The organism is Sinorhizobium medicae, from assembly GCF_007827695.1.
Taxonomy (GTDB): Bacteria; Pseudomonadota; Alphaproteobacteria; order Rhizobiales; family Rhizobiaceae; genus Sinorhizobium; species Sinorhizobium medicae.
The window spans coordinates 223,910-452,051 of the sequence record NZ_VITA01000001.1 but is presented as its reverse complement, the minus strand read 5'-3'; the positions used below and the strand labels follow the sequence as shown (position 1 = coordinate 452,051).

General features: G+C 62.4%; 203 protein-coding genes, 3 pseudogenes and 1 riboswitch (2 of these 207 cut by a window edge). Of the genes and pseudogenes, 128 read left to right on the top strand and 78 right to left on the bottom strand.

The window, feature by feature from the left end:
- The 11 genes from FB009_RS02275 to FB009_RS02225 all read left to right on the top strand — a co-directional run.
- Nucleotides 1–1,225, top strand: the 3' portion of a protein-coding gene (locus tag FB009_RS02275) for an ABC transporter ATP-binding protein (protein WP_145161416.1). Its footprint begins 446 nt before the window's first position; only the last 1,225 of its 1,671 coding nucleotides appear in the window; its start codon lies beyond the left edge, outside the window; its stop codon occupies nucleotides 1,223–1,225.
- A 33-nt stretch (nucleotides 1,226–1,258) separates the two neighbouring features.
- Nucleotides 1,259–2,632, top strand: a complete 1,374-nt coding sequence (gene melA, locus FB009_RS02270; RefSeq protein WP_024311054.1) for an alpha-glucosidase/alpha-galactosidase — start codon at nucleotides 1,259–1,261, stop codon at nucleotides 2,630–2,632.
- Nucleotides 2,633–3,093: 461 nt separating this feature from the next.
- Nucleotides 3,094–3,441 carry a DUF992 domain-containing protein gene (locus FB009_RS02265; RefSeq protein WP_234705472.1) on the top strand — a complete coding sequence of 116 codons (348 nt, stop codon included), beginning with the start codon at nucleotides 3,094–3,096 and terminating at the stop codon, nucleotides 3,439–3,441.
- Between the two features lie 194 nt (nucleotides 3,442–3,635).
- Entirely contained in the window at nucleotides 3,636–4,553 is a 918-nt protein-coding gene (paaX, locus tag FB009_RS02260; RefSeq protein ID WP_024311053.1) for a phenylacetic acid degradation operon negative regulatory protein PaaX, read from the top strand.
- A gap of 183 nt (nucleotides 4,554–4,736) precedes the next feature.
- Nucleotides 4,737–5,738, top strand: a complete 1,002-nt coding sequence (gene paaA / locus FB009_RS02255; protein WP_024311052.1) for a 1,2-phenylacetyl-CoA epoxidase subunit PaaA — start codon at nucleotides 4,737–4,739, stop codon at nucleotides 5,736–5,738.
- Nucleotides 5,739–5,755: 17 nt separating this feature from the next.
- Entirely contained in the window at nucleotides 5,756–6,040 is a 285-nt protein-coding gene (paaB, locus tag FB009_RS02250; RefSeq protein ID WP_018210058.1) for a 1,2-phenylacetyl-CoA epoxidase subunit PaaB, read from the top strand.
- A complete protein-coding gene (paaC, locus tag FB009_RS02245) occupies nucleotides 6,040–6,825 on the top strand; it encodes a 1,2-phenylacetyl-CoA epoxidase subunit PaaC (protein WP_024311051.1) in 786 nt (261 codons plus the stop codon). The genes paaB and paaC overlap by 1 nt, the downstream gene beginning before the upstream one ends.
- Before the next feature lie 9 nt (nucleotides 6,826–6,834).
- Nucleotides 6,835–7,359 carry a 1,2-phenylacetyl-CoA epoxidase subunit PaaD gene (paaD, locus tag FB009_RS02240; protein ID WP_127580631.1) on the top strand — a complete coding sequence of 175 codons (525 nt, stop codon included), beginning with the start codon at nucleotides 6,835–6,837 and terminating at the stop codon, nucleotides 7,357–7,359.
- 23 nt (nucleotides 7,360–7,382) lie between these two features.
- The gene (paaE, locus tag FB009_RS02235; RefSeq protein WP_145161413.1) at nucleotides 7,383–8,459 is read left to right on the top strand and encodes a 1,2-phenylacetyl-CoA epoxidase subunit PaaE; all 1,077 of its coding nucleotides are present in this window, start codon (nucleotides 7,383–7,385) and stop codon (nucleotides 8,457–8,459) included.
- A 33-nt stretch (nucleotides 8,460–8,492) separates the two neighbouring features.
- A complete protein-coding gene (paaZ, locus tag FB009_RS02230) occupies nucleotides 8,493–10,559 on the top strand; it encodes a phenylacetic acid degradation bifunctional protein PaaZ (RefSeq protein WP_024311049.1) in 2,067 nt (688 codons plus the stop codon).
- A complete protein-coding gene (locus FB009_RS02225) occupies nucleotides 10,559–11,059 on the top strand; it encodes an acyl-CoA thioesterase (RefSeq protein ID WP_162305094.1) in 501 nt (166 codons plus the stop codon). The genes paaZ and FB009_RS02225 overlap by 1 nt, the downstream gene beginning before the upstream one ends.
- A gap of 58 nt (nucleotides 11,060–11,117) precedes the next feature.
- Here the strand turns inward: FB009_RS02225 and paaG are convergent, their stop codons facing one another.
- Nucleotides 11,118–11,909: a 2-(1,2-epoxy-1,2-dihydrophenyl)acetyl-CoA isomerase PaaG gene (paaG, locus tag FB009_RS02220; protein ID WP_024311048.1), complete on the bottom strand. Its 792-nt coding sequence runs from the start codon at nucleotides 11,907–11,909 to the stop codon at nucleotides 11,118–11,120.
- 104 nt (nucleotides 11,910–12,013) lie between these two features.
- On the opposite strand from paaG, the gene FB009_RS02215 reads away from it, so the two are divergent.
- The 9 genes from FB009_RS02215 (at nucleotide 12,014) to FB009_RS02175 (ending at nucleotide 23,334) form a co-directional block, all read left to right on the top strand.
- Nucleotides 12,014–13,327 (top strand): 3-hydroxyacyl-CoA dehydrogenase, encoded by a 1,314-nt coding sequence (locus tag FB009_RS02215; RefSeq protein WP_145161410.1) that lies wholly within the window; start codon nucleotides 12,014–12,016, stop codon nucleotides 13,325–13,327.
- A gap of 144 nt (nucleotides 13,328–13,471) precedes the next feature.
- A complete protein-coding gene (gene nspC / locus FB009_RS02210) occupies nucleotides 13,472–14,569 on the top strand; it encodes a carboxynorspermidine decarboxylase (RefSeq protein WP_101804687.1) in 1,098 nt (365 codons plus the stop codon).
- A gap of 40 nt (nucleotides 14,570–14,609) precedes the next feature.
- Nucleotides 14,610–15,851, top strand: coding sequence for a saccharopine dehydrogenase family protein (locus tag FB009_RS02205; protein WP_018210050.1), 1,242 nt, complete (start codon nucleotides 14,610–14,612; stop codon nucleotides 15,849–15,851).
- Nucleotides 15,852–16,126: 275 nt separating this feature from the next.
- On the top strand, nucleotides 16,127–17,104 hold the full coding sequence (locus tag FB009_RS02200; RefSeq protein ID WP_234890004.1) for a LacI family DNA-binding transcriptional regulator: 978 nt from the start codon (nucleotides 16,127–16,129) through the stop codon (nucleotides 17,102–17,104).
- Nucleotides 17,105–17,157: 53 nt separating this feature from the next.
- A complete protein-coding gene (locus FB009_RS02195; RefSeq protein ID WP_024311045.1) occupies nucleotides 17,158–18,393 on the top strand; it encodes an ABC transporter substrate-binding protein in 1,236 nt (411 codons plus the stop codon).
- Nucleotides 18,394–18,517: 124 nt separating this feature from the next.
- Nucleotides 18,518–19,435 (top strand): carbohydrate ABC transporter permease, encoded by a 918-nt coding sequence (locus FB009_RS02190; protein ID WP_018012542.1) that lies wholly within the window; start codon nucleotides 18,518–18,520, stop codon nucleotides 19,433–19,435.
- Nucleotides 19,432–20,295: a carbohydrate ABC transporter permease gene (locus FB009_RS02185; RefSeq protein WP_024311044.1), complete on the top strand. Its 864-nt coding sequence runs from the start codon at nucleotides 19,432–19,434 to the stop codon at nucleotides 20,293–20,295. Before FB009_RS02190 ends, FB009_RS02185 begins: the two co-directional genes overlap by 4 nt.
- An 18-nt stretch (nucleotides 20,296–20,313) precedes the next feature.
- A complete protein-coding gene (locus FB009_RS02180) occupies nucleotides 20,314–22,236 on the top strand; it encodes a glycoside hydrolase family 127 protein (RefSeq protein WP_018210047.1) in 1,923 nt (640 codons plus the stop codon).
- Between the two features lie 12 nt (nucleotides 22,237–22,248).
- Nucleotides 22,249–23,334, top strand: a complete 1,086-nt coding sequence (locus tag FB009_RS02175) for an ABC transporter ATP-binding protein (RefSeq protein ID WP_018210046.1) — start codon at nucleotides 22,249–22,251, stop codon at nucleotides 23,332–23,334.
- A gap of 239 nt (nucleotides 23,335–23,573) precedes the next feature.
- On the opposite strand, the gene FB009_RS02170 is transcribed toward FB009_RS02175, so the two are convergent.
- Nucleotides 23,574–24,473 carry a LysR family transcriptional regulator ArgP gene (locus FB009_RS02170; RefSeq protein ID WP_018012545.1) on the bottom strand — a complete coding sequence of 300 codons (900 nt, stop codon included), beginning with the start codon at nucleotides 24,471–24,473 and terminating at the stop codon, nucleotides 23,574–23,576.
- A 94-nt stretch (nucleotides 24,474–24,567) separates the two neighbouring features.
- Here FB009_RS02170 and FB009_RS02165 point away from each other — a divergent pair, with 94 nt between their 5' ends.
- From FB009_RS02165 to FB009_RS02155, 3 genes are all read left to right on the top strand, one after another.
- On the top strand, nucleotides 24,568–25,179 hold the full coding sequence (locus tag FB009_RS02165) for a LysE/ArgO family amino acid transporter (protein WP_018012546.1): 612 nt from the start codon (nucleotides 24,568–24,570) through the stop codon (nucleotides 25,177–25,179).
- A 78-nt stretch (nucleotides 25,180–25,257) separates the two neighbouring features.
- Nucleotides 25,258–25,896, top strand: coding sequence for a LysE family translocator (locus tag FB009_RS02160; RefSeq protein WP_024311042.1), 639 nt, complete (start codon nucleotides 25,258–25,260; stop codon nucleotides 25,894–25,896).
- A gap of 48 nt (nucleotides 25,897–25,944) precedes the next feature.
- On the top strand, nucleotides 25,945–26,835 hold the full coding sequence (locus tag FB009_RS02155) for a dihydrodipicolinate synthase family protein (protein ID WP_101804685.1): 891 nt from the start codon (nucleotides 25,945–25,947) through the stop codon (nucleotides 26,833–26,835).
- 11 nt (nucleotides 26,836–26,846) lie between these two features.
- On the opposite strand, the gene FB009_RS02150 is transcribed toward FB009_RS02155, so the two are convergent.
- Complete coding sequence (locus FB009_RS02150) at nucleotides 26,847–27,836, bottom strand: AraC family transcriptional regulator (protein WP_018210042.1); 990 nt, start codon at nucleotides 27,834–27,836, stop codon at nucleotides 26,847–26,849.
- Nucleotides 27,837–27,911: 75 nt separating this feature from the next.
- On the opposite strand from FB009_RS02150, the gene FB009_RS02145 reads away from it, so the two are divergent.
- Complete coding sequence (locus tag FB009_RS02145; RefSeq protein WP_024311040.1) at nucleotides 27,912–29,117, top strand: MFS transporter; 1,206 nt, start codon at nucleotides 27,912–27,914, stop codon at nucleotides 29,115–29,117.
- 267 nt (nucleotides 29,118–29,384) lie between these two features.
- Here FB009_RS02145 and FB009_RS02140 read toward each other — a convergent pair whose 3' ends face one another.
- From FB009_RS02140 to thiC, 5 genes are read right to left on the bottom strand one after another with little or no spacing between them, the layout of a single operon-like run.
- Nucleotides 29,385–29,990: a thiamine phosphate synthase gene (locus tag FB009_RS02140; protein ID WP_101795492.1), complete on the bottom strand. Its 606-nt coding sequence runs from the start codon at nucleotides 29,988–29,990 to the stop codon at nucleotides 29,385–29,387.
- Nucleotides 29,987–30,760 (bottom strand): thiazole synthase, encoded by a 774-nt coding sequence (locus tag FB009_RS02135; protein WP_020487360.1) that lies wholly within the window; start codon nucleotides 30,758–30,760, stop codon nucleotides 29,987–29,989. The genes FB009_RS02140 and FB009_RS02135 overlap by 4 nt, the downstream gene beginning before the upstream one ends.
- A gap of 2 nt (nucleotides 30,761–30,762) precedes the next feature.
- Nucleotides 30,763–30,960 (bottom strand): sulfur carrier protein ThiS, encoded by a 198-nt coding sequence (gene thiS, locus FB009_RS02130; RefSeq protein WP_018012553.1) that lies wholly within the window; start codon nucleotides 30,958–30,960, stop codon nucleotides 30,763–30,765.
- Nucleotides 30,957–31,934 (bottom strand): glycine oxidase ThiO, encoded by a 978-nt coding sequence (thiO, locus tag FB009_RS02125; protein ID WP_024311038.1) that lies wholly within the window; start codon nucleotides 31,932–31,934, stop codon nucleotides 30,957–30,959. Before thiO ends, thiS begins: the two co-directional genes overlap by 4 nt.
- 1 nt (nucleotide 31,935) lies before the next feature.
- Nucleotides 31,936–33,768 carry a phosphomethylpyrimidine synthase ThiC gene (gene thiC / locus FB009_RS02120; protein ID WP_018210039.1) on the bottom strand — a complete coding sequence of 611 codons (1,833 nt, stop codon included), beginning with the start codon at nucleotides 33,766–33,768 and terminating at the stop codon, nucleotides 31,936–31,938.
- A 98-nt stretch (nucleotides 33,769–33,866) separates the two neighbouring features.
- A riboswitch (TPP riboswitch) is annotated at nucleotides 33,867–33,978 on the bottom strand.
- Nucleotides 33,979–34,173: 195 nt separating this feature from the next.
- On the opposite strand from thiC, the gene FB009_RS02115 reads away from it, so the two are divergent.
- Complete coding sequence (locus FB009_RS02115) at nucleotides 34,174–36,177, top strand: hypothetical protein (protein WP_024311036.1); 2,004 nt, start codon at nucleotides 34,174–34,176, stop codon at nucleotides 36,175–36,177.
- Between the two features lie 141 nt (nucleotides 36,178–36,318).
- Here the strand turns inward: FB009_RS02115 and FB009_RS02110 are convergent, their stop codons facing one another.
- A complete protein-coding gene (locus FB009_RS02110) occupies nucleotides 36,319–37,677 on the bottom strand; it encodes a sigma-54-dependent transcriptional regulator (protein ID WP_018210037.1) in 1,359 nt (452 codons plus the stop codon).
- Nucleotides 37,678–37,680: 3 nt separating this feature from the next.
- Nucleotides 37,681–39,543, bottom strand: a complete 1,863-nt coding sequence (locus tag FB009_RS02105) for a sensor histidine kinase (RefSeq protein WP_011969804.1) — start codon at nucleotides 39,541–39,543, stop codon at nucleotides 37,681–37,683.
- Between the two features lie 230 nt (nucleotides 39,544–39,773).
- Between FB009_RS02105 and FB009_RS02100 the strand changes: the two genes are divergently transcribed.
- Nucleotides 39,774–41,102 (top strand): dicarboxylate/amino acid:cation symporter, encoded by a 1,329-nt coding sequence (locus FB009_RS02100; RefSeq protein ID WP_033042429.1) that lies wholly within the window; start codon nucleotides 39,774–39,776, stop codon nucleotides 41,100–41,102.
- Between the two features lie 92 nt (nucleotides 41,103–41,194).
- Here FB009_RS02100 and FB009_RS02095 read toward each other — a convergent pair whose 3' ends face one another.
- Together FB009_RS02095 and FB009_RS02090 are read right to left on the bottom strand one after the other, a co-directional pair.
- A complete protein-coding gene (locus FB009_RS02095) occupies nucleotides 41,195–42,124 on the bottom strand; it encodes a response regulator (RefSeq protein WP_018012559.1) in 930 nt (309 codons plus the stop codon).
- Complete coding sequence (locus tag FB009_RS02090; RefSeq protein WP_101804682.1) at nucleotides 42,111–45,491, bottom strand: hybrid sensor histidine kinase/response regulator; 3,381 nt, start codon at nucleotides 45,489–45,491, stop codon at nucleotides 42,111–42,113. The genes FB009_RS02095 and FB009_RS02090 overlap by 14 nt, the downstream gene beginning before the upstream one ends.
- A 433-nt stretch (nucleotides 45,492–45,924) precedes the next feature.
- Here FB009_RS02090 and FB009_RS02085 point away from each other — a divergent pair, with 433 nt between their 5' ends.
- The 9 genes from FB009_RS02085 (at nucleotide 45,925) to FB009_RS02045 (ending at nucleotide 53,855) form a co-directional block, all read left to right on the top strand.
- Nucleotides 45,925–46,263, top strand: a complete 339-nt coding sequence (locus tag FB009_RS02085; protein ID WP_011969808.1) for an ArsR/SmtB family transcription factor — start codon at nucleotides 45,925–45,927, stop codon at nucleotides 46,261–46,263.
- Between the two features lie 31 nt (nucleotides 46,264–46,294).
- Nucleotides 46,295–46,759 (top strand): SRPBCC family protein, encoded by a 465-nt coding sequence (locus FB009_RS02080; RefSeq protein ID WP_018012560.1) that lies wholly within the window; start codon nucleotides 46,295–46,297, stop codon nucleotides 46,757–46,759.
- Complete coding sequence (locus FB009_RS02075) at nucleotides 46,756–47,205, top strand: GFA family protein (protein ID WP_011969810.1); 450 nt, start codon at nucleotides 46,756–46,758, stop codon at nucleotides 47,203–47,205. The genes FB009_RS02080 and FB009_RS02075 overlap by 4 nt, the downstream gene beginning before the upstream one ends.
- Before the next feature lie 208 nt (nucleotides 47,206–47,413).
- Entirely contained in the window at nucleotides 47,414–48,706 is a 1,293-nt protein-coding gene (gene urtA / locus FB009_RS02070; RefSeq protein WP_011969811.1) for an urea ABC transporter substrate-binding protein, read from the top strand.
- 137 nt (nucleotides 48,707–48,843) lie between these two features.
- The gene (urtB, locus tag FB009_RS02065) at nucleotides 48,844–50,457 is read left to right on the top strand and encodes an urea ABC transporter permease subunit UrtB (protein WP_024311035.1); all 1,614 of its coding nucleotides are present in this window, start codon (nucleotides 48,844–48,846) and stop codon (nucleotides 50,455–50,457) included.
- Nucleotides 50,454–51,620: an urea ABC transporter permease subunit UrtC gene (urtC, locus tag FB009_RS02060; RefSeq protein ID WP_011969813.1), complete on the top strand. Its 1,167-nt coding sequence runs from the start codon at nucleotides 50,454–50,456 to the stop codon at nucleotides 51,618–51,620. The genes urtB and urtC overlap by 4 nt, the downstream gene beginning before the upstream one ends.
- A 5-nt stretch (nucleotides 51,621–51,625) precedes the next feature.
- Complete coding sequence (urtD, locus tag FB009_RS02055) at nucleotides 51,626–52,378, top strand: urea ABC transporter ATP-binding protein UrtD (protein ID WP_011969814.1); 753 nt, start codon at nucleotides 51,626–51,628, stop codon at nucleotides 52,376–52,378.
- A gap of 18 nt (nucleotides 52,379–52,396) precedes the next feature.
- Entirely contained in the window at nucleotides 52,397–53,092 is a 696-nt protein-coding gene (urtE, locus tag FB009_RS02050; protein WP_011969815.1) for an urea ABC transporter ATP-binding subunit UrtE, read from the top strand.
- Between the two features lie 367 nt (nucleotides 53,093–53,459).
- Nucleotides 53,460–53,855 carry a BRA0787 family protein gene (locus FB009_RS02045; protein ID WP_011969816.1) on the top strand — a complete coding sequence of 132 codons (396 nt, stop codon included), beginning with the start codon at nucleotides 53,460–53,462 and terminating at the stop codon, nucleotides 53,853–53,855.
- A gap of 89 nt (nucleotides 53,856–53,944) precedes the next feature.
- Here FB009_RS02045 and repB read toward each other — a convergent pair whose 3' ends face one another.
- The 4 genes from repB to FB009_RS02025 all read right to left on the bottom strand — a co-directional run bounded on the left by repB (nucleotide 53,945) and on the right by FB009_RS02025 (nucleotide 58,385).
- Nucleotides 53,945–55,021: a plasmid partitioning protein RepB gene (repB, locus tag FB009_RS02040; protein WP_018012562.1), complete on the bottom strand. Its 1,077-nt coding sequence runs from the start codon at nucleotides 55,019–55,021 to the stop codon at nucleotides 53,945–53,947.
- 3 nt (nucleotides 55,022–55,024) lie between these two features.
- Complete coding sequence (gene repA, locus FB009_RS02035) at nucleotides 55,025–56,287, bottom strand: plasmid partitioning protein RepA (RefSeq protein ID WP_011969818.1); 1,263 nt, start codon at nucleotides 56,285–56,287, stop codon at nucleotides 55,025–55,027.
- Nucleotides 56,288–56,645: 358 nt separating this feature from the next.
- The gene (locus FB009_RS02030; RefSeq protein WP_018210031.1) at nucleotides 56,646–57,371 is read right to left on the bottom strand and encodes a L,D-transpeptidase; all 726 of its coding nucleotides are present in this window, start codon (nucleotides 57,369–57,371) and stop codon (nucleotides 56,646–56,648) included.
- Between the two features lie 15 nt (nucleotides 57,372–57,386).
- Entirely contained in the window at nucleotides 57,387–58,385 is a 999-nt protein-coding gene (locus tag FB009_RS02025; protein ID WP_164497706.1) for a L,D-transpeptidase family protein, read from the bottom strand.
- Between the two features lie 432 nt (nucleotides 58,386–58,817).
- Between FB009_RS02025 and FB009_RS02020 the strand changes: the two genes are divergently transcribed.
- Nucleotides 58,818–61,673 (top strand): DNA translocase FtsK, encoded by a 2,856-nt coding sequence (locus FB009_RS02020; RefSeq protein ID WP_018210029.1) that lies wholly within the window; start codon nucleotides 58,818–58,820, stop codon nucleotides 61,671–61,673.
- Nucleotides 61,674–61,822: 149 nt separating this feature from the next.
- Here FB009_RS02020 and FB009_RS02015 read toward each other — a convergent pair whose 3' ends face one another.
- From FB009_RS02015 to FB009_RS02005, 3 genes are all read right to left on the bottom strand, one after another.
- A complete protein-coding gene (locus FB009_RS02015; RefSeq protein ID WP_018210028.1) occupies nucleotides 61,823–62,140 on the bottom strand; it encodes a cupredoxin domain-containing protein in 318 nt (105 codons plus the stop codon).
- A gap of 8 nt (nucleotides 62,141–62,148) precedes the next feature.
- The gene (locus tag FB009_RS02010) at nucleotides 62,149–62,673 is read right to left on the bottom strand and encodes a DUF4142 domain-containing protein (protein ID WP_024311034.1); all 525 of its coding nucleotides are present in this window, start codon (nucleotides 62,671–62,673) and stop codon (nucleotides 62,149–62,151) included.
- A 78-nt stretch (nucleotides 62,674–62,751) separates the two neighbouring features.
- A complete protein-coding gene (locus FB009_RS02005; protein ID WP_018210026.1) occupies nucleotides 62,752–63,426 on the bottom strand; it encodes an RNA polymerase sigma factor in 675 nt (224 codons plus the stop codon).
- A 427-nt stretch (nucleotides 63,427–63,853) separates the two neighbouring features.
- Here FB009_RS02005 and FB009_RS02000 point away from each other — a divergent pair, with 427 nt between their 5' ends.
- Nucleotides 63,854–64,138: an acylphosphatase gene (locus tag FB009_RS02000; RefSeq protein WP_018210025.1), complete on the top strand. Its 285-nt coding sequence runs from the start codon at nucleotides 63,854–63,856 to the stop codon at nucleotides 64,136–64,138.
- An 11-nt stretch (nucleotides 64,139–64,149) separates the two neighbouring features.
- On the opposite strand, the pseudogene FB009_RS33880 reads toward FB009_RS02000, so the two are convergent.
- The 4 genes and pseudogenes from FB009_RS33880 to FB009_RS01985 all read right to left on the bottom strand — a co-directional run.
- A pseudogene (locus FB009_RS33880) lies at nucleotides 64,150–64,268 on the bottom strand (3-oxoadipyl-CoA thiolase); the annotation flags it as partial.
- A gap of 68 nt (nucleotides 64,269–64,336) precedes the next feature.
- Nucleotides 64,337–66,097, bottom strand: a complete 1,761-nt coding sequence (ggt, locus tag FB009_RS01995; RefSeq protein ID WP_018210024.1) for a gamma-glutamyltransferase — start codon at nucleotides 66,095–66,097, stop codon at nucleotides 64,337–64,339.
- A 110-nt stretch (nucleotides 66,098–66,207) separates the two neighbouring features.
- Nucleotides 66,208–66,870, bottom strand: coding sequence for a sulfite oxidase-like oxidoreductase (locus FB009_RS01990; protein WP_018210023.1), 663 nt, complete (start codon nucleotides 66,868–66,870; stop codon nucleotides 66,208–66,210).
- Between the two features lie 98 nt (nucleotides 66,871–66,968).
- Complete coding sequence (locus FB009_RS01985) at nucleotides 66,969–67,850, bottom strand: helix-turn-helix domain-containing protein (protein ID WP_011969828.1); 882 nt, start codon at nucleotides 67,848–67,850, stop codon at nucleotides 66,969–66,971.
- 109 nt (nucleotides 67,851–67,959) lie between these two features.
- Here FB009_RS01985 and pobA point away from each other — a divergent pair, with 109 nt between their 5' ends.
- The 3 genes from pobA to FB009_RS01970 all read left to right on the top strand — a co-directional run bounded on the left by pobA (nucleotide 67,960) and on the right by FB009_RS01970 (nucleotide 72,185).
- A complete protein-coding gene (gene pobA, locus FB009_RS01980; protein WP_018210021.1) occupies nucleotides 67,960–69,132 on the top strand; it encodes a 4-hydroxybenzoate 3-monooxygenase in 1,173 nt (390 codons plus the stop codon).
- Between the two features lie 105 nt (nucleotides 69,133–69,237).
- The gene (locus FB009_RS01975; RefSeq protein ID WP_018210020.1) at nucleotides 69,238–70,158 is read left to right on the top strand and encodes a LysR family transcriptional regulator; all 921 of its coding nucleotides are present in this window, start codon (nucleotides 69,238–69,240) and stop codon (nucleotides 70,156–70,158) included.
- 137 nt (nucleotides 70,159–70,295) lie between these two features.
- Nucleotides 70,296–72,185, top strand: coding sequence for a bifunctional sugar phosphate isomerase/epimerase/4-hydroxyphenylpyruvate dioxygenase family protein (locus FB009_RS01970; RefSeq protein ID WP_024311031.1), 1,890 nt, complete (start codon nucleotides 70,296–70,298; stop codon nucleotides 72,183–72,185).
- A 25-nt stretch (nucleotides 72,186–72,210) separates the two neighbouring features.
- Here the strand turns inward: FB009_RS01970 and pcaQ are convergent, their stop codons facing one another.
- Complete coding sequence (pcaQ, locus tag FB009_RS01965) at nucleotides 72,211–73,152, bottom strand: pca operon transcription factor PcaQ (protein ID WP_024311030.1); 942 nt, start codon at nucleotides 73,150–73,152, stop codon at nucleotides 72,211–72,213.
- Nucleotides 73,153–73,246: 94 nt separating this feature from the next.
- On the opposite strand from pcaQ, the gene pcaD reads away from it, so the two are divergent.
- From pcaD to FB009_RS01940, 5 genes are all read left to right on the top strand, one after another.
- Nucleotides 73,247–74,053: a 3-oxoadipate enol-lactonase gene (gene pcaD / locus FB009_RS01960; protein WP_011969833.1), complete on the top strand. Its 807-nt coding sequence runs from the start codon at nucleotides 73,247–73,249 to the stop codon at nucleotides 74,051–74,053.
- Nucleotides 74,050–74,457 (top strand): 4-carboxymuconolactone decarboxylase, encoded by a 408-nt coding sequence (pcaC, locus tag FB009_RS01955; RefSeq protein ID WP_011969834.1) that lies wholly within the window; start codon nucleotides 74,050–74,052, stop codon nucleotides 74,455–74,457. The genes pcaD and pcaC overlap by 4 nt, the downstream gene beginning before the upstream one ends.
- 17 nt (nucleotides 74,458–74,474) lie before the next feature.
- Nucleotides 74,475–75,236 (top strand): protocatechuate 3,4-dioxygenase subunit beta, encoded by a 762-nt coding sequence (gene pcaH / locus FB009_RS01950; protein ID WP_011969835.1) that lies wholly within the window; start codon nucleotides 74,475–74,477, stop codon nucleotides 75,234–75,236.
- 10 nt (nucleotides 75,237–75,246) lie between these two features.
- Nucleotides 75,247–75,861, top strand: a complete 615-nt coding sequence (gene pcaG / locus FB009_RS01945; RefSeq protein WP_018210018.1) for a protocatechuate 3,4-dioxygenase subunit alpha — start codon at nucleotides 75,247–75,249, stop codon at nucleotides 75,859–75,861.
- A gap of 85 nt (nucleotides 75,862–75,946) precedes the next feature.
- Nucleotides 75,947–77,002 (top strand): 3-carboxy-cis,cis-muconate cycloisomerase, encoded by a 1,056-nt coding sequence (locus FB009_RS01940; protein WP_024311029.1) that lies wholly within the window; start codon nucleotides 75,947–75,949, stop codon nucleotides 77,000–77,002.
- An 80-nt stretch (nucleotides 77,003–77,082) separates the two neighbouring features.
- Here the strand turns inward: FB009_RS01940 and FB009_RS01935 are convergent, their stop codons facing one another.
- Nucleotides 77,083–79,710: a malto-oligosyltrehalose synthase gene (locus tag FB009_RS01935; RefSeq protein WP_101804678.1), complete on the bottom strand. Its 2,628-nt coding sequence runs from the start codon at nucleotides 79,708–79,710 to the stop codon at nucleotides 77,083–77,085.
- A 180-nt stretch (nucleotides 79,711–79,890) separates the two neighbouring features.
- On the opposite strand from FB009_RS01935, the gene msuE reads away from it, so the two are divergent.
- The 10 genes from msuE (at nucleotide 79,891) to FB009_RS01885 (ending at nucleotide 89,419) form a co-directional block, all read left to right on the top strand.
- Nucleotides 79,891–80,448 carry an FMN reductase gene (gene msuE / locus FB009_RS01930; protein ID WP_011969839.1) on the top strand — a complete coding sequence of 186 codons (558 nt, stop codon included), beginning with the start codon at nucleotides 79,891–79,893 and terminating at the stop codon, nucleotides 80,446–80,448.
- Between the two features lie 34 nt (nucleotides 80,449–80,482).
- Nucleotides 80,483–81,832, top strand: coding sequence for an LLM class flavin-dependent oxidoreductase (locus FB009_RS01925; protein ID WP_011969840.1), 1,350 nt, complete (start codon nucleotides 80,483–80,485; stop codon nucleotides 81,830–81,832).
- A gap of 16 nt (nucleotides 81,833–81,848) precedes the next feature.
- Nucleotides 81,849–82,694: an ABC transporter permease gene (locus tag FB009_RS01920; protein ID WP_011969841.1), complete on the top strand. Its 846-nt coding sequence runs from the start codon at nucleotides 81,849–81,851 to the stop codon at nucleotides 82,692–82,694.
- Between the two features lie 47 nt (nucleotides 82,695–82,741).
- The gene (locus FB009_RS01915; protein WP_101804677.1) at nucleotides 82,742–83,734 is read left to right on the top strand and encodes an ABC transporter substrate-binding protein; all 993 of its coding nucleotides are present in this window, start codon (nucleotides 82,742–82,744) and stop codon (nucleotides 83,732–83,734) included.
- A 10-nt stretch (nucleotides 83,735–83,744) separates the two neighbouring features.
- On the top strand, nucleotides 83,745–84,515 hold the full coding sequence (locus FB009_RS01910; protein WP_011969843.1) for an ABC transporter ATP-binding protein: 771 nt from the start codon (nucleotides 83,745–83,747) through the stop codon (nucleotides 84,513–84,515).
- A gap of 276 nt (nucleotides 84,516–84,791) precedes the next feature.
- The gene (locus FB009_RS01905) at nucleotides 84,792–85,964 is read left to right on the top strand and encodes an ABC transporter substrate-binding protein (RefSeq protein ID WP_011969844.1); all 1,173 of its coding nucleotides are present in this window, start codon (nucleotides 84,792–84,794) and stop codon (nucleotides 85,962–85,964) included.
- Nucleotides 85,965–86,080: 116 nt separating this feature from the next.
- The gene (locus tag FB009_RS01900; protein ID WP_011969845.1) at nucleotides 86,081–86,944 is read left to right on the top strand and encodes a branched-chain amino acid ABC transporter permease; all 864 of its coding nucleotides are present in this window, start codon (nucleotides 86,081–86,083) and stop codon (nucleotides 86,942–86,944) included.
- Complete coding sequence (locus FB009_RS01895; protein WP_011969846.1) at nucleotides 86,945–87,952, top strand: branched-chain amino acid ABC transporter permease; 1,008 nt, start codon at nucleotides 86,945–86,947, stop codon at nucleotides 87,950–87,952. It begins immediately after the preceding gene.
- Nucleotides 87,949–88,713: an ABC transporter ATP-binding protein gene (locus FB009_RS01890; RefSeq protein ID WP_011969847.1), complete on the top strand. Its 765-nt coding sequence runs from the start codon at nucleotides 87,949–87,951 to the stop codon at nucleotides 88,711–88,713. The genes FB009_RS01895 and FB009_RS01890 overlap by 4 nt, the downstream gene beginning before the upstream one ends.
- Nucleotides 88,694–89,419 (top strand): ABC transporter ATP-binding protein, encoded by a 726-nt coding sequence (locus FB009_RS01885; protein WP_011969848.1) that lies wholly within the window; start codon nucleotides 88,694–88,696, stop codon nucleotides 89,417–89,419. Before FB009_RS01890 ends, FB009_RS01885 begins: the two co-directional genes overlap by 20 nt.
- A gap of 27 nt (nucleotides 89,420–89,446) precedes the next feature.
- On the opposite strand, the gene FB009_RS01880 is transcribed toward FB009_RS01885, so the two are convergent.
- Nucleotides 89,447–90,133 (bottom strand): GntR family transcriptional regulator, encoded by a 687-nt coding sequence (locus FB009_RS01880; protein ID WP_024311027.1) that lies wholly within the window; start codon nucleotides 90,131–90,133, stop codon nucleotides 89,447–89,449.
- Between the two features lie 198 nt (nucleotides 90,134–90,331).
- Here FB009_RS01880 and FB009_RS01875 point away from each other — a divergent pair, with 198 nt between their 5' ends.
- The 6 genes from FB009_RS01875 to FB009_RS01850 all read left to right on the top strand — a co-directional run bounded on the left by FB009_RS01875 (nucleotide 90,332) and on the right by FB009_RS01850 (nucleotide 97,341).
- Nucleotides 90,332–91,378 (top strand): 4-hydroxythreonine-4-phosphate dehydrogenase PdxA, encoded by a 1,047-nt coding sequence (locus FB009_RS01875; protein WP_011969850.1) that lies wholly within the window; start codon nucleotides 90,332–90,334, stop codon nucleotides 91,376–91,378.
- A 75-nt stretch (nucleotides 91,379–91,453) separates the two neighbouring features.
- Complete coding sequence (locus FB009_RS01870) at nucleotides 91,454–92,440, top strand: tripartite tricarboxylate transporter substrate binding protein (RefSeq protein WP_018210013.1); 987 nt, start codon at nucleotides 91,454–91,456, stop codon at nucleotides 92,438–92,440.
- A gap of 19 nt (nucleotides 92,441–92,459) precedes the next feature.
- Entirely contained in the window at nucleotides 92,460–93,047 is a 588-nt protein-coding gene (locus FB009_RS01865; RefSeq protein ID WP_033042400.1) for a tripartite tricarboxylate transporter TctB family protein, read from the top strand.
- Nucleotides 93,048–93,081: 34 nt separating this feature from the next.
- Nucleotides 93,082–94,620 carry a tripartite tricarboxylate transporter permease gene (locus FB009_RS01860; RefSeq protein ID WP_011969853.1) on the top strand — a complete coding sequence of 513 codons (1,539 nt, stop codon included), beginning with the start codon at nucleotides 93,082–93,084 and terminating at the stop codon, nucleotides 94,618–94,620.
- A gap of 44 nt (nucleotides 94,621–94,664) precedes the next feature.
- Nucleotides 94,665–95,606 (top strand): sugar phosphate isomerase/epimerase family protein, encoded by a 942-nt coding sequence (locus FB009_RS01855; protein ID WP_018210011.1) that lies wholly within the window; start codon nucleotides 94,665–94,667, stop codon nucleotides 95,604–95,606.
- 16 nt (nucleotides 95,607–95,622) lie between these two features.
- Nucleotides 95,623–97,341: a dihydroxyacetone kinase family protein gene (locus FB009_RS01850; RefSeq protein WP_018210010.1), complete on the top strand. Its 1,719-nt coding sequence runs from the start codon at nucleotides 95,623–95,625 to the stop codon at nucleotides 97,339–97,341.
- 42 nt (nucleotides 97,342–97,383) lie between these two features.
- Here the strand turns inward: FB009_RS01850 and FB009_RS01845 are convergent, their stop codons facing one another.
- From FB009_RS01845 to phnG, 7 genes are all read right to left on the bottom strand, one after another.
- Nucleotides 97,384–97,998 carry a DapH/DapD/GlmU-related protein gene (locus tag FB009_RS01845; protein ID WP_011969856.1) on the bottom strand — a complete coding sequence of 205 codons (615 nt, stop codon included), beginning with the start codon at nucleotides 97,996–97,998 and terminating at the stop codon, nucleotides 97,384–97,386.
- On the bottom strand, nucleotides 97,995–98,702 hold the full coding sequence (gene phnL, locus FB009_RS01840; RefSeq protein ID WP_011969857.1) for a phosphonate C-P lyase system protein PhnL: 708 nt from the start codon (nucleotides 98,700–98,702) through the stop codon (nucleotides 97,995–97,997). Before phnL ends, FB009_RS01845 begins: the two co-directional genes overlap by 4 nt.
- A gap of 62 nt (nucleotides 98,703–98,764) precedes the next feature.
- Nucleotides 98,765–99,541: a phosphonate C-P lyase system protein PhnK gene (gene phnK / locus FB009_RS01835; protein ID WP_011969858.1), complete on the bottom strand. Its 777-nt coding sequence runs from the start codon at nucleotides 99,539–99,541 to the stop codon at nucleotides 98,765–98,767.
- Nucleotides 99,538–100,431 carry an alpha-D-ribose 1-methylphosphonate 5-phosphate C-P-lyase PhnJ gene (locus FB009_RS01830; protein WP_011969859.1) on the bottom strand — a complete coding sequence of 298 codons (894 nt, stop codon included), beginning with the start codon at nucleotides 100,429–100,431 and terminating at the stop codon, nucleotides 99,538–99,540. The genes phnK and FB009_RS01830 overlap by 4 nt, the downstream gene beginning before the upstream one ends.
- The gene (locus tag FB009_RS01825; RefSeq protein ID WP_018210008.1) at nucleotides 100,428–101,534 is read right to left on the bottom strand and encodes a carbon-phosphorus lyase complex subunit PhnI; all 1,107 of its coding nucleotides are present in this window, start codon (nucleotides 101,532–101,534) and stop codon (nucleotides 100,428–100,430) included. The genes FB009_RS01830 and FB009_RS01825 overlap by 4 nt, the downstream gene beginning before the upstream one ends.
- Before the next feature lie 4 nt (nucleotides 101,535–101,538).
- Nucleotides 101,539–102,141: a phosphonate C-P lyase system protein PhnH gene (phnH, locus tag FB009_RS01820; RefSeq protein WP_018210007.1), complete on the bottom strand. Its 603-nt coding sequence runs from the start codon at nucleotides 102,139–102,141 to the stop codon at nucleotides 101,539–101,541.
- Nucleotides 102,141–102,626: a phosphonate C-P lyase system protein PhnG gene (gene phnG / locus FB009_RS01815; protein ID WP_018210006.1), complete on the bottom strand. Its 486-nt coding sequence runs from the start codon at nucleotides 102,624–102,626 to the stop codon at nucleotides 102,141–102,143. Before phnG ends, phnH begins: the two co-directional genes overlap by 1 nt.
- Before the next feature lie 111 nt (nucleotides 102,627–102,737).
- Here phnG and phnF point away from each other — a divergent pair, with 111 nt between their 5' ends.
- Nucleotides 102,738–103,472 (top strand): phosphonate metabolism transcriptional regulator PhnF, encoded by a 735-nt coding sequence (gene phnF / locus FB009_RS01810; protein WP_024311161.1) that lies wholly within the window; start codon nucleotides 102,738–102,740, stop codon nucleotides 103,470–103,472.
- A 5-nt stretch (nucleotides 103,473–103,477) separates the two neighbouring features.
- On the opposite strand, the gene scpA is transcribed toward phnF, so the two are convergent.
- The 4 genes from scpA to FB009_RS32620 all read right to left on the bottom strand — a co-directional run bounded on the left by scpA (nucleotide 103,478) and on the right by FB009_RS32620 (nucleotide 109,490).
- Nucleotides 103,478–105,616 carry a methylmalonyl-CoA mutase gene (gene scpA / locus FB009_RS01805; protein ID WP_018210004.1) on the bottom strand — a complete coding sequence of 713 codons (2,139 nt, stop codon included), beginning with the start codon at nucleotides 105,614–105,616 and terminating at the stop codon, nucleotides 103,478–103,480.
- A 63-nt stretch (nucleotides 105,617–105,679) separates the two neighbouring features.
- Nucleotides 105,680–107,692, bottom strand: coding sequence for an acetyl-CoA carboxylase biotin carboxylase subunit (locus FB009_RS01800; protein WP_011969865.1), 2,013 nt, complete (start codon nucleotides 107,690–107,692; stop codon nucleotides 105,680–105,682).
- A gap of 12 nt (nucleotides 107,693–107,704) precedes the next feature.
- Nucleotides 107,705–109,237: an acyl-CoA carboxylase subunit beta gene (locus FB009_RS01795; RefSeq protein ID WP_018210003.1), complete on the bottom strand. Its 1,533-nt coding sequence runs from the start codon at nucleotides 109,235–109,237 to the stop codon at nucleotides 107,705–107,707.
- Entirely contained in the window at nucleotides 109,221–109,490 is a 270-nt protein-coding gene (locus FB009_RS32620; protein WP_186447659.1) for a hypothetical protein, read from the bottom strand. The genes FB009_RS01795 and FB009_RS32620 overlap by 17 nt, the downstream gene beginning before the upstream one ends.
- On the opposite strand from FB009_RS32620, the pseudogene FB009_RS01790 reads away from it, so the two are divergent.
- The 4 genes and pseudogenes from FB009_RS01790 (at nucleotide 109,390) to mmsB (ending at nucleotide 114,209) form a co-directional block, all read left to right on the top strand.
- A pseudogene (locus FB009_RS01790) lies at nucleotides 109,390–110,807 on the top strand (helix-turn-helix domain-containing protein). The gene FB009_RS32620 and the pseudogene FB009_RS01790 overlap by 101 nt on opposite strands.
- Before the next feature lie 227 nt (nucleotides 110,808–111,034).
- Nucleotides 111,035–112,177 (top strand): isobutyryl-CoA dehydrogenase, encoded by a 1,143-nt coding sequence (locus tag FB009_RS01785; protein WP_024311162.1) that lies wholly within the window; start codon nucleotides 111,035–111,037, stop codon nucleotides 112,175–112,177.
- A gap of 12 nt (nucleotides 112,178–112,189) precedes the next feature.
- A complete protein-coding gene (locus FB009_RS01780) occupies nucleotides 112,190–113,260 on the top strand; it encodes an enoyl-CoA hydratase/isomerase family protein (protein ID WP_018012601.1) in 1,071 nt (356 codons plus the stop codon).
- A 52-nt stretch (nucleotides 113,261–113,312) separates the two neighbouring features.
- A complete protein-coding gene (gene mmsB, locus FB009_RS01775) occupies nucleotides 113,313–114,209 on the top strand; it encodes a 3-hydroxyisobutyrate dehydrogenase (protein WP_011969870.1) in 897 nt (298 codons plus the stop codon).
- A 21-nt stretch (nucleotides 114,210–114,230) separates the two neighbouring features.
- On the opposite strand, the gene FB009_RS01770 is transcribed toward mmsB, so the two are convergent.
- Nucleotides 114,231–114,980 (bottom strand): SDR family oxidoreductase, encoded by a 750-nt coding sequence (locus FB009_RS01770; RefSeq protein ID WP_018012602.1) that lies wholly within the window; start codon nucleotides 114,978–114,980, stop codon nucleotides 114,231–114,233.
- A gap of 45 nt (nucleotides 114,981–115,025) precedes the next feature.
- The gene (locus tag FB009_RS01765; protein ID WP_018012603.1) at nucleotides 115,026–116,486 is read right to left on the bottom strand and encodes a mannitol dehydrogenase family protein; all 1,461 of its coding nucleotides are present in this window, start codon (nucleotides 116,484–116,486) and stop codon (nucleotides 115,026–115,028) included.
- 563 nt (nucleotides 116,487–117,049) lie between these two features.
- Here FB009_RS01765 and FB009_RS01760 point away from each other — a divergent pair.
- The gene (locus FB009_RS01760) at nucleotides 117,050–118,114 is read left to right on the top strand and encodes a glycosyltransferase family 2 protein (protein WP_018209999.1); all 1,065 of its coding nucleotides are present in this window, start codon (nucleotides 117,050–117,052) and stop codon (nucleotides 118,112–118,114) included.
- Nucleotides 118,115–118,186: 72 nt separating this feature from the next.
- On the opposite strand, the gene FB009_RS01755 is transcribed toward FB009_RS01760, so the two are convergent.
- Nucleotides 118,187–119,236: a LacI family DNA-binding transcriptional regulator gene (locus tag FB009_RS01755; protein ID WP_018209998.1), complete on the bottom strand. Its 1,050-nt coding sequence runs from the start codon at nucleotides 119,234–119,236 to the stop codon at nucleotides 118,187–118,189.
- Between the two features lie 221 nt (nucleotides 119,237–119,457).
- A complete protein-coding gene (locus FB009_RS01750; RefSeq protein WP_018209997.1) occupies nucleotides 119,458–120,483 on the bottom strand; it encodes a hydroxyacid dehydrogenase in 1,026 nt (341 codons plus the stop codon).
- 329 nt (nucleotides 120,484–120,812) lie between these two features.
- On the opposite strand from FB009_RS01750, the gene FB009_RS01745 reads away from it, so the two are divergent.
- Complete coding sequence (locus tag FB009_RS01745) at nucleotides 120,813–121,487, top strand: HAD family hydrolase (protein ID WP_011969876.1); 675 nt, start codon at nucleotides 120,813–120,815, stop codon at nucleotides 121,485–121,487.
- 18 nt (nucleotides 121,488–121,505) lie between these two features.
- Here FB009_RS01745 and FB009_RS01740 read toward each other — a convergent pair whose 3' ends face one another.
- Nucleotides 121,506–121,691, bottom strand: a complete 186-nt coding sequence (locus FB009_RS01740) for a DUF2735 domain-containing protein (RefSeq protein ID WP_011969877.1) — start codon at nucleotides 121,689–121,691, stop codon at nucleotides 121,506–121,508.
- 506 nt (nucleotides 121,692–122,197) lie between these two features.
- Here FB009_RS01740 and FB009_RS01735 point away from each other — a divergent pair.
- The 3 genes from FB009_RS01735 to FB009_RS01725 all read left to right on the top strand — a co-directional run bounded on the left by FB009_RS01735 (nucleotide 122,198) and on the right by FB009_RS01725 (nucleotide 126,762).
- Nucleotides 122,198–123,232, top strand: coding sequence for a glutamine synthetase beta-grasp domain-containing protein (locus tag FB009_RS01735; RefSeq protein ID WP_011969878.1), 1,035 nt, complete (start codon nucleotides 122,198–122,200; stop codon nucleotides 123,230–123,232).
- Nucleotides 123,233–123,453: 221 nt separating this feature from the next.
- Nucleotides 123,454–126,024 (top strand): autotransporter family protein, encoded by a 2,571-nt coding sequence (locus tag FB009_RS01730; RefSeq protein ID WP_145157598.1) that lies wholly within the window; start codon nucleotides 123,454–123,456, stop codon nucleotides 126,022–126,024.
- A gap of 9 nt (nucleotides 126,025–126,033) precedes the next feature.
- Nucleotides 126,034–126,762: a DUF6065 family protein gene (locus FB009_RS01725; RefSeq protein ID WP_018209995.1), complete on the top strand. Its 729-nt coding sequence runs from the start codon at nucleotides 126,034–126,036 to the stop codon at nucleotides 126,760–126,762.
- A 208-nt stretch (nucleotides 126,763–126,970) separates the two neighbouring features.
- Here the strand turns inward: FB009_RS01725 and FB009_RS01720 are convergent, their stop codons facing one another.
- The 5 genes from FB009_RS01720 to FB009_RS01700 form a co-directional block, all read right to left on the bottom strand.
- On the bottom strand, nucleotides 126,971–127,135 hold the full coding sequence (locus FB009_RS01720; RefSeq protein ID WP_164497529.1) for a hypothetical protein: 165 nt from the start codon (nucleotides 127,133–127,135) through the stop codon (nucleotides 126,971–126,973).
- A gap of 146 nt (nucleotides 127,136–127,281) precedes the next feature.
- Complete coding sequence (locus FB009_RS01715; protein WP_018209994.1) at nucleotides 127,282–128,799, bottom strand: tripartite tricarboxylate transporter permease; 1,518 nt, start codon at nucleotides 128,797–128,799, stop codon at nucleotides 127,282–127,284.
- A 14-nt stretch (nucleotides 128,800–128,813) separates the two neighbouring features.
- The gene (locus FB009_RS01710) at nucleotides 128,814–129,305 is read right to left on the bottom strand and encodes a tripartite tricarboxylate transporter TctB family protein (protein WP_011969883.1); all 492 of its coding nucleotides are present in this window, start codon (nucleotides 129,303–129,305) and stop codon (nucleotides 128,814–128,816) included.
- Nucleotides 129,302–130,246, bottom strand: coding sequence for a Bug family tripartite tricarboxylate transporter substrate binding protein (locus FB009_RS01705; RefSeq protein ID WP_011969884.1), 945 nt, complete (start codon nucleotides 130,244–130,246; stop codon nucleotides 129,302–129,304). Before FB009_RS01705 ends, FB009_RS01710 begins: the two co-directional genes overlap by 4 nt.
- A gap of 235 nt (nucleotides 130,247–130,481) precedes the next feature.
- Nucleotides 130,482–131,549 carry an ABC transporter substrate-binding protein gene (locus FB009_RS01700; protein WP_101804541.1) on the bottom strand — a complete coding sequence of 356 codons (1,068 nt, stop codon included), beginning with the start codon at nucleotides 131,547–131,549 and terminating at the stop codon, nucleotides 130,482–130,484.
- 77 nt (nucleotides 131,550–131,626) lie between these two features.
- Between FB009_RS01700 and FB009_RS01695 the strand changes: the two genes are divergently transcribed.
- Both FB009_RS01695 and FB009_RS01690 read left to right on the top strand, forming a co-directional pair.
- Nucleotides 131,627–132,304 carry a response regulator gene (locus tag FB009_RS01695; protein WP_011969886.1) on the top strand — a complete coding sequence of 226 codons (678 nt, stop codon included), beginning with the start codon at nucleotides 131,627–131,629 and terminating at the stop codon, nucleotides 132,302–132,304.
- Entirely contained in the window at nucleotides 132,301–133,695 is a 1,395-nt protein-coding gene (locus FB009_RS01690; protein ID WP_011969887.1) for a sensor histidine kinase, read from the top strand. The genes FB009_RS01695 and FB009_RS01690 overlap by 4 nt, the downstream gene beginning before the upstream one ends.
- A gap of 96 nt (nucleotides 133,696–133,791) precedes the next feature.
- On the opposite strand, the gene FB009_RS01685 is transcribed toward FB009_RS01690, so the two are convergent.
- The 3 genes from FB009_RS01685 to FB009_RS01675 all read right to left on the bottom strand — a co-directional run bounded on the left by FB009_RS01685 (nucleotide 133,792) and on the right by FB009_RS01675 (nucleotide 137,423).
- Nucleotides 133,792–134,727, bottom strand: a complete 936-nt coding sequence (locus FB009_RS01685; protein WP_375714206.1) for a substrate-binding domain-containing protein — start codon at nucleotides 134,725–134,727, stop codon at nucleotides 133,792–133,794.
- A gap of 82 nt (nucleotides 134,728–134,809) precedes the next feature.
- Nucleotides 134,810–135,820, bottom strand: coding sequence for an ABC transporter permease (locus tag FB009_RS01680; RefSeq protein WP_011969889.1), 1,011 nt, complete (start codon nucleotides 135,818–135,820; stop codon nucleotides 134,810–134,812).
- A gap of 76 nt (nucleotides 135,821–135,896) precedes the next feature.
- A complete protein-coding gene (locus FB009_RS01675; RefSeq protein ID WP_018209992.1) occupies nucleotides 135,897–137,423 on the bottom strand; it encodes a sugar ABC transporter ATP-binding protein in 1,527 nt (508 codons plus the stop codon).
- Nucleotides 137,424–137,691: 268 nt separating this feature from the next.
- Between FB009_RS01675 and FB009_RS01670 the strand changes: the two genes are divergently transcribed.
- A complete protein-coding gene (locus FB009_RS01670; protein WP_011969891.1) occupies nucleotides 137,692–138,723 on the top strand; it encodes a LacI family DNA-binding transcriptional regulator in 1,032 nt (343 codons plus the stop codon).
- 366 nt (nucleotides 138,724–139,089) lie between these two features.
- Here the strand turns inward: FB009_RS01670 and FB009_RS01660 are convergent, their stop codons facing one another.
- The 6 genes from FB009_RS01660 to FB009_RS01635 all read right to left on the bottom strand — a co-directional run bounded on the left by FB009_RS01660 (nucleotide 139,090) and on the right by FB009_RS01635 (nucleotide 145,603).
- Entirely contained in the window at nucleotides 139,090–140,115 is a 1,026-nt protein-coding gene (locus tag FB009_RS01660) for an ABC transporter permease (protein WP_011969893.1), read from the bottom strand.
- A 97-nt stretch (nucleotides 140,116–140,212) separates the two neighbouring features.
- Entirely contained in the window at nucleotides 140,213–141,754 is a 1,542-nt protein-coding gene (locus FB009_RS01655) for a sugar ABC transporter ATP-binding protein (RefSeq protein ID WP_011969894.1), read from the bottom strand.
- Nucleotides 141,755–141,939: 185 nt separating this feature from the next.
- On the bottom strand, nucleotides 141,940–142,869 hold the full coding sequence (locus tag FB009_RS01650; RefSeq protein ID WP_011969895.1) for a sugar ABC transporter substrate-binding protein: 930 nt from the start codon (nucleotides 142,867–142,869) through the stop codon (nucleotides 141,940–141,942).
- Between the two features lie 236 nt (nucleotides 142,870–143,105).
- Nucleotides 143,106–143,921 carry a TIM barrel protein gene (locus tag FB009_RS01645; protein WP_011969896.1) on the bottom strand — a complete coding sequence of 272 codons (816 nt, stop codon included), beginning with the start codon at nucleotides 143,919–143,921 and terminating at the stop codon, nucleotides 143,106–143,108.
- 190 nt (nucleotides 143,922–144,111) lie between these two features.
- Nucleotides 144,112–144,999 carry an NAD(P)-dependent oxidoreductase gene (locus tag FB009_RS01640; RefSeq protein WP_011969897.1) on the bottom strand — a complete coding sequence of 296 codons (888 nt, stop codon included), beginning with the start codon at nucleotides 144,997–144,999 and terminating at the stop codon, nucleotides 144,112–144,114.
- Nucleotides 145,000–145,045: 46 nt separating this feature from the next.
- A complete protein-coding gene (locus FB009_RS01635) occupies nucleotides 145,046–145,603 on the bottom strand; it encodes a DNA-3-methyladenine glycosylase (protein WP_011969898.1) in 558 nt (185 codons plus the stop codon).
- A 210-nt stretch (nucleotides 145,604–145,813) separates the two neighbouring features.
- On the opposite strand from FB009_RS01635, the gene FB009_RS01630 reads away from it, so the two are divergent.
- Complete coding sequence (locus tag FB009_RS01630; RefSeq protein ID WP_011969899.1) at nucleotides 145,814–146,365, top strand: methylated-DNA--[protein]-cysteine S-methyltransferase; 552 nt, start codon at nucleotides 145,814–145,816, stop codon at nucleotides 146,363–146,365.
- A gap of 1 nt (nucleotide 146,366) precedes the next feature.
- Nucleotides 146,367–147,632 (top strand): adenylate/guanylate cyclase domain-containing protein, encoded by a 1,266-nt coding sequence (locus FB009_RS01625; RefSeq protein WP_011969900.1) that lies wholly within the window; start codon nucleotides 146,367–146,369, stop codon nucleotides 147,630–147,632.
- 181 nt (nucleotides 147,633–147,813) lie between these two features.
- On the opposite strand, the gene FB009_RS01620 is transcribed toward FB009_RS01625, so the two are convergent.
- The 3 genes from FB009_RS01620 to glgA all read right to left on the bottom strand — a co-directional run bounded on the left by FB009_RS01620 (nucleotide 147,814) and on the right by glgA (nucleotide 151,262).
- The gene (locus FB009_RS01620) at nucleotides 147,814–148,590 is read right to left on the bottom strand and encodes an ABC transporter substrate-binding protein (RefSeq protein ID WP_024311166.1); all 777 of its coding nucleotides are present in this window, start codon (nucleotides 148,588–148,590) and stop codon (nucleotides 147,814–147,816) included.
- 136 nt (nucleotides 148,591–148,726) lie between these two features.
- Entirely contained in the window at nucleotides 148,727–149,638 is a 912-nt protein-coding gene (locus tag FB009_RS01615; RefSeq protein ID WP_024311167.1) for a DMT family transporter, read from the bottom strand.
- A 163-nt stretch (nucleotides 149,639–149,801) separates the two neighbouring features.
- A complete protein-coding gene (gene glgA / locus FB009_RS01610) occupies nucleotides 149,802–151,262 on the bottom strand; it encodes a glycogen synthase GlgA (RefSeq protein WP_018209989.1) in 1,461 nt (486 codons plus the stop codon).
- 560 nt (nucleotides 151,263–151,822) lie between these two features.
- Here glgA and FB009_RS01605 point away from each other — a divergent pair.
- From FB009_RS01605 to FB009_RS01595, 3 genes are all read left to right on the top strand, one after another.
- Nucleotides 151,823–152,284 carry a YbhB/YbcL family Raf kinase inhibitor-like protein gene (locus FB009_RS01605; protein ID WP_011969904.1) on the top strand — a complete coding sequence of 154 codons (462 nt, stop codon included), beginning with the start codon at nucleotides 151,823–151,825 and terminating at the stop codon, nucleotides 152,282–152,284.
- A gap of 186 nt (nucleotides 152,285–152,470) precedes the next feature.
- Nucleotides 152,471–155,554, top strand: a complete 3,084-nt coding sequence (locus FB009_RS01600) for a CheR family methyltransferase (RefSeq protein ID WP_018209988.1) — start codon at nucleotides 152,471–152,473, stop codon at nucleotides 155,552–155,554.
- Nucleotides 155,555–155,563: 9 nt separating this feature from the next.
- Complete coding sequence (locus FB009_RS01595; protein WP_018010460.1) at nucleotides 155,564–155,926, top strand: response regulator; 363 nt, start codon at nucleotides 155,564–155,566, stop codon at nucleotides 155,924–155,926.
- 28 nt (nucleotides 155,927–155,954) lie between these two features.
- Here the strand turns inward: FB009_RS01595 and FB009_RS01590 are convergent, their stop codons facing one another.
- Entirely contained in the window at nucleotides 155,955–157,550 is a 1,596-nt protein-coding gene (locus FB009_RS01590; RefSeq protein ID WP_011969907.1) for a winged helix-turn-helix domain-containing tetratricopeptide repeat protein, read from the bottom strand.
- Between the two features lie 324 nt (nucleotides 157,551–157,874).
- On the opposite strand from FB009_RS01590, the gene FB009_RS01585 reads away from it, so the two are divergent.
- From FB009_RS01585 to FB009_RS01495, 18 genes and pseudogenes are all read left to right on the top strand, one after another.
- Nucleotides 157,875–158,627, top strand: a complete 753-nt coding sequence (locus tag FB009_RS01585) for an SDR family oxidoreductase (RefSeq protein ID WP_011969908.1) — start codon at nucleotides 157,875–157,877, stop codon at nucleotides 158,625–158,627.
- Nucleotides 158,628–158,705: 78 nt separating this feature from the next.
- Nucleotides 158,706–159,119, top strand: a complete 414-nt coding sequence (locus FB009_RS01580) for a cupin domain-containing protein (protein ID WP_011969909.1) — start codon at nucleotides 158,706–158,708, stop codon at nucleotides 159,117–159,119.
- 85 nt (nucleotides 159,120–159,204) lie between these two features.
- Nucleotides 159,205–160,302 carry an HlyD family secretion protein gene (locus tag FB009_RS01575; RefSeq protein ID WP_011969910.1) on the top strand — a complete coding sequence of 366 codons (1,098 nt, stop codon included), beginning with the start codon at nucleotides 159,205–159,207 and terminating at the stop codon, nucleotides 160,300–160,302.
- On the top strand, nucleotides 160,299–161,873 hold the full coding sequence (locus FB009_RS01570; protein ID WP_011969911.1) for an MFS transporter: 1,575 nt from the start codon (nucleotides 160,299–160,301) through the stop codon (nucleotides 161,871–161,873). The genes FB009_RS01575 and FB009_RS01570 overlap by 4 nt, the downstream gene beginning before the upstream one ends.
- A gap of 225 nt (nucleotides 161,874–162,098) precedes the next feature.
- A pseudogene (locus FB009_RS01565) lies at nucleotides 162,099–163,789 on the top strand (M20/M25/M40 family metallo-hydrolase).
- 335 nt (nucleotides 163,790–164,124) lie between these two features.
- Nucleotides 164,125–165,372, top strand: coding sequence for an ABC transporter substrate-binding protein (locus tag FB009_RS01560; RefSeq protein ID WP_011969913.1), 1,248 nt, complete (start codon nucleotides 164,125–164,127; stop codon nucleotides 165,370–165,372).
- Nucleotides 165,373–165,480: 108 nt separating this feature from the next.
- Nucleotides 165,481–166,509 carry a carbohydrate ABC transporter permease gene (locus tag FB009_RS01555; RefSeq protein ID WP_011969914.1) on the top strand — a complete coding sequence of 343 codons (1,029 nt, stop codon included), beginning with the start codon at nucleotides 165,481–165,483 and terminating at the stop codon, nucleotides 166,507–166,509.
- A gap of 10 nt (nucleotides 166,510–166,519) precedes the next feature.
- A complete protein-coding gene (locus FB009_RS01550; protein WP_011969915.1) occupies nucleotides 166,520–167,401 on the top strand; it encodes a carbohydrate ABC transporter permease in 882 nt (293 codons plus the stop codon).
- Nucleotides 167,402–167,406: 5 nt separating this feature from the next.
- Nucleotides 167,407–168,471 carry an ABC transporter ATP-binding protein gene (locus FB009_RS01545; RefSeq protein ID WP_011969916.1) on the top strand — a complete coding sequence of 355 codons (1,065 nt, stop codon included), beginning with the start codon at nucleotides 167,407–167,409 and terminating at the stop codon, nucleotides 168,469–168,471.
- A 55-nt stretch (nucleotides 168,472–168,526) separates the two neighbouring features.
- Nucleotides 168,527–169,834, top strand: coding sequence for a histidinol dehydrogenase (gene hisD, locus FB009_RS01540; RefSeq protein ID WP_011969917.1), 1,308 nt, complete (start codon nucleotides 168,527–168,529; stop codon nucleotides 169,832–169,834).
- A gap of 117 nt (nucleotides 169,835–169,951) precedes the next feature.
- Nucleotides 169,952–170,716 carry an SDR family NAD(P)-dependent oxidoreductase gene (locus FB009_RS01530; protein WP_127580701.1) on the top strand — a complete coding sequence of 255 codons (765 nt, stop codon included), beginning with the start codon at nucleotides 169,952–169,954 and terminating at the stop codon, nucleotides 170,714–170,716.
- On the top strand, nucleotides 170,716–171,744 hold the full coding sequence (locus FB009_RS01525) for a LacI family DNA-binding transcriptional regulator (protein ID WP_011969920.1): 1,029 nt from the start codon (nucleotides 170,716–170,718) through the stop codon (nucleotides 171,742–171,744). Before FB009_RS01530 ends, FB009_RS01525 begins: the two co-directional genes overlap by 1 nt.
- A 65-nt stretch (nucleotides 171,745–171,809) precedes the next feature.
- Complete coding sequence (locus FB009_RS01520; RefSeq protein ID WP_018209986.1) at nucleotides 171,810–172,781, top strand: cupin domain-containing protein; 972 nt, start codon at nucleotides 171,810–171,812, stop codon at nucleotides 172,779–172,781.
- Between the two features lie 180 nt (nucleotides 172,782–172,961).
- Nucleotides 172,962–173,657, top strand: coding sequence for an RraA family protein (locus tag FB009_RS01515; protein WP_018209985.1), 696 nt, complete (start codon nucleotides 172,962–172,964; stop codon nucleotides 173,655–173,657).
- A gap of 12 nt (nucleotides 173,658–173,669) precedes the next feature.
- Complete coding sequence (locus tag FB009_RS01510; RefSeq protein ID WP_018209984.1) at nucleotides 173,670–173,855, top strand: hypothetical protein; 186 nt, start codon at nucleotides 173,670–173,672, stop codon at nucleotides 173,853–173,855.
- Nucleotides 173,852–175,276, top strand: coding sequence for an amidase (locus tag FB009_RS01505; protein ID WP_018209983.1), 1,425 nt, complete (start codon nucleotides 173,852–173,854; stop codon nucleotides 175,274–175,276). Before FB009_RS01510 ends, FB009_RS01505 begins: the two co-directional genes overlap by 4 nt.
- 135 nt (nucleotides 175,277–175,411) lie before the next feature.
- Nucleotides 175,412–176,146 (top strand): alpha/beta fold hydrolase, encoded by a 735-nt coding sequence (locus FB009_RS01500; RefSeq protein WP_018209982.1) that lies wholly within the window; start codon nucleotides 175,412–175,414, stop codon nucleotides 176,144–176,146.
- 28 nt (nucleotides 176,147–176,174) lie between these two features.
- On the top strand, nucleotides 176,175–177,353 hold the full coding sequence (locus tag FB009_RS01495; protein WP_018209981.1) for a nuclear transport factor 2 family protein: 1,179 nt from the start codon (nucleotides 176,175–176,177) through the stop codon (nucleotides 177,351–177,353).
- A 176-nt stretch (nucleotides 177,354–177,529) separates the two neighbouring features.
- Here the strand turns inward: FB009_RS01495 and FB009_RS01490 are convergent, their stop codons facing one another.
- The 6 genes from FB009_RS01490 to FB009_RS01465 form a co-directional block, all read right to left on the bottom strand.
- Nucleotides 177,530–178,303 carry an exodeoxyribonuclease III gene (locus FB009_RS01490; protein WP_018209979.1) on the bottom strand — a complete coding sequence of 258 codons (774 nt, stop codon included), beginning with the start codon at nucleotides 178,301–178,303 and terminating at the stop codon, nucleotides 177,530–177,532.
- Between the two features lie 7 nt (nucleotides 178,304–178,310).
- Nucleotides 178,311–178,952, bottom strand: coding sequence for an alpha/beta hydrolase family protein (locus tag FB009_RS01485; RefSeq protein ID WP_018209978.1), 642 nt, complete (start codon nucleotides 178,950–178,952; stop codon nucleotides 178,311–178,313).
- 1 nt (nucleotide 178,953) lies between these two features.
- On the bottom strand, nucleotides 178,954–180,039 hold the full coding sequence (locus tag FB009_RS01480) for a tetratricopeptide repeat protein (protein ID WP_024311169.1): 1,086 nt from the start codon (nucleotides 180,037–180,039) through the stop codon (nucleotides 178,954–178,956).
- Nucleotides 180,039–180,938: a non-homologous end joining protein Ku gene (ku, locus tag FB009_RS01475; protein ID WP_018209976.1), complete on the bottom strand. Its 900-nt coding sequence runs from the start codon at nucleotides 180,936–180,938 to the stop codon at nucleotides 180,039–180,041. The genes FB009_RS01480 and ku overlap by 1 nt, the downstream gene beginning before the upstream one ends.
- A gap of 87 nt (nucleotides 180,939–181,025) precedes the next feature.
- A complete protein-coding gene (gene ligD, locus FB009_RS01470; protein ID WP_018209975.1) occupies nucleotides 181,026–183,476 on the bottom strand; it encodes a DNA ligase D in 2,451 nt (816 codons plus the stop codon).
- 78 nt (nucleotides 183,477–183,554) lie between these two features.
- Entirely contained in the window at nucleotides 183,555–184,391 is an 837-nt protein-coding gene (locus FB009_RS01465) for a bifunctional allantoicase/(S)-ureidoglycine aminohydrolase (protein WP_024324475.1), read from the bottom strand.
- Between the two features lie 133 nt (nucleotides 184,392–184,524).
- Here FB009_RS01465 and FB009_RS01460 point away from each other — a divergent pair, with 133 nt between their 5' ends.
- Complete coding sequence (locus FB009_RS01460) at nucleotides 184,525–185,409, top strand: LysR family transcriptional regulator (protein WP_024324474.1); 885 nt, start codon at nucleotides 184,525–184,527, stop codon at nucleotides 185,407–185,409.
- Between the two features lie 247 nt (nucleotides 185,410–185,656).
- Nucleotides 185,657–187,705: an SMc04171 family calcium-binding repeat protein gene (locus FB009_RS01455; protein ID WP_018209972.1), complete on the top strand. Its 2,049-nt coding sequence runs from the start codon at nucleotides 185,657–185,659 to the stop codon at nucleotides 187,703–187,705.
- 142 nt (nucleotides 187,706–187,847) lie between these two features.
- On the opposite strand, the gene FB009_RS01450 is transcribed toward FB009_RS01455, so the two are convergent.
- Nucleotides 187,848–188,669: an IclR family transcriptional regulator gene (locus FB009_RS01450; protein WP_018209971.1), complete on the bottom strand. Its 822-nt coding sequence runs from the start codon at nucleotides 188,667–188,669 to the stop codon at nucleotides 187,848–187,850.
- Between the two features lie 165 nt (nucleotides 188,670–188,834).
- On the opposite strand from FB009_RS01450, the gene gcl reads away from it, so the two are divergent.
- The 7 genes from gcl to FB009_RS01415 all read left to right on the top strand — a co-directional run bounded on the left by gcl (nucleotide 188,835) and on the right by FB009_RS01415 (nucleotide 196,091).
- Nucleotides 188,835–190,619 (top strand): glyoxylate carboligase, encoded by a 1,785-nt coding sequence (gene gcl / locus FB009_RS01445; RefSeq protein WP_018209970.1) that lies wholly within the window; start codon nucleotides 188,835–188,837, stop codon nucleotides 190,617–190,619.
- A 29-nt stretch (nucleotides 190,620–190,648) separates the two neighbouring features.
- Nucleotides 190,649–191,464: a hydroxypyruvate isomerase gene (gene hyi, locus FB009_RS01440; RefSeq protein WP_018209969.1), complete on the top strand. Its 816-nt coding sequence runs from the start codon at nucleotides 190,649–190,651 to the stop codon at nucleotides 191,462–191,464.
- A 5-nt stretch (nucleotides 191,465–191,469) separates the two neighbouring features.
- Nucleotides 191,470–192,354 (top strand): 2-hydroxy-3-oxopropionate reductase, encoded by an 885-nt coding sequence (locus FB009_RS01435; protein ID WP_018209968.1) that lies wholly within the window; start codon nucleotides 191,470–191,472, stop codon nucleotides 192,352–192,354.
- A 106-nt stretch (nucleotides 192,355–192,460) separates the two neighbouring features.
- Nucleotides 192,461–193,729 (top strand): glycerate kinase type-2 family protein, encoded by a 1,269-nt coding sequence (locus FB009_RS01430; protein ID WP_024324473.1) that lies wholly within the window; start codon nucleotides 192,461–192,463, stop codon nucleotides 193,727–193,729.
- A gap of 46 nt (nucleotides 193,730–193,775) precedes the next feature.
- Nucleotides 193,776–194,267: an ureidoglycolate lyase gene (locus tag FB009_RS01425; RefSeq protein ID WP_018209966.1), complete on the top strand. Its 492-nt coding sequence runs from the start codon at nucleotides 193,776–193,778 to the stop codon at nucleotides 194,265–194,267.
- A 78-nt stretch (nucleotides 194,268–194,345) separates the two neighbouring features.
- Nucleotides 194,346–195,299, top strand: coding sequence for a DUF930 domain-containing protein (locus FB009_RS01420; RefSeq protein ID WP_018209965.1), 954 nt, complete (start codon nucleotides 194,346–194,348; stop codon nucleotides 195,297–195,299).
- A gap of 216 nt (nucleotides 195,300–195,515) precedes the next feature.
- Entirely contained in the window at nucleotides 195,516–196,091 is a 576-nt protein-coding gene (locus FB009_RS01415) for a DUF1349 domain-containing protein (RefSeq protein ID WP_012061253.1), read from the top strand.
- A 35-nt stretch (nucleotides 196,092–196,126) separates the two neighbouring features.
- On the opposite strand, the gene FB009_RS01410 is transcribed toward FB009_RS01415, so the two are convergent.
- The gene (locus FB009_RS01410) at nucleotides 196,127–197,143 is read right to left on the bottom strand and encodes a LacI family DNA-binding transcriptional regulator (RefSeq protein ID WP_024311173.1); all 1,017 of its coding nucleotides are present in this window, start codon (nucleotides 197,141–197,143) and stop codon (nucleotides 196,127–196,129) included.
- Nucleotides 197,144–197,356: 213 nt separating this feature from the next.
- Between FB009_RS01410 and FB009_RS01405 the strand changes: the two genes are divergently transcribed.
- From FB009_RS01405 to FB009_RS01395, 3 genes are read left to right on the top strand one after another with little or no spacing between them, the layout of a single operon-like run.
- Entirely contained in the window at nucleotides 197,357–198,943 is a 1,587-nt protein-coding gene (locus FB009_RS01405; protein WP_018209964.1) for a sugar ABC transporter ATP-binding protein, read from the top strand.
- A complete protein-coding gene (locus FB009_RS01400; RefSeq protein WP_012061256.1) occupies nucleotides 198,940–200,262 on the top strand; it encodes an ABC transporter permease in 1,323 nt (440 codons plus the stop codon). Before FB009_RS01405 ends, FB009_RS01400 begins: the two co-directional genes overlap by 4 nt.
- The gene (locus FB009_RS01395) at nucleotides 200,259–201,227 is read left to right on the top strand and encodes a substrate-binding domain-containing protein (RefSeq protein WP_012061257.1); all 969 of its coding nucleotides are present in this window, start codon (nucleotides 200,259–200,261) and stop codon (nucleotides 201,225–201,227) included. The genes FB009_RS01400 and FB009_RS01395 overlap by 4 nt, the downstream gene beginning before the upstream one ends.
- Before the next feature lie 178 nt (nucleotides 201,228–201,405).
- Here FB009_RS01395 and otnK read toward each other — a convergent pair whose 3' ends face one another.
- The 3 genes from otnK to ltnD are packed head-to-tail and all read right to left on the bottom strand — an operon-like array spanning nucleotide 201,406 to nucleotide 204,398.
- Nucleotides 201,406–202,686 carry a 3-oxo-tetronate kinase gene (gene otnK / locus FB009_RS01390; RefSeq protein ID WP_018209963.1) on the bottom strand — a complete coding sequence of 427 codons (1,281 nt, stop codon included), beginning with the start codon at nucleotides 202,684–202,686 and terminating at the stop codon, nucleotides 201,406–201,408.
- 3 nt (nucleotides 202,687–202,689) lie between these two features.
- A complete protein-coding gene (gene otnI / locus FB009_RS01385) occupies nucleotides 202,690–203,466 on the bottom strand; it encodes a 2-oxo-tetronate isomerase (protein WP_018209962.1) in 777 nt (258 codons plus the stop codon).
- An 11-nt stretch (nucleotides 203,467–203,477) separates the two neighbouring features.
- Nucleotides 203,478–204,398, bottom strand: a complete 921-nt coding sequence (gene ltnD, locus FB009_RS01380; RefSeq protein WP_012061260.1) for an L-threonate dehydrogenase — start codon at nucleotides 204,396–204,398, stop codon at nucleotides 203,478–203,480.
- A 133-nt stretch (nucleotides 204,399–204,531) separates the two neighbouring features.
- On the opposite strand from ltnD, the gene FB009_RS01375 reads away from it, so the two are divergent.
- The 9 genes from FB009_RS01375 to FB009_RS01335 all read left to right on the top strand — a co-directional run bounded on the left by FB009_RS01375 (nucleotide 204,532) and on the right by FB009_RS01335 (nucleotide 213,536).
- Entirely contained in the window at nucleotides 204,532–205,536 is a 1,005-nt protein-coding gene (locus FB009_RS01375) for a LacI family DNA-binding transcriptional regulator (RefSeq protein ID WP_012061261.1), read from the top strand.
- A 15-nt stretch (nucleotides 205,537–205,551) separates the two neighbouring features.
- Nucleotides 205,552–206,229, top strand: a complete 678-nt coding sequence (otnC, locus tag FB009_RS01370; protein WP_012061262.1) for a 3-oxo-tetronate 4-phosphate decarboxylase — start codon at nucleotides 205,552–205,554, stop codon at nucleotides 206,227–206,229.
- Nucleotides 206,230–206,469: 240 nt separating this feature from the next.
- Entirely contained in the window at nucleotides 206,470–207,252 is a 783-nt protein-coding gene (locus tag FB009_RS01365; protein ID WP_018209960.1) for a FadR/GntR family transcriptional regulator, read from the top strand.
- 34 nt (nucleotides 207,253–207,286) lie between these two features.
- A complete protein-coding gene (gene denD, locus FB009_RS01360; protein ID WP_012061264.1) occupies nucleotides 207,287–208,270 on the top strand; it encodes a D-erythronate dehydrogenase in 984 nt (327 codons plus the stop codon).
- A gap of 1 nt (nucleotide 208,271) precedes the next feature.
- Nucleotides 208,272–209,048 carry an SDR family oxidoreductase gene (locus FB009_RS01355; RefSeq protein WP_012061265.1) on the top strand — a complete coding sequence of 259 codons (777 nt, stop codon included), beginning with the start codon at nucleotides 208,272–208,274 and terminating at the stop codon, nucleotides 209,046–209,048.
- Between the two features lie 83 nt (nucleotides 209,049–209,131).
- Nucleotides 209,132–210,199, top strand: coding sequence for an ABC transporter ATP-binding protein (locus FB009_RS01350; RefSeq protein ID WP_012061266.1), 1,068 nt, complete (start codon nucleotides 209,132–209,134; stop codon nucleotides 210,197–210,199).
- 89 nt (nucleotides 210,200–210,288) lie between these two features.
- Nucleotides 210,289–211,593 (top strand): ABC transporter substrate-binding protein, encoded by a 1,305-nt coding sequence (locus tag FB009_RS01345; RefSeq protein WP_012061267.1) that lies wholly within the window; start codon nucleotides 210,289–210,291, stop codon nucleotides 211,591–211,593.
- A 100-nt stretch (nucleotides 211,594–211,693) separates the two neighbouring features.
- Nucleotides 211,694–212,623, top strand: coding sequence for a carbohydrate ABC transporter permease (locus FB009_RS01340; protein WP_012061268.1), 930 nt, complete (start codon nucleotides 211,694–211,696; stop codon nucleotides 212,621–212,623).
- A gap of 13 nt (nucleotides 212,624–212,636) precedes the next feature.
- Nucleotides 212,637–213,536: a carbohydrate ABC transporter permease gene (locus tag FB009_RS01335; RefSeq protein WP_127580707.1), complete on the top strand. Its 900-nt coding sequence runs from the start codon at nucleotides 212,637–212,639 to the stop codon at nucleotides 213,534–213,536.
- A gap of 7 nt (nucleotides 213,537–213,543) precedes the next feature.
- Here the strand turns inward: FB009_RS01335 and FB009_RS01330 are convergent, their stop codons facing one another.
- From FB009_RS01330 to FB009_RS33635, 4 genes are all read right to left on the bottom strand, one after another.
- Complete coding sequence (locus tag FB009_RS01330) at nucleotides 213,544–214,200, bottom strand: DUF6064 family protein (protein WP_024311177.1); 657 nt, start codon at nucleotides 214,198–214,200, stop codon at nucleotides 213,544–213,546.
- A gap of 37 nt (nucleotides 214,201–214,237) precedes the next feature.
- A complete protein-coding gene (locus FB009_RS01325) occupies nucleotides 214,238–215,155 on the bottom strand; it encodes an aldo/keto reductase (protein WP_012061271.1) in 918 nt (305 codons plus the stop codon).
- Nucleotides 215,156–215,605: 450 nt separating this feature from the next.
- Complete coding sequence (locus tag FB009_RS32615; RefSeq protein ID WP_018011587.1) at nucleotides 215,606–215,782, bottom strand: hypothetical protein; 177 nt, start codon at nucleotides 215,780–215,782, stop codon at nucleotides 215,606–215,608.
- A gap of 385 nt (nucleotides 215,783–216,167) precedes the next feature.
- Nucleotides 216,168–216,290, bottom strand: coding sequence for a hypothetical protein (locus FB009_RS33635; RefSeq protein ID WP_018011586.1), 123 nt, complete (start codon nucleotides 216,288–216,290; stop codon nucleotides 216,168–216,170).
- A 345-nt stretch (nucleotides 216,291–216,635) separates the two neighbouring features.
- On the opposite strand from FB009_RS33635, the gene asnB reads away from it, so the two are divergent.
- From asnB to nadE, 4 genes are read left to right on the top strand one after another with little or no spacing between them, the layout of a single operon-like run.
- Nucleotides 216,636–218,573 (top strand): asparagine synthase (glutamine-hydrolyzing), encoded by a 1,938-nt coding sequence (gene asnB / locus FB009_RS01310; RefSeq protein ID WP_101804881.1) that lies wholly within the window; start codon nucleotides 216,636–216,638, stop codon nucleotides 218,571–218,573.
- A gap of 27 nt (nucleotides 218,574–218,600) precedes the next feature.
- A complete protein-coding gene (locus tag FB009_RS01305) occupies nucleotides 218,601–218,867 on the top strand; it encodes an acyl carrier protein (RefSeq protein ID WP_012061274.1) in 267 nt (88 codons plus the stop codon).
- A 27-nt stretch (nucleotides 218,868–218,894) separates the two neighbouring features.
- Nucleotides 218,895–220,442 (top strand): class I adenylate-forming enzyme family protein, encoded by a 1,548-nt coding sequence (locus FB009_RS01300; protein WP_012061275.1) that lies wholly within the window; start codon nucleotides 218,895–218,897, stop codon nucleotides 220,440–220,442.
- On the top strand, nucleotides 220,439–221,446 hold the full coding sequence (gene nadE, locus FB009_RS01295) for an NAD(+) synthase (protein ID WP_012061276.1): 1,008 nt from the start codon (nucleotides 220,439–220,441) through the stop codon (nucleotides 221,444–221,446). The genes FB009_RS01300 and nadE overlap by 4 nt, the downstream gene beginning before the upstream one ends.
- 89 nt (nucleotides 221,447–221,535) lie before the next feature.
- On the opposite strand, the gene FB009_RS32610 is transcribed toward nadE, so the two are convergent.
- Nucleotides 221,536–221,709 carry a hypothetical protein gene (locus FB009_RS32610; RefSeq protein ID WP_018011582.1) on the bottom strand — a complete coding sequence of 58 codons (174 nt, stop codon included), beginning with the start codon at nucleotides 221,707–221,709 and terminating at the stop codon, nucleotides 221,536–221,538.
- 603 nt (nucleotides 221,710–222,312) lie between these two features.
- Here FB009_RS32610 and FB009_RS01285 point away from each other — a divergent pair.
- From FB009_RS01285 to FB009_RS01265, 5 genes are all read left to right on the top strand, one after another.
- Nucleotides 222,313–222,564 carry a hypothetical protein gene (locus FB009_RS01285; RefSeq protein WP_012061278.1) on the top strand — a complete coding sequence of 84 codons (252 nt, stop codon included), beginning with the start codon at nucleotides 222,313–222,315 and terminating at the stop codon, nucleotides 222,562–222,564.
- Nucleotides 222,565–222,878: 314 nt separating this feature from the next.
- Complete coding sequence (minC, locus tag FB009_RS01280; RefSeq protein WP_024311178.1) at nucleotides 222,879–223,628, top strand: septum site-determining protein MinC; 750 nt, start codon at nucleotides 222,879–222,881, stop codon at nucleotides 223,626–223,628.
- A gap of 95 nt (nucleotides 223,629–223,723) precedes the next feature.
- Nucleotides 223,724–224,539 carry a septum site-determining protein MinD gene (gene minD / locus FB009_RS01275; RefSeq protein WP_012061280.1) on the top strand — a complete coding sequence of 272 codons (816 nt, stop codon included), beginning with the start codon at nucleotides 223,724–223,726 and terminating at the stop codon, nucleotides 224,537–224,539.
- Nucleotides 224,536–224,799, top strand: coding sequence for a cell division topological specificity factor MinE (gene minE / locus FB009_RS01270; protein ID WP_012061281.1), 264 nt, complete (start codon nucleotides 224,536–224,538; stop codon nucleotides 224,797–224,799). The genes minD and minE overlap by 4 nt, the downstream gene beginning before the upstream one ends.
- Before the next feature lie 430 nt (nucleotides 224,800–225,229).
- The gene (locus FB009_RS01265) at nucleotides 225,230–225,703 is read left to right on the top strand and encodes a hypothetical protein (protein ID WP_012061282.1); all 474 of its coding nucleotides are present in this window, start codon (nucleotides 225,230–225,232) and stop codon (nucleotides 225,701–225,703) included.
- 8 nt (nucleotides 225,704–225,711) lie between these two features.
- Here the strand turns inward: FB009_RS01265 and FB009_RS01260 are convergent, their stop codons facing one another.
- On the bottom strand, nucleotides 225,712–226,371 hold the full coding sequence (locus FB009_RS01260; RefSeq protein WP_012061283.1) for a LuxR C-terminal-related transcriptional regulator: 660 nt from the start codon (nucleotides 226,369–226,371) through the stop codon (nucleotides 225,712–225,714).
- Entirely contained in the window at nucleotides 226,368–227,780 is a 1,413-nt protein-coding gene (locus FB009_RS01255; RefSeq protein WP_024311179.1) for a sensor histidine kinase, read from the bottom strand. The genes FB009_RS01260 and FB009_RS01255 overlap by 4 nt, the downstream gene beginning before the upstream one ends.
- Before the next feature lie 273 nt (nucleotides 227,781–228,053).
- On the opposite strand from FB009_RS01255, the gene FB009_RS01250 reads away from it, so the two are divergent.
- Nucleotides 228,054–228,142, top strand: partial view of a hypothetical protein gene (locus FB009_RS01250; RefSeq protein WP_012061285.1) — the beginning only. The gene runs 652 nt beyond the window's last position; 89 of the gene's 741 nt are visible here — the first part of the coding sequence; its start codon is at nucleotides 228,054–228,056; the stop codon falls past the right edge of the window.

Below are 228,142 nucleotides of genomic sequence, written 5' to 3'. Positions count from 1 at the left end.
TGCTGCGGAGCGGGCGCTGGAGCTCTTGCGCCACGTGCAGATCCCGGACCCGGAAGCGCGCCTGAACCAATACCCGCATCAGCTTTCCGGCGGTCAGCGCCAGCGTGTGATGATTGCCATGGCACTTGCCAACGATCCGGACGTGCTGATCGCCGACGAGCCGACGACGGCGCTCGACGTCACCGTGCAGGCGCAGATTCTCAATCTCATCCGCAAGCTGCAGCAGGAACTCGGCATGGCGGTGATTTTGATCACCCATGACCTGACGGTGGTTCGCCAGTTTTCCGATTATGTCTATGTCATGCAGCTTGGAGAGGTGAAGGAACACAACACGACGGAAGCGCTCTTTGTCGATCCGCAGCACGCTTATACGCGCCGGCTGCTTGCCTCAGAGCCGTCCGGCTCCGCCAATCCGCTGCCCGCCGACGCGCCGATCATGCTCGACGGCAGAAACGTCCGCGTCTCCTTCACCTTGAAGAAGGGCGGGTTTTTCAGGCCGGAATACAAGGAGCTCATCGCGGTGGACGGCCTCAGCCTCAATCTGCGCCGGCACGAGACGCTCGGGCTGGTCGGAGAGTCCGGTTCCGGCAAAACCACCTTCGGTCAGGCGCTGATCCGGTTGATCAACACCGATGGCGGCGAAGTCTATTTCGAGGGCGAACCGATCCACGACAAAAACCGCAAGGCGATGCGGCCGCTTCGCTCGAAGATCCAGATCGTCTTTCAGGATCCTTTTTCCTCACTCAACCCCCGTATGTCGGTCGGCCAGATCATCGAGGAAGGGCTGATCGTCAACGGCATTGGCGAAAGCCGCAAGGACAGGCTGAAGCGCGTCGAGGACGCGCTCGTCAGCGCCGGCATGCCCGCCAATATCCTGTCGCGCTTCCCGCACGAGTTCTCCGGCGGCCAGCGCCAGCGCATCGCGATCGCGCGCGCCATCGCGCTCGAGCCGGAATTCATTCTGCTCGACGAGCCGACCTCGGCGCTCGACCTGTCGGTGCAGGCGCAGATCATCGAGCTCCTGCGCCGGCTGCAGGACGAGCGGGGCCTGAGCTACCTCTTCATCTCCCATGACCTGAAAGTTGTGCGGGCGCTCTGCCACCGCGTGGCGGTCATGCAGAACGGCAAGATCGTCGAAGAGGGGCCCGTAAGCGAAATTCTCAACAGACCCAAGACTGCCTACACGGAGCGGCTGGTAAAGGCCGCCTTCGAAGTGGCTGCGTGAATTCGAACAGAGGCTATTCCCAGAGGCTATTCCATGACGAGACAACCCAGGATCACTTTCATCGGCGCCGGTTCCACCGTGTTCATGAAGAACATTATCGGCGATATCTTGCAGCGCCCGGCGCTTTCGGCCGCGACCATCGCCTTGATGGACGTCAACCCGGAGCGCCTGGCGGAAAGCGAGATCGTCGCGGGCAAGCTGGCGCGCACGCTGGGCGCCGGCGCCAGGATCGAGACGCACTCCGACCAGCGCAAGGCGCTCACGGGAGCGGACTTCGTCGTGGTTGCCTTCCAGATCGGCGGCTACGAGCCATGCACCGTGACAGATTTCGAGGTGCCGAAAAAATACGGACTGCGCCAGACGATCGCCGACACGCTCGGCGTCGGCGGCATCATGCGGGGGTTGCGCACCGTCCCGCATCTCTGGAAGATCTGCGAGGACATGCTCGAGGTCTGCCCCGAGGCGATCCTCCTGCAATATGTAAACCCGATGGCGATCAACACCTGGGCGATCGCCGAGAGGTATCCGGCCATCAAGCAGGTGGGCCTCTGCCACTCCGTGCAGGGCACGGCCTATGAACTCGCCCGCGATCTCGAGATACCGCTCGAGGAGATCCGCTATCGCGCCGCCGGCATCAACCACATGGCCTTCTATCTGAAATTCGAGCACCGTCAGAAGGACGGCAGCTATCGTGATCTCTATCCGGACCTTATCCGCGGCTACCGCGAGGGGCGCTTTCCGAAGCCGAGCCATTGGAACCCGCGCTGCCCAAACAAGGTACGTTACGAAATGCTGACGCGGCTCGGCTATTTCGTCACCGAAAGCTCGGAGCATTTCGCCGAGTACACGCCCTATTTCATCAAGGAGGGGCGCCCCGATCTGATCGAAAAATTCGGGATTCCGCTCGACGAGTATCCGAAGCGTTGCATCGAGCAGATCGAGCGCTGGAAGGGCCAGGCGGCCGCCTTCAAGGAGGCGGAGACGATGGAAGTCGCAGAGAGCCGCGAATATGCCTCCTCGATCATGAACTCGGTCTGGACCGGCGAGCCCTCGGTGATTTACGGCAACCTCAGAAACAATGGCTGCATCACCTCGCTGCCGGAAAACTGCGCGGCGGAGATGCCGTGTCTCGTCGATCAGTCGGGTATTCAGCCGACCCATATCGGCGCGCTGCCGCCGCAACTCACGGCGTTGATCCGCACCAACATCAACGTACAGGAGTTGACGGTTCAGGCGCTCGTCACTGAAAACCGGGAGCATCTCTACCATGCGGCAATGATGGATCCGCATACCGCCGCCGAGCTCGACCTCGACCAGATCTGGTCCCTTGTCGACGATCTGCTCACTGCGCACCGCGACTGGATCCCGGAATGGGCCGGCGTCGCGCAGAAGGTAGCGGCCGCCTGACTTCTTCTCCCGGTCAGGCGACCGGAACGGCCCCGGAACCGAACGGTCCCGGGGCCGTCACGTTTCTATAGCCTTTTCCATTAGGAAAGGTCTAGGCCTAGGACCGGGCGCAAGCCTGTAGTCCAATAGACGTGGTCTGGGCGATGTGGGACAGCCAACATACGGAGCGCAAGCAGCAGACGCCAGTCATGTGTTGCGACAGTTACGCGCTTTCCGAAACTGGTCTTAGCGGCTTCAAGCCTGCTTTCGCCAATGCCTGACTCAAAGGCGGTAACCCCATAATAAGGAAGCATTTATGATGACCGATTCCGTAACATCCTGATCCGCGCGACTGTAGGAGGCATCGCTCTAAGTGCCGTCGCATTGTCCGGCGCGATGGCCGACGAGGCAAAGGAGCAGGCACAGGCCGGGTTTGTAAAGCGTGGGACGCTCTCGGCGATATCGCAGCAGGCATTGGCCTGGTGGTCGGTTCTTCGAAAGCGTTGACATGCGTTTTCGAGGCCGACGGACAGAAGTCGCCGCATAGATATAGCGGCACGATCGACAAGCTGGGTCTTGATATCGGCGTAACGGCGGAAAGCCGCGTCGTGTGGCAGGTTTATGCGAAGCCGAAAACCAAGCTCAAGGGTGCTCTTGCCAGCACCTATTCCGGGCTTTCTGCCGAATTCGCAGCGGGCCTGGGTCTGGGCGCGAAATCCCTGGTCGGCTCGGAAAAGGAAATCGCGCTGCAGCCGGTGAAGATCGACGGGCAAACCGGCCTGAACGTTGCCGTTGGAATCGCCAGCGTGAAGTTGACGATGGTGAAGTAATCGGCACGAAGCCACTGCCCCAATTGGCCTCCGCGTTTGCGAACACTGCAACAGGTTCGAGGCAGTTAACGACAGCGCCGCGCGTCTTATCAGACGCGCGGCGCTGTCGTGTTTTGATTGTTCGCGCGTTTTGTTCTTGAATGGCCTGCAGTTAAAGGAAACATGCAGGGAATTGGACAAGAGACGGTGGTGGAATGCAGGCGCAGGGCGACAACTCGGCAAAGGCGGGCTCAAAGGCCATCCGGGAAATTCTGGATGAAGTGCCCCTCCGAGCCGCGAGCTTCATCGTCACCATCTATGGGGACGTGGTCGAGCCGCGCGGCGGCGCGATTTGGATCGGCAACCTGATCGAGATCTGCGCCGGTGTCGGAATCAGCGAAACGCTTGTGAGAACCGCCGTATCCCGCCTCGTTGCAGCCGGGCGGCTTGCCGGAGAGCGGGAGGGACGGCGCAGCTTTTACCGCCTCACCGATGCCGCGCGTACGGAGTTCGCCGGCGCCGCGCGGGTTATTTTCGGCCTTCCGGAGGAGGCGAGCTGGCACTTCGTGCAGCTGATGGGTTCATCGGCCGAGGACCGGATGCTGATGCTCGAACGATCCGGCCATGCGCGCCTGAGCCCTCGGCTTGCAATCGGCGTGCGGCCTTTCCCGACCGCGATCATGCCCGCGCTGGTCTTCAGAGCGGAGATTGCCGAAGGTGCGGAAGAGTTGAAGGCGTTCGCCTCGGCCTCGTGGGATCTCGCACCCCATGCAGAGGCGTACCGGCGATTTCTCGGCTCCTTTCAATCGCTTGCAGCACCTGCCGATGCTGGGTCGATGACACCTGCGGACTGTCTTACCGCGCGCCTCCTGCTGGTGCATCAGTTCCGCTTTGTGGCGCTGCGCGATCCGCGCCTGCCTGCCGAAACCCTCCCGGAAGGCTGGCCGGGTGACGAGGCCCGCCGGCTGTTCGCCAGGCTCTACCTCAATCTTTCTCATCCGGCTGACCTGCATGCGGCGCAGCACTTCGTTGCGGCTTCGGGGCCGCTGGCAGCCTCCACGGGAGCGACCGAGGAACGGTTTCGGATGCTGCGGAGGGAAGGTGTTCCCGCGAGCGGCTGTAAATCCGTTTGACCTATTGCTGTGGCATCCCCCGGCATTTAATGTCACAAAAAACCGTGATTCAGTCGTTGAACTGTGACATGTCCTGCGCTAGATTCAAGAAGGGTCTGTATCGGGCCTGCCGGTCACGCGTTCGAAGGAGTTGCATACAAGCGTCGTCATCATTCACGGGCGCGTCCAGCGGAGGAAGAGGCCATGTATGCTCAAATGGTGAAGACGGACGCCCCCCGCATCAAAAGCCGGAGCGAGATGGATCCTCGTGAGCGCGCTTTCCAGGAGCGGATCGATGCGGGTCAGAAGATCGAGCCGAAGGAATGGATGCCCGAAGGCTACCGCAGGACGCTTATTCGCCAGATCAGCCAGCACGCCCATTCCGAGATCGTCGGCCAGCTTCCGGAAGGCAACTGGATCACCCGGGCGCCGACGCTCGAGCGCAAGGCGATCCTGCTTGCCAAGGTGCAGGACGAAGCGGGTCACGGTCTCTATCTCTACTGCGCTGCCGAGACATTGGGCGTGAGCCGAGATGCCCTTTACGACCAGCTTCACTCCGGCAAGGCCAAGTATTCCTCGATCTTCAATTATCCGACGCTCACCTGGGCGGATATCGGCGCCATTGGTTGGCTCGTCGATGGTGCGGCGATCATGAACCAGGTGCCGCTGCAGCGCTGTTCCTACGGCCCCTATGCGCGGGCGATGGTCCGCATCTGCAAGGAGGAAAGCTTCCATCAGCGCCAGGGCTACGACATCCTGATGAAGATGGTGAAGGGCACAACTGCGCAGAAAGCCATGGTGCAGGACGCACTGGACCGCTGGTGGTGGCCGTCGCTGATGATGTTCGGCCCGTCCGACGACGCTTCGGTGCATTCGGCGCAGTCGATGGCCTGGAAAATCAAGCAGAATTCCAATGACGAACTCCGACAGAAATTCGTCGATCAGACCGTGCCGCAGGCGGAGTATCTAGGCCTCACCGTGCCTGATCCGGATCTGACGTGGAACGAGGAAAAGGGCGGCTACGATTTCGGCGAGCCGGACTGGAACGAGTTTTTCGAGGTGATCGCCGGCAACGGTCCTTGCAATGCCGAGCGCCTCGGGGCGCGCCGGCAGGCCTGGGACGACGGCGCCTGGTTTCGGGACGGCCTGACGGCACATGCCGAAAAAGCCACGGCACGCCGTGCGCGGTCTGTTGCAGCCGAGTAGAATTCGGGAGCGAACACATGTCCAGCGAATGGCCCCTCTGGGAGGTCTTCATCCGCGGTCAGCACGGCCTCAATCATCGCCATGTCGGCAGTCTGCATGCACCGGACGCGGAAATGGCGATCAACAATGCCCGCGACGTCTATGTCAGGCGGAACGAGGGCGTCAGCATCTGGGTGGTGCGTTCAATCGACATAGCGGCAAGCTCACCCTCTGAAAAAGGACCGCTGTTCGAGCCTTCGAACGCAAAGGTCTACCGCCATCCGACCTTCTTCGACATTCCTGATGAGGTGGGGCACATGTGATGGCTCAGACGATTGCGATGGAGGCGGCCGTCGATCGGGCCGCGCTGTTCGAGTTTCTTCTCGGCATGGGCGACAATACGCTCGTTCTCGGCCATCGCCTTTCCGAATGGTGCGGCCATGCCCCGGCACTCGAGGAGGACATCGCGCTCGCCAATACGGCGCTCGACCTCATCGGCCAGACGCAGCTCTGGCTTGGCCTCGCAGGCGAGGTCGAGGGCAACGGCCGCAATGCGGACGAACTTGCCTTTCTCCGGGATGCGCGCGAATTCCGTAACCTTTTGCTTGCGGAGCGGCCGAACGGGGATTACGGCAGGACGCTGATGCGCCAGTTCCTGTTCGACGCATGGCACTATCTTGCGCTGAAAGGCCTCCGCGCTTCCTCCGACCCCCGCATTGCCGCGATCGCCGAGAAAACCTCGAAGGAGGTGGCCTATCACCTCGAACGCAGCCGTGATCTCGTGATCCGCCTTGGCGACGGCACGGCGGAAAGCCATGCCCGGATGAAAAAGGCGCTGGACGAGCTCTGGTCCTATACCGGTGAGATGTTCGTGAACGAGGCGCACGACGCCGCCCTTGCGGCTGCCGGCTTGGCACCGGAGCCGGAAAGCCTAAAGCCCGAATGGAATACGCTCGTCGCAGAAACACTCTGCGCGGCGACGCTCGGAAAACCGCAGGACGGCTATATGCACAGGGGCGGAAAGCGCGGCCTCCATACGGAGCACCTCGGCTATGTGCTCGCCGAGATGCAGTTCCTGCAGCGCGCCTATCCGGGTGCCAGCTGGTAGGAGGCTCATGTGGCAACGGCGCTACGCCCTTCGATCGAAGATGTCTGGAACTGGCTTTCGCACGTGCCGGACCCCGAAATTCCGATCATCTCGGTGACGGATCTCGGCATCATCCGCGACGTCGCCTGGGATCGCGAGGCGCTGGTGGTGACGGTGACGCCCACCTATTCTGGCTGTCCCGCAACTGCGGTCATCAATCAAGACATCGAGCGGGCGTTGAAGGAGAAAGGCATCGAGAATGTCAGGCTCGAGCGCCGGCTCTCACCCGCCTGGACTACCGACTGGATCAGTGCCGAGGGCCGCGAGAAGCTTGGAAACTACGGCATCGCGGCCCCTATAGACGGCACCACCGCCGAAAGCACGCTCATGGAAAGGATCGCAGGCCTTGCCGGTGGCGCGCCCCTGACGGTCCAATGTCCGCGCTGCAATTCCGGGCGGACCGAGAAGATCAGCCAGTTCGGCTCGACGCCCTGCAAGGCGAGCTATCGCTGTCGCGACTGTCTGGAACCTTTCGACTATTTCAAGTGCATCTGAAGGGGTGCCGGGAGACCGTTTGAATGGCACGTTTTCACCCCCTACAAGTCACCGAAGTCCGGCGCGAGACGCGCGATGCGGTCGTCGTCACGCTCGAGCCGCGCGATGAGGACCGCGCCGCTTTCGATTTCACGCAGGGGCAATACCTGACCTTCCGCCGCATATTCGACGGCGAGGAACTGCGCCGTTCCTATTCGATCTGCTCCGGCCTCGGCGAGGGCGCCTTGAGGGTAGGCATCAAACGCGTCGACGGAGGTTGCTTTTCCAACTGGGCGAATGAGGTGCTCAAGCCCGGCGACACGCTTGAAGCGATGCCGCCGATGGGGACTTTCTTCGTGCCTGTCGAACCGGAGGTGTCCAGACACTATCTCGGTTTCGCCGGCGGCAGCGGCATCACGCCGGTGCTTTCGCTCGTCAAAACGGTGCTCGCGCGCGAACCGCGGTCCGCATTCACGCTGGTCTATGCCAATCGCCACTTCAGCTCGATCATGTTTCGCGAGGAACTGGACGACCTCAAGAACCTCTATCTCGGCCGCCTCTCGGTGCTGCATATTCTCGAGAGCGAAGCCCAGGACATCGATCTTTTCAGCGGGCGGCTCGATTTGGAAAAATGCACTGCCCTGTTCCGGCACTGGATCGACGTGAAGTCAGCCGATATCGCCTTCATCTGCGGCCCCGAACCGATGATGCAGGCGGTCGCCGCAACCCTTCGCGCTCACGGTGTGAGCGACAGCCGGATCAGGTTCGAACTGTTCGGTTCGTCCCAGCCTGGCCGCGCCCGCCGAAGGACGGCAAGCCCCGCCGGCACCGATGGAGGGTCGCGCTGCGAAGCGACCGTGACTCTCGACGGAGCCACGCGCAGCTTCACCCTTCCGAAACGGGGGCAGAGCCTCCTCGAAGCGGCGCTCGAAAACAGGATGGATGCACCTTATGCCTGCAAGGCTGGGGTCTGCTCGTCATGCCGCGCAAAGGTGCTCGAAGGCGAGGTGGAAATGGAGAGCAACAACGCGCTCGAGGATTACGAGGTAGAGCAGGGCTATGTGCTGATGTGCCAGTCCTATCCGCTGAGCGATCGCGTCTTCGTCAGCTACGACGAGTGAACGAAACCGGGGAGAGCCGGGGAGGAGCATCCGATGGGTATGGTGACAGACCGGCCACGCAGGCTTGAGAGCTATGTCGCCGGCGTTTGGGTGCGTGGCGACAAGGACGGCGTGACGCTCTGCGATGCGGCGACCGGCGCGCCGGTGGCGCTCGTGGATTCCACCGGTATCGATTTCGCCGCCGCGCTCGCCTATGGCCGCGAGAAGGGCGGACCGGCGCTTCGCCGCATGTCGCTCCACGAGCGGGCGATGATGCTGAAGATGCTCGCCCAGGCCCTGATGGAGCGCAAGGAGGAATTCTATGCGCTCTCCACCGCTACGGGCGCCACGCGTACGGACAGCTGGATCGACATCGAAGGCGGCATCGGCACGCTTTTTTCCTACGCGTCGAAGGCACGGCGGGAGCTGCCGAACAGCCGCGTGCTTCTGGACGGAGACGTCGAGCCTCTCTCGCGCGACGGAACGTTCTCCGCACAGCACATGTTGACGCCGCTTCAGGGCATCGCGGTGCACATCAATGCTTTCAATTTTCCCTGTTGGGGCATGCTCGAGAAATTGGCGCCGACCTTGATCGCAGGCATGCCTGCAATCATAAAGCCTGCGAGCCAGACCGCCTACCTTGCCGAGTTGCTGGTGCGCCGGATCATCGAGACCGGACTGCTTCCGCAAGGCGCGCTCCAGCTCGTCTGCGGCTCGGCCGGCGATCTCCTCGATCATGCCGGCGATCAGGACGTGGTGACCTTTACCGGGTCGTCTGCGACCGGGCGCATGCTTAAGGCCCATCCTGCCATTCTGAAGAATTCGGTGCGGTTCACCATGGAGGCCGATAGTCTCAACGCCGCTGTTCTCGGCCTCGATGCGGCTCCCGGAACGGAGGAGTTCGATCTCTTCGTCCGCGAGGTCTTCCGCGAGATGACGTCGAAGGCAGGACAGAAATGCACGGCGATCCGCCGGGTGATCGTGCCACGCGCCCATTGCGATGCTCTGGTGGCTGCTCTCGGCGAGCGGTTTGCCAGGCTTCCGCTCGGCGCTCCGGCTGACGAAAACGTCCGAATGGGCCCGCTCGCAAGCCTCGGCCAACGCGAGGAGGTGAGGGCGCGCATCCGCGATCTTGCCGCGGAGGCGGAAATCGTTGCCGGCGATCCGACTAGGCCGCAGCTCGTTTCCGGCGATGCGGAGGCGGGCGCCTTCCTCAGTCCGGTGCTTCTCTATTGCGACAGGCCGAGCGCGGCCCGAGCGGTCCACGATATCGAGGCCTTCGGCCCCGTCAGCACCGTCATGCCTTATGAAACGACCGATGACGCAATCGAACTCGTCAGGCGCGGAAAGGGGAGTCTCGTCACCTCCGTCTTCACCAACGATCCCGATACAGCGCAGGAACTGGTGATCGGCATGGCGCCCTTCCATGGCCGTGTGCTGATCGGCAACCGATTGAGCGCGAAGTCCTCCACCGGACACGGCTCGCCCTTGCCGGGTCTCGTCCATGGCGGTCCCGGCCGGGCCGGCGGCGGAGAGGAACTGGGGGGTATGCGGGGCGTCAAACACTACATGCAGCGCACGGCTGTTCAGGGTCCGCCGGGCCTCATATCAGCCGTCATGGGCCGCTGGATAAAAGGTGCGCCGGGGCGGCACGAGAGCGAGCACCCCTTCCGCAAGTCGCTCGCCGAATTGCGGACCGGTGATCAGCTCGTCACCGGGACCCGCGTGGTGACGCTCGAAGATATCGAGCATTTCGCCGATTTCACCGGCGATACCTTCTACGCGCATATGGACGAGGAAGCCGCGCGCGCCAATCCGTTCTTCGACGGGCGGGTCGCCCATGGCTATCTCGTCGTTTCCCTCGCCGCCGGTCTCTTCGTCGATCCCGCCCCGGGGCCGGTGCTCGCAAACTACGGTGTCGACGGGCTGCGCTTTCTTGCGCCCGTCTATCCGGGCGATGCGCTGCAGGTCCGGCTCACCTGCAAGGAGATCAGTCCGCGGATGAACACCGAATATGGCGAGGTGCGCTGGGACTGTTGCGTCACCAACCAGACTGGCGCGACCGTCGCGCAATATGATGTATTGACGATGGTAGCAAAAGCGCGCGGTGAGGAAAAATGATGACGGATCAGGAGACGCGACATCTGGTGATGACCGTTCTGATGACGCCGGACATGGCGAATTTCAGCGGCAAGGTGCATGGCGGTGCGCTTTTGAATCTGCTTGACCGTGTGGCCTTCTCCTGCGCGTCACGCTTTTCCAAGCAATATGCGGTCACCCTCTCCGTCGACCAGGTGATCTTCAAGGAGCCGATCCTTGTCGGCGAACTCGTCACTTTCCGCGCGGCGGTCAATTTTGCCGGGCGGACGTCTATGGAGGTCGGCATAAGGGTCGAGGCGGAAAACATCCGTGCCGGCACCCGACGGCACACCAATTCCTGCTATTTCACCATGGTCGCCGTCGATGAAGCGGGCCGCCCGGTGGCGGTGCCGGAGTACCGTCCGGAGACGGCAACCGAGAAACGCCGCCACCAGGCGGCCGAACTGCGGCGCACGCTGCGCCGCGAATTTGCTCATCGGCTGAAGACCGTCGCGGAAACCGGCCGTGATGTGGTGGATTAGACCAGACGGACGAGCGCCCTTCGATGTAGGCGTATGCGCATGTGGCCCGCCGCGCCCGTCACCGGCCCTTGAACTCCGGTTTGCGCTTGTCGAGGAATGCCGTCACGCCTTCGGCATAATCGGCGCTGCGGCCAGCTTCGCGCTGCAGGTCGCGTTCAAGGTCGAGCTGTTCGTCAAAGGAATGGGTGGCGGCCGCCTGGATGGCGCGCTTGGTCAAGCCGAAACCCCTGGTCGGTCCGGCTGCGAGCCTGGCGGCGAGCGCGAAAGCCTCGTCCATCAGCGCCGCGTCATCGACGGCGCGCCAGATCAGCCCCCAGCTCGCCGCCGTCTCTGCATCAAGCGGTTCGGCCGTCAGCGTCAACGCCTTGGCGCGCGCCTCGCCGACGAGCCGTGGCAGGTTCCAGGTTCCGCCGGAATCAGGTATCAGCCCGATTTTCGCGAAAGCCTGAATGAAGCGTGCGGAGCGGGCGGCAAGCGTGATGTCGCAGGCGAAGGCGATATTGGCGCCTGCGCCCGCCGCAACTCCGTTGACGGCGCAGACGACCGGTTTCTCCAGCGCGCGGATCAGCCTCAGGAGCGGATTGTAGAAGGTCTCGATCGTATGGCCGAGATTCGGCGTACCGCCGCCGTGCGGATCGCGATCGCCAAGATCCTGGCCAGCGGAAAAACCGCGCCCGGCCCCGGTCAGGAGCACGACCCGCACGTCATCGTCCGAATGGGCGCGCTCGAAGCCGGCACGCAGCGCGAGGTGCATCTCCTCGTTGAAGGCGTTAAGCTTGTCCGGTCGGTTGAGCGTCAGGCGCAGAACGCCGGTCTCAAACGCCCACAGAACGGTGTCGGAAGCGGACATGTTTCCTCCTGCACCAGCTGGTTCCCGCCCTTGAAAGCCTTACATGGACCGGCCGGCCGGTCAATCATGGCGCCACGGAGGATGAGCATCATGGCCCTGAACTCGTGCATAGAGGCAGGGTCGCGCTTGCCACCGCCGGCAATCCTCTTCGCCACGTTTTCCGCGCCGAACGGGTGGCCAGACACGCGCCGGAGCTTGCCGGCGTGGGGCCGCGACCGATCCGCTCGGCGGCGGTGATCGGCGGCGGCACCATGGGGACCGGCATAGCCGCGGCGCTTTGTAACGCCGGTCTTCCTCTCGTTATCGTCGAGCGCGACGAGGCGGCGATGGAAGGCGCGCTGGCAAGGCTCCGCGCAATTTTCGACGGCGCGGTAAAACGCCGCCGCATCTCCGCCGGGCTTGCGGCGGAGCGCTTGGCCCGCGTCACAGGCGCGACCGATTACGCAGTGCTCGCCGAGGCGGATCTCATCATCGAGGCCGTCTTCGAGGACCTGGATGTGAAGCGCGATGTCTTTCGAAATGTGGGGGCCGCGTGCCGGCACGACGCCGTTCTCGCGACGAACACGTCTTATCTCGACCCCGAGCGCATCGCCGATGGCATTGCGAGCCCGGAGCGCTTCCTCGGACTGCATTTCTTCAGTCCGGCGCAGGTGATGAAGCTTCTCGAAATCGTCCCCACGGGGGCGACCGCGCCCGAGGCGCTGGCGACCGGTTTCGCGCTGGCACGGATGCTGAACAAAATTCCCGTGCGCGCCGGCATTTCGGACGGGTTCATAGGCAATCGAATCCTGAAGGTAATGCGGAGCCAGGCCGAACGGCTTCTCGTCACCGGCGCCACTCCCTCCGCCGTCGATGCCGCCATGCGCGCTTTCGGTCTGCCGATGGGGCCTTTCGAGGCGCAGGATCTCGGCGGCCTCGATATCGCCGCCTTCCAGCGGCGCGCCGCCCGGGCGCGCGGGCTGCCGGTTTTCGCGCCGGTTGCCGATCGCCTCTGCGCAATCGCGCGCTTCGGCCAGAAGAGTGGCGGCGGCTGGTACGACTACGTGCCTGGCCACCGCACACCGCTGCCTTCCGAGGCAGTTGCACGCCTCATCGAGGAGGAGGCACAGGGTTGGCCGCGCCTTGATTGGGACGAGGCGTCCATCATCGACTGCATTCTCTGGCCGATGGTCAACGAGGCGGCGCGGATCGTCGAGGATGGAACGGCTCTCAGGCCATCCGATATCGACCTCGTCGAGATTCATGGCTATGGCTTTCCGCGCTGGCGGGGCGGTCTGATGCATCATGCGCAGTCCCAGGGTCTCGACCGGATCGTCGCAGCGCTCGGCGCCTTTGCCGAGAAGGGTCTCGCCGATCCCCCTAGCACTCTGCTCGTCCGGGCTGCCGCCCAAGGCCGTTTCTCGGAGGCATTGAGGTAGCGCGCATGGGAACGCGTTTCCGGTCAGGCATTTGACTCGATTGCGGGTCGGGCATTTTGTCCCGGGTAGGCCGCGCCGGGTTGCAGAAGCGCCCCCATTTTCCTAGGAGGACCCCTTTCGGATTCAGAACAGACAGGTCCTGCCTTGATCGAGACGCCCTATTATCTCATCGACAAGTCCAAGCTTATCCGCAACATGGAGAAGATCGCCCATGTGCGCGAGAAGTCCGGCGCCAAGGCTTTGCTGGCTCTCAAGTGTTTTGCCACCTGGTCGGTTTTCGACCTCATGCGTGACTATATGGACGGCACCACGTCTTCCTCGCTCTTCGAAGTGAGGCTCGGCCGCGAGAAGTTCGGCAAGGAAACCCATGCCTACAGCGTCGCTTATGGCGACAACGAGATCGACGAAGTCGTTTTGCATGCCGACAAGATCATCTTCAACTCGATCTCGCAGCTCGAACGCTATGCGGAAAGAGCCGCGGGGATCGCGCGCGGATTGCGCCTCAATCCGCAGGTGAGCTCGTCGAGCTTCGACCTTGCGGATCCGGCGCGTCCCTTCAGCCGGCTTGGCGAATGGGACGTGGCAAAGGTCGAGCGTGTCATGGATCGGATCAACGGGTTCATGATTCATAACAACTGCGAAAATAAGAACTTCGACCTGTTCGATTGCTTGCTTGCGCAAATCGAGGAACGGTTTGGTTCGCTGCTCGAACGCGCCGATTGGGTGAGCCTCGGTGGCGGCATTCACTTCACCGGGGATGATTATCCGGTCGACACCTTCTCGGCGCGGCTCAGAGCGTTTTCGGACCGCTACGACGTTCAGGTTTATCTCGAACCGGGCGAGGCCTCGATCACAAAGAGCACGACGCTCGAAGTGACAGTGCTGGACACGCTCTATAACGGTAGAAATCTCGCCATCGTCGACAGTTCGATCGAAGCGCACATGCTGGACCTGTTGATTTATCGCGAAACCGCCAAGGTTTCGCCGAACGAGGGGCCGCATAGCTACATGATCTGTGGCAAGTCCTGTCTCGCGGGCGATGTCTTTGGCGAGTTCCGCTTTGCCGACGCGTTGAAGGTCGGCGACCGCATCTCGTTTCAGGATGCCGCCGGTTACACGATGGTCAAGAAGAACTGGTTCAACGGCGTGAAGATGCCGGCGATCGCCATCAAGGAACTTGACGGAAGCGTCAGGACCGTCCGCGAATTCACCTACGCGGATTTCGAGAAGAGCCTCTCCTGAGGCTTCAGGTAAAGACGGGTAGAAGGAGGTATCCCCCGAAATGAAGAAAAACGTTCTCATCATCGGCGCCGGTGGCGTGGCACAGGTCGTGGCGCACAAATGCGCCCAGAACAGCGATGTATTGGGAGATATTCATATCGCGTCGCGCACGGTCGAGAAGTGCCGCGCAATCGTCGAGTCCGTGCGGGAAAAGAAAAGCCTGAAGACCGAGGTGAGGCTCGAGGCACATGCGCTCGACGCCCTCGACGTCGAGGCGACGAAAGCGCTCATCGCGAGCACCGGCTCAAAGATCGTGATCAATGTCGGTTCGGCTTTCGTCAACATGTCAGTGCTTCGCGCCTGCATGGACACCGGTGTGGCATATATGGACACGGCGATCCACGAGGAGCCGAACAAAATCTGCGAAACGCCGCCGTGGTACGGTAATTACGAGTGGAAGCGCGCAGCGGAGTGCAAGGAGAAGGGCATTACCGCCATTCTCGGCGTCGGCTTCGACCCGGGCGTCGTCAACGCCTATGCGCGCCTTGCCAGGGACGATTATTTCGACAAGGTCACCACCATCGATATCGTCGACATCAACGCCGGCAATCATGGCAAATATTTCGCCACCAATTTCGATCCGGAGATCAATTTCCGTGAATTTACCGGCGTCGTCTATTCCTGGCAGAAGGGCGCCTGGCAGACGAACCGCATGTTCGAAATCGGCAAGGAGTTCGACCTGCCCGTCGTCGGCAAGCGCAAGGCCTATATGACCGGCCATGACGAGATCCACTCGCTGTCGAAGAACATGGACGGCGCCGATGTGCGCTTCTGGATGGGGTTCGGCGACCACTACATCAACGTCTTTACCGTCCTGAAAAATCTCGGACTCCTTTCCGAGCAGCCGGTGAAAACGGCTGAAGGGCTCGAGGTCGTCCCGCTCAAGGTCGTCAAGGCCGTGCTGCCTGATCCGGCGTCGCTTGCCCCGGGCTACGAAGGCAAGACCTGCATCGGCGACTTCGTCAAGGGCTTCAAGGATGGAAAAGAGCGCGAAGTGTTCATCTACAACGTCGCCGATCACAAGCAGGCCTTCGAAGAAGTGGGTTCGCAGGGCATCTCCTACACCGCCGGCGTCCCGCCGGTTGCGGCCGCAATGCTGATCGCCAGCGGCGAATGGGATGTAAAGCAGATGGCGAACGTCGAAGAACTGCCGCCGCGGCCCTTCCTCGACCTCTTGAACCGCATTGGTCTGCCCACACGCATCAAGGATGCCGAGGGTGACCGGCCGCTCAGCTTTTCGTGAACATGTGGCCGCCGTACAATCGGCCCGCATTCTCCGCCGGGAGCGGAGAAAAACACCCACTCTGAATTGTGGCGGGTCCCCTGCGGGGCCCGTCACTGCCGAGAGGCGGATACGCAAAGATCGGCTTTTGCCGAATAATCATACTTCTTCCTGAGAAAACCTTTTCCCATATTGACTTCGCGTGTGAGAAAAGGTTTTCTCATCCCTGGTTCTCTCGGGAGGAGGCGAAACTGAGCTCTCAGCGCGGCAAGGGTCATCGCGTCACCATTCACGATCTGGCGAGGGTCGCCGGCGTGAGTGTTTCGACCGTGTCGAAGGCACTCAACGACAATGGCCGCATGGCCGCCGACACGCGCGAGCGGATCAAGACTCTTGCCGCGCAGATCGGCTTTCGTCCGAATGCGCTGGCGAAAGGGTTGCTCAGCAACCGGAGCTTCACCGTCGGTCTTCTGACGAACGATACCTATGGGCGCTTCACGCTTCCGGTCATGGCCGGAATATCCGAGGCGCTTGTGGATCATGGCGTGTCGGTCTTTCTTTGCGCCATCGAGGATGACCCGGCCCTGGGAAAAATCCATGTTGACGCCATGCTGGACAAGCAGGTGGACGGCATCATCGCGACGGGCAAGCGGGTCGACAGGTCTCTCCCGGTCGACCTCGCTGGCCTGCCGGTGCCGGTCGTCTACGCCTTCACCAAGGGCGAGCCGGGCAGCGTGACGCTGACGTCGGATGACCGGCACGGAGCGACGCTTGCCACCGAGTGGCTGAAGGAGCTTGGCCGCCAGCGGCTTGTCCATATCACCGGCCCGCGGGAATTCGTATCCGCTGTGGAGCGCGCCGAGGCGTTCCGTACCGTGGCTGGCAACGGCGCGCCGGTGCTGCACGGCGTCTGGTCGGAGGCCTGGGGCCACGAAGCGATCGACAGGATCTGGAAAGAGGGCGGCGAAAGGCCCGACGGCATCTTTTGCGGCAACGACCAGATCGCCCGCGGCGTGGCCGATGCGCTGCGCGAGCGCGGCGCCCGGGTGCCGGGGGATGTCTCGGTCATAGGTTTCGACAATTGGGAGATCATGGCGGCACAGACACGGCCGCCGCTGACGACCATCGACACGAACCTGAAGGAACTTGGGCGCGAAGCGGGCCTGATGGTGCTTGCGCTTGCGGAGGGGCGGGCGATCGAACCCGGTCTGCGCAGGTTGCCCTGCAAACTGGTCATAAGGGACTCCTGCGGAGGCGGGCGCCAGCAGAACTGATTGAGGAGATGGGGCTCACTCCAAGGTGGCCCCGCATTTGGGAGGAATGCGAAATGTTCACGAAACTTATGGCGGCAACGGCCCTCATTTCGGCCAGCATGATCTCGGTCGCCTCGGCCGAGACGATCAGCATGTGGGTGCGCTCGGGTATAGGCGACTCGTTCAAGGAAGTCGTGAAGGCCTACAACGCAGCGCACGAGAACAAGGTGGAACTCACTGAGGTGCCCTTTGCCGAGCTCGTGCAGAAATATGCCACGGCGATCGCCGGCGGGCAGGCACCCGACGCGCTGTCCCTCGACCTGATCTACACGCCGGCCTTTGCAGCTGCCGGCCAGCTGGAAGACCTCACCGACTGGGCGAAGGCGCTACCCTATTTCAACTCGCTGTCGCCATCGCACGTCAAGCTCGGCACCTATGAGGACAAGATCTACGGCCTGCCGCTGACGGTCGAGACCTCGATTTTCGCCTGGAACAAGGACCTCTACAAGAAGGCCGGCCTCGATCCTGAAAAAGCGCCGGCCACCTGGGAGGAGATCACTGCCAACGCCGAGAAAATCCGTGGGCTCGGCGGCGATACATATGGCTTCTATTTCTCCGGCGGCGGCTGCGGCGGCTGCATGATATTCACCTTCACGCCCCTGACCTGGGGTGCGGGTGCGGATATCCTTTCGGCCGACGGCAAGACGGCGACGCTCGACACGCCCCAGATGCGCAAGGCCGTCGACATTTACCGCAACATGATCGCGAAGGATCTGGTGCCGGCAGGTGCTGCAAGCGACAACGGGGTGAATTTCCTGAGCTTCACCAATGGCAAGATCGGCCAGCAAAGCCTCGGCGCCTTCGCGATCGGCACACTGGTGACGCAGCATCCGGAGATTGATTTCGGCGTGACGCTGATCCCGGGCGTCGACGGCAAGCCGTCCTCCTTTGCCGGCGGGGACAATTTCGTCGTTACCAAGGGCACGCCGAAGCTCGCGGACGTCAAGGAATTCCTTGAATACACCTATTCGCCCGAAGGCCAGAAGATCATGGCGAAGTATGGCAGCCTGCCGACTCGCGGCGACATCGCCAATGAGGTGCTCGAGGGCCTCGACCCGCGCCTGAAGGTCGGTCTCGACGCGATCGCCGTCGCCAAGACGCCCTACACGCTGCAGTTCAACGATCTGATCAACAGCGCAAACGGCCCATGGGCGACCTTCACCAATGCCGCGATCTACGGCGACGACGTCGACGGTGCCTTCGCGGATGCGCAAGCAGAGATGCAGTCGATCATCGACGCGGGGCAGTAAGACCTAGCGGACATGGCGCGGCGTGGCAAACCCACGATGCTGCTCTGCAGTCCGCTCCCGCTCAAGCTTCCGGAAGGGCAGACGCCCTTCCGACACCGTCCAGAATTCCTAGAAAAGCGCATCCATGATGACGTCAAGTCTCACATCGACCACGCGCCGGAGCCGCCTGAAGCGGAAATCCGGGTGGCGCGGGCTCGTCTATATCGCGCCGGCCATGGGGCTGGTCACGATCTTCTTCGTGTTGCCAGTGCTCTTCACGCTGTGGATGAGCCTTCACAAATGGCCGCTGCTCGGTGAGCCGGCCTGGATCGGTCTGCGCAACTACACGCGGATGTTCACCGATGCGCGTTTCTTCAATGCACTCGGTTTCACTGCCCACTACACCCTAATCGTCACCATAGCGATTTTCGCGGTCGCCTTTCCGCTGGCGCTTTTCGTGGAGAAACAGAGACCACTGGTCTCGCTCTACCGCACCATAGTCTTTCTGCCTGTCGTGGTGGGGTTGGCTTCCGCCTCGCTGCTCTGGGTCTGGCTTGCCAATGTCGACAGCGGGCTCTTCGCGCCTCTCTTCGACATGCTGGGTCTGACCGCCGGTCGGATCAACCTGCTCGCCAAGTTCGACACCGCCTTCATGACGATTATCGTGATGGTGGTCTGGAAAATCGCCGGCTTCACCATGATCATCCTGCTGACCGGACTGCAGGCGATCCCGACGGAGCTGACAGAGGCCGCCCGTATCGATGGCGCCGGCGGCTGGCAGCGCTTCCGACATCTGACGCTGCCCCTGATGCGCCGGACCATGGCGCTGGCGCTCATCCTTTCGGTGACCGGCTCGATCCTCGCTTTCGATCAGTTCTACATCATGACGAGCGGCGGTCCGCAGAACAAAATGATTTCCGTCGTCTATTACATCTTCAACCAGTCCTTCGTGTCCTTCAATCTCGGCTACGGTGCGGCGCTTTCGATCGCGCTCCTCCTGATCCTGGTGACGCTCAGCGTGGTCCAGCTTTGGCTGCTAAAGGTGGGGGACGAACGCCCATGAGGATACGCCGTGAAATCCGCGCTCGAAAGGCGCTCCGGGACAGGATCGCCTATCACGGTATCGGCATAGGCGCGGCGTTCTTCTTCCTGGCGCCCTTTGCCGTTTCTTTTCTCGCCTCCTTCCGGCCGAACAGCGAGTCCGGAAGGCCGCCGCTGCCACCATGGCCCCTCTCCGGACTGAGCTTCGATGCCTATCGCGCACTCGACAGCTTCGGTAGCGGAATCTGGCAGCACATGTTCAACTCGCTCGTCGTGTCGATCGGGACCGTCGTCCTGACCGTAGCGGTCAGCGTGCTCGCCGGATACGGATTCTCCCGCTACCGTTTTCCCTTCAAAAATGCGCTGTTCGTGCTGATCATCGCAACGCTGATGATCCCGTTCCAGTCGATCCTGACGCCGCTCTTCATTATCCTGGCGCGGCTGGGATTAAACAATTCGCTCCTTGGCCTGATGCTCGTCTATGTGACGCTGCAGCTTCCCTTCTCCGTCTTCATGATGCGCAACGCCTTCGATGCCGTGCCCAAGGAAATCGAGGAGGCGGCGCGCATCGACGGCGCGCGCGACCTGAGACTGCTCGTCAGGGTGCTGCTGCCGCTCGTGATGCCGGGGATTGCGACCGTGTCGATCTTCGCCTTCCTCAATGCCTGGAACGAGTTCTTCGCGGCGCTGGTGCTTCTTTCGAGCAACGACAATTACACGCTGCCGGTGTTGATGACCGCGGTGCGCGCCGGCCGCCTCGGCGCGATCAACTGGGGCGCGGTGGAGGCCGGCGTCGCGGTGATGGTCGTGCCCTGCCTTTTCGTCTTCCTTCTTCTGCAACGCTATTACATGCGCGGGCTTATGGCCGGCGCGGTGAAATGATCCGAGAGAAAGCGAACCATGACAAAGACCGTGAAAGACCGCCAGTTCCGACCAGTTTCCGTTCCCGACGTCGAGCTCGGCGGATTTTGGGGGAAATGGCAGGATGCCGTCTGCCAATCCACCGCCGAAACCCTGCTCGACCGGTGCGTCGAGGCGGGCATGCTGAAGGCGATCGACGTCAGTCAGCCGAGCCCCGGAATCGTCATTCCGATCCAGCCATGGGGAGGCACTACGCAGATGTTCTGGGATTCCGACCTCGGCAAGTCGATCGAGACGATCGCCTATTCGCTCTACCGGCGCCCCAACCCGGAACTCGAGGCCCGCGCCGACCGGATCATCGACATGTACGAGGAGCTGCAGGACGAGGACGGCTATCTGAATGCCTGGTTCCAGCGCGTCCAGCCCCACCGCCGCTGGACGAACTTGCGCGATCACCACGAACTCTACTGCGCCGGCCATCTCATCGAAGCGGCCGTCGCTTACTATCAGGCGACCGGCAAGCGCAAGCTACTCGATATCATGTGCCGCTTTGCCGACTACATGATTACGGTTTTCGGGCGCGGAGAAGGCCAGATCCCCGGCTATTGTGGCCATGAGGAGATTGAGTTGGCGCTCGTCAGGCTTGCCCGCGTCACGGGAAAGAAGAAGTATCTCGACCTTTCGAAATTCTTTATCGACGAGCGAGGCACCGAGCCGCATTTCTTTACCGAAGAAGCGAAACGCGACGGCCGCGATCCGGAGAATTTCATCCAGAAGACCTATGAATACGGTCAGGCGCACCAACCGGTGCGCGACCAGAAGAAGGTCGTCGGCCACGCGGTACGCGCGATGTATCTCTATTCCGGCATGGCCGACATTGCGACGGAGTACAAGGATGACAGTCTGACGGCGGCGCTGGAAACGCTGTGGGACGACCTCGTCACGAAGCAGATGTACGTCACGGGCGGCATCGGTCCCGCCGCCTCGAACGAGGGCTTCACGGACTATTACGATCTGCCCAACGACACCGCCTATGCCGAGACCTGCGCCTCCGTCGGCCTCGTTTTCTGGGCGAGCCGCATGCTCGGCCGCGGACCGGACCGGCGCTATGCCGACATCATGGAGCAGGCGCTCTATAACGGTGCGCTGCCCGGTCTTTCGATCGACGGCAAGACCTTCTTCTATGACAACCCGCTCGAAAGCACCGGTCGGCACCATCGCTGGAAGTGGCATCATTGCCCCTGCTGCCCTCCGAACATCGCGCGGCTCGTGACCTCCATCGGTTCCTACATGTATGCGGTTGCAGAAGATGAGATCGCCGTTCATCTCTATGGTGAAAGCGCTGCGCGGCTGAAACTCGCGAATGGCGCCGAGGTCGAGCTCAGGCAAGCGACCAATTATCCCTGGGACGGCGCGATCGCCTTCACGGCAAGGCTCGACCGTCCGGCCCGGTTCGCGCTGTCCCTGCGCATCCCGGAATGGGCGGCAGGAGCGACGCTCAGCGTCAACGGTTCGATGCTCGATCTGTCGGCCCATCTCGCCGACGGTTATGCGCGCATCGAACGCGAATGGTCGGACGGTGACCGCGTGGCGCTCTATCTGCCGCTCACGCTTCGCCCGCAATATGCCAATCCGAAGGTCCGGCAGGACGTCGGTCGCGTGGCTTTGATGCGCGGTCCCCTCGTTTATTGTGCCGAGGCGGCGGACAACGGCGGGGATCTGAACGCGATCGTGCTCCCCCGCGAACTTCCGTCTGCCGAGACGGTGGTCATGGAGGAACTGAACGGCGCCGTCGCCGTCGACCTGGCGGTCGAGCGTGAAGAGACCGAGAATTGGGGCAAAGCGCTTTACCGCGAGGAACCGGCTGCGCGTGTGCCTCACAAGGCGCGCTTCGTGCCCTATCATCTCTGGGACAACAGGGCGCCGGGCGAGATGCTCGTCTGGGTGCAGTCAGACAGATAGGCGATAGCGAGGATGGCGAACGGCATCGGCAATAAGAGCGTCGTGCTCGGCGATATACGCAAGAGCTACGGCAACCTGGAGGTCATCCACGGGATCGACCTGACGATCGAGGAAGGCGATTTCGTCGTCTTCGTCGGCCCGTCCGGCTGCGGGAAATCGACCCTGCTGCGGATGATCGCTGGGCTCGAGGAGGTGACGGAGGGAGAGATCGCAATCAAGGGCAGGGACGTGACAGACCTCGACCCTTCCGAGCGCGGCATCGCGATGGTCTTCCAGTCCTACGCGCTCTACCCGCATATGAGCGTTCGCGAAAATCTCGGCTTCGGACTCAAGATGGCTCGGACGGATCCGGCCGATATCGAGCGCCGCGTCGCGCAGGTCTCGGCGATCCTAAAGATCGATCCCCTGCTTGACCGAAGGCCGGGCCAACTTTCGGGCGGGCAGCGCCAGCGCGTGGCGATCGGCCGGGCGATCGTGCGCAAGCCGGATGTGTTTCTGTTCGACGAGCCGCTTTCCAACCTCGATGCCGAGCTGCGTGTTTCGATGCGCATCGAGATCGCACGGCTCCACCGCGAACTCGGCAATACCATGATTTACGTCACCCACGATCAGACGGAGGCGATGACGCTCGCCGACCAGATCGTCGTTCTGCGTGACGGCCGGATCGAGCAGACCGGCAGTCCCCGCGAGGTTTACGAGGATCCCGCCAACATGTTCGTTGCGGGTTTCATCGGTTCGCCGCGCATGAATTTCCTTGAGGCCGAATGGCAGGGAGACGGAACCGTCCACATCGGCAGCGCAGCGCTTCGGGCTCCGATCGATGGCAGCAGTCTGGCTCCGGGGGATCGCCTGAGGCTCGGGATGAGGCCGGAGCACCTCACGGTCTGCGAACCCGGCGCGGAGCGGATTGCCGCCCAGGTCGAATTCTCGGAATATCTCGGCGGCACGCGCTATCTCTATTGCCAACTTGAGGACGGTCAAAGCCTTGTCGTCGAACAACGCGAAGGGCCGGACTGGCAGGTGGGGGAGAGGGTATCGTTTTCCGTGCCAGAGGACAGAAGACGGTTCTTTGCCGGGGACGGCCGACGTTTGCGTTAGAGCAGCGGAGGAGGGAGCCCGGCCGCTGGATGATGGGGCTTGAGTGAGGCGGCGGCTTCGTCGATTTGCGGCTTGCCCCTCACCCTAACCCGCTCTCCGCAAGCGGGAGAGGGGACTTCGGCGGCGCGGCATATCCCTTCTCCCCGCTTGCGGGGGGAAGGTTCCGGCAGCGGGATGAGGGGCAGTTGTCGCAGCGTGACCGGCAATCTCCGAATGGTTGCCCGGAGCGCGGACACCTCTCACCCCAACAAGTGATGCCTGGCCGCGGTCGTGACCTCGCGCGTCAGCTCCGCCAGGCGGTCGGCGGCAAGTCGGTTCATCTGCCAATAGAGCGGAACGTCCAAAGGCGTTTCCGGGATCAGTTCCACCAGCCGCCCGGAGCTGAGGTGCTCGCGCACGAGTGGTGCCGGATTCATGCCCCATCCCATGCCGGAAAGGCTGGCCTCGATGAAACCCGGGGTCGAGGGCAGCCAATGCGTCGGAGGATTGGCGTCTTCCTCGAACACCTGACGGATCCACCGGCCCTGGAGCCTGTCCTTCTGATTGAAGGTCAAGGCGGGCGCTCTGCCGATGGAATTTGCGGTGACACCCTGCGGAAAATGGCGGGCGACGAAATCGGGGCTCGCAGTGGCGTGATAGCGCAGCGCGCCGAGGAAAAGCCGGCGGCAGCCCTGAACCGGCTTTTCCAGGCTGGTGACCGCGGCGACCACACGCCCGCGCCGGAGCCATTCGGCGGTATGGTCCTCGTCGTCGATCGCAATGTTGAGCAGGTAGGGAGAGTGCCTGGCGAAGCTCGACATTGCCGTCAGGAACCATGTTCCGAGACTGTCGGCATTCGTCGCGATGTGCAGAGTTACTCTTGGTTCGGGATCCGTCGGATCGAGGAGATCGGGCAGATGCTGGAACAGCTCGGCTTCAAGCATGCCGACATTCTCCATGTGCCGGCAGAGCCACTCTCCTTTCTCGGTCGCGGTGCAGGGATTGCCTCTCGCAATCAGCACCACGCCTAGACGTTCCTCAAGCTGCTTCACCCGCTGCGATACGGCCGAAGGCGTCACGTTGAGAAGGCCGGCAGCCTTTTCGAAGCTGCCGGTCTGAACGACCGCCGAGACGGCGCGGAGAGCGGAGTAGTCGAGCATGGATTAGCTGTGCTTAATCGTGATTAGTAACATTAACTAGCCTGAATTCACCAGACGCGGTAGCGGAAAGGCTCGGCGTTGGGAGCGATATGACATGAATATTCCGGTTTTCGGCACAGGGCTCGTGACGGGTCTCAGCCTGATCGTTGCGATCGGCGCGCAGAATGCGTTTGTGCTGCGCCAGGGCCTGCGCAACGAACATGTATTCGCCGTCTGCCTGATTTGTGGATTGTCGGATGCCTTGCTGATCACGCTGGGTGTGACAAGTTTTCGCCAGATCGCAGCATTGCTGCCCTGGCTCGATCCGATCATGCGCTACGGAGGCGCGGCGTTCCTGATCTGGTACGGTGCGAAAAGCCTCTATTCCGCGCTCCGCTCATCGGAAGCACTTGCGGTACAGGAGGGGGCGGGTTTTGCGAGCGTCAGGACGGTCCTTTTGACCTGCCTTGCCTTGACCTGGCTCAACCCGCATGTCTACCTCGACACGGTCGTGCTGCTTGGTACCATCTCGACCCGGTTTCCGGGATACGAGGCGTCGTTTGCGGCGGGCGCCGTGACCGGCTCGCTCCTGTTCTTCTTTTCTCTCGGCTACGGCGCGACCTGGCTGCGGCCGATCTTCTCGAAGCCGGCGTCCTGGCGAATTCTGGAAACTTTCATCACGCTAACCATGTGGTTGATCGCTTTTAATCTGCTGAGAGATCTGTAGGATTCGACCGCGGTCGCCTTGCGCGCTACGCTCCAAGCGAGCTTTCTTGACAACAGACGACATGAACGGGTCCTCAGAGTGTCCGCACAATTTCACCATCTCCTGATCGTCTATGCAGCCTATGTGATCGCAGCCGGAAGTCCCGGTCCCAGCAACATGCAAATCATGGCCGTGGCGATGCATAGCGGACGACGCGCGGCCCTGATACTCGCTGCCGGCGTCGTCAGCGGTTCGTTCTTCTGGGGCGCGATGGCTGCGACCGGCGTCTCGGCAGTCCTGACCCGCTATGCGGAAGCGCTGATCGTTCTGAAAATCTTCGGTGGCCTGTATCTCCTCTATCTCGCCTTCAAGGCCGGAAAATCCGCGCTTGCTTCCGACCCGCAAACTGCTTCGGATAGCAGCCGCAATGGGGCCGTCGCGACGGCCGCGGAGCTCTATCGGCGCGGACTGCTCATGCATCTCAGCAACCCGAAATCGATCCTTGCCTGGATCGCCCTGGTGACGCTCGGACTTGGCCCGGGCTCGTCGTGGCACACGCTTGGCGCGATCCTCGGCGGTTGCGCGGTCTTGAGCGTCACGATCTTCTGCGGTTATGCGCTCGTCTTTTCGACGGCGCCCATGGTGCGACTCTATCGTCGCGCAAGGCGCTGGATCGAGGGCGTATTGGCGCTGTTTTTCGGCTTTGCCGGTCTCCGGCTGCTGCTGTTGCGCATATAGAGGTGATAAGGGAAGCTGTGTAGTGAAACGCTCTGATAGTGGGATGCTATGACGTTGTTTGCCGGCCTTTCGGCCTTTTCCATAACCCCAGCGGATGCCTCGGGGCATGTCGACACGGCCGCGCTCGCACGGCTTTTCGAACGCATTTCTGCGGCCGGTGCCGATTCGATCGGCCTCCTCGGGAGCACGGGCGGCTACGCCTTTCTTTCGCGGCGTGAGCGACAGCGCGCCGTTGAGGTGGCGATCGAGTGCGTCGACGGCAGGATACCCGTCATTGTCGGCGTCGGCGCCCTCAGAACCGACGAGGCACATGCACTCGCGCGCGATGCAAGAATGGCCGGAGCGAGCGGGCTTCTATTGGCCCCCATGTCCTATACTCCCCTGACGGATGAGGAGGTTTTCCAGCATATTTCCGCTGTCGCGGAAGCGGGCCAGCTGCCCCTTTGCATTTATAACAATCCGAGCACGACCCGCTTCACCTTCACCGACGATCTGATCGTCCGTCTGGCGAGGGTCCCGAACATTGCCGCCGTGAAGATGCCGCTTCCCGCGCAAGGCGATGTCGCGGGTGAGCTCGCGCGCATGCGTTCGCGCATCCCCGAAGGCTTTTCTATCGGTTACAGTGGCGATTGGGGCGCTGCCGACGCGTTGCTCGCGGGTTGTGACGCCTGGTACAGCGTCGTCGCAGGTCTCATGCCTGCAGAAGCCGTTGCTCTCACGCGCGCGGCTCGAGCCGGCGATCTTGCCGAGGCCCGTCGCCTCGATCGGGCCTTCCAGCCCTTGTGGAACCTGTTTAAGGAATTCGGCAGCTTCCGTGTCATGTACGCCATGGCCGACCTGTTGGGCCTTGTCGGAGTCGACCCGCCGCGCCCGATCCTTCCCCTGGGGAAGACCGACATGGCGAGGGTGAAGGATGCTCTCACCCGCATCGCGCTCTGACGCATCGTGATTCAGGGTCTGCTCTCGCCAGCGAACGTAGAGGCCTCGGCCGGGTCGGCGCCACGATAATGACTCGGCGGCTGGCCGATCACGCGCTTGAAGGCGCGGCTGAAGGAGGCTTCCGAATCATAGCCGAGGCGACGTGCCACGACCGAGATACGCATGCGGTCGCGGGTCAGCCACTGACGTGCCTGGTGCATACGCACTTGCGCAAGGTAGCGGGCCGGCGTCTCGCCGACCACGCTGGCGAATTGCTGAGCGAAGCCGGAACGCGAGGCGCCCATCAGCCTGGCGAGGGAGTCGACGGTCCAGGCCTTTTCCGGGTCGAGGTGCATGGCCGCGATGACCCGGCCGAGGCCGGGGTGGCGGACCGCCGCCACCCAGCCGCTGGTATTGCCGCATCCGTGTTCAACCCAGGAACGGATGATGAGGGCCGCGAGCACGTCGGCGAGCCGCGCCAGGACACCGCCGGAACCGACGCGGCTGGCGCCGACTTCCCGCGCCATGGCGTCGAGCATGTGCGGGATAGCCGGCTCGCTGGCGGTCAGTGCGTTGATTCGCATCACGTCCGGCATCATGCGCAGCAGGGGATGCATGGAATCCATGTTGAACCTGAGGCTGCCGCAGAAAAGAATGGTGGTCTCGCCGCGCCCGCCGCCGCAGACATTGTAGACGCAATGGCATACTTCCTGGACCGAATAGGCATCGAGGGCAGAGAGCTTTTCACCCGGCATGCTTGCCAGCGCGTGCCCGCCACCGCGCGGCAGGAGCACGGCATCGCCGCGCTTCAGCTCGATCCAGTCCCCGTCGGCGACGCGCAGCCAGCAATCTCCGCAGATGAAATGGAAGCGCGCCGTCTCCTGCGCCGGAAATGAGATCCCCCAGGGTGCCGTCAATTCGCAGCGGACGTAATCCACCCCGTCGAGACGGAGCCCGCGCAACAGCTCGGTCAGAAAATCCTCAGAAGCGGGAGAGGAGGTTTTGGACGAATGGTCAAGCATTGCGGAATATCTAGCATGGAATGTCCAGGGCGTCACGCCCTATCTAAGCCGGACCCCATCATGGAGACCGCTCTTATGACAGATACAGCGACTACCCTGGATGCCGCGCTCATACCGGAAACCAACGAGCGGATCGATCCGGCCTGGGCCGGTGTCGGCTCACTTGCGCTCGGCGTGTTCGGCCTCGTAACCGCAGAATTCCTCCCCGTCAGCATCCTCACCCCGATGGCGGCCGATCTCGGCATCAGCACCGGCACGGCCGGCCAGGCGGTCACGGCTACCGCCGTCGTCGGCGCGGTCGCGGGACTGACCGTTGCCATCGCCACGCGCCGGTTCGACCGCCGGCTCGTGCTTTGGGGGTTTACTCTCGCGCTGATTGTTTCCAGTCTCATCGCAGCTTTTGCGACCAACCTGGCAATGCTCCTTACCGCACGGGTCATTCTTGGCGTTGGGCTCGGCGGCTTCTGGTCGATGATGGCGGCAATCGCCTTGCGTCTCGTGCCGATGTCTCTCGTGCCGCGCGCTATGTCGATCGTCTTCACCGGGGTCTCGGTGGCAACGGTCTGTGCCGCGCCGATCGGCGCTTACATCGGCGATCTCTGGGGTTGGCGCGCCGCATTTCTGATGGCCGCGACAGTCGGCGCCGTGACGCTGATCGTGCAGATGGTCAGCATACCCCGGCTGCCGCCGCAATCCGCCCCGAGTTTGAAGCTTCTGTTCGATCTCCTGGGCAGGCCGAGCATCCGTATCGGGATCATCACGGTTCTGCTATTCGTCTCGGGTCACTTTGCCGGTTTCACCTATGTGCGTCCGTTCCTGGAGAAAGTGCCGGAATTCGGTATCGAGGCGATCTCGCTGATCCTGCTCGCCTACGGCATAGGCGGCTTCTTCGGCAACATCGCCGGCGGGCTCATCATCGAACGCAGCATCACGGCGGCCGTTGGTCTCGCAACGCTGCTTATCGCGGCCATGGCATTTCTCCTTGTGACCTTCGGTTCGCTGGATGTCGTTTCGGCCACGGCGGTAACCATCTGGGGCTTTGCCTTCGGAGCCTTGCCGGTCGCCGTCCAGACCTGGATGGTGCGCGCCGCTCCCGAACATGCGGAAAGCACAGGCGGCCTCATCGTCGCGACATTCCAGGTCGGCATCGCCAGCGGCGCCGTGCTCGGCGGGCTCTTCGTGGACGCTTTCGGCCCGCTCGGCGCCATCACCTACTGCGCCGCCGCGACATTTGCCAGCGCGCTTTATGTCGCGACTTCCCGGCGGAGCATCGGTGTTTGAAGCGGAGCATTTAAAGCGGGGCGTTTCCGTGGCTGCACTCAGGCGGTCGCGCGAACTGGTGACGGAAGCTTCATCTCATCACCACTTCGGGCCCGAAGAGCAGCCCTATGATTGCTGCACATGGAGGCTTGCGGGAGCGGAAGGCGTGGACGAAGTTCATCTGTTTATAGGTTCCTGCCAGCCTGAGGGGCGATCCGGTAGTGTGGCAGGTGCAGCTTACTTCAAAAGATTGTGATTGCAGCCTTAACAAGAAAAAAACCGAGCTGTTTACCTCCGCCTGTCTGTTCTTTGGATCCACTCCCTCGTCCGTGCTTCCGGATCGGCGTTCAGCGTGATGTCGGTCACCACGGCGGCACTGTCGGCACCATGGGCGAAAACGCCTTCGATACGCTCGGGGTTGAGGCCGCCGATCGCGACAAGCGGCAGGCGGCCCATCCGGTCGCGCCAGGTCGAAAGCCGCTCCAGGCCCTGCGGCGCCCATTTCATTTTCTTGAGGATGGTCGGGTAGATCGGCCCGAGCGCAATATAGTCGGGCCCGGCCGCGAGCGCCGTTTCCAGTTCCGCTTCATCATGGGTGCTGAGGCCCAGCTTGAGCCCGGCCGTGCGGATTGCGCCGAGATCGGCGTCCGCCAGGTCCTCCTGGCCCAGATGGACGAAGTCGCAACCTTCCTCGATCGCGAGTCTCCAATAGTCGTTGACGATGAGCTGGCAGGCATGGGCGGAGCAGACCGCCTTGGCCAGGCGGATCTGACTGCGAATATCGTCCGCGCCGAGATCCTTGACGCGGAGCTGCACCAGCTTGACGCCGAGCGGTACCAGGCGTTCGATCCAGGCGGCACTGTTGACGATGAGATAGAAGGGGTCGAGCTTCACGAGAAAACCGCCTTTCCGATAACGGGTGTTGAGGGAACGGCCATGTCGCGGGGCTCCAGCATGCCGGCGCCATGGGCGGCGTATCCTGCATCGATAGCCATGGCGAAGGCTTCCGCCATCGCGGCGGGATCGGCAGCCCCTGCAACGGCCGTGTTGAGCAGGACCGCGTCGTAACCGAGTTCCATGACGGTCGTCGCGTGCGAAGGGCGGCCGATGCCGGCGTCGACGATCAGCGGCACGTCGGGAAATTCCGCCCGCATGGCACGCAGGCCCTGCATGTTCTGCGGCCCCATGGCGCTGCCGATCGGCGCGCACCAGGGCATCAGTACCTTGCAACCCGCCTCGAGCAGCCGTTCGGCGACGACGAGGTCGTCCGTGGTATAGGGGAAGACCTCGAAGCCTTCTCCGGTGAGGATGCGCGCGCCTTCGACGAGACCGAAGACATCGGGCTGCAAGGTATCCTGGTGGCCGATCACTTCGAGCTTGATCCAGTCCGTCTCAAAAACGTCGCGCGCCATTTTCGCGGTCAGGACAGCCTCGGCGACCGAATGGCAGCCGGCCGTGTTGGGCAGCACACGCACGCCGAGTTCGCGGATAAGCTCGAAGAAGGCGCCGCCCTGACGCCCGCCTGCCGTCTCGCGGCGAAGCGACACCGTGACGACATCCGTGCGTGACCGCCGCACCGCTTCGGCAAGCACGGCCGGAGAGGAATAGCGGGCGGTGCCGAGCAGGAGCCGCGACCGAATTTCGGTTCCATAGAACAGCGGCACGTTCAACCTCCCTGCATCGGCGACAGGACTTCTATCCGGTCGCTGTCCTGCAGCCGGCGGTCGGCCCGCTCGGCTTTCTGGACAAGCTCGCCGTTCACGGCGGTCGCCAGCCAGTCGCCCTCGAATTCAAGCTGCTGCAGCAGTTCGGCGAGTGTGCCGGCCTGGACCTCATGTTCTTCGCCATTGATCGTCAGTTTCATAGAACATCTCCTCTGGGTATCTCCTCGCCAAGGGCCAGCGCCGCCACATCCCCCGCCATGGCCGGTGACAGGAGGAATCCGTGGCGATAGAGGCCGTTGACGGTAATCGTGCTCTCGCGGCGCACGGCACGCGGCAGGTTGTCGGCAAAAGCCGGTCGCACGCCGGTGCCCGTCTCCACAAGGCGGGCCTCGGCAAAAGCAGGATGGATCGCATAGGCGGCGTTCAGCAGCTCCATCAGTGATCGGGTGGTGATCGGACCGGCATCGTCGCTCTCGATCATCGTTGCCCCGCACATGAAGAGACCGCCATTGCGCGGGACGATATAGAGCGGAATCCGAGGATGCAGCATGCGCACCGGGCGAGAGAGTGAAACCTCGTCGGTCTCAAGATAAAGCATCTCGCCTCGCACGCCCCGCAGCCCGTCGATCCCGCCTATCCTTGCCGCACCGGTGCAGTCGACGGTGAGCACGGCCCCGCGACCGTCCGGCTCTTCCGCCACGAAGGTGACGCCGCGCGCCGCCAGTCTTTGTCGCAGCGCCGAGAGCGCCCGGCGTGGATCGAGGTGTGCCTCGTCCGGAAAGAACAGCGCCTGCCGGAAGCGGCCGGCGAGCGCCGGTTCCAGTGCCTCGATCTCCTCCGCGTTAAGCCAGCGAAAGCCGGAGGTGCGGGCCGCGAAGCGCCTGAGTTCGGCTCCGTCGCGCGGTTGGGCGACGACGAGCGTGCCGTTGCGATGGACGGAACCGGCAGGAAGGGCGGCTTCCCACCAGTCGGCGGCGCCGATGCCGCGCGTCAGGACGGCCTCCTCGGCGCTTTCCCGTTCGCACCACGGCGCCAGCATGCCGCCCGCATACCAGGACGCGGCCCGTCCAAAGCCCTCGGCATTTTCGATGACGGTTACCTCGGCGCCGCGCGCCAGAAGTTCATGTGCGGCGGTGAGGCCGGCAACGCCGGCCCCCCTGATCAGGACGCGCATCTCATTCTCCAGTGGGCGCATCGCTCCCATCGACCGGCATATAGAGGTCGCCGCCGTCGCGGTATTTCGCTGCCATCGCCTCAAGGCCCTCCTTCTGCGCCTCGGCACGGATGTCGTGGGAAATCCGCATCGAACAGAATTTCGGACCGCACATGGAGCAGAAATGCGCGACCTTGTGCGCCTCCTTCGGCAGCGTTTCGTCATGGAAGTTCCGCGCCGTCTCCGGGTCGAGCGAAAGATTGAACTGATCCTCCCAGCGGAACTCGAAGCGGGCGCGCGACAGTGCATCGTCACGGATGCGCGCGGCCGGATGCCCCTTGGCGAGATCGGCGGCATGCGCGGCGATCTTGTAGGTGATGACGCCCATCTTGACGTCGTTGCGGTCGGGAAGGCCCAGATGCTCCTTCGGCGTCACGTAGCAGAGCATCGCGGTGCCGAACCAGCCGATCATCGCCGCGCCGATGCCGGAGGTGATGTGGTCGTAGCCCGGCGCGATATCGGTGGTCAGCGGCCCCAGCGTGTAGAAAGGCGCTTCGCCGCAGACGGCAAGCTGCTTGTCCATGTTCTCCTTGATCTTGTGCATCGGCACGTGGCCGGGGCCTTCGATCATCACCTGGCAATCCCTGGCCCAGGCGATCTGCGTCAACTCGCCGAGCGTTTCGAGTTCGGCGAACTGCGCCCGGTCGTTGGCGTCGGCGATAGAACCGGGCCGCAGACCGTCGCCCAGCGAAAAGGAAACGTCATAGGCGCGGCAGATGTCGCAGATCTCCTCGAAATGCTCGTAGAGGAAGCTCTCCTGGTGGTGATGCAGACACCACTTGGCCATGATCGATCCGCCGCGCGAGACGATGCCGGTGACTCGATCGACGGTGAGCGGGATATAGTGGAGCCTGACGCCGGCATGAATGGTGAAATAGTCTACGCCCTGTTCCGCCTGTTCGATCAGCGTGTCGCGGAAGACCTCCCAGGAAAGGTCCTCGGCAATGCCGTTCACCTTTTCCAGTGCCTGGTAAAGCGGTACCGTGCCGATCGGCACCGGCGAATTGCGGATGATCCATTCGCGGATATTGTGGATGTTGCGGCCGGTGGAAAGGTCCATGACCGTATCGGCGCCCCAGCGGGTCGCCCATACCATCTTCTCGACTTCCTCGGCCATCGAGGAAGTCACGGCGGAATTGCCGATATTCGCGTTGATCTTCACCAGAAAGTTGCGGCCGATGATCATCGGCTCCGACTCCGGATGGTTGATGTTGGCCGGAATGATGGCCCGGCCGGCGGCCACCTCCTGGCGGACGAATTCCGGTGTGACGAAATCGGGGACCGATGCACCGAAGCTCTCGCCATCGCGCGTGAGTACCTCCTTCGCGGCTTTGCGGCCGAGATTTTCGCGGATGGCGATGAACTCCATTTCCGGTGTGATGATGCCGGCGCGGGCATAGGCGATCTGGGTGACCGCTTGTCCCGGTTTGGCGCGAAGCGGCTGATTGCGCACCGGGAATTCCGGCGTGAGGCGCTCGCCGCTCGCAAAGCCGTTATCTTCCGCCTTGACCGCTCGGCCCTCGTAGATTTCCACATCGCCGCGCTTCAGGATCCAGTCGTGGCGCAGACGCGGCAGACCTGCGTCGATGCGGATATCGGCATTCTCAAGCGTGTAGGGTCCGGAGGCGTCGTATACGGTCACCGGCGGTTCGCCCGAGGTCGGATGCAGGGTGATCTCGCGCATCGGCACGCGGATGTCGGGATGGATATCGCCCGGCCTGTAGACCTTTCGGGACGCGGGGAGCGGCCCTTGGGTGACCGAAGGGGTCGCGCCGAGAGGCTTGAATAGATTCATAATGAGGCTCCAAAGTTTTCGCGTTGGAGACCCAGTTCTGAAGCCGGAATGATGGAAAGACGCATTGCCGACGGATCGCGGGACTACGGGATCCTGGCTGTCGCACGTCTGCACCGTCCCTACGCCAGTATGAACTGGATCAGGTTCAACGGGTCACTGCGCGCTCTAGCAGTATCTCAGCCCCTTGCCGGGACCCCCCTGGTGAATGGCGTAATTAGGGACGGTAATCGACGCGGCGTCAAGATGGTTTCTGATGCCCGGCCACGATCGGATGGCGAGTAAGGGAGAAGTCAAAGGAAAACCATGCGCATACCTCCCGTCATGCTTGCAAGCGGAGCGCTTTGCCTCTAACCACGCGCCACGAACATCAGGCGTCGTAAGGCGCGTAACGAAGGGGCGAAAATCGTGGGGCAGGCGGAGACCAGAACCGGGAAAAGGGCGGCGCTTTGGGCCGCCGTCGCGTTGATTGCAATCGCAGCCGCGGGCATGACCGGCTACAAGATCGTCGCCGAAAGGACCATGAGCGGGATGATCGCCGAAAGGGGCGGCAAGGTTGGCAATGTCGAAGCGGATTTTCTGGGGCGCATTCATCTGCGCGACGTGAAGCTGCCTCTCAAGGACGGGTTCGAAGTTCATATCGCCGCGATTGATGGGCGACCGGAGATCTTCTTCCTGAAAGGCATGCTCGAAGTAGCAGGGCTCCAACTCAAGACGAAGCTGGGCAGCGTCGAAGTCCCGCAGGCGACCGTGGAGGAGGCAAATCTCGGCTATGGCACGATGACGGAGATCTTCGGCGGGCGCGGCGATCTGCCGTTGTCGAAGCGAATAGAGCTTTTTGCGGCGCGGCGCGTCGTTGCTCCGGAGATCCTCGTCACCCAGACCGTCGGCGGGAGCGAGCAGAAGCTCGTCTACAGGAACGTGGTGTCGGAAGGCATCGCCGATGGGCGCGTGTCCCGCTTTTCGGCGGAAGGCGCCAGCTTCGAGTTCGGCGTGGACGGCAACGGCGGAGAGGCCGGCGGGAAGAAGCGCCTGACCGGCTCCCTTGGACCGATGACCGTGCAGGATATGGATGCGGCCTACCTGGCGCGGCTATATACCGATAAGGCCGGCCCGCAGGACAAGGAGGCAAAGCCGGTTTACGGACCGAGCTCGGTCAAGGACATCGTGTTTTCGGACGGCGAGGCGCGCTTCGGCTACGCCGAGATTCGCAGCAGTGGTATCAGCATGGCCATGACGGACCAACCGCTGCTCGAGACGCTGAATGCGTTGAGCGCGGTTTCTGCGCCCGATGAATTGCCTCCTGCGGAGCGCCAGGCCTATTTCACCCGGATTCTGTCGATCATCGACATGACGAAAAAGGCCGACATCGAAATGCTCGGCCTGAACATGGAGGTGCCGGCGAAGGACGGCGACAAAGGCAAGAAGATCAAGTTTGCCACGGATCGCCTCGCCATTCAGTTGGATGGCCAGACGCTTGACGCCACATTGAACGGCCTCTCGATGGCGGAAGGTGAGAGCCATTTCAAAATCTCCGAAGCGGCCCTTTCCGGCTTTTCCTGGAGCCCCACTTTCAAAGCTCTGGAACAGATGGTGGCCCTTGACGAGCAGCAGCTTGAGAGCTTCCCTTTCACGACCCTGTTGCCCGAATTCGGCACGGTAAGGCTGGCGGGCATTGATGCCGACCTGCCGGGTTCAGTGGAGAACGGCGAAACATCGCCTTCGACTGCGGAGCGCGTCCGCTTCTCACTCAAGGAATATGAAGCGGCGCTCACCAAGCCGCGCAACGGTATACCCACCGACATCCGCGTCAGCTACCAGGATCTGACCGTTCCGGTCCCCGCGAACATCGAGGAAAAGACGCTGGCCGAGCTTCGCAAGCTGGGCATCGACGAACTGGTTCTTTCTTCCAGTCTCGAAGCGGCCTGGGACGAGGCGCAGCAGACACTCGTCATCAAGGAGATCTCCACGAGCTTAAAAGACCTTGCCGGCTTTTCCTTCTCCGGCGTGATGGGGGGCGTGAGCGGCGATTTCTTTTCGGGTGACGAGGCGAAGATGCGCGTGGCGCTCTTTGGCCTCACCGCACGGGAGGCGGAGCTTGAGATCGAGGACAAGGGCCTCGCCGCCAAGGGACTGAAGGCCTATGCCGAACAAAACGGCATGACGGAGGATCAGGCGCGTGGCATGCTGACGATGACGTCGTCGGTGGTCTTGCAGCAATTCGCGGACGAGGAGCCTCGGTTGCAGGACGTGGTGGACGCGGTTTCGAAGTTCATCGCCAAACCGGGGACATTCACCCTGACGGTCAAGTCCAAATCGCCAAGCGGCCTGGGGGCGCTGGAACTCGCGGTCGCTTCGCAAAATCCGCTCCTGCTCCTCGATAGGGTCGATATCGAGGCCGTGGCGGAATAGATCACGATGCTTTTGGGTCGGATCGCCCTAAAAACATGAACGTGATCAATTCCAAAGAGCTGAAACGCGGGATGCGGGCGGAAAACCGCACACAGTTTTCCTCATCCCGCTCCAGGCGCCGCTTCCGGTTTCACGATCCGCTCAGGCGGGGCCTCGTTCTTTGACATAGTCCGTCCGGTTGATGCCGTGGCGCTGCAGCTTGTCGTAAAAGGTTTTACGGGGGATGCCGAGGGCCCGCAGCGTTTCCCTGACGTCGCCGCGATGGGCTGTCAGCGCTTCCTTTAGGATATCCGCTTCATAGCGTTCCAGCCTTTCCGGCAGCGTCGCACCGCCTGAAACGGGTGCGGCCGCGGCGGCGCCCAGAGTGCCCTCTACCCCAAGGGCCACCCGCTCGGCGAAATGGGAAAGCTCGCGCACGTTCCCCGGCCAGGAATGCGCTGCCAGGTGATCGCGCACCGCGGATGGGATCGCCGGCACATCGCGGCCGAAGCGCTCGGCGGCACGTGCGAGGAAATGGGAGAAGAGGAGCGGAATGTCGTCGCGGCGTTCGCGAAGGGGTGGGATCGAGAGCGTTACCACGTTCAGCCGGTAGAAGAGATCCTCGCGGAAGTCGCCGCGTTCGGCTGGGTCGCCGAGATCGACCTTGGCGGCGGCGACGACGCGGATGTCGACCGGGCGTGTCAGATTTGTGCCGAGCGGCGTGATCTCGCGGGCTTCGAGCACGCGCAGCATCTTCACCTGCGTTGCCGGTGGCATAGCCTCGATTTCGTCGAGAAAGAGCGTGCCGCCGCTTGCATGCTCGATCCGGCCGATACGCTTCTTGACGGCGCCGGTAAACGCCCCGGGCTCGTGGCCGAAGAGCTCGCTCTCGATCACCGTTTCCGGCAGAGCGCCGCAATTGAGGGCAACGAAATTGCCGCTCCTGCGCCGGCTCCAGTGGTGCAGCAGCGTCGCCACGACCTCCTTGCCACTGCCCGTCTCGCCGGCGACCAGCACGTCGACATCGGTATCGGCGATGTGCTTCAGGGTCTGGCGCAGCCGCTCCATCGCCGGCGTCTGACCGATCAGCGGCAGGCCCTCGGAGGCGGCTTCGGCCGTGCGGCGAAGCGCACGGATTTCCATGACGAGCCGCCGTTTCTCCTCGGCACGCCTTGCGCTCTGAACGAGCCGGTCGGCGGCAAAGGGTTTGGCGATGAAATCATAGGCGCCGTCCTGGATCGCCTGCACCGCCATCGGTATGTCGCCGTGCCCGGTAACAAGGATCATGGGCAGATCCGGGTCCAGCGCCAGAACCTTGCGGAACAGCGTAAGCCCGTCCATCCCCGGCATGCGGATATCGCTGATGACGACGCCCGCGAAGTCGGCGGTGAGTTCTCCGAGCGCCTCCGCCGCGCTGGCAAAGGGCGAGACGGTGAAGCCTGCAAGCTCCAGTGTCTGCTGCATCGCCTTGCGAAGATCGCGGTCGTCATCGATCAGGAACACGGTTGGAGCTGCTCTCATCGCTCATGCCTTCATGAGATTTACGATAAATGTCGTTCCGGACGGGCTGCTCGCGACCTCGATCGTGCCGCCATAGTCGGAGACGATCTCCTTGGAGATTGCCAGGCCGAGACCAAGCCCGTCTTCCTTCGAGGTGTTGAAGGGCGTGAACAGCTCTTCGCGGACATCGGCCGGAATCCCCGGACCGTTGTCGGCGACGGTGAGCGTTACGGCGGTGGCCGTTTCCTCGCACGACACTTTGATCGCGCCATTCCCGCTGTCGCCGATCGCCTCGAGCGCGTTCTGCAGCAGGTTGATCAGGACCTGCTCCAGCCGGATGCGATTGCCGAATACCTGAAGGCCATCCGGCGGCAGATCGATGCGGATTGCGTCCATCCGCCCGGCAAAACGGCTGCGGAGCAGCATGAGCGCTCCCTCGATCACATCCTTCATCGCGGTCGGCCCGGCGGCGAAATGACCCTTGCGGGCGAAGCGACGAAGTTCGTCGGTAATGGCGCCGACGCGCTCGGTGAGTTCGGCGATGCTCTCCATGTTTTCGGCTGCGGTGGCGCTCTGACCGCGCTCGAGAAATGTGCGGGCATTGTCCGCATAGGCGCGGATGGTGGCGACAGGCTGGTTGATCTCATGGGCGACGCCGGCTGCGACCTGGCCGAGGATCGCCAGCCGGTTTGCCTGGACGAGGTCCTGCTGGACTGCCTGCAATTTCTCGGTGGTCTGACGGTGATCGGCGATTTCGGTTTCGAGCCGGTCGCGTGCCATGCGGAGATCGCGCGTCCGTTCCTCGACGCTTGTCTCGAGTTTGCTGCGGGCGAGCCGCTCCTCGGCGCTGCGCATGGCGATCACCTGGCGCCGGCGCAGGAGGTATGCCGCCAGCCCCAGAAGCGGCACCAGCGCGGCAAGCGTGATGAGCTGCGCTTCGCGTGCTCCGGCGGCAAGCGGCGCTTTCAGCGGCGACAATTGCTCGAGGCGCCAGTTCGTCGACGGCACCATTGTCTCGACGCGCAGAAAGGCTGCGTTCGCCTCGCCCGGCAGCAGGGCGTCGAGGGTGGAGGAGCCATCGGGCCGCGCCTCGACCTTGCGGAAGGGGAGCGGCAACAGCGGTGCGTCACCGAATTGCAGGCTTTCACGAATTGGGGCAAGGCGCTCCCGCGCGATCGGCTTGGTCGTCATGAAGCGCCAGGAGGGCATGCTGGTGATGAGGACGATGCCGCGCCGGTCGGTGACATAGGCCGGCTTGCCGGAGGCCTGCCAATCCGCCTCGACTCCGTCGAATTCGAGCTTGGCAACGATCACCCCCAGCGGGCCACCGGGCCCAGCGACGCGACGGGAGATATAGAGCCCGGGCCGTTTGCTTACTGTGCCCATGGCGAAATGCTCGGCCATGCCGTCGCGCATGGCGAGCCGGAAATAATCGCGGAAGGCATAATCGTTTCCGACGAAGCTGGTGGAATCCCGCCAATTGCTGGCGGCGATGGCGGTGCCGTTCCGGTCGATGAGGTAGATGACCGCCGCTTCGGCGCTCGTCGCCAAACCTTCGAGCTTGCGGTTGATCCGGTCCAGCGATTGCCGATCCGGGGTAAGCAGCGCGCCACGAATGGCCGCGTCGTCGGCGAGAACCAGCGGAAGGGCGCGCTGCCGCTCCACGACCGCCCGGAGAAGCGAGGCTTTGAGGCTGGCGTCGATCCGGCTTTGACCGGCAAGGCTGAAGAGGGCCCGTGACCGCCCGTAGTCGCGGGCAAAAAGGAGGCCGGCAGCGACGAGGACCAGGGCGACGGCCGCAAACACGAGCCAGGATCGACGGGCGCGGCTGCGAAGCGCCGCCGGATCTTCCATGTCTGCGTGTTTGCTCATGCCGGTATTGTGCATATTCTCGCTCAACCCGCCAGAGATCCTGTGCGGAAATCCGCACAGACACTCGGTAGAGCCCGAGGCCCTGTCGTGGAAAGCTTCATCAATTCAATTGCATGGCGCTTTCCCGGCAAACTGGCACGCATGTTGCTGGCCAGCTCCACAGGCAGCCGTTGCTGTCGATCTTCGGAAAGCGGCCCGGGAGGCCCGGCATGTTGCCGGACTGGGCCTGTCACGTGGAGGACATCATGATCATCGAACATTCCGCTGAGGTCCGCGGCAAGACGCCCCTTTATCGCCATCTCTACGTCCAGGTGCTGGCGGCGATTGCCGCGGGCATTCTGCTCGGCCATTTCTATCCCGATATCGGGACGCAGCTCAAACCGCTCGGCGACGCCTTCATCAGGCTGGTCAAGATGATCATTGCGCCGGTGATCTTCCTGACGGTGGCGACCGGTATTGCCGGGATGACCGATCTGGCCAAGGTCGGCCGCGTCGCCGGCAAGGCCATGATCTACTTCCTGGCATTCTCCACTCTCGCGCTTCTCGTCGGCCTCGTCGTCGCCAATCTCGTGCAGCCGGGCGCCGGCATGCATATCGATCCGGCTTCGCTGGATGCGAAGGCGGTCGCGACCTATGCCCAGAAAGCACATGAGCAGTCGATCACCGGTTTCCTGATGAACATCATTCCGACGACGCTCGTCGGGGCCTTCGCCGAGGGGGACATTCTGCAGGTCCTGTTCATTTCGGTGCTCTTCGGCATCTCGCTGGCGATCGTCGGCAAGAAGGCCGAGCCCGTCGTCGATTTCCTGCAGGCCCTGACGCTTCCGATCTTCCGATTGGTGGCTATCCTGATGAAGGCGGCCCCGATCGGTGCTTTCGGCGCCATGGCCTTCACCATTGGCAAGTACGGCATCGCCTCGATCGCCAACCTCGCCATGCTGATCGGCACCTTCTATCTGACGTCGTTCCTCTTCGTCTTCGTCGTGCTCGGCGCGGTGGCGCGCTATAACGGCTTCTCGATCCTCTCGCTCGTGCGCTACATCAAGGAGGAACTGCTGCTGGTGCTCGGGACATCCTCCTCGGAGGCGGCTCTTCCGGGCCTCATGAACAAGATGGAGAAGGCCGGCTGCAAACGCTCGGTCGTCGGTCTCGTCATTCCGACCGGCTATTCCTTCAACCTGGACGGCACCAATATCTACATGACGCTTGCGGCCCTCTTCATCGCCCAGGCGACCGATACGCCGCTCTCATACGGCGACCAGATCCTGCTGCTCCTCGTCGCGATGCTGAGTTCGAAGGGTGCGGCCGGCATCACCGGCGCGGGCTTCATCACACTTGCCGCAACGCTCTCGGTCGTTCCCTCCGTGCCGGTGGCCGGCATGGCGCTGATCCTCGGCATCGACCGCTTCATGTCGGAGTGCCGGGCGCTCACCAACTTCGTCGGCAACGCGGTTGCGACGATAGTGGTGGCGAAGTGGGAAGGCGAGCTTGATCAGGCGCAGCTTTCCGCCGCGCTTGGCGGCGAAATGCAGGTTGAAACCATTCCTGCGGTCGTCGTTCAGCCCGCCGAGTAAACTTGCATCTTGAGGCGAGACTGCACGCTGGTGCGGTTGGCGCGGTCTGGTTTTCTCCAGGCCGCGCTTTTGCGGGCCGCCTGCCGATCAAATCAAATCCCGTGCAGCACCTGGGTCGCCTTGACGGCGGCGGACGCCCGGTTTTCAACGCCGAGCTTCACATAGATCTGTTCGAGATGCTTGGTGACGGTGCGCGAGCTCAGTCCGAGAATCTCTCCGATGTCCCGGTTGGATTTTCCCTTGGCAATCCACAGCAGCACCTCGGACTCGCGCGGGGTAAGCTGGAAATGCTGGCGCAGGGTTTCGTCGTCGCTCATGCCGTTCTCGGCCGTCAGGCGGAAGAGAAATTCGTTGGCGCCGATCGCCCCGAGATAGGAGATCTGCAAGCCGGTCTGCGCTGCGCGCTGCAGGGTGAAACTCCCGTGCCTTTCTCCGGTGCCTTTTTCCCTTTCCCGCATCCATTCGGCGATACGCCCGGCGACGAAGAAGAGACCGTCGTCGCTGCCCGTGGCAGCGTTGACGAGGCGGGTCGCCTGCGGCGTAGACCAGCGCACCGTGCCATCGCCGCGCACGGCCAGCAGATGCCGGCCGGCAGCGTCGAGTGCGACGCGGGCGCTCTGCGCGGAGCGCGCATTGGAAAGGTGGACGCGTATGCGGGCGCGCAACTCGTCGATATTGATCGGCTTGGTGAGATAATCGACACCGCCGGATTCAAGCGCCCGCACCACGTGCTCCGTCTCGGTGAGGCCGGTCATGAAAACCACCGGGACCTGGGCGACCGACGCATTCGCCTTCAACCGCGCGCAAGTGTCAAAGCCGTCCATGCCGGGCATGACCGCGTCGAGCAGGATGATATCCGGCGTGATGCGATCGGCGATGTTGAGCGCCGCATTGCCGGAGGTGGCGATCAGAACGGAGAAGCCGGACTGTTCCAGTGCCTCGGTCAGGAAGCCGAGGGCCTCCGGTGAATCGTCGACGAGGAGAACGATGTCGCGGGCGTTCGCTGCCTCAGGCACGGGCATTCGCCTCCCCGGCGAGCAGGCGTTTCAGAAAAGCGTCGTAACCCGAAAGGTCGAATGCCTGGACATAGGCGCGCGCTTCCTCGGCGAAGGCTCGGTTATCCGGGTTCAGGGCGATCTCCGTCAGTTTCGCTTCGATGCCCCTCACGTAGCCGATTTCGCCGAGTTCGATCAATTCCCGGATGTGATGATTGCCGGGGCTTATGACTGCACCGGCCTTGTCCGGTCCACGCGTTTCCTTGGGCCCGTCGTCGTAGATCCATTCGAGGCCGAGCTGAATCGCGAGCTTGTCGGTGAGCTGGCGGACACGGAAGGGTTTGGCAAGCGTATCGTTATGGCCGAAGGCGCCGGCAGCCGAACCGTCGCCGATATTGGCCGAAAGCATGATTGCCGGCGCTGTCTGGCCGGCCTCCCTCAGCCGCGTCACCAAGTCCCAGCCGTTCATTCCGGGCATGGATATGTCGATCAGGAACAGATCCGGTTTCGTGTCTTCGATGAGCGTCAGGCAATCCGCTCCGCTCGCCGCGGGGATGACGGTGAAATCGAGCGGCGTCAGTACTTCGCGCATCAGCTCGCGGTGCTCGGGATTGTCGTCGACCACGACGATCGCGCGGTGCGGTCCCTGGTAGGACCTGATCTTGCGCACCGCGTCCTTGCGCGCGGCCGGACGGTCTACTGCGGAGAGCATAAGCCGCACCTTGAAGACCGTGCCCTTATCCCTCTCGCTGGTGACGGAGATTTCGCCACCGAGCGTCTGGGTGAGAAGGCGCGTGATCGTCAGGCCCAGGCCGAGGCCCGGCATGCGATATTCCGCTTCGCCGCGCTGGAATGGTTCGAAGATCTTCGGCAGATCCCTCTCGCTGATGCCGCGGCCGCTGTCTTCGACCGTAAAACTCGCGACCTGACTGCGATAAGCGACGTCGAAGCGGATGTGGCCCCGTTCCGTGAACTTCAAGGCATTGGAAAGCAGATTGACGAGGATTTGCCGCAGGCGCTTGTCGTCCGTTCGCACATATTGCGGCAGCGCCGCCGCGCGGCTGTGTTCGAAGGTGATCCCCTTGGCCTGCGCCTGCGGACGGAACATGTCGACGATCTGGTCGAGGAAATCCTGGATATTGATCTCGTTGGAATAGACCTGCAGCTTGCCGGCTTCGATCTTGGATATGTCGAGCAGCCCATCGATCAGTCCGGAGAGATGGTCGGCGCTGCGCCTTATCGCTTTGATTGCGTTCTGTCGCGACGGCGGTATCGTCTCGTCGCGTTCGAGGATCTGGGCGTAGCCGAGCACCGCATTGAGCGGCGTTCGCAACTCGTGACTCAGCCCCACGACATAGCGGCTCTTCGCACGGTTGGCCGCCTCCGCCCGCTCTTTCGCGTCCTGCAGTGCCGCGTCGGTCTTCTTGTGGGCCGCTATCTCCTTCAGGAGAGCCGTGTTCTGCCGCGAGGATTCTTCTTCCGCGACGACACGGCTGTCATGGGCAAGCACGTAGAACCAGGACACGATGCCGGCGAGGATGGCGAAAACAAAAAAGACGATGGCAACGGTACGCTCGACCACGGCGGCGGTTTCGGGAGAAGCGGCGGTAGTCTGGTGCGCGATCATCGCGAGGATCGCTCCGATACCGGTGATGGAGATCACCGCCGCGATGGCGTAGCGGCCGAGCCGCGTCGCAAGTTTTGCGACGACCGTTTCGGGCAGCAGTGCCTTGGCTACAGTCGCGATCTGAAAGCTCAGTCGCGCCTTCGGTTTGCACATGTCATGGCAGCGGCCGTCGAGCGAGCAGCAGAGCGAACAGATCGGCGCCGCATAAGCCGGGCACCAGGCCATGTCCTCCGGTTCGAACGGGTGCTCGCAGATTGAGCAGGTGATCTCGCTCTCGGAGAACCAGCTCTTGCGCGGCTTGCGGGCAAGGTAGAATTTCCCCTCCGTCCACCAGGCGATCAGCGGCGAGACGAGGAAGGCCGTGGCGAGCGCGATAAAGGGAGCGAGCGAGCTTGCGATCTCGCCCATCGCGCCGAAATGCGCGACCAGAGCGAACAGCGTCGACACGCCCATGGTGCCGAGCCCGACGGGATTGATGTCATAGAGATGGGCGCGTTTGAACTCGATGCCGGCCGGCGCCAGGCCGAGCGGCTTGTTGACGAACAAATCGGCCGAGATCGTGCAGAGCCAGGCCATGGCAATGATCGAAAAGATGCCGAGCGTCTCCTCGAGAAGCCGATAGATGCCAAGTTCCATCAGGAGGAGTGCGATCGCCACGTTGAAGACCAGCCAGATCACCCGGCCCGGATGGCTGTGGGTGAGGCGCGAAAAGAAGTTCGACCAGGCGAGCGACCCGGCATAGGCGTTCATCACGTTGATCTTGAGCTGTGAAACGACGACGAAGGCTGCCATCAGCAGGAGGGCTGCCGTCTCGTATGGGACGATATAGCCGAAGGCCGTGTAGTACATTTGCGCCGGATCTGCGGCTCTGGTGGAAGGCACGCCGGCGCTGAGCGCCAGGACGACCAGGAAGGATCCGGCAAGCAGCTTCGGCGCGCCGACGATGACCCAGCCGGAGCCGGCGAGAAAGACCGCTATGCGGTGGCGGAGCTTCCGCTGACCGTCGGGCGGCAGAAAGCGCAGGAAATCCACCTGTTCGCCGATCTGCGCCATCAGCGCGAAGATGACCGCGGAAGCCGCGCCGAACTCGATGAGATCGAAGGGCGCGACGGTGCCGGAGGGACCCGAAGTGTGATGAATGCCCGCATAGGCGAGCCACAGGCCCACCTTCTCCCAGTCCGCGAGCGCGATGAAGGCGAAGGGAAGGATGTTCAACACGATCCAGAAGGGCTGCGTGACGAGCTGAAACCGGCTGATCAGTCGGACGCCATGGGTGACCAGCGGGATCACCACGACGGCGCTGACGATGTAGCCGGCCCAGAGCGGGACCCCGAGCGCCAGCTCCAGCGCGCCGGACATGATCGAGGCTTCTATTGCGAAGAGGATGAAGGTGAAGCTCGCATAGATGAGCGAGGTTATCGTCGAGCCGATATAGCCGAAGCTCGCGCCGCGCGTCAGAAGGTCTATGTCGACGCCATGTCGGATGGCATAGCGGCTGATCGGCAGGCCGACGATAAGGATCATCAGGCTTGCGACGAGGGTCGCGACGATCGCGTTGGTGGTGCCGTAGGACATGGTGATGGCGCCGCCGATAGCTTCCAGCGCCAGGAATGAGATCGCGCCGATCGCCGTCTGTGAAATGCGCGCGGAGGAGAAGCGCCGCGCGCTCTTTGCGGTAAAGCGCAGCGCATAGTCTTCGAGCGTCTGGTCGGCGACCCAGCGATTATATTCTCTTCGAACGGGAATGATGCGCTGGCGTGCCGCCATGGTCCCTCGTCATCTCGCAGCGCCGGTCAATTGCCGGCCGCTCATGTCGTAACACGGACGTGCGGCGCGAAGCACGTCCTATTGTCGGCGGAAACGAGTTCGCTGCGGTGTGTCACGGCGTGTGCCGTCTGATCGTTTTGATCGAATAGTATCGAGTGCTCTCCGTGTGAGGACGGTTGCGCTCCTGAGTCCCTTGAGATTGACGGGAGGACTGGGGAAACCTGCCGGGCAGAGGAGATCAAACAGTCAAGTAACAGCGACATGCGAGAATCCTTTCAATACTCTGCCAACAGGGCGTGGTGAGTGTGGAAGAGCTGCGCCGTTGCATGCCAGGCGCTCTGCGGCGACCGCGCCGTCACTTAACGGCTGCCCTTGACAGAATTGCCCTCTGCTGCAATAAACCAAAAAGTTAATTAACCTATCGGTTAAGGATATGGACCCGCTCAGCAGCACCTTGTCGGCATTGGCCGATCCGACCCGTCGTGCCATCATTGCTCGTCTTGCCGCCGGCGAGGCGACGGTGAACGAACTTGCAGCGCCTTTCGACATGAGCCTGCCGGCGGTTTCCAAGCATCTGAAGGTATTGGAACGCGCGGGACTGATTTCGCGCGGGCGCAACGCCCAGTGGCGGCCCTGCCGGCTAGAGGCAGCGCCGTTGAAGGGAATTGCCGATTGGATCGAACGATACCGTGATTTCTGGACGCATGGCTTCGATCGACTGGACAGCTATCTTGATGAACTGCAGCGCAACGAGAAGTCGGATCACGAGTGAATCGGGTTCGCGCAACCGCAAGGAGAAGACAATGAATGCATCGTCTCTGAAGGAGGAGAACGCTCTTACCATTACGCGCGTCGTCAACGCGCCGCGTGATCTCGTCTTCAAGGTCTGGACCACACAGGAACACCTTTCGCGTTGGTGGGGGCCGAAAGACTTCACCGTTGCTGCGATGACGACGGATTTCCGTAAGGGCGGCGCCTGGCGTTGTTGCATCCGCGCGCCGGAGGGACAGGACTACTGGGCGCACGGCATCTATCGCGAGATCGAGCAGCCAAATCGAATCGTCTTCAGTTTCGCCTGGGAAGAGGAAGGCGCCATCGACACGCTGATTACGGTTACCTTCGAGGATGTGTCGGGTGGCACAGCTCTCACCTTCCATCAGACGCCGTTCACGAGCGTCGAGAGCCGCGATTCGCACGCGGAGGGCTGGAGCGAGTGCATCGATCGGCTTGCCGACTATGTCGCTGCCCGGAAGGAGGAAGTGCAATGAAGAAGGCTTATCACGGAAGCTGCCACTGCGGCGCGGTGCGCTTCTCCGCGAACCTCGATCTCGCGCCCGAGGGAAAACGCTCCACGGCGCCGCGGCCGGGCGTATGGTGGACGACAACCTTCCGCTGCAATTGCTCCTCCTGCCTGAAGACGCGCTTCTGGAAAGTGTTCGTCACGCCTGAGGACTTTTCGTTGCTTTCCGGCGAAGAGGCTTTGGCGGAATACCGTTTCGGCGAGCGCATGATCCGGCACGTGTTCTGCCGCCATTGCGGCGTCCATCCGTTTGCCAGCGCCGATTTCGAAATCCTGGGAGGGCCGTTCCACGCAGTCAATATAACCTGTCTCGACGACGCGACAGACGAGGAACTGGCGAGTGCCCCAGTGGTCTATGAAGACGGCCGGCACGATGCCTGGGACCGCTCGCCGGCGGTGACCGGCTATTTGTGAGGCGGCGCACCGGGCAGCGTCTGCCGCGGAGCGATCCGGATCCGCGGCGGAAACATCGCCGGTCGAAGTCCAGCTTCCTTCTTCCCCCCAACGCCTACGTAGAATGACGTATGTGCAGTGCAACGTGACTGCCCGATGATCCCTCAAGCAACCGCCAAGCAAAACAAACACTCGGTTGCAGCGACCAGAACTAGAGGGGATCAATCATATGACTATCAGGGCACGCGTTACAGGCGCATTCCTAGCCGCCGTCCTTTCGACGACCGCGTTCAACGGCGCCTTCGCGGCGGAGGACACGATCAAGGTCGGCATCCTGCACTCGCTTTCGGGAACCATGGCGATATCCGAAACGACGCTCAAAGACGCAATGCTGATGCTGATCGAGGAGCAGAACAAGAAGGGCGGCGTGCTCGGCAAGAAGCTTGAAGCGGTCGTCGTCGATCCGGCCTCGGACTGGCCGCTCTTCGCCGAGAAGGCCCGTGAGCTCGTTTCCGTCAACAAGGTCTCCGCCGTCTTCGGCTGCTGGACATCGGTGTCGCGCAAATCCGTATTGCCGGTCTTCGAAGAGCTGAACTCGATCCTCTTCTATCCCGTCCAGTACGAAGGCGAAGAGAGCCAGCGCAACGTCTTCTACACGGGCGCCGCTCCTAATCAGCAGGCGATCCCCGCGGTGGACTACCTGATGGAAAACGAGGAAGTCGAGCGCTGGGTGCTCGCCGGTACCGACTATGTCTATCCGCGCACGACAAACAAGATCCTCGAGGCCTACCTCATCTCAAAGGGCGTCAAGCCTGAGGACATCATGATCAACTACACGCCATTCGGTCATTCCGACTGGCAGACGATCGTCTCCGATATCAAGAAGTTCGGCTCCGCCGGGAAGAAGACGGCGGTCGTCTCGACGATCAACGGCGACGCCAATGTGCCCTTCTACAAGGAGCTCGCGAACCAGGGCGTCAAAGCCGAGGACATCCCGGTCGTGGCCTTCTCGGTCGGCGAGGAGGAGCTTGCGGGCCTCGATACCGGTCCGCTCGTCGGGCATCTTGCCGCGTGGAACTATTTCCAGTCGGTCGACAGTCCGGCCAATGCCGCGTTCATCGAAACCTGGAAGGCTTATACCAAAAACGACAAGCGGGTCACAAACGACCCGATGGAAGCCCATTATATCGGCTTCAACATGTGGCTGAAGGCAGTCGAGAAGGCCGGGACCACCGACACGGATGCCGTGCTCGACGCGATGATCGGCGTGTCGGTGCCGAACCTTTCGGGCGGTTATTCCACCATGATGCCGAACCACCATATCACCAAGCCGGTGCTGATCGGCGAGATCCAGTCTGACGGCCAGTTCGAAACAGTCTGGGAAACGCCCGGCCTCGTCCTCGGCGACGAATGGTCGGACTATCTGCCGGACTCGAAGGACCTGATTTCCGATTGGCGCGCGCCCATGTCATGCGGCAACTTCAATGTTGCCACAGGAAAGTGCGGCGGCAAAGGTTCCTGATTTTATCACGAAAGACTTTTCAGGCGAGCGGCCCAGGTCGGGCCGCATCCCACTCCATTTCATGATGAGCCGCCAGCTGGAATTACCCTCCGTCCGGGACTTTTCTTCGGACGGAGGACTCCAAGAGTGAGAAACGCATGTACCGCATCATCCAAACCGTTCTGGCCATGTTGTTCCTTTTCGCCGCGATGCCGCAGGGTCTTCGCGCAGCAGAGGGACTGCGCAATCTGGTGAACGCGCTCGGCGAGGCGAAACTTTCCGCGATGGATGAGCATATAGCCGCCCTGGCAAAGACCGGAGAGCCTGAAGTCGTCGCGATTCTCGATGCGCTCGGCGCGGGCAACCTCTATGCCCGCAAGACAGACGGCCAGGTCTTTCTCACCAAAGAGAGCGGTTCGAACCTTGCACTCATCGACCCTATCTCAGGCGAAAGCGCCGGCGAAACGCCCAAGGCGGCGATGTCGAAGATCAAGGTGAACAACAGCGTGCGCCGCGCCGTTCGCGCGGCCCTTGGCGGTTTGACGCTGCTCAGCCCCGATCGCGCTCAGCGCCTCAAGGCCGCGCAATCCGTGCTGCAAACGCCGGATGTCGACGCGCTTGACGCCGTCGAAAATGCGCTGGTTGCCGAGAAGGACGAAGCCGTTCGCACGGTCCTTGAACAGGCGCGCGCGGCGATGCTGCTTGCTTCCGACCGGCCGATTGAAGAGAAGAAGGAGGCGGTGCGGCTGCTTAGGGAAAACGGCGGCCGCGAGGCGTTGCCGGTCCTTTCCGCTGCACTCGGTTCCGCCGAGAACGGCCTTGAGCAGGATATCGAGGCAGCCATCGCCAGCATAGAACAGGCGCAAGAGTTCTGGAATGCAGGCCAGAACGTCTGGTACGGACTTTCGCTCGGCTCTGTGCTGCTGCTTGCGGCGATCGGGCTTGCAATCACCTTCGGCGTCATGGGCATCATCAACATGGCGCATGGCGAGATGGTGATGCTCGGTGCCTATACGACCTTCCTCGTTCAGGATGTCGTACGGACCTCCTTTCCCCACCTCTTCGAGTGGTCACTGGCGATCGCGCTGCCGCTCGCCTTTTTATTCACCGGCACCGTGGGTCTCGTGCTTGAGCGCGGTGTCATTCGCTTCCTCTACGGGCGTCCGCTCGAAACGCTGCTCGCTACCTGGGGCATATCGCTGATCCTGCAGCAGTCGGTGCGGACGATCTTCGGACCCACCAACCGCGAAGTCGGCAACCCCTTCTGGATGTCCGGCGCTTTCGAGCCCGGAGGACTGACGATTACCTGGAACCGCCTCTGGATTATCGTCTTCGCGCTGGCCGTCTTCGCCGCGCTCCTGTTCCTCCTCAAGAAGACGCCGATGGGCCTGCAGATGCGCGCCGTGACGCAGAACCGGCGCATGGCCTCCTCCATGGGCATCCGAACGCCTCTCGTTGATGCGCTCACCTTCGCACTCGGTTCCGGTATCGCGGGCATCGCGGGCGTCGCACTTTCGCAGATCGACAATGTTTCGCCGAACCTCGGGCAGGGTTACATCATCGACAGCTTCATGGTCGTGGTTTTCGGTGGGGTCGGCAATCTCTGGGGCACGCTCGTCGGAGCATTTTCGCTGGGCATCCTCAACAAGTTCCTCGAGCCTTATGCCGGAGCCGTGCTCGGCAAGATATTGGTGCTCGTGCTGATCATCCTCTTCATTCAGAAGCGGCCGCGCGGGCTCTTCGCACTCAAGGGCCGGGCGGTGGAAGCATGATCACCTCGTTTCTCGTCAAATCTCTCGATCGGACGATCGCCGTCGCTGTCGCGATCCTGCTTTTGCTGGCCGTCATTGTTCCCGCGCTCAATCTCCTGACCGCACCGGACCACCCGCTTCACGTGCCGACCTATATGGTCTCGCTCTTCGGCAAATACCTGACCTATGCGCTCCTGGCGCTGGCGCTCGATCTCGTCTGGGGTTTCTGCGGTATCCTCTCGCTCGGGCACGCTGCCTTCTTCGCCCTTGGCGGCTATGCCATGGGCATGTATCTGATGCGTCAGATCGGCGCGCGCGGCTCCTACGGCAACCCGCTTCTGCCGGACTTCATGGTGTTCCTCAATTGGAAGGAACTACCCTGGTTCTGGTACGGCTTCGACATGTTCTGGTTCGCGGCGCTGATGGTCATCCTGGTGCCGGGCCTCGTGGCCTTCGTCTTCGGCTGGTTCGCGTTCCGCTCGCGCGTCAACGGCGTCTATCTTTCGATCATCACCCAAGCGATGACCTACGCGCTGCTGCTCGCCTTCTTCCGCAACGACATGGGCTTCGGCGGCAATAACGGTCTGACGGACTTCAAGGACATTCTCGGCTTCAACATACAGGCGGACGGCACGCGTGCCGCGCTCTTTGCCGCCTCCGCACTGGCGCTCGCCGGTTCGCTCGTCGTTACCTCGGGAATCGTCGGTTCGAAATTCGGAAAGGTCCTTGTGGCTCTGCGCGATGCGGAAAGCCGCACACGGTTTCTGGGCTATCGAGTCGAGCACATGAAGCTCTTCGCCTTCACCGTCTCGGCGATGATGGCGGGTATCGCCGGTGCGCTCTACGTGCCGCAGGTAGGCATCATCAACCCAGGGGAGTTCGCGCCCGCCAATTCGATCGAGGTGGTCATATGGACTGCCGTCGGCGGGCGCGGCACGCTGATCGGGCCGATCGTCGGCGCAATCCTCGTCAATGGCGGCAAGAGCATTTTCACCGCCGCCTTTCCGGAATTCTGGCTTTTCGCGCTTGGCGGGCTCTTCGTGCTCGTTACCCTGTTCCTGCCGAAGGGCGTGGTCGGGACCGCCCAGCACCATCTCGCGCGACGTCGCCAAGCCCGCGCTGCGGCCCGGAAGGAAGATGAACAGACGGACCTTGAGGACGCCAAGCCGATGGCTGCGGAGTGATCGCCATGACCGAGAAGAACCCCAGAACCCTGCTCTATCTCGACGGCGTGTCCGTCTCCTTCGATGGGTTCAAAGCTCTGAACTCGCTTTCCTTCGTCGTCGAACCCGGGGAATTGCGCGCGATCATCGGACCAAACGGCGCAGGCAAAACGACGATGATGGACATCATCACCGGCAAGACGAGGCCGGATGAAGGCGAGGTCTTCTTCAAGGGTGATATCGACCTTACGAAGAGGGACGAAGCCGAAATCGCCCAGCTCGGCATCGGCCGCAAGTTCCAGAAGCCGACTGTCTTCGAGAACCACACGGTCTGGGACAATCTGGAACTTGCGCTCAACCGCGGCCGCGGCGTCTTCGCAACGCTATTCTACCGGCTGACGGGTGAGGACAAGAGGCGCATCGAAGAGATTCTTGCGACGGTGCGGCTTACAGCTCGCCGGGACGATCTCGCCGCCGGTCTCTCTCACGGGCAGAAGCAATGGCTGGAGATCGGCATGCTGCTTGCCCAGGAACCGGAACTCCTGCTCGTCGACGAGCCGGTGGCGGGGATGACCGATGCGGAGACCGCGGAGACCGCCATTCTCCTGAAAGACATCGCAAAGACCCGCTCGGTGGTCGTCGTCGAGCACGATATGGGCTTTATCCGCGATCTGGGCGTCAAGGTGACATGCCTTGCGGAAGGATCGGTGCTGGCGGAGGGCTCTATCGATTTCGTCAGCAACGATCCGAAGGTAATCGAAAATTATCTCGGCCGATGAGCGGGAGGAATTGAAGCGATGTTGAGCGTGGAAAACGTCGATTTGCACTATGGGGCCGCCCAGGCGCTTCGAAACGTCACCTTCAAGGCGGAAATGGGCAAGATCACCTGTGTGCTGGGTCGCAACGGCGTGGGCAAGTCGAGCCTGCTCAGAGCTATCACCGGCCAGCATCCGGTCACGAGCGGCACGATCTCCTTTAACGGCACGCCGCTTGATGGCTTGGCACCCTTCCGGCGCGCAAAGCACGGCGTCGGCTACGTGCCGCAAGGCCGGGAGATCTTCCCTCTCCTGACGGTGAAGGAAAATCTGCAGACCGGCTACGCGCCGCTGAAGCGGGCTGACCGCTCGATACCCGATGACATTTTCAGCCTGTTCCCGGTATTGCAGACGATGCTCGGCCGGCGCGGCGGCGACCTTTCCGGCGGTCAGCAGCAGCAGCTCGCGATCGCGCGCGCGCTCGTGACCCGGCCCAGAATACTGGTGCTCGACGAGCCGACCGAGGGCATCCAGCCATCGATCATCAAGGACATCGGCCGAGCGATCAGATATTTGCGGGATTCGACCGGAATGGCGATCCTGCTCGTCGAACAATATCTCGACTTCTGCCGCGAGCTTGCGGATCATGTCTATATCATGGACCGAGGAGCTTTCGTGCACGAAGGGGCGCCGGAGACGCTCGACACGCCTCAAGCGCGCCGGCATTTAACCGTTTGAACTGGCATAAGGAATTACATGCTGTTTTCCACAGGTTTTGGAAATAAGCAGTGCTTTCAAACCCTTAACCCGGATGCTGGATTGCAAGCTCGCGCACCGGCCGCAGAAAAAATCCACCTCTTTTGTGGATTGCGTTTGCTCGTACAAGCGCTTTGACCCATACTGCACATGCATGTTCGATGATTGCTCCTGCATGGTTCTTTGAACGGAAGCGATATCAACGACCAACCATGCAGCAGTTCAAAGTGTCGCGGCGCCCTTCATGCCTCTGTACGAGGCCGGACGCCGCTGAGAGTATCGCACTCGACTTTCACTGACAGAATTGGCCATTTCGTGTTTCCGGCCTATCCAATCGGAGGAGACCCTAATGACGAATTTCCTGCCCGCCCTTTACCAAGGGCATGCCCCCATCACGCTCCAGACTCTCTTCAAAGACGCCCTCGAAGCCTATGACGATTGGGAAGAGGGCATGCCAGAACCCATCGTTTCCTTCGAAGGCAAAGTCCTCCCGGTCAGTGCCGTTTTCCAATGGATGAGGCCCTGCACGGACCTTATGCCCGCCAATATGATCGTCATCGTCGCCGACCGGCTGACAAAGCCGTGGAGCGGCGCCGGACCAATGGATGCGATGACCTTCTCGACGGCCGCCCGCGTCATGTCCGTCCTCGTGCGGCGGCGCCTGAAGCGATTCGGCCGCGGTTCCATCGAGGCCTTCGCAGAGCGCTTCAGTCAGCCGATGCATGCGGCGGCGCACGAAGGCTGAATCGACCTGACAATGGTACGCCCCTCTCCTTGGACTAAACCCGAGGAGGGGGCGCGTTTTTTTGGCGATTTGGAGCAAAGTCGAAATGGCTAGTTTCTCTGCTTTTCCACGAAGGCGGCATGCCATTTGGCGAGCATGGCGACTGCTTCCTGGACAAAGGCCGGGTGGGTGCCGGGGAGGAATTCGATCCTTGGCGTTTTTCCATCGCGTCTCAGCCGCGCGAAGGGCTGTCCGGCCGCGTCCAACAGGTCCTCCGGCCGTTCCGGTTCCGGCTTGTCTCTCTCGGACACGCAATTGAAAACGAGCTGAAAGCGCTGGTCGGTTTCGGCAGCGCGGAAGCGGGGCGAGGCGATCTCGTCCTTGGCCCGAGCGCGCGCCTCTTCCCTTATGAGCAGGCCGCCGATCGCCATCCAGCGCTCGCGCCCGACTTTCGGCGCCGGACCAATGGCGCGGGCGATTTCGTGCGGCACGCCCTCCGCCACCTGCAGCAGCCGCGACAGTTCGCTCTTCTGCACCGCGAGAGCATCGCCGATCACCTTGCGGTCGAAGCCGCGCACCGCGAGAGCGGCGGCGAACAGCGCACGCTCGATGAAGGAAAGGTTGCGTCGTTCGGCATTTTCCTTGCCCTGCGCGAGCACGAGTTCGTCGTCGGTCAGCGGCCGGACGATCGCCTTGACCTGGAGCTCGAGCCGGCGCACCGCCTTCAGGCGCCGATGCCCGTAGGCGGTCTGATAATGGCCTTGCCTTTCCGGGTGTGGCCGCACGAGGATCGGCGATTGCTGGCCGTTCTCGCGAATGCTCTCGACGAGCGCGAGGAAATCCGGGTCGTCCACTTCGCCGTTGGTCAGCCGGTCCTCGATGAACGAGGCCTCGACGAGAGCCGGATCGAGCGAAACGATGCGTTCACCCTGGTTCAACGCTTCCCTGAGAACCCGCGCTTCCTCGGCCTCGCGGGTGATGCTGCCAAGGGAAAGCCCCATGGCCTTGACGGCGCCGGAAGCGGCGCGGGCCTTGGCGGGGTCCGGTACATCGCGGGCGGCGGTCGGTCTGGCGTTGACAGGTGTCAACTCCCCCTGCATCGCGTCGGCGGGTGCTTGCTGATTGGCGGCAGGCGCGCTTCCAGAAAAGAGCGCGCGCAATTCGTTCTTCCGGTTGTTGCCAGCCATGTCCTAGCGCCCCCATGCTGCATGAATAAGAGCCTCGATCTCGCCGTTGACCGCATTCAGCGACTCGATCGCCCGATCATAGGTGGCGCGGGTGAAATTCTCCCTCCCGACCTCGTAAAGCGTCTGCTTGGTGAGACCGGCGTCCGAAATTGCGGTCGACTTTACCATGGCCGAGGTCAGGACCCGCTCTCCGAAGAGCGAGCGCATGAAGCCGACGATCTGAGCCTGTGGTCCGTCATTCGGCTCGAAGCGGGTGACCAGGTAACGCAGGAAGTCGAAGTTGAGCTCGCCGCCCGCCTCACGCACCACGCTGAGCAGGTCCGAGGTCATGTAGAGGAACTGGTTCATCGAGGCGACGTCGAGCATCTGCGGATGCACGGTGACGATGACCGAAGTCGAAGCGCAGAGCGCCGAGAGCGTCAGGTAGCCAAGTTGCGGCGGGCAGTCGATCACAACCACATCGTAATCGTCGGCGACGCTTGCAAGTGCCGCCTGCACGCGGGCGAAGAAGAGCGGTCCGGCATCTGCGCCGCTCTGGCGCGCGCTCAGGGCCTGAGGCGTCGTGTGCTCGAATTCCTGCAGTTCGAGATTGCCCGGTACCAGGTCGAGCCCGTCGAAATATGTCTTGCGGATGATTTCCTTCAACGGCCGGGCCTCGGCATCGTAACGGATCGCGCCATAGAGCGTATCGTTGCCCGTCAGGTCCAGTTCCGGCTGATAACCGAACAGCGCCGAGAGCGACGCCTGAGGATCGAGGTCGACCGCGAGCACCCGGTGTCCGGTGAGGGCAAGATACTGCGCGAGATGAACCGACGAGGTCGTCTTGCCCGAGCCGCCCTTGAAATTGGTGACCGAAATGACCTGCAGATGCTCGCTTCTTAAGGCATCGCGCCATTTCAGGTAGCCCCGCGCCTTGGCGCCATTCCCCTTGGAAACCGCCTGTTCGGCGAGGTGCCGGCGCAGTGCGTTGATGTCGCAGAGCGAGTAGGAGCGGCGCCCGCCCGCACCGGTGTCGGGCTGCGGCCCTTCGCCAGCCAAAGACAGCTGGCGCAAATACCCATCGGAAACGCCGATCAGCTTGGCCGCCTCGCCCGAGGTGAAGCTCCGGAGCGTTTTCCTCGCGGTGGGCGGAAAGAGCCGGTCGCGCATCGCCTTCAGCTGTTCGGACAGCGCTCGCGCATCGGCGGCAATCGCCTCGTCTGCCGGCCTGCCGAACGCCGCGCCGCCCGCGGCAGTCGTCTGCGCTGCCGATACCTTCATATTCATCGTCGAATCTCCTCGTGCGCGCATGACGCGCCGCCGCCACGCAGATGCGCCCGCCGCATTTCCTGACAGAACAATCGGTAAGATACGCTGAAAAGCGAAAAATGCGGTCTATTCCGTTAGAGGAATGATTCATCCTCTGATTCGGGTCAACCGATTTTTCGGGGCTCTAGTCCGACTGCTTCTCGCCGCCATTCTCATCCTGCCGGGGGCGAGGCGATCGCGGCTGCTTTCGTCGGCCTACTGCATCTTTCCTTTAATCGGATCCGATTGAAGGACAAAAACATGCAGCAGATCAAAGTGCTACAGCGACCTTTGTGCGTCTGATAAGACGCACGGCGCTGTAGACGGACGGGCAGCCCTATGCGCCTTCCACGGGAGGGATCGGGGCAGATAACGGGCTCCCCAGGTTCGTCACGACGACCGGCGTTCCGTTCTGTACCCGGTTGTAGAGATCGACGACGTCCTGGTTGATCATGCGCACGCAGCCGGACGAGACGGATTTCCCGATGGTCCACCATTCGGGTGAACCGTGAATTCGATAAAGCGTGTCCACACCATTCTGGAAAATATAGAGCGCCCGGGCACCCAGCGGATTGGTGAGACCCGGTTCCATGCCGCCATTGGCGATGCTGTAGGGCTCCAGTTCCGGTTGCCGGGCGACCATCTCGTCGGGCGGCGTCCAGCGCGGCCACTGGCGCTTGTACTGAATGACGCCGCGCCCTGCCCATTCAAAGCCCTGGCGCCCGAGGCCGACGCCGTAGCGCATCGCCTGTCCGGCTTCGTAGGTCAGATAAAGGAAGTGGTTCGCAGTATCCACGACCAGCACGCCCGGCCGCTCGCCAGTCGGATTGGCGACCATCTGGCGATAGAAGCGCGGGTCGATCTTTTCATACGGTATTGCAGGAAGCGGAAAGAGTTCATCCGGCTTCGGGCCGTAGACGCTCGCATAGATGGAATTGTCGACGAGCGGAGGGGCCGGCTCGGCGTTCCTTGCCGAACTGGTGGAGCAGCCGCCAAGCATGGAGACTGACGCTCCGAGGCTGCCGGCAAGAAACGCACGCCGCGTCAGAAGTTCATTCCTCAAAAGCTGTCCTCGTTTTCAGTTTGACGATCCCGCATATGGATCCGCGAGCGCCGCTTGCGGCCTGCTGACGGGATACTTGGTTGCAGAGATTGCCGCGGCGAGCCGGTCGGGTCCAACTTTTTCCAGCATCGTGCGGAAGGTCGGATGCATGCCGCCGTCGACATAGGCGAAAATCGGAGTGGTTCCGGAAGAGGCAATAGCGGTCTCAACCCTGTGGCCTTCGGCCTCGATCCTGGCCAGGAGCTCGGTATCAGCCGTAGACATGGCGGAAGGACATGCCGCGAGCGGGTCGCGCGGTTCGCCGCCCTCAAATTCGGTGTTGAAGACGTATCGACCTCCGCAAACCGAAACTTTCGGCTGTCTTCGGCTGAACGCGAAGGCGTCATAGCCTTGCTTCAGCGTCTTCCAGAAAGCCATGCTCGGGTCTCCCTTGTGAAGGGCCATGTTTTCCGTGGTCATCCTGAATGGATAGGCCTGCACCTGGAAGTGCTTCTGTCCGGCCGCGAGGGCCCTTTGCACGATGGCGTAGATCTCGCCGACGCCTCGATCGGTCATCGCATAACAGCCAGCGGACGAGCACGCCCCATGAACCATCAGAGCCTCGCCCGTATAGCCGAGCGCCGATTCGAGCCTGTTCGGATAACCGAGATTGAAGGAGACGTAATACTGCGAATTGGGATTAAGCATCCGGGCTGAGACGTGATAGAAGCCTTCCGGCGCCTGCCGGTCACCGTCCTTTTTCTTCGGACCGAGCTTCCCCGACCAACGGCACATCGGATAGGTCTTGAACAACGCATAGGTGCCGCTCGCGTCGGCCTTCCACACCTCCAGCTCGCTCTCCTTCTTGAATATCCGCACGAGCACGGGACTGTTCGGGGACATTTTCTTTTTCGCCATCTCGGCGAGCACTTTCTTGGACAGCTGTGGCGGAGCTTTCGACAGGTCGTAGAGGCCCATGGCGAGGCATCCGGAAAGAAATGCCGCGGCCGACAATGCGAGCCCTATTTTAACCATGCGAACGATCGTGACTGGAGTGATACGCATCTTCTGAAACGAGATCCTCAATGATGAGAAGCCGCGCGGCTCCGTTCTCTCCCCAGAAAACACCACGAAAGCTCCGACCCGCACAAGATCGTGCAATTCACTTTCCCGTTCGTTAACCATAGCGATACGGTCGCGGACCTTCTTCGGGTCCGGTCGCCAGAAGCCGCCTTACGCCGCGCCCGCTGCCGAAACTTTTCCGGAACGAAACAGAATTTGAACAGCTGCGAATTGCGGCGCCGAACTCCTGCAAAGCCTTGGATACGCTGGGCGGCGAAGGTATTTCGCAGCTCCCAGGGGCGATTGTCGTGCTCATTCGGCGAGGCTGCAGGAAGTAAGTTGTTAACCTTCATTTCCTATTCCCTAGGGCAGCCCCTTCGATGATGAATTTCGAGTTTTCAGGCCATGCGCATTCCCCGGACAAATTTCTCGACTGCAGCTTTGTATGACGCGAATCAGGCAGAGGATTTCGAGGATCCGCAGCCGGTTGTGCCGGGTATCGTGCATGCTTCGGCGCCCGAATCGGCCGCTCACGACCATCTGTTCGAAGCACCGGAAGCGCCGCGGCGGGCGTCCGGCTACCGGCAGGAGGAGATCGGCCAAGCGACGCGTGCCGTGCGCCTCTACGGTCATGGCTCCGCCTATGCCCCGGCCGAGGTGACCGTTTCGACACGGGATCCGCTTCCGACGCTTGCAGAGATCACCGGCCTTTCTTGCGAACCGGGCTGGGAGAGCCATTTCTTTCTGTCGCCGAATGTGCGTTTCACCCGCACGCCCGAGCGCGAGTTCATGAAGCGCCGGCCGCCGGTACCTGAAGACAACGAGGTTGACGCCGCCGAAGCAGCGGCCGAAGCGCCACTTGCCGAGACGGTGACCGGGAAGGAGCCGGTCGAGCCGCCGCCGTCCCCCGCGGAAACGGACGCGCCGTCGTACAGCCCGTCCGAATTGCTCCGCGTGCTGGTGCAGCAGCTTCCGTCCTTCAACGCCGCGCATCTGCAAACGCCGGAAAAAAATGCCGTCGAACAAGCGGCCGAAGCTGCCATCCTGACGGAGGAAGAGCCCTCCATTCCGCAGGCGCCGCATGTCCCGATTATGGAAGAGGCTCCGGTGGTTGCGGACGCATCAACGGGCACCGCCGCTGTGCCCGACAGCGCCGGAGCGGAAGACGTTGCGCGCCAGGCGGAGGCGCGCCTCTCCTACCTTTCCGATTTTGCGTTTTTCGAGTTCATGCCGCTTGAACCGCCGGTTGCTCTGCGCACTGTCGCGGCACCTGCCGAGGAGTCCGCGCATGTCCCGGCGCCGAGCGCAGCCCTGCCAAAGGCCGCCGCGCCCAACATCGTGTCAGCGCCTGTAAGGATCCCGTCGCAGCCGGCGGCGGCGATCACTTCGCTGTTCCGGGTGGTCGAATGCCGGCGGCCCGAGGCCGGCCCGGACGTGTCCGCGCCCGACGCGCCTCAAGATCTCGGCGCTGAGCCAATCTCTGCTGGGGCTGCCGTCGGCGCAGAAGCCGTTGAAGCACAGGGTCTGACGCCCGAAGCCCCCGACGAGCCTGCACGGGAGCCGGCGCCCGAAGCTGCCGTCGTGCCCGCAAAGGAACCGGCGCCCGAAGCGCCGGTGACCAGGGCGGCAATCACCATGCCGGCGGTGATCCAGCGTTCGTCGCCGGCTCTGCCGCCGGTCGGCGCAACCGAACGGCCGGGTATCGCTGACGCCTACGAGTTTCCGTCGAAGGAACTCCTGCAGGAACCGCCGCAAGGCCAAGGCTTCTTCATGACGCAGGAACAGCTTGAGCAGAATGCCGGCCTGCTCGAAAGCGTTCTCGAAGATTTCGGCGTCAAAGGCGAGATCATCCATGTCCGTCCAGGCCCGGTCGTCACGCTTTACGAGTTCGAGCCCGCGCCGGGCGTCAAGTCCTCCCGCGTCATCGGGCTCGCCGACGACATAGCCCGGTCGATGTCGGCGCTGTCCGCCCGCGTCGCGGTCGTGCCCGGCCGCAACGTCATCGGCATCGAGCTTCCGAATGCGACGCGCGAAACCGTCTATTTCCGCGAGCTGATCGAGTCCGGCGATTTCCAGAAGACCGGCTGCAAGCTGGCGCTTTGCCTCGGCAAGACGATCGGCGGCGAACCGGTAATCGCCGAACTCGCAAAGATGCCGCATCTGCTCGTCGCCGGCACCACCGGTTCGGGCAAGTCGGTTGCGATCAACACCATGATCCTCTCGCTCCTCTACCGGCTGAAGCCGGAGGAATGCCGGCTGATCATGGTCGATCCGAAGATGCTCGAACTCTCCGTCTACGACGGCATCCCGCACCTGCTGACGCCCGTTGTCACCGATCCGAAGAAGGCGGTAATGGCGCTCAAATGGGCAGTGCGCGAGATGGAGGACCGTTACCGCAAGATGTCGCGGCTCGGCGTTCGCAACATCGACGGCTACAATCAGCGTGCTGCGGCTGCGCGAGAGAAAGGCGAGCCGATCCTCGCGACCGTCCAGACCGGCTTCGAGAAGGGCACCGGCGAGCCGCTCTTCGAGCAGCAGGAAATGGATCTTTCGCCGATGCCCTATATCGTCGTCATCGTAGATGAGATGGCCGACCTGATGATGGTCGCGGGCAAGGAGATCGAAGGGGCGATCCAGCGGCTGGCGCAGATGGCGCGTGCTGCGGGCATCCATCTGATCATGGCGACGCAGCGTCCGTCGGTCGACGTTATCACCGGTACGATCAAGGCTAATTTCCCGACCCGCATATCCTTCCAGGTGACCTCCAAGATCGACAGCCGCACCATCCTCGGCGAGCAGGGGGCCGAACAGCTACTCGGCCAGGGCGACATGCTGCACATGGCCGGCGGCGGCCGCATCGCCCGTGTTCATGGCCCCTTTGTCTCGGATCAGGAGGTCGAGCACGTCGTCGCGCATCTGAAGACGCAGGGACGCCCGGAATATCTCGAAACGGTGACGGCGGACGAAGAGGAAGAGGAGCCGGAAGAGGATCAGGGCGCAGTGTTCGACAAGAGCGCGATCGCTGTCGAAGACGGAAACGAGCTCTACGATCAGGCGGTGAAAGTCGTGCTGCGGGACAAGAAGTGCTCGACCTCCTATATCCAACGCCGCCTCGGCATCGGCTACAATCGCGCCGCCTCGCTGGTCGAACGGATGGAGAAGGACGGTCTTGTCGGTCCGGCGAATCATGTCGGTAAGCGTGAGATCATCTACGGCAATCGCGACGGCGGTCCGAAGCCGGACAGCGATGAGTTGGACTGAGGCATCGAGCATATTCAGGAAAAATGCGGAGCGGTTTTCCGCCCGGATTGCAGGAAAACAAAAAAAGGCGGAGCAAGACCGATTCCGAAAAGGGCGGGACTGCTCCAGGCCGCTTCAGCTCCCTCCCGCCACCGGGCGGGAGCTGCGGATCACGGCCGGACGGTGACGCGGCCCTTCATGTTGGGATGGTAGCGGCAGATATAATCGAAGCTGCCAGCTTCCTTCAGCACTAGCCGGCCGGATTTTTTGGCCGGCAGAAGCACTTCCGCGCCGCCTTCGACGGTCGCCGTGTGGACGAGCGCATCCTTGTTGATCCACTCGATCTCGTCGCCCACCCTCGCATCGACCTCCGCCGGCGAGTAGACGAGGCGATCGATCGCCACGAGAATGGTTTCCGCCTGCGAAGGAGCGGCAATGCCGGCCGCTCCCAGCGACAGCAAGACAATTGCCGCTCGCGATGCAAACATTGCCGCGCTCACTTCAATTCGGCCGCGACATGTTCGGCATGCTGCTGATGCCCCCGAAACAGCTTAAGGCCGGTCTCGAGCAGCGATTTGAGTTCGGCGTTCTGAGCTGACGGAATCAGCAGCATTTCCAGCGCGCCGTTGACCTGCTTGTGATAAGCGACCTCTTGCTCGATATAGGCCTTGTCGAACGCCGCACCCTCCAGCTTTGCCAATTCCTGGCGCTTCGTCTCGGCCGCCTGCGAGAGCGACTTGCTGGTGTCGTTGTTTTCCGGCGTGACGTTGAGTTTCTTGACGAGGTCGAGGGCTTGCGTGTTCACCGTTTCGTGGTCGCGCAGCATGCTCTCGGCGAATTCGACGACGGTCTTGTTCTTAGATGTTGCGATCGCCTGTTTTGCCGCTTCGATGTCGAGGAGGCCTGCGGTGTAGGCGATATGGGCAATTTGCGGATCCGTCGGCTTATCGTTGCCGAGCGCACCGCTGGCGCCGATAAGCAGGGCGATTGCGGTCGCTGCAGTCGTCAGTCGGATGGTCATTTGATGTTCCTTTCCTCGAAGATCAAAGCCTTTGTTGGATGACGTGCTTTTGATGCTTCGCGGCCCGAAACGTTCCCGCTATTTTTTCATTGGGATTTCAGCGAGGCGGGCGAGAACGGCCTCGGTCAACCGCTCGCAGCGCATTCCCGCGAAGGGGAAGGCATCGAGCAGAACCGGGCCGATCTGCCGTTCCAGTTGCTCCTTGAGCAGCCGGCGCGCCCGGTGCAGCCTTGTGCGTGCCGTTTCCGGCTCGAGACCGAGAAGGGCGGTCGTCTCTTCATTGCTTAACCCCTCGATGACGCGTAGCACGAATACCGTCCGGTAGGCGTCCGGGAGATCGTCCGTCAGCCTTTCGACGAGATCGAGAATTTGCCGCTGTGCCATCGTCTTTTCCGGATCGCTGATGCCTGAATTGAGGGGAAAGGCGATAATCTCCGCCTCTTGCGACTGCCGCATGTCGCTGGCCAGTTTCATCTGGCGCCGTCTTTTTCGGAGGCGGCCGAGCGCCTCGTTGATGACGATCCGGGCAAGCCAGGTCGTGATCGCAGCGTCACCGCGAAAATCTTGGAAACGCGTAAAGGCACGGACATAGGCCTCCTGCAGCACGTCTTCCGCATCGCTGTCGTTGCGTAGGATGCTCCGGGCGATGCGATAAAGCTTGCGGTTATGGGCCTGCATGATCGCCCGTAATCGGGCGAGATGCTGCGCGGGTGGCGACGCATTCAGGCAAAGGTCGATTTCAGTGACAGGCATGGTCGGGCTCCTTGTGACGCATTGGATGCCCTGTCTCTGGAGATGTTCCCGGCAAAATGCTGCCGGATATCTTCGGATCTTACCAGTGAATGAGGACGGTGGCTTCTTCTTAAGGGGGAGGAGCGACCCTTGACGCCGGCACGACGCGTCGCTTGAAAGAGAAAGCCCGGCGCGGGAGGAGGTGCGCCGGGCTTCCGATCCTGACCGGCAACTGGGAGGAGGAGGGTTGCCGATCCCGCGATGGAACTGGGAGGAGGAGTGTTCCATCGACAATCAGATAATAATGCTGCGGTGCAGCATCTTCAAGCCCGGGAATGGATTTTTTTTTGTCCGATAAAAACACGATGTGCGGCATCGGCGTCATGCGTAAGGTGCTTGTCTTCCCCGCCATATGCGCCAGACTCAAAGCGGAAAGGAGGGCAACGCCATGACGAAGGACCGCAGGGCCGCTTTGGTCAGGATTACCGGACGGGTACAGGGCGTGTGCTTTCGCGACTGGACACGCGAGGAGGCCAAGAAGCTTGATCTCGACGGCTGGGTTCGCAACGAGAGCGATGGTTCGGTGACCGCGCTGATCGCAGGGCCGGATGGTGCCGTCAGCAGAATGCTGGAAAATTTCTGGAAAGGGCCGCCGGGAGCTTCGGTTGCCGATGTCGCGAGCGAGGTGGCTTCTTCCGTCGAGGCGCCGGCGGGATTTCGCATTACACGATAAATACACCCGCCAAGGGCCACGGCGATGCCCCGGCAGACGCCGATGCACATGGTGGAGAGCGAGTGCGCCCACCCGTTTCGGTAAGCTCCAGCACTGCCTTTCCAGGGATGCGTGCACCGGACATGCCGACTGCTGGTCACAAACCCGGCCGCGCCGGGTCTGTCGTGCGGGAGCGCTGCGCGTCCTTCTTCCGTCGGCTCAATAGCCCCGCGCGGCGCCTGCACCGATGCGGCTGTCGAGGGCGCCGTTGTAGCGGGCGCCGCCGCCCGCGTCGATCTCGGCGATGTTCTCGCCGCCGACGAGGATGCCGGCCGCCTGTCCCCAGATCGTCCAGTTTTCGTCGATCTCGACGTCGTGGCCCATGGAGGAGAGCAGCTTGCGTGTGTCGGGCGAAAGCGCATAGGGCTCCATAAAGACCTTGTCCGGGAGCCATTGGTGATGGATGCGCGGCGCGTCGACAGCCTCCTGAATGGTCATGCCATGGTCGATCACGTTGAGGATGGCTTCAAGCGTGATGGTGATGATGCGGGCGCCTCCGGGGCTGCCGATCACCATGAAGGGCTTTCCGTCTTTGGAGATGATCGTCGGGCTCATCGATGAAAGCGGCGTCTTGCCGGGCTCGATTGCATTTGCCTCGCCCTGCACTAGCCCATAGAGGTTGGGCGCACCGGGCTTGGCGGTGAAGTCGTCCATCTCGTTGTTGAGCAGAATACCCGTGCCGGGCGCGACGACGCCCGCACCGAAGGAGCCGTTCAGCGTGTAGGTGACGGCGACGGCATTCCCCTCGTCGTCGACGATAGAGTAATGAGTCGTTTCCTTGCTTTCGGTAAAGCCCGCCGGCATCAGCGCTTCGGAGATGCCGGCCTTGAAAGGATCGATCTTGGCGCGGATCTCTTTTGCATATGCCTTGTCGACGAGCTTTGCGACCGGGTTCTCCACGAAGGCCGGGTCGCCGAGCGCCGTGTTGCGGTCGACATAGGCGTGGCGCATGGCTTCGATCATCGCATGCACCGTCTCGGCCGAGCCGTAGCCGAGATAGGAGAGCGGATATCCTTCGAGAATGTTGAGGATTTCGCAGATGATCACGCCGCCGGACGATGGCGGCGGAGAGGAGACGATCTCATAGCCGCGGTAATTGCAGCTGACCGGTTCGAGTTCGCGGACCTGATAGCGCTCGAAATCCTGCTTTGCGAGAATGCCGCCCTTGTCCGTGCTCGCCTTGACGATGGCATCTGCGATCGGACCCCTATAGAAGGCGTCCGTGCCTTTCTCCGCAATGCTGGCAAGCGACGCCGCAAGGTCCGTCTGAACCAGCCGGTCGCCGACTGCGAAGGGCTTTCCATCGGGCTTCAGGAAGATCGCTGCGGCGGCCGGATCACTGGCCAGGCGCTCGTTCTCGCCATCGAAGGAGTCAATGTCGCCCTGCTCGAGCACGAACCCTTCGCGCGCGAGCTTGATGGCCGGTTCTATTAATTCGTTCAACGGCCGCGTGCCGTAACGGTTGCGGGCAAGCTCGAAGCCCATGACGGGCCCGGGCACACCGACCGCCAGATAGCCTTCGGTGCTCAGTCCTTCGACGAGGTTCCCCTGGTCGTCCAGATACATGGTCTTCGTAGCCCCGATGGGCGCGCGTTCGCGAAAGTCGAGGAAGGTCGTCTTGCCGTCCTTGAAGCGGATGGTCATGAAGCCGCCGCCGCCAATGTTTCCGGCCGTCGGGTAGACGACCGCCAGCGCATAACCGACCGCGACCGCGGCATCGATCGCGTTGCCGCCTTTCCTGAGCACCTCGACGCCGATATCGGAAGCAAGATGCTGGGCCGTAACGACCATACCGTGGTCGGCCTTGACCGGCTCAGGCGAGGCCGCCTGGCCCTGTGGCACGAATGCGCAAAGCGCGAGCATGAGAATAATGGACACGGATTTCAGGCGGGGCCCGGATTTCAGGCAGGAATTGGGCATGCGATCCTCCCGGACAGGAATGTTGATAAAGATCGGCGCACTTATGCGTACCACCCTCACACGGGGGACTGTAGCATCAAAAATTATGGGTTGCAGTCGAAAGCGGGCGCTCAATCGCCGGAATAGCGCTCCTCGAGCCACGGGTCGCCGCGCATGTGGTAGCCGTTTCGCTCCCAGAAGCCGGCAAAATCGGCAGCGCGGAAATCGATGCGCTGAAGCCATTTGGCGCTTTTCCAGAAATAGAGATGCGGAACGACCAGGCGCATCGGCCCGCCATGGGCGCGGCTGATTGGCTCGCCTTCCCAGGCGGTCGCGAGGATCGCGTCCTCGGCGGCAAAATCGGCGAGCGGCAGATTGGTGGAGTAGCCGTCATGGCTCGTCAGCATGACATAGACCGCCTCCGGCTTAGGCATGGCACGGTCGAGTAGATCGCGCGTGTGAACACCGCGCCACCGATTGTCATAGCGCGACCAGGTCGTCACGCAATGGATGTCCGATTGGCTGTCGCTCTGAGGCAGCGCCTGGAAGGCGGTCCAGTCGAGCGAGAGCGGGTTCTCGACCAGGCCGGTGATGTCGAGCCGCCAGGTCTCATGCGTCAGGTGCGGCTGCTGCCCGAGATCCAGGATTGGCCAGTCTTTTACGAGATGCTGACCGGGTGGCAGGCGATCGGTCTCCGGACGGGCGATGCGGCCCGTGAGGAATTTGCCGTCGGCCGCCCAGCGACGCTTTGTGGAAGTGAGCTTGGTCTCCGGCGCCTCTGTTTCTTCGGCCACGACTGTTCTCCATCCATGGGCTTGAATACGAATTAGACGTCTCCTGCATATCCAGGTCAACGATGTTTTTAGGTCGGATCGACCTGGCGCCGTCAAAGTCAGGCACCAAGTCTTTCCCGTTCGGCTGTCCGCCAGGCGCGCGGCGTCATACCGGTGCGGCGCAGGAAAAAGCGTGAGAAATAAGCCGGGTCGCCAAAGCCGAGGCGAAATCCGATCTGCTGCACGCTGCCCCGGGTGAACAGGAGCTGGCGCTTTGCTTCTTCGACGAGTTTGCCGGCAATCACCTCGTGCAGGCTCCGGCCGGTGGCTGCGCGGACGATGCGGCTGAAATGGGTCGGGGAGAGCCCGAGTGCGCGCGCATAGAAAGCAGCCGGACGGTGCGTGAGATAGTGTTGGCGCAGGAGCGCGTCGAAACGCTCCATCCGGCGTTCATTCTCGCTTTCCGCGCCTTCGTCATCGCCGCCTTCGGCCAACCGCCCCGTAAGGACAAGGGCGGTCGTCAGGTAGGCGTCGAGCAGGACGGTGCGGTGGCTGAGCCCCGCCTCACACTCGGTTGCGAGGCGGCGCAGCGTCTCGCCGATGTAGCGGCCGTCTTCGCTGCCGCCGAGCGGCGTCAAGCGCGGCGCTGCCATCCAGGCGCCCGGCCGGCTGCTTCGGCCCGGCGAAATCGGCAGATGCGATGCGAGCACAGTGAAGACGAAGCCGTCGACATCAGGCGAAAACCGGAAGCCATGGCCAATGCCGGGCGGGACGGTGATGACAGCCGGCGACGAGATCTGCTCGACCGTCTTCTCGAAAAGGGCATCGCCGGAGCCGCCGGCAATGTACAATATTTGAAAGAAGCGCTCGTGCCGGTGAAGACCGATCTCCCAGCGGTAGAGGCTGCTGCGGGCGTGAATGGTCTCGCAATGCAGCCAGAAATCCGGACGCTCGCGGGATTTCTCGCCATAGAGTTCATAATTAGGAACGGGTGCCTTCATCTGTCCTGCTTTCGGCGGATGTTCGATAAGTGCAATTTCCTGGTGGAAATGTCCATTGAGACGGGGGCTGCCGGCGCGCAGAATTTCCAGCGTAACCGGGAGGGTAATCATGCGCACTCAGGTCGTCATAATCGGCTCCGGACCTTCCGGGCTCCTACTCGGACAACTGCTTGCGAGGGCGGGGATAGCCAATGTGATCGTCGATCATGCGAGCAAGGATCATATCCTCGGCCGTGTGCGCGCCGGCGTTCTGGAGGAAGGGACGGTCCGGCTGATGGACGAGGCGGGCTCAGGCGCCCGCATGCATGCCGAAGGCATTGCGCATGACGGCTTCTCGCTTGCCTTCGACGGGCGCGATCATCGAATCGACCTCTTCGGGCTCACGGGCGGCAGACGGGTGATGATCTACGGTCAGACGGAACTCACCCGCGACCTGATGGATCAGCGGGAACGGGCCGGCGCCCCCTCGGTCTACGAGGCGGAAAGTGTCACCCCCCGCGATTTCGAAGGGGATGCGCCCCATGTCGCCTACCGTAAGAACGGGATTGCGCACCGCATCGACTGCGACTTCATCGCCGGCTGCGACGGGTTTCATGGCGTCAGCCGCCGTTCGGTGCCGCAAAATGCCTTTCGCAGCTTCGAAAAGGTCTACCCATTCGGCTGGCTCGGTATCCTTGCCGACGTACCGCCGGTCGACGATGAACTGGTCTATGCCAATCATCCCCGCGGCTTCGCGCTCTGTTCGATGCGATCTCATACGCGCAGCCGCCACTATATTCAGTGCCCGCTCGGCGAGAAGATCGGCGACTGGAGCGACCAACGCTTCTGGGACGAACTGCGCCGCCGCTTGCCGGCCCATCATGCCGAACGGGTGGTGACGGGACCTTCCTTCGAAAAATCGATCGCCCCGCTGCGTTCCTTCGTCGCCGAGCCGATGCGCTTCAACCGGCTGTTTTTGGCGGGTGATGCCGCGCATATCGTTCCGCCCACCGGCGCCAAGGGCTTAAACCTGGCGGCAAGCGACGTGCACTATCTCTTCGAGGCATTTGTCGAGCACTATCAGGACCGCTCGAACGCCGGCATCGACGCCTATTCGGCCCGCGCTCTCGCCCGCGTCTGGAAGGCCGTACGCTTCTCCTGGTGGATGACGACGATACTGCACCGCTTCCCGGAGACGAGCGAGTTCGACCAGAAGATCCAGGAGGCCGAACTCGCCTATCTCACCCACTCGAGCGCGGCCGCGACCGCGCTCGCGGAGAACTATGTCGGCCTGCCTTTCTGAAACCCCGCTCTCAAACCCTCGAGCGAGGCTACTTGCGCGCCGATACGGCCTCTGCTCGACTGCGTTGCGTTCCAAGAGAGGAAGACTTCACAGGGGAGGAGTGCGATGGGGCTTACGCTGCGCCAGATCGAGGTCATCCGGGCGGTGATGATCGCCGGCACGATTGCAGGTGCCGCCCGCCTGATGAATGTCGCGCAGCCGGGCGTCAGCCGCACCATGAAGCACATCGAAAGCGCGCTCGGCATCAAGCTCTTCGTCAGGAAGGCGGGACGTTACGTACCCACCGCCGAAGCGCGCGACGTCTTCGCCCAGCTCCAGGAAGTCCACCGAAAGGTGGACGACCTGCAATTCTCGATCGGTCAGCTCGAGCGCGGGCGGGGCGTGGAGCTGGCGCTCGGCTCGGTGCCGAGCATCGCCAACGCCATGGTGCCGCAGGCCATCGCCACGCTTATGCGGCGTCATCCTGACATCCGCATCAATTTCGATATCCTGAGAATAGAGGAGGCGATCGATTATCTGCTACTCGGCAAGGGAGAGTTGGTCGCGATGAGCTACCATCTCTCCCATCCCTCGATCACCTTCGAACCCCTGTCCAGGGGGCATCTCGTCTGCATCGCCGCCAGGGAGCATCCGATTGCCGAAAGGACCAGCATTTCCGCGCGCGAGATCGCCGGGCACCCGCTTATCGGCCTCGACCCGCGCGATCCCTACGGAGCAATCATCGCCGGCATATTCGAGAGCGAGGGGCTCGAATATTACACGCCCATCAGGGCCCGCTTCGGCACGACGGTCTGCGCGCTGGTCAGGCGGAACCTCGGCATCGCTGTCGTGGATGCATTCACCGTCGGCGATATGACCGACCAGGGGCTTGCCGTCATTCCAATCGACGAGGAGACCGGCTTCCAGACCTATGTCGCCTACCGCGCCGATGCCGTGCTTTCAAGCTATGCCGAGAGGTTCGTGAAGACACTACGCCGGGTCATGAACGAATCGGTTAGGCGTTCGCCCCGGCCGACGGAATTATAACCAAATGATATGGGCGACTGAAAAAACGGTATTTGCGTTATGAGCGCAAACTGAGGATCATCGGTCCGTCGGCCCTTCCCGCCTTTTCTTTTGATCGGCATCTTGGTGAAGAACGGCGCGAGCGAGAGGACATGCGCATGAAAACCTCGATTGCGACTGTTTCGATCAGCGGCACTCTTTCGGAGAAACTCGCCGCCGTCGCGGCGGCAGGCTTCGACGGGGTGGAGATATTCGAAAACGATTTCCTGACCTTCGATGGCTCGCCTGCGGAGGTCGGCCGCATGGTGCGCGATCATGGATTGAAGGTGACGCTTTTTCAGCCTTTCCGCGATTTCGAAGGCCTGCCGGAACCGCACCGGTCACGCGCTTTCGACCGGGCGGAGCGCAAGTTCGACGTGATGCAGGAGCTCGGAACGGAATTGATGCTGGTCTGCTCCAGCGTCTCGCCACTCGCCTTGGGCGGTATCGACCGCGCCGCCGACGATTTCAGGGAGCTGGGCGAAAGGGCGGCGCGGCGGAACCTGCGCGTCGGCTACGAGGCGCTTGCCTGGGGCCGCCATGTCAACGACCACCGGGACGCCTGGGAAATCGTCCGCAGGGCCGACCACCCGAATGTCGGGTTGATCCTCGACAGCTTTCATACGCTCGCGCGCAACATCGACCTGCGGTCGATCCGCTCCATTCCGGGGGACCGCATCTTCATCGTTCAACTCGCTGACGCACCGCGGATCGAGATGGACCTCCTCTATCTCAGCCGCCACTTCCGCAACATGCCTGGGGAAGGCGACCTTCCGCTCGTCGACTTCATGTCCGCCGTCGCCGCGACCGGCTATGACGGCGCGATATCGCTCGAGATCTTCAACGATCAGTTCCGTGGCGGATCGCCCCAAGCGATCGCCGAGGATGGGCATCGCTCGCTGGTTTACCTGATGGACCGGGTGCAGCGACACGAGCCGGCGGCGAAGAGCGCCGAAGCACTGCCCGACCGGGTGGAGGTGCTGGGGGTCGAGTTCGTGGAGTTCACCGCCGATCAGACGGAGGCGGAAGCGCTCGGCTCGCTGCTTGGGACCATGGGTTTTCGCGCCGTCGCCTCGCATCGCGAGAAAGCGGTGACCCTTTGGCGACAGGGTTGCGGTCAACGAGGCATAAACGTCGTCATCAATACCGAGCAGAAGGGGTTCGCTCATTCGAGCTATCTGGTGCACGGCGCATCGGCCTATGCGGTTGGCCTGAAAGTACCCGATGCCTCGGCTGCGGTCGAACGCGCGCGCGCCCTCGGCGCCGATATATTCCTGCCGGAGTCGGGTGAAGGCGAGGGGGCGATGGCAGCGATCCGCGGTATGGGCGGCGGCCTTATTTATTTCGTGGACGAGATCGACGACGTCTGGTCGCGCGAGTTCGTCGCGCCGGGAGATGATCGGCAGCCTGCAGCGACCCTCGTCGCCATAGACCATGTGGCGCAATCCATGAAGGAAGAGCAGCTTCCGAGCTGGCTGCTTTTCTATACATCCATTCTTGATGCGGACAAGCTGGCACAGGTCGATATCGTCGATCCCGCCGGGCTGGTCCGCAGTCAGGTCGTGGAGAATGCGAGCGGGACGCTCCGGTTGACGTTGAACGGCGCGGACAATCACCGCACGCTCGCCGGCCACTTCATCGCAGAGAGCTTCGGCTCGGGCGTCCAGCATGTGGCCTTCCGCACCGACGACATCTTCGAAGCTGCCGAACACATGCGCCGCAGCGGCTTTCGCGCCTTGGCGATCTCGCGCAACTACTATGATGACATCGAAGTGCGGTTCGCGCTCGAACCGGGTTTTGTCGACAGGCTAAGAGACGAAAACATCCTCTATGATCGCGATGAGGATGGCGAGTATTTCCAGATCTATGGCCCCACCTTTGGAGAGGGCTTCTTCTTCGAGATCGTCGAGCGCCGCTCCGGTTACCGTGGCTATGGTGCAGCCAACGCACCTTTCCGTATCGCCGCGCAGAAACGTTGCCTTCGGCCGGCGGGTATGCCTGCAGAATAGCTCCTCCGCGGAGATGCTTTCAGCGCTACAACGCCTTCTTCGTATCTGCAGCCATTGCCGCTTCCGCCGCTTCGCGCAGCGTCTGCATCAGGATCGAGAGCGGCAGCGACGGGATCGAATCGGTGCGCATGGTCAGGCCAACAGGTCCTCTCGTCTCGCTCGTATCGACCGGCAGCGCCGACAGCATGCCGTCGGCGATATCTGCAGCGACCACGCCGGCCGATATGATCCAGATGGCATCGCTTGAGCGCACGAAGGCCCGTCCGAAGGAGTCGGAGACGGTCTCGATCTGGTTCGGCAGGCCGGCGATGCCGTTGGCGATCAGGAATTGCTCGACGAAAGGACGGATGATCGAGGCGCGGGTTGGCATCAGCACCGGATAATCGCTGAGATGTGCGAAGACCGCCCGCTTGCCGGAGAGAAGCGGATGACCGGCCCGCACCGCGAAGACCACCTGTTCCGAATAGAGGTGCTCGAAGGAAAATCCGGTCATCTTGTCGGGTGCGGCAAGCCTGCCCACGACCAGATCGAGGTCTCCCACGCGCAATTGCTCGAGAAGGACTGCGTTTTCTCCGGTGACGATCTTGATGCGTGCGCCGGTCTTTTCCTTCAGGAATAGCGTGATGGCGCCGGGCATGATGCGGGTGGAGACCGTCGGAAGTGCGCCGATGCGGATCGGCGGACCGCCGCCGGACAGCTCCTGCGAGACGGAATCGAGGCCTTGCCGCAGCGCCGTCAGCGCAGCGCCCGCGTGGCGCAGGAAGACCTCGCCGTAACGGGTGATCTTGATGCCGCGCCCTTCGCGCTCGAAAACCGCAACGCCCAGAACCTCTTCAAGCTCGCGGATCGTCTTCGTGACCGCCGGCTGCGTCACATGCAGGAGTTCGGCTGCCTTCACGACGCTCTTCTGGCGCGCGACCTCGACAAATGTCAGCAGATGGCGAAACTTAACGCGAGCGTCTATCACGTTTCGCATAACTCCCTGGTTAAGTTAAAGCCACGAAATATCATTTTACCTAACCAGATGAAACATCCAGTTTTGGCGAAGGAGGAGATCTGACGTGCAATTCACCCGCATCAACGACGTCACGATACATTATCGCGTGGTCGGTGCCGTCGCAGAAAAGCCCGTGCTCGTCTTCATCAATTCGCTCGGCACGGATTTCCGCATCTGGCGCGATCTGGTCCTCCGTCTTTCCGGGGATTTTGCCATCGTGCTCTACGACAAGCGTGGTCATGGGCTGTCCGATATCGGTCAGGTTCCCTACTCGATCGAGGATCACGCGACCGATCTTGCCGGTCTCCTCGATCGGCTGGCCGTCAAGGGAGCAATTGTCTGCGGCCTTTCGGTCGGAGGGCTCGTAGCGCAATCGCTCTGTGTCCGCCGCCCCGACCTTGTGCATGCCCTCGTGCTTTCCGATACCGCCCATAAGATCGGCACCACCGAGTTCTGGGACGCCCGCATCGCTGCGATCGAGGCCCATGGCATCGAGGCGATCGCCGATGGCATCCTCGAACGTTGGTTCACCGCAGCCTTTCGGCGCCCCGAAAACACTGCCTTCGCGGGCTATCGCAACATGCTGGTCCGCCAGCCAGTGCCCGGCTACATCGGCACCTGCGCCGCCATCCGCGATGCCGATTTCACGCAAGCCGCCGGGAAGATCGCCGTTCCCGTGCTCTGCGTCGTGGGCGAAGAGGACGGTTCCACGCCGCCCGATCTGGTGCGCTCGACGGCTCAGCTCATTCCCGGCGCGAGCTTCGAAGTGATCTGCGGGGCCGGGCATATCCCTTGCGTCGAACAACCGGAGGCTCTGACCTCGGTCCTGAGGCGCTTCTTCCGAACCGTCTTGCCTGGAGAAAACCCATGAGCGATGCCTTTGCCCATTCCGCACGTTACCGGCAGGGGATAGCGACGCGCCGCGCCGTTTTAGGCGAGGATCACGTCGAGCGGGCACAACAGACTTCGACCGATTTCGACCGCCCGTTCCAGGATTTGATTACCGAGGCAGCTTGGGGGCATGTCTGGTCGCGTCCGGGATGGACAAAGCGGGAGCGGTCGATTGTCACCATCGCGCTGCTCGCCGCCCTGGGACAGGATGAGGAGGTGGCCATGCATGTTCGCGCGACCGCCAATACCGGGGCGACGCGGGAAGATATTTGCGAGACGCTCCTGCATGTCGCCATCTATGCGGGGGTTCCAGCCGCCAATCATGCAATCAAGATCGTCAAGCAGGTGTTCGGCGAAATGGATGCCAGCACGGCTTCTCGATAGGGGTAGGGAGTGCGACGATGTCCGGAGATCAGAGCGGCGGAGAGAACGACAGGCCCGAAACGGGCGCCTTTTTTGCCCGGGACCGCGCATGGCATCCGCCGGCTTTCGCGCCCGGATACAAGAGCTCGGTGCTGCGCTCACCGCAAAAGGCGCTGCTTTCGCTCGATGGCACCCTGTCGGAGATCACCGGCCCGGTCTTCGGCCATTCCATGCTCGGCGAACTTGACAATGACCTGATCCATAATTTCGCCAAGCCTGGCGAAAGCGCGATCGGCGAACGCATCATCGTCCATGGGCGGGTGCTCGACGAGCGCGGCCGCCCGGTCCAGGACGCGCTCGTCGAGTTCTGGCAGGCGAATGCCGGCGGCCGCTACCGTCACAGGAAGGAAAGCTATCTCGCGGCGCTCGACCCGAATTTCGGCGGCTGCGGCAGGGCGATCACCAATGGGGATGGCCACTATTGCTTCCGCACGGTGAAGCCCGGCGCCTATCCCTGGCCGAACGGCGTCAACGATTGGCGGCCCGCCCATATTCACTTTTCGATCTTCGGCCACGGTTTCGCCCAGCGTCTCATCACGCAGATGTATTTCGAGGGCGATCCGATGATCTGGAAGTGTCCTATCGTAGGCGCCATTCCCGACCGCAGGGCGATCGAGCAACTGATCGCCGCACTCGATTGGGGTAATACGGTGCCGATGGATGCCCGTGCCTACAAGTTCGATATCGTCCTGCGCGGCCGTCGCTCGACCTTCTTCGAGAATAGACCCGAGGGGAATTAAGGGGAAAGCGATGGCTCAGGATCTCGGCTATCTTAAGGAAACCGCGTCACAGACTGCCGGGCCCTATGTTCATATCGGCCTGACGCCCAATTTCTGCGGGATTGGCGGGGTCTACGAAGCCGACCTCGGCGCTTCTATGGTCAACGACCGGACACTCGGACAACGCATTACCGTGACCGGCCGCGTGATCGATGGGGCCGGTATGCCGCTCAAGGACGCACTCGTGGAAATCTGGCAGGCGGATGCCGCCGGGCTCTATAATTCCCCGTCCGAGAGGCGCGGCGCGGCGGATCCGAATTTCGCCGGCTGGGGACGCTCGCCGACGGGCGCCGACGATGGCATGTTCACCTTTGAGACGGTGAAGCCGGGCCGTGTTCCCTTCCACGACGGCCGGCTGATGGCGCCGCATATCAGTTTCTGGATCGTCGCGCGCGGCATCAATATCGGCCTTCACACCCGCATGTATTTCCCCGACGAGGCGGCGGCGAACGCCGCTGACCCGCTCCTTGCCCGCATCGAGCACCGCCACCGGGCCGAGACGCTTGTCGCGGCGGGTCGGACGCCTAATTATGTTTTCGACATTCATCTCCAGGGCGAGAAGGAAACCGTCTTCCTGGATATATGATCGTTCGGCAGCCCGGTCCCTCCGCGCTGCCGCACGCGTGTGAGGCTTCCTTCAAATCGAAGGGCGCGAGAGCTGGAGATGCGGCATGACCTATTCGGCCTTCGATCACCCCTATCTTTCCGGCCTCCTCGGCGAAGAGGCGGTGGCAGCGGAATTCTCCGTTGCCGCCGACGTTCGCGCCATGCTCGCCTTCGAGGCGGCGCTTGCCCGCGCGGAGGCGCGTCATGGCATCATACCCGAAGCCGCCGCCAACCGGATCAACGAGGCCTGCCGCGCCTTCTCTCCGGATGTCGGCGCAATGCGCCGGGCAACTGCCGTGGACGGCGTGGTCGTGCCCGAACTCGTGCGGCAATTGCGCCGGGCAGTCGGCGAGGAAGCGGCGGAACATGTCCATTTCGGCGCCACGAGCCAGGACGTCATCGATACCAGCCTCATGTTGAGGCTGAAGGCGCTCGCCGAACTTTTCTCCGGCCGCCTGGGCTCGGTGTTGACAGCCCTGGAGGCGTGCGAGCGCGAATGGGGCGAACGCCCGCTGACCGCACATACGCGGATGCAGCCAGCGCTGACGACAACCGTCGCCGATCGCCTGCGGAGCTGGATCGAGCCGCTGCTCGACCATCAGGACAGGCTCGACGCGGCGGACCTCGACCTTTTCGCGGTACAGTTCGGGGGAGCCACCGGAAATCTGGAGAAGCTCAAGGGCAAGGCCGACATCGTCCGTGCGACGCTTGCGGAGGAACTCGCGCTCGTCGACTGTCCGCAATGGCACAGCCAGCGCTCGCCTATCGCCGATATCGCCCATCTCCTGTCGCTCGTCACCGGCAGCCTCGGCAAGTTCGGCCAGGACGTGGCGCTGATGGCGCAGGCGGGCGACGAAATCGTGCTTGCCGGCGGCGGCGCATCCTCGGCCATGTCGCACAAGCAAAACCCGGTCGCCGCGGAGGTGCTGGTGACACTCGCTCGCTTCAATGCGACGCAGGTTTCCGCCATCCACCAGTCGCTGGTGCACGAGCAGGAACGCTCGGGTTCCGCCTGGACGCTCGAATGGCTCATCCTGCCGCAGATGGTCGGTGCAACAGCGGCGGCATTGAGGCTCGCCGCCGAGCTCGCCGGGAACATCAGGCGTTTGGGGCGGGTATGATGTAAGTGGTGGGATTTCGCGCCCGATGAGGTGCCTCTCCCCCCTCTCCTCGGGTTTGACCGAGGAGAGGGGGGATTCCATCACGCGTCGACCAACAAGGCCACGGGAAAGTCGCGGAAGATGCCGGCCACGTCCAGAAGAGCCCGAGGCTCGACAACACCGCCGGTCAAGAGATTGCGCATGAGCTTGAGCTCGCAGCACTCCGGCCAGACGAGAAACGTGTTCTGCCAAAGTTCCGGATCGACCGATAACCGGTTGCCCTCCAACCGGCCGAAGACAAGCCGCGGGACGACCGTGAGCGCAAGCTTGTCCTTGTTTCGGCGGATGAAGGCGGCAGCGTGCCGGGCCCCCGGACCCTCGATCGGCACCGGCAAATACGTAGCTTCCGCAAGACAATCCCGCCCGCGGCCCCGGCGATAGGTCAGGCCTATCGAGATCAGCGCCTGCTTGCAATTCTCGAAATCGGCGATCATCGGCGAGCGCAGTAGCTGGGGAAGCGAGGCATGCGGTGAAAAGCCGCGGCGGTTGTCGGGATCGACGAGGGAGAGGTCGGCGCGTTCGCTGCCCTGATAGATATCCGGAATGCCGGGCGCGGTGAGCTTTACCAGCGTTTGCGTGAGGCTGTTGATCAGGCCGGCCTGGATGAATGGTCCGGCCGTGTTCGCGAAATCGCCGAGGAAAGATCGGTTCCCCCAATCCAGGAGATCTCCGAGAAATGCCTTGATCGCTGCTTCGTACCGCTCGTTCGGATCTTCCCAGCTCGTCCTGAGCTTTGCCTCCCGCAGCGCCTTCACGGTGAAGCCGATCATCCGCTCGCGCAGGGAAATCAGGTCGCCTTCATCAACAAGGGGCTCGATCGGCCAGGCGCCGAGCAGGCTCTGATAGAGAAATTGCTCGACCGAGTCCTCTAGCTCGTCGCCGTCCGGCAGTTGGAAAATGCTAGCGGCATTCATCCCGTGCCAGCGCTCCATCGCTGCTGTCCAGACGTCGGATGCCTCGCTGATGACGTAGAGCCGCGCGCGGGCGTCCTCGCCCCGTTTGGTGTCGTGCGTGGACGTCGCCGACAGGCCGTACGGCATCTGGCTTGCGCGATCCTGCATCATCGCATGGAAACGGCCGACGCCGCCGGGCGACCAGAAGGGGGAGGCACCCACCTCGTTCGCGGCAAGATAATCGCCGCGCCGATAGAAGAAAGTGTCTTCGACCGCTTTGGCCATGACCGCGCCGCTCAACTGCTGAAACCGCGTGCGGAATTCGGCCGGCAGCTTGCCGCCCAAGGAATTGATCGGCGCCTTAAATGCGGAAATGATCGTTGCGGTCTCATCGCCGGCCGAAGGTGCGCGCGCCGCCGCTTTTGCTGCGATCTCGTCGAGGATGCGGCTGTCGCCCGCGCCGGCACCCTGGTTCCCGACATAGGTCCGATAGACCGGCAGTGCCGCGATCAACCGGCGAATGGCCTCGCCGGTCTGCTCGTCCCGATCCGGAGCTCCATTGCCGGTGAAGCGAGCGACCAGTCCGGTCAGCCGCCGCACTTCCGTATTAAAGTTGCGGCCCAGGACCTGAAGCTTGCATCCCTTGACGGCCGCCTCGGCCGCAGATCGCCTTTGCTCGCTTGAAAGCCACGAGAACGGAGTGTCGTCGGAGAGCAAATCCGCCAGTGCTGAAATGAACTCGTAGCCCGTTGTTCCCTCGACCGGCCAGCCGGCCGGCAGCGTTTCGTTCTCGCCCAGTATTTTCTCAACGATGATGTAGGTCCCGTCACCGGTCTCCTCCCGGAGCCGGTCGAGATAGCCCTTCGGGTCGGCAAGGCCGTCGATGTGGTCGATCCTGAGCCCATCGACAAGCCCTTCTCGCACAAGTGCGAGCGTGAGGCGGTGGGTATCGGCGAAGACCGCGTCATCCTCGACGCGCATGCCGACGAGGCCGGCTATTTCGAAAAATCGCCGGTAGCTGAGCTTGTCCCGGGCCTCCCGCCAGTTCATCAGCTGCCAGGATTGCATCCGGTGCAGACGGCCGAGCTGCTGTTTGTCTGCGGAGAGCCGAGCGAGATACTGGTCGAGCTCGGCAGCGAGCGATGGCGTCGCGACGACAGCGGCGATTTCCGCGTGAAACTGTGCGGCGGTCTTCCGTTCGGCCGTGCCGGCGATGGCCGCGATTCTTTCGAGCACGGCATTGCCGCTTCGAGGTATTGCCGCATAGGTGGCGGGATTGAGCGGATAAAGGGCACCGTAATAATCGAGCGCCAGGCAGCGGCGTTCATGGTCGTATGCAAGGCGCAGATTGCCGGCCGCGACCTCGTCTTCAAACGACCGGCCCAGGAAGGGAAGCGTCAAGGGCGCTCCCCAGTCGATGTCGAAATGGTCGGCAAACTCGCTGACCCGGCCCCATTCGATCACGCTGTGCCACCAATCATTCTCAAGATGCGCGGCCATGTGATTGGGCACGATGTCCAGAACGAGACCTAGTCCTTCAACCTTCAGCGTATGAACGAGCCGCACAAAACCATCGTAGCCGCCCAGCGACGGGTCGATCTCGTCATAGCAAACGATATCGTATCCATGGGTGGACCCGCGAACGGCGGTGAAGAGGGGAGAGGCGTAGAGGTGAGATACGCCGAGCCCGACGAAGTGCGGGATCAACTCCACGGCTTTCGCGAAGTCCATCCCGTTGCGGAACTGGAGTCGGTAGGTTGCGTCGGGCAGATGCATGGCGCTCTTGCACTTGTCTGGCGGTAACACCGCGACCGGTGCTTTGTTCCCCGACAGAGGCCACGAAAGCAAAGTCTTCTGGTTCGCGTATCGGGAATAGAATGCCGTTCCTTTAGTCTACTAAGATTATAGATTTTGATGAGTATCACTGAAGCGTAAATCACACGGGGAGTTAAAGCGATGCCGCAGTCACGAGTGGTGGGAATTTCAGGCAATATCACGCGTCCGTCCAAAACACGCGCATTCGTGGACCACATCGTCCACCGGCTGGCGGTCGATGCCGGCGCTTCGGCGCAGACCTTCGATATCGAGGATTTCGGGGCTTCCTTGCTGCCCGCGAGACGGCTCGATGAACTCGCGCCGGAAGCGCGCTATGTCGTCGGTCAGATCGTCGCAGCCGACATTCTGGTGGTCGGCTCGCCGACCTTCAAAGGAAGCTACACCGGTCTCTTCAAGCACGTCTTCGACCTGCTGGATCCCGCTTCGCTTCGCGGCAAACCCATCATCCTCTCGGCTACCGGGGGCGGGGAACGACACTCGCTGATGGTGGAGCACCAGATGCGGCCGCTGTTCGGCTTTTTCGAAGCCCTGGCGATGCCGACCGCGATCTACGCTTGCGACAAGGACTTTGCCGACGGCGCTCTGATTTCGGAGGCAATTCATGCGCGCGTCGGAAGGGCGATCGAAGAAGCAACGCAAGCGCTCGCGCGTCCCGGCAAGGCAAGGCTCGCGGCCTAACCGCGCAATTGAACCACATCCATTGGAGGCAGCAATGACCAGACAGATAAAGCTCGGAGCCTTTCTCCCCGGCGGCGGCCAGCATATTGCCGCCTGGCGGCATCCCGACGCTCCCGCAGACGGTGCCACGAATTTCCAATTCCACAGAAGGCTTGCCGAGACTGCGGAGCGCGGCCTGTTCGACGCCTATTTTCTTGCCGACAACCTCTCCGTCGGACTTGGCGGCCGCGAAGGCGGCAATGCGAAAATCGCCGGTTTCGAGCCCGTCACCCTCTTTGCAGCACTCGCGCCGCTGACGACCCATCTCGGCTTCATAGCCACGGCATCGACGACCTACGAAGAGCCATACACGCTCGCCCGCAAGTTCGCCTCGCTCGACCTTCTTTCCGACGGGCGGGCAGGCTGGAACGTGGTCACATCCGCCGGCGACGAGACGGCGCGCAACTTCAACAGGGAATCGCAGCCGAGCCACGCCGAACGGTACCAGCGCGCACACGAGCATGTCGAGACCGTCAAGGCTCTATGGGACAGCTGGGAAGACGACGCTTTCATCAGGGACAAGACGACTGGCCGCTTCTTCGATGCCGGGCGTGTTCACGACATCGATCACAGGGGCAAGCATTTCAGCGTCAAAGGACCGCTGAACGCGCCACGTCCGGTTCAGGGACACCCGGTCGTGGTGCAGGCGGGTCAATCCGAAGACGGGCGCAAGCTTGCGGCGGCAAGCGCCGAGGTGATCTTCACCGCCCATCAGAGCCTCGCTTCGGCCCAGGAATTCTACCGCGACATCAAGGCGCGTGTGAAGCGCGCCGGGCGGAACCCAGAACATGTGCTGATCATGCCGGGGGTGGCTCCTTTTGTCGGCCGGACTGAGGAAGAGGCCCGCTCCAAATATGAAGAACTGAATGCGCTGATCGTGCCGGAGGACGGCGTGGCGCTGCTGAACGGCCTGACCGGCGGCACGCTCGACCTGACGGGATATCCGCTGGACGAGCCCTTGCCCGTCAGCGATGAGACGGAGGGGATGAAAAGCCGGCAGGCGCTGATCCGGAAGATCGCGGACGAGCATGGCTTCACCATACGCCAGCTCTATCAGTGGATCGCGACCGCACGGGGTCACTACACCGTCGTCGGCAGCGCCGAGCAGGTCGCCGATCAGCTCGAGGAGTGGTTCCTCAGCGACGCCGCCGACGGGTTCAACATCCTGCCGCCATGGCTTCCGGGTGCGCTCGACGATTTCGTCGATCTGGTCATCCCGATACTGCAGAAGCGCGGTCTGTTTCGGACCGCTTACGAGGGCCGGACCCTGCGGGAAAATCTCGGTCTTCCCCGTCCGGCGAACCCATGGACTTTGGGACGCGCGACCGTTCAGGCGGCCGAGTGAGCGAGGAGACACGAATATGAGCTTGCAGGAACTCGACAGGTCGATCGTCCACGACGGCGGCAGCGTCAGCGCGAAAGCGGATGAGTATCTTCGCCGGTCAGGTACAGCCGCCGGTGGCTGGCTGTCGCGCTACGGACTGCTCATTGCCGTTCTGGCGCTCTGGCAGGCAGCCAGCACCGCCGGCTGGATCAACCCGGCAGTGTTTCCGTCCGTCGGTGCGATTCTTTCCGCGCTCTGGACGGGAATTTCCGGCGGAGCCTTGCTCGATGATATCGCAGTCAGCCTTCAGCGCTCCGGCACCGCCTTCGCCGGCGCTGTCGTCTTGGCTATACCGCTCGGTCTCTTGATGGGGCAGGTCCGTTCGATCGAGAACGCGCTCGATCCCGTCCTCCAGCTTTTCCGCCAGACGTCCGCGCTCGCTCTCTATCCGGTTTTCATTCTTCTTCTCGGACTTGGCGAGGCGTCGAAAGTCTTCGTCATCTTCTGGGCGACGCTTTTCCCGCTGCTCCTGAGCACCATCAGCGGGGTCAAGGAGGTGGATTCGAAGCTAATCGAGATGGCGCGTGTCTACGGGGCGTCGCGTCTGACGGTATTCCGTCGCGTGGTTCTCCCCGGAGCCGTTCCTTCGATCTTCGTCGGCCTGCGCTTGAGTGCAACGACCGCCCTGCTGCTGCTGATCGCTTCCGAGATGATCGGAGCCAACAAGGGCATCGGGTTCCAGGTCATGAATGCCCAGTACAACTTCCAGATCCCGCTGATGTTTGCGGCGATCTTCATCCTGGCCGGGCTCGGGCTCCTTTCCAACTACGCGCTGGTCTTTGCGCAGCGCCGCCTCTGCCGCTGGAGCGACGCCTCGAACTAACGGCCGCCCCGGCATTCGAAACTTCCTGATCACGGAAAAGGTGACACATGACGATCTCCGTTCGCGCCTTCGCATTGGGCAGCCTGGTCGCAATCGGCTTCTCCAGCCTTGCGGCAGCGGAAGCTCAAGAACCGGTGACGCTTCGGTTTCTCGCGAGCCAAGGCAGCTTATCGCCGCACGAACTCGCCTATGAACTCGGCTATTTCGATGGCCTCGGAATCAAGCTCGAGAATGTCGGTTATGCGGGAGGCGGACCGGCGTCCCTGTTCGCGCTTGCTTCCGGCAGCGTCGACATCGGCTCGGCGGCGACGGCAGCCGTGATCAACTCGATTGCCGGCGGCAACGATTTCGTCGCGGCCTTTCCGACCAATGGCATCAACGAGCAGGTCAAGAGCATCTTCTACGTGCTCGAGGACAGCCCTATCAGGACGATCGAGGATATCGCGGGTAAGACGATCGCCGTGAATACGCTTGGGGCCCATCTCGACTACGCGATACGCGAGGCGCTGCATAGCAACGGCCTGCCCGAAAACGCAGCCAATCTCGTCGTCGTGCCCGGACCTCAGCTCGAACAGACGCTCCGGTCGAACCAGGTGGACATCTCCGCCGTCGGATACTGGCAGGCGACGTTCAATGGGCAGCTCGTCGCCAATGGCGGAGTACGCGCGGTCTTCGACGACACGGATGTGCTCGGCGAGATTGCCGGAGGTTTCGCGGTTCTGCGCCGCGATTTCGTGGAAAAGAATCCGGACGCAGCCAGGCGCTTCGTAGAGCAGTCCGCGCGCGCCGCCGACTGGTCGCGTGAGCATCCGGACGAAGCACGTGCCTTGCTTGCCCGCATTCTGACCGAGCGCGGCGAGAACGGCGATCTCGCGAAGCATTGGACCGGATTCGGCCTGCGGAAAGGCGCGAAAGCGACCGAGCGGGATCTGGATTTCTGGATCGGCGTCCTCGAACGCGAGGGCAGCCTGCCCCGAGGCAAATACAAGGCTTCCGATCTTTTGTTCCGGCCGGACGCCAAGTCCGCCGCGTCGAATTGAGGGTGGCGACATGGCTGAAGTAAGAAGCCTACGCAGGGGGGAGGTGGCGCTCCGCGACCTCTCGAAATCCTTCCGGATCAATGGAAGGCCGCTCAGCGTCCTCAGGAACCTTAATCTGGATATCCGGTCCGGGGAGTGCCTCGCGATCGTCGGTGCAAGCGGATCCGGCAAGACGACATTGCTGCGTGTTCTCGCGGGCCTCGAAACCGCCGATTCCGGCCGAGCTTTGATCGACGGTCGCCCGGTCACCGGCGTCGGCAGGGAGCGCGCGGTCATTTTCCAGGAGCCGCGGCTGCTTCCATGGCTGACCGTCCTCGGCAACGTGGCCTTCGGCCTTGAGGTACGGGGCGAGGATCCGGGACGCGCCGACGAACGCGCACGCCACTATATCGCCCTTGTAGGCCTTGCCGATTTTCAGGACGCCTATCCGAAACAGCTTTCGGGTGGAATGGCGCAACGGGTCGGGCTTGCGCGGGCGCTGACGGTTCAGCCCGAAATTCTGCTGCTCGACGAACCGTTGGGCGCGCTCGATGCCATGACGAAGCTCACGATGCAGCAGGAACTGGAGCGCATCTGGCGCGAGGAGAATGTGACCATGGTGCTCGTCACCCACGATCTCGAGGAAGCGCTTTATCTCGCGGACCGTGTTCTGATCTTACCGAAGCAAAAGGACGCTTCGCCGCGCCTGATCGGGATCGATCTGCCGCGACCGCGTGATCGCAGCGAAGCGCGCTTCGTCCGATACCGTCAGGAGCTGCTTCGCGAATTCGGGCTGCACTGAGGTCTCTTGCAGCCGGTGACCGGACCCGCGATGCAAGCCTGCTTGCTCTGCGAACAGTATCCTCGGGCCTGACCGGATCAAGCCCGAGGATAACGAGGGAAGGACGCCCTTCGTGTTCCGCATAGGTCCAAAAGCAATAACCGGGGAATTATGAATTTCCGCCCATATTTCATTTTTGCATCACCGTTTGACATGGCAGACTGCCCGCCATCAATGCGATTGATCTTGAATGAAGCGACGCCGGTCGGGAGTGACGGATGTCGCGGGGAGGGAAATATGAGAAGGATCATTCTGGCCGCGCTCGCGGCCCTGGTAACGAGCGCGGCGGCGCATGCCGATGCGATCAAGGTCGGCGTCGTTGGGCCATTTTCAGGGCCTTTTGCGCTGCAGGGAAAGAACTTCAAGGCGGGAATCGACGCCTATATGGCGCTGAGCGGGGTCAAGGTCGGCGAAGACGATATCGAGATCATCTATCGCGACGTACCGCAGGCGGATCCGGCCCAGTCCAAGGCGCTGGCACAGGAACTGGTTGTCAAGGAAGGCGTGCAGTATCTCGCCGGGTTCTATTTCACGCCGGATGCGATGGCCGTCACGCCGTTGCTCGAGCAGGCGAACGTGCCGCTGGTGATCATGAATGCCGCAACATCGGCGATCGTCACCAAGAGCCCCCTTGTGGTGCGCACTTCCTTCACGCTTTGGCAGACATCCACGCCGATCGCCAAGGTGGCGAGGGAAGCCGGCGTCTCGAAGATTATCTCGGTCGTCAGCGACTACGGCCCGGGCATCGACGCGGAGAACGCATTCAAGACGGGCTTCGAAGCCGTGGGCGGCCAGGTCGTCGAGGCGATCCGCATGCCGCTGTCGACCAACGACTTCTCGCCGATCATGCAGCGCATCAAGGACTCCGGCGCAGAAGGGGTCTTTGCCTTCCTGCCGTCCGGCCCGACGACGCTCGGCTTCGTCAAGGCTTTCAACGAAAACGGGCTAAAGGACGGCGGCGTCAAATTCTTCGCCCCCGGCGATCTCACACAGGAGTCCGACCTGCCGGCGCTGGGTGATGCCGCGCTCGGCCTGCAAACGACTTTCCACTACTCCGTCTCGCATGATTCTCCCGAGAACAAGGCGTTCGTCGAGGCGGCCGCCAAGGCGATCGGCAATCCGACTGAGCTGTCCTTCCCCTCGGTCGGCGCCTATGACGGCATGCATGTCATCTATAAGATGATCGAGGCGACAGGAGGCGAGCAGAACGCTCAGAAGGCGGTCGACGCGGTCAAGGGGCTCTCCTGGACGAGCCCGCGCGGACCGGTTTCGATCGATCCCGAATCGCGCCATATCACGCAGAACATCTATCTGCGCGAGGTCTCAAAGGCCGACGATGGCACCTATTACAACAAGGAAATCCAGACCTTCGAGAAACAGGGCGATCCCGGCCTCGCGGCGCTGAAGTGAGCAACCGGCCAGTCTCGCTGTTTCACACGCGGCTGTGCCCGGCAGATCACTCATTCCTGTGACGGGCGCAGGAAGAGGAGGGGAAGAGCAACCTTGCCAATCGACAGGATGCGATCATGCAGACCATCTTCAGCATAGCGGTCGATGCGCTCGCCTATGGCATGGTGCTGTTCGTGATCTCGATCGGTCTCTCGGTCACCCTCGGCCTCATGCGTGTCGTCAATCTCGCGCACGGCGCATTCGCGATGATCGGAGGCTACATCGCATCCTATGCGGCGCGGGACCTTGGGGTCGGCTATGGGCTCGCGGTGCTGATCGCCGTTTTCGGCACGATCGTCATCGCCATTCCGATCGAACGCTTGCTATACCGCCGGATCTACGGCCGCCCGGAATTGACGCAGGTGCTGATGACGATCGGCATCACCTTCTGCATCATAGGGATCGCCAATTACGTTTTCGGGCCGACCCTCAAGACGATCCCACTGCCGCCGAGCCTGCAGGGCTCGGCCGATCTCGGCTTCCGTTCGATCGCCGTGCACCGGATCTTCGCGATCGTCTGCGGCCTCTGCGTCGCCGCGGCCCTCTGGTATGCGATCGAGAGGACCGCTTTCGGGGTCAGATTAAGGGCCGCCGTGGATGATGCGGCCATGGCGGCGGCACTCGGCGTGCGCACGGAAGTCATCTACGCCGTGAGCTTCGCGGTCGCCGTCGGACTTGCCGCATTCGGGGGTGTCGTCGGTGCGGAGCTGTTGCCGGTGGAGCCCTATTATGCGCTCAGATACATGGTCACCTTCCTGGTCGTCGTTTCCGTGGGTGGTGCGGGATCGATCCCGGGCGCGCTTGCCGCCTGCCTGCTGCTTGGCGGCATCGATACGACCGGGCGCTATCTGATGCCGGAGTTCGGGGAGTTCTTCTTCTACCTGGCCGTCATCGCGATCGTCTGCGTGTTTCCGCGCGGCCTTGCCGGAAGGATGAAGTAAGTGACCACGGCTACGACGAACCAGGCAGAGGCGCCCCTTCTTTCGGGCAGGCACGGGCTCGGCCGTGATCTTGCCGCTCTCGCCGTGATACTTGTCCTGGCCGTCATCGGTTATCTTCTGTTCCCGAACAATCTGGCGCTGCTCACGCGCATCATGGCGATCGCCCTCCTGGTTCTCTCACTCGACCTGGTGACGGGCTATTGCGGCGTCGCGACCCTCGGCCATGCGGCGCTGTTCGGCAGCGGCGCTTATGCCGCCGGGATCGCGGCCGTTCATTTCGGCATCACCGATCCGCTCCTTATGGTCGCCGCCGGCATCATCGGCGGTGCGCTTGCCGGGCTCGTCTGCGGCGTCGTAATTTTGAGGGCCCACGGCCTCCCGCAGCTCGTGCTCTCGATCGCCCTCATCCATCTGTTCCATGAATTCGCCAACAAGGCGTCGTCCTGGACGGGCGGCAGCGATGGATTGGCGGGCATCGCGCCCGATCCTCTTTTTGGAATTTTCGCTTACGACCTGTGGGGCCGCACGGCCTATGTCTTCGCAGTCGTGCTGCTCGCAATCGTCTTCATGTTCCTTCGTCTCGTCGTGCGCTCACCCTTTGGCATGCTCTGCCGCGGCATCAAGGAGGACCCGATCCGCATTCAGGCAATGGGCGGGTCGCCGACGATCGCCCTCCTCAAGATGTATGTAATTTCCGGTGCGGTCGCTGGCGTCGGCGGGGCACTCAACGCCGTCTCGACGCAGGTCGTCGGTCTCGACAGCCTCTCCTTCACGCTCTCGGCCGAAAGCCTGGTCATGCTCGTGCTCGGCGGCACCGGCTCGCTCTTCGGGGCCGTCACCGGTACGATCGTTTTCATGCTCTTCGAAGATCTCGTCTCGGCGGCCAACCCGTTTCATTGGCTCACCATGGTCGGAGCCCTGTTGATTGCGGTTGTGCTCTTTGCGCCGAAAGGGCTTTACGGCACGGTCGCAGAAGTCCTCGCGCGGCGACGGGGGGCGGGCCGATGAGCGCCATATTCGAAGTCAGAAATCTCAAGCGCTCCTTCGGCGGCCTCGCCGTCACCAATGATGTCAGCCTTTCCATGGCACCGGGCGACCGCGTCGCCCTGATCGGACCGAACGGTGCCGGAAAGACGACCTTCGTCAACCTCGTCACCGGCAATCTGGAGCCGGATGCCGGAGAGGTAAGGATCGGCGGCGAATCCGTCACCAACGTCAATGCAATCGACCGCGTTCGCCGCGGCCTCGTCCGTTCGTTCCAGGTGACGCGTCTATTCCAGGACATGACGCCCGCCGAGCACGTGGCGCTCGCGATCCTGCAGCGCGACGGCCGGGCAGGCCGCATGTTCGGCAATTTCCTGTCGATGCCCGGGGTGATGGCGGAGGTGGGCGTTCTCATTGGCAAGCTGGGTTTGCGCGATCTGGCGCACCGGCCGGTGCGCGAGATCGCCTATGGCCAGCAGCGGCTGCTGGAGATCGCGATGGCGCTGGCGCTCAAACCGAGGGTGCTGCTGCTCGACGAGCCAGCAGCCGGCGTGCCGCAGAGCGACACGGGCCGCATCGAGCGGGCGCTCGCCGATCTCCCAGATGACCTCGCCGTGCTGATGATCGAGCACGACATGGATCTCGTCTTCCGCTTCGCCAAGCGCGTGATCGTGCTTGCTGCCGGCACGGTTATCTTCGACGGCTCTCCAGCCGACGTCACCAAAGATCCGCGTGTGCGCGAAGCTTATCTCGGGAGCTATGCCGATGCCAGCAGCGCCGCTTGAGGTCGACAATCTCTCCGCCGGCTATGGGCCGACGCGGGTGCTGGAAGGAATTTCCTTTTCCGTGTCTGCCGGCGCGAAGCTTGCGGTTCTCGGGCGTAATGGCATGGGCAAGACGACGCTGCTCGCTACGCTCGCCGGCCAGACGCGCCGTTATGACGGGCGCATCCGTATCGGCGAGGCCGATGTCACCGCGCTGTCGAGCGCATCACGCGCGCTGAAAGGCCTCGGCTTCGTGCCGCAGGCGCGCTGCGTTTTCCCGTCGCTGACGGTCGAGGAAAATCTCTTCGTCGGCCTCAAGGGCCGTGCGAAGACGGCGCTGAACGAAGCTTACGAGATGTTTCCGCGCCTCTATGAGAGGCGCAGGAACTTGGGCTCGCAGCTTTCGGGCGGCGAGCAGCAGATGCTGTCGACAGCCCGCTCGATCCTCGGCCGGCCATCCATTCTGCTTCTCGACGAGCCGCTCGAAGGACTGGCCCCGGTCATCTGCGAGGAACTGATGAAAGCCTTCGCCCAGCTTGCAAGGACCGGCGATATGACGATCCTGCTCGTCGAGCAGCGCATTCGGAGCGCGCTCGATTTCGCCGACCGGGTGATCATCCTGGAGCGCGGGCGGCTCGCATGGAGCGGAACGCCGAAGGCGCTTGTGAAGGAGCCCGCCACGGTCGAGCAGCTGCTGGGGATTGGCGGGTTGGCGCCGAGCCCTTGATTTGCCGCAATCCGACAGCCGGTCACTCTAAACCGCCTCGCGCACCCGCTCCCAGGCCTTCGTCAGATGGCGCCCGAGCACCTCCGATAGCGTGACCTCGTCGCGCGCTTCTAGGGCGGCGATCATCTCTTGATGTTCGGCAACCGCGGCGGCCCATTTCTCCGGGCCCTCATGGCCGATGAAGCGGATGCGCTTCAGCCGCGTCTGCAGCATGGCATGCATGTCGGCAAGCGCCGCATTGCGCGAAAGCCGGGCGATGGCGGTGTGGATTTCCTGGTTGAGCTTGTAATATTGCATCCGGTCACCCGCCTCGTAGCGGCGCACCATTTCGTCGTGGAGCGCGCGAACTTCAGCGATCTCCGCATCGGTCGCGGTCTCGCAGGCAAGCCGGCCTGCGAGCTCCTCCAGCGTCTGCAGCACCGTCAGCATGTCCCGGACGTCCTTGGCGCTGAAACGCTTGACCACGGCGCCGCGGCTCGGAACGAGCTCGACCAGACCTTCGCTCGCCAAATATTTGATCGCTTCGCGCAGCGGCGTGCGTGATACGCCGAGCTGCTCGCCGAGCTGTCCCTCGTGCAGGCGGGTTCCTGGCGGAAGATTGCCCTCGATTATCATGTCACGCAGATGGCCGACCAGAGTGTCGTGCAGTGCGGTGCGCCGAATGGGTCCGGGACCGCCTACGGGCCGCTGCTCCAGTGATTTGATTTCGTTCATTTGTCTCGTCTGAGCCTCGGACCGCCGCGCGGTCTCCCCCTTGAGTACGTCCGATTGAATCGGTGCCTTCTCAGTCAAGCATGAAGACTGCCTCCGCTACCGTCAACAGAAAATGCTGCATACAAAATACAAAAGACTTGATGCAGAATTTTGAATGACGTATGAGACGTTAAAGCACGGAAAGCGGAGGGCATCTCGATGACGACACCAGGAGCGGACGGAACGGAGGAGCGGCGCACCGTGATTGCGCTGGCGATGGGCGACCCCGCCGGGATCAGCCCGGAGCTGACGGCGCGGCTGCTTGCCCTTTCCGACATCCGCGAGGCGGTGCATATCATTGCCATCGGCGATCGCCGCATCCTTGATGAGGGCGCCCGGGTGGCCGGCGTCACGCTGGATCTGGAATCGGTTTCACTCGATTCGCTTGACAGGTCCGGCACGGCGCGCCACGTCTTCGTGGATCTCGCCCATCTCGATCCGGCCGATGTAGTGCGCGGAGAGGCGACGCTTGCCGGCGGCACCTTCGCCACGCGAAATTTCCGCACGGCGCTCGAACTCGCCCATGCCGGCAAGGCCGAAGCCGTCTGCTTCACACCCTTCAACAAGAAGGCGATGCGCTTTGCCTATCCAGGCTATGACGACGAGATCCGCTTCGTCGCCGACGTGCTTTCCTTCACCGGAAAAGTTCGTGAATTCAACGTTCTCGAGAAGGTTTGGAACGCGCGGGTGACCTCGCATATCCCGCTCAAGGATGTGGCAGCCCACCTGTCGGTGGATGCGATCCTCGCCGAAATCAATCTGACGCAGGCCTGCCTCAAGGATGCCGGCTACGAGGAAGCGAGAATTGCGGTTGCGGGGCTCAATCCGCATGCCGGCGACGGCGGCAGCTTCGGCATGGAAGAGATCGACATCATCGAGCCGGCGGTCGAGAAGGCCAGGGCCCTCGGATTCAATGTCGAGGGGCCGTTCCCGGCTGACACGGTCTTCCTCAGGGCGCTGAAGGAAGGCTTCAATGCCGTGATGACCATGTATCACGACCAGGGTCAGATCGCCATGAAGATCATCGGTTTCGACAAGGGCGTGACGATGATGGGCGGGCTGGCGTTCCCGCTCTGCACGCCTGCGCATGGCACGGCTTACGACATCGCCGGCAAGGGCATCGCCGATATCGGCGCCACTCGCGAGGCGATCCTGCTCGCCGCTCGAATGGCGAAGAAAAAGCGGGCGCTTCCGGCGGCTGCCTGAATTCGCACGCTTTCGATGAATACCGGCGTGAGGGGAGGTCTCGCGCCGCAATCCAACTCAACGGGAGGACCACACATGAAAAAATCCGTATCCATTGCAGCAGTCGTAGCGGCCGCTGTCGGCCTTGCCGCACCGGCATCGGCCTTCGAGCCGAACCGTCCGGTCGAATTCGTCGTCACCGCCGGTCCCGGCGGCGGCACCGATATCTTCGCGCGCACCATCCAGGCGATCATCGGCAAATACGAGCTGATGAAGGCGCCGGTCGTCGTCACCAACAAGGGCAGCGCCGGCGGTGCGGAAGGCTTCGTCTACACGGCTGGCTACAAGGGCGATCCCTGTAAACTCGCCTTCGGCACCAACAATGCCTACCTGCTGCCGGTCCGCGCCAAGGTGCCTTATAAATCCGAGGACCTGACGCCGGTCGCTTCACTCGCTTCCGACGAGTTCGTGCTCTGGGTCAACGGCAAGGCGGATTACGCGACGGCTGCCGATTTCGTGGCCAAGGCGAAGGAAGGCGGCCTTAAGATCGGCGGCAGCCAGTCCAAGGACGCCGACCAGATCCTGACCTCGATGATCAACGACGCAATCGGCGCCAAGATCAGCTACATCCCGTTCAAGAGCGGCGGCGAGGCGGCCGTTCAGCTTGCGGGCGAGCATCTCGACGCCAATGTCAACAATCCGAGCGAGAATCTCGGTCAATGGCAGGCCGGCATGATCAAGCCGCTTTGCGTCTTCAAGAGCGCAAAGTTTGCAAGCGACGCCAAGGTAGCCGGCGACAAGGCCTGGAGCGACATCCCGACCTGCAAGGAAGCCGGCATTCCGATCGAAAACTACGCGATGCCGCGCACCGTCTGGCTGCCGGCCGGCGTCGAGCATGATGTCGTCCAGTTCTATGCGGATGTCCTGCGCAAGGTCTCCGAGACGCCGGAATGGGAGAAATATCTTGCCGACAGCTCGCAGTCTCCCGGCTTTGTGACGGGCGACGAACTCAAAGCCGTCATCGAAAAGGATGGCGCGACGGTCGGCGAAGTGCTGAAGCGCGAAGGCTGGCTCGCCAACTAAGTACCCGGTCAATGGGCGCTTGGGACCCAGGGAAGAGGATGCGGGTAGAACCGCATCCATCCTCGGCCTGCCGGACGCCCATTCTCCGCTCGGAAAGGTCATGATCATGAGTGAGAACAGTGCGAATGGGATCAGCCGCTTTGCTGTGGAACTTGGCGTCGCCGCGCTGACAGGTGTCTTTGGGATCGCTGTCTGCTACGGCTCACTCGATATCGGCGCGGGCTGGACCGATATGGGTCCGGATGCGGGCTATTTCCCTTTCTATATCGGCCTGCTCATCGTTCTCGGCAGCCTCGCCAATATCGCGCACGCATTCTTCAAGCATCGCGGTACGGGCGAGGTCTTCCTCGACGGCGCCCGTACCAGGGTGGTCGCCTCCTTCCTGCTGCCGATCGCCGCCTTCGCGGGCGTTTCCGCGTGGCTGGGGCTTTATGTCGGAACGGCGCTCTACATTGCCGCGACCATGCTCTTCCAGGGGCGCTACAAATGGTGGATCTCGTTGCCGGCGGGACTCGGCGTCTCGATCTTCTTTTTCATCGTTTTCGAGATCGGCTTCCAGGTTCCGCTATTGAAGGGACCGGTCGAGGCTTGGTTCGGAATTTACTGACCCGCAAGGGTGCAGTGCTTGCGGGAGGAATGACATGGAAAATATCGGTCTCCTGATCGATGGCTTCGGCCACATCCTCAGCTGGAACCATATCCTGCTGATGGTCGTCGGCGTGACGCTCGGCATCCTCGTCGGGGTGCTGCCGGGGCTCGGGGCGCCAAACGGCGTGTCGCTGCTCCTGCCGCTCACCTTCTCCATGGACCCCATCTCGGCGATCATCCTCTTGTCCTGCATGTATTGGGGCGCGCTCTTTGGCGGCTCGACGACGTCGATCCTCTTCAACATTCCGGGCGAGCCCTCATCCGTCGCGACCACATTCGACGGCTATCCAATGGCGAAAGCCGGTCATGCGAGCCGGGCGCTCACACTCGCCTTCGTTTCTGCCGGCCTCGGCGCGCTTGCCGGGGTCGTCATGATCACGCTGCTTTCGGGCTGGGTGGCGAACTTCGCACTCAAATTCTCCTCGCCGGAATATTTTGCCGTTTATTTTCTCGCCTTTGCGAGCTTCATCTCAATGGGCGCGCAGTCGCCTTTCAAGACGCTCGTGTCGATGATGCTCGGCTTCGCTCTCGCCTCCGTCGGCATGGATACGATCTCGGGCAATCTGAGGCTCACCTTCGACATTCCCGAACTGATCAAGGGCGTCAGCTTCCTCATCGCCGTCATGGGACTCTTCGGTATCGGCGAACTTCTGCTGACGACGGAAGAGGGGCTGCGCTTCGAAGGCATCAAGGCGCGGGTGCGGCTGTCCGAAATCGGCAGGACGCTGATCGAGATCCCACGCTATTGGCTGACGATCGCCCGCTCGACGATTATCGGCATCTGGATGGGGATCACGCCGGCCGGCCCGACCGCCGCCTCCTTCATGAGCTATGGCGTTGCCCGGCGCTCGGCGCGCGACAATTCGATGTTCGGCAAGGGCGATCCGCGCGGCATCGTCGCGCCCGAGACGGCCGACCATTCCGCCGGCACTTCGGCCCTGCTGCCGATGCTGGCGCTCGGCGTCCCGGGTTCCGCCACCGCCGCGGTGATGATGGGCGGGTTGATGATCTGGGGCCTGACGCCCGGTCCGATGCTCTTCACCGATCGCCCCGACTTCGTCTGGGGCCTGATCGCCTCCATGTATCTCGGCAATGTCGTCGCTGTCTTTCTCGTGATCGCGACGGTGCCGCTTTACGCCTCCATCCTGCGTGTGCCGTTCTCCATCATCGGACCGATCATCGTCGCGGTCATCTTCTCAGGAGCTTACCAGGTCGCAAACTCCGTTTCGGACATCTTCATGGTGATCGGCTTCGGTCTTCTCGGCTACGTCTTCAAAAAGCTCGACTATCCGCTGGCGCCGCTGGTCCTCGCCATGGTGCTCGGTGACAAGGCAGAAGACGCCTTCCGCCAGTCGATGCTGATGTCGGGCGGCAGCCTGAACATCTTCTGGTCGAATGGCCTTGTCTCCGCCCTGATGGCGGTTGCCCTTGCGCTGCTTCTTTCGCCGCTCGCCTTCTTGCTGATCGGCAGCGTGCGAAAACGCAAGAACGAGGTGGTGGCGCCCGGCGGTGACGGCAGTCCGGCAGGCTGACGCGGCCTGCGACGATACGTAAATCCAATCTGAAGGAGTTCGCCATGGCGCCGCGCAAATGGAACCGTGATAACTGGCCGATTGCGGCCGCTATGATCCAGTACCCCAACCTTTTGCCAGATGGCCGATCGGTGCAGGACCAGTCGGTGGAGGAGTGGGCGGCGACGCTCGCCGACGTCGTCGATGCCGGCTTCACCGAACTGGACCCGACCGACAGCTGGATACGGCTGGCGGACCTTTCGGCGGAACGGCTTGACCAGTTCGTTAAGCTTTCACGGTCTCTTGGCCTCAATATCACGGCGATCTCCACCTCTCGGCGCAGCCTCATAGACCCGGAACATGGCGCGGAATATCTTGCCTATGGACACCGGGTCATCGAGGCGGCCGCCGCCGTAGGTGCCGGCTCCGTGTCCTTCGGCTTCTTCGGCCCGCTGACGGAGGCGCAGAAGAAGGTGCTCTGGTTCTGGACGGTCGACGGGGTGAAGAACCCCGACGATGCGGGGACCTGGCAGTTGGCGGTCTCGCGCGTTCGCGAACTCGGACGCCATGCCGAAGAACTCGGCGTCGAAGTCTCGCTGGAGATGTATGAGGACACCTATCTGGGCACGGCCGACAGTTCCGTTCGCTTCGTCGAGGAGGTCGGCCTGGCCAATGTCGGCATCAATGCCGATCTCGGAAATCTCATTCGCCTGCACCGGCCCGTGGAACATTGGCAGGAAATGATGGCAAAGGTTGCGCCTTTCGCCAAATACTGGCACGTCAAGAATTACAACCGCACGGAAGATCCGGCATCGGGCGTCATCATCACCCATCCGGCTCCGCTCGAATTCGGTCTCATCAACTATCGGGCGGCGATCAGAATGGCGCTGGCGCATGGCTTCGACAGCCCCTTCCTCTGCGAGCATTACGGGGGAGACGGACTCTCCGTCAGCGCCGCCAACCGCGATTATCTGAGGCGCATACTGCCTCGCCAAGAAGGACATTGAAGGGGACATTGCAGCGATGACCACGATCTTTGACGCTCCGGAGGATTTCGCGACGACCGCGCTCGCGGGTTTCGCGGCGATCTATCAGCGCAACGTCCGCCTGGTGAAGGGCGGCGTCGTGCGCTCGACCAAGGTGCCGAAGGGCAAGGTCGCCGTCGTCGTCGGCGGCGGCTCGGGGCACTATCCGGCCTTCGCCGGATATGTCGGTCCGGGGTTGGCCGACGCGGCGGTGGCAGGCGATGTCTTTGCCTCGCCCTCGACGGCCGCCGTAGCTCGCGTCTGCCGCCATGCCGACCAGGGCGGCGGCGTACTTCTCGGCTTCGGCAATTATGCCGGCGACGTTCTAAATTTCGGGGTGGCGGCCGAGCGGCTTCGCTCCGAAGGCATCGACGTGCGCATCCTGCCGGTGACGGACGACGTGGCGAGCGCACCCGTGGACAGCTCGGCCAAACGCCGCGGGATTGCCGGCGACCTCGTCGTCTTCAAGATCGCCGGCGCGGCAGCGGAAGCCGGCAAATCGCTCGACGAAGTGGAACGGCTCGCGCGCTACGCCAATGATCGCACCTTTTCCTTCGGTGTCGCCTTCGGCGGCTGCACGCTTCCGGGCGCCGCCGGGCCGCTCTTCACGGTCCCTGATGGCCAGATGGCGCTGGGCCTCGGCATCCATGGGGAGCCGGGTGTCAGCGAGGAGCCGATTGCGACGGCAAGCGATCTCGCAAAGCTCCTCACCGGCAAGCTTCTCGCCGAACGTCCCGCAGGCGCCAGCAAGGCGGCCGCCGTGCTGAACGGGCTCGGCTCGACCAAATATGAAGAACTCTTCGTGCTGTGGACGGCGGTCGCAAAAGAACTGGCGGAGGCGTGTGTTGAGGTGGTCGACCCCGAATGCGGGGAATTCGTCACCAGCCTCGACATGCAGGGCTGCTCGCTCACCCTTCTCTGGCTGAATGAAGAGCTGGAGGCGCTCTGGCGTGCGCCCGCGGATGCACCGGTGCTGCGCAAGGGCGTGATCATTGCCGCCGAGCCGGCGACCGATGAGATCGCGGACGCAGACGGTCCACAATCTTTCGCGCCCGCTTCGGAAGCCTCGAAGGCAAGCGGCAAGTGCATCGCCCGGCTGATCGGCAATATAGCCGATGCGCTGAAGGAGGCGGAAGAGGAACTCGGCCGTATCGACGCTTTTGCGGGAGACGGCGATCACGGTCAGGGGATGCGCCGCGGCTCGGCTGCCGCATCCGACGCAGCACAGACGGCAGTCGCGGCGGGCGCGGGTGCTGCAAGCGTTCTGGCTGCCGCGGGCGACGCCTGGGCCGATCGCGCCGGCGGCACGTCGGGTGCGATATGGGGGCTGGCGCTCCGCTCCTGGAGCATTGCATTCAGCGATGAGGACAAGGCGAGCGACGCGGCGACCGTGGAGGGCTCCCGCCTTGCGCTCGAGGGCGTGACGCGCCTTGGCCGCGCGCGTGTGGGCGACAAGACGCTGGTTGACGCGCTGGTGCCCTTCGTCGAGACGCTGGAAAGGGAATCCGCTGCCGGAAGGCCGCTCGTAGAAGCCTGGAACGCGGCGGCAACAGCCGCGCAGGAGGCAGCGGATGCGACCTCGGCGCTGACCCCGAAACTCGGCCGCGCGCGGCCGCTGGCCGAGAAGAGCATCGGCCATCCGGACGCCGGCGCAGTTTCGCTGGCGCTGGTGGCACGGGTTGCAGGCGCGTTTTTGAAGGAAGCTGCGGCCGGTTGATAACTTGCGGCGACGGGATAGTGTGCCTCACACGCAAGGCGCCTAACTATACCGCACCAAGAACTCCTCCGCAGTCAGCTCCCGGAAATCGTCCAGCGCATGGCGCAGCTTGGCATGGTCCCAATCCCACCAGGCGAGCCGGTCCATGGCTTCGCCGACTCTGGCCGTGAAGCGGTCGCGGATGAGTTTCGCCGGGACCCCGCCGACGATCGTGTAGGGCGCCACGTCCTTGGAGACGACGGCGCCGGCGCCGATCACGGCTCCATTGCCGACCTTCACTCCCGGCAGAATGGTCGCTCCGTGGCCGATCCAGACGTCATGGCCGATTGTCACCCGGTTCTGCCGCCGCCAGGCGAACAGATCGTGATCGGGCTCCGCATCCTCCCAGTACATCGGCGCGCGATAGGTGAAATGATGCAGCGTCGCTCGCCAGGTCGGGTGGTTGGTGGCGTTGATGCGCACGGCGGCGGCGATGTTGACGAATTTGCCGACCGTCGCGCACCAGATCGAGCCGTCCTGCATGATGTAGGAGTAGTCTGCGAACTCGACCTCGTCGAGTCGCGAGCGTTCCCGGATTTCGGTGAAGCGGCCAAGCGTCGAATTCACGACGCTCGCAGTCGGATGGATGCAGGGTTCGAGGCCGAGTTTCTCGCTCATGCGGCGTATCTCCTCGGCGAGAATTCCGAGACGTCGATGATGCGGTCGGCAACTGCCTCGCGCACTTCCTCGTCGTGGAAAATGCCGATCAGCGCCGTTCCCGCCGACTTTTTCGCGGCGATCATCTCCACCACCACGGCGCGGTTCTTCGCATCGAGGGAGGCGGTCGGTTCGTCGAGAAGAAGGATCTTGTGATCGGTGATGAAGCCGCGGGCGATGTTGACGCGCTGCTGCTCACCGCCCGAGAAGGTGGCCGGCGGCAGCGACCAGAGTTCCTTCGGCAGGTTGAGCTTCGAAAGCAGTTCGGCCGCGCGTTCCCGCGCGTCGCCGGCCGTGACACCGCGCGCCTGCAGGGGCTCGGCGACGATATCGAGGGCGCAGACGCGGGGCACGACGCGTAGGAACTGGCTGACATAGCCGAGCGTCGCGCGGCGCACCTCGAGCACGGTACGCGGCTCGGCCGTTGCGAGATTGACCAGCCGGCCGTCATGTTCGACCAGGATCTGGCCTTCGTCGACGCCGTAATTTCCGTAGAGCATCTTGAGGATCGAGCTCTTGCCGACGCCGGAGGGGCCGCCGAGTACGACGCATTCGCCGGCCCTCACCGAGAAGGAAACATTCGCGACCACCGGCAGGCGGACGCCGTCGCGCAAGTGCATGGTGAAGCTTTTCGCGACTTCTGAGACAACGAGCGGAGTAGCCATGGTTATTTCCCTTTGCGCATGATCTTGACCGGAAACCAGGGTTCACTTTTCGCGATCATGCGTCAGACCTGCAAAATCGAGGAAACGAGGAGCTGCGTGTAGGGCTCTCGCGGATCGTCGAGCACCCGGTCGGTCAGACCCTGCTCGATGACGGCGCCGTCCTTCATCACCATCATCCGGTGCGAAAGGAGCCGCGCCACGGCGAGATCATGGGTGACGATCACCGCCGCCAGGCCGAGATCGTGGACGAGCCCGCGAACCAGGTCGAGCAGACGCGCCTGTACGGAGACGTCGAGACCGCCGGTCGGCTCGTCCATGAAGACGAGGCGGGGAGAGGTGACCAGATTACGGGCGATCTGCAGGCGCTGGCGCATGCCGCCGGAGAAGGCGCGCGGCTGGTCGTCGATCCGGTCCTCTTCGATTTCCACGCGCCTCAGCCAGTCGCCGGCCGCCGCGCGGATATTGCCGTAGTGTCGGTCGCCGACCGCCATCAGCCGCTCGCCGACATTGGCGCCGGCAGAAACCGTCATCCTCAAGCCATCGGCGGGGTTCTGGTGGACGAAACCCCAGTCGGTGCGCATGAGGAAGCGGCGCTCCGCCTCGCTCATGCGCGCGAGGTCCCGATACTGGCCATCGCGCATGTGGTACTCGACGACGCCGGAGGTGGGCATCAGCCGGGTCGAGAGGCAGGAAAGCAGGGTGGTCTTGCCGGAACCGGATTCTCCGACGATGGCGAGCACTTCGCCCGGATAAAGTTCGAAGGAGACGTTGCGGCAGCCGATGCGGCTTCCATAGAATTTCGAGACGTCACTGACTTTCAGAAGCGGCACGGCGCTCATTCTGCAGCCTCCTGACTTTCCTTGGCGGCGGGCGCAAGCATGGCACCGGCATGGCCGTGCGCGCGCCGGTCTTCGCAATGATCTGTATCGGAGCAGACGAACATTCGCCCGCCCTTGTCGTCGAGCACCACTTCGTCGAGATAGACGTTCTCGGCGCCGCAAAGGGCGCAGGGCCTGTCGAACTTCTGCACCTCGAAGGGGTGATCCTCGAAGTCGAGGCTGACGACTTCGGTGTAGGGTGGCACCGCATAGATGCGTTTCTCCCGGCCGGCGCCGAAGAGCTGGAGGGCTTCCGACATATGCATCTTCGGATTGTCGAATTTCGGCGTCGGCGACGGATCCATGACATAGCGGCCCTCGACCTTAACCGGATAGGCGTAGGTGGTGGCGATGTGGCCGTTTCGGGCGATGTCTTCATAGAGCTTCACATGCATCAGCCCGTATTCTTCGAGTGCATGCATCTTGCGCGTCTCGGTTTCGCGCGGTTCGAGGAAGCGAAGGGGTTCCGGGATAGGTACCTGGTAGACGAGTGTTTGACCCTCTCCCAGTTTCTCCTCGGGAATGCGGTGGCGCGTCTGAATGATGGTCGCATCCGCCGTCCTCGTGGTGACGGCGACATTGGCGACCTTCTGGAAAAAGGCACGGATCGAGACCGCATTGGTCGTGTCGTCCGCGCCCTGGTCGATGACCTTCAGCACGTCACTGGGCCCGAGGATCGAAGCGGTCACCTGCACGCCGCCCGTGCCCCAGCCATAGGGCATGGGCATTTCGCGCGAGGCGAAGGGCACCTGATACCCGGGGATTGCGATCGCCTTCAGGATCGCACGTCTGATCATGCGCTTCGTCTGCTCGTCCAGATAAGCGAAATTATAGTTGGCGAGGTCGTTCATTCGGCGGCCTCCTTCATGACGTTCTTGCCGCCGGGCTGGGCGGGTTCGTATTCCCGGCGCATGCGCCTGACCAGGTCGAGCTCGGCCTGGAAGTCGACGTAGTGCGGCAGCTTCAGATGCTCGACGAAGCCGGTCGCCTGGACGTTATCCGCATGCGAGATGACGAATTCCTGATCCTGGGCGGGAGCGACGATGTCCTCGTCGAATTCGTCTGTCCGGAGGGACCGGTCGACCAGCGACATGGACATCGCCTTGCGCTCGCTCTGGCCGAAGACGAGCCCGTAGCCGCGGGTGAACTGCGGCGGCTGTTTGGCCGAGCCCTTGAACTGGTTGACCATCTGGCATTCGGTGACCCGAACGGTTCCGAGCGATACGGCAAAGCCCAGCTCCGGCAGTTCCAGCTCGACCTCGACCTCGCCGATCCGGACTTCGCCGACGAAAGGATGCGTGCGGCCATAGCCGCGTTGAGTGGAGTAGGCGAGCGCCAGCAGGAAGCCCTCGTCACCGCGGGCGAGCGCCTGCAGGCGCAGATCGCGCGCCATCGGAAACTCCATCGGCTCGCGCGTGAGATCGCCCATCACGTGCCCTTCGGGCATCTGGCCGTCGCCCTCGATCAGGCCTTCGCCGTCTAGAATGTCGGAGACGCGCATGACATGTTCGCCGGGCTCTTTGAGTGCCGGCTCATCGACCGCGTCTTCGCCGATCAGCGATGGGTCCAGAAGACGGTGCGTATAATCGAAGGTCGGGCCGAGAAGCTGGCCTCCGGGCAGGTCCTTGTAGGTTGCCGAGACGCGTCGCTCGACCTTCATCCTGGCTGTATCGACCGGTTCGGAATAGCCGAAGCGGGGCAGGGTGGTGCGGTAGGCGCGCAGAATGAAGATCGCTTCGATCATGTCGCCGCGTGCCTGCCGCACGGCAAGCGCCGCAAGCGCGCGGTCGTAGAGCGAGGCCTCCGCCATAACGCGGTCCACGGCGAGGCCGAGCTGCTCGACGACCTGCTCGATGGTTATCGAGGGCAGCGACCGGTCGCCGCGCCGGCGGTCGGCGAGCAGGCGGTGAGCATTGGCAATGGCGGCTTCCCCGCCCTTGACGGCTACATACATGCGCTTACTCCCGCTCGAGTTTCGTGGTGCGCGGCAGGCAGAGCACGGTCTCACCTGACGTCACTACGAGATCTATGCCGCGCGGAAAGATCGCCCGGTTGGCCGTCCAGAGATCAAGGAACACGTCGGGCAAGCCCTTCGGTGCGATGACGATCCCGTTCTTGATTCCCGGTCCCCTGCCGATGAGCGGCTGTCCGCCTTCGAGCGCTTCCACCTCGACGACAAGGGTGGTGGAACGGTCGGGATATTCCTGCGAGCCGAGGCCGAACTGGTCGAAGCCAGGCACGGCAGCGCCCTTCTCGAAGAAGGCGAAGCGGGCCTCGTTCTTCGTGTCGGTCACCGCGGCGCCGGTGTGGAAGGCGATCCACTTCGGCGCTGCGGATTTGGAGAGCGCCGGCGATAGCCAGACCGGGGTGTCATGGTCGCAGAGTGTCAGCGCGACGGCTCCGCTGGCCTCTCCGAGAGGCGGGGGCGGGGAGGCCGCTGTGGAGAGGCGGCCGATGGTGCCCGGGCGTGCGAAGCAGTCCATGAGAGTCCGGAACACGGCCTGGGCTTCGAAGACCGGTTCGGCGAAGGCGCCGCCATAGATTTGCGATTGGGTGCTCATCAATCTTCTCCGCGGACCATGGTGAAGAAATCGACACGGGTCGCGGCCGTTTCCTCGGCCTTGCGACGGTCTTCCGCATCCAGGCGTGCAGCAATCTTCTCGTGGAGCGCCTCGACGCCGGCGCGATATGCGTCGTTCTGGAAGAGAGCGTCGAAAATTGCCGCAAAACGGGCGCGTTCCTTGTCGGTTCCGAGCAACTGTCCGTGGCCGACTTCGCCGGTGGCGAGCCGGACGGTGGCGCGGGAAACGGTGGCCTCGCCGAGATTGAAGGGAGCGCCGCCACCGCCCATCCGTCCGCGCACCATCACGAGCCCCGTCTCGGGACCACGCACCGGCGCGACCTCCGGTTTCGAGCCGATTGCCCCCCAGGCAGCGGAAAGCTCACCGAGCGTCGCCCGCGCCAGAAGCCGCATACTCTCGCGGCGCCGGGCGATGATCTGCGCGTCCTCGCCCGTCCTCGCTGCTTCAGTCGTGACTGCTTCCATCTTCGCACTCCAAAATGTCTATTGATCTAGACAACTATACATCTTATAGCTTTCCATAGCGTTCGCAAATGACAGGCTTGTGACATTTGCGCAGAAACCGGGGCGAAGACGATCGTGATGAAGACTGTTGAAAGACAGACGGGGGTGGCGCTGTGGCGCCAGATCGCCGACCGAATCCGGCTGGCGATAAGCAATGGCGACTATGAGGCGACGGGCATGGTTCCGCCGGAGACGACCCTTGCCGCCCAATTCGGCGTCAACCGGCACACTGTGCGCAGCGCGCTTGCCGCACTCTCCGAAGAGGGGCTGGTGCGCGCCGTGCAGGGCCGCGGTACGATGATAGAGCGCAAGGAGCGCGTCAGCTATCCGATCTCCAGGCGAACCCGCTTCTCCCAGGGGCTCGGCCGGCAGGTCAGGGAGATCGGAACGGAACTCCTTGAACACATGCAGGTGCCGGCGAGCGGCGACATTGCCGAAGCACTCGGCCTTGCCGCCGGCGCCCCTCTCATTGAACTCAGTACCGTCAGCAGTGGTGACGGCCGACCGCTCTCCACGGCTGTCAGCTATTACCCTGCCGAGCGCTTCCCTGATATGGCGGAGGAGTATGCGCGGCTAGGTTCCGTGACCAAGGCCTTTGCCGCGCATGGCCTCGCAGATTATGTCCGCGTCTCGACCGAGATCGTGGCGCGTCATGCAGATGCGCAGGAACTCGTTCTGCTGAAGCTTTCGCCCGGCGCGATCGTCATGGAGGCGCAATCCGTCAATGCGGATCTCTCGGGCCGGCCCGTTGAATACGCGCGCACGCGCTTCGCCGCCGACCGGATGAAGCTCAAGATTGAGACCTGAACGGATTACAGGTTTCGCCGCTTGCCTTCGATCAGATCCAGAATAGCGCGCGCGGCGTCGAGCACGTGGGTGCCGGGGCCGAAGACCGCTGAAACGCCGTTTTCCATAAGATACGCGTAATCCTGCCGGGGAATGACGCCGCCGCAGACCAGGATGATGTCCTCGCGGCCGCGCTCCTTCAGTGCCTCGGCGAGTTGCGGCATCAGCGTCTTGTGGCCCGCGGCAAGCGATGAAACCCCGAGAACGGTGACCTCCTCGGCGAGCGCCAGTTCGGCCGCCTCCTCCGGCGTCTGGAACAGCGGGCCTGCGACGACGTCGAAACCGATGTCACCAAAGGCGGAGGCGATCACCTTGGCCCCGCGGTCATGCCCGTCCTGCCCGAGCTTGGCGACCATGATTTTGGGCTTGTGCCCCAGCCGCTTCGTCACCTCGCCGAGCCGCCCGGCCAGCACGCCGAGCTCGGGGTCGCCCTCGAAGGCCCGGCCGTAAATATCGGTGACGACTTCCGGGACGGCGGTGTAATCGCCGAAAGCCTCGCGCATGGCGTCGGTGATTTCGCCGACGGTGGCGCGTGCCCGCGCAGCCTCGACCGCGGCGGCAAGCAGATTGCCCTTGCCGCTGCGCGCCACATCGGCCAGCGCGTTTAGCGCTTCCTTCATCTTCTGTGAGTTGCGGCGGCGCCTGATCTCCTCGATCCGCTTGATCTGTGCCGTCCGGACTGCGGCGTTGTCGATCTCGAGAATGTCGATCGGCTGCTCGTTCTCGAGCCGGTACCTGTTAACCCCGACGATGACCTCCTCGCCGCGGTCGACGGCCGCCTGACGCCGGGTCGCTGCCTCCTCGATCAGCCGCTTCGGCAGGCCGGCATTGACCGCTTTCGTCATGCCGCCCAATGCCTCCACCTCCTCGATGAGCGCCCAGGCTTTTTCAGCAAGTTCGTTGGTCAGGCTCTCGACGTAATAGGAGCCGGCAAGCGGATCGACGACCCTGGTCACTCCGGTTTCGTGCTGCAGGATGAGCTGCGTGTTGCGCGCGATGCGGGCGGAGAAATCCGTGGGAAGTGCCATCGCTTCGTCGAAGGAATTGGTGTGAAGCGATTGCGTACCGCCGAGCACTGCCGACATCGCTTCGAAAGCGGTGCGGATGATGTTGTTGTAAGGATCCTGTTCCTGGAGCGATACGCCCGACGTCTGGCAGTGCGTCCGCAGCATCAGCGAAGACGCCTTCTCGGGTTTGAACTCCTTCATGATCCGTGTCCAGAGGAGCCGAGCGGCGCGCAGCTTCGCCGCCTCCATGAAGAAGTTCATGCCGATCGCGAAAAAGAAGGAGAGCCGGCCGGCAAAATCGTCGACATTGAGGCCCTTGGCGAGCGCCGCGCGCACATATTCGCGCCCGTCGGCAAGAGTAAAGGCTAGCTCCTGCACGAGCGTCGCCCCGGCCTCCTGCATGTGATAGCCGGAGATCGAGATCGAATTGAACTTCGGCATCTCCTTGGCCGTGTATTCGATGATGTCGGCGACGATCCGCATCGAGGGTTCCGGCGGATAGATATAGGTGTTGCGGACCATGAACTCTTTGAGAATGTCGTTCTGGATCGTCCCGGAGAGCTTGTCGCGGCTGACACCCTGTTCCTCGCCGGCGACGATGAAGGAGGCGAGGATCGGGATCACGGCGCCATTCATGGTCATCGAGACGGAGATCCTGTCGAGCGGGATCCCGTCGAACAGGATCTTCATGTCTTCCACCGAGTCGATCGCGACACCCGCCTTGCCGACGTCGCCCTCGACGCGGGGATGGTCGCTGTCGTAGCCGCGGTGCGTGGCGAGGTCGAAGGCGACGGAGACACCCTGTTGTCCGGCAGCAAGGTTGCGGCGGTAGAAGGCGTTCGAGGCTTCAGCCGTCGAGAAACCGGCATATTGCCGGATCGTCCAGGGCCGGCCGGCATACATTGTGGCGCGCGGACCGCGCAGGAAAGGTTCGAAACCGGGGAGCGAGTTGAGATCGCCCATGCCTGAGGTGTCATCGCTCGTATAGAGGGGCTTGACGTCGATACCCTCAGGCGTGTGCCAGGTGAGGCTCTCGGGGCCGGCCTTGAGTTCTTTCTCGGCGAGGGCTTCCCAATCCTTGATGGTTTTATCGGGCATTGGCTTGCTCCATCGAAGCGTAGTCGGCAGCGGTAAGAGACACCCACGTCGGCACCGCTTCCATCACTCGAACTCCATGATCAACTCGTCCACGGCCAGGCTCGCCCCGGCTTCGATCGCCACGCGCTTCACGATCGAGCGTCTTTCCGCCCTCAATATATTCTCCATCTTCATTGCCTCGACGACGGCGATCGCCTGTCCGGCCTCCACTGTCTCCCCGGCCTTCACCGTGATCGACGTCACCACCCCCGGCATCGGGCAGAGCAGCATCTTCGACGTGTCCGGCGGCAGCTTCTTCGGCATCAGCCGGGCGAGTTCGGCAATGTGTGGGCTTCTGACCCGTGCAACGACGTCGATCCCGCGCCAGCGCAGCCTTATTCCGGTGCCGGCAAGCTCGACCTTCACGCTCATCGGCTGATTTTCTATGTTGAAAGCGGCACGGGTGCGACCGGGGGTCCAGTCAGTTGCGACGGAGACAGATGTCCCGTCGGCAAAGCGTACATAGGTGCCGTCGGCGGAAGCTTCGCATGTGACCTGAATTTCGTGCCCGTCGAGGCTTGCCACCCATTCGTGACCGATGACCCGGCGATGGTTGCCGATGGTGCCCGAGATGCGGCTGGCGCGCTCCTGCAGCGTCTGATTGACGCTCACCGCGATGGCGGCGAGTTTGCGCGCCGCTGTGTCGTCCGGCACCACGCCCTGAAAACCGCCGGCAAACTCCTCGGCGATATAGGCCGTGGTCAGCCGTCCCTCGCGGAAACGATCCTGCTGCATGACGGCTGCAAGGAAGGGCAGGTTGTGGCCGACGCCTTCGATCTCGAACGCGTCGAGCGCATCCGCCATCGCCCGGACGGCGGTCGCCCGGTCCGGACCCCAGGTGCAAAGCTTGGCGATCATCGGATCGTAATACATCGAGATCTCGCCGCCTTCCAAGACGCCGGTATCGTTGCGAATGACGGTACCGTCCGCCCGCGGGCCTTCCTCCGGCGGGCGGTAGCGGCTCAGCCGGCCGATCGAAGGAAGAAAATTGCGGTAGGGGTCTTCCGCATAGAGCCGGCTTTCGATCGCCCATCCGTCGAGCTTCACATCCTTCTGTGCAAAGGCGAGTTTCTCCCCCGCCGCGACGCGGATCATCTGCTCGACGAGATCGAGGCCGGTGACGAGTTCCGTCACCGGATGCTCGACCTGCAGCCGGGTATTCATCTCGAGAAAATAGAAGTTTCCGCGGGCGTCGACGATGAACTCGACCGTGCCGGCCGAAAAATAGGCGACGGCCTTTGCCAGCGCCACCGCCTGCTCGCCCATGGCGCGGCGCGTCTTCTCGTCGAGGAAGGGCGAGGGCGCCTCCTCGATAACCTTCTGGTTCCGCCGCTGGATCGAGCATTCGCGCTCGCCCAGATAGACGATGTTGCCATGCTTGTCGCCGAGCACCTGGATCTCGATGTGGCGGGGCTCGGTCACGAATTTCTCGATGAAGATGCGGTCGTCGCCGAAGGAACTCTTCGCCTCGTTCTTCGATGACTGAAAGCCCTCGCGTGCCTCGTCCTCGGTCCAGGCGATCCGCATGCCCTTGCCGCCGCCGCCGGCAGACGCCTTTATCATCACCGGAAAGCCGATCGAAGCGGCGATGCGTGCGGCCTCGTCCGCATCCCCGATCAGCCCCATATGGCCGGGAACGGTGGAAACGCCTGCTTCGGCGGCAAGCTTCTTCGAGGTGATCTTGTCGCCCATCGCTTCGATGGCCCTGACTGGCGGACCGATGAAGGTTACGCCCTCTTTCTCCAGAGCCTCGGCGAAGGCGGAATTTTCAGAAAGGAAGCCGTAGCCAGGATGCACCGCATCGGCGCCGGTCTTGCGGATTGCCTCAAGAATCCTGTCTATGACGATATAGGACTGGTTTGAGGGTGAGGGGCCGATAGGAACGGCCTCGTCCGCCATGCGCACATGCATCGCGTCGCGGTCCGCATCCGAGTAGACGGCGACGGTCGGGATGTCGAGAGACTTCGCTGTGCGGATGACGCGGCAGGCGATTTCACCACGATTGGCAATGAGGATTTTCTTGAACATGTTTTCCATGGGGTTCTCCCGTCAAAGCGGGATCGTGTCGTGCTTGCGCCACCGGGTCTCCAGTTGCTTGCTGCGCAGAGACGCGAAGGCACGGGCAATGCGACGGCGGGAGGAATGCGGCATGATCACCTCGTCGATGAAGCCGCGCTCCGCGGCAACGAAGGGATTGGCGAAGCGCTCCTCGTATTCCTTCGTCCGCGCGGCGATCTTCTCCTTGTCGCCGAGCTCGGACCGGTAGAGGATTTCGGTCGCGCCCTTGGCTCCCATCACGGCGATCTCGGCCGTCGGCCAGGCGTAATTCACATCGGCGCCGATGTGTTTGGACGCCATGACGTCATAGGCGCCGCCATAGGCCTTGCGGGTGATCAGGGTCACCATGGGGACCGTCGCCTGACTGTAGGCGAAAAGCAGCTTGGCGCCGTGCTTGATGACGCCGCCATATTCCTGGGCGGTGCCGGGAAGGAAGCCGGGCACATCGACAAGCGTCAGGATCGGGATGGAGAACGCGTCGCAGAAGCGGACGAAGCGTGCGGCCTTGCGCGAGGAGTCGATATCGAGGCAGCCGGCGAGCACCAACGGCTGGTTGGCCACGACGCCGACCGTCTGGCCCTCGATGCGGATGAAGCCCGTTATGATGTTCCGGGCGAAGCTTGCCTGCAGTTCGAAGAAGTCGCCCTCGTCGGCAATGGCGATGATCAGTTCCTTCATGTCGTAGGGCTTGGCGGCACTGTCCGGGATCAGGCTGTCGAGCCGCATCTCGATGCGCCCCGGATCGTCATGGAAGGGCCGGACCGGAGGCTTCTCGCGATTGTTGAGCGGCAGGAAGTCTAACAGCAGCCGGACGTGCTCGAGCGCCTCTATGTCGTTTTCATAGGCACCGTCGGCGACGGAGGATTTCGTCGTATGCGTGCGGGCACCGCCGAGTTCCTCCGCGGTGACGATCTCATTGGTGACCGTCTTCACGACGTCCGGCCCGGTCACGAACATGTAGGAACTGTCGCGCACCATGAAGATGAAATCCGTCATCGCCGGCGAATAGACGGCTCCGCCAGCACAGGGGCCCATGATCACCGAGATTTGCGGAATGACGCCCGAGACCTCTGCATTGCGGCGGAAGACCTCGGCATAGCCGGCAAGCGACGAAACGCCTTCCTGGATGCGGGCGCCGCCGGAATCGTTGAGGCCGATGACCGGCGCACCGTTCCTTGCAGCCATATCCATGATCTTGCAGATCTTCTGCGCATGCGTCTCCGAAAGCGAGCCCCCGAGGACGGTGAAGTCCTGGCTGAAGACATAGACCTGTCGGCCGTTGATCGTGCCCCAGCCGGTGACGACGCCGTCGCCGGCGATCTTCTGGCTACCCATGTCGAAATCGACGCAACGATGCGTCACATACATGTCGTATTCTTCGAAGGAGCCCTCGTCGAGAAGCACGTCGATGCGCTCGCGTGCCGTCAGCTTGCCTTTGCCGTGCTGCGCGGCGATGCGACGTTCGCCGCCGCCGACCCTTGCCTCGGCCCGCCGGGCTTCCACCTGTTCAAGTATCGCGCGCATCGCGCTCCTCCCTGTCTTGCCGATAGTGCAGAGGCTTTCCGGCCTTCGCAATAGCGCCGAAGGCCTGATGGAAAAACGTCCGATGATGTGCAAATGTGAAACATAGAATGTTGCGAAGCGCAAATTGCAAAATTGCGAACACGAGTTGAATCATGGCGATTGGCAAGCTGTATATCGGCCGCAAGGTCAGGGATCTGAGGGATGGCAAGCGGCTGACGCAGGCGCAGTTCGCCGAGCGGATCGGCATATCCACGAGCTATCTCAATCAGATCGAGAACAACCAGCGTCCGGTGTCGGCGTCGGTGCTGCTGGCGCTCGCCGAAAAATTCCAGATCGATATCGCCGAACTTTCCTCGGGCGAGAGCGACCGGCTTCTCTCAGCGCTATCGGAGGCGCTGAGCGATCCCCTGTTCGAGACCTATTCGCCGAGCCTGCAGGAGCTGAAGCTCGTTGTCCAGAATGCGCCGGGTCTTGCCCATGCGCTGATCTCCTGCCACCAGGCCTATCGGCGAACAGCGAGCAGCTCGCCAGCATCGACGATACGATCGGCCGCGGCGCTTCTTTCGTCGAGACGACGCCTTATGAAGAGGTTCGGGACTTCTTCCACTTCGTCGACAATTACATCCACGAAATCGATACGCTTGCCGAGACTTTGGCCGACGAGCTGGGCCTTGGCGATGGCGACAACCATGCGGCCCTTGCGGCCTATCTCGAAGAGCGCCACGGGATACGTGTCGTGCGCGGGGCAGCCGGCGACGAGGCGATCCGCCGTTTCGATCCGCGCGCCCGCGTGCTCACGCTCAATCCTTACGCCCCGGCGGCGACACGCGACTTTCAGCTGGCATTGCAGATCGCCCAGACACGCGCCCGCGAGGAGATCGATCGGGTGGCGGGGAGCGCCGGCTTCCGCACCGAGGAGGCCTATGAGATCTGTCGAATCGGGCTGCAGAACTATTTTGCCGGTGCGCTGATCCTGCCCTATCAGCCGTTCCTCAAGGCCGCGCGCGAATTGCGTCACGACGTGGAACTCCTTGCAGCCCGCTTCGGTGCCTCGCTGGAGCAGGTTTGTCACCGGCTTTCGACGCTGCAGCGGCCCGGGCAGAAGGGCATCCCCATCTTTTTCGCGCGGATCGACCGCGCCGGCAACATCACCAAGCGCCACAGCGCCGCCAAGCTGCAATTCGCCCGTTTCGGCGCGGCCTGTCCGTTATGGAACGTGCACCAGGCCTTCGAGACGCCCGGCCGCATCATCCGCCAGCTCGCGGAGACGCCGGACGGCGTGCGTTATCTCTGTCTCGCGACCCAGATCACCAAGGGCGGCGGCGGCTACCGCGCCGCCCATCCCCGTTATGCCTTGGCGCTCGGCTGTGAAATCTCCTACGCCGATGCCTTCGTCTATGCGGACGACATGGACCTCGGCAACCGCGCCGCCTACGATCCGATCGGTATTTCCTGTCGCATCTGCGAGCGCACGAGATGCGCGAGCCGCGCGGTGCCGCCGCTCAAGCGCAAGCTGATCGTCGACCATGACATGCGCGGCGCTCTGCCGTATCGTCTGAGTGAGAGCTGACCTCCCTCTCTGTTCGTTTTTGAACAGATGCTGTGAGAATTTACGCCTGTGCCTGTACGGCGTTTGTTGTAACTAGAGCGGGATAAGGAAAAGTGGGTGCGGTTTTCCGCCCGCATCCCGCTCTAATTTATTGGAATCGATCGCGATCTTTTTAGGGTCGACACGACCTAAAAACATCGTGATCGAGGCGCTACACCATCACTATGCGGGTCAGGGAGGACATGCATATGGATTTTCGCCTGTCGGAGGAGCAGGAGGCCATCCGCACGATGGCGTTCGATTTTGCGCGGGACGAGATCGCGCCCCACGCCGTCGACTGGGACCAGCAGAAGCACTTTCCTGTGGAGACCTTGCGCGCGGCGGCCGCGCTGGGGATGGCCGGCATCTATGTGCGCGACGATGTCGGCGGAACGGGTCTTACCCGTCTCGACGCGGCCATGATCATCGAGGCGCTCGCGACCGGCTGCCCCGCGATCGCCTCCTTCGTTTCGATCCACAATATGTGCGCCGGCATGATCGACCGCTACGGCACGGACGAGCAGCGCCAGCGCCTGCTTCCGCCGCTTCTCACCATGGACGTCCTGGCGAGTTATTGCCTGACGGAGCCCGGGTCCGGCTCGGACGCGGCCGCGCTCAAGACAAAGGCGGTGCGCGAGGGTGAGGCCTATCTGCTTACCGGCCAGAAACAGTTCATTTCCGGCGCAGGAGTGTCCGGGCTCTATATCGTCATGGCGCGCACTGGCGAGGAGGGGCCGAAGGGTATCTCCGCCTTCGTCGTCGAGAAGGACGCTCCGGGGCTGACCTTCGGCGCCAATGAGAAGAAGATGGGCTGGCATGCCCAGCCGACGCGGGCGGTGATGCTCGACAGTGTTCGCGTTCCCGTCGAGAATCGCCTGGGGGCCGAGGGCGAGGGCTTCAGGATCGCCATGGCCGGCCTCGACGGCGGAAGGCTCAACATCGCCGCCGCCTCGCTCGGCGGCGCGCAATCCGCTTTCCACAAGGCGCTCGCCTACGTCCAGGGGCGCCGCGCATTCGGCAAGGCGATCGGCGAATTCCAGGCGTTGCAGTTCCGCCTTGCCGACATGGCTACGGATCTGGAAATCGCCCGGACATTCCTCTGGCGGGCGGCCTCCGCCCTCGATGCGGCGGACCCGGAGGCCACGAAGCTTTGCGCCATGGCCAAACGTTTTGTCACGGATCGCTGCTTTGCTGTCGCCAATGACGCACTGCAATTGCATGGCGGCTACGGCTATCTCGCCGACTACGGCGTCGAGAAGATCGTCAGGGATCTGCGGGTGCACCAGATACTCGAAGGCACAAACGAAATCATGCGGCTGATCGTGTCGAGGGCGATCACGGGACGGAAATAGGAAGGATTTTCGATGGAGATGCAGGCAACGTTTCCGGAGGTCATCGTCGAGCGCCAGGGCGCTATCGGCAGACTGCGGCTCAACCGTCCGCGGGCACTGAACAGCCTCAATCGCACGATGATCCGCGCGATCGCTGCGGCGCTGACAGAATTCGAGCGTGATCCGGCGATTGCCGCAGTGCTTGTCACCGGAGAAGGTGAAAGGGGCCTCTGCGCCGGCGGCGACATCCGCATGATCTACGAAAGCGGCCGCGAACGGCCTGAGGAAGGTGCGCAGTTCTGGCGCGAGGAGTTCATCGTCAACAGCCGAATTTCCGCCTATTCCAAGCCCTATGTCGCGATCATGGACGGCATCGTCATGGGCGGCGGCGTCGGCGTTTCCTCCCATGGCAGCCACCGCATCGTGACCGAGAGAACGCGGTTCGCCATGCCGGAAACGGGGATCGGCTATTTCACCGATGTCGGCGCGACCTGGCTCCTGCCGCGCGCGCCGGGCGAATTCGGTACCTATCTCGGCCTCACCGGCCGGGATATCGGGGCGGCGGCGGTCATCCATGCGCGGCTTGGCGACAGCTTCGTGCCCTCGGAGAGGATTGATGAACTCGTCGCCATTCTCGCCTCGCTGCCCGCTTCGGCCAAGGCCGAGGATGTTTCGGCGGCGATCCGCACCGTCTCGGCCCAGGCGCCGGCTTCGGCGCTGCTCGATCATCAGCCCGTCATCGACCGCTGCTTCGCTTCCGATACGGTTGAGGAAATCCTCGGCGCGCTGGAAAATGAGGGCACGGACTTTTCGCGCGAGACGCTGGACTTGCTGAAAACCCGATCGGCGATCAGCCTCAAGCTGACGCTCGCTTTGCTGCGGGCCGGGCGCGCCAGCGCCAGCCTGGACGAATGCCTGGAGCGGGAATATGCCGCGACCCTCGGTATGCTTTCCAATCCGGATTTCTACGAGGGTGTCAGGGCAGCAGTGATCGACAAGGATCGCAATCCCAAATGGTCCGTCGGGCTTTCGCAGGTGACCCCGGCGGTGCTCGACCGCTTCCAGAGGAACGAAGGCGCCCCGCTTTTTGCCGGGCAGGCGTAGGCGGCGACGCATCGATCATATCAGGCAGACACAAGTTGAAGAGGAGAGGCCTATGACGAAGATCGCCTTTATCGGACTTGGCAATATGGGCGGGCCGATGGCTGCCAATCTGGTGAAGGCGGGCCACGCGGTCACCGGCTTCGACCTTTTGGAAGCCTCGCGCAACGCCGCCGCCAAGAGCGGGGTTTCGGTGGCGGGTTCGATCGCCCAGGCCGTGCGCGAGATGGAGTGCGTCATCACCATGCTGCCGGCGAGCGCGCATGTTCTTTACGTCTGGGACGAGCTGCTCGGCTTCGTCGACCCCGGCACCCTTCTGATCGACAGTTCGACCATCGATGTCGAGAGTGCGCGCAAGGTGCATGGGCTTGCCGAAAAGGCCAATTGCCCCTCGCTCGACGCACCTGTTTCCGGCGGCACCGCCGGGGCGGCGGGCGCTACATTGACGTTCATGGTCGGGGGGAGCGACGGCGCTTTCTCGCGCGGCAAGCACCTGCTCGAAGCAATGGGCAAGAAGATCGTCCATTGCGGCGATGCCGGTGCCGGCCAGGCTGCGAAGATCTGCAACAACATGATCCTCGGCGTCTCCATGGCGGCGGTCTGCGAAGCCTTCGTGCTTGCCGAGCGGCTCGGCCTATCGCATCAGGCGCTCTTCGACGTGGCCTCGACCTCGTCCGGCCAGTGCTGGTCGCTGACGACCTACTGCCCGGTGCCGGGGCCGGTTCCGACATCGCCGGCCAACAGCGGCTACAAGCCCGGTTTCGCCGCAAGCCTGATGCTGAAGGACCTGAAACTCTCACAGCAGGCCGCCAGCGCCAGCGGTGCGGCGACCCCCATGGGCGCGCAGGCGATGCAGCTCTACAGCCTCTTCGAGAAGCTCGGCCACGGGTCAGAGGATTTCTCGGCGCTGATCCATCTGCTCAGGGGGAACGAGGAAGGGAAGGCCGAGTAGACCACCCACCGCGTTACCCGCTCACATCTGTACCGTCATCCCGCCGTCGACTGTGAGCGTGATGCCGTTGACGAAACTCGCAGCGGGCGAGGCAAGGAACACGGCGGCAGGCGCGATCTCTTCCGGCCGACCCCACCGCTTCAGCGGAATGCGCATGTCGACGAAAGCCGTGAGTGCCGGGTCGGCTGCGAGATGCGCGTTGGTTTCGGTTGCGAACCAGCCAGGCGCGATCGCGTTGACGGTGAGATTGTCGGCTCCGAGCTCGACAGCAAGTGAGCGAGTTAGCGCCGAGAGGCCGCCCTTCGCCGCCGTATAGGCGGGATCACCGGCCCGCGCCGCGAAGGCGGCAATCGAGGTCACGAATATCAGTCGTCCGGCGGCCGAACGCCGGAGATGCGGCAGCGCGGCCCTTGCCATGGCATAGGCCGCGGTAAGGTCGGTGTTCAATAGCGCCGCGAATTCGTGCGGCTCCATCGCTTCCGTGCCACGGCGGTCGCGTTCCCCGACCGCATGAAGCAGAATGTCGAGCCCGCCTGTCTTCTCGACCGCTGCGGCAACAATCGCATCTGCATCGCGGGTTATGTCGCCGGGTGCGATGCCGGTCTCGATGCCATCGCGTGCCAGCCGCGCGCGCGCCTCTTCAAGGTTTTGGCGATTGCGGCCGTTGATCACGGTCCAGGCGCCGGCCCTGGCAAGCGCCTTGGCAATCTCAAGGCCGAGCCCACGTCCGCCGCCGGTAACCAGAGCAGTTTTGCCGTTGAGGTCGAACATCGGTTTCCCTCGTCGCTTAGTGGACCACCGGCTGCAAGGCGGGTTTCAGGCGTAGCTTCTGAGCGTTGCCGCAGATCCATGCTGCAGGAGACCCGCCAGCGCCTTGATGAGCGCGGAGCGGAAGGGAGCGCTGGCCGGAAGATCCGTGCCGAAGACGTCCGCCATCGTCAAAAGGGCATCGACGATGCGATCCGGCTCGTCAAGTCCCCGGGCGAGTTCGGCGATGCGGCCTGCATGCGGATCGCGAACGTCGATGGTCCCGTCCGCCTCGTCCAGGCCCCGCGCATATCGCATCCAGGCAGCGACTCCCAGCGCCAGCCGGTCATAGCCGGCCCCTGCCTGCAACCGGTCGCGGATCGTGCCGAGAAGGCGCTGCGGCAACTTCTGCGAGCCGTCCATGGCGATCTGCCAGGTGCGGTGACGAAGCGCCGGATTGCGAAAGCGCAGGAGCAGTTCGGACCGGTAGGCCGGAAGGTCGAAACCCGGCAGTTCCGGAAGCGTGGGGCTGACCTCTTCACGCATCAATCCTTCGATCAATGCTTGCATGCCCGGGAGGGCCATCGCATCCGCCACCGTCTCGGCGCCTGCGAGATAGCCGAGATAGGCGAGCGTCGAATGGCTTCCGTTCAGAAGCCGGAGCTTCATGAACTCAAAGGCGGAGACGTCATCGACGAAGAGCGCGCCGGCCTTTTCCCAGGCAGGACGGCCGAGCGGGAAATCGTCCTCTATCACCCATTGCCGGAAGGGTTCGGTCATGATCGGCCAGGCATCTTCAAGACCCAGAGCCTCGGCGACCGCGCTCCGGTCGGCATCCGTCGTTGCCGGAACGATGCGGTCGACCATCGTCGATGGCGAGGCCACATTGCGGACCAAGGCGGCGAGGGCCGGATCGCGCAACTCCGCGAACTGCTCGACGATACGTTTCAGGACGTTGCCGTTGCCGGGAAGATTGTCGCAGGACAGCAGCGCGAACGGCGCGATACCGGCGCGGACGCGGCGCGAAATCGCCTCGACAATGAAACCGATTGCCGAGCGCGGGCACGCCGGATTGGCGAGATCGTGGGCGATATCCGGGTGGTTTTCGTCGAGCGTCCCGGTCGCGGGATTATGGCAATAGCCCTTCTCGGTGATTGTCAACGACACGATGCGCGTGGCCGGATCGGCCATGCGGCGAAGGACGGCCTCCGGGTCTTCCGGCGCGCATAAGAGCTCGACGACGCTGCCGATCACGCTGAAGTCGGTCCCCGCGCCGTCCTTTACGGCGAGCGTATAAAGCCCGTCCTGCGGCCGAAGAGCATCGCGCGTGTCCGGGCTGCGCAGCGATACGCCGCAGATGCCCCAGGAGGGGTCTTCTGCAAGCAGGGCATCGGTCAAGGCGGCCTGATGCGCGCGATGAAAGGCGCCGATGCCGAGATGGACGATGCCGACGGCAACAGCTCCGAGGTCGTATGCGGGGCTTTTGACGGAGGCGGGCAGGCGGTCGAGCGTCTCTTGCGAAAGGCGCATCAGAAGGCCCGCCCTTTTTCGGTATCCGCTTGTTCAATTTCTGCAGACGGCGCCGTCTTTGCGCCACGCGCTGTGGCAGTCTGCGCCATGGTAACCACCCTCACTTGGTTGCGGTGTTTGGCATTCACGCGGCTTCCTCCCTGCGTCGATCGGCTGCAAAACTGGTATACCAGCCGCCAGAGGCGCGTCAACCGAGGTCGCCCTGCCGCCTACCCGGGCATCGCCTATTGCATGTTCCTTTAATCGGATCCGATTGAAGGACAAAAACATGCAGCAGATCAAAGTGCTACAGCGACCATTGTGCGTCTGATAAGACACACGGCGCTGTAGGTCATCGGCACGGCAAGGCTGCAGACCGGCGTCACGCCGCTGCGGCGGTCACTCAAATGCCATAAAACTGGGGAGGCTCACGAGGGATCGAGCACGATCTTCGCCGCCCGCCCTGGCGCCAACTGCGCCGATTGTTCTTTGCCGCGGTAGTCTGCGCTTGGGGCGGGCATCATCCCAAGGACCTGCATGAGAAGGTTCGCCGCGACCAAAGCCGAACAGCGAGGTTCACCGCGATGCATTCCATCCGAGACCGTCTTCCCGTCTCCATCATCATAGCGAATTACAATTATGCCCGGTTTCTAAACCGTGCGATCGACAGCGCGCTCAGTCAGAACCATGCGAATGTCGAGGTCATCGTCGTCGACGACGCGTCGACCGACGGGTCCGCAGATGTAATCTCATCCTACGGAGCGCGGATCAAAGCCTGTCTGAGGAAGGCGAATGGCGGTCACGCGGCCGCGTTCAACACCGGCTTCGCCGAAAGTCGAGGGGAGATCGTTTTTTTTCTCGACGCCGACGACTTCCTCTATCCGACGGCGGTATCCGAACTGCTGGCGCGCTGGGATGACGACACGGCCCAAATGCAGTTCCGGCTGCACCTGGTAGACGAGGGGCAGCGCGTGAAGGACATCTTCCCGCCGCTCGAGGTTCCGTTCGACTCCGGTGACGTCACGCCGCAACTGGCGCGCCGCGCCCGTTATCAGACGACGGTCACCAGCGGATTGGCTTTCGCGCGCAAGGCCTTGGATGTCATAATGCCTGTTCCGGAAGTCGAGTTCCGGCAGGGCGCCGACGGCTACCTCGTCACGCTTGCACCGCTTTACGGAAAGGTGACGTCGCTCGATGCCTGCCTCGGTGCCTATCGGATACATGGGGGCAATCATTCGGTCTTTGCCGAGAAACTCGGACAGAGGGCGCGCTGGCGGGTGGAACATGATTTTCACCGGCTGCAGGCGCTTACGGAACAGGCCTCCCAAGTCGGATTGTCGATTTCGCCGAAGGCGAACCTGCGCGACCCGGTGCATCTGGAGGAGCGCATCGCGTCGCTCTGCGTGGACAGCGGGCGCCACCCGGTGGCCGCGGATTCGAGGCTCGGCCTCGCCGCCGCCGGTGCGGTCGCCAGTATGCGTATGAATGTCTCGCTGCGCCGCCGTGCGATGCTGGCAGCCTGGTTCGTCTCCGTTGGGCTTCTGCCGCCGCGCATGGCGCAGGCGGTACTTTCGTGGAAGCTCGTCTCATCTTCACGGCCGGCTTTCCTCATGCGGCTGTCGAGAACCATACGCCACGCCATGGGCTAGAGGTGGGTTCTCCTCGGGGAGCGGTCAGCCCGCGCGGTCGCGCACTCACATGTGTGACGTTTTCGTGTCCGCTCAGACTTCAGAGCGCGAGCGTGGCCTCGATTTTCGCCGGATGCGGCGGGTCGACTCCCTTGCGCGCAAGGTGCAGGCGATCCGCCTGTGGACGGGGGGCACGTCCATCTTTTTCATGCGCCGCTGGAGCAGCTCCCAGCACGCATGGCCGAGCTCGTCCAACGGCTGCTCGATCGTGCTGACATAGGGGCGCAGGACGGTCATCCAGTCGGAGTCGTCGAAGCCGAGCAAAGACACGTCTTGCGGGAATGCGAGGTCCAGCGCCCTGATCGCCTTTGCGGCGCCCAAGGTCGCGACATAGGCCGACGCGAAGACCGCAGTCGGCCGGCCGGCCCTTCGGAGTTCCTGCTCGATGGCGCTGCGGCAGCTCTCGATGCTCAGGCCTCCATAGACCACATTCGCATCGGAGACGCCCGCGTCCTGCATCGCCTTACGGTAGCCGGAAACGCGCTCCTCCATGTTGGCGAGCCCCGGCGCGGTCGCGAGAAAGGTGATGCGCTTGTGACCGAGCTCGATCAGGTGCCGGGCTCCCATCAGTGTCGCCTGTTCGTTGTCGGCCGAGACCGTGTCGAAGCCTTCGACCGCAAAGGCACGGTCGACCAGCACCGTAGGAATGCCGCTGATGGCGGAGTGCGGCGAGGTCTCGATGGAGTCCCTGCTTGGCGATATGATCAATCCGTCGACCTGTCGTGAAACAAGTGCGCGAATACGTTCTCGTTCCTCCGCTGCCTCCTCGTAGCTGCTCATGAGCAGGATCTGAAAGCCGGATTTGGCAGCCTTGAGTTCCAGTTCGCGGACAAGCCCTGAAAAAAACGGGTTGGTCATGTCCGGCACGACGATGCCGATGGATTTTGTCCGGCCGAAACGCAGGCTCGAAGCCAGATGATTCGGCCGGTAGTCGAGTTGAGCAATGGCGTCGAGGACGGCCTTGCGCAGGGGTTCGGCCACGAGTTTCTTGCCCGTGAGCACATTGGAAACCGTCCCGGGCGCCACGCCGGCAAGCGCCGCCACCTCCCGGATCGTTGCAGCCTTGTTTGCGCCGCCAACCATTTGCAGAACTCGTTACATGCATCGAAACGCCCGATCATATCGATCCCGGCGCCGGCTTCAACGATCTCCTCACCGGCGTGACGGACCAGGCGATCTACAGCGCCGTGCGTCTTATCAGACGCACAAAGGTCGCTGTAGCACTTTGATCTGCTGCATGGTTTGTCCTTCAATCGGATCCGATCAAAGGAAACATGCAGTAGGGAGACCGCGGCAGGGGCTTATCAGGACACCGTGACCGGTTTCGATCTCAGCCGGCGCACTGTGGCCGGGTCGGCCCTTCGGCATAGCTGCGGTGGCAGGCCCCTCATGATGAGTTCCGCATCGGCGACCGCCATCGAGCCGAGAGCATAAAACGCGTCGCGCGTGCCGCCGGTCCGGTGAGCGGACAGAAGCAGACCGGGGGTCGTGCGCACCGGGTCATCCGGTGCGACGGGCTCTTCGGGGAAAACGTCGGTGGCCACGCGGATGTGCCCGGAACCGGCGGCCTCGAGCATCGCCGGAAAATCGACGACTGCCGCGCGGCTCATGAGCAGGAAGGCGGCGCCTTTGCGCATCAGGGAAAATTCGCGCGCCCCGATGAACCCTTCATTCTCACTGGTAACGCTCGCAAAGACGAACACGACCTGACTCTCGGACAGGAGTTCGTCGAGACTGGACGGAACGCAGTCCGCGCGCTGGACGATCTCTTCCGGAAGCCACGGATCGAAAACGCGAACATGATTGCGGAACGGGCGGATGAGCTCGCGCAGCTGTTGCCCGAGATCACCGAAGCCGATGATGCCGACCGGAGCGCCGGCGAACCGAAAGGTCTCCTCATTGCCAGCAAGGCCGTACTGCTCGGCGCCGACACGGAAGTCGCGATCTGCCTTTGTAATCCCTCGGGCGAGGTCCAGAGCCATTGCCAGCGAAGCCTCGGCTACAGGCGAGGCGAAGGCGGATGCCGGGGTGATCACCCAGATGCCACGCTCTACGCAGGTTTGATAGTCGATGTTCGGAAGGAAGTTGCTTTCGACATTGATGATTGCCTTAAGTTTTCGTGCCCGGTCCAGACGTTCCTTCGGCATGTCTGTCTGGCCAAAGATCAGCACGGCATCAGGGAGAAGCGCGTCCACCTGCTCGGCCGACATGGGCCGGTCCTCGGAGATGACGACCTCACCAAGCCGATGCAGCCTCGCCTTTACGCTCGGGTCCATGATGAGGTCCACTGTCCGCGGCAGCGGATCGACAAGGATAACGTCGCGACTCATAAGCTCCTCCTAATCCCTATCCCTGCAAAATCAACTAATGGGAAAAACGTTTTTCTGCAATACGGATCTGTTTGCTGCATTCAGAGAGCCGGCGACAGCCACCCAGCCCGCAGAAGCGCTTCGGGCCTCGATGGTTCGGCGAGAGCTCCCTGCCAGCGGGTTCGAGTTCTTTTGGGGACTGCGCTGACACGGCCTCCATTACATCCGGCAAGAAGTGCCGGAAGGCTGTTCCGTGGCAGAACCTGTCCTATATTCACTGACGACCACCTTCATCGAGCAGAGCCGCGCATCCGGCGCGAAGGCCGTTGCGATAAACCGGGAGAAAGAGCATGCGCATTGAACCCGTCTTTCTGTTCGATCTGGACGGCACACTCGTCGACAGCGTCTACCAGCACGTGCTTGCCTGGAAAGAGGCCTTGGACGCCGAAGGGATCGACCTCTCGGTTTGGCGCATTCATCGTAAGATCGGCATGAGCGGCGGGCTCTTCGCCGACCAGCTCCTGCGAGAAACGAATATGGAAATCAGCGCGGAACGGGTAGGTCGCTTGCGTCAGTACCACGCCGCCGCCTACAAGCGGCAAGCCGACAGCATCCGGCCGCTGCCAGGCGCGCGTGAACTCCTGACATGGCTTACCGATGCGAAGATCTCCTATGCGATCGCCACGAGCGGGCGGATGGAGACGGCGGCCGTCAATCTGGCCGCGCTTGGTATCGATCCGGCGGTCGTGCCGGTCGTCACCCGGGATCTGGTCAAATATGCCAAGCCTGATCCGGACCTCTTTCTCGCTGCCGCCGAGCAACTCGGCGCACCGATCGAGACGGCGGTCGTCGTCGGGGACAGTATCTGGGACATGCTGGCTGCGGTACGCTGCCGCGCCCTGGCCATCGGGTTGCTGAGCGGAGGCTACGGACATGAGGAATTGCGGCACGCCGGCGCCTACCGCATTTTCGAAGACCCGGCCGACATGCTGCATCACATAGACGAGGTTGGCGGGCGGAGGTGAATTACGGGCGCTGCCGGCTCAGTGCTTCGTTTCGTCGACCAGGGCTTCTTCGTGATACCAGCAGCCGTCAACGGCAGCGCACACGTCTGACGGTGCGACGTCCGGCTTGCGCTGGGCTTCGGAACGCCGCTCTTCGGCCTTCCGCGAAACGGAAGCCGGAAACTTCAGGATCGTAGCAGACTTGCCGTAAAGACTTGTGGCCATGCTCTGGTCTCCCGTGAGTTCTGCGAGAAACATAGTGCAACCGGACATAAATTGCACATGTTTTACGCCAGTTGCTGAAAAATCGTTCAACCCGCTGCCGGAATCACGGGCATGGCCTTCGGCTGCCACCAGCGTGGTGCCTCCGGGTGCTGATTTTTAGGCAGCGGCGCTCGAGCGGCGGCTTTTCAGGCGAACGACTTCCTGCCCATCACGGCAATTTCCTCGGCGGGGCCGGGGTAAACGCCGCGAGACTACCAATAAAATCAACGGCGTGGGCTCTGCTGAGAACGCGACAAAGCACGCGAGCGCCATCGTTGCGCATCACATGCTGCGCGGTACTTTCCTTCACAAGGCGCTACGCCAGCTGGAAAGTGGAGACGCCCCAAAGCGAGTTGGCACGTTTGATGCTTAAGGCAAATGGATCCCTGGCGGCCAGACGCATTTGGCGCCGAAGCCGTGTCAGGATTTGCCGAACCTCGCAGTACCCACGTTAGAGAGATTGACTGATGACCAAGTATAAGCTCGAGTACATCTGGCTTGATGGCTACACGCCCGTACCAAATCTCCGCGGAAAAACGCAGATCAAGGAATTCGACGCGTTTCCGACGCTCGAGCAGCTTCCGCTCTGGGGCTTTGACGGCAGCTCTACGCTGCAGGCCGAGGGCCGCAGCTCCGATTGTGTGCTGAAGCCGGTTGCCGTCTATCCCGATCCGGTCCGCACGAATGGCGCATTGGTCATGTGCGAGGTGATGATGCCGGACGGCAAGACACCGCATGCGTCGAATACCCGGGCAACGGTCCTCGATGACGAAGGCGCCTGGTTCGGCTTCGAGCAGGAATATTTCTTCTACAAGAACGGCCGCCCACTGGGCTTCCCGGAGCAGGGCTATCCGGCGCCGCAGGGCCCATACTATACCGGCGTCGGCTACAAGAATGTCGGCGACGTCGCGCGCCAGATCGTTGAAGAGCATCTCGACATCTGCCTTGCTGCGGGCATCAACCACGAAGGCATCAACGCCGAAGTGGCCAAGGGGCAATGGGAGTTCCAGATCTTTGGCAAGGGTTCCAAAAAAGCTGCCGACGAGGTCTGGCTGGCGCGCTATCTCCTGCTGCGCCTGACGGAAAAATACGGCATCGACGTCGAATTCCACTGCAAGCCGCTCGGCGACACGGACTGGAACGGCTCGGGCATGCACGCGAACTTCTCGACGGCCTATCTGCGTGAAGTCGGCGGCCAGGACTATTTCGAAGCGCTGATGGCAGCCTTCGAGAAGAACCTGCACGACCACATCAACGTCTATGGCCCTGATAACCATTTGCGCCTGACTGGCAAGCACGAGACGGCGCCGTGGGATAAGTTCAGCTACGGCGTGGCAGATCGCGGCGCCTCTATCCGCGTGCCCCATAGTTTCGTCAACAATGGCTATCGCGGCTATCTCGAAGATCGCCGCCCGAACTCCCAGGGCGACCCCTACCAGATCGCTTCTATCATCCTGAAGACGATCTCGAGCGTGCCGACGGCGGTCGCCAAGGTCGCTTGATCTCTCTCCCGACTTTTTATGGCGCCGGCTCGATTGCCGGCGCCATTTTTTATTGTCCGATGCCACATCCTTGCTCGCCGGCTTTCTGCTGGGGCACCTCGGCCGGCAGTTCTCGGGGTTCCCCTCAAATTCCGTGGATTGTGCAATTGCCGGTGTGTTGTAACTTACCGTGTACGACTCTGGAGTGCGGACTGCACGCCGGTTTCATCAGGGGGTAATGGATGCCGGACATTTCGCCGGGCCGCACAAGCTTCGCGGCCAGTGACAGGGCACTTCGCCGCTTGTCGATATTGAATGCTCATGTCTTGCCGGGGGCTCCGTCTGCCTCAAGCGATCGCATTCGGTGCGAATTCAACAAACTCCTTCTCGGTTCGGTTGCCTCGATTGCGCTCTTTTGCAGCCTCGACTCCGAGGCTCGGGCGGCCTGCGTCGAAACGAGCCCCGGCGCCTACGACTGCTCGGGGACGGGCCCCGGTCCAACATTTACAGGGCAGTCCGTTACGATCAATGCCGATCCCACCGCGAGCTTCACGAGTGATGTCTCGATCACCGGACCCGGCACGAGCACGCTCAACAATAACGGCACGCTCACCAACAGCCTGCGCGCCACGGACAACGACCGCTTCACGCTCAACAATCGCGGCCTGATCGACGGGACGATTTTTCTCGGCGGCTCGGGAGCGAACGTTATTATCAACTATGCCGGGGGCGACGTTCAGAACGGCGTCACGAGCACGGGAGATTCCCACGACACAGTAATCAACCGCGGCTTTTTTGCCGGGTCGATCGTTCTCGGCGACGGAAACGACGTGCTGGGTCTGATTGAGGGGACCGTCCAGACATCTGTCGATATGGGAGCGGGCGACGACCAGTTCACCTGGCTGGTCGGAAACATTGCTGCAACCGTCCAGATGGGCGAGGGCGACGACCGAGCGGTCTTCGGAAGCCTGACGCAGCAGAATCTCAGCGCCGGCAAGAGGGTCGACGGCGGTCTGGGAATCGACACCCTGGTGTGGGAGAATACGACCAACGACGATGGAGGCGGTTCGGGCGATCATCCGGAAAACATCGTCAACTGGGAGGAAATCGAGCTACGCAACGGCTCGGAAATGACCTTCATCTACAGCACCGGCAATCTGACGCTCGGCGATTCCGCATCCGGAACCGGGACGCTCTCGATCGACGAGACGAGCGCGGTCAGGGCTGGAAATTCCTTCGGCTATGGCGTCAGAGCGTTCGATCCATCGCAATTGGTGACGGTCTACAATGCCGGCATCATCGATATGACGAACGACACGGTGAATGTCGGTGATCTCCTGCACGACACCTTCACGGTCTACGGCAACTATGTCGGCCAGCAGGGTGGGCTGCAGCTGCACACGGTGCTCGAAAGCGACGATGCGCCCTCGGACAAGCTGGTCATCAGCGGCACGGGCGCGAGCGCCTCTGGCGGAACCTCGATTTTGATCACCAATGTCGGGGGGCAGGGAGCGCTGACGCTCGCCGACGGCATCAGGGTCGTGGATGCCACTGCCGGTGCAACCACTGAGGGGACTGCCTTCACGCTGGGCGCTCCCGTCGCAGCAGGCATTTTCGAGTATCAGCTCTATCGCGGCGGTCTGACCGAAGATCCGGACAACGACGACGACTGGTTCTTACGCTCCGGCGGCGTTTCGCCACCACCGCCGCCGCCGCCACCGCCGCCACCGCCGCCACCGCCGCCGCCACCGCCGCCACCGCCGCCGCCACCGCCGCCGCCGCCGCCACCGCCACCACCGCCGCCACCACCGCCGCCGCCGGGACCGTCGCCGATCACGCCGTCGGTACGGCCGGAAATACCCGGCTACATCCTGAAGCCAGCGCTTATGCAGAAGATGGGCGTGGCAGCCATTGGCACCTTTCACGAGCGGCAGGGCGACCAATTCCTGCTGAACAGCAACGGGTATCTCCCCGGAGCGTGGGGACGGCTGTTCGGCGAGTCGTTCGATCAAAGCTGGTCGTCTAAGATCAGCAGGTTCGAATTCGAGGTCAGTCCGTCCTTCTCGGGAGAGCTGTGGGGACTTCAGGCCGGTCAGGACTTGATCGGAGCCCTGCACGACGACGGAAGCCAGGATCGCGTCGGCGTGTTCTTTGCTTATACCGGCACGTCGGGATCGAACGGAGGCAATACGCTCGGGAGGCTGCAGGTCGAATCGGGCTCGATCGATCTCCATGCCAACTCGATCGGCGCCTATTGGACGCATATCGGAGCGGACGGCTGGTATGTGGACAGTATAGGGATGTACTCATGGCTGGATGGGGGTTCGAGCTCCGATCGGGGCATCGGGGTCGACACATCCGGGAACTCGACCGCCCTTTCGATCGAGGCGGGTTATCCGTTCAGGTTCGATAACGGATGGGTGCTCGAGCCACAGGGCCAGCTTATCTGGCAACATGTAGACCTGGATGACGCGAATGACCGCTTCACCGGCATCGACTATGAGTCCTTCGGAACATGGACGGGCCGTCTCGGTGTGAGGCTCGAAGCAAACACGACGATGAACGATGTTCCAGTCCAGCCCTTCGCCAGCGTCAACTTGTGGCATGATTTCGATCAGGACTATAAGGTCTCGTTCAACCGGGTTCCTGTCGTAACAGAACTGGAACAGACGTTGCTCGAATTGAATGTCGGGTTTTCGGCCCAGATGAGCGAGACGGTCAGCGTCTATGGCGGCCTGCAGTTTGCGACAGGCCTCGACGATGACGACAACAGGGGCTACGGCGGCAATATAGGCTTGCGCATCAAGTGGTAGATATTCCGCATGAAGAGATTGACCGCCTATGTGATCGACGGACATGAACTGACCATCCGTCCCGCTCCACTGGAGCGTGATTGGATGAACAGGACAAACCAGCGCTTTGCCTACCGTTGCCTGCCCTTGAACATTGCGAATGCGCATGGGTGGGAAATTCTGAACCAGGCCGGCTTTTCCACGGTGTGGGATGGAGGCGTACGCGAGAATGCCGTTCGCATTGAACCGGATCCGGGCACGCATGCGCCCGCAGTCAGCCACTTCGGAAGCGGAACGCTGACCTTTCATATTCCATGCCTGTTCAAGGCGGACGGCGGAACCGACCTGTTCGTGACGGGGCCGTTGAACAGGCCGAAGGACGGCATCGCGGCACTGACGGGTATCATCGAGACCGATTGGTCGCCCTACACCTTCACCATGAATTGGCAGTTCACCCGGGCGGGGCACTGGATCCGGTTCGAAGCGGGCGAGCCGATCTGTCACATCTTTCCGGTCTCGCGCGGCGGGCTTGAGGCCGTTACACCCGAAATGCGCAAGCTGTCGGAGAATCCGGAGCTCGAAGGCGAATACAAGGCCTGGTCGGACAGCCGGAACAGTTTCAACGAGGGACTGAGCGACCCGAACTCCGATGCGGTCCGGGAGAAGTGGCAGAAGTCTTATTTTCGCGGGGTGTGCCCGTCCGGGCGCAACGGGCCGGCGGATCACCGCAGCCGATTGAGACTAAAGCCCTTCGGCTGACGATCGTTAGGGAAGGCCGTTCCCCAAACGAAGGAGGCGTCGGCCATGGCGGCGCGATCCTGTCCACTTCATTTTTACGGCTTGGCGGCTACAGCGCCGTGCGTCTTATCAGACGCACAAAGGTCGCTGTAGCACTTTGATCTGCTGCATGATTTTGTCCTCCAATCGGATCCGACTAAAGGAAGCATGCAGTATGCCACCCGCCATGTCAGCCGTGGCGGTTGCCCGGGAAGCTTGCCGGATCGATGCCGAGGGTACGGAGATCCTGTGCCTTGGGCCGGCGGTGCCCTTCAACGGCAGCGGCTGCAGCGGTTGCGGCACCGAGCACGGCGAAGGCGCGGCCGATAAAGCCCATGCGGTTCTTGCTGGTCATCTCTTGCTCGCTTTCGTTTTCTATTCGATGAGCAAAAGATGGTCCCGGCAGGGTTGTTTTGCAATGCACAAAACCTCAGGCCAGCCATGCAAAGACGGCAGGCCCGATGGCCGCAGCCGACCGGACCTCCTCTGGCGAGGGATTGATCAGTCTTCGCTGGCGGCGAGCTGGGCAAGCATTTCACCGCGTCCACGGGCTCTGAGGATAAGCGGCACGATCAAGGCAAGCGCGGCAATCACCAGGAGCACTGCCGCGATCGGCGAGGTGAAGAGCACGGTAACGTCCCCCTGGCTGATCGAAAGCGCCCTGCGGAGCTGCTGCTCAGCAAGCGGCCCCAGAATGAGGCCGACGACGACCGGCGCGATCGGATAGCCGAAGATGCGCATGACGTAACCGAGCAGGCCGAAGGCGAGCAGCATTCCGAGCTCGAAGACGGAAGGGTTGGCGCCGATGGTGCCGAGCGTCGCGAAAAGCAGGATGCCCGCATAGAGCCACGGCTTCGGGATCGTCAAGAGCTTCACCCAGAGGCCGATCAACGGCAGGTTGAGGACGAGCAGCATGAAATTCGCGATAAGAAGGCTGGCGATAAGGCCCCAGACAAGCTGCGGATTGGTGGCGAAAAGCAGCGGCCCCGGCTGCAGCCCGTATTGCTGGAACCCAGCCAGCATGATCGCAGCGGTAGCGGTCGTCGGCAGGCCGAGCGTCAGGAGCGGCACAAGCGTACCCGCCGCGGATGCGTTGTTGGCGGCCTCGGGACCTGCAACGCCTTCGATGGCGCCGTTGCCGAATTCTTCCGGGTGCTTGGTCAGGCGCTTCTCGGCTGCATAGGAGAGAAAGGTGCCGATCTCGGCGCCGCCGGCCGGCATGGCGCCGATAGGAAAGCCGATAAAGGTGCCGCGCAGCCACGGCTTCCAGGAGCGCCCCCAATCCGCGGCATTCATCCAGACCGAGCCCTTGACCGCTTCCACCTTGTCCGGACCGCGGTCGCCTTGCGCAGCGATGAACAGCGTCTCGCCGATGGCGAACATGGCGACAGCGAGCGTGGTCACCTCGATGCCGTCGAGGAGGTCGGGTACTCCGAAGGAAAGGCGCGCCTGGCCGGTCAGCTGGTCGATGCCGATACAGGCCAGGGTCAAGCCGACGAAAAGCGAGGTGAGCCCACGCAGCGTCGAGTCACCGAAGGCGGACGAGACGGTCACGAAGGCGAGCACCATCAACGCGAAATATTCGCGTGGTCCGAAGACGAGCGCCAGCTTGACGATATAGGGCGCAATGAAGGCGAGGCCGAGGGTGGCGATGAGGCCGGCGACGAAGGATCCGATCGCCGCAGTGGCGAGCGCTGGGCCACCGCGGCCGGCGCGCGCCATCTTGTTGCCCTCGAGCGCGGTGACGATCGAAGCGCTTTCGCCGGGCGTGTTGAGCAGGATCGACGTGGTCGAGCCCCCATACATGCCGCCATAATAGATACCGGCGAACATGATGAGCGACCCGGCCGGATCGAGCTGATAGGTGACCGGCAGAAGCAGTGCGACGGTCAATGCGGGGCCGATGCCGGGCAGCACGCCGACGGCGGTACCAAGCGTTACGCCGATCAGGGCGTAGAGCAGGTTCATCGGCTGGGCAGCGACCAGCAGCCCCTGCAACAGGAAATCGAAAGTACCCATGGTCGTCGGCCTCTTTAGAAGAACAGGCGTTCAAGCGGCCCTGCGGGCAGCGACAATTGCAGGAGCTTGGCGAATACCGCCCATACGGCGAAGCTGAACGCAATGCCGACCGGCACGGTCAGCCACAGTCTGCGTTTGCCGAAGCCGCGGGCCGTGAGGGCGAAGAGAATGCCGGTGGCGATCGAGAAACCGAGCGTGTTCAAGAGCAGCATCTGCGCCGCAAGGCCGGCGACGATCCAGACGACCGGGCCTGCCTGTTGGTGCTCACGTTCGGGGAAGTCGCCACGCCAGGCCTCTATCGCCGTCCAGACCGCAAGCGCGATGAGACAGCAGGCGATCGCATAGGGCACGGTCATAGGCCCGACCTGAGAGTAGCCGGCAAGTCCGGTGAGGCGCGACACGTCCCAGAAGATGACCGCGGCAATTGCCGCCAGGACGACGGCGATGATCAGCGCCGCCCTGTCGGGGCGGCGCGTTTCGACGGAAGGGTTGTTCCCCTTGTTCATTTGACCAGCCCGATGTCCTTCAGGACGGTTTCCGTGGCGGAGATGTCCTTGGCGAGCTGTTCCTCGAAAGCATCTCCTGCGAGATAGGTATCCTGCCAACCCTTGGTCTTCAGCACTTCCTGCCAGCCAGCAGATTTCGCAAGCTTCTCGACATCGGCTTCGACGGCGGTCTTCTGTTCGTCGGTAAGGCCCGGGGCGGCGGCGACCATGCGCCAGTTCTCGACAACGACATCGACGCCGGATTCCTTCAGCGTCGGGGCGTCTATGCCCTCGATGCGCTCGGCGCTGGACACGGCGAGAAGACGCAGCGTGCCGGCCTTCACCTGGGATTCGAATTCGCCGTAGCCGGAGATGCCGGCGGTCACCTGGCTGCCGAGAATCGCAGCAAGCGCCTCGCCGCCGCCGGAATAGGCGATGTAGTTGATCTTGGTCGGGTCGACCCCGGCTGCCTTGGCGATAAGGCCAACCGCGATGTGGTCGGTCCCGCCGGCCGAGCCGCCTGCCCAGGAAACCGCGCCCGGATCCTTTTTCAACGCTTCGACGAGGTCTTTCATCGTCTGGATCTCGGAAGAGGCGGGAACGACGATCGCCTCATATTCGCCCGTGAGCCGCGCGATCGGCGTCACGTCCTTGAGGCTGACCGGAGAATTGTTGGTGAGGATGGCGCCGACCATGACGTAACCGCCGACGAGGAGCGCATTAGGGTTGCCCTTCTGCTGGCTGGCGAACTGGGCAAGGCCGATCGTACCACCGGCGCCCGGAACGTTTTGAACCTGCACGTTGCCGGAAATACCTTCCTGCTGCATGACGGTCTGCATGGAGCGGGCGGTCTGATCCCAGCCGCCGCCGGGATTGGCCGGTGCGATAATCGTGTAGTCGGCGGCATAGACCGGCAAAGCAAGGGCGCCGGCGAGAATGGATGCGAGAAAGACGTGTTTCAAGGTCGGTCCTCCGTGAGGCGCGCTTCGTCACGCGCACGTTGATTATCGTTCGCGAAGGGGAGAAGCGGCTGGCCGGCATCAGCGACGACCTTAGACCGGATTGGTGATTCCTCCCGATACGCTGCCGGCGTTCCGCCTCCACGGTTCGCCGACGACCTTAAGCAACATAGAAAGCTGACATTAACCTGACATCAAGTCAGCTTCTCGTAAATGACTCGTTTGTGTGCTCGTCTGTTCACTGCGATCGCAGCGTCTCGTTCCAGCGCGCGATCAGCCGTGCCCGCTTGACCTGATCGAGATAGACAATGAGGCCGGGGCTGACCGGCACGGGCTTCAACTGGCCTCCGAGCATTTCTCGCATGGTATTTGCCGTGTTCTCGCCGGCCACTTCGGGGCTGACGGCCGGAATCTGCAGCTCGCGCGCCATGATCGTCTGGCCCTCCTTCGACATGAAGAATTGAAGATATCGCCGGCCGAGTTCCGGCTCGGCTGCAGCCTGCGGCACTAATCCGATGCGCGACATCACGACCGTGTAGTCTTTCGGGAGCACGATGCCGACATCCGGATGTCGCGATGCCCAGTCGGCCGCATAGGAACCGAGGATGTTGTAGCCGAGCACGAACCGCCCGTCCGAAATCCTCTCCAGGATCGCCTGACTGGTCGAATAGAGTTTCACGCCCGCTGCGCCCATCGTCCGGATCACCGTCCAGATGTCGCCGAACTGCTCCTGGTCGCGTGACATGAAGAGGAAGCCGACGCCGGAGCGTTCGATGTCGTAGGTGCCGATGCGGCCGAAGACGGCATTGCCCTTGCGCTTGAGGTAATCGACGAATTCGGCGCGTGTCGCCGGCGGCCGCTCATTGCGGAAGCTCGGCTTGTGGTAGACGAAGACGGCCGGCTCGAAAGTCAGCGCGTATGCCGTGTTGCGCCAGTTCGCCCATGCCGGCCAGCGGCCGCTCATGGGCAGGTCGCTGCGCTGTGCATAGCCGTCATTGCTGAGCTTGACCTGCAGGTCCATGGCGGAGGAAAAGGCGAAATCGGCGGTTTTCTCTCCGGCATCGGTTTCCCTGACGATCCTGTCGTAGATCTCGCCGGTCAGCATGTCGTCATATCGGACAGCGACGTCCGGATTGGCACTTTGAAAGCCCTTGATCATCGGTCTCGCCAAGGGCTCGTCGAGTGAGGAATAGACGGTCAGGACTGGTGCGGCGGGGTCACCGGAGGGAGCCGGGAAAAACGCCGGCGCAGCCTTGGCCAGCGCGGCCGACAGAATCAAAAAACCAAGAGAAATCAAGAACCGCATGAAACCACAATGCCTGAGAGTGCTGCCGTTCACAAGCAAGCTCCCAACCGATAGAATGTTGCCGGGGAGAGGCGATATTGCGTATCTTGCTGGTTGAAGACAATCGGGCTCTGGCGGAGGGCCTTTCAACGCTTCTGCGCGGCAGCGGCTATGCCGTCGATGTCGTGAGCGACGGCGCATCGGCGCATGCGGTCGCTGCGGCAGAGAGTTTCGACCTCGTGATCCTGGATTTGAACCTGCCGGAAATGGACGGGCTGGACGTGCTGCGCGCCATGCGGGCACGGCAAAATCGTGCGGCGGTTCTCATCCTGACGGCTCGCGGTGCGCCGGAAGAACGGGTCAAGGGTCTGGATCTCGGTGCCGACGATTATCTGATCAAGCCGTTCGACATCGGCGAATTCGAGGCACGCGTGCGGGTTCTCCTGCGGCGGCAGGCGGGATTGCGGGCTTCCGTCGTCAGTTACGGCGAGGTCTCGTTGGATTTGACAACGCGGAGTTTCTCCTCGGCGGGAATGCCGATCGAGATCCCGGCGCGTGAGCTCGGCCTCCTGGAGCTCCTGTTCATGCGCGCCGGCAAGGTCGTCGCCAAGGATGCGATCGTGCAATCGTTGACCGACCTCGACGACGATCTGAGCCCGAATGCAATCGAGCAATATGTGAGCCGCCTGCGCAAGCGGCTGTCGCCCTACGGCCTCACCGTCCGGACCGCTCGGGGGATCGGCTATTATCTCGACAAGACGGCCGATCCCGAATGAACGTCTCCGGGATAAGGAAAGGCGTCTATTCGCTCCGGCGCAGGCTGCTCGGCTGGCTCTTGATCTCGACAGCCGTGATCGGCGTCGTCGCGCTGGCGGACACATACAGGGAGGCCGTCAAGACGGCGAACGCCGTCTCGGACCGGGTGCTGGCCGGATCGGCCCTGGCGATCGCCGAGCGTGTGGTCGTCGCCGAGGACGGTTCGCTGGAGGTCGACATTCCCTATGTCGCGCTCGAAATGCTGACATCTGCGGCACAGGATCGGGTGTTTTACCGGGTGGATGGCCCGCCCGGCGCGTTCATCACCGGGTACCAGACGCTGCCGTCACTCTCCGAGAATACCGGACAGTCGACGAGCTTCGCCGATGCTGTGTTTCGCGGCGAGCCCATTCGTGTCGCAGAGCTTCGCCGCTCCGCCTCAACGGGCGTCAACTCCGTTCCCTTCGTCGTCACCGTCGCCGAAACGACGATCGCCCGCCGCCGGCTCGCGCGGACGATCCTCATCAGATCGGCCTTGCGTCTGGCGCTGATGATCGCCGGGGCGGCAATAATCGTCTGGGTCGCCGTCACCTTCTCGCTGAGGCCGCTCTACCGGCTTGGGGATGCGATCGCCGAGCGCAGTCCCGACGACCTCCACCCAATCCGCGAACGTGTGCCCAACGAAGTTCAGGGGCTTGTCGATACCGTCAACTCCTTCATGGTACGCCTGCAATCGGCCCTCGACGCGCTGCGGCACTTCACCGGCAATGCCAGCCATCAGCTCAGAACCCCGCTCGCGATCATTCGCACGCAGCTTGCGTTGGCGCAGCGCGCGACCACGATCGAGGAAACCCGGGCGGCCGCGATGAGGGCGGACGAAGCCGTCGCCGATGCCGAGCGCATTCTCGCGCAGCTCCTGCTGATGGCGAAGATCGATGCCGCGGGCCGGAACGAGGCGCGGGGACTGGAGCGGGTCGACCTCGCCGGGCTCGCCCGCACCGTCACGGCAGATCACGTGCCTGCGGCGGGCGAAGCCGGCATTGACCTCGGCTTTGCCGGAGAAGGCGAGCACTGGGTCCGCGCCGAGCCCCTGCTTGTCGGCGAACTCCTGAAGAACCTGATCGGCAATGCTCTGCTCTATGCCGGTCGCGGGGCGGAGGTGACCGTGCGCGTCGGGAGCTGCGACCACTCGGTCCTGCTGGAAGTGGAAGACAATGGCCCGGGCATTCCGCCTGACATGCGCGAGGCGGCGCTCAAGCGTTTCCGGCGCGGCGGCGAAGAGGCGCCCGGTACGGGGCTCGGCCTGCCGATCGTCGAGGAAATAGCCGAGCTCTACGGCGGGAGAATGCGGCTCGAGGAGGGCGAGGGTGGTCTTGGGTTGAAGGTGGAAGTGATGTTTCCAGCGGGGTGAGGGGGTGGCCCCTTGCGCCGCGTCTAGAATGTAGAATCAAACGGCCTGCCCCGGAAACCCGCGGCAGGCCGTATCTTCACTATCTCCGACGCCCGATCAGAACGGCGAGTCGGGGAAATAGAAGTCCTTCGCGTTTTCCTTGGTTACCAGCGTCGCATCGATCGTGTAGACGCCGCGAACCGGAACCTGGCCGTAGAAGTTGGCAACCGTCATTTCGAGCGCCGTGCCGACCATTGCCGGCGGGTAGAGCACGTCGACGGGGATCATCTTGTCGCCGTCCATGACCTTCTTGATCATGTCCTTCGAGCCTGCGCCCGCCACGACATACTGGATATCCGTGCGCTTGGCCTGATCGATCGCCTGCAGCACGCCGACGGCCATGTCGTCATCCTGACACCATACGACATCGATCTGCGGGTATTTGGTCAGGTAATCCTGCATGACCTTGAAGGCGTCGTCGCGGTTCCAGTTGCCGTACTGGCGGTCGAGGATCTCGACGTTGGAGCCCTCGATGCCCTTATCGAATCCGTCTTGACGCTGCTGGTCGATCGGGATCGGCAGGCCGCGAATGACCACCACCTTCGCATCCGGAGTGGTTGCCTTGATGTATTCGCCGGCCACCTGGCCGAGCGCGGGGTTATTGCCGGCGACATAGAGGTCGCGCACGCTGCTGTCGTTGACCGAGGGCGCGCGGTCGACCAGCGCCACGAATTTGCCGTTGCTCTTGACCTCCTTGATCGCATTGACCAGCGGATCGGGGTCGGTCGGCAGTATCACGAGGGCGTCGATCCCCTGTGTTTCGAGGTCCTGCACGGCGTTTGCCTGGCTCGCCGGATCGGGCGAAGTCTTGACAATGACGTTGAGGCCCGGATGCTGCTCCATGAGCAGCTTTGCGACGCGCTCGGCATGGAATACGACACCGGCGGTCCAGCCATGGTCGGCCGCCGGGATCGACACACCGATCGTGACCTTCTTTTCCTGCGCATGGGCTGCGCCCGTCAGGGCCATCATGGCGATGGCCGCAATGCCCATTAATCCCTTTCGCATGCTTTGTTCCTCCCAATGGTTCAAGGTCTTGGCTTAATGTGGCCGGCTCTTTTGAGGTCCGCCCGCTTCACGATTTACGCACCAGCGAACGCTGGACGAGCATCGCGATGATGATGATCGCACCTTGCATCGCGCCGATCAGGTATTCGCTGATGAAATTCGACAGGAGCATGATGTTGCCGACCAATTCGAGAATGAATGCACCGCAGATCGTGCCCCAGACGCGGCCCGCGCCGCCCTTGAGCGCCGTGCCGCCGACGACGACCGCGGTGATCGCCTGCAGCTCCCAGAGAATGCCCGTGGTCGCCGAGGTCGAGCCGAGGCGCGGCACGTAGAGCAGCACCGCTACGGCGACGCAGAGCCCCTGGATTACGAAGGCGATGGTGCGCACGCGGTTGACGGCGATGCCGGAATAGCGGGCGACGTCGCTGTTGGAGCCAACGGCGACCACGTGTCTGCCGTAACGGGTGCGGTAGAGAATGAAAGCGGCAACGGCGGTAACGGCGAGGATGATCGCGATCGGAACAGGGACGCCGAATATGCTGCCGAAATAGGCGGGGCGGTAGAGTTCCTGTATTTCCGGCTCGCGCAGCGTGATCGCGCCCCCTTGCGAGAGCCAGGTCGTAAGGCCGCGATAGATGCCCATCGTGCCAAGCGTCGCAATGAAAGGCTCGATCCTGCCGACGGTGGTGATCAGTCCGTTTGCGAGGCCGCAGGCGCCGCCGACGGCAACCGCGAAGACGATTGCAGCCGTAAGCATCAACGCCGGATCGGCGATCACACCGGAATTCATGAAAATGATCATAAGGCTCGCAACGAAGGCCACCATCGAACCGACGGAAAGGTCGAGGTCGCCTGCCGAAATGACGAAGGTGGCCCCCACGGCGATAATGGCGATGAAGGCGCTGCGGGTGGCGACGTTTGCAAGGTTGTTGAGGCTGATGAAGTTGGGGTTGACCAGCGCGCCCACGATCAACAGCAGGGCAAGCGCGGCAAATGGCGCGACAGCCCTTAGATCCACGTCCCGCCAGGTGCGGCGGTGCGTTGTGCTTTGGATGCTTTCCTCGTTCACGCTCATGTTCGGATCAACCTCCCGCCCCGGAGTCCGGGGAAATCCCTATTCCTGTGTCTGCTTTATGCCGTGATCGACGCGGTCAGGCAGCAGCCATTTTCTTCAGTCCGGCCGCGTAGCGCATGATTTCTTGCTCGGAGATCTCGTCTCCTTCGAGCATGCCTACGATACGCCCCTCGCGCATCACCGCGACCCTGGTGCAAAGCCCGATGACCTCAGGCATTTCGGATGAGACGACGATGATCGAGCTACCGTCCCGCGCCAGCGCCGAGATGAAATGATAGATCTGCTGCTTGGTGCCGACATCGATGCCGCGCGTCGGCTCGTCGATGATGATGATGTCCGGTTCCGTCTCCATCACCTTGGCGAGCAGCAGCTTCTGCTGATTGCCGCCGGACATGCGCCTGGCAACCACATTGCCGTCGCGCACACGGATATCGAATCTGCGGCGGGCCCTTTCGAGTGCGGCGGCCTCGCTCGCCGGGCTGAGATAGCCGATGCGGGCATGGCGGCCGAGTGACTGCAGCGTCAGGTTTGCCGTCATGCCGGAATTGAGCAGCAGACCCTTCGCCTTGCGGTCCTTCGTCATATAGGCAAGGCCGCACCGGTTGGCCGCGTGGACGTCGCCGGAGGGTACGCTTTCTCCACGAATCGCCACCTCGCCCGAGAGGCGGTGCCTGAGGCCCGCGACGGCCTCCATGAGTTCGGTCCGGCCGGAACCGATCATTCCCGAGAATCCGAGTATTTCGCCTCTGCGGACCTCAAAACTGGCGTCCTTGACGTAATCGGTCGAGAGAGCATCCACACGCAGGACGACCTCTTCGTCGACATCAGGTTCGTTTTTGGCGGGATAGAGGCTGGACATTTCGCGGCCGACCATGAGCTGTGCGATCGACTCGCCGTCGAGCATGGATGTCGGGGCGGTCTTCACCCATTGACCATCTCGCAGCACCGTGACCCGGTCCGTCAGTTCGATGACCTCGTCGAGCTTATGCGACACGAAGACGAAGCTCGTGCCACGGTCACGCAGCTTGCGTACCTGGCGGAAAAGGAAACTTGTCTCTTCGCGCGAGAGAACCGCCGTCGGCTCGTCCATGAAGACGATCCGCGCGTCGCGACTGATGGCTTTGGCGATCTCGACCATCTGTTTTTCGGCGATGGACAGGCTCCCGATCAGGGCGTTCGCGTCCACGTTACAACCGAGAAGATCGAGAACCCGGCGCGTCTCGGCGCGCATATATTTCCGATCGAGCATGCCGAATCGCGTCACCTCTCGGCCCAGGAACAGGCTTTCGGCAACCGTCAGATGCTCGGCAAGATTGAATTCCTGGTGAATGATGACGATGCCCAGAGCTTCGGCCGCGCCATTCGCAGGAAAAGTCACCCGCTCGCCGTCGAGAAGGACCTCGCCGGAGGATGGCTGCTCGAAGCCCGAGAGAATCTTGACGAGTGTAGACTTGCCGGCCCCGTTCTCGCCCATCAGGGCGTGGATTTCGCCGGCGCGAAGCTCGAAATTGACGCTGAAGAGTACCTGCACGCCGCTGAACGACTTGCTGATGCGACGCGCTTCCAGCACGACGCGTGCTGCGTCGACCGTTTCCGGATCCATCGTTTCCCCCCTTTGCGGCTCCCGCCCGACAATGGAGACGATGTAAACCTTTACACCCGCTATGTAAAGGTTTACATCGGGACATACACAGGAATTTATTCGGCGGCCTTTGACGTTGCCTGCGGTGTGTGTAGTGTCCCGCCGTGTACAGCGCCGCGCCCCTAAAGAGGCGCAAAGGCCGCCGTAGCAGTTTGAATCGCCGCATGTTTTACCCTAGCGCCGAGGCTTTAAGGGAGACATGCGGTAGGGAGACGCAAGGCAGAGCGCAGTGTCGGATTCCACCCCCGCAACCATCGAGGACGTCGCCAGGATCGCCGAGGTGTCGATCGCAACGGTATCGCGGGCAATCCATACTCCGGAAAAGGTTGCAAAATCGACGCGGCTGAAGGTCAACCAGGCGATCGCGATCACCGGTTACACCACGAATGCCATGGCCCGCAGCCTGCGCCTCGGCCGCTCCAACATGATCCTGGTCGTTGCCCCCGATATTGGCGATCCGAACTTTTCAAGCATCCTGGTCGGCCTCGAAAACGAGGCGCGGTCGCACGGCTATGGCGTGCTGATCGGCCACACCCAGAACGACGCTCAGCGCGCCGTCGAATATCTCAAATTTCTGAATTCCAATCAGGCGGCCGGCCTGATTCTCTTTACCGGCATCCTGCCCTTCGGCCACGAAACAATTGCCGCGCGGTTGCCGCCGAGCGTCGGCATCTTCGAACCCGTATTCAACGGCGGCATACCCTATGTTGGGGTGGACGACGAGGAGGGGGCTCGCAAGGTGGTCGACCTCCTCCTTGCCGAAGGTCATCGCAAGATCGCCTTCATCGGCGACTCGCGGACCCGGCTTGCCTATAAGCGGCGTCGCGCCGGCTACGATGCGGGTCTCAATTCCGCAGGGGTTCCCGCGGAACTCCGGCTGGTCCAGGAGGGCGACGGCACGCTCGAGAGCGGCAGGGCCGCTGTCGAGCGTCTTTTCGTGCGCGATACGCTGCCCACCGCATTCATGTGCGTCAACGACCAGACAGCACTCGGGGTGATGATCGGGCTGAAGGCACGTGGCTACGACATACCGCGGGATTTCTCGGTCACCGGCTTCGACGACGTACCGCAGGCGACGTTCATGACGCCGGCCCTGACCACAATCCGCCAGCCTCGCACGCTGATCGGAAAACACGCCATGGCGCTTCTGCTGGAGCTGCTTTCCAACGGGCTCCCGGCGGAGATGGAAATCCTGCTGAGACCCGATCTGGTGGTGCGCAATTCCGTCTCGACACCGTCTCCGCGATGGCGGGAACGATAGGTTCAGCCTGCCGCGTCAGCGGATATTCGAGGCTTCAAAACGACCGCGTGCGGGAACTGAAGAGGGAAGCTGCTCCGCGGGTCTGAACCCCAAGCATCGCATTCCATAGCTGGAGCATGAAGCCGGGTTCGGCGCGTTTCGCAAGCTGGCGCTGCGAGGGCATGATAATTCTCCGATGGTTTTGCATGTCCGTCACATAGTCTATCTGTGATGCAAGAGCCAGACCGTAGTCATAGGGGCTGCATTGCAGGACGAGCATATGTCATTTCGCGAGAATATCTCTGCCAGACACGCTGACAGATAAGAAAATGCCGGGATAAACTTCTTCATCCCGGCCAGTCGCTCTGCTGGGAGGAGCAGTCTTTTTTACGCTTTTTTCCGGCTTTTCTGACGATACACGTCGACGACCACCGCAGCGACGATGATGATGCCTTTGACGATTTCCTGGTAGTAGGCGTCGACCCTGAGGAAAGTGAAGCCGGACGTCATCACGCCGAGGATCACCGTGCCGATCACCGTCCCGGTGATGCGGCCGACGCCCCCGGTCAGCGAAGTGCCGCCGATGACGGTCGCGGCGATCGCATCGAGCTCATACATGACCCCCATTCCGGCCTGCGCCGTCTGGGCGCGCGCGGCGGTGACCACGCCAGCCAGACCGGCGAGCATGCCGGCGATCGCATAGACCTTCACCAGATGCGCTTCGACATTGATGCCGGAGACTCGCGCGGCCTGCACATTGGCGCCGATCGCATAGGTAAACTTGCCGTAACGGGTGTAGCGCAACGCGATGTGAAATATAAGGGCGACGACGAGGAAGACGATAACCGGCCAGATGCCTGTGCCGATGAAGTTGAACTGCTCGGTGAGGCCGGAGACCGGCTGGCCCTTCGTGTACCACTTGGAGACGCCGCGAGCCGATACCATCATTCCCAGCGTGGCAATGAAGGGCGGGATCTTGGTTCTGGCGATCAGCTGACCATTAATGAAGCCGGCGAGAAGGCCGATCCCGACGCCGAGGCCGATCGGTATGATAGCCGGCAGGTCCGTCAGCGACGGATAAAGCGCCCTCGGCCATGTGGAGGCCTGGGCGACGCTTGCCGAGATCATCGCCGTCATGCCGACGACCGAGCCCGACGAAAGGTCGATGCCGCCAGTGATGATGACCTGGGTGACTCCCACGGCGATAATGCCGATAACCGAGACCTGCAGAATCATGATCGTCAGACGCTGCGTATTCATCAGAAAGCTCTGGCCGACGAAGAGCCAGCCAAGAATCTCGTAGACGAGCGCGATACCGATCAGCACCAGAAAGATGCTGAGTTCGGGCGGCATGCGCCGTCTTGAGCGAACGAGGGGCGAATTCGTGCCCTGCGCTGCGACATTGCTATTCATTTTCTTTCCTCCCTGCGCTCGGCAGCGCGCCGAGATCGGTTCCAAAAGTCAGAGCGGAAGGCGGGCGAAAACCGCACGCGCTTTCCCTTATCCCGCTCTAGCGCGCCGCAAGCTCCATCACTTTGATTTGAGTGGCGTCCGCCCTGTCCAGAATGCCGGTCACACGGCCCTCGTGCATCACCATGATGCGGTCGCTCATGCCGAGCACCTCCGGCATTTCCGATGAGATCATGATGACCGCGACGCCATTGCGGGCGAGCTCGGTCACCAGGCGGTGGATCTCGGCCTTCGCGCCGACATCGATGCCGCGTGTCGGCTCGTCCAGTATCAGGATGCGCGGATTGGTGAGCAGCCAGCGTCCGATCAGCACCTTCTGCTGGTTGCCGCCTGACAGATTTTCGATGCGTTCGTAGAGATTGGGGGTTTTGACCCGGAGCTTGCGGCTCATGTCCTCGCAAGCCGCAGCAACCTCCTTTTCGCTGACAAAGCCGCCCCTGACGAATTTGTCCTGGAGAACGGCGATCTGCATGTTTTCGAGAATGTTTAAAATGAGCAGGCAGCCGGTGTCCTTGCGATCCTCGGTGAGAAACGCCATTCGGTGGCGGATCGCCGTATTGGCGCTGTCGATCACCACCTTGTTGCCATCGATCGCGATCGTGCCCGAACTCGCCGGCGTGACGCCGAAGAGCGTCTCGGCCACGTTGGAGCGGCCGGAGCCGACGAGGCCGGCGACGCCTAGAATCTCGCCCGCGCGCACATCGAAGGTGACGTCGTGGAAGACGCCGTTGAGCGTCAGGTTCTTCACCGACAGCACCACATCGCCGATTGGCACGTCTTCCTTCGGGAACATCTGGGTGATTTCACGACCGACCATCATCCGAATGATGTCGTCTCGCGTGACCTCGTTGGAGAGGTGGGTACCGATATATTTCCCGTCTCGGAAAACCGAGAACTCGTCGGCGATCTCGAACAGTTCGTTCATCTTGTGGGTGATGTAGACGATGCCGATGCCCTGCGAGCGCAAGTCGCGAATGATCTCGAAAAGATGGGCGACCTCGCGCTCGGTCAGTGCCGAGGTGGGCTCGTCCATGATGAGGACGTCGGACTCGTAGGAAACAGCCTTTGCGATCTCGACCATCTGGCGGTTGGCGACGGAGAGGTGACGGACCTCGATCTCCGGATCGAGATCGATCTTGAGACGCTCGAAGAGCTTTGCCGTCATGCGGCGCATCTCGCCGTGGTCGACCAGGCCGAAGCGGTTCTTCGGTTCCCGGCGAATCCAGATGTTCTCGGCGACGGTCATGAACGGCATCAGGTTCAATTCCTGGTGGATCATGGCGATGCCGTTCTCGAGCGCATCGAGCGGCGATTTCAACCGGATACCGGCGCCCCTGAGCTTCACCTCGCCCCGGTCGGGATGGTAGATCCCCGCTAGAATTTTCATCAGAGTCGACTTGCCGGCTCCGTTTTCGCCCATCAGCGCATGCACGGTGCCGCGCTTAAGCTTGAACTCCACATCGTCGAGCGCAACCACGCCGGGAAATTCCTTGCGAATGCCCTCCGCCGTCAGAAGGTATTCGGATTGGGGAACGGCGCCACTGGCGCGCACGGCGGCCATTGTCGTGGGACTGAGTGTCATTCTCGTTGCCTCCCATGTTCCGGTTTCAGCCGGACCCCACGCGGTAGGCGGAACATGCCTTCCAGTCGGCTTTTGTGGGCCTGGACGGTAGGACGCGCGGGCATCGAGGGAGCGCGGCAACGCCACGCCCCACGATTTTCACTGAAGCCCGGGGCGCGGATTCACCGCGCCCCGGGCATCGAAAATCAGTTCTTCGCCTGATACTGCTCCAGGTTTTCCTTCGTGACGAGCTCGAAAGGAATGTAGACCTTCTTCTCGACAGGCTCGCCCTTGGCGAGCTTCAGAGCGGCATCGACCGAACCCTTGCCCTGCCCAGCGGCATTCTGGAAAACCGTCACGTCAAGGTCGCCGGCGGCCATGGCTGCGAGCGCGTCCTGCGTTGCGTCAATGCCGCCGATCACGACGGAGTCCATAGAGCGTCCGGCCGCCTTCAACGCCTGAATGGCGCCGATCGCCATCTCGTCGTTGTTGGAGATCACGGCGTCGAATTCGAGGCCGGCGGAGAGCCAGTTCGTCATGAGATCCGCCCCTTGCGTGCGCGACCAGTTCGCGGTCTGCTCCTCGACAATCTCGATGCCCTTGCATTCGTCGGTTGCGACGACATCGTGAATGTCCTTGGTGCGCATGCGCGCGGCCTGGTTGGAGAGCTCGCCCATCATGACCACGGCTTTGCCCTTGCCGCCCAGCATCTTACAGATTTCCTTGGTCTGCAGCGTGCCGGATTCCTGTTCATTCGACGCAACGAAAGCCTGCTTTTCCGGAAGCGTGTCCACGTTCACCGGCTCACGGTTGACGTAGACGAGCGGAATGCCCGCGTCGGCCGCGATCTTCGACATGACGGTCGTCGCGTCTGTGTCGACCGGATTGACGATGATGGCGTCGACACCGGCGGCAATGAAATTCTGGATCTGACTCTGCTGCTTGGAGACGTCGTTCTGAGCGTCTTCGACCTGCAGCTCGACGCCGTCAAGGGTTTTGGCATAGTCCTGCATGCCGCTGCGCAGCACGGTCAGAAAGTTGTCATCGAAGAGCGCCATCGACACCCCGATTGTCTCTGCATGCGCTGCCGTCGACATCAGCACGGCCAAGGCGGTGCCCGCGAAAAATTTCTTCATTTTCTTCTCCTCCACTTGGTGCCGGCGACACCTTCTTCAGCCGGAAACGTGATCGTCTCGCGATCGCGTCCAAACCTGGAATGGAAGCGGCACTCCCGTTGCGCGCTTCCGTCAAAACGGAACAAACAAACCGATGTTTCTATATTACGGAATATGTATTCCATTTTATCTTGATCCCGTCAAGAGTGCCCGGGTCTTCACGGCCGGTTTTCCGCTCTTTCGATCGAAGGTGGCGATCAGCTCCGCACCCGGAGGTAGTTCATGCTCTCGCGAAGGGCGTTTGCCGGGTCGGCGAGTTCATGCACGGATGGAGCGAAGGGCTCGAAAGAGAGGGGGCCGGCATAGCCTTCTGCCCGCAATCGGCGAATCTGACCTTCGTTGTCGAGCCTGTCTCCCGTGCCGATGAGAACGCGATCCGGGTCGCGCATATCCGCGACCGCGAGATTGCCGTCGGCAACGCCGGAAATATGAACGAGACCTGTCATATCGGCTAAAAACCGATCTTCTCCTGACAGGTGATGGTGAAACGTATCATGCACCAGCCGGAAGGTTCCATCACCGGAAATTTCCCGGATCGCATCGGCCGCTTCCGCCTTCGAACGGAGCGAACAGACCTCGAACCCGAGCGGCTCCACGAGTCCGGCTATGGCGGCAGTGTCGAGCATCGGCTTCAGCGCGCTCAGCGCTTGCCGCAGATTTGCCTGCCGGACGCGGTCTTCCTTGCCGCTGCCGTCATTGACGGGCACGAGCACCAGAGCTTTTGCGCCGCAATTGCGCGCGTAAGAGATGAGTTCGTGCGCCTCGTCTGCCCGTGTCTCGTTCCATTCGTTGAACCGCTGCAAGGCGTTGATCGAGATGATCGTTAATCCATATTTCTCCGCAAGGGCTTTCACCTGCTGCGAGTTCGTCCCATCAAGAATGGCGTTGCCGGCAATGTCGTTGCGGATTTCGACCATTGAGATGCCGAGCGACGCGGCCAGCGCGAAGAACGCGTCGAGGGGCAGGGCCGGAGCGGCCATATGGTTGAGGGCGAAGGGGAGGGCGGCAGTCATGACGGTGTCTCCTCGGGGACGGCGCTGAAACGCGGAACGTTTGTTCCATTTTCACTTCGCACACATTGGCTATTCCGCGAGATCCAGTCAAAGCCGCAGATCGGCGGCAATGTTGCATTCCTGCAAGATTACATTTCAAGCCTGATGGAATTCTGTCATGCCGGCCCGACAAGCGGCCCTCGCCGCCCCTTCACTCCAGACCGTTCGACTTCGCGATGAAATCCGACAGCATCGGCACGTAGTCCTCGCCGCGGCCTGCGCCGACGGCCTGGGCAAAGGAATTCCGGACGGCCGCCCCGATCGGATTGGCAATGCCGGCCGCATTCGCATAGCCGGCGAGATAGCTCATGTCCTTGAAGGCGTTGCGGATCGCGAACTTGTGGGCGTTCGGGTCGCGTTCCAGAACCCAGCGGAAGAAGGTCTGGTAGAAGGGGCAATCCATCCGGCCTCCGCGGATGACGCTGTCGAAAACCTCGGGCGTGAGCCCTGCCTTGCGCCCGAGCATGAGCGCTTCGGAATAAAGAGCAGCGTAGCCCATCGAGACAAAGTTGTTGAGCAGCTTCATGGTGTGACCGGAGCCAGTCGGCCCGGTGTGGATGATGCGGCCCGCAAAGCATTCGAGTACGGGCCAGATGCGCTGGACGTCGTTTTCGGCACCGCCGACCATCACGTCGAGCGTGCCCGCGGCCGCATCTGCCGGGGTCCGGCTAAGCGGCGCATCGATGAGCGTGAGGCCGCTTTCGGCGACATCGGCCGCCAGCTTCGTCGTGACGGAAGGGTCGGATGTCGAGCAGTCGATAATGGTCACCGGCCTGCCGGCGCTGGCGATGCCGTCGGGACCTCCCATGACGGAGAGAACTTCCGGCGAGCCGGTGACGCAAAGGACGATGATGTCACAGTGTTCCGCCATCTCACGCGGTGACTTCGCCTCTTTGGCGCCTTCGGCGACAAGCGCCTCGACCGGCGCGCGGTTGCGATGCGCCATAACGAAAAGCGGCCAGCCCTTTTTCAGAATATTGGCCGCCATGCCCTGGCCCATCAGGCCGAGTCCGATGAAGCCTATGTTCGATCTCGTCATTGGTCTGCTCCTCTGGATCACGATGATTTATGAAAAACGGCTCCTGTCAGAATTTCCGGCTCACGAAGGGCGAGCGCGCCAATCCGAAGCGCCAGGGGTGCTCCACGGCCTTGGTGATGCCGACCCGCGGGCCGGTGACAACAGGCGGCTTCGTGGCGGGCAGGGTGAGGCGGAATGGATCCCGCCCGAGCGGCAAGCCATCCTGCTCCCTGTTGATCGCCAGCGCCTGGCCGACACGCCCCGGACCGGAACACAAAAGCCTGTCTTCACGAACGCCCCTTCTCGCCCGCATCGTCTCGATGCCCCATTTCGGTTCGATCGCACGGATCAATACCGCGCTTCCTGGCAGGCAGACGAAGTTCAGGCACCAGTGCAGACCGTAGGAGAGGTAGATATAGGCATGCGCCGGCGGACCAAACATCGCACGATTGCGCGCCGTGGTACCGGCGAAACTGTGCGAGGCCGCGTCGTCGGGGAGATAGGCTTCCGTTTCGACGATGACGCCGCCGACACCGGAGACAGTGAAATCGGACCCGATGAGATCGGCCGCCACTTCCACGGCGCTGCGCGCAAAAAATTCGACATCCGAGTTCAAGCGATACACCGGTCTGATGAGATATCGTCTCAGTCTATTCAAGAGATCCGGCGAGCGCCACGCGGGAATGAGAGAAGTAAGACCGTCTTTTTTGCCATCCCCTACGGAAAGCGGGTTGAATTCAAGCCCCGGGCGCACGATTCTCCATGAAGGAACTCGAAGCGCTGCAGCGATCCGGCGTGCCGCATAGGGCATACGGCGCTGGAGGAGAGCGAAACCATGCACCACTATCATATCTTCGAAACCGCGAGCGGTTGCTGCGGTATCGCCTGGAGCGATGCCGGCATCATCCGTTTCCAGTTGCCGACGCGAAGCGCGGAGTCCACCGAGCGGTTGCTCCTGCGGCGATTGCAGGGCGGAGTGCCGCATGAGCCGCCGCCGCGGGTCGCCGAAGCAATCGTCGCGGTGAAGGCCTATTTCGAGGGCAGAAAGACGGATTTCTCCGGCTTCGAACTCGATCTCGAGGGGCAGGACGCCTTCTTCAGGCGTGTCTACCGGGCCGCTCGAAAAATTCCGTGGGGCAGCACGACCACCTACGGCGCGCTTGCGAAGGAGCTCGGCGCAGGACCGGAGGTTGCCCGGGATGTCGGGCAGGCGATGGCAAAAAATCCAGTGGCGCTGATCATCCCGTGCCATAGGGTGCTCGCGGCCGGCGGCAAGATCGGCGGCTTCTCGGCGCCGGGCGGCTCATCCACCAAGCTCAGAATGCTCGAAATGGAAGGCGTCGCTGTCGCCCCACCCGAGCCTGCGCAGCAATCTCTGGGGTTTTGACATGACGATCACGAAGCCGGGCGAGGCGGATATCGCATTGCAGTCTCCAACAGAGCCACCCTCGAACTTGCCCGACGGCAGCGAGGGGATATGGCCGGCGCGGCGGCGCCGGATCATCGACTGGCTCGTCATCGAGACGCGGGGCGAACGCTTCATCGACAACATCTTCGTGGAGCTGTGCAACAGGCTGGTGGAGGCGGGAGTTCCGGTTGCCCGTGCCACCCTCCATTTCAGGATTCACCACCCGCAATGGCTCGGTGCTCGGATACTGTGGCGAAAGGGACTGTCGGAGGCAGAGCTCGATACCTACGCCTATGGCGTCGAAGATTCGATCGAATATCTGAACAGTCCATTGCGCGAATTCAACGAGGGGGCGGAGGAAGTGCGGGGGCATCTCGACGATCCGCCAGCCTCTGGTAAGGCATACCCGCTCTACGACGAACTGCGCGCAGAAGGATTGACCGATTACCTCATCTGGCCGCTTTACCATACGCTCGGCAAACGCCACGCGATCACCTTTGCGAGCGACCGACCAGGCGGCTTCGGGCCCGATGACCTGATCTTTTTGAAGGATATTCTGCCTGCCCTGGCGCTCGTCAGCGAAATCCGCCTGAAGAACCGCTTCGCCCGCACGCTCCTCGAAACCTATGTCGGGCCGCATGCAAGCGAGCAGATCCTTGCCGGAGCGACCACGCGCGGCAGCGGGGTGACGGTCGGCGCCGCAATTTTGATCTGCGATCTGCGCGATTTCACAAAACTGTCGGACCTCTGGCCGCGGGACGACGTCATCGAGCTTCTGAACGGATATTTCGACGCTATGTCGGAACCGATAGAGCGGCACGGCGGAGAGATACTGAAATTCATGGGCGACGGGCTGCTGGCGATCTTCCCGCTCAGCAACCCCTGTGCCTGCAGTCAGCTTCTCGGAGCCATCGATGAGGCGCAGGCCGCTCTTGCCGTTCTCAACGAGGAGAATCTGCGCAAGGGCCACGATCCGCTCGGCTACGGTATAGGCGTTCATGTCGGCGATGTGATGTACGGCAATATCGGTTCGCGCAGGCGGCTCGATTTCACGGTGATCGGACCGGCCGTTAACATCGCCTCGCGCCTCGAAACCCTCACAAAGGAGTTGAAGCGTCCGGTCCTGCTGTCGAAAGCCTTCGTCGAGAAGGCGGGCTGTGCAGGACAGCTGGAAAATCTGGGCTCATATGTCTTGCGGGGACTTGATGAGCCGGTCGACGTTTTTGCTTTTTCGGGCAGACGATAGGTCACGATGTTTAGGTCGGCTCGACCTGAAACATGAACGTGATCGATTCCAAAGAGTTTGAGACGCAGGATGCGGGCGGAAAACCGCGCACACCTTTCCTCATCCCGCTGGGTACGTCATCGGCTTGCCAGTCTCCTTCTTCCCGCGTGCGGAGCGAATGAGACTGGCGGAGACCGTACGTTCACTTCATCGTATAAACATCGATGGTGAAATACTTGTCGTTGATCTTCTTGTACGTTCCGTCGGCGCGGATCTGGTCAAGCGCTTTGTTCAGCTTCTCTCGCAGTTCGTTATCCTCCTGACGGACAGCAATGCCAACGCCGTCGCCAACGAACTTCTTGTCGGTGATCGGCTCTCCGATAAGCTCGCAGCAACCCTTGCCGTCGTCGTTCTTGGTAACCCAATCGAGTAGCGGCAGCATGTCGCCCACCTGCAGGTCGAGCCGCCCGTTGACCATATCGAGATTGGCTTCGTCCTGAGTAGGGTAGAGTTTGATCTCGGCATCGGGATAGACGGCAGCGATGTAATCGGCCTGAGTCGTGCCTGACTGAGCTCCGATCACCTTGCCCTTGAGCGCTTCGTTGCTGAAGTCTGTGATGCCGGCGCCCTTCGGCGCCGCATGCGTCATCGCTGCGAGGTAGTAGGGATCGGTGAAAGCCACCTGCTTCTTACGGTCCTCGGTGATGAACATCGACGCGATGATCATGTCGTATTTGCTGGCAAGCAGGCCGGGGATGATCCCGTCCCAATCCTGAGCGACCACCTCGCATTCGATCTTCATGCGCTCGCAAAGCGCGAGGCCGATCTCCACGTCGAAGCCGCCGATCTTGCCGGTGGAATCGACGAAGTTGAAGGGTGGATAGGCACCCTCGGTTCCGATCCTCAGTTTCTCCGCAGCCGTTGCGGAGGAGGTCAGTGCACAAGCGGCGAGCGCAAGCGCCAGAATAAGGCTTCGCATGTTCATTCCCCTCAATTGGCGCCATTGACCGGCGCTTCCGGGGAAACTCTAAAGCAGATTTCCTATAAGCGAAATCGATAGGCGCGATAACGGATATTCTTTGCGTTAATCCTACGGCCAGCGAAGGATGGAGAACTCAGCCTTTCAGCCGCCCCTGCCTCTTCAGCTGCTGTTCGCGGAAAAAGATGAAGAGGCCCGAGGCGACGATAAGGCCGGCGCCGAGTACCATCGAAAGCCGCGGCGTATCGCCGAAGATCAGCCATCCGAAGAAGATTGCCCAGAAAAGGAGCGTGTATTGCAGCGGGGCTACCGTCGCGGCGTCGGCGAGCTTCAGCGCCCGGTTGACAAGCACGTGGGCGACCATTGCGACGACGCCAAGGAGACAGAGCAGCGCCGTGTCGAGCGGCTTGAGGGGTGTCCAGTCGAAGGGCGCCCATACGAGGCCGGCCACCGCGGCGCCGGCAATCTGCCAAAAGGCGAGGGTCGTATCAGGAGTGCCGCGCAGCGACCGCCCGGAAATCATCATGAAGGCGAAGGCCATGCTGCCAAGGATCGAAATGACGGCCGGCAGTGTGAAAGCCTGCGACGACGGTTCGAGTGCGACGACGACGCCGACGAAGCCTATGGCGATCGCTGTCCAGCGCCGCCAGCCGACCGGTTCCTTGAGGACCAGCGGCGAAATGGCCGCGACATAGATCGGCGCAGCCAGCCAATAGGTCATGACATCTGCGAGCGGCAGGTAGACGACGGCGAAATAGAAGGCGATCACTTCCGCGGTCGAGGCGACCACGCGGGCAAGCTGAAGGCCGGGCCGCTCCAGGGTGAAGAGCTTTTTCGGGCCGCTCACCCATAGAAACGGCGCGAGCAGGAGGACCGCTGCGATGCTGCGGATCAGCACCACCTGACCGACCGAGTAGGTGGCTACCAGCCACTTTCCCATGACGTCGTTTACCGAAAACATGAGCATGCCAAGGAGCATGACGATCACGCCGGCGCGGGCGGTTCCATTTTCATGCGAAAGGTTGCCGGGGACACTGTCGACGGCCATCGGTTCGATTCCTTCAAAGCGGGACCGCGTCTCCGCGGGAACGTTCTCGGCCAGCCATTCGCATATTCGGGCAGAGCAATCCATGCCGCACTGCTTATCAATTCATCACCTTTGCGAATGATAGCGATCTGGAATGCGAGGGCTGAGCGACGGGTCACCTGCGTCAGGCGCTGCGGACCAGACGCATGTCGGGGTTGAGGAGCTCGCTGTAAAGCTCTGCATAGCGGGCGGCACTGCGGTGCCAGGAGCAATCGGTTTTCATGCCTTGCCGGCGCAGCCCCTCCCAGACGCGTCGCAGTCGGTAGAGCCTCAGGGCGCGGCGCAGTGCGAGGCGCAGACCTTGCTTGTCTATGGGCGTAAACTGAATGCCGGTTGCGACATGGGCGTGAAGCGCGGCATCGTTCGCATCGATGATTGTTTCTGACAATCCGCCCGTGCGAGCGACGATGGGCACGCAGCCGTAGCGCAGCGCATAGAGTTGCGTGAGGCCGCAGGGCTCGAAGCGGGACGGAACGAGCATGGCATCGGCACCGGCATGAATTCTGTGGGCGAGGCGCTCGTCATAACCGATGCTGACCCCAACGTTCTGCGGATACCGTCGCATGAGATCCATGAACGCGGCCTCCAGCGCCTCGTCGCCCTGTCCATGGACGATCAGGGTGCCGCCATTCCTGACGATCTCGTCCGCGGTTGCCGCGAGAAGGTCCATGCCCTTCTGCCATGTCAATCGGTTGACGCTGGCGAAGACCGGTCCGCACGTGTTCGGCAGCCCGAAGTGCCGGAGCAGCACCTGCCGGTTGGGTAGGCGGCGCAGCGGTACGCGCGTCGAATAGTGATGCTCGATGTAGGGATCCGAGGATGGATCCCAGACCTCCAGGTCTATCCCGTTGACGATGCCGACGACGTCGACATGCCGCTCGTTCATCACGCCCTCGAGGCCCATGCCGAAAGCCGGCGACATGACTTCCCGTGCATAAGTAGGGCTGACCACGGTGATCGCATCCGCGGCCTGCAGTCCGCCCTTAAGGAAACCGATGTCGCCGTAATATTCGACGCCATCGATAGAATAGGCTTCGGCCGGAAGCCCCAGCTCGGGGAAGTAGTAGGCCGGGAATTGCCCCTGGAACGCAAGGTTGTGCACGGTGAGGACACGGGGAACGGAGTCGTCGCCGGCGTACTTCAAATAGAGGAGGCTCATTGCGGCATGCCAGTCATGCGCGTGGATCACATCGGGGCGCCAGTTCGTTACGAGGCCGCGTGCAATTTGCGATCCGACCAGGGAAAAGGCGGCGAAGCGTTTCCAGTTGTCCGCATATTCCCGGCCGTGCGTGTCGGTGTAGAGAGGTCCTTGCCTGTTGTAGAAACCAGGAGCATCGAGCACGAACAGATCGAGTCCCTGCGCTCGCCCGGCGAGGAGGGTGGCGCGTTCGCCGAACAGGTTGTCGAACTCGGTGATCGCAGACGCCTCGCTGAGCGCACGAACCACGCCGGGATAGCCGGGAACGAAGCTGCGCGTATGGATACCGTGAGCCTGGAGCGCCTTGGGAAGCGATCCAGCTACATCTGCAAGGCCGCCAGTCTTTGCGAGTGGAAAAATTTCGGCCGTCACAGACAGTATTTGCATCGCTCATGTTCCGGAGAGAGTGCGTCGGGTGCGACCGGCCCCATTCACCGCCGATGCGCCTTCATCAACACGGTCACGAGCCTCAAAGTTCCGGCCGCGGAATGAAATTTGTCTGAAGACAAGCGCCGCGTGCGCGGCGGGATTTGCTCCTGTGCCGTGCGCTCGCCGCACGGATACATCCGTTCTGCGCCAACGCATCCAAGCGCATCCGCGCCGGTCGGAACGTTCCCGAAAGCCTGGAGTTTCCTTACCGGAGGGCAAGGAACAGGTCATCGAAGCCAACGGTGTTCCATTGCGGCACTCCATGCTGGTTCTTCTTGTCTGCCTCGCTTCGGCGAGGCCTCTTTCGCAACACCGCTTCGGCCGCCCTCGGGAACACATGCGGCGACCTTTGGTTCTGCTATTTGGGAGAGGGCACACAATTATCGCAGGGAAAGTTAGCGGCGGCTTTCCCCCCCGAAATAGCGGCGAGACAAAGTTAAAGGGTTTCCCGCGATTTGGAGATAAGCGACATTCTCGAAGAGCGCCGCTCACTTGCTTGTACATGGAAGGAGCAACTGATGACCTTCAGTCTGATCAGTCCCGTATTCGCCGACGGCCAGCCTATACCGCAGAAATACACTCGTTTTGGCGAAAACCTTTTCCCGCCGTTGAAATGGACGGGTACGCCGGACGGAACGCAGAGCTTCGCATTGATTATCGAGGATCCGGATGCGGTAAGCGGGCTGTTTCGCCATTGCGGGATCATCAACATTCCAGGCCATTGGACCGAACTTCCAAAAGCCGTCGATACCGGGCCTGAACGCGGGATCAAGTTCATCAAGAACGATTTCGGAAATGCCCGTTACGATGGGCCGCAGCCGCCCGTCGGAACGGGCGTCCACCGGTATCGCTTCAGGCTTGCCGCGCTCGATATCGCCAATCTCTCGATTCCGGAAGATGTGGGTGCCGCGGAGGCGTGGGAGAGAGCCTGCAAGCACCTCATCGGCGAAGCGGAGATTGTCGGCACCTATGGAAGCTAGATTGGCATAGGACTAGATTGGCATAGGATAAGTGCGTGCGCGGCCGATGACATCTCGACACCATGAAAATAGCTGACGTGACGGGGCTGTATCTTCGACGCCCAAATGGCACAGTATTGGGCTCCGCCCGTGAACGGGATCAAACTTCAGTGTCATTCGTTGATATTGTGGGAATTGAGGCGTCGGATGACATACGAAGATAACAGATTCCCGATTGTTGGCATCGGCGCGTCGGCCGGTGGTATTCCTGCAATGCAGGGGTTCTTCAAGGGTCTTCCGGTCAATCCCAACATGGCCTTCGTGATCGTGACGCATCTCAGCCCCGAGCATGAGAGCCAACTTCACGAGGTGGTCGCGCGCTACACAGACTTGCCGGTGTTGGTGGCGGAGGATGGGATGGCGGCCCAGCCAAATCATGTCTATGTCATGCCGCAGAATGCCATCCTCTCGATCGCAGGCGGGCACTTGCGTCTGCGCAAGCCCGACGCCGCCACGCGGGAGCGCAAGCCGATCGATATCTTTCTGAGCACGCTGGCGGAAGATCAGGGCGAGCAGGCGGTCGGTATCATTCTTTCCGGCGGCGACAGCGATGGAACGCTGGGGGCGAAGGCGATCAAGGAGCATGGAGGGCTGACACTCGCGCAGGCGAGCGACGGGTCAGGTCCGCGTAACCCGGACATGCCGCAAAGCGCAATCTCCAGCGGCGTGATCGACCTGGCGGTTACAGCCGAAGAGATGGGCGAGAAGCTTATCGCCTATGCCAACGGTTTCATGGCTGCCCAAGACGTTGCGACAGAGGAGACGCCCGACGCCCGGGAAGCTCGCTCGGAGATCTATGGACTTCTCCGCAGGCATTCGGGACATGATTTCTCAGGGTATAAATCAAAAACGTTTCTACGCCGCGTAAGAAGACGCATGCAGATTCTTCAGGTTCGAGCGCTGCCGGATTACTTGAAGCTGCTCAGGCGCGACCCCTCAGAGGTGACGAACCTCTTCCGCGACCTATTGATCAACGTCACCAATTTCTTCCGCGACCAGGATGCGTTCAAGGCACTTGAGCAACTGGTGATACCGCGCCTGTTCGAAGGCCGAAAAGCGGGCGAGCCCGTGCGTGTATGGGTTCCAGGCTGCGCGACGGGGGAAGAAGTCTATTCCCTTGGCATCCTCATGCGCGAACGCATGGAGAAGCTGGCGGACATGCCGCGGGTTCAGATTTTCGCCACAGACATTGATGAATCCGCTCTCGGTGTCGCCCGGGCCGGCCGTTACCCTGAAGCGCTGCTGCAAGGCCTGTCACCTGAGCGCATAGCAAGACACTTCAATTGCGACGGCGCCAGCTTCGTGATCAGCAGTGATGTGCGCGAGCTCTGCATCTTCTCCCCGCATAGCGTTACGCGCGATCCGCCGTTCTCGCGCATGGATCTGGTATCCTGCCGCAATCTGCTGATCTATCTGGATCAAGAGACGCAGAAACGCGTCATCTCCACATTCCATTATGCGCTGAAGCCGGGTGGCTATCTTTTTCTCGGGACGTCCGAGAGTATCGGTCAGCACGGGGAGCATTTCTCGACCATTGACAAGAAGAATCGCATTTTCCAGGCGCGGGGGCATGATGCAGTGCCCCGTGTTCCAGCCCTCGTTGGTCCTCCCAAAACGGTGAACACTGCCGATGGCCGTATCCACGGTCTCAGGATCGGCACCTATCCGCTGCGGCAGGTGGTCGAAGCGCATGTTCTCGAGCGCTTTGCCCCCGCGCATGTCGTCGTCAACGCCGACGGCGAGGCGGTCTACTACTCCGCTCGCACCGGAAAATACCTCGAAGTTCCCCAGGGCGCCCCGAGCCGGCAGATTCTTACGACTGCAAGACGGGGCCTGCGGCTCGACTTGCGGGCGGCGCTGCGCGAGGCCGCCTCGGCACGAAAAGTTGTGGTACGCGAAAATGCTCTGCTGGAAGACGACGACGATCGGGTGCAACGGGTTAATCTAACCGTCGAGCCATTGGCGGACGGCGCCGGTGGCGAGCCTCTTTATCTGGTCGTGTTCGATCCCATCGGGCCTCTACAAAGCCGGGCGGAGGCCGAGCATTCCGGATATGACGCGGATACGGCGGCTATCCTGGAGAGTGAGCTTCGCGAGACGCGCGAGCGACTGCAATCCACCATCGAAGAATACGAGACGGCTCTTGAAGAGCTCAAGTCCTCTCACGAAGAGCTTGTTTCCGTCAACGAGGAGGCGCAGTCAACCAATGAGGAGCTGGAAGCCTCCAAGGAGGAAATGCAGTCGCTCAACGAGGAACTGAGCACGATCAATGCGGAACTGACCGCAAAGGTCGAGGAACTGGACCGTGCGAACAGCGACCTGAAGAACCTGTTCGAGAGCATGCAGATCGCAACGGTGTTTCTCGACCGCAACCTCGTTATCCGCAATTTCACACCGGCTGCCTCTTCGTTCTTCAACATCCGGCCGTCCGACGTGGGGCGGCCCCTTACCGAGCTTTCAAGCAAGCTCGACTATCCGGAACTCAAGGAACAGATCGCTTCGGTCTTCAAGACCGGAGAAGCCGTGGAACACCATCTTGCCCGCGATCAGAACGGAAAGCACTTTCTTGTACGCCTGATCCCCTATCGCGACGACGCAGCACGCGTCGATGGTGTCGTGGTCACGCTTGTCGATGTGACGAAGATGGCCGAGGCCGAGGCGCACCAGCAGATGCTGGTCTCGGAACTCAATCACCGGGTCAAGAACATGCTTGCAGTGGTGATCAGCATCGCCAATCATAGCATGCAGACCGCCCGGTCACCGAACGAGTTCAATCAGGCGCTGATCGGCCGTCTGCAGGCGATGGGGCGGGCTTATGGACTGTTGACCGAGACGCACTGGACCGCTGCTCCCGTCGATCACCTCATCAGGCAGGAAATCGAAGCCTTCGGCACAGGTCGCTTCGAAGTGAACGGGCCTGACATCCACCTCGAACCTCAACAGGGGCTTTCTATAGGCATGGTCATACACGAACTGGCGACCAATGCGTCTAAATACGGAGCCCTGAGCAAATCCGAGGGGAAGGTACTGGTTGGCTGGCAATCGGCGAATGGCGTCTTCCGACTCACCTGGCAGGAAAGTGACGGTCCGCCGGTGAGTGAACCGGAGCGGGAGGGCTTCGGCCTGTCTCTGCTCAAAGGAGAAATAGGCTACAGGCTCGATGGCGAGGTGGAAACGTTCTTCCGTCCGGAAGGTCTGTTCGTGCGCATAGCTTTTCCGTTCGAAAGGTAGGTGAGCTAAATGGAAGTGCGCGCTCGCATCCTCATTGTGGAAGATGAATGGCTCATAGCGGAAGATCACGCGGCGAGCCTCCGCGAAGCAGGTTATGTGGTGGTTGGCCCCGTCCCATCGGTGAAGCAGGCGCTTCAGGCGATGGAAAATCAGGAAATCGATCTTGCCCTTCTCGATATTCAGCTTTGGAAGGAAACGAGCCTGCCGCTGGCGGAACATCTGAAAGCCAAAGGTGTGCCCTTCGCGTTCCTCAGCGGCTACTCCGACCAGAAGCTGCCGCCGGACCTGAGTGATCGGGAGGTCATTCCAAAACCGGTCGATGCGGCCTTTCTTGCCGAGGCCGTCGCCCGTCTCTGCAAGCATACGGGCTGAGACAAGAGCGGGATATCGATCGCGAAGATCACTCCGGCATCCCGGCAAGCCGCAATCCGTCTGCGAACCGCGCGAAATCTTCTTGGCGCTGGATCGGCAGCCAGTCCCGGAGATTGGATACACGCAAGGAGGGATCGAGCGCGCGCAGGCGCCGCATCGCCAGACGTGCCTCCTCATTGCGCCCCGCCAGCGCATGGCTCGCAGCCACCAGCGCGACCGCAACCAGCAGGCTGGGAAGGTTCCCCAGCGCTCTTTCTGCCCAGGCGGAGGCGAGATCGAAGCGGCCGGCGAAGAAATGCGCGAGCGCGGTTCCGGCCTGCATCCGGAACATTTCCTGGTCCAGCGGGCTTAGGCGGGCGGCGCGCTCGATATGTTCGATCGCGCTCTCCGGTTCGCCTCGGAAAACGCGCAGGAAGCCGCCAAGAAACCATGCCGGAGCGAGGTTCGGGTTCAGCAGCCGTGCCCTGTCGATAAGCGCAATTCCGCCGTCCAGGTCGCCGACGAGATGGCCGAGTGCGTGCCCGCTCCTCGTCAGCGCCACGGCATCATCACGACCGAGTTCCACTGCCAGCCGCGCCAGGCGCGCGCCCTCGGCTATCTCTTGAGCACGGTGGATCATCCAGCCGTTCAACTTGCGCCAGAAATAGCACCAGGCCGCCCCGGCATAGGCGGACGCAAAATCGGGATCGAGCTCGATCGCCTTGTAGAACAAGGGCAGCGCTGCTTCGATTGCTTCGCGGGTTCCGTTATGCAGGTGTGCCATGCCGCGCAAGTAATAGTCGTAGGCGTCCAGGCTCCCGGTCGGCTTCCGCTTGGCACGCTCGATTTCCGCCCGCTCGAGCTGCGGTGCGATCGCGCCGACGACGCTCTCGGCAACTCTGTCCTGCAATTCGAAAATATCGTCGAGCGTGCCCTCGAAGCGCTCCGCCCACAGATGCGTTCCGGCCGTTGCGTCGATGAGCTGTCCGGTGATGCGCACTCTGTTCCCGGCCTTGCGGACGCTGCCTTCCAGTACGTAGCGAACGCCGAGCTCCTGGCCGACTTCCTTCAAGTCCACCTCGCGCCCTTTGTAGGTGAAGCTGGAATTGCGCGCGATGACGAACAGCCAGCGGATGCGCGAGAGGGCGGTGATGATATCCTCCACCACCCCATCGGCAAAATAATCCTGATCCGCATCGCCGCTGAGGTTCTGGAATGGCAGGACGGTGATGGAGGGTTTGTCCGGAAGGGCGAGCGCGGGCGGCGGCTCCTTCGATCCTAAGGATGTATGCCCGGCGCTGCCTGGCCCGCCGGGCTGCCGCGCTTCTGCGCTGTCGGCGATCCTGATGTCGCCGACGAAACGGAAGCCCTTGCGGGCGACCGTCCGGACCAGGCGCTGTTCTCCGCCGGTGTCGCCGATTGCTTTACGCACCGCGTTGATGTGGCTTGTGATCGTTGATTCCGAGACGATCCGCCCGCCCCACACCGCCTGCAGCAACTCGTCCTTGCTGACGACGCGGTCGCGCGTGCCGACCAGATGGAGCAACAGGTCGAAGACCTGCGGTCCGACGGACACGACCTGCCCACGTAGGGTCAGTTCCCGGCGCTCCCGGTCAAGTACATAGTCTGCAAACATGAATTGCACGGTGGTATCCCTCGGCCGGTCGGCCCCGCCCGCGCGGGCAGCCGGCGAATAGATCTGACATTTATAATACGGCAGCCCGAAATTGGCTGTACCGCTTAAACTATTTCCTATCCGGGCGATCTCACGACCCACTCACCGCTGCACGGTCTCATGTTTCATTCACTACAGCACGATATGTCGACCGAACAACCGGCCCTTGGACGAAAAACCAAGCTTCCTTGAAGAGTAATTCAAGCGCGTCACAGGGACTTCCCTGAGGTGTGCCGGCACTCTGCCTACAGATCGACGGCAATGGTTGCGGTTGATAAGAAGCGGAGAGACAGTATGAAGATCGTCGTCATCGGAGGCACCGGCCTCATCGGATCGAAGCTTGTAGGCAACCTTCGCGAGCGCGGCCATGACGTGCTTGCAGCCGCCCCCAATACAGGCGTGAACACCATCACTCGCGAGGGATTGGCGGAAGCGCTGAACGGCGCGGATGTCGTCGTCGATGTTGCCAACGCGCCGGTATGGGAGGATAAGGCCGTCCTCGACTTCTTCGAAACCTCGGGCCGGAACCTGCTGGCGGCGGAAGCTGCCGCCGGCGTCCGCCATCACATAGCCCTGTCGATCGTCGGTAGCGAGCGGCTTCCAGACAACGGCTATTTCCGCGCGAAGGTCGCGCAGGAAAACCTCATAAAGGCATCCGGTATCCCATACACCATCCTGCGTGCCACGCAGTTCTTCGAATTTGTCGGCGGCATCGCGCAATCGGCCACCGCCGGCCAGGAGATTCGCCTGTCGCCTGCGCTGATCCAGCCGATCGCCTCAGACGACGTGGCGGAAGCGCTCGCCGATGTCGCGGTCGCACTGCCGGTCAACGGCACGATCGAAATCGCCGGTCCCGAGGCGATACCGCTCGATGAACTGGTCAGACGCTTCCTGCGGGCGACCGAGGACCAGCGCAAGGTCCTGCCCGATGTCCATGCGCGCTACTTCGGCGCCGTTCTCGACGATCAATCGCTGACCCCCGGGGATAACCCGCGCATCGGTGCGATCCGGTTCGAGGATTGGCTCGGCCGGCAAGCCGCCGGCTGAGGCTCGCAGGAAGCATCGAAACAGGCCGGCCCGGCACAGGCCGCGCCCGCGCCACAAGCACTCTCAAGGAGAACTGAAATGTACAGTCGATTCCTCTCGGCCGTTGCTCTTGCAGCGCTCTCGTTCACTACAGCTTCGGCCGGCGACAGGCCCGCCGGCAAGGTTACGGTCGTCTTCGACCACGTCCTTCCGAACGTGCCCGGCAAGAGCATGAGGGGCGTTCTTGTCGAATACGAACCGGGCGGCGGGTCACCCGCCCACACGCACCCCAAGTCCGCCTTCATCTATGCCACTGTGCTCGAGGGCGCGATCCGCAGCAGCGTCAACGGCTCGCCGGAAAAGGTCTATCAGGTCGGCGAAAACTTCTACGAGGATCCAGGCTCCCGACATGAAGTAAGCGTGAACGCCAGCGACACGGAACCCGCGCGGCTGCTGGCCGTGTTCGTCCTCGACACCGAGGAAAAGGAACTGACCACGCCCATCAAGGAGTGAACGGTTAGGAGGTTATCAACGCTGCAGCCCTTTCGCAGCCCCTGCGGCAGGGCTGCGGCAACCGGCACCAACGGGATTTGAAAAGATGGACTCGCTCGAGGACAAGATCGCCATCATCACCGACGCAAGTTCAGCGAATGGTGTCGCCACGTCGCGATCCGTCAGGAGAAAGATGATTGGCCTGGTGCTGTGCCTCGGGTCGGTCGTCGTCGTGGCAACCGGATGGTCGTGGACCTGCGAGAACGGTGCGATGTCGACCGACAATGCCTATGTCCGCGGCGACGTCACCGCGCTTGCCCCAAAGGTCGCGGGCTATGTCACGGCGGTGGGGGTCGAGGACAACCAAGCAGTCCGGGCAGGCGACATCCTGTTCCGCATCGACGATCGCGACTACCGCGCAAGGCTGGCGCAGGCCGTGGCCAATGTCGAAGCCGCGCAGGCGCGGCTGACCAATGTCGATGCGGAGAAGGAGCTTCAGCATGCCCTGATCCGCCAGGCCGAAGCGCAGCGACGTTCGGCCATTGCGGAGCTGAATCTCGCGAGCAAGGCATATGATCGCCGCCGCGAACTCATCCGGAGCAACACCGTAAGCCAGGCGCATGTCGACGAAAGCGATGCTGCCAGGTCGAGAGCCGAGGCGAACGTGTTGGCGGCTTCCGCCACGGTAGAGGCTCAGCAGCAGCGCATTGCCGTGCTCGCGGCGCAGCGGGAAGCCGCCGTCGCTGCGGTGGCGCAGGCACAGGCCGCGCGCGCCCTCGCCGAAATCGATTTAGAGAGCACCGTGGTGCGCGCGCCCGTCGGCGGCGTCATAGGCAACCGCCAGGTCCGCGTCGGCCGGCTTGTTGCGTCGGGCGCTCCGCTGCTGGATGTCGTTCCCCTCGACAATGTCTGGATCGTCGCGAACTTCAAGGAAACTCAGCTCGAACACCTCCGGCCCGGTCAGCGCGCCAGCATCACCATCGACGGTTATCCGAACGCGGTGCTCGAAGGCGTGGTCGACAGTTTTGCGCCAGGCAGCGGCACTGCCTTCAGCCTGCTGCCCGCAGACAACGCAACGGGCAACTTCGTTCGCGTCGTCCAGCGCGTGCCCGTGAAGATCCGGTTTGCCGGCAGTCCGCTGCCCGGCCGCCTCGTGCCCGGCCTGTCGGCGCGGGTCGAGATCGATCTGGAGAGCGGTTCATGACCATCGCCAGTGCCACACCGAGCCGCGAGATATCCATGGCAGGAGGCCTTCTCGTCGCCGGTATCGTGCTTGCGACGCTGACCGAGGCGATCGCCAGTACGGTCCTTTCGCTCGGGCGCGGCGATATCATTGGCGACACCTATGCAACGCCCGACGAGTTCGCCTGGCTGGATGTCGGTTACACCACTTTCAAGCTTATGGGGTTCATGGCGGCTTCCTGGCTGATGAGCCGTTTCGATCCGCGCAACGTGATCGTCAGCTCGACCCTCGCCATGGGCATGGCGTGCGGCATTGCCGCCATGACGGCTCGATTGGACCTTCTCGTCGCGCTTCGAATGATACAGGGCTTTTCCGGCGGCATCCTGCTGGTCGGCGGGCAGGCGGTCATCTTTCTGGCTTTTGCGCGATCGCGCCAGCCGATCCTTCAGGCCCTCTTCGCGATGGGGTCCGTCGTCGCACCTGCGACGATCGCTCCTGCCCTTCAGGGGTGGTTGCTCGATAGCCGGTCATGGACATGGATCTTCTTCAGCGTCGTTCCGTTGGCGCTGGCGGCTGCCGGGCTTCTGCTGATCGCGGACCGGCCGATGCCTGCACGAAACGTGCCGCGGCCATTTGACTGGATCGGTTTCTCCCTGATCTCCATTGCGCTGTCCTGCTTTACCTACGTCTTTAGCCAGGGCAGCCGGTGGGACTGGTTCGAGGAACCGCGTATCCTGTGGCTGTCCGTGATCGGCACGGCTGCGATTCTGGCTTTTTTCGGCCAGCAGATGCTCGCCAAGGGCCAGGGCCTGTTCGACTTCACGCTGTTCGGAACCGAGGATTTCTGCTTCGCCTTCATCGTCAGTTTCGTTGCCGGCGCCGCATTGTTCGGGAGTGCGTTCCTGATCCCGTCCTTTGCCGTGTCCGTGCTTGCGTTCACGCCGACAGACGCCGGGCAACTCCTGCTGCCGAGCGGCGCGCTCTTCATCGGCGCGCTTCTCATCGCCGCCTTTCTCATGCAGGCCCGCCGTGTTCCCCCCGTCGCCACCGTGCCTTTCGGCATTCTGATGATCATGGGGGCGATGTGGATGCTTTCCGGATCGACCATCCAAAGCGGCGCGGACGACATGATGGCAGCAATTCTTTTGCGCGGTGCCGGGCTCGGCTTCCTGTTCCTGTCGATCACCCTGATCGCCTTCAGCGATCTCAAAAGCCGGAATCTCGCCGCCGGTATCGGTCTCTTCAATACGGGCCGCCAGCTTGGCGGGCTCGTAGGGGTCGCCGCACTCCAGACACTGATCGATCACAACGTCGCGCATAATCTTGCGGTCCTTGGCGCCAACGTCACCGCAGGAGCCCCCTCGGTCGCCGAGCGACTGGCAACGAGTGCTGCCATGTTGACGGCGAAAGGGATGGACGCGGCTGCCGCGAGCCGCGGGGCGGCAAGCCTTCTCGGCCGGGCCGCGGCAGGTCAGTCCACCGTCATTGCCTTCGACACCGCATTCAACGCGGTGGCGCTTCTCTTCGTCATTGCCGCTCCCCTGCTGGTCGGGGTCAAGATAGGCCTCTCGCGATTGCGAAAGCACGTGTAGCGGATGGCGGCGTCGGCACGGCGGCCGATCCGTTGCGTCATAACACCCACCGTTTGAGCGGTTCCGAGCATCATAACGTCTCGCTTTTCGGGACACGGTCAGTTACCCGTATCGTCGAGATCAGTTCGATCAGTTCATATGCAATGACGTGCCGCGCCGGTGGTAAAGAACGCGCGCGTGCGTTCCTTCGAGAGGGACCTGTCGAACTGAAGACGGAGAGTCACGATGAAGAATGCACAGGAAAAGACTGCCTCTCGCGCGGAAAGCCGGATCGACGGCGAGCAGGTGCGGCAAATCGGCCTGCGCATCACGTCTTGGCCGAGCGAAACCGGCACGCCGGGCGAAGCATCCTTCGCGGATCGCCTTCATGCTCTTCTCCGCGAGCTTCCCTATTTTCGGGAGCATCCGGAAGACCTGCACCTCATTGCAAGTCACGGTGAGCCGCTGACCCGCAATGTCGTTGCGCTCGTTCGCGGCACGGGTAAGCGAACGCTGGTCATGGCCGGCCACTTCGACACGGTTTCGACCGACAATTATCACGAGCTTAAGGCCCTCGCCTGCGACAGCCTGGCGCTCAAGGATGCGCTCATCGAAAGCCTGTCGGCACGCGACGACCGGTCCGAGCAGGAAGAGCGGGCCCTGCAGGATCTGGCGAGCGGCGACTTTCTCCCCGGCCGCGGTCTGCTGGACATGAAGAGCGGGCTCGCGGTGGCCATCGCCTGTCCCTTGAACAATTCGCGGCCGACACGGGCCGGCAGGGCAATCTCATGCTCGTCGCCACCCCCGACGAGGAACGCGAAAGCCGGGGTATGCGATCGTTTCGAAATGCATTGCCCGGTCTGGTCGGGGATTTCGATATCGAGATCGCCGGGGGCATCAACCTCGATGTGACCTCGGATCAGGGCGACGGGAGCGAAGGCCGGGCCGTTTACGCCGGCACGATCGGCAAGCTTCTGCCCTTTGCGCTGGTGATCGGCTGCAGTTCCCATGCGAGCTATCCCTTCGAAGGGGTAAGCGCACAGGCCATGGCAGCCGGCATCCTGGAGCGTCTGGAAGGGAACGCTTCCCTGGCGGATCGCGACGACAACGACATTTCGCCGCCGCCGATCTGCCTGGAGGCGAAGGATTTGCGCGACGGTTACGAGGTGACGACGCCGGAGCGTTTCTGGATAGCTTTCAACTGGCTCTACCATGCGATGACGGCGGACGCACTCTTTGCGCGCTTCCGAGAGGAAGTGCTGACCGGCGCGAACGAAGCCATCGAGAAGTTTGCGGCACAATCTGCCGAATACGGCAGGCTCGTCGGCAGACGGGCGGGCGTGATGCCGGCCACGCCGCACCTGATGTCGTTCGGGGAATTGCGGGCGGCGGCTGCACGGGTTTTCGGAGACGGCTTCGACGCGTTCTATGCCGAGAAGGAAAGCGTATTCTCTCAGAGCGACAACCCGCTCGTCGCCACGCGGCAACTGACGGAGTGGCTCGTCGGCATCGCGCGCCTCTCCGGTCCCGCCATCGTCATCGGATTTGCCGGCCTGCACTACCCGCCTAGCCATCTGCGCCTGAGCGAAGGAAACGACCGGTCCCTTCATCAGGCGGTCGAGAAGGCGCGTGCCAGTCTCGGCAACGATCCCGCACGAAGCCTCGTCTGGAAGCCGCATTTCTACGGAATCTCGGATATGAGTTTTCTCGGGCTTGCGGCAGGCGATAGCCACATCGTTTCGGACAATACCCCAATCTCGAGGCTCGTCGATCGGCCGGGCGAGAATGCGCTGCGCTTTCCCACGGTTAACCTCGGTCCCTGGGGGAGGGAGTTCCATCAGAAGTTCGAGCTAGTATACGCGCCTTACGCCTTCGAGGTCCTCCCGGATATGGTTTTCGAGATCGCGAGGCGCTTTCTCTCCGACTGCAGTCACTGAAACGGACGCCGCCTTGGTGCGCTTGGCAACGGACACTTTTAAACAAGGATTGCGCAGGCGCCCTAACGAGCGCCGCGGTTTTACGCGTTCCCCCTAGGAAATCAGCGTAGCGGTCGCCCAGCATTATGACGGGGGCATTGAAGTCGCCTGCCGTTTTTCGTTTTTTGTTGCGGCCGGGGTCATCGGCATCGAGTGCGGGGACAATTTTGCATACGCCTGCAAAAATTCTTGCATACGTATGCATAATGGCTATGATGACTGTTGACGCCGCCACAAGGCGCGGGAGCAAACGCAGTGTCACCGAAGAGGGACGCCGCCAACAAACAGGTGGGAACATGAAGAAAACGGCATTCTTCGCATCGGCCGCTACCATCATGCTGTCGGGCCTCGTAGCGGTTCAGGCCGCACGGGCCGAGTGCGGCATAGAAAAGGGCACGGTGCGCATCCTCTCGAACGATTTCGAAGCCCTGCGTCTCGTGGTGTCGGAAGCCGAGAAATGCGCCTCGGCGACGGTCAAGGTCAGCAAGAACCAAACGAGCGAGCACAAGAACCTGCAAGTGCCGGCGCTCAAGATCAATCCGGCCCAATATACTGTCGCGGTGATTGCCAACAATTCGATCGTTCCGCTGCTGAACGAAGGTCTGCTGCGCCCCCTTGACGATCTCGTTGCCAAGTACGGCCAGGATCTCCAGCCGACCCAGCTCATCAAACTCGACGGCAAGGTTATGGCGATCGCCTTCATGGGCAACTCGCAGCATCTATTCTTCCGCAAGGACATCCTCGAAAAGGCCGGGCTTCAACAGCCGAAGTCCTATGAGGACGTGCTCGCAGCGGCCAAGGCGATCAAGGAGAAGGGGCTGATGCAGTATCCGCTCGCCGCCTCCAACAAGGCCGGCTGGGATCTCGCGGCCGAATTCGTCAACATGTATCTCGGCTATGGCGGAGAGCTCTTCGCGGCCGGTTCGGCAGCCCCCGCCATCAACAACGAGAAGGGTCTCGCCACTCTGAAGACGATGAAGGCGATGACCGAGTACATGAACCCCGACTACATGACCTACAATGCCGACGAGATCGTCAAGGGCTATGCGGCCGGCAAGACGGCGATCATCAATGCGTGGGGCTCGCTTGCGGGCGGCGTGATCGATCCGGTCAAAACGCCGGCCGAGATCGCCGACAACACGGTTCTCGGCGCAGCGCCGACCGTTGGGGGCGGCTCGATCCCTGCAGCGGCCCTCTGGTGGGACGGTTTCTCCATCGCCAAGAACATTTCCGACGAAGATGCGGAGGCATCTTTCCGCGCCATGGTCCATGGCATCCGGCCGGAAGTTGGCCAGAAACATCCGGCTCTTGCGACCTGGCTGACCAAGGGGTACCAGCCTGGACCCAACGCGGTCGGGGTTCTCGCGACGGCGAATGGCGGCGCGAAGCCCTATCCGATGCTGCCTTATATGGGCCTGCTGCACTCGGCTCTCGGCTCCGAACTGGCGGAGTACATGCAGGGGCGTGAAAGTGCAGAGGAGGCGCTGAAAGATGTCGAGGCATCCTACAGCGCGGCAGCGAAAGAGGGCGGATTCCTGAAATGAGCCTGGATGCAGGTGCGCGCCGCTTGGCCGGCGCTCCCCTCGACCTGTCGAGATGTCCCGCTCCGGCGGGATGAAATTTAACCTGCAAAATGAGCAAGGAGAGGGCGCATGCCTCACAGGGCTTTCTTTGCCTTTATCATGCCGTCGCTGCTGGCGATGCTGCTCTTCATCGCCTTGCCGATCGTTTCCGTCGCGGTGCAGTCGCTCTATGTCGAGCACGAGCGTGTCGTAACGGAAGTCGAGACCTGCGCGCCCTTCGCAGGCTGCACCACGGAAACGCGCGTGGATGCGGAGGCGACCGAGAAATTGCGCGATGCGGAGCCGCTCGGCCGTTTCAACGGCTTCGGCACCTATCTCGATCGCAACCATCTGGCCACCGCCGAAATGAACGCGATCCTGACGGATAATGCCGGTTTCGCGGATGTCGCTTCGCGCATCTACAATCTGCCGTTCTACAGGGCGCTCGCCTTCACCCTGACCTACACCTTCGTCGTCACGCCGCTCGCCATGCTGCTCGGCTTCTGCATCGCCCTTGGGGTGAACGCCATTCCGCCCTTTTACAAAGGCCCCGTCATCTTCTTCTCGCTTCTTCCCATGATTGTGACACCGCTGGTTGGCGCGCTGATCATCTACTGGATGTCGTCGCCGCAGGGCATCCTCGGCGCGACCCTGCAATCGCTCCTGAACGATTCGACCTTATCGCTGAAATCATCGGCGGTTCTGACCTGGGTGACGCTGCTCGTCTATGGCGTCTGGCACAATGCGCCGTTCTCTTTCGTCGTCTTTTATGCCGGCCTGCAAACCGTGCCGCACGATACGCTCGAATCCGCGATGATCGACGGCGCCAACCGGTGGGAGCGCATCCGCTTCGTCGTGATCCCGCATCTGATGCCGCTCGCCACATTCGTCGCCCTGGTGCAACTGATGGATAATTTCCGTGTCTTCGAGCCGATCGTCGGGTTCAGTGCCGAGGCGAATGCGACCTCGCTTTCCTGGTCGATCTTCAACGATCTGCGCGGCCAGGTCGATCAGCTCTTCGGCTCGGCCGCTGCCACTTCGATGCTGACCATCGTCGGGGTCGTTATCCTGCTATCGCCGGTGCTCGTGCGCACCTGGCGTGAATTCAACCGTCGATGAGGGCGCCGCGATGATCGTCAACAAACGCAGACGTCCCCTGCCGCTCACAGTCCTCTCCACCACCTTCGTGCTGCTCTGGGTGCTGATGGCGGCCTTTCCGTTTATCTGGACGGTCTGGGGATCGTTCAAAGTCGAGCAGGACTTTTTCTCCCGCGACAGCTGGTGGTTCGCCATCGAGGGTTCCCGCACGATCGCCCAGACAGGCTCCGCCTTCACCGGCGACGGCTATTACGGCGCCTGGGTGCTGCGCGACTTCTTCTCCTCGGTCGTCAACACCGTCATCGTCACCTTATCGGTGGTTGTCGTCTCGCTCACATTCGGCACGCTCGGCGGCTATGCGCTGGCGCGCTCCGGATATCGCTATACCTTCTGGCTCCTGATGCTCGCTCTGGTGTTCCGTGCCATGCCGCACATCACCCTGGTCTCGGGCTATCTGCTGCCTTTTTTCGAGATGAACATCTGGGGCCACCTGCCGACCGCCATCATCGTGCTTGTGGCGATCAACCAGCCCTTCACCCTGTGGATGCTGCATTCCTTCTTCCTGTCGATCCCCAAGGATCTCGACGAAAGCGCAATGGTCGACGGGTGCTCGCGGTTCCAGGCATTCCGCCTGGTCGTGATTCCGGTCATGTGGCCGGGCGTGATCACGACGGGCCTGTTCTCCTTCCTGCTCGCCTATAACGACTTCGCCGTGACTGCGATGCTCCTGTCGCAGCCGAACCAGACCATGGTGCCGAAGATCGCGAGCTTCCTCGGGACGATCCAGCAGGAAGGCAATGTCATGTTCGCCGTCGCAGCCGTCGTCTCCGCGACCGCACCGCTCTTCGTGCTGGTCATGTTCTTCCAACGTCAGATCGTCAGCGGGCTCACCGCGGGCGCAGTCAAGGGATAATCGCAATGGCTGAAATCCGCCTGAAGAACGTGTCGAAGCGTTGGCACAATTTCGTCGGCGTCGACAATTTCGATCTCGACATCGCCGACCGGGAGTTCCTGGTGCTGCTCGGGCCGTCCGGCTGCGGAAAGACGACGACGATGCGCATGATCGCCGGACTCGACGATATCAGCGAAGGCGAAATCTGGCTGGGCGACCGCATGGTCAACAATCTGGAGCCGAAGGACCGCGACATCTCGATGGTCTTCCAGAGCTACGGCCTCTATCCGAACATGACCGTCTACGAGAACATCCGTTTTCCGCTGCGCGTGCGAAAGGTGCCGAAGGAACTGCACCATGAAAAGGTCATGCAGGCCGCCCGCATGGTCGAGCTGGTGGATTTCCTGGAGCGCCGGCCGGCTGCGCTTTCCGGAGGTCAACGGCAGCGTGTCGCACTCGGGCGCGCCATCGTGCGCCAGCCGGCAGCCTTCCTGATGGACGAGCCGCTATCCAATCTCGATGCGAAGCTTCGCGTGTCGACGCGTGCCCAGATCAAGAACCTGCAGCACACGCTGAAGGTTACGACGATCTACGTCACCCACGACCAGATCGAAGCGATGACGCTTGCCGACCGGGTGGTAGTGATGAACAAGGGCGTTATCCAGCAGGTCGGTACGCCGACGGATATCTACGACAACCCCGCCAATACCTTTGTTGCATCCTTCATAGGTTCGCCGGCGATGAACCTTGTCTCCGGCGACATCGAAAACGGCACTTTCCGAGGGCCGGGCATCACGATCGGCGGTCTGCAGATCAATGTGAAGGGCCCGGTGACGCTCGGCTTCCGCGCCGAAGACGCCTCGCTCGTCTTTGAAGGTGGCGAGCTTGGCGCCGAAATCTATTCTATGGAGCTCCTCGGCGAGGCCACCATGGCAAGCTTCCGGATGGGCGATCAGCTCGTCTCGATCAAATCCGGCAAGGAATACCGGGCCGAGATCGGCGACGTCGTGCATGCGGCGATCCCCGCTTCGATCTGCCACCTGTTCGACGCCAGGACGGGTGTGCGGATCGCACGAACCCCCGGCAACTGAAATCCATGATCGGCATGCGGTCTCGCGTGCCCGATCGTTCCAAGGGAAGAACAACATGACGGTGACCTATCTCAAGCGCGGCAAGCCCGAGGCCCAGCGATCGGAGGAAGATGCGAAGGTCCGCGGGATCGTCGAGTCGACGCTTAAGGACATCGAGACGCGCGGCGACCAGGCGGTTCGAGAACTTTCTGAGAAGTTCGACAGGTTTTCGCCGCCGTCTTTCCGGCTCAGCCCATCGGAGATCGAGGCGGCCATGTCCAGGGTCTCAACGCGCGACATGACCGATATCGACTTCGCCCAGACGCAGATCCGCCGCTTCGCCGAGGCGCAACGCGCCTCGATGACGGATATCGAGATCGAGACGATTCCGGGGGTAATCCTCGGTCATCGCAACATTCCCGTACAGTCGGTCGGGTGTTACGTGCCCGGGGGCAAGTTCCCGATGGTGGCCTCCGCCCATATGTCGGTCCTGACGGCCGCGGTTGCCGGCGTGCCGCGCATCGTTGCCTCCGCTCCTCCCCAGAAGGGTGCGCCGCATCCGGCGATCGTGGCGGCGATGCACAAAGCCGGTGCCCACGAAATCTACGTGCTCGGCGGCATGCAGGCGGTCGGCGCGATGGCGCTCGGAACCGAGACGATCAAGCCCGTCGACATGCTGGTGGGTCCGGGAAATGCCTTCGTTGCCGAAGCCAAACGGCAGTTGTACGGCCGCGTCGGAATAGATCTCTTCGCCGGTCCGACCGAGACGATGGTGATTGCCGACGAGACGGTGGATGCGGAGATATGCGCAACCGATCTCCTCGGTCAGGCCGAGCATGGTTACAATTCTCCGGCGGTGCTTGTGACCAATTCACGCAGGCTTGCCGATGAGACGCTTGCGGAAATCGGCCGGCTTCTTTCGATCCTGCCGACGGCGGACACCGCCAGTGCCTCATGGCGCGACTACGGCGAAGTGATCGTCTGCGACACCTATGAGGAAATGCTCGACGTCGCCAATGAAATCGCCTCCGAGCACGTGCAGGTCATGACCGATCGCGATGATTGGTTCTTGGAGAACATGCATTCCTACGGTGCGCTTTTCCTTGGGCCACGCACCAATGTCGCCAATGGCGACAAGGTCATCGGAACCAACCACACCCTGCCGACCAGGAAGGCGGGGCGCTATACGGGTGGCCTCTGGGTCGGCAAGTTCATGAAGACGCATTCCTACCAGAAGGTGCTGACAGACGAGGCGGCTGCGGAAATCGGCGCCTATTGCTCGCGCCTGTGCCTGCTGGAGGGCTTTATAGGCCATGCGGAGCAGGCCAATGTCCGGGTTCGCCGATACGGCGGACGCAATATCGGCTATGGCGGCGCGGCGTAGGCCGCCGGATTTTCAGGAGGCAAATTTGGACGGGTTTCTTCATATCGGCTGCCGCGTGGCGCTACGCGCATGCGTCAGCGCGCCGGTTCTGGCGGTGAAGCAGGGGAGCCGTCCGTCATGAAGCTGCCGCGCACACCCTCTTTCCGTCTCGACGGCAGGCGCGCCCTGGTCGCTGGAGCCTCGTCCGGCATCGGTCTCGGTTGCGCGGTCGCGCTGGCGGAAGCGGGCGCCCATGTGGTTCTGGCGGCGCGCTCGCCGGAGAAGCTTGACGAAGCGGTCGAGGCGATCCGTAGGGAAGGTCTTTCGGCCGAAGCCCTGGTGCTCGATGTCGCCGACCTCGAGGCGACCGAGGCTGCCGTCGCGGCGGAGCGGCCGTTCCAGGTTTTGGTCAACAGCGCGGGCATCGCCCGTCACGGACCGGCGGCGGATACGGCTCCGGAGGACTTCGACGCTGTTTTCGGGCTCAATGTACGCGGCGCCTATTTCCTGACGAGGGCCGTTGCCAAAGGGCTCATTGCAGCCGGTCAACCGGGTTCGCTCATCAACATCTCCTCGCAGATGGCGCATGTCGGCGGCATCGACCGGGTCGTCTACAGCGCTACCAAACATGCCGTCGAGGGCTTTACCAAGTCGATGGCGATCGAGTGGGGACCGGCGGCCATTCGGGTGAATACCATCTGCCCGACATTCATCCGCACGCCGTTGACCAAGCAGACATTCTCGAAGCCTGAACGGGTCCAATGGATAACGGAGAAAATCAAGCTCGGGCGTCTCGGTCGCGTGGAAGACATTATGGGTGCCGTCACCTATCTTGCGAGCGATGCCTCGGCGATGGTGACGGGAACCGCGCTGATGGTCGATGGGGGTTGGACAGCAGACTGATGGCAAACGATAAGGTCACGTCGAACGATGTTGCACGCTTGGCGGGCGTTAGCCAATCGGCCGTATCGCGCTATTTCACGCCGGGAACGTCCGTTTCCAAAAAGACGGCGGAGAAGATCAGGGCGGCCGCTGAAGAGCTTGGCTACCGTCCTAACGTGCTTGCGCGCTCGCTGATCACCGGGCGCAGCCGCATCATCGGCCTCGTCGTGGCTTATCTGGAAAACTACTTCTATCCGGAAGTGGTGGAGCGTCTGTCGAAAGCGCTGCAGGACCAGGGCTACCATGTGCTGGTCTTCATCTCCTCGATCGCATCGGAAAACGTGGACCAGATCACCCAGGAGATCCTGGACTATCAGGTGGACGGCATCGTGCTCGCTTCGGCGAACATGTCCTCCGAACTGGCGGCGCGATGCCACGCCTCAGGCGTGCCGATCGTGCTGTTCAACCGCCTTCAGGACGACGAGCGGCTCTCCGCCGTCACCTCGGACAACCGTGCCGGCGGCCGCCAGTTGGCGGAGCTGTTCGTTTCGCTAGGCCACAGGCGCTGCGGCTACATCGCCGGTTTCGAAGGCGCCTCGACTCAGCGCGACCGGGAACGGGGATTTCGCGAGGGGCTGGAGGCGGCAGGCCTCCCGCTTTCTGCGCGCGAGGTCGGCAACTTCCGATATGAGGACGCGCAGGCCGCGGCACGGCGCATGTTTGCCGGCCCGGAGCACCCCGACGCCGTCTTCGTCTGCAACGACCACATGGCCTTCGCGGTGATGGACGTGCTGCGCTTCGAACTGGGGCTCCGCATTCCCGACGACGTTTCGGTTGCCGGCTTCGACGATGTGCCGCCGGCACGCTGGCCGGCCTACAACCTGACGACGATCCGCCAGAACGTTGACGACATGGTCGCCGAAACGGTGGCCACGCTCATGCACAGCATCAAGGAGGGCGAAGGGGCAGCGCGCCGCATCACCCTCGACGGCGCTCTCGTCCTGCGCGGCTCGACCCGCGCGAAAGCTCTGACAGAAGAGACCCGCTAACGACGCCGCCCGATGGGCGGAGCCATGACCGCAACCTGTTTTGCATACGTATGAAAGGCTGAAAAATGCAGATCTCCCAGACGGAAATGGAAAAGCGCATCGTGCGCTACGGCGAGCTGAAACCGTGCCGCACCGCATTCATCGACGCCCATACGCCAGGCTCGAACCAGAAAGAGAACTTCACGATTATCGGCGGCGGCGTTTCGGAAAGCGCCGATCAGCACGTCCATATCAAGGACACGCCAGGCTTCAACATAGGGGCGGCCGGTCAGCCGCCGAAGTGCCGCAACTCGCTGCATTCGCATCGCACGGCTGAAGTCTTCTTCGTGCTCAGGGGCCGGTGGCGCTTCTTCTGGGGCCGCTGGGGCAATGCGGGCGAGGTGGTGCTCGAGGAGGGCGACATCTTCAATATTCCGACCGGCATCTTCCGTGGCTTCGAGAATATCGGTACGGACTACGGGATGATCATGGCCATACTCGGCGGCGACGACGCCGGCGGCGGCGTGATCTGGGCGCCGCAGGTGATCGAGGATGCCAGGGATCATGGCCTGGTGCTCGGTGAAAACGGCAAGCTCTACGACACCAAAAAGGGCCAGTCACTGCCCGATGGCATCAAACCGATGCCGCTTCTGACGGAGGAAGAGCTGAAGGCCTTCCCGGAGACGCCGGTTCAGGAGGTGGTTCGCGACTATGTTGCCCGTTACTGGGACCTTATGGCGCTTGCACAGAAAGCACCAGCCAAGGTGATCGGCGAAAAAGCGCTGCTCCGTGACAAGCCGGGTTTCGAGGTTGAACTGCTCACGCGCGGATCGATCCCGGAGGCGGCCTATGTGAACGAGCGCCATGAGGTGCTGATGGTCATGCGCGGCCACTGGGAGCTTGCCTGGGACGGCGGCGCATCCGTGCTGGCGCCGGGCGATACCTGTGCCGTTCCGCCGGGACTGCAGCACAGCCTCGTGCCGGCAATGACGGGAGAGGCGAGCCTCTATCGCGTGGTTGCCACCGGCGAAAAGGCCGGCCGGACCTGGCGCGGCTGATCTAGAGCATTTCCGCTTTTCTCCGAATCGCGGAAACTCTCCAACCCTTTATTTTGCCGCAATTCCGGACGGAAAACCGTTACGCACTTTTCCTGGAATTGCTCTGGTGAAGGGCGGCGGAGGGCCGCCCTTCACCACCCCTGAGGTTTCGGCCCGAAACGGATTACCGGAGGAAAAGATTTGGACGACGAACTCCTGTCCCTGATGCGCATGGTCGACACGCCTACCGTCTGCAACGCGATCGAGGTGGCGCAGGGAAAGCGCGGCTTCGACGGTTTTACCCGCGGCACGGTCGTCAGCTCGGCACCAACAGCCCGTCCGGTCGTTGGCTATGCCCGTACTGCGAAGATCGCCGCCGCCGCTCCCTCGACCGAAGGACCAGCGGTCATCAAGGCGCGGCGAATGGATTATTACCGCCACATGGCGAGCGGCGATCCGCCTTCCGTCGCGGTCGTCGAGGACATGGATTATCCCCATTGCGTCGGCGCCTTCTGGGGCGAGATCAACGCGACCGTCCATCGCGGATTGGGCCTTTGCGGTGTGCTGACCAATGGCGTCATGCGCGACCTCGGTGATGTGCCCGAAGACTTCCCGATGATCGCAGGATCAGTCGGCCCGAGCCATGCTTTCGTGCATGTGGAGGCGATCGGCGTTCCCGTCTCCGTGTTCGGCCTGACGGTTGCGCCGGGTGACCTCGTCCATGCGGACCGGCATGGCGCTGTCGTGGTGCCCCCGGACATCATTCCCGTCCTTGCAGCCGCGATCGAGAAGCTGCGTGCCACCGAGCGGCTGATCCTTGAGCCAGCTCGACAGCAAGGCTTCGATCTCGCAAAATTTGAGGAAGCCTGGGCCCGCTTCGAGGCCGCCCGGACCTGACTGGAGCGCTCCATGCCCCATCCCACGCCACCAAGCCTTGCCACAATCCGAGAACGGGCTCGCGCCCTTGGCATTTCCATCGCCGTAGAGCGTGAGGCATTCGTTCGGGCCGGTGCCGAGCATCTTCATGATGCGGTGCAACGCCTGGACCGCATCGCGGCCGACGACGAAGCCTTGCCGGAGTCTGATCGCAGATGATCGAGAATCCGGCCGACCTGCCGATTTTGGAAGCTGCCGAGCGGCTACGGGATGGCAGATTGACTTCCGTGGCGCTAACAGTGGCCCATCTGGACCGTATCGCGGAACGGAACGGCGCCTATCACGCCTTCCTGCATGTTGCCGCTGAAAGCGCGCTGGCCGAAGCGGCACGCGCGGACGAGGCGCTTGGCTGCGGCGAAGACCGTGGTCCGCTGCACGGAATACCTGTCGCGGTCAAGGATCTCTTCGATACGGCCGGCATGCCCACCACCTATGGTTCGGACGTCTATGCCGGCTATCTCCCGACCGAGGACGCGGAGGTCGTGCGCAGGTTGAGAGCCGCCGGCGCCGTTCTGATAGGCAAGCTGGAAACCTACGAGTTCGCGATGGTCGGTCCAGTCTTCGACCGGTCCTTTCCACCGGCCGCCAATCCCTGGGATGTTCGTCGCTTCACCGGCGGCTCGTCCTCCGGCTCGGCAGCGGCCGTCGCCGGCGGCCTTGTTCGCACGTCGGTCGCCTCTGATACCGGCGGATCGGTGCGAAGCCCTGCCGCCTATTGCGGGGTCGTCGGCTTCAAGCCGACCTATGGCCGCATCCCGACACGTGGGGTCTTTGTCCTGTCGCCAAGCCTAGATCATGTGGGTCTCATCAGTGCCTCGGTTGCCGAAGCGGCGATCACTTTCGACGCTATCGCAGACGCTGAAGCGACAGATGCGGAGGCCGCCGCCTCACGCCTTGGCGGGGCTTTGACCGGACTGCGCATCGGCTATGCCCGTAAATGGTTTGCCGACGATCCGGAGACGCTGCCAGCGCTTCTCGATGCCGTCGACGGGGCCGCATCGCAGCTGTCGCTGCTCGGTGCCAGGATAGAGGAAGTGGCGCTTCCGGCCGCCGCGGATTTCGAGTCCGTAGGAGCCGTCATCATCCATGCCGAAGCCTTCGAGGCGCACCGGCGGCAATTGGCTGCCTCGGGTGACGGCTACAGCCGCAAAGTCTTCCAGAACATCCTTTCCGGGCTGTGTCTGACGCCGGAAGACCTCGTCCGCGCCCGGCACGCGGCGGCGCGTCTGCGGGACCGGATCGACCGCACCGTCTTCGCGCGCTTCGACGCGATCCTGACGGCGACGACTTTGACGCCGGCGATACCCTTTGCCGATTTTGCCGGAGAAGCAGCGCGATGGACACCGATGCGCACCATCGCCTTCAATGTCACGGGCCACCCGGCGCTGTCGGTTCCCTGCGGTTTCGCCAACGGATTGCCGCTCGCCATTCAGCTTGCCGGCAGGGCAGGAGACGAGGCGACCCTCTGCCAGATAGGTCACGCTTATGAGCAGGCGAGCGACTTTGCCGCGTCCAAGCCGCCGCTTCCATTCCGGCGTGCGGCGAGCGACGGGAGAACCCAACCGGCACCTTCCGAATAACAGGACACAAATTTAATTGCATACGTATTCAAAATCTGCCAGTCTTTCTTTCAGCAGGCGTCACGGTCTGCTTTTGCCGCATCCGAGAGAGTGGCGTGGCGTGGCTGTGCGCGAACCCCTCCGAGCGAGTTGACGATGACCGCTTCCCCGAACGACGAACCGCGACCGCCGCTCCTGCTTCTGCCAGGCACCGCGTGCGACCAGCGAGTCTTTGCGCCCCTGATCGACAGGCTCGGCGATTATCCGGTCCTGATCGGAGACATGGGCGGCGCTCGGACAATGGCGGCGCTCGCCGGAGATATCCTTGCGGCTGCACCGCCCTATTTTCTGCTCGCCGGCTTTTCGCTTGGCGGCATTTGCGCGCTTGAAATGGTGGCGCAGCGGCCGGAGCGGATCGGAAAGCTCGCTCTGATCGATACGACCGCGCGCCCCGATCCGGCAGAAAATGCCGCAGTCCGGCGCAAGGCGGTTGCGGATGCGCGGGAGAAGGGAATGGACGGATTTATCCTTGATAACTGGCCGCGACTCGTTGCCCCGACCAATGTCCATGACGGAAGCCTGCGCGACACGATCGTCGCCATGGCGCGCGATTGCGGGCCTGACCGGCTTGCCGAGCACGCGGAAGTCGCCATCAGCCGCGCCGACAGCCGGCGGCGTCTTGCCGAGATCAGGCAACCGACGCTGGTCCTTGCAGGAGCGCATGAGGAAGTGTGCCCGCTCGATGCGCAACAGGAACTCGCCGCCGGAATTCCCGGCGCGGAGCTCCATCTCATCGCAGAAGCAGGCCATTTCGCACCGCTTGAAAACCCCGATGCCGTGGCCCTCGTCATGAAGCGCTGGCTTGAGGCCGGTTCCGGCCCCTTATCGTAACCCATAGAATCCAACGGAAGGACATTTCATGAGCGACGACACTACCAAGGCAGTAAAGGCGGTGGCGCAGAACCAGCGTAAGGATCCGGCGGAACAGGTTTTGCAGGTCGAACGCCGGGACTATACCGAGCTTGCTCCCGTAGACCGGCCCCGCAGCCAGTCGCTCGATGGCTTCGACGAGATCTACACCGACATTGTCGATTATATCGTCCGCTGCACACATCGCATCTGGGACGAGCGTGACATCGGGCTGATCTATACGCACTATACCCACAACTGCGTCCTCTATGGCACGCTCGGCACCATCTATAATCGCGAGGATGTGGTGCGCGACACGATCCAGCGGCTGGTCTCGCTGCCGGAGCGGCGCGGCATGGCGACCCAGGTGCTCTGGAGCGGCAACGATGTCGAAGGCTTCTACACCTCCCATCTCGTCACCGGGTCCGGCCGGCACACGCAATATGGCCATTTCGGTCCGCCGACCGGCCGCACTTTCGTGGCGCGTACGATCGCGGACTGCATGATCCACCGCAACAAGATTTACCGTGAATGGGTGGTGGCCGATACGATGGCCATCATCAAGCAGCTCGGCCTCGATCCGCACGCCTTCGCCGGAAAGCTTGCCAGGTCTTCATTCGACAAAGGACTTTTCTCGCTTGATATCGGCGAGAACCGCCGCCTGCTCGGCCAATATCCGCCGGAGGCGGAAGCGGACGTCTCGATCGCGCATAACGATATCGAGGCCCATACGTTGCGTTGGCTGCACGAAGTGTTCAACGGGCGCATGTTCGGCAGGATCAAGGATGTCTACGCTCCCACCTGCCAGTATCACGGCCCGCTGATGAAGGAGCTTTACGGCGTGGCGGCCGTCACCCATCAACACCTTGGCCTCATCGGCTCGATCCCCGATGCCGCCTATTCTGCGCAGCACATCTGCTCGAACCCTTGCGAGGAAGGCGGCGTCAAAGTCGCTGTACGCTGGCTGATGGAAGGCCATCACCTCGGCTACGGTATATTGCAGGACCTCGGCGAGCCGACCGGCGCCCGATTGCAGGTCATGGGCATGACCCATTACCACTACAAGGACGGAAAGATTGTCGACGAATGGAATGTCTACGACGAGCTGTCGCTGCTGGTGCAGGTCAAGCTTGCCGAAATGGCTCGCCAGTCGGGGTCAGCGAATGCAGAGGCTCACGGGGCCAGTTAGACGAGAACAACGGTCTCTCGGCCGCGGGGCGTGGTTTCGAAGCATTGGTGCCGGCCTTTGCCGTAGCTGTGCAAGGCTCGCCTCGCCACAGCAATCTGCTCCGCCTGCTTCGACCAGGAGGCGATGCGCGTGGGTGGTCCGGCGACGCCGGGCGACCACACTTTTCTGACTCCGCCCTACTCGCGCAATGTGATCCAGACCGGCGCATGGTCGCTGGCCCCTTCAAGCCCGCGGATTTCGCGATCGATTCCGGCGCCGGTCAGCCGGCGCTTGAGCTTTCCGCTCAGGAGGATGTGGTCGAGGCGAAGGCCGGCGTCGCGCTGCCAGCGGTTCCGGCGATAATCCCAGAAGGTGAAAAGCTGCGCCTGCGGGTGGACCTTACGAAGTGCGTCGAGCCAGCCCTGTTCGACAAGGCTCTTGAACGCTGCGCGGCTTTCCTGCTGCACGAGAGCGTTGCCGTCGTAGGAGCGGGTCGGATAGATGTCCCGCGGTTCCGGGACGACATTGTAGTCGCCCGCGAGTAACACCGGAACGCCCGCTTCGAGAAGCGCGGCAGCGTGCAGATTGAGGCGTTGGTGCCAGGCGAGCTTATAGTCGAATTTCGGGCCGGGCTGCGGATTGCCGTTGGGCGCATAGAGCGAGCCGATCAGGATACCGTTCACCGCGGCCTCGATGTAGCGGCTCTGCGTATCGGACGGATCGCCGGGCAAGCCTGTTCGCGTGAGGACCGGTTCGCAGCCGCGGGCAAGAATGGCAACGCCGTTCCAGGCTGCCTGGCCCAGCCAGACGGCACCGTAACCGGCCGCCTCGATCGCGGCTTCGGGGAACTGTCCGTCCGTCGCCTTGAGCTCCTGCAGACAGACCACGTCCGGCCCAGCCGCCGCTAGCCAGGACAGGAGGTGGTCGAGTCGCTTGTTCACACCGTTGATGTTGAAGGTCGCGATCTTCATCGGGAGCTCAAGACGCGAGGCGGCCCGCCCATCGGGCAGCCGCCTCGGCCAGCGTCTTCAGGTGATCTGCGGCCGAGAAGCCGGAGATGGTCTTGCGCGGCTTGAGGTCGTGGTCGCCGTCTTCCAGCCAGAGGAGCTCGATCCTGTCGGAGAGATCATATTGCGAGACCTCGTCGCGGGTGCCGAACTCGTCGCGGGTCCCCTGGCAGATCAATGTAGGCGTCTGGAGGTCGGCAAGATGCCGGGTGCGCAACTGCTCCGGTTTTCCGGGAGGATGAAAGGGATAGCCGAGGCAAAGGAGCCCGGCGATCTTGCCCTCGGCATGAAGGTCGTCGGCGACCATGCTGGCGACGCGTCCGCCCATGGACTTGCCGCCGATCACGAGTGCGCCTTTGGTGCCGAGCTCGGCAATCGCCGCCCGATATTCCGGATTCAGCGTTTCCGCGCGCGGCGGGGGCTTGCGCCCCTCCGAGGTGCGCCGGGCCGCCATATAGCCGAACTCGAAGCGGGCAACGCGGAAACCTGCGCCGGCAAGCGCCTGAGCGGTGGCGTTCATCGATGCCGAATCCATCGGCGCTCCGGCTCCATGCGCGAGCAGAATGGTGACGGGCGCTTCGCCCGGCCCGTCGAACAGGAACTTTCCGCCCATATCACCCAGCCGTTCTGGAGAGGAGTTGAAGGTTCACGAATTGAACGCCGCGTTCGGCCCTGCGCGCCCATTCGGAATCCTGATCGAGTTCGAGGTAGCGCATCCACCAGCGGCGCGCCTCGGTGAGATTGCCCGCATCGAACTCCAGCTTCGCCAGGTTGAAGACCGCATCGGCATAACCGCCGTCGAGCTCGATCGCTTTCGTGAGATGCCGCCTGGCGGTATCCGTGCGGCCGCGTTCCTCCATCAGCCCCGCAAGGTTGAACCATGCCTCGACGAAGGAAGGATCGAGCTTGATGGCGCGGGCATAGTCGTGCGCCGCTTCCGCCTCCTGTCCGGCGGCCCTGAGGCAGTTGGCGCGATTGAAGGCCGCAACGGAGTCGGTGCGGTCGATGGCGAGGTAGCGCTGGTAGAATGCCGCCGCCTCATCGTAGTCTCCCGCTTTCTCGGCCGCTTCGGCCAGCGCGAAAAGGTCTTCGAGCGCCTCCTCGTCCGGAGAGCCGACATCGAGCAGCATCTGGCCGTCGAGCTCGCTCAAGCCCTCGGCGCGTCGCGCATAGATCGTATCGTTGCCTTCATGGTGCAGGGAGAGTGCGGTGAGGGATGCGACATTTCCGGAGCGGTGAACCGATCGCGCGATCGCGCTCCATCCGGCGCCGCTGGCCATCAGCCCCGCATACTTCCGGGCGAGGATCAGATCACGGAAAGAATATGGTTCGCCATCATGCTCGAAGGCGTCGAACAGCGATAGAAGATCGAGGTGGCGAGGGGAGACTCCGGACTGGTCGATGAGCGACTGTCGTGCCAGCGCCGATGTTTCCGCCGCGCGCGCCAGCCCCAGCAGGCGCAGGAAGCCATTTTCGCTGAGAACGCGCCCATGCGCTCCGCTCTCGCCGTCGAAGCGCTTTTCGATCTCCGCCTCGGTTGCTCTGGAGAGCAGCCCCCGCCCGAAGACCACGTAGTTCGTCTGGCGCGCGACGCCGCGCCTGAGGTGCCCGCCCTGTCGCTCGACCTCACGCGCCGCGAGCCGCCGCGGAAAAGCGGCGAGCGCGCCTACGATACCGAATGTCCTGCCGGCAACCGCCATCAGGCTTTCTTCTTGGCCGCGGGTTTGGCCACCACGGACTTCGCGGGGGCGCGCTTCGCTCCGGCAGTCTTGGCGGCCGGCTCTTTTGCTGCTGCCACGTCCTTGGGCTTGCTCCTCGCCGGAGGTTTGGATTGAGAAAGGCTCGCTTTCAGAGCGTCCATCAGGTTGACGACGTTGCCGCGCTCGGGTGCCTGCGCGATGATCGGTTTGTGGCCCTTGAGCTTCTCGCGGATCATCTGCATCAGCGCGATTTCGTAGCGATCCTCGTACTTCTTCGGATCGAAGGTGGTCGCCTTCTGCTCGATGAGCGCTTCCGCCAGCTGCAGCATCTCGGGATCCGGTTCGCCGACCGGTATATTGCCGAAATAGTCCGCTGTACCACGCACCTCGTTCGGGTTGCGCAAGGTGCAGACGAACATGCCGGTCTCACGCGGTCCGATGGTCACCACCCGTTCGCGGCTCGAGAGAACGAGACGGGCGATCGCGAGCTTCCCGCTTCGGCGCAAAGCTTCGCGCAGCACGACGAAGGTCTCCTCGGCCATCGCCCCGTCCGGCGCCAGATAATAGGGCGCGTCCTGGTAGATCACATCGACCGAATCGGCGTCGACGAAGGCTTCGATGTTCATCGTATGGTTGGATTCGATCCTGACGCTTTCCAGATCCGAGTCCTCGATGATGATGTATTTCTTGTCTTCGTATTCATAGCCCTTCACGAGGTCGGAGCGCTCGACGAGTCCGAGCTCCGGATCGACAGGCTTCATATTGATCCGGTTATGCGTGTCCTTGTGAAGCTGATTGAAGGAAATTCGCTCGCTTGCGCTGGTGGCGGGATAGAGCCTCACCGGACAGCTCACGAGACTCAGCCTGAGATAGCCTTTCCAACTTGCCCTGGGTGCCATGGTTTTCTCCTACGCGGCACTGCGATAACAACTGCGCCAGAGCGGGATGAGGAAAGTGCATGCGATTTCCGCCTGCATCCCGCGCCTCTACAATAACGGCAGATCCCTCGCGAACGCATCGATGTCGGCCCAGGGATCGCCGGACGAGGCCAGAAGGCCCGGCAGCGAAGAATAGTTCAAATCCTGCGGGGCGTCGATAGCCTCGAGATCGGCCCAGCTGAGCGGCGTCGACGCGGGCAAATTGGTGCGGGCCCGCAGTGAATAGGGGGCCGCCCAGGTATGGCTGCGGGCGTTGCGGTGATAATCGATGAAGATGCGCTTCACCCGGTTGTCCTTGCCCATGGTGGTGGTGAAGCTATCCGGAGCCGTCGCCGCGAGGCGGCCGGCAAGCGCACTCGTCGCCGGATGGAATTTCTTCCAGTCGAGCTTCGGCTTGACCGGAACCACGACGTGCACTCCCTTGCCGCCCGATGTCTTGACGAAGGGCACGAGGTCAAGCGCCTCGAGCTCGGACTTGATGTGGATCGCGGCCTCGACAACTTCCCGCCAGGCAATGCCTTCGCCGGGGTCGAGGTCGAAGACAACCCGGTCGGGCTTGCCAAGGAGCCTGCACGTGGCTCCCCAGTTGTGGAACTCGACGACTCCGAATTGCGCCAATGCCAGATATCCTTTCGCGTCCTCGACAGACAGATAGGTCCTGGACTCGCCCTCGGAGTTGATTGCCTCGAACGTCGCGACCGAAGGCGGCATGCCGGTGAAGGGGTGGCGCTGGAAGAAACAATCCTGAGTCCGGCCGGTAGGACAGCGCACCAGCGAAACCGGACGGCCGAGGATGTGCGGCAGCATGAAATCGCCGATCATCGCGTAATACACGGCAAGGTCGAGCTTGGTCGGGCCGGACTTGCCGAAAAGGCGTCGTGTCGGATTGGTGATCGATATGCTTGCGAGATCCGCGTCCGAGATCAGGCGCTTTCTCGACGGGGATACCGGCGTCGTCAACTCAACGTCGCGGAGGCCTTTGAAGACGGCATGGCGCAGCACATTGTCGGTCGTCCGGTTGCCGTAATGGATATGAGCTCTGAGCAGTGGCCGTACCCAGATGATTTCCTTGGGCGCTCCTTCGAGCCTTGCGGCACCGGAGCGCAGAGGTTCGAGCCTTTTAAGCAATTTCTCAAGAATCGCTGCGTCGAAGCCGGTTCCGACCTTGCCGCGATATGCCAGCTCTCCGTCGGACCACTCTCCAAGGGCAAGTGCCGCAAGGCCCTCGGCCGCCTCCGACACGGTGTAGCCGACGATCACGAAATCCTCCGCCTTCAATGCCTTCGTCTTCGTCCAGGTCTTCGACCGGCCGCTCCGGTAAGGCGCCGAGAGGCGTTTCGAGACGATCCCTTCCAGACCCATCTCCGAGGCCTGGTCATAAAGCGCGCGCCCTCCGCCGACCACGTGATCGCTGAACTGGATGGCCGAGCGATCGGTGACCTGCCCCGCAAGCAGCTGCTTCAGCAGCGTTTTACGCTTTTCGAGCGGGGCGTCGAAAAGATTCCAGCCGTTCAGGTGCAGAAGGTCGAAGGCGTAGAATACGAGGCTGTTGCCGGCGCCGGTGGAAAGCGCATCCTGCAAAAGGGCGAACCGGCTGACCCCCGTCTCGTCCAGAACGACGATCTCGCCGTCTATGATGGCATCGCGGCAGGGCAGCCGCCGGAAGGCCTCCGGCAGGTCTCCGTAACGCTTGGTCCAGTCTAGCCCGCCGCGCGTGATGAGGCGGACCCTTCCGTCAGCGAGGTGGGCCATGGTGCGATAGCCGTCGAACTTGATTTCGTGCAGCCATACCTCGGGCTTCTTACCTTTCTCGGCTTCGGGAGGAAGGACCGTCGGGGTGGCAAGCTGGGGCTCCACGCGATGGGGCGCTGCGCCCTCGACCGCACCGGGAAGCGCGCGGGGATTGAGCTTGACCGGTTTGGGCGCTGCCTTGGGCTTTTCCACGAGTTCCTCGATCCGCCGGCCGGACTTGACGCTTTCCGGACGGGCGGCAAGGATATCGATCGACGTGTCGGCGGCGAGGTCGCGCTCCTTGAACAGGAGCCAGTTGCGCTGATCCTCTCCGGGGCGAGGCTTCAGGCGGGTCAGCATCCAGCCGCCTTTGAGTTTCTCCCCCGCCAGACGGAACTTGAAGGCGCCCTTGCGCAGGTCCTGTTCGAGATCGCCCATCGGCGCCCAGACGCCCTTGTCCCAGACGATCATCGGGCCGCCGCCATATTCGCCCTCCGGGATCACGCCCTCGAAGTCGATATAATCGAGGGGATGATCCTCCGTCGCTACCGCCAGTCGCTTGTCGGCCGGATTGAGCGAAGGTCCCTTCGGCACCGCCCAGCTTTTCAGGACATCGCCGACCTCCAGCCTCAGGTCGTAATGGTCGGCGGTCGCGTGGTGCTTGTGCACGACAAAGCGGTTACCGCCGCCGGAGAGATTCCCGGCCGGCTCCGGCGTTTTTGAAAAATCCCGCTTCCCGCGGTAGGCATCGAGCTTCGATGTCGCCATGCCCCCAAGCTATGGCTTCTCACGGCCGGCTGCAATATCGGCCGGACACCGCTTACCTTCAGTCCACGGGTCGGAATGTCAGGCGAGCCTGCCCGGGTTGCCGAGTGTCATGTGGCGGTTCACGTCCTTGTAAAGCAGGTAGCGGAACTTGCCCGGGCCACCGGCATAGCAGGCCTGCGGGCAGAAGGCCCGGAGCCACATATAATCGCCGGCTTCCACCTCCACCCAGTCATTGTTGAGGCGGTACACGGCCTTGCCTTCGAGCACGTAGAGCCCATGCTCCATCACATGCGTTTCCATGAACGGAATGACGCCGCCGGGCTCGAACGTCACGATCGTCACATGCATGTCGTGGCGCATGTCGGAAGGATCGACGAAGCGGGTCGTGGCCCAGCGCCCGTCCGTTTCCGGCATCGGCGACGGGGGGATGTCGCGTTCGTTGGTGACGATCGCTTCGGGCAGGGGAATGCCCTCGACCCGCTCATAGGCCTTGCGGATCCAGTGAAACCTGGTCGGCGAACCGGATTCGTTTTTGAGGCTCCATTCGCTGCCGGGCGGGATGAAAGCATAGCCTCCGGATTGCATCAGATGCGTTTCGCCGTCGATCGTCAGATGGAATTCTCCGTCCACCACGAACAGTACGGCTTCGGCACGGGGATCCGTCTCCGGCCGCTTGCTTCCGCCGGATGGCCCGACCTCCATGATATATTGCGAAAAGGTCTCGGCGAAGCCGGAGAGCGGGCGCGACAGGACCCAGAGCCGTGTGTTCGTCCAGAAGGGAAGATAGCTCGTCACGATGTCGCGCATCACGCCCTTGGGAATGATCGCATAGGCCTCCGTGAAGATCGCACGGTCGGAAAGCAGGTTGGTCTGAGGAGGGTGGCCGCCTTCCGGAAAATAGTAGTTCTTGTGCATGTGGGTCCCATCGAAACGCGCGGCGAAATGGTCTTTCGCCTTTCTGCCCATGACTTTACAGGCTTGATCGGCGATACGTCCAATATATTGTTCAACTCGATCCAGAGGAACGATGTATCGATCGGAGCATGCGATGGAGCTGCGTCACCTGCGTTATTTCGTTGCGGTAGCCGATGCCGCAAGCTTCACGGCGGCTGCGAGGGGTCTCAACATCTCGCAGCCGCCGCTCAGCCAGCAGATCAGGGATCTGGAAGCGGAAGTCGGCACGCGGCTCTTCGAGCGCTCAAGCCGCAACGTTGAGCTGACCGAGGCGGGCGCGAACTTTCTCGAACATGCCCGGATGATTCTGGGGCAGGTTGAGCATGCTACCCATCAGGCGCGGGCCATCGGCTCCGGGCAGGTGGGAACGCTGAACATTGCGACCACCGGCTCGGTGCTACTGGGACCGTTGTCCAACCTGATCGCGCGATTTCGGGATGCATGGCCCGGCGTCTTCGTCCGAATCCATGAAATGGATCCCGAGGCGCAGGAGGCGGCGTTGCTGTCCCATCGCACGGATCTCAGCTTCGTTCGCAAGCCCCGCAATCACCCGCATCTCGTTGCGCATGTCGCCTGGCAGGAGAAGGTGGGCGTGGCATTGCCCGAGCACCATCGCCTGGCGAATTCCGGGACGATCGAGCTCGGCGACCTCCGGCAGGAAAGTTTCGTCTTCCTGAGGCTCGCGGATTCCCGCTTTGCTCGCTACCTGCACGATTGCTGCGTAACCGCCGGATTTGTGCCTGACATCACGAATGAGGTGGTGGAATCCTATTCCCTAACCAGCCTCGTCGCCGCAGGGCTCGGCGTGGCACTCGTCCCGGATTGCATCAGTACCCTTTCGCGGCCGGGGGTCGTCTATCGCCCGCTCGCCGATCCCGCGCCGGAAGCAGACGTCCACGTCATCAGCCGGCCAAACCCCGGCCCCGTTGTCTCAGCTTTCCTGGAGACGGCGCAGCGCACGGCCGTGAATCCTCAATAGCAGCGGAGAAATTATCATCCAACGCAGATGTTTCTAATACAAATATCGAAGCATATTTTAAGTATATTAACTAATTCATTTGAGTTGCTGAAAATATCCAGCAGTTATACATTGATGAGCAATTCTTTTTGTGACCCACATATGGGGCACCACTCGATCTTCGCTCGAGCGGGATGAGGAAGAGTGCGTCGGTTCTCCGCCCGCATTCCGCTCTAACTTATTGGAACAGATCCGGGAGAATGGCGTCATGGCGGTAATCGTGGGTTCGACCGGCTACGATATACTTCAAGGTACGGATGAGGCGGACCATATCTGGGGACTGCACGGTGGCGATACGATCGACGCGGGCGGCGGCGACGATTTCGTCGATGGCGGCGATTTAAGCGACGTGTTGACGAGTTCGAGCGGCTATGACCGGCTGCACGGCGGCGCCGGCGATGACCAGATCGTCCTGACCGGCACCGGCGGGGCCGTCACCGGAGGCCTCGGCTTCGACAGGTTGACCGTGGATATGTCGATGCTGTCCGATCAGCTGGTCTTCAACGGTGCAAGCGGCCACGGCATCATCGGATACGGGAGCGCCGGGGAACGGCACGTCTTTTTCCATGACGTCGAATGGCTCAGCATCGTTTCAGGAAGCGGCAACGATCGCATCGTGGGGACGGCGGGTCACGACAGGATCTCGACCGGAGCCGGCATAGACGTCGTCGTGGCGGGTGCGGGAAACGACGTCATCACGAATACGGGCGGCCAGGACCGGCTCGAGGGCGGCGACGGGAACGATCGCTTCGTGCTCGTGGGCACCGGCAGCACCGTCTTCGGCGGTACTGGAGACGATACATTGACACTCGATCTGGCTGCGACCTCGGGCGATATCGTGTTCAACGCGAACACCGGCCACGCGATTATCGCAAGCCGAACGCCTGACGAGCGCCACGTCTTCGCCCATCATAGTGAGATCGAGCGGATCGAAGTGATCACTGGCAGCGGAAACGACCGGGTCCAGGGGACCACCTTCGGGGACGTCATCAAGACGGACGCCGGAGACGACGTGGTCGATGGCGGAGCGGGCGACGATTCGATCATCGACGGGCGCGGCGCCAACCACCTTTCAGGCGGCGACGGCTCCGACCTCATTACGACCACGCTTTATTCCGCTTCGGTCGACGGGGGAGCGGGCAGGGATTCGGTGCGAATCGAGGAACGGTCACGTATGAGCGACGTCGCCATTGACTTCGTTTCGGGGACGGCGTCGACCGGCACGGTCTTTCGCAACATCGAAACGGCCAGTCTCGCACTCGGAGCCGGCAACGACACGGTGATCACGACGGATTTCCTTGCCTCCTTCGTAGATGCCGGCGCGGGCGACGACCGCCTCGTAGGCGGAGCCGGAAGCGATGCGTTCCACGGCGAGGACGGCAACGACCGCATCGATAGCGGCGCGGGCAACGACACGATCACGACCGGCCTCGGCGATGACGTTGCTTCCGGCGGCGAAGGCGATGACTCGCTCGCCAATGACGGCGGCAAGGATATCCTGGATGGCGGGGCGGGCGACGACTGGATTGCCGACGCCATTCCCGGCAGCGGCAGCCTGGGCGATGGATCGGTCATGCTCGGCGGCGACGGAAATGATGCATTCAGGGCTTCTTTCACGGGAGAAGTGGATGGAGGGGATGGGCGCGACTTGCTCCAGTTGCGCCTCGGATCGCTCTCGGCTGCAATCGACTTTGATGCGACGCAGGGAGCGATCCAGACCGGATTGACCTTCGCCAATATCGAGGACTTCACGGTAACGACCGGAGTTGCGAACGATGTGCTCCGGGGTGGAGACGGTAACGATGAGTTCGATTCTCTGAGCGGCAACGACCTTCTCGAAGGGCACGGCGGAAACGACATCCTGCGCGGATATTCGGACTGGGACCGGCTGTTCGGCGGCGATGGCGACGACCGGCTCGAGGGCGGCCCGCATGACGACCTTTTGAGCGGCGGCAACGGCACCGATACGCTGATCGGCGGCAGCGGCGCGGACACGTTTCTCTGGTCGGACGAGGTCGCCGGCCAGAGCGGCATCGATCACATCGTAGACTTGGACTTCGGCGACCTCATAGCCTTTTCCGCTGCCGCTTCTGAGAGGACCGGCATTCACGACCATGCGGGCTTCGTTGCCGCTGCAACCAACACGGCCGACGGTGTCTATGTCGCCTTCAACGGCTCCGCTGCCGACGGCATCCTGATCGAAAATGCTTCGATTGCAGCTCTGACCGCGGACGACCTGGTTTTCGGTCTCGCTTGATTCTCTGTGAAGGGACTTAAGGGTGCCGCGACGCCCCTTCACCCCGCCTGCGCGGAGAAGGTCGCGGCAGCGGCCTGACGAACTTGGCCGCGGACACGGACTTCGAAGCGTGGCGCTCAAGAACAGCCGGATGCAGCGCGCTTCAGCCCTCTTCCGGCCGGTGCCCGCCGATCGCGCGTGTCAGTTCGTCGGCCGTGCGACGGACGGCGGGGCCGAGGACCACGAGCCTCTCGTCGTCGACGCGGACGCTGGGACCGGAGATCGAGATGCCGCCGATCGCCTCGCCATATTCGTTGAAGAGGGGGGCGGCGATGCAGCGCATGCCGAGCGTATGTTCTTCGTCATCGATCGACCAACCGCGAAAACGGATCTCCTGAACATTCCTGATCAGGTCCGGCAGCGTGGCAAGCGTCCGTCCGGTGAAGCATGGCAGTGGCCTGCCGTTCAAAGTCTTGGCGATCTCCGTATCGGACCAGGTGGAAAGAATCGCCTTGCCGATGCCGGAAGCGTGGATCGGTCCCCGCCGTCCCGGACGGAAGAAGGCGCGCATCGGCGCATGACTTTCGACCTGGGAGATGAAAACGACGTCGCCGTCGTCCTCTATGCCGATATTTGCCGTCTCGCCGCTTTCGTCCATGAGGCGCTTCAGAAACGGGCGGCTGATCGTGCCGAGTTTGCGAAAGCGCAGGAAGGCGTTGCCGATCTCGAATGCCTTGACGCCGACCGTCCATGTGCCGGTTTCGGTATCGTTCGTCGCCATTCCGTGCTGGGCGAGCGAGGTAAGCAGCCTATGCACGGTCGAAGGCGCCATACCGGACCGTTCCGAAAGCGTGGTCAATGTCGAGCCGTCGCCTTCGGCAATGATTGCCAGCAGGGACAGGCTCCTGTCCAGCACCTGAACGGAGGCCGGCGTCGCATTCTCTCCCGCCTTGCGTCCCCGCTTGCCCTTGCCGCTCGCATCCATGCCAGTCTCCAAATCAGTTGAGCGAGATCATGCTCTACAGCGATTGCATCCCATTTTCTCCATTTTATTGAAAATCTTTATTTCCATATGATGGGAATGATTTCCATAAATTCGTTGAAACGGCGAAACTATGGAGTAGTCTTCCACAAAACAGGAGGAGTTCCCATGGCCAAGATGCGCGCCGTCGATGCAGCAGTTTTCGTACTGGAGAAGGAAGGGATCGATTGCGCCTTCGGCGTGCCCGGCGCGGCGATAAACCCTTTCTACTCGGCCCTGAGGGCACGCGGATCGATCCGCCACATTCTCGCTCGCCATGTCGAGGGCGCTTCGCACATGGCGGAGGGCTACACCCGCGCCAAGCACGGCAATATCGGAGTGTGCATCGGCACCTCGGGCCCAGCCGGCACGGACATGATCACCGGCCTCTATTCGGCCTCCGCGGATTCGATCCCGATTCTCTGCATCACCGGGCAAGCGCCGCGGGCGCGCCTTGACAAAGAGGATTTTCAGGCGGTCGACATCGCCAAGATCGCAGCACCCGTCACGAAATGGGCGGTCACCGTCATGGAGCCGGCGCTTGTCCCCTTCGTCTTCCAGAAGGCGTTTCACCTGATGCGCTCCGGCCGCCCGGGGCCGGTCCTCATCGATCTGCCCGTCGATGTCCAACTGGCCGAGATCGAATTCGATCCGGAAACCTACGAGCCGCTTACCCCCTACAAGCCGGCCGCCACGCGTGCACAGGCCGAAAAGGCGCTCGCCATGCTGAATGCGGCGGAGCGGCCGCTGATCGTCGCCGGTGGTGGCATCATCAATGCGGATGCATCCGATCTCCTTACCGAATTTGCCGAGATCACCGGCGTTCCGGTCGTTCCGACGCTGATGGGCTGGGGCGTCATCCCTGACGACCATCCGCTGATGGCAGGGATGTGCGGCCTGCAGACCTCACACCGTTACGGCAATGCGACCCTGCTTGCTTCCGATTTCGTCTTTGGCATAGGCAATCGCTGGGCCAACCGTCACACCGGCAATGTTCCGACCTATACCGAAGGCCGCAAGTTCATCCATGTCGATATCGAGCCGACGCAGATCGGCCGCGTCTTCGCTCCCGATTTCGGGATCGTCTCCGACGCAGGTGCCGCGCTCAAGCTCTTTCTCGACGTCGCGACAGAATGGAGGACCGCCGGCAAGCTGCGCGACTGGTCGGGCTGGGCCGGAGAATGCCGCGAACGCAAGCGGACCATGCTGCGCAAAACCCATTTTGATCAGACGCCGCTGAAACCCCAGCGCGTCTACGAGGAGATGAACAAGGCCTTCGGCCGCGACACCTGCTATGTCTCCACGATCGGGCTTAGCCAGATTGCCGGTGCGCAGTTCCTGCATGTTTACAAGCCCCGCAACTGGATCAATTGCGGACAGGCAGGCCCGCTTGGCTGGACGCTGCCGGCGGCGCTCGGCGTAAGAGCCGCTGACCCGAACCGACCGATCGTCGCACTTTCCGGCGATTACGACTTCCAGTTCCTGATCGAGGAACTCGCGGTCGGTGCCCAGCACAAGCTCCCTTACCTGCATGTCGTCGTGAACAACTCCTATCTCGGCCTGATCCGGCAGGCGCAGCGTGGCTTCAACATGGATTTCGAGGTCAGCCTCGCCTTTGAAAACATCAATGCCGAGGGTGATGCGGAGAAGGGGTATGGGGTCGACCATGTGGCGGTTGCCGAAGGCCTCGGCTGCAAGGCCATCCGCGTCAGGAGCCCGAATGAGTTCGCCGACGCCTTCGACAGGGCGCAGGCTCTGATGGAAGAGCACCAGGTGCCCGTCGTCATCGAATTCATCCTGGAGCGCGTCACCAATATCGCCATGGGCACGGATATCAATTCGGTCGTCGAGTTCGAGGAACTCGCCGAACGCGGCGAGGACGCACCGACTGCGGTTGCCGCCCTGCTCGATTGAAGAATGATTCCCAAAGAAGGAGCGATCGCATGCCGAGATTTGCTGCGAACCTGACCATGCTGTTCAACGAGGCGCCGTTCCTCGACCGTTTCGCACTGGCCGCCAAGGCGGGCTTTGAAGGCGTGGAATATCTCTTTCCCTATGACTTCGACAAGACGGCGCTTCGCGGCGAGCTCGACCGCTATGGGCTGACGCAAGTTCTGCATAACCTGCCGGCAGGCAACTGGGCGGGCGGTGAACGCGGCATCGCTATCCTGCCGGACCGGATCGACGAATTCCGCAAGGGCGTCGCAAGCGCCATCGACTATGCGACGGCACTCGGCTGCCCACAGGTCAACTGCCTCGTCGGCATCGCGCCGGACGGCGTGCCTGAAAGCGTGCTGCGCACGACCCTCGTCGCCAATCTGAAGCTTGCAGCGGTCGAACTCGGCAAGTGCGGCATCCGCCTGCTGATCGAACCGATCAACCGCTTCGACATTCCCGGCTTCTATCTCAACACGCTCGGGCAGGCGGCATCGATCATCGAGGAAGTGGGGAGCGACAACCTCTTCATTCAGTATGACCTCTATCATCAGCAGCGCACGGAAGGCGAACTCGTCGGGTCCTATAAGCGTCACCGCGAAAAGATCACGCATATTCAGCTCGCGGATAATCCCGGCCGCAATGAGCCGGGCACCGGCGAGATCAACTACCCCTTCGTCTTCGACGCGCTCGAAGCTGCAGGCTACGACGGCTGGATCGGCTGCGAATACAAGCCGCTGACCACCGCGGCCGAGGGCCTCGGCTGGCTCGGTCTCGAGCGCAAGCGCAAACAATCCGCAGACATCATTCAAATCAGGAGCTAAGCACGATGGCATCTATCGGTTTTATCGGACTGGGTATCATGGGCACGCCGATGGCGCGCCACCTTCAGGATGCCGGCCACAAGATCATCACTTCGAAATTCGCCATCCCGCCGCGCCAGGAGCTCGTCGACAACGGGCTCGAAATCGTCGAAACGCCGAAGGCTCTGGCCGAGACGGTCGACACGATCATCCTGATGCTGCCGGATACGCCGGAAGTGAAGGATGTCCTCTTCGGCGAGAATGGCGTCCATCTCGGGCTCAGCGAGGGCAAGCTGGTCATCGACATGAGCTCCATCTCGCCGATCGAGACGAAGGAATTCGCCAGGAAAGTGCGCGCGACCGGCGCCGAATACATCGATGCGCCGGTTTCCGGCGGCGAGGTCGGCGCCAAGAATGCCTCCCTCAGCATCATGGCCGGCGGCGAGCCGAGCTCCTTCGAACGTGCCCTGCCGCTCTTCAAGCTGATGGGTAAGAACATCACGCTCGTCGGCGATTGCGGCGACGGTCAGGTCACGAAGGTCGCAAACCAGATCATCGTGGCGCTCACGATCGAGGCGGTCTCCGAGGCGCTCGTTTTCGCGTCCAAGGCAGGGGCCGATCCCGCCCGCGTCCGCGAGGCGCTGATGGGAGGCTTTGCCTCCTCGCGCATCCTCGAAGTGCATGGCGACCGGATGATCAAGCGCACCTTCGAGCCGGGCTTCCGCATCTCACTGCACCAGAAGGATCTGAACCTTGCTTTGCAGGGGGCCAAGAGCCTCGGGATTTCACTGCCGAACACGGCGGCAACGCAGGAGCTTTTCAACAACTGCGCCGCCAATGGCGACAGCGGGCTCGACCATTCCGGGCTTGTGCGGGCGCTCGAGCGCATGGCGAACCACGAAGTCGCCTGATCGAACGAAGATCCGCATGACCGGCCGGGCCATCCGTCGCAGCGGTCATGCATCCGGGCGGCGGAAGGAGGATCCGTCGCCCGGCTTTTCTCAAACGGGAGGAACCATGGCCGCCGTCGCGAACCCGCGTCAATTCCTGGAAACCCTGTTCGCGTCGGCCGTTTCCGCCGCCGACCCGGAGCGGACCATCGCCGCAAATCTGCCGGAGCGGCCGAAAGGGCGCACGGTGGTCATCGGAGCGGGCAAGGGCGCGGCTCAGATGGCCCGGGCCTTCGAATCCGCCTGGGACGGGCCGCTCAGCGGCGTGGTCGTCACGCGCTATGGCTTCGGCGCGCATTGCAACGATATCGAGATACTCGAAGCCTCGCATCCCTTGCCGGACGAGAGTGGGCTGAAGGCGTCGAAGCGCCTCCTGGCGCAGGTCGGCAGCCTGACCGTGGACGATCTGGTCGTCGCGCTGATCTGCGGCGGCGGTTCGGCGCTCCTGCCTGCACCGCCGCCCGGGCTTTCGCTCGAGGATGAGATCGCCGTCAACCGGGCGCTTCTGGCGTCAGGCGCGCCGATCAGCGCGATGAATGCGGTGCGCAAGCATGTTTCCTTGATCAAGGGCGGCCGCCTGGCCGCTGCCGCCCATCCCGCCAGGGTCGTCTCCCTCGTCATCTCCGATATTCCGGGCGACGATGCGGCGCTGGTCGCTTCCGGCCCGACGATCGCCGACGATGCGAGCCGAGAGGATGCCTTGAAGATCATCGAACGTTATCGCCTCGCACTGCCGGAAAAGGTCATGCACTGGCTCGCCAGCGAAGCGGCGGATGCGCCAGGGCCTTCCGACCCGCGCTTTGCGCGAAACGAGGTGCGCCTGATCGCTTCCGCCAGCGTCTCGCTCGAGGCAGCGGCGGCCAAGGCCCGGGCCGTCGGCGTCGAGGCCGTTATTCTGTCCGACGCGATCGAAGGGGAAGCCCGTGATGTGGGGCTGGTTCACGCCGCGATCGCGCGCGAGACGGCGATGCGCGACCGACCCTTCTCAAGACCCGTCGTGCTCCTTTCGGGAGGCGAAACGACCGTAACCGTCCGTGGCGAAGGCCGCGGCGGGCGCAACAGCGAGTTCCTGTTATCTTTGGCGCTCGGCATAGATGGCATCGGCGGCATTTCGGCGCTCGCCGCGGACACCGACGGCATAGACGGCTCGGAAGACAATGCGGGAGCCTTCGCCGACCACACGACGATCGCACGCCTGCTGGCGCAACGCCTCGACGCCGCTGCACTGCTTCAGCGCAACGACAGCTGGGCCGCCTTCGACGCCCTTGGCGACCTTTTCAAGCCGGGGCCGACCGGCACGAATGTCAATGATTTCAGGGCGGTGCTGATCCAGTGAACGGTGCCGCCGCCAAAAAGCATTGGTCCACCAGGGAGGAAAGACCATGATACCTCTACCGATCCGTCCGCTTTCGAATAGCGCGTTCGCGCCCTTCGGCGATATCATCGAGCCAGATGACACCAAGAGCTTTCCGATCAACGCCGGCAAGTGCATCCGCTATCACGACCTCGCGAAAGTGGAAACCAGCGGGCCGGAGGCTCGAACGCTGGTCAGCCTTCTGCGTGGCGAGCCCTACGAGATTCCGTTGGCGTTGACGATGGTGGAGCGGCACCCGCTCGGAAGCCAGGCTTTCATCCCTTTGACGGAGAACCCCTTCCTCGTCGTCGTTGCTCCGGACGAGGGCGGCCAGCCAGGCGAGCCGATCGCCTTCGAGACCGCGCCCGGTCAGGGCGTCAACATCGCGCAGAATGTCTGGCACGGCATCTTGACGCCGCTCCGTTCGACTTCCGAATTTGTCGTCATCGACCGCGGAGGCAGCGGATGCAATCTCGAGGAACACTTCTTCGACAAGCCCTATCAGGTCGAATACGCTTGACTGACACGCGCCCCGCACTTGTTGCGGGGCGGCCAAGCTCTTAGGTTCAGGGCTTCCGAGTCCGTGATCTTTTGAGCAATGCACCAATTCGCCAGAAAAATGTGGGGAGAAACCGGTTGGGGCATGCCGACTTCGCTCGCCCTGCACCTGGCGCTCGCCTTGCTGTTGCTTGTGCGACTACCTGAATTGTCTGCTCCGGCAAAGGAGCAAAGCGTCAGCGTCGAGCTCGTCCCAACGCCGAAGAACGAGAAACAGCCCGAGCAAAAGCCAACCAAGCAAAAGGCGGACGAGGTGAGAAACCAGCGGGCGCGCGCCCAACCGCAGGCCTTCGAGTCCGCGGCAGCGCCGACAGAGAACGAAAAGCCGCCTGAGCCCGACTTGCCTCCGGCCGCTCCGAAGAAGACAGAAACACCAAGCGTGAGGCCGGAGGCTTCGCGGCCCGCCCCGGCAAAACCGGAGAATGCCGCCAATGAAAGACCGGCCGAAAACAGGACGGCGCTTGCGGAACTCCGGGCCGACTCCACTGACGCGGCGAACACGGCAGCCGATGCTGCGGCCGCGCCGCCGGCCGCGCCCATTCCGCAGGAAAAGCCCGTTCTCGAGGAAGCAAGGGCGGAGCCGACGCAGAACCCCGCCGAGGCGAACGCCGAGCGCGAGTCGAGCCAGCTCGTGCAGGCCAAGGAGCTTTATTCCAAAAACGCCTTGTCGGATCCGCACGTAAAACAGGCGATCGGCAGGTTGCCGCCGAAGAAGCGGATCCTGCAGCTCTGCACGATCGAGGCATTGGAGCAGATACGTCACCAAAGACCCGGAGCGATCCCGGATATGTTCGGGCGCCCTGACGGCGGCTTTGCTTCGGAAACCGCCCTTAAAGCCGATGGCGCAGTCTTCCGCAGCCAAGGGAAGTGGTACTCCTTCGACTTCACATGCGAGGTCAATCCGGAAGCGACATCGGTCATTTCCTTCAGCTTCGCAATCGGCAAGGCGATTCCGAAGAGCGAGTGGGGTGCAAGACAGTTGCCGAGCAATTAGATCGTGCCGCGTCGGACTTATGGTGATGGCAGCTCTCTTCTCGATCCTCATTCCTGTGACGAGCACAGGAATGAGGATGAAGGTGGGCAGGGCATCCCATATGCTAGCGGCGCTTCCGCGGAGGCATCTGTGCAGCCGCGGAATTGGTAGGGAAGGCGAGGTGTCATTGCCGAACCACAGCTCAAGAGGCGCTTCCAAGCGAATAGAGGGAAGAAAATGGCAAGCGGATATCGCTGGTTGAACGAGCCGGCAAGCTGGAAGGGGGGCGACCGCGATCTGTCGCTCAAGACCGATGGCAATACGGATTTCTGGCGGGAAACCTTTTACGGCTTCGTGCGCGACAGCGGGCATGCCTATCTTCGTCCGGTTTCCGGCGATTTCACAGCATCGGCGACGATCATCGGTCGATATGAGCAGCTCTACGATCAGGCCGGTTTGATGCTGCGGCTCAACGAGCGTGAGTGGATCAAATGCGGCATCGAATATACCGACGGGCTGATGCATTTCAGCGTGGTCGTGACGCGCGGCGTATCGGACTGGTCGGTCATTCCATTGCTCGACAAGGTGCCCTCGGATCCGCTGGAAGTGCGGTTGACGCGCCACGGGGATGCGGTGCGGGTGCAGTTTCGCTTCGGTGAGGAGCGCTGGCAGATGGCACGGCTCTGCCCCTTCTCGGCATCGGATGCGGAAGTCGGGGTCACCGCCTGCTCGCCGGAGCGGGCAGGCTTTGAGGCGAGATTCCGCGAGGTGCGTGTCGGGCCGCCTATTGCGCGTGCCTTGCACGACGGATGAAACGGCGTCGACGTCGGAAAGCTTCGGCGGAAACGTCAGGCGATCGCGCGCTGCGCCAGGCTGACCGGCCGGCAGGAGTCGCGTATTACGAGCCGTCCCTGGAGCACGAGCCGACGCGGCGTTTCAGGGCTGGCGCCGGAAAGGCGGTCGAGAACAAGCTGTGCGGCCTGTTCGCCGATCGCCTGGACCGGCTGGGCAATCGTCGTCAGATGAGGTTGGAAGACGTCCGCCCAGGGGAAATCGTCGAAGCTTGCGACTGAAACGTCATCCGGGCAGCGAAGGCCGATGTCCCGGATCGCCTTCATCACGCCGATGACCATCAGGTTGTTGGCGGAAAAAATCCCCGTCGGACGCTCGGGGCTCGTAAGCAGCTGGATCGCTGCGGTGTAGGCATCCTTCTCCCGGAAATTGCCGATCCGGATCAGGCTCTCTTCGAAGGGGAGCCCCGCCGCTTCCAACGCGGCCCTGTAACCGGACAGGCGCTCCCGTCCGGTCGATGTATCGAGCGCTCCGGAAATATAGCCGATGCGCCGATGACCCAGGCCGAGCATGTAACGCGTAGCGTCCTGGACCGCACGGCGATTGTCGAGCACGACCGCATCCGTGTCGATCCCGTCGCAAAGCCTGTCGATCAGTACCGTCGGAAGGCTGGCGGCGGCGATCATGCGCTTCAGGGTCTCGTCGTCGCCGGCGGGCGCGATGATCAGGCCGTCGACGCTCCGGTCGATCAACAGCGCGATCTGCTCGTCCTGCAGGATCACGTCCTCATCGCTGCAGCAGAGCATCACAGCGTAGCCGGCCCGATGCAGCACCTCCTGGATGACCGCCACGACATCGGTGAAAAACGGATTGGTGATATCGGCAACCATGAGGCCGACGGTGCGCGTCGTGCCGAGCTTGAGACTGCGGGCGATCGCGTTGCGTTTGTAGCCGATCTGGCCGATGGCCTGCTCGATGCGGCTGCGCAATTCAGGACTGACGGGGGCCGAACTGTTGATTACCGCCGAGACCGTCGCCACAGAAACCCCGGCGACTTTGGCGACATCGAGCATCGTCGGTGCACTGGATTTTCGTGAACTTCGTCGTTCTCGCATTGTGTTCGAAACGTTTTGCTGAATTGCTTTTCGGAACTGTATTCGAATTGCTGTAAATAGGCAATAAAGGAAGTATTGTGCCGCTTGACAGCCTCGAAACGTTTAGATTAGGCTGAAGAAGATCTAGCAAATGAAGCGTCAGATGTCGGTGGTAGGGAGGCTGCCAATATCATGCGCGATGCTGTTCCGACCTTGCTGGGAGATTCGGTCACTACAGAACCCGCGCGGCCGATTTTAGCGGCTGAGGCGGTCTCTAAGTCGTTCGGAGGCGTAGCGGCGCTCAAGGATGTCCGCTTCGACCTTCGCTCCGGCGAAATTCATGCGCTCATGGGCGAAAACGGCGCCGGCAAGTCGACGCTGATGAAGGTCCTCTCCGGCGTCTACGCCGATTACGAGGGCACTGTCCGCGTCGACGGAGAAATCGCCCGCTTTTCCAGCGTTCGCGACGCCGAAGCTGCCGGGATCGCCATCATCCATCAGGAACTCAACCTCGTCCCGGAACTTGGGGTCGCCGACAACATCTTTCTTGGTCGCGAGCGCGTGGTTGCCGGCCTCTTCGTGGACCGCAAGGCAAGCCTCGAGGCCGCGCGCGGGCTGTTAAATCGCCTCGGCATCGAACTCGATCCGGAGGCGCGGGTCGGGCAATTGCGGGTCGGCGAACAACAGCTGGTCGAAATCGCCAAGGCCCTGTCCGTGGAAGCGCGCATTCTGATCATGGATGAGCCGACATCGGCGCTTTCGTCCGGCGAGTGTCGGCGCCTCTTCAAGATCGTGCGGCAGCTCGCGGCCGATGGCGTCGGCATCGTCTACATTTCTCACCGGATCGACGAGGTGATGCAGCTCAGCGATCGGGTGACGGTCTTTCGCGATGGCCGGCACGTCTGGACCCGCCCCATGGCCGGACTGGACGAGGATACGATCATCGCCGCAATGGTGGGCCGCAACCTCCTGGATGCGCATCCGGTGAACCGGCCCAAGGGTGCAGAGCCGGTCTTGTCGGTCAGTGGCCTGTCGCTTGCCGTAGCTGGACGTCATGGCTGGCGCGACATGCTGAAGGGTGTGAGTTTCGACGTTCATGCCGGCGAAATCCTCGGTATCGGCGGCTTGCTCGGAGCGGGTCGCACGGAAATATTGGAGACGGTCTTTGCTTCGAATGACGGTGTGCGCGGTGGCGAAATCCGGTTGGACGGCATAGCCGTCGATATACGTTCACCACGCGATGCGCGCCGTCTGGGCTTTGCTCTGGTGACGGAGGACCGCAAGGCAAAGGGACTGCATCTCCAGGAATCGATCAGAGACAACGTGGCCCTGCCGCTTGTCGGTAGGCTTGCACGATTTGGTCTGCGGTCCTTCGAGCGCGAGCGGGCGCTCGCGAGCAGGGCGGTCGAAGCGCTCGGCGTGCGTTGCGCGGGCACCGATCAGACGGCCGGAACATTGTCCGGCGGCAACCAGCAGAAGGTTGTCATCGGCAAATGGCTGGCGACCGGTCCGCGCGTTCTGCTTCTCGACGAACCGACGCGAGGCATCGACGTCGGTGCAAAACGCGAGATCTACGATCTCGTCTTCAAGCTCGCCGCCGACGGCCTTGCGATCGTCGTGGTCAGCTCCGAATTGCCGGAGCTCCTGCTCCTCGCCGACCGCATTCTGGTGATGGCCGAGGGCCGCCAGACCGGACTCATCTCACGGGAGGAGGCGAGCGAGGAGCGAATCATGCAGCTCGCTGCTCCGCGGAGCACGTTTGGAAGGTCGGTTGCATGACGTTTCTGAAGGCTCTCTCCCGCACGAAACTCTATTGGGGGCTGATCGCCATTTTCCTGATCGGGGTCCTGTTCTCGCCGGTGACTTCGTCAGGCAGGAACATCTTTCTCTCCTCCGGCAATCTCCTCGACGTCCTTCGGCAGGTATCGACCACCGGGCTGATCGCCACCGGCATGACCGCGGTCATTCTGACCGGCGGCATCGACCTTTCGGTCGGCTCGCTGATGGCGATCTGCACGGTGGTCTGTGCGATGCTGCTGACCGTCCCCGGCGACACGGCAGCCATCTATCTGGGGCTGCCGGCCGTCGGGCTTGCCGTCCTAATCCTCGGTGCGGCGGTCGCCCGCTTCATCTTCCTCAATATCGAGAAGTCGCGATCCGGCGAGGCGCATATCCGGGATATCAAGCTTGGCGGGGCGCGCGGTACCGTCCTTCCCGCCATAGCAGGCGTCGTCCTCTGTGCACTCGTCTTGAGCTTCCTCTTGCCTCAGATGCAGACGAAATTCGGCGTGTTCGGCGTTCTGCTCGTGGCGCCGGCGGTGGGGCTGCTGTTCGGCGCCGTCAACGGCGTTATCATCGTGGCCGGACGATTGCAGCCCTTCATCGTCACACTTGCCATGATGGTAACGGCGCTCGGCATTGCCCGGCTCACTGCCGGACAGAACAACGCCGTCCTGCCGGTCTATACCGGCAGCAATGCCACGGCCGACTTCGACGTGCTGCGGCAGCTCTTATTCGGCATCGTGCCGATGCCCGGCATATTCTTCATCGTCGCGATTCTTCTCTACGGCGCGGTGCTGCGCTTCACGCCCTTCGGCCGCTACGTCTATGCGATCGGCGGAAACGAGGAGGCGGCGCGCCTCTCCGGCATCAATGCCGGCCGGGTGAAGATCGTCACCTATGCGGTCTCGGGCCTTCTCGCGGGCATCGCCGCGGTGCTCTATGTGGCGCAGTACCGCCAGGGCAAGCCGGATGCGGGCGCGGGGCTCGAACTGGATGCGATCGCTGCAGTGGTCATTGGCGGAACAAGTCTGATGGGAGGGCGCGGGAGCCTTGCCGGAACGTTCTGCGGGGTCCTGATCTTCGGTCTGCTCTCCAACATCCTGCAGCTTCACAACATCAATTCCAATCTTCAGCTGGTACTGAAAGGCGTCATCATCATCGGCACCGTGCTCGTTCAGGAGCGCAATGCCTACGATCTTTTCGCGCAGTTGCGGCTGCCGGGCGCAAGCCGGCGGCCGGTTCAGGGAGACACGTCCGTGGAGGAGCGGACGTCGAGAGAGACCTTGTCTCTAACAATGGGAGGAAAGAAAGAATGAAACGCCGTGATATCATGAAATTGGCGGCTGTCGCCGCCGTTCTCGCCGCGACGACCGCGCTCATGCCGGCGGGCGACGCCGTGGCCCAGGACAAGAAATTCCGTATCGGCTTCAGCCAGGCGACGACGATCGAGCCGTGGCGGGCGCAGTTCAACAAGGACATCATCGCCGAAGCGGCAAAGCATCCGGATGTCGAGCTCATCATAACCGATGGTGAGGACAGGACGGAGAAGCAGGTGGCGGATGTAGAGAACCTCATCCGCCAGGAGGTCGACGCACTGCTCGTATCACCGAAGGAATCCGCAGGGCTGACGGGCGTGGTGCAGCAGGCGATCGACGCCAAGATCCCGGTCTTCGTTCTCGACCGCAATGTCGAAACCGACCAGTACACTCAGTTCGTCGGCGGCGACAACAAACTGATCGGCCGGGCGGCCGGCGAATATGCGGTGGAGCTTCTGGGCGGCAAGGGCAAGGCGCAAGGCAACATCGTCGAGATATGGGGCGGCATGGGCACGCAGCCCGCGCACGACCGCCACGACGGCTTCCACGAATTCACCGACAAGGAGCCGGGCATCAAGAACCTGCTCGACAAGCAGTCGGGCGATTGGAAGCAGGACCAGGCCTACAACATCATGGCGACGGCGCTGCGCAACAACGAGAAAATCGATCTCGTCTACGGCCATAACGACCCGATGGCCTACGGCGCTTACCTGGCAGCGAAGGACGCGGGCCGCGAGAAGGAAATCAAGTTCATCGGCATCGATGCCTTGCCGAACGAGGGCGTGACCTGGGTCAGCAATGGAGAACTGACCGCGACCTTCCTTTATGCGACGCCGGGGGCCGAGGGACTGCGCCAGGCCGTGAAGTTCCTCAAGGGGGAAAAGGTCGAAAAGACCGTCACGCTCGACACGCTGAAGGTGACGGAGGAAAACGCCGCCCAGATCATGAAGGACAACGGCCTGTAACAGCCGCGGAGCCAGGTGTGTCCAGACGCGCCGCGGCAATGCGAAGTCTGCGTGCATTTCTTCGCATCGGTTCCGATCTGAGGGGGCATGCAGCGGGGCGGGCGGCGGATACGAGGGGGACCGCCCGCCTTTTTCTTTTTCGGACCGTTTCCCTGATTCAGCCATAGACTGAGGCGCTTTACCGCATCATCGAGAGCGCCGTGGCGAAGAAATCCTCGCCGCCGAAATTGCCGGATTTCAGCGCCAGCAACATGTCGTTTCCGGCAGAGCCGATCGTCCTCAACAGAGGAACACCGGGGGCGATCTCCGGGCCGATCAGGAAGGCTGGAATGGCGAGCCTGTCGACGGTGGCGCCGGAGGTTTCTCCGCCTGCGACGACGAGGCGTCTCACGCCGCGCTCGACGAGCTCGCCGGCGATCGCTGCGGTGGCCGTTTCGATCGCGTGCCCGGATGCTTCGCGCCCGTAGCGGGCCTGCAGACGCGAAACGACGTCCGGCGCGGCGCTGGCGGCGATGGCAACGGGGCCATCGGCAATCCGCTCTCCGGCCCAGGCGATGGCGGCGGAAATTTCGTCCTGTCCGGCCAGGAGTTTTTCCGTATCGAGCCTCAGCACCGGCATATGGCGTTCGGCCGCTTCGAGCTGCTTCAGCGTTGCCACCGAACAACTGCCGGCAAGGACCGCCGCGAGGCCGCCGACCGGGGGACGGATCGCGTCGTTCGCCCCTGTATTCGCCGATGCCCGGCCGGAGCTTACAAGCGCGCGTGCAAGACCGAGACCGATGCCCGATGCTCCGGTGGAGACGGGCATTTCCAGCGCGACGCGACCAAGCGTTTCGAGATCGCGTTCGAAGACCGCGTCCGCGATCGCTGCAGCGACGCCTTCGCCGCGCAAGGCGCCGAGCCGCGCCTTCACCGCATCGGTTCCGGCCGCCACCGCCGGCAGATCGACGAGGCCACTCCTGTTACGCGATTGGCGCGCGAGCACGCGTACCAGATTGGCGTCACCCATCGGGTTGAGGGGATGGTCTTTCAGCGGGCTTTCGTCAAGCGGCTGGCCGTTGACGAAAAGATGGCCGAGATAGACGGTCCGGCCCGTTTCCGGAAAGGCCGGCGTAACAAGGGCGATGTCGCCGGACGAGACGCTCAGAAGCGCTTCGGTCACCGGTCCGATATTGCCGAGATCCGTCGAATCGAAGGTGGAGCAGATTTTGTAGAGCACATGGATGGCGCCCCGACCACGCAGCCAGCTTTCGGCCTTGAGCGCGGCGGCAACGGCCTCCTCCGCTGCGACCGAGCGGATCTTAAGAGAAATCACCACGGCATCGACATCCGGAAGCGCAAGCGAGGGATCCGGAATGCCGACCGTCTGCACGGTGCGAAGCCCATTCTTCGTGAGCGTATTGGCGAGGTCCGAAGCGCCCGTATAGTCATCGGCGATCGAGCCGAGCAGGATTGTCATCGGTCAGCTCCGTCGAAAGGGGGTGAACCAGGCAAGGCCGTCCAGCGTGGAGCCGCGCGGGTTATATTCGCAGCCGACATATCCGTCATAGCCGAGCCGGTCGATTTCCCCGAACAGGTACGAATAGTTCAGCTCCTCGCCATCAGGCTCGTGCCGCGAGGGCACGCTCGCGATCTGGATATGACCGGTGACCGGCAGCAGGCGTCGGAGTGCCATTGCGACGTCGCCGTGCATGATCTGCCGGTGATAGACATCGAACTGGAGCCGGACGTTCGGAAGCGCGAGTTCGGCGATGAGCCGCTCGGCCTTACCGAAATCGTCGAGAAAATAGCCCGGCATGTTGCGACCGTTGATTGGTTCGATCAGCAGATCGATGCTCTTTTCCGCCAGGCGTCCGGCGGTGTAGGCGACGGAGCGGCGGTAGCAGGATGCGGCTTCGGGATCCGACGGATCGGAAAGGCCCGCCATCAGGTGCAGCCGTTTGGCGCCGGTCGCGGCCGCGTAGTAGAGGGCCTTGTCCACGCCTGATTTCAATTCGTCGAAGCGTCCGGGCAAGGCTGCGATCCCGCGTTCGCCCGCCACCCAGTCGCCGGGAGGCAGATTGAACAGCGCCTGCTCCAGCCTGTTACGGATAAGCCTCTCGGCGATCGCCTCCGGCGGTACCTCGTAAGGGAAGAGGTACTCGACGGCAGTGAATCCGGCTTCCGCGGCGGCGTCGAAGCGGTCGAGAAATGTCCACTCGTTGAACATCATTGTGAGATTTGCGGCAAAAACAGGCATTCGCGGCGTCCTTATGGCTTATCCTTGCCCGGCAACTGGGCTCCGGAGAGTTGTGCGTAGAGCCGCGCCAGGGTGGAATCGTCGTCGCGTCCCATTCCCGCTCCCGAGGCGGCAAGATACATCTGCAGAGCGGCGGCTACGAGCGGCACCGGATAGCGTTCGGCGCGCGCCATGTCCTGAACGATGCCGAGATCCTTCACGAAAATCTCGACGGCGCTCAGTGGCGTATAGTCTCCGGCCAACACATGCGGGATGCGGTTCTGAAACATCCAGGAATTGCCGGCCGATGCGGTGATCACCTCATAGACCTTGTCGAGGTCGAGGCCCTGTTTGGCCGCAAAGGCGATCGCTTCGCAGGCGGCCGCGATGTGCACGCCGGCGAGAAGCTGGTTGATCATCTTGAAGGCGGCGCCGATCCCGGCGGCCTCGCCAAGTTCATAGACCTTCGCGGCCATGCAATCGAGGGCCGGGCGGGCGGCGGCGAAGGCTTGCGGAGGGCCCGAGGCCATGATCGTCAGTTCGCCCGTAGCAGCCTTTGCCGCGCCGCCCGATATCGGTGCGTCGAGGTAATGAAGCCCGAGCGATTCGATCCGCTTCGCGAGGTCGCGCGCAATCGACGGATCCATGGTCGCAGAGGATACAAGGACGGCACCAGGCTTCATTGCGCCAGCGACGCCATCCGGACCGAACAGAACGGCTTCGGTCTGCGCGCCGCTGACGACGACAGAAACAACGATGTCGGCGCCCTTCACCGCTTCGCCAGGGGAGCCCGCGCCGTGGCCACCTTCCGCGACGAAACGCTCCACTGCCGCCGGTGCGACGTCGTAGCCCGAAACGTCGAGACCTGCGCGCGTCATCGAGCGCGCCATGCCGAAACCCATCGAGCCGAGGCCGAGCACTGCGATCTTCGATGCCATTTTCGATTCCTCCATCCGATGCGGGCTCCTTCTAAAGCGTTTTGGCAGCGCTGCCAACTAAAATGGTAGCGCTGCCAAAAATCTCCGCCTATGAAGTGTGCTGGTCTTCCGGAGCTTCGACGCTCTTTTGACTGTGGAGCCTGCGAACGTGGTGATCGACTTCAAGCAACGGACGACTGTGACGCTCGCCGAGGTGGCTGCCGCTGCCGGCGTGGGGGAGAGCACGGTGTCTCGCGTTCTCCGCAATCATGGATCCTTCTCGCCGAAAGCGCGCGAGCGCGTTCTCGATGCGGTCGAGCGGCTCGGCTATGTGCCGAACAGGATCGCCGGGACCTTGGCATCGGCCGGGTCGCGCCTCGTTGCCTTCGTCATTCCGTCTCTCACCAACATCGTGTTCCCCGACGTGCTGCGCGGCGCGGGCGGCGTCCTGGAGGAGAATCACTATCAGGCGGTGTTCTCGGTTACCGACTACGATTCGGAGCGGGAGGAAACGCTCGTCTCCGCCATGCTCGCCTGGCGCCCGACCGCGGTGATGCTTGCCGGTTTCGAACATACCGAAGGCACGCTCAAAATACTGCGGGCAAGCGGCTGCAGGGTCGTGGAACTGCTCGACACCGATGGAACGGCCGCGGATCTGGCCGTCGGTTTCTCGAACCGGCAAGCGGGGCGCGCAAGCGCCGAGTTTCTGTTGCGGCGTGGCTACCGCCGGCTCGGCTATGTCGGCCACGATCTCGATCTCGACACACGCGCCGGCAAACGCTTTACGGGCTTCTGCGAAGCTCTCAACCTTGCCGGATCGCGCCTCGCCGGCCGTGAAATCCGCGCGGGTGCTTCGTCGGTCGAGAGTGGGCGCGCGGGACTAAAGCAGCTACTCGAAAGGGCTCCGGGGCTCGATGCGGTCTATTTCTCGAACGACGACATGGCTCTCGGGGGATACTTCCACTGTCTGTCCAACGGCATTGCCGTTCCCGCCGACCTCGCGCTTTTCGGCCATAACGGACTGGATATCGGCCAAGCTATACCTCAGCCTCTGGCGAGTATCCGCACGCCGCGCGTCGCCACCGGAAAGCTCGCGGCCGAGTTGGTCATCAACGAAGCACCGCCCCAGGTCGCCGATCTCGGATTTGAACTGATCGAAGGTGCAACAGCCTGAACGAAAGGGCCTCCAATGTCCGATACACGTCTTCGCGAGGAAATCTGCCGCTACGGCCGCTCCCTCTTCGAAAGGGGCCTGACGCCCGGCTCTTCCGGCAACATATCGATGCGACTCGATGACGGCGGCTGGCTGGTGACGCCCACCAATGCGTCACTCGGCTTCCTCGACCCCGGGCGCATTTCGCGGCTGGACGCCGGCGGCCGGCTCGTCTCGGGTGACAAGCCGACGAAGGAGATCCCGCTCCATTCCGCCCTCTATGAGTCGCGTGGCAGCGCCCGCGCGATCGTGCACCTCCATTCGACGCACGCGGTCGCGCTGACGATGCTGCCCGAGATCGATCCGCGTGCCGCGCTCCCGCCGATGACACCCTATTACCTCATGCGGGCCGGCGAGACGGCACTCGTGCCCTATTACCGCCCGGGTGACCCGGCCGTCGCCGATGCAATCCGCGGGCTTGCGGGGAAATACTCCTCCGTACTGCTCGCCAATCACGGCCCCGTCGTCGCCGGAGACAGCCTCGAGGCGGCGGTCTTCGCCACGGAGGAACTGGAGGAGACGGCAAAGCTCTACCTGCTCCTGCGCAATCTTAATCCGCGCTATCTTAGCCCTCAGCAGGTGCTGGATCTCGCCAGCACATTCAAGCTCGACCTGCCGTCGCTCGACGATCATGAGGGACATGATCATGGATAATCTGCCTCCGAGCGTCTTTCTCGAACGGCAGCCCCCTCATCGGGTTTAACAAGGTCTAACCCCTCTCCCCGTAACAAGAAAGGGGCTAGTCGAGCGAGTCCGATCTCACGGCGCCGCACAACGCGAGCTTGCATTTTTGGTGCGCTGCCGCAACGAACGTCACTTGACCGCGGCTTCCGATACGCAGTCTATTCGTGATACTGATCTGGTGGACCAACCAGTGGGTCAGTGGAGGCGGCAGTGATCGGAAGTCCAATCCTCACGCAAATGCCGAAGGTCGGGCGGAGCCTCGAGCGCCGAACCGCGCGTGAGCTTATCGCCGACAAGCTGATGGTGCTGGTCGCGACCAACATGCTGAGGCCTGGTGACGTTTTACCCGGTGAGCGCGAGCTTGCGAATGTGCTCCATGTGAGCCGCGAGACGGTTCGCGGCGCGATCCAGACGCTGGCGGCGCGCGGTGTCGTCGAGGTGTCGCAAGGGAGCCGGACGCGTGTCGGCAATATCGATCTCAGCCATCTCACCGTGACGATCGCCTCGCCGAGCGCAATCGATAGTTATGATATCGAGGATGTCCACGCCGCAAGGCTCCATATAGAGTTGAAAGTGGTCGGCGATGCGGCCGAAAATATAGATGAGGAAACGCTGGGAAAGCTGGGCGCCCTTCTCGATGCGCAGAAGCTCTGCAGCGACGACGCAATGCGCTTTCTTATATGCGACAGAGAGTTCCATGTGGCGATTTACCGGGCTTGCGGCAATCCGCTGCTCTCCGATTTTGTCACAGACCTTTACACCTATATGATGGACCACCGGCGCAGCGCCATGTCACGGCCGGGCGCCATCGACGCCAGCTACAAGGACCACAGCGACATCGTCGCCGCTTTGCGGCGGCGCGACCGGGCGGCCGTCGTCGCCGCCTTTCACCATCATCTGATCCGCATTTACGAAACGACGAAGACCCTCCTTGCCAACGAGGAGGCTTCCGGCGGGAAACCGAAGCAAAAAGCACCGGCAGGTCAGGGCTGATCGGAGTGACTCAACAGGGGGAGGTTAGCCGCAGATGCATGTAATGGTCATAGGTGCAGCTGGCATGATCGGTCGGAAGCTGGTCGAAAGGTTAGCCGAGGAGCCCGTTTCCCTTGGCCGCGAGATTGCGAGACTGACGCTGGTGGATGTGGTGGAGCCGCCCGCGCCGCCGGTGTTTTCAACGATTTCGACGCCGCTTTCTGTCGACCTCTCCGACGAGGGCAGCGCCGAGCGGCTGGTCTCATCGAGGCCTGACGTTATCTTCCACCTTGCCGCTATCGTTTCCGGAGAGGCGGAGGCGGACTTCGACAAGGGTTATAGGGTCAATCTCGACGGCACGCGCGCGCTCTTCGAGGCGATCCGCCGTGAGGGGCAGCGCGAGCGCTATGTGCCGCGCGTCCTCTTCGCCTCCTCGATCGCCGTCTTTGGCCAGCCGTTCCCGGAAAAGATCGACGATGCGTTCTTCACGACGCCGTTGACCAGCTATGGAACGCAGAAGGCGATCTGCGAGCTGCTGCTCGCAGATTACACCCGGCGGGGTTTCTTCGACGGCATCGGTATTCGGCTGCCGACCATCTGCATTCGGCCCGGAAAACCGAACAAGGCCGCATCCGGCTTCTTTTCCAATATCTTGCGAGAGCCGCTCTCCGGCCAGGAGGCTGTCCTGCCGGTGGAGGAAAACGTCCGCCATTGGTTCGCGAGCCCGCGCTCGGCGGTGGGTTTCTTTATTCATGCCGCGCGAATGGATACAAGTATCATCGGGCCGCGGCGCAACCTCACCATGCCGGGCCTCTCGGCACTGGTCGGCGAAGAAATCGAAGCGCTTGGCCGTATCGCGGGCCAGAAGGCGGTGAGCCTCATCCGGCGCGAGCCGGATCCGGTCATACGGGAAATCGTCTCCGGCTGGGCGACCGATTTCGATGCCCGCCGTGCGCGCGAGCTCGGCTTCACGGCAGAGAGCAATTTCGACGAGATCATCCGCATCCATATCGAAGACGAACTCGGAGGGAGAATCTGAGATGGCGCAGGCGAATGGCTCGGGTGACGGCAAGATCGCACTGGTCACGGGCGGCGGCACCGGTGTCGGCCGCGGCATTGCCGAGGCCTTGAGCGCCGAGGGCTACAGCATCGTCGTCACCGGCCGCCGCCCGGATGTGCTCGATGCCGCGGCCGCCGAAATCGCGGGGCGAACCGGCGGTACCGTCCGCGCGATCGTCTGCGATGTCGGCAATCCGGATCAGGTCGCGGACCTCTTCGCAGCCGTCCGGACGGAATTCGGCCGGCTGGACCTGCTCGTCAACAATGCCGGCTCGAACGTACCCCCCGTGCCTCTCGAAGAGGTGACCTTCAAACAGTGGAACGGCATCGTCGCCGCGAACCTGACGGGGGCCTTTCTCTGCACCCAACACGCCTTTCGGCTGATGAAGACGCAAACCCCGCGCGGAGGACGGATCATCAACAACGGCTCGATCTCTGCGCAGACGCCCCGGCCCAACTCGGCGCCCTATACCGCGACCAAACACGCCATTACCGGCCTCACCAAGTCGACGGCGCTCGATGGCCGGATGCACGACGTCGCCTGCGGCCAGATCGACATAGGCAATGCCGCCACCGACATGACCGCAAGAATGAGCACCGGCGTGCTGCAGGCCAATGGCGAAGTCGCAGCGGAGCCGACGATTCCGATCGGGCACATTGCCGATGCAGTCGTCTACATGGCGAGCCTGCCGCTCTCGGCCAATGTTCTCACGATGACGGTAATGGCAACCAAGATGCCGCTGGTCGGCCGCGGATAAAAAGAGGTTTTCGGCCGGGCGCAACCGCACAAACATAAAATGGGACTGCGCAAGCGCAGAGACCGGTTCTGGGAGGAACGAAAATGGCAGGCGTGGATTTTGTCGATGTCCGGAAGTCCTTCGGTGCTTTTCCCGTCATCAAGGGCGTGAACATCGAGATCGAGGATGGCGAGTTCGTCATTCTCGTTGGGCCTTCCGGTTGCGGCAAATCCACTTTGCTCCGGATGCTGGCGGGTCTCGAAAACATCACCGCGGGCGAGATCCGCATCGGCGACCGGGTCGTCAACCGGCTGCCGCCGAAGGACCGCGACATCGCCATGGTGTTCCAGAACTATGCGCTCTATCCGCATATGACGGTCGCCGACAATATGGCTTTCTCCTTGATGCTGGCTTCGAGGCCGAAATCGGAAATCGAAAAGCGCGTCGGGGTTGCCGCCGAAATCCTCGGCCTGTCGAAGCTGCTCGACCGTTATCCGCGCCAGCTCTCCGGCGGCCAGCGCCAGCGGGTCGCCATGGGGCGGGCGATCGTGCGTGATCCGCAGGTATTCCTATTCGACGAACCGCTATCCAACCTCGATGCGAAGCTGCGCGTCGCCATGCGTGCTGAAATCAAGGAATTGCATCAGCGGCTGAAGACCACGACCGTCTACGTGACGCACGACCAGATCGAAGCAATGACCATGGCTGACAAGATTGTTGTCATGCATGACGGTATCGTCGAGCAGATCGGCGCCCCGCTGGATCTCTACGACAATCCCGCCAATCTCTTCGTTGCCGGCTTTATAGGATCGCCTGCGATGAACATGATCAAGGGCCGCCTCGATCCGGATAATCCGCGTGCCTTCCTCACCGCGGACGGAACCGCCCTGCCGGTGGCGCGAGCTGCGGCAAGCGCACATGGCCGCGATCTCGTATACGGCTTGAGGCCGGAATATATGTCCCTCGATCCGAATGGGCTGCCGGCCGAAATCGCCGTTATCGAGCCGACGGGTTACGAGACGCAGCTGATCGCAAGGCTCGGCGGACATGATGTGACCTGTGTATTCCGCGAGAGAGTGATCGCCAAGCCCGGGGAAACCATCCACCTCGCGATCGATGCGGCGCATGTGCATCTGTTCGACGCCGCAACTGGGCGGCGGCTGGTCGACTGACGCCCTGGCTGCCGACCTGAAAGCCGCATTCGCCAAGCGGGACGGTGAATGCCGGATCAAGAAGCTCCCGCTTTTCGAGGAGGAGTAGCATGCCGATAAAGAGACGTGATTTTCTCGCAACCTCCGCCGCACTCGCCGGCGTTGCGGGTCTGGGCATCCGCCCGTCCTTCGCGCAGGCCGAGCCGAGCTACAAGCCGGAGGAGGGCGCGAGCCTCAGGCTTCTCAGATGGACGCCTTTCGTCAAGGGCGACGAGGACGCCTGGATCGCCAATACCAAGAAATTCACTGAGACGACGGGCGTCGAGGTCCGCATCGACAAGGAAAGCTGGGAGGATATCAGGCCGAAGGCGGCGGTCGCCGCAAATGTCGGCTCCGGTCCGGACATGGTGATGTGCTGGTTCGACGACGCGCATCAATATCCCGACAAGCTCGTCGACGTGACGGAGCTCGCTGATTATCTCGGCAATAAATATGGCGGATGGTACGACGGCCTGAAGGGCTATGCCAGCCGCGAGGGGCAGTTCATCGCCATGCCGTTGGCCGCGATCGGTAACGCCGTCTGCTACCGCGAAAGCCACATGAAGGCGGCCGGGTTCAGCGAGTTCCCGAAAGACACGGCCGGCTTCCTCGAGCTCTGCAAGGCTCTCAAGGCAAAGGGAACTCCCGCCGGTTTCCCGCATGGAAAGGCCGTCGGCGACGGCAACAACTACGCTCATTGGCTGTTGTGGAGTCATGGCGGCAAGATGGTCGACGAGAGCGGCAAGGTCATGATCAACAGCCCGGAGACGCTCGCGGCGGTCAACTATGCCAAATCGCTGTATGAGACGTTCATTCCGGGCACGGAGAGCTGGCTCGACATCAACAACAATCGTGCCTTTCTCGCCGGGCAGGTATCGCTTACGGCAAACGGCGTCTCGCTCTACTATGCGGCCAAGAAGGACCCCGCGCTTGCCGAACTTGCGGCTGACATCCGCACGACCAACTTCCCGATCGGTCCGGTCGGCCAGAGCGTCGAACTGCATCAGACGAGTTCGATCCTGCTCTTCAAGCACAGCAAGTATCCGGAAGCTGCCAAGGCATATCTGAAGTTCATGATGGAAGCCGACCAGATGAACGCCTGGATCGAGGGGTCAAGCGCCTATTGCTGCCAGCCGTTGAAAGCGTTCGCCGATAACCCGGTCTGGACCTCGGACCCGATTCACGCGCCCTATGCGCGGGCCTCGGAGACGCTGCGGCCGAACGGCTATGCCGGTCCACTCGGCTATGCCTCGGCGGGCGTCATGGCTGACTACGTACTGGTAGACATGTTCGCAAGTGCTGTTACCGGCCAGGCAACGCCGGAGGATGCGATCGTCGAGGCCGAACGGCGGGCGAACCGCTACTATCGGGTCTGATCCCTGGCGGCCTAAGGGCCGCCTCTCGACGCCGGCAGCGAGCGCTGCCGGCGGTCTCTGAAATCGCGCAACCAGCAGTCCCTCCAGCCGGAGAAGCCCGATGTCCATAACGCCGTCCGGAAAACCATCCACCACGGCTTCGCTGATGCAAAACAACAATGTGCTCGGCTTCCTTTTCATGCTGCCGGCAGCCGTCTTCCTGATCTGCTTCCTGACCTATCCGCTCGGGCTGGGCGTCTGGCTCGGATTCACGGACACGCGCATCGGCCGCGACGGGGTCTTTATCGGGATCGAGAATTACACGTTTCTCGCAGAGGACTCAGTCTTCTGGCTCTCGGTTTACAACACGCTGCTCTACACCTTCGTGGCGTCGATCCTGAAATTCGTGCTCGGGCTTTGGCTGGCCCTGCTGCTGAATGAAAATCTGCCCTTCAAGTCCTTCTTCCGTGCGATCGTGCTCCTGCCGTGGGTGGTGCCGACGGTGCTCTCGGCGCTTGCTTTCTGGTGGATCTACGATTCGCAGTTTTCCATCATCTCCTGGTCGCTGATGCAGCTAGGCATCATCGACGGGCCTATCAATTTCCTGGGCGACCCGAACAACGCGCGTGCTTCCGTCATCGCAGCCAATGTCTGGCGCGGCATTCCCTTTGTGGCGATCTCGCTTTTGGCAGGTCTGCAGACGATCCCGGCCTCGCTGCAGGAGGCAGCTTCGCTCGACGGCGCCACCAGCTGGCAGCGTTTCCGCTATGTCACCCTGCCGATGCTGACACCGATCATCGCCGTCGTCATGACGTTTTCCGTGCTCTTCACCTTTACCGATTTTCAGCTGATCTATGTGCTGACCAAGGGCGGGCCGGTCAATGCGACCCATCTGATGGCGACGCTGTCGTTTCAGCGCGGCATTCCGGGCGGGCAGCTCGGCGAGGGGGCGGCGATCGCCGTCGCCATGATCCCCTTCCTGCTCGCCGCCATCATGTTCAGCTTCTTCGGTCTGCAACGCCGCAAATGGCAGCAGGGCGGCCAGGATTGAGCGGGAGGACAATATGAACGCGACCACACGAACCGAGGACGAGCCCCTCACCGACACCGCCGAAGGCATGAGCTATCTGAACCGCCTGCCGCGGAGGATCGTCGTGCTTTACCTGCCGATAGCGGTCTTCGTCTTCGTATTGCTGTTTCCGTTCTACTGGATGGCAATCACGGCGGTGAAGCCGAACTCGCAATTGACCGACTACAACAATTACAGCCCCTTCTGGGTGGTCAGCCCGACACTCGACCACATCAAGTATCTGCTCTTCGAGACCTCCTATCCGGGCTGGCTCTGGAACACGATGCTGGTGGCCGTAGGTTCGACGATCCTGTCGCTTGCCGCGTCGGTTTTCGCGGCCTATGCGATCGAGCGGGTGCGCTTCACCGGCGCGCGTCCCGTCGGGCTGATGATCTTTCTCGCCTATCTGGTGCCGCCGTCGATCCTCTTCATTCCACTCGCCTTCATCGTCTTCAAATTCGGCATTTACGATTCCAAGCTGGCGCTGATCTTCACCTATCCGACGTTCCTGATACCGTTCTGCACCTGGCTGCTGATGGGATACTTCCGCTCCATTCCCTTCGAACTTGAGGAAAGCGCGCTGGTGGACGGCGCGACGCGCTGGCAGATCCTGGTCAAGATCATCCTGCCGCTCGCCGTTCCGGGACTGATATCGGCGGGCATCTTCGCCTTCACGCTTTCGTGGAACGAGTTCATCTACGCGCTGACATTCATCCAGTCGTCGGAAAACAAGACCGTACCGGTCGGCGTGCTGACGGAGCTGGTGCGCGGCGACGTTTTCGAATGGGGCGCGCTGATGGCGGGCGCACTGTTCGGCTCGCTGCCCGTGGTCATCCTCTATTCCTTCTTCGTCGACTATTACGTTTCGTCGATGACGGGAGCAGTGAAGGAGTGAGTTCGCATCAGCGCCGGACGAGGAGCAGGGCAAAAGTCGTCAGGATCACCACGAAAGGCGCCCAGGCGCCGAAATCCTCCATGGCCAGAAGAGTGAGTGCGCTGAAGGCACACCAGAGGAGCGGAATCGGTAGAAGCAGCCAGAGCTTCTGGGAGAGGAACGCCACAAGGGCGCCGAGCGTCACCGCAGCGGTCGGATCCGGCATCGTCCCGAAGCTTTCGGCCGAGGCGGGTGCGCGGCCCGCAATCAGCGGCAGGAAAGGATAAGCGAGCAAACCGAAGACCATCAGGCCGATGCCGCCGCGACGTCGCAGGCTGTTTGCGGGCAATGCTGCGCGATCCGTCCATAGGATCGCGAGAAGAAGCAAACCGGACTGCAGCATGAAGGCTGCCGTCCCATAAGACATTGCCCAATTTATCGTGGAGTAGCGCAGCCACAGAAACTGCCATGCGCAGAAGAACCAAGCCACAGAGAGCGTGGCCATGGCCGCGGCGCGAGCGCGCCGGCCGTCGGTGGCGGTGGCGAACAGGACGGCGAGTGCGCCTGCGATGAAAACAAGCTGAAACGGCCAGAGTCCCTGATTATAGCGTTCGACGAGACGGAAATAGACACGCGGAGAAAACATCAGGAAATCGGCGAGCGTATAGGTTGCCCATTCGGCCATCATCCCAAGCCCTTCTCACGCCGCGAAGGGATCATGCTTATAGCGCCTCCACATAGGCGGTCATGCGCTTGCGCAGTTTTTCGTCCGGCAGAATTCCTCTCGCGGCCTCCAGATTTTCCCTTACATGATCGACGCGAGTAGTGGCCGGGATAGCGCAGGTCACTGCCGGATGGGAAATAATAAACTTCAGTAGAAATTGCGCCCAACTGCGGGCCCCCGTCTCCGCGACCCAATCCGGCAACGGCGCATCTTCGAACCGGCGGATCAGATCGCCCTGCCGGAACGGCCGGTTGACGATCACGGCAACGCGCTTCTCCTGTGCGAGGGGCAGGATACGCTCCTCTACCGCGCGATCGAGAATATTGTAGGTGATCTGCACGAAATCGATTGGCTCGCTGGCCATGACCTGCTCGATCTCGCGGTGTCTGCGCCCCTCCGAGGTCGTGATGCCGACATAGCGCAGCCGGCCCGACGCCTTCATGCTGAAGAGCGCGGGCAGATGCTCGTCCCAGGAGACAAGATTATGAACCTGCATGAGATCGAAGCGCGCTACGCCCCAGTGTTCGCGCGAAGCCTCGATCTGAGCGGCGCCACCGCTTGTGTCCGATATCCAGACCTTCTCCGCTGAAAAGAGGCGTTCCGGATAACCGATCCTGGCGAGGCCGTGACCGATGGTCGGCTGGGAGGATCCATACATCGGCGAGCAATCGATCATCCGGCCGCCACCCTCGAAGAAGGCAGCGATCACGGCGGCGCATTCGTCCATCAGGACGGAGTCGTCTCCGACGTTGAAGGTGATCCAGGTGCCGAGGCCCACCAGCGGCAACGCTTCTCCGGTCTTCGGTATGGATCGCGCCATGAGACCGGCGGCCTGGCTCATCGCCGGCCGCGCCATGAACGGCATAGACATGCCGATTCCCAGCCCCCGAACGACTGCGCGCCGCGTGATGGTCATCGCCCGCTCCCTTCAGTTTCGAAATTCTGAAGCTTGCCGGATGATACCTCTTGCGGCGCGACTCTTCCACGCCTGCAGGATGCACGCGGCTCATCAACGGACCCGGTTCACGATCCTCAATCTTCCGTCCATCAGCAGGCCGTCCTCCGATCAGAGCGTCTCGCAGCCGCTGTGGAGGGCGGCCGCCGCGTCATGGCGCCATAGGTCGACAGTTCCACGGCAACAGGATCTTTTAGCGCGCGACGTTTGCGATTTCGTTCAGCACCTGAACGCTGATCGTTCCACCGCGGCGATGAGTTCATCAACCAGGTCGGCCTTGGTCGCGTCCGAAGAAAAAAGATAGATCAGCACGTTCGTATCGATAAAGCTACCGGTCATTTGCCTCATCCCGGTCGAACCGGAGAAGGGTGATGCGGGCGGAAGACCGTGCGCACCTATCCTCATCCCGCTCTATCTCCGATGCGCGCTCCGGGGAGCCGAGGCTGGCTCCAGCTCATTGATGCCGTCAGGGTGCTGATCATTCGCGGGAACGGCCTCGATCTCGAGATTGTGCTTTGCATGACGCATGTGCTGCCATTCCTTCTCCAGGCGCAGGAATACGTCCGTCGGCATAAATTTTCGCTGCATTCGACCCTCCAAGCGGCTGCGCAATGAACACGCGAGGAACTGCTTTGGTTCCCGCGCCCTTGTAACAATCGTGAAGAATATTCGTTTCAGTATGGCGTCGAACCGGCGCCGACCGCAGCGCGCCGCCAATAGGTGAACCCGCGCTGCTGCTGATCGGTTATGCGGCGGGGTCCACCTATCGCCCCTCGAAACTGGTGAGGCCGCCTCCTCAGTAGTATCCGGCGGACGGCCTCAAGGCATACGCCTCAAGCCGGATTTCACTCCTGACGCGCGCTCGCGTCAAGGTTTAGCGCTTACTCAATTCGAGTTAGAAAAGGTGTAGCGGCAGCCGTGGTTCGCCCGGAATAGATCGCGATTTTAGGCAGAGCCCGCCAAGCATAGCTATCTAAAGCGTTTGCAGGGTCCAGGATGCCGCGCTGGCGATCAGCCCAAGGGCGAAGGCAATGGCGATGGCAAATCTCACCATCTTCATCCGACGCGCCCGTTCGCCGGTCCAGTCGTAGCTCATCATGCGCTCCGAAGACGTTGCAGCTCGAACATGAAGATTGGACGTTCTTTCTTAACAAAACGAAAACTATGCGGTCCCGCGCCGTTGGGCCTGTCCGGAGCGAGAGCGAGTTTGACGCGTGGAGTTGTTGTTACTGAACGAACCCTTTACGAGAACAATTTTATTAAAATAAGAGCAAATTTAAATCAAAGTAAAGGCCAATATTGCGCAACATTCCTGCGCATAGATATTTTTGGCGACGGCAAAACAATTTACCATTATTGCAAAAATCGCCGGCGGTTAACTATTCACGCCGATGATCAGTCTATAGTTGCAGGATCATTGCGGGCTTGGGAGCGATTAGGCATGTGCGGCTTCGGCGGTTATCTTGGTTCAATACGGGACGGTAAGCCCCTTCTCGAAAGGATGACCGCCGCGATTGGCCATCGCGGGCCGGACGAGCATGGAATCTTTACGACCCCGGGCGCGGGCCTCGGCCATGTCAGGCTGTCCATCGTTGGCCTTGGCGACGGCCAGCAGCCGATGTCCGATTCGAGTGGCGAGCTGACGGTCGCCTTCAATGGTGAGATCTTCAATTATGTTGAACTGCGTGACGAGCTGCGCGCAAAGGGCCGCCGTCTTCGCACGTCGAGCGACACGGAGGTCATCCTCCATCTTTATAAAGAGATGGGCGAAGAATGTCTCTCCCTCCTGAACGGCGACTTCGCCTTTGCGATCTGGGATGCACGCCGGCACAGGATGGTGCTCGCGCGCGACCGCATGGGGGTGCGCCCTCTCTTCCACACGATGAAGGGCGGCACTTTCTATTTCGCATCCGAGGTCAAGGCGCTTCTCGAGATTCCGGGCCTCTCGGCAGAGATCGACCCGATCGCGCTTGATCAGATATTCACACTCTGGGCGCCGATTGCGCCGCGTACGCCCTTTCGTGGCATCCACGAGCTTGAGCCCGGCCATCTGATGGTCGCCCATCAGAGCGGCATCACCACAAGGCCCTATTGGCAGCTCGATTATCCGGACCGGGACCAGCGCTCCGCCTATACGAACGAAAACCAAGCGGCGGAGGAATTGCGCGCACTCCTGACGGAGGCGACTCGGATCCGCATGCGGGCCGACGTGCCGGTCGGCGCCTATCTTTCCGGAGGGCTCGATTCGTCCATCATCTCGGCGCTGGCGGCCGGGATGACGTCCCAGGGCCTGCGCACCTTCTCCGTCACTTTCGACACTGCGGAACATGACGAAAGCGCGTTTCAGGAGGCGATGGCAGCGGCACTCGGAACCGAACACCGCGCTGTGGCATGCCGCGCCGGGGACATCGCCAGGGACTTTCCCGATGTCGTCCGTTTCACGGAGAAGCCGATCATCCGCACCGCCCCCGCGCCGCTCTACAAATTGTCGGACCTGGTCCGCGAGACGGGTCTGAAAGTGGTGCTGACGGGAGAGGGCGCCGACGAGGTATTCGCCGGCTACGACATTTTCAAGGAAGCGCGCGTGCGCCGTTTCTGCGGCCGGCAGCCCGGTTCGCGCGTCAGGCCGCATCTCTTCCGCAAGCTCTATCCCTATTTGCCCGGCCTCCAGCAGCAATCGGCAGAGTACGTTGCTGCGTTTTTCGGTGCGGGGGACGTTGCTCTCGACGACCCGCTCTTTTCGCATCGGCCGCGCTTCAAGGGCACGGCGGCAACCAAGATGTTCTTCTCCGCAGATCTGCGCGCCGAGCTCAAGGGCTACGATGCGGCCGAAGAACTCGTCGGCCGGCTTCCCACGGCTTTCGGCCGCTGGCATCCGTTGCACCAGGCCCAATATCTCGAAAGCCGTTTCCTGCTGCCCGGATACATTCTCTCGAGTCAGGGCGATCGCATGGCGATGGCGCATGGCATCGAGGGCCGTTTCCCGTTCCTCGACCATCGACTTGTCGAGTTCGCCGCGAAACTGCCGCCCGAGATGAAGCTCAAGGGGCTGGTCGAGAAGCATATTCTGCGCGAGGCGACCAAAGACCTGCTGCCGCCGGCGATCGGCAAACGGACGAAGCAGCCCTATCGCGCCCCGGACAGTCACTCCTTCAGCGGAGCGGGCGAACTCGACTATGTGCGTTCGGCTATGGGTGAGGAAGCGATCGCCGCCGGCGGGCTCTTCAACGCCAAGGCGGTCACGAAGCTCTACGAGAAATGCCAGTCGCGGCCGGCCTCGGGGTTCCGCGACAATGCGGCCTTCGTCGGCGTCCTCTCGACGCAACTCTGGCTGCAGACATTCACCGGCAACAGCCTCCGCAAGGCTGAAGCTGCGTAAAAACACTGAAAAAAAGGGGTTAGTGGAATGACTCAAACGATCAAGGACAAGGTCAGGACATTCGTCATCGAGAACTTTCTCTTCGGCGATACCGCATATGAACTCGCCGACGACGCATCGCTCATCGAGAACGACATCATCGATTCGACCGGCGTTCTCGAGCTGGTGGCCTTCATCGAAGACGATTTCGGTATCGCGATGGCCGACGCCGATATCGTCCCGCAAAATCTTGACTCGCTCGCGCGGATTTCGGCTTTCATCGAAGCCAAGGGCGCCGTGCCGGTTTCGGCTTAAACGGAAAGCTGCAGGGGCCTCACCATTATGCGGTTCGAGCAATTCCTCATCAGGAACGCCGCGGCGAACGGGGCAAAAACGGCGCTGGTCACCGATCGCCGGCGGCTCAGCTATGCCGAACTGGACGATCTTTCAACGCGTCTCGCGGCTGCTCTTGCCGCAAACGGCGTGAAGCGGAACGATCGCGTTCTGGCGTTCATGGATAATTGCTGGGAGGCGGCGGTCGCAATCTTCGCGATCCTCAAGGCCGGAGCCACCTTCAGTCCGATCAACGCTTCGACCAAAGCAGACAAGCTTGCCTACGTAATCGCGGATTGCGAGGCGGCGGCAATCCTGACGCAGGCGAAACTGATGCCGGTCGTTACCGAGGCGCTTGCGCTTGCTCCCGGTTATCGGCCTTTCATTGCCTCGGCCGCGGCGCCAGGCGGGCGCATGCCCGACGGTGCCGCTTCCTTCGAGGAATGCCTGACAGCCGTACCCGCCGCTGTTTCGCACGGGGGTATCGACATCGATCTCGGCATGCTGATTTATACCTCGGGGTCGACGGGACGTCCCAAGGGCGTGATGATGACGCATCGCAACATCGACGCTGCCTCAGAATCGATCACTACCTATCTCCGCAACACGCCTGAAGACATCATTCTGAACGTACTGCCGCTCGCTTTCGACTATGGTCTTTACCAGTTGCTGATGGCGGTCCGGCTCGGCGCGACGCTCGTGCTCGAAAAATCATTCGCCTTCCCGCAGGCGATTTTCGACCGGATTCGGGCCGAGGGTGTCACCGGCTTCCCACTCGTGCCGACCATGGCGGCGATGATCCTTCAGATGCGCGATCTCGAGCCCGGCTTCCTGCCAAGCCTTCGCTATCTCTCCAACACCGCGGCAGCTCTCCCGCCGGCCCATATTGCGCGCCTGAGGGAGCTTTTTCCCGGCGCCCGGCTCTATTCCATGTACGGCCTGACGGAGTGCAAGCGCTGCACCTATCTGCCGCCGGAGGAGCTGGATCGCCGGCCGGGTTCCGTGGGGATCGCGATACCGAACACGGAAGCCTTCGTGGTCGATGACGAGGGAAACCGGCTACCGCCCGGTGTGCCTGGTGAACTGGTTATCCGCGGCCCGCATGTGATGCAGGGCTATTGGCGCAACGCTGCCGCGACCGAGCGCATGCTGCGCTCCGGTCCTGATCCGTGGGAAAGGGTGCTTTATACCGGCGATCTCTTCCGCACCGACGAGGAGGGCTTCCTCTACTTCGTCGGCCGCAAGGACGACATCATCAAGACCCGCGGCGAAAAGGTGGCTCCCAAGGAGGTCGAGACCGTGCTGCACGCTCATCCGGGCGTAGCCGAAGCCGTGGTCATCGGCGTGCCGGATCCGGTGCTCGGTGCTGCGATCGGCGCGCTCGTCGTGCTGTCGGACCCGTCTGTGACCGAGAGGGAGATTATCCGCCACTGCGCCCGCCATCTCGAGGATTTCATGGTGCCGAAAATCGTCGAGTTCCGGGCTGAACTGCCGAAGACCGATACCGGAAAAGTCAGCCGCCGCCTCGCGGCCGAAACATTGGAGCCAGCAGAATGAATATCCGTCCGGATCAGAACAGGCTTGCCTTCTCGGCCGACCCTTTGAAGATCGACGAAGCTGCCGAGACGGACCGCATTGTCGCCGGTCTGCGTGCCCAACTGCGCAGCCTGCGCAAGCGCGGCCTCGTGCTCGGCCTTTCAGGCGGTATCGATTCGAGCGTCTCCGTCGCACTCGCCGTGCGGGCCGTCGGAGCGAAGAACGTCTTCTGTCTCTTCATGCCGGAAAACGATTCCGATCCGGAAAGCCTGCGCCTCGGACGTCTCATTGCCGAGACCTTCGGTGTCGAGGCGGTGGTCGAGGATATCGGACCGACGCTCGACGCCATGGGCTGCTATCAGCGGCGTGACGCCTTTATTCGCGAACTCGTTCCCGAATACGGGCAGGGTTGGGCATCGAAGATCGTCATCGCCAACGCGCTCGAAGGCGATGGCTACAATATTTCCTCGCTCGTCGTGCAGGATCCCGACGGGCAGCAGACGAAGTTGCGCATGCCCCCTTCCGTCTATCTTGGCATCGTCGCCGCGACCAACATGAAGCAGCGCACCCGCAAGCAGATCGAATATTTCCACGCCGACCGGCTTAACTTTGCCGTGCTCGGCACGCCGAACAGGCTCGAATACGATCAGGGCTTTTTCGTCAAGAATGGCGACGGCGCGGCCGACGTCAAACCGATCGCTCATCTCTACAAGTCACAGGTTTACGCGCTCGCCGCCCATCTAGGCATTCCCGAGGAAATCCGGCGCCGCCCGCCGACCACAGACACCTACTCGCTTGAGCAGACGCAGGAGGAGTTCTATTTCTCCCTGCCCTATGATCGTATGGACCTCTGCCTCTTTGGCCTCAACAGCGGCTTCGGCGCCGACGAGGTCGGACGCGCCGCCGGTCTCAGTTCGGCACAGGTCGAACGCGTCTGGGCGGACATAACCGCCAAGCGCAAGGCGACGCGATACCTCCATCTAGGCCCTCAGCTCGTTGAACCGGTCCAGGAAATCGAACACTGAGCGCTCCAGACAGCAGACGCCGGTCGCGTTCTGAATATGAACCCGATCGCACGCCCCGTCTCTGAACGGGGCGTGCGATCGGCCGGCTTTTACTGAGAGGGTGCAGGCGTGGTCGGTGCCGGGGCCGGTTCCGTGGGGGCGGGCTCGGTCGCGGGCGGGGTTTCCGTCGCCGGGGGCGTTTCAGCCGTCCCTGGCATGAAGAATATGACCGCGAGAATGATGATCGCGAGGACGATGATGCCAATGATCACGTTTCGGTTCATGCTATTTCCTCCGCTGCTGACGATCATCTCCGGCCGTTGTGGCGGTAGCAAATGGGGAAGCAGCCGCTCAACGTTCAACCGGAGATGAGCCGATAGCGTAACATGAGTCTCGCCAAGCAAGTACATAGCTCTTGAAAGGGATGAACTATCGAGTATTCGATGCCGCGCGGGCGGTCACGGCGGGGTGCGCTTCTCTATAGCGCCACCGCTAACGAGATCACTCCCCCCGATCCAAAAACTGTTGCTTTCCTGCAACGGACCTCGGTCTGCATTTGCAATTCGAAATTGCGTACTTGCCCATCGGCGGGTCTCGTGCCAGGATAGACAAATCCGCAATTCAAATCAGAGGAGGCGTAAGTGAATCCTATTCTCGTGTTTGTGCGCCTCTCCGGCGGAACCGCTCTCGTAGCCTCCATGCGCTCCGCATCGAGCTTGAATCGCGATTAATCCGGGCTTTAAAGCCGGATTCTGCCCTTTGGCGCTTCCAACCTAACCTGACGTGATCGGCCACCGGAGCGATTGTTCGCATTCCTGACTCCGCCCCGGCACGTCTTTGGCTCTTCGAAAGGACCCGGCTGCATCGATGCGCCGGGATGGAAAGTCATGCGTGAAACACAATCTATAGCTGTCGACCTCCTTGCGGGGACAGTCGATGAACTCTACCGGAAATTCGGTGCGTGGAAGACCGCACGCGCCTTGATGACCGCCGTTTGGAGGCGCCGTCAAGCGCAAAACCAGATCTCGCACCTGTCGAATCGGATGCGTCGGGATATCGGCCTTCCGGACGCAGAAGAGGAATTTTCGGTTCTGGACATAGGCGCTCTCGGCAAGGTCAAGGCGGTTCGTCCGGATTGACATGCTTGGGGCTGATCCGCTCCGCAACGGCCTCTATCGAGCGAGGCCGTGAAAAGGGAGGGGGCAAACGGTTCCTCTCCCGTTTCGCAATGGCTCTTCGGGGCCCGGAACGGACGCGCTGCCTTCGCGAGCATTGATGCTCCGCGCCGTCAGCCCTGTGCAAGCTCCACCATTCAGCATTGCTGCCTAGAACTGGTCGCCGGCACGGGCCAATCCTGTGTGGAACGGGTCGAAGACCAGGCAAAGTAGGAGGCCCGGTTAACCATTTGTTAACCATGGCTCGCCTACATCTTGGCAACCAAAAATTAACGAAGATGACCAAAGTGCTAACAGACGCTCGCTCGATCCGCATCAAGGGCCGCTCCTTCCTGGCGCTGGTGCTCTCCCCGGAACTGCCGCTCGACTGGTGGCTCGGCCGGCTTGACGACCTCGCTTCCCGTTCGGCGGGTTTCTTCCTGGGCCGCCCGGTGGTGCTGGACGTGGCGGACCTCGAAATCGACCGGAAGCAGTTGAAAAGCCTGCTGGAAGAACTCGGCCAACGCAATGTCAGGGTCATGGGAATCGAAGGCGGGCGTCCCTCGCTTTTCGAACCGGGAATGCCGCCCGCTATGAAAGGCGGCCGGCCGGCGCCGGATTTCGAAGTGCCTGAGGCAAATCCGGCGGAATCACCGAAGGCCGGCAAGGGGAAAGCCGCCGCGCCGGTCATCACGGAAGAGGTTCAGCCGGTTCGGGCGACGGCTTCGATCATTGTTCGCGAGCCGGTGCGGTCGGGACAATCGGTCATCTTCCCGGAAGGCGACGTGACGGTGGTCGGCTCGGTGGCGTCAGGCGCGGAAATCGTCGCAGGAGGTTCGGTCCACATCTACGGGACGCTCAGGGGGCGGGCGCTGGCCGGCTCGGTGGGAAATGCCTCTGCGCGCATCTTCTGCCGCAGGCTCGAAGCGGAGCTGCTGGCGATCGACGGCGTCTACAAGACCGCCGAAGACATGGCGCCGAACCTGCGAGGGCAGTCGGTGCAACTCTGGCTGGAAGGCGATTCGATCATGGCAGAGAGACTTAACTGAGCCTTATGCGGGCTCGATTTTAAAAGATTAGAGCGGGGATGCGGGCGGAAAACCGCTCACAGTTTTCCATCCGCTCTGACAACAGGAGCGGGAAGATGGCGAAAGTAGTTGTGGTTACATCTGGCAAGGGCGGCGTCGGCAAGACAACGTCGACTGCCGCACTCGGCGCGGCGCTGGCGCAGCGCAACGAAAAGACCGTCGTCGTCGATTTTGACGTCGGACTGCGCAATCTCGACCTGGTGATGGGCGCTGAGCGCAGGGTCGTCTATGACCTGGTCAACGTGATCCAGGGTGATGCAAAGCTGCCGCAGGCGTTGATCCGCGACAAGCGGCTCGACACCCTCTTCCTCCTGCCTGCATCGCAGACCCGCGACAAGGACAGCCTGACTCCGGAAGGCGTCGAGCGGGTCATGGCCGAGCTCAGGAAGCATTTCGACTGGATCATCTGCGACAGCCCGGCAGGCATTGAACGCGGCGCGACGCTCGCGATGCGTCATGCCGACCTCGCCGTCATCGTGACCAATCCAGAAGTTTCCTCCGTCCGCGACTCCGATCGTATTATCGGCCTGCTCGACGCAAAGACCGAAAGGGCTGAGCGCGGAGAGCGGGTTGAGAAGCACCTGCTGCTGACGCGCTACGATGCCGTCCGCGCCGAGCGCGGCGACATGCTCAAGGTCGATGATGTCCTCGAAATCCTGTCGATCCCGCTCATCGGCATCGTTCCCGAGAGCATGGACGTTCTCAAGGCTTCCAACCTCGGTGCCCCGGTGACGCTTGCCGACAGCCGCAGCGCTCCGGCGCTCGCCTACCTCGACGCGGCGCGCCGTCTTGCAGGGGAAACAGTGCCTATGACTATTCCTGGCGAAAAGCGTGGCTTTCTGGGTAAGATATTCGGACGGAGGGCAGCATGAGCATTTTCCGTTTTTTCAGCAAGCAGACTTCCGCGCCGACGGCGCGCGAACGCCTGCAGGTCCTGCTCGCGCACGAGCGGGCTTCGGTCGGCCAGTCGGACCTCGTGGCGGTACTCCGGGAGGAGATTCTCGCCGTCATTGCCAAGCACGTCCAGGTCGACCGCGACAAGGTGAATGTTACGATGGAGCGCGGCGAGCACGTCACCACGCTTGAAGTCGACATCGAAATCCCGATAAAGGCCGGCGTGCGCGCGGCCTGAACCGGCCGCAACTTTGGATCGCACCACCGCCGTGCACATGGACGCTTCAAAGACGGACGAAACAGATTCCCGTTCGAAGCGTGTTGTTCGAAGTTGGATCGCTTCGCCGCGAAATCGGCGAAGCGACCCACCCCCTGCATGTCGCGCCTTGAAACGCCGCACGGACCGTTTTATCGGACTTTGGTCCGAATCAAGCCCGACAATCGTCCGACCGCTGAAAGCGAAACGTCTGACCCCCTCCGATTGCAGTTGACGTCTGGACCGGACCGTGAACAAAGATGGGGCAATAGTCGGTGAAAGCAAATGCACAGGCTTTCCTGATCAATTGACGTCGTGTCGGCCGCTGTAGCCGACGGTCCGGTCTGATGTGAAAATGTTGCGCGAGGTCGCGAACAGGTGCATGCCGGTAAAATTCTTCAGGAGGAGCGCGATGGTCACGCGTCGGAACTTTCTTGCAGCACTATGCGGGGTTTCGGTCGGCCTTCCCGTTGCGCTATCGCCTTACAAAATCGTCTTATCGGGTTCGGACATCGAACTGGAGTTGCAAGCCGCTCTCGCAAAGGGAGGCGGTAGTGGCGGCGGGCGCGGAGGCGGCGGCGGAAACGGCGGCGGGCGAGGAGGCGGCAACGGCGGGGGAAATGGTGGCGGAAATGGTGGTGGCCGCGGAAACGGAAACGGCAGGGGCGGCGGCTCGGGCGGAAATTCGAATTCCGGCCGTGCGAGCGGAAAAGCGGCTACGTCGGTAGAAGGCGGCGGCTCGATCCTGCGCGTTCGTCACCGCGACGGCATCAGCGAAGTGATCGAGGGCGCCCGTTACATCATGAAGGATTCACGCGGGCGCACGATCGTCAACCGGCGAGCAACGTCGGCCGACAGGAGACGGCTTCTGTCCTTTATTGACTGACCGGGCCTTCATTGACTGACCGGACGCCAGTCGACTGCATCGCGCAGCACCATGGCCGCCTCTGTCCGGTTGGCGACGTTGAGCTTCGCCATGATCTGCGTCATGTGATGCTTCACCGTTTTCTCGTGCAGATCGAGCTTGCGGGCGATCTGCTTGTTGCTCATGCCGGACGCGACGAGATGCAGGACCTCCTGTTCGCGGCGCGTCAGCTCCGCGACGAGGTTGGACTTGGCCGGTGCAGGATTGAGCAACTGCCCGGTCAGCAGCTTGGCGGAAAGCGTGGGCGCGACATAGCTCTCTCCCGAAGCGACGGTGCGGATGACGTCGGCTAGCGCCCTGGCGCCGATCCCCTTGAGGATATACCCCTTCGCTCCTTCCTTGAGAGCTGCCGCGACGTCGTCATTCGCCTCGGAAACGGTAAGCATCACAATTTTCTGCGAAGGCGCGACGGTCAGAATTGCCGGAATGGCGTTCAGGCCGCCGCCGGGCATGGAGATGTCGATTAGCATGACGTCGGGATTGTGGCTGCGCGCGATGGCGATCGCTTCGTCCCGCGAGCCGCCTTCCGCGACGATCTCAAACCCGTCGATTTCTGACAGGCTACGGCTCACGCCCTCCCTGAACAAGGGGTGATCATCGATCACGGCTACTCGGATTCCCATCATCATGCCTGCTCCATCTCCTCAAGGCCGAGTGCCATCCGGACAATGGTGCCGGGGGCGTTGGCGTTGATCTCGAATGTTCCGCCGAGGCTCTCGACCCGGCCCTTGAGGCCGGCGAGCCCGAGGCTCGTCGGCTGTACCTCGCCGGGGTCGAAGCCCGGCCCGCCATCTGCAACCTCGACGGTAATCTTGTCACCGTTCGTGCTCTGCGTCACGCGTTGAGCCACGCCACCGCCGTGACGATAGGCATTGTTAAGCGCTTCCTGAACGAAACGGTATATGCAGATTTTTGCCGATGCGGAAAGACGTATTGGCGGGCCGATCATCGATAAGTCCACGGTCGTCCCGGTTCGTTGTTCATGAGCGCGTACGCAGCGCTCGAGGATTTCTCTCAGGCCGGCGGTTTCTATCTGCGGCAGCACGAGGCCGCTGCAAAGCGTCCTGATCTCGTTCATGGCCTCGTCGAGGCTGCCCTTAATGGCGGCGATTTCGCGCTCGCGGACGTCCTCCGGCGTCGACGGGCTGACAAGCTTGTTGCTGTCCAGTCGTAGCGAAGCATAGGCGACGAGTTGTGCTGGGCCGTCATGCAGGTCGGCGCCGATCCGCCGCAACAGCGTCTCGTTCAGCGCGGTTGCTCGCTGGGATGCCTGACGGAGGCGCCCCCGCAGCGCCTCGTTCTGCGCAAGCAGTGCGGAAAGCTCTTCGACGCGCTGCCCGAGCGCCTGGCGTTGTTTCTCGATCGTTCTGCTCCCGCGCAACACGATCGCCGACAAGGCGATGAAAAAGGCAAGCGTGAAGCCGGCAACCGCAAGCCATGTATGAAGCCGCGCCCGATTGAGGCTCTGTTGGAATTCGTCGGCGATTTCGTGAAATTCCGAGACGGCGACGACTTCTCCGGACCAGGGTTGGAGGAGGGGATTGTATATTTCCAGCAGAGGGCTGTTCGAAAGGCGTTCCGTCTCGCCATCGGCCTCGTCCAGAGGCATGAAGCGGGCGACCATGTCGCCATCGAACGCCGTCGTCAGTTCCGGACCGAGCTCAAACTTCTGCCCGACCATAGCCTTTTCGCTTGAATAGAGAACGGTTCCGTCAGCGCGCCAGAGGCGAAACGAGGCGAGCCGATCGCCCAGGGCGCCTTGGCCGAGTGTTTCGTCGAGCGCCCGCGCGACTGAATCGTCCAGCACCTGCGTCGTTTGCATGTCCGGCAGAAGCGGCGCTATCACGCTGTCGACATAAAGAGCCGTGGTTGCCGCGGAATTGCGCGTGACCGCTTCCTCAATCAGGCTCGTCACGAAGGCGCTGACGACAAGCATCGCCGCGGCGGCAACCGAGCCGCCGATAATGAGGAACTGCCTGGCCAGCGGCTGAGAGTTCCACCGTCTGATGAGGTCGTCGGCGCGCACGAGAAATCTCACGATGGCCCGCTCATTTCGTCGCCGGCACTGCTGCGTTGCTTTGCACTGTCAACTTAGCATTTCCGGCCTGTCGGTCAACGCGCGCCAGCCTTACCACCCTTGGTCATAGCGCAAATTGGACTTTTGACGTCTGCACCCACGGACCTAAGTCCTATCAACCGACGCATTGGTCCCGGGACCGTGGAACCCGCCCCAGTTGCACGTTATCGCTTCATCAATTGGTTGAGAACGTCGGCTGCCAGCTGCGGCCGCGGCATCAGATAGGAGGCCCCCATGCCTGTTTCCAAAATCGTCGGAAGAGGACTCATTGCGCTGGCGCTTGCAGGAGCGCCTCTAGCGGGCGTTGCGCCTGGAATGTCGGA

What these genes read in the sequence shown, in the direction of transcription:
- FB009_RS02085 (WP_011969808.1), top strand. Translation starts at nt 45,925, where the DNA reads ATGGACCCGCTCAGCAGCACCTTGTCGGCATTGGCCGATCCGACCCGT.
- pcaG (WP_018210018.1), top strand. Translation starts at nt 75,247, where the DNA reads ATGGCTCAGGATCTCGGCTATCTTAAGGAAACCGCGTCACAGACTGCC.
- FB009_RS01620 (WP_024311166.1), bottom strand. Translation starts at nt 148,590, where the DNA reads ATGCGAAGCCTTATTCTGGCGCTTGCGCTCGCCGCTTGTGCACTGACC.
- paaC (WP_024311051.1), top strand. Translation starts at nt 6,040, where the DNA reads ATGGCTCAGACGATTGCGATGGAGGCGGCCGTCGATCGGGCCGCGCTG.
- melA (WP_024311054.1), top strand. Translation starts at nt 1,259, where the DNA reads ATGACGAGACAACCCAGGATCACTTTCATCGGCGCCGGTTCCACCGTG.
- FB009_RS01420 (WP_018209965.1), top strand. Translation starts at nt 194,346, where the DNA reads ATGCACCAATTCGCCAGAAAAATGTGGGGAGAAACCGGTTGGGGCATG.
- denD (WP_012061264.1), top strand. Translation starts at nt 207,287, where the DNA reads ATGCATGTAATGGTCATAGGTGCAGCTGGCATGATCGGTCGGAAGCTG.
- FB009_RS01555 (WP_011969914.1), top strand. Translation starts at nt 165,481, where the DNA reads ATGCCTCACAGGGCTTTCTTTGCCTTTATCATGCCGTCGCTGCTGGCG.
- FB009_RS01850 (WP_018210010.1), top strand. Translation starts at nt 95,623, where the DNA reads ATGACCACGATCTTTGACGCTCCGGAGGATTTCGCGACGACCGCGCTC.
- FB009_RS01460 (WP_024324474.1), top strand. Translation starts at nt 184,525, where the DNA reads ATGGAGCTGCGTCACCTGCGTTATTTCGTTGCGGTAGCCGATGCCGCA.
- thiC (WP_018210039.1), bottom strand. Translation starts at nt 33,768, where the DNA reads ATGAATCTATTCAAGCCTCTCGGCGCGACCCCTTCGGTCACCCAAGGG.
- FB009_RS02190 (WP_018012542.1), top strand. Translation starts at nt 18,518, where the DNA reads ATGATGACGTCAAGTCTCACATCGACCACGCGCCGGAGCCGCCTGAAG.
- nadE (WP_012061276.1), top strand. Translation starts at nt 220,439, where the DNA reads ATGAATATCCGTCCGGATCAGAACAGGCTTGCCTTCTCGGCCGACCCT.
- FB009_RS01660 (WP_011969893.1), bottom strand. Translation starts at nt 140,115, where the DNA reads ATGAATAGCAATGTCGCAGCGCAGGGCACGAATTCGCCCCTCGTTCGC.
- FB009_RS02020 (WP_018210029.1), top strand. Translation starts at nt 58,818, where the DNA reads ATGCGCATTCCCCGGACAAATTTCTCGACTGCAGCTTTGTATGACGCG.
- ltnD (WP_012061260.1), bottom strand. Translation starts at nt 204,398, where the DNA reads ATGGAGGAATCGAAAATGGCATCGAAGATCGCAGTGCTCGGCCTCGGC.
- FB009_RS01395 (WP_012061257.1), top strand. Translation starts at nt 200,259, where the DNA reads ATGAAACGCCGTGATATCATGAAATTGGCGGCTGTCGCCGCCGTTCTC.
- FB009_RS01510 (WP_018209984.1), top strand. Translation starts at nt 173,670, where the DNA reads ATGCCCCATCCCACGCCACCAAGCCTTGCCACAATCCGAGAACGGGCT.
- FB009_RS01645 (WP_011969896.1), bottom strand. Translation starts at nt 143,921, where the DNA reads ATGACTGCCGCCCTCCCCTTCGCCCTCAACCATATGGCCGCTCCGGCC.
- FB009_RS01345 (WP_012061267.1), top strand. Translation starts at nt 210,289, where the DNA reads ATGCCGATAAAGAGACGTGATTTTCTCGCAACCTCCGCCGCACTCGCC.
- FB009_RS02205 (WP_018210050.1), top strand. Translation starts at nt 14,610, where the DNA reads ATGAAGAAAAACGTTCTCATCATCGGCGCCGGTGGCGTGGCACAGGTC.
- FB009_RS01285 (WP_012061278.1), top strand. Translation starts at nt 222,313, where the DNA reads ATGCGTGAAACACAATCTATAGCTGTCGACCTCCTTGCGGGGACAGTC.
- FB009_RS01920 (WP_011969841.1), top strand. Translation starts at nt 81,849, where the DNA reads ATGAGCTTGCAGGAACTCGACAGGTCGATCGTCCACGACGGCGGCAGC.
- FB009_RS32610 (WP_018011582.1), bottom strand. Translation starts at nt 221,709, where the DNA reads ATGAACCGAAACGTGATCATTGGCATCATCGTCCTCGCGATCATCATT.
- ligD (WP_018209975.1), bottom strand. Translation starts at nt 183,476, where the DNA reads ATGGCGACATCGAAGCTCGATGCCTACCGCGGGAAGCGGGATTTTTCA.
- FB009_RS01415 (WP_012061253.1), top strand. Translation starts at nt 195,516, where the DNA reads ATGGCAAGCGGATATCGCTGGTTGAACGAGCCGGCAAGCTGGAAGGGG.
- FB009_RS01905 (WP_011969844.1), top strand. Translation starts at nt 84,792, where the DNA reads ATGAGAAGGATCATTCTGGCCGCGCTCGCGGCCCTGGTAACGAGCGCG.
- FB009_RS02010 (WP_024311034.1), bottom strand. Translation starts at nt 62,673, where the DNA reads ATGACCATCCGACTGACGACTGCAGCGACCGCAATCGCCCTGCTTATC.
- FB009_RS01745 (WP_011969876.1), top strand. Translation starts at nt 120,813, where the DNA reads ATGCGCATTGAACCCGTCTTTCTGTTCGATCTGGACGGCACACTCGTC.
- FB009_RS02105 (WP_011969804.1), bottom strand. Translation starts at nt 39,543, where the DNA reads ATGCACAATACCGGCATGAGCAAACACGCAGACATGGAAGATCCGGCG.
- FB009_RS01335 (WP_127580707.1), top strand. Translation starts at nt 212,637, where the DNA reads ATGAACGCGACCACACGAACCGAGGACGAGCCCCTCACCGACACCGCC.
- hisD (WP_011969917.1), top strand. Translation starts at nt 168,527, where the DNA reads ATGACGGTGACCTATCTCAAGCGCGGCAAGCCCGAGGCCCAGCGATCG.
- FB009_RS01260 (WP_012061283.1), bottom strand. Translation starts at nt 226,371, where the DNA reads ATGATGATGGGAATCCGAGTAGCCGTGATCGATGATCACCCCTTGTTC.
- FB009_RS01570 (WP_011969911.1), top strand. Translation starts at nt 160,299, where the DNA reads ATGACCATCGCCAGTGCCACACCGAGCCGCGAGATATCCATGGCAGGA.
- paaZ (WP_024311049.1), top strand. Translation starts at nt 8,493, where the DNA reads ATGGGTATGGTGACAGACCGGCCACGCAGGCTTGAGAGCTATGTCGCC.
- urtE (WP_011969815.1), top strand. Translation starts at nt 52,397, where the DNA reads ATGTTGAGCGTGGAAAACGTCGATTTGCACTATGGGGCCGCCCAGGCG.
- FB009_RS01755 (WP_018209998.1), bottom strand. Translation starts at nt 119,236, where the DNA reads ATGGTTGGCGGCGCAAACAAGGCTGCAACGATCCGGGAGGTGGCGGCG.
- minE (WP_012061281.1), top strand. Translation starts at nt 224,536, where the DNA reads ATGAGCATTTTCCGTTTTTTCAGCAAGCAGACTTCCGCGCCGACGGCG.
- FB009_RS01625 (WP_011969900.1), top strand. Translation starts at nt 146,367, where the DNA reads ATGACGATCACGAAGCCGGGCGAGGCGGATATCGCATTGCAGTCTCCA.
- FB009_RS02225 (WP_162305094.1), top strand. Translation starts at nt 10,559, where the DNA reads ATGACGGATCAGGAGACGCGACATCTGGTGATGACCGTTCTGATGACG.
- FB009_RS01480 (WP_024311169.1), bottom strand. Translation starts at nt 180,039, where the DNA reads ATGGCGGTTGCCGGCAGGACATTCGGTATCGTAGGCGCGCTCGCCGCT.
- FB009_RS01455 (WP_018209972.1), top strand. Translation starts at nt 185,657, where the DNA reads ATGGCGGTAATCGTGGGTTCGACCGGCTACGATATACTTCAAGGTACG.
- FB009_RS01880 (WP_024311027.1), bottom strand. Translation starts at nt 90,133, where the DNA reads ATGAACGAAATCAAATCACTGGAGCAGCGGCCCGTAGGCGGTCCCGGA.
- FB009_RS02100 (WP_033042429.1), top strand. Translation starts at nt 39,774, where the DNA reads ATGATCATCGAACATTCCGCTGAGGTCCGCGGCAAGACGCCCCTTTAT.
- FB009_RS02110 (WP_018210037.1), bottom strand. Translation starts at nt 37,677, where the DNA reads ATGAGAGCAGCTCCAACCGTGTTCCTGATCGATGACGACCGCGATCTT.
- hyi (WP_018209969.1), top strand. Translation starts at nt 190,649, where the DNA reads ATGCCGAGATTTGCTGCGAACCTGACCATGCTGTTCAACGAGGCGCCG.
- scpA (WP_018210004.1), bottom strand. Translation starts at nt 105,616, where the DNA reads ATGCCCGATAAAACCATCAAGGATTGGGAAGCCCTCGCCGAGAAAGAA.
- FB009_RS01740 (WP_011969877.1), bottom strand. Translation starts at nt 121,691, where the DNA reads ATGGCCACAAGTCTTTACGGCAAGTCTGCTACGATCCTGAAGTTTCCG.
- FB009_RS01935 (WP_101804678.1), bottom strand. Translation starts at nt 79,710, where the DNA reads ATGCATCTGCCCGACGCAACCTACCGACTCCAGTTCCGCAACGGGATG.
- FB009_RS01485 (WP_018209978.1), bottom strand. Translation starts at nt 178,952, where the DNA reads ATGGGCGGAAAGTTCCTGTTCGACGGGCCGGGCGAAGCGCCCGTCACC.
- FB009_RS01550 (WP_011969915.1), top strand. Translation starts at nt 166,520, where the DNA reads ATGATCGTCAACAAACGCAGACGTCCCCTGCCGCTCACAGTCCTCTCC.
- mmsB (WP_011969870.1), top strand. Translation starts at nt 113,313, where the DNA reads ATGACGAAGATCGCCTTTATCGGACTTGGCAATATGGGCGGGCCGATG.
- FB009_RS01575 (WP_011969910.1), top strand. Translation starts at nt 159,205, where the DNA reads ATGGACTCGCTCGAGGACAAGATCGCCATCATCACCGACGCAAGTTCA.
- FB009_RS01595 (WP_018010460.1), top strand. Translation starts at nt 155,564, where the DNA reads ATGGAAGTGCGCGCTCGCATCCTCATTGTGGAAGATGAATGGCTCATA.
- FB009_RS01800 (WP_011969865.1), bottom strand. Translation starts at nt 107,692, where the DNA reads ATGGAAAACATGTTCAAGAAAATCCTCATTGCCAATCGTGGTGAAATC.
- phnG (WP_018210006.1), bottom strand. Translation starts at nt 102,626, where the DNA reads ATGGAAGCAGTCACGACTGAAGCAGCGAGGACGGGCGAGGACGCGCAG.
- FB009_RS01545 (WP_011969916.1), top strand. Translation starts at nt 167,407, where the DNA reads ATGGCTGAAATCCGCCTGAAGAACGTGTCGAAGCGTTGGCACAATTTC.
- phnH (WP_018210007.1), bottom strand. Translation starts at nt 102,141, where the DNA reads ATGAGCACCCAATCGCAAATCTATGGCGGCGCCTTCGCCGAACCGGTC.
- pobA (WP_018210021.1), top strand. Translation starts at nt 67,960, where the DNA reads ATGCGCACTCAGGTCGTCATAATCGGCTCCGGACCTTCCGGGCTCCTA.
- otnI (WP_018209962.1), bottom strand. Translation starts at nt 203,466, where the DNA reads ATGCCTGTTTTTGCCGCAAATCTCACAATGATGTTCAACGAGTGGACA.
- FB009_RS01940 (WP_024311029.1), top strand. Translation starts at nt 75,947, where the DNA reads ATGACCTATTCGGCCTTCGATCACCCCTATCTTTCCGGCCTCCTCGGC.
- FB009_RS01680 (WP_011969889.1), bottom strand. Translation starts at nt 135,820, where the DNA reads ATGAGCGTGAACGAGGAAAGCATCCAAAGCACAACGCACCGCCGCACC.
- FB009_RS01630 (WP_011969899.1), top strand. Translation starts at nt 145,814, where the DNA reads ATGCACCACTATCATATCTTCGAAACCGCGAGCGGTTGCTGCGGTATC.
- FB009_RS01465 (WP_024324475.1), bottom strand. Translation starts at nt 184,391, where the DNA reads ATGCACAAGAACTACTATTTTCCGGAAGGCGGCCACCCTCCTCAGACC.
- FB009_RS01585 (WP_011969908.1), top strand. Translation starts at nt 157,875, where the DNA reads ATGAAGATCGTCGTCATCGGAGGCACCGGCCTCATCGGATCGAAGCTT.
- gcl (WP_018209970.1), top strand. Translation starts at nt 188,835, where the DNA reads ATGGCCAAGATGCGCGCCGTCGATGCAGCAGTTTTCGTACTGGAGAAG.
- FB009_RS01675 (WP_018209992.1), bottom strand. Translation starts at nt 137,423, where the DNA reads ATGGATCCGGAAACGGTCGACGCAGCACGCGTCGTGCTGGAAGCGCGT.
- FB009_RS01825 (WP_018210008.1), bottom strand. Translation starts at nt 101,534, where the DNA reads ATGTATGTAGCCGTCAAGGGCGGGGAAGCCGCCATTGCCAATGCTCAC.
- FB009_RS01725 (WP_018209995.1), top strand. Translation starts at nt 126,034, where the DNA reads ATGAAGAGATTGACCGCCTATGTGATCGACGGACATGAACTGACCATC.
- FB009_RS02090 (WP_101804682.1), bottom strand. Translation starts at nt 45,491, where the DNA reads ATGGCGGCACGCCAGCGCATCATTCCCGTTCGAAGAGAATATAATCGC.
- paaA (WP_024311052.1), top strand. Translation starts at nt 4,737, where the DNA reads ATGTATGCTCAAATGGTGAAGACGGACGCCCCCCGCATCAAAAGCCGG.
- FB009_RS01885 (WP_011969848.1), top strand. Translation starts at nt 88,694, where the DNA reads ATGCCAGCAGCGCCGCTTGAGGTCGACAATCTCTCCGCCGGCTATGGG.
- FB009_RS01300 (WP_012061275.1), top strand. Translation starts at nt 218,895, where the DNA reads ATGCGGTTCGAGCAATTCCTCATCAGGAACGCCGCGGCGAACGGGGCA.
- FB009_RS02045 (WP_011969816.1), top strand. Translation starts at nt 53,460, where the DNA reads ATGACGAATTTCCTGCCCGCCCTTTACCAAGGGCATGCCCCCATCACG.
- urtA (WP_011969811.1), top strand. Translation starts at nt 47,414, where the DNA reads ATGACTATCAGGGCACGCGTTACAGGCGCATTCCTAGCCGCCGTCCTT.
- FB009_RS01605 (WP_011969904.1), top strand. Translation starts at nt 151,823, where the DNA reads ATGACCTTCAGTCTGATCAGTCCCGTATTCGCCGACGGCCAGCCTATA.
- paaE (WP_145161413.1), top strand. Translation starts at nt 7,383, where the DNA reads ATGGCACGTTTTCACCCCCTACAAGTCACCGAAGTCCGGCGCGAGACG.
- FB009_RS01355 (WP_012061265.1), top strand. Translation starts at nt 208,272, where the DNA reads ATGGCGCAGGCGAATGGCTCGGGTGACGGCAAGATCGCACTGGTCACG.
- FB009_RS01765 (WP_018012603.1), bottom strand. Translation starts at nt 116,486, where the DNA reads ATGCGCCTTTCGCAAGAGACGCTCGACCGCCTGCCCGCCTCCGTCAAA.
- urtC (WP_011969813.1), top strand. Translation starts at nt 50,454, where the DNA reads ATGATCACCTCGTTTCTCGTCAAATCTCTCGATCGGACGATCGCCGTC.
- FB009_RS01795 (WP_018210003.1), bottom strand. Translation starts at nt 109,237, where the DNA reads ATGCGCGCGATACTTGAACAGGTGGAAGCCCGGCGGGCCGAGGCAAGG.
- FB009_RS01430 (WP_024324473.1), top strand. Translation starts at nt 192,461, where the DNA reads ATGGCCGCCGTCGCGAACCCGCGTCAATTCCTGGAAACCCTGTTCGCG.
- FB009_RS01985 (WP_011969828.1), bottom strand. Translation starts at nt 67,850, where the DNA reads ATGAAGGCACCCGTTCCTAATTATGAACTCTATGGCGAGAAATCCCGC.
- FB009_RS02165 (WP_018012546.1), top strand. Translation starts at nt 24,568, where the DNA reads ATGAATATTCCGGTTTTCGGCACAGGGCTCGTGACGGGTCTCAGCCTG.
- FB009_RS01450 (WP_018209971.1), bottom strand. Translation starts at nt 188,669, where the DNA reads ATGGATGCGAGCGGCAAGGGCAAGCGGGGACGCAAGGCGGGAGAGAAT.
- FB009_RS02025 (WP_164497706.1), bottom strand. Translation starts at nt 58,385, where the DNA reads ATGGTTAAAATAGGGCTCGCATTGTCGGCCGCGGCATTTCTTTCCGGA.
- thiO (WP_024311038.1), bottom strand. Translation starts at nt 31,934, where the DNA reads ATGCGCGTCCTGATCAGGGGGGCCGGCGTTGCCGGCCTCACCGCCGCA.
- FB009_RS01710 (WP_011969883.1), bottom strand. Translation starts at nt 129,305, where the DNA reads ATGAACAAGGGGAACAACCCTTCCGTCGAAACGCGCCGCCCCGACAGG.
- FB009_RS01785 (WP_024311162.1), top strand. Translation starts at nt 111,035, where the DNA reads ATGGATTTTCGCCTGTCGGAGGAGCAGGAGGCCATCCGCACGATGGCG.
- FB009_RS01340 (WP_012061268.1), top strand. Translation starts at nt 211,694, where the DNA reads ATGTCCATAACGCCGTCCGGAAAACCATCCACCACGGCTTCGCTGATG.
- thiS (WP_018012553.1), bottom strand. Translation starts at nt 30,960, where the DNA reads ATGAAACTGACGATCAATGGCGAAGAACATGAGGTCCAGGCCGGCACA.
- FB009_RS01580 (WP_011969909.1), top strand. Translation starts at nt 158,706, where the DNA reads ATGTACAGTCGATTCCTCTCGGCCGTTGCTCTTGCAGCGCTCTCGTTC.
- FB009_RS01600 (WP_018209988.1), top strand. Translation starts at nt 152,471, where the DNA reads ATGACATACGAAGATAACAGATTCCCGATTGTTGGCATCGGCGCGTCG.
- FB009_RS01750 (WP_018209997.1), bottom strand. Translation starts at nt 120,483, where the DNA reads ATGAGTCGCGACGTTATCCTTGTCGATCCGCTGCCGCGGACAGTGGAC.
- urtB (WP_024311035.1), top strand. Translation starts at nt 48,844, where the DNA reads ATGTACCGCATCATCCAAACCGTTCTGGCCATGTTGTTCCTTTTCGCC.
- FB009_RS02075 (WP_011969810.1), top strand. Translation starts at nt 46,756, where the DNA reads ATGAAGAAGGCTTATCACGGAAGCTGCCACTGCGGCGCGGTGCGCTTC.
- FB009_RS01685 (WP_375714206.1), bottom strand. Translation starts at nt 134,727, where the DNA reads ATGGGCATTGCGGCCATCGCCATGATGGCCCTGACGGGCGCAGCCCAT.
- FB009_RS01330 (WP_024311177.1), bottom strand. Translation starts at nt 214,200, where the DNA reads ATGGCCGAATGGGCAACCTATACGCTCGCCGATTTCCTGATGTTTTCT.
- FB009_RS01780 (WP_018012601.1), top strand. Translation starts at nt 112,190, where the DNA reads ATGGAGATGCAGGCAACGTTTCCGGAGGTCATCGTCGAGCGCCAGGGC.
- FB009_RS01875 (WP_011969850.1), top strand. Translation starts at nt 90,332, where the DNA reads ATGACGACACCAGGAGCGGACGGAACGGAGGAGCGGCGCACCGTGATT.
- FB009_RS33635 (WP_018011586.1), bottom strand. Translation starts at nt 216,290, where the DNA reads ATGAGCTACGACTGGACCGGCGAACGGGCGCGTCGGATGAAGATGGTG.
- FB009_RS01870 (WP_018210013.1), top strand. Translation starts at nt 91,454, where the DNA reads ATGAAAAAATCCGTATCCATTGCAGCAGTCGTAGCGGCCGCTGTCGGC.
- FB009_RS01760 (WP_018209999.1), top strand. Translation starts at nt 117,050, where the DNA reads ATGCATTCCATCCGAGACCGTCTTCCCGTCTCCATCATCATAGCGAAT.
- FB009_RS01525 (WP_011969920.1), top strand. Translation starts at nt 170,716, where the DNA reads ATGGCAAACGATAAGGTCACGTCGAACGATGTTGCACGCTTGGCGGGC.
- FB009_RS02180 (WP_018210047.1), top strand. Translation starts at nt 20,314, where the DNA reads ATGACAAAGACCGTGAAAGACCGCCAGTTCCGACCAGTTTCCGTTCCC.
- FB009_RS01490 (WP_018209979.1), bottom strand. Translation starts at nt 178,303, where the DNA reads ATGAAGATCGCGACCTTCAACATCAACGGTGTGAACAAGCGACTCGAC.
- paaX (WP_024311053.1), top strand. Translation starts at nt 3,636, where the DNA reads ATGCAGGCGCAGGGCGACAACTCGGCAAAGGCGGGCTCAAAGGCCATC.
- otnC (WP_012061262.1), top strand. Translation starts at nt 205,552, where the DNA reads ATGTCCGATACACGTCTTCGCGAGGAAATCTGCCGCTACGGCCGCTCC.
- FB009_RS01830 (WP_011969859.1), bottom strand. Translation starts at nt 100,431, where the DNA reads ATGAACGACCTCGCCAACTATAATTTCGCTTATCTGGACGAGCAGACG.
- FB009_RS01845 (WP_011969856.1), bottom strand. Translation starts at nt 97,998, where the DNA reads ATGAGCGAGAAACTCGGCCTCGAACCCTGCATCCATCCGACTGCGAGC.
- FB009_RS01915 (WP_101804677.1), top strand. Translation starts at nt 82,742, where the DNA reads ATGACGATCTCCGTTCGCGCCTTCGCATTGGGCAGCCTGGTCGCAATC.
- pcaC (WP_011969834.1), top strand. Translation starts at nt 74,050, where the DNA reads ATGAGCGATGCCTTTGCCCATTCCGCACGTTACCGGCAGGGGATAGCG.
- FB009_RS02095 (WP_018012559.1), bottom strand. Translation starts at nt 42,124, where the DNA reads ATGCCCGTGCCTGAGGCAGCGAACGCCCGCGACATCGTTCTCCTCGTC.
- FB009_RS01735 (WP_011969878.1), top strand. Translation starts at nt 122,198, where the DNA reads ATGACCAAGTATAAGCTCGAGTACATCTGGCTTGATGGCTACACGCCC.
- FB009_RS01900 (WP_011969845.1), top strand. Translation starts at nt 86,081, where the DNA reads ATGCAGACCATCTTCAGCATAGCGGTCGATGCGCTCGCCTATGGCATG.
- ku (WP_018209976.1), bottom strand. Translation starts at nt 180,938, where the DNA reads ATGGCACCCAGGGCAAGTTGGAAAGGCTATCTCAGGCTGAGTCTCGTG.
- FB009_RS02150 (WP_018210042.1), bottom strand. Translation starts at nt 27,836, where the DNA reads ATGCTTGACCATTCGTCCAAAACCTCCTCTCCCGCTTCTGAGGATTTT.
- paaG (WP_024311048.1), bottom strand. Translation starts at nt 11,909, where the DNA reads ATGTCCGCTTCCGACACCGTTCTGTGGGCGTTTGAGACCGGCGTTCTG.
- FB009_RS02175 (WP_018210046.1), top strand. Translation starts at nt 22,249, where the DNA reads ATGGCGAACGGCATCGGCAATAAGAGCGTCGTGCTCGGCGATATACGC.
- FB009_RS01325 (WP_012061271.1), bottom strand. Translation starts at nt 215,155, where the DNA reads ATGACCATCACGCGGCGCGCAGTCGTTCGGGGGCTGGGAATCGGCATG.
- FB009_RS02005 (WP_018210026.1), bottom strand. Translation starts at nt 63,426, where the DNA reads ATGCCTGTCACTGAAATCGACCTTTGCCTGAATGCGTCGCCACCCGCG.
- FB009_RS01925 (WP_011969840.1), top strand. Translation starts at nt 80,483, where the DNA reads ATGACCAGACAGATAAAGCTCGGAGCCTTTCTCCCCGGCGGCGGCCAG.
- otnK (WP_018209963.1), bottom strand. Translation starts at nt 202,686, where the DNA reads ATGACAATCCTGCTCGGCTCGATCGCCGATGACTATACGGGCGCTTCG.
- minD (WP_012061280.1), top strand. Translation starts at nt 223,724, where the DNA reads ATGGCGAAAGTAGTTGTGGTTACATCTGGCAAGGGCGGCGTCGGCAAG.
- FB009_RS01265 (WP_012061282.1), top strand. Translation starts at nt 225,230, where the DNA reads ATGGTCACGCGTCGGAACTTTCTTGCAGCACTATGCGGGGTTTCGGTC.
- FB009_RS01855 (WP_018210011.1), top strand. Translation starts at nt 94,665, where the DNA reads ATGGCGCCGCGCAAATGGAACCGTGATAACTGGCCGATTGCGGCCGCT.
- FB009_RS01730 (WP_145157598.1), top strand. Translation starts at nt 123,454, where the DNA reads ATGCCGGACATTTCGCCGGGCCGCACAAGCTTCGCGGCCAGTGACAGG.
- FB009_RS01405 (WP_018209964.1), top strand. Translation starts at nt 197,357, where the DNA reads ATGCGCGATGCTGTTCCGACCTTGCTGGGAGATTCGGTCACTACAGAA.
- FB009_RS01305 (WP_012061274.1), top strand. Translation starts at nt 218,601, where the DNA reads ATGACTCAAACGATCAAGGACAAGGTCAGGACATTCGTCATCGAGAAC.
- msuE (WP_011969839.1), top strand. Translation starts at nt 79,891, where the DNA reads ATGCCGCAGTCACGAGTGGTGGGAATTTCAGGCAATATCACGCGTCCG.
- phnK (WP_011969858.1), bottom strand. Translation starts at nt 99,541, where the DNA reads ATGAGCGCCGTGCCGCTTCTGAAAGTCAGTGACGTCTCGAAATTCTAT.
- FB009_RS02155 (WP_101804685.1), top strand. Translation starts at nt 25,945, where the DNA reads ATGACGTTGTTTGCCGGCCTTTCGGCCTTTTCCATAACCCCAGCGGAT.
- FB009_RS02080 (WP_018012560.1), top strand. Translation starts at nt 46,295, where the DNA reads ATGAATGCATCGTCTCTGAAGGAGGAGAACGCTCTTACCATTACGCGC.
- FB009_RS01975 (WP_018210020.1), top strand. Translation starts at nt 69,238, where the DNA reads ATGGGGCTTACGCTGCGCCAGATCGAGGTCATCCGGGCGGTGATGATC.
- urtD (WP_011969814.1), top strand. Translation starts at nt 51,626, where the DNA reads ATGACCGAGAAGAACCCCAGAACCCTGCTCTATCTCGACGGCGTGTCC.
- FB009_RS01495 (WP_018209981.1), top strand. Translation starts at nt 176,175, where the DNA reads ATGAGCGACGACACTACCAAGGCAGTAAAGGCGGTGGCGCAGAACCAG.
- FB009_RS01615 (WP_024311167.1), bottom strand. Translation starts at nt 149,638, where the DNA reads ATGGCCGTCGACAGTGTCCCCGGCAACCTTTCGCATGAAAATGGAACC.
- FB009_RS01640 (WP_011969897.1), bottom strand. Translation starts at nt 144,999, where the DNA reads ATGACGAGATCGAACATAGGCTTCATCGGACTCGGCCTGATGGGCCAG.
- FB009_RS01425 (WP_018209966.1), top strand. Translation starts at nt 193,776, where the DNA reads ATGATACCTCTACCGATCCGTCCGCTTTCGAATAGCGCGTTCGCGCCC.
- FB009_RS01505 (WP_018209983.1), top strand. Translation starts at nt 173,852, where the DNA reads ATGATCGAGAATCCGGCCGACCTGCCGATTTTGGAAGCTGCCGAGCGG.
- FB009_RS01655 (WP_011969894.1), bottom strand. Translation starts at nt 141,754, where the DNA reads ATGACACTCAGTCCCACGACAATGGCCGCCGTGCGCGCCAGTGGCGCC.
- FB009_RS01690 (WP_011969887.1), top strand. Translation starts at nt 132,301, where the DNA reads ATGAACGTCTCCGGGATAAGGAAAGGCGTCTATTCGCTCCGGCGCAGG.
- FB009_RS02145 (WP_024311040.1), top strand. Translation starts at nt 27,912, where the DNA reads ATGACAGATACAGCGACTACCCTGGATGCCGCGCTCATACCGGAAACC.
- repA (WP_011969818.1), bottom strand. Translation starts at nt 56,287, where the DNA reads ATGAATATGAAGGTATCGGCAGCGCAGACGACTGCCGCGGGCGGCGCG.
- FB009_RS02000 (WP_018210025.1), top strand. Translation starts at nt 63,854, where the DNA reads ATGACGAAGGACCGCAGGGCCGCTTTGGTCAGGATTACCGGACGGGTA.
- FB009_RS01520 (WP_018209986.1), top strand. Translation starts at nt 171,810, where the DNA reads ATGCAGATCTCCCAGACGGAAATGGAAAAGCGCATCGTGCGCTACGGC.
- FB009_RS01770 (WP_018012602.1), bottom strand. Translation starts at nt 114,980, where the DNA reads ATGTTCGACCTCAACGGCAAAACTGCTCTGGTTACCGGCGGCGGACGT.
- FB009_RS01860 (WP_011969853.1), top strand. Translation starts at nt 93,082, where the DNA reads ATGGAAAATATCGGTCTCCTGATCGATGGCTTCGGCCACATCCTCAGC.
- FB009_RS01970 (WP_024311031.1), top strand. Translation starts at nt 70,296, where the DNA reads ATGAAAACCTCGATTGCGACTGTTTCGATCAGCGGCACTCTTTCGGAG.
- asnB (WP_101804881.1), top strand. Translation starts at nt 216,636, where the DNA reads ATGTGCGGCTTCGGCGGTTATCTTGGTTCAATACGGGACGGTAAGCCC.
- FB009_RS01410 (WP_024311173.1), bottom strand. Translation starts at nt 197,143, where the DNA reads ATGCTCGATGTCGCCAAAGTCGCCGGGGTTTCTGTGGCGACGGTCTCG.
- FB009_RS01700 (WP_101804541.1), bottom strand. Translation starts at nt 131,549, where the DNA reads ATGCGGTTCTTGATTTCTCTTGGTTTTTTGATTCTGTCGGCCGCGCTG.
- FB009_RS02170 (WP_018012545.1), bottom strand. Translation starts at nt 24,473, where the DNA reads ATGCTCGACTACTCCGCTCTCCGCGCCGTCTCGGCGGTCGTTCAGACC.
- FB009_RS01715 (WP_018209994.1), bottom strand. Translation starts at nt 128,799, where the DNA reads ATGGGTACTTTCGATTTCCTGTTGCAGGGGCTGCTGGTCGCTGCCCAG.
- FB009_RS32615 (WP_018011587.1), bottom strand. Translation starts at nt 215,782, where the DNA reads ATGCAGCGAAAATTTATGCCGACGGACGTATTCCTGCGCCTGGAGAAG.
- FB009_RS02195 (WP_024311045.1), top strand. Translation starts at nt 17,158, where the DNA reads ATGTTCACGAAACTTATGGCGGCAACGGCCCTCATTTCGGCCAGCATG.
- pcaH (WP_011969835.1), top strand. Translation starts at nt 74,475, where the DNA reads ATGTCCGGAGATCAGAGCGGCGGAGAGAACGACAGGCCCGAAACGGGC.
- repB (WP_018012562.1), bottom strand. Translation starts at nt 55,021, where the DNA reads ATGGCTGGCAACAACCGGAAGAACGAATTGCGCGCGCTCTTTTCTGGA.
- glgA (WP_018209989.1), bottom strand. Translation starts at nt 151,262, where the DNA reads ATGCAAATACTGTCTGTGACGGCCGAAATTTTTCCACTCGCAAAGACT.
- minC (WP_024311178.1), top strand. Translation starts at nt 222,879, where the DNA reads ATGACCAAAGTGCTAACAGACGCTCGCTCGATCCGCATCAAGGGCCGC.
- FB009_RS01500 (WP_018209982.1), top strand. Translation starts at nt 175,412, where the DNA reads ATGACCGCTTCCCCGAACGACGAACCGCGACCGCCGCTCCTGCTTCTG.
- FB009_RS01650 (WP_011969895.1), bottom strand. Translation starts at nt 142,869, where the DNA reads ATGAAGAAATTTTTCGCGGGCACCGCCTTGGCCGTGCTGATGTCGACG.
- FB009_RS01890 (WP_011969847.1), top strand. Translation starts at nt 87,949, where the DNA reads ATGAGCGCCATATTCGAAGTCAGAAATCTCAAGCGCTCCTTCGGCGGC.
- FB009_RS01400 (WP_012061256.1), top strand. Translation starts at nt 198,940, where the DNA reads ATGACGTTTCTGAAGGCTCTCTCCCGCACGAAACTCTATTGGGGGCTG.
- FB009_RS01560 (WP_011969913.1), top strand. Translation starts at nt 164,125, where the DNA reads ATGAAGAAAACGGCATTCTTCGCATCGGCCGCTACCATCATGCTGTCG.
- FB009_RS02015 (WP_018210028.1), bottom strand. Translation starts at nt 62,140, where the DNA reads ATGTTTGCATCGCGAGCGGCAATTGTCTTGCTGTCGCTGGGAGCGGCC.
- FB009_RS01435 (WP_018209968.1), top strand. Translation starts at nt 191,470, where the DNA reads ATGGCATCTATCGGTTTTATCGGACTGGGTATCATGGGCACGCCGATG.
- FB009_RS01350 (WP_012061266.1), top strand. Translation starts at nt 209,132, where the DNA reads ATGGCAGGCGTGGATTTTGTCGATGTCCGGAAGTCCTTCGGTGCTTTT.
- paaB (WP_018210058.1), top strand. Translation starts at nt 5,756, where the DNA reads ATGTCCAGCGAATGGCCCCTCTGGGAGGTCTTCATCCGCGGTCAGCAC.
- FB009_RS01720 (WP_164497529.1), bottom strand. Translation starts at nt 127,135, where the DNA reads ATGACCAGCAAGAACCGCATGGGCTTTATCGGCCGCGCCTTCGCCGTG.
- ggt (WP_018210024.1), bottom strand. Translation starts at nt 66,097, where the DNA reads ATGCCCAATTCCTGCCTGAAATCCGGGCCCCGCCTGAAATCCGTGTCC.
- FB009_RS02185 (WP_024311044.1), top strand. Translation starts at nt 19,432, where the DNA reads ATGAGGATACGCCGTGAAATCCGCGCTCGAAAGGCGCTCCGGGACAGG.
- phnL (WP_011969857.1), bottom strand. Translation starts at nt 98,702, where the DNA reads ATGGCTACTCCGCTCGTTGTCTCAGAAGTCGCGAAAAGCTTCACCATG.
- FB009_RS01910 (WP_011969843.1), top strand. Translation starts at nt 83,745, where the DNA reads ATGGCTGAAGTAAGAAGCCTACGCAGGGGGGAGGTGGCGCTCCGCGAC.
- FB009_RS01530 (WP_127580701.1), top strand. Translation starts at nt 169,952, where the DNA reads ATGAAGCTGCCGCGCACACCCTCTTTCCGTCTCGACGGCAGGCGCGCC.